A 230,686-nucleotide genomic window follows, 5' to 3' on the forward strand; every position below is an offset into this window, starting at 1 on the left:
GGGGGAGGGGCTCACGGTGCGGGAGGGGTACAACGTGGGGGCGTTCAGTTTTACGCCGGAGGAGTTGGCGGAGTCGATCCGTGGGCACGTGCCGGGATTCCGTTGCAGCTACGCGCCGGACGAGCGTCAGCAGATTGCCGAGGCGTGGCCGTCGTCGGTCGACGATGGGGCGGCTCGTCGGGACTGGGGCTGGGCGCCGGCGTACGACCTGGCGGCGATGACGGAGGACATGCTCGAGCACCTGCGCGAAGGGGAATGGGAGAGCGGAAGCGTGGGGGCATAAAAGGGCGTTCGCCGATGGGGAGGGTCGCCTCCTTTCTGTGCGTTTTTCTCTTTCGCCCGCGCGTTTCCCCTTCCATTTCCTTTGGCACGCCGCTCCAATCTGCTTTTTTCTTCGACGAGAAAAAGCGAACGTTCAGCTCTCGCGGTCTACCCTGAGGAAGCATTGGGCATGCTGTTGAGCGCGGCAGGCGGCCATGAGCGTTACTGCACCACCGTCAACTTCCGTGTTTTGACGGAATCGCCAGCGTGGAGACGCAGAAAGTAGACCCCACTGGCCAGGTCGGAGACCGAAAGCTGGCGTTCGTGCCGTCCGGCCTCCCCGCTCGTCTGTAGAGTCCGGAGGCGGCGCCCGAGCATGTCATAAAGGGCAAGTTGCACCGCCTCGTCCGTCTGTTGATCGTTGGGGATGGCGTAGCGAACGGTGGCTTGGGTCGACGCTGGGTTCGGGTACGTCCCAAGTAGCTTTAGGGCATCGATGCTGCCTCGCGACACGGAAATCGGATCGGAGGCGGCTGCGGATCCCTCTTTTGTCATCGCCTGGAGACGGTACTGGAGCGTGTCGGCTGTGTAGGGCAGATCGGCGTCGGTGAATCGGTAGCGTTGTGGATTGTCGTTGGTTCCGGCCCCTTTGACGTAGCCCACCTGTGTCCACTGGGCTTCTCGTGTCTCACCGCGTCGCTCGATACGGAAGCCGGCGTTCTTTCGCTCGGAAGAGGTCTTCCAACGGAGAGTCACTTGCTCCCCAGAGGCATTCCCTTCCATGTGGGCCAGGCTCATCGGCGAGGCGTTGCGCTGAAGCTCCAGCCGGAACCGGGCGTCTTGAGGGCGTGCGAGCGTCGTCCCTTGTTCGAGGTCGAACGTATAATCTCGACGCCGCAGGTTGATCGTGGAGTCGGACTGGGTGTCGTTCAGACGCACGGTCCAGTCTTTCGGCACATCTCTTTCGGCGTCATTCGGCCAGGTGAGGGTGGCGGTCCCGCTCGTTTCTACCCCGCGTACAGAGAGGGGAATAGACCGGTGAAACGACGTATTTTCGATTGGGGGCGGAGCGGCACCGAGGGCACGGTGAAGGACCTCTCCACTGTCCAGGATTGGAAGGGTGACCGACGCGTAGCCGTCGCTGCTCATCGGCGGAAGTTCCTCTGCGTCGTAGGCATCGTAGCGCGGGGTGGCCCGAGGATCGACTCGGTAGGTGGCCCGATCAGGGGGGACGGAATTCGCACTGTTGGTTGTGAGTTCAAGCCGAAGACGTACCTCTGCGCTTTGAGTTGCGCCCGAAGGATCGTTGGTCGATATCGCCGTCTTTTTGAACGGAGGCGTCGTTTGGCGCGATTTGCTTCCAATGAGGAAGCCGGTGCTGTCCGAATTCTGTCCGTCTGGACCGAAGGTAAGGCTCGTTTGTCCTTCGCCAAGCGTCGAGCGCTGTACGAAGAACCCCTGCCAGGCGGCGATGTTATCTCCGGTGGTTCCCTGTGTGATCAGCCGGTACTGTCCAGCTTCTGGATCCCAGACATGAGCCGTCGCCTGAAACCCGGCGGACGCTAGGTCGCCATTTGCGAGAGCCCCGAGGTCGAACGATACGGGGAAGGGATTGCCGAGGAGGACCCATTCTTCGCTTTGATCGAGCCCCCGAACCTTCTCATCCACCGTTGTGTTTTCGGGGCCACGGGCAACATCGAGTGGAAGACCGTCTGCGTTGACGGGATTTGTCTCGCTGTCGTAGAAGTAGAAAATGAACCCGGTTCCGCGGGAGAGAGTGTCTGAGGACTGCTGGGCCGTCCACTGACCGTCTTCCCACCGACGCACCACCGACCAGGGCATGACGGAAAAGTCGAGGTCGTCTTCCAGGGAGGCACGGGTAGCCTCGGCCGCCGGAACGGAGAGCATTCGCCAGCCCGCATTGTTGTCTGTGCCGTCGTCTCCCGTGACGGCCAAGGTATATACGGGATGCTCGAAGGCCTGAAGAATGACGACCGCCCCGTCGGCATAGGTGCCATCATTTTGACACGTGGGGACGGAGATGGTATCGCACGCGGCATAGGCCACTTGAGACCCAAGGTCGACCACGCTTCCCCTGGAGTTGTCAAACACCGTCCACGACAGAGAATCATTCGGACTTAGCCCACTTGGGGCTTCGGAAATGCCGGATGGGCCTGCAACAGCAATGGCGAGGTCTTGGCCATCGTTCGTCCAGGCGCCGTATCCGACGCAGTCGCCTTCGGAATTCTGAACCGCGATCGTGTCGTCGGGGGCGAGGGAGGACCCGTTGGGCAGAGACGGGTCGACGGTGGACGGAATAATCGCCGTGGCGTTGTCGACATTCGTGATGCAGTTGTCTGCGTACTGGGGGGACTGTGCTCGTCCGGCTGATACCATCGCCACACAGAAGACGAGGGACAGGAGAAGACTGGTATGACGCATGAAACTTGAACGGTGGAGGGAAGAACGGAACAGCGTCCGCTATCATCCCAAAGGATATACCAGTATGCACCAAAAGATTAGTTCATGTAATCCATAAAGTGGGGTATTTAAAGATGTAGGGGGAGAGGGTAAATATAGTAGTTTTTGGTTTTGGGGGAGGAGAAAGTTATACAGAACAATGTTTTTCAGGTGGGTAGTTTGGCCCGCCCATTTTCTCAGAAAACAGGAAACCAGAATATTTTGCTCCGACTGGAAATCAAGGGACAGCGGTTTGAGAATTCACCGCTCCTGGACGCACATTTCCGGTTGTAGAGGAGCAAAGAAGCGTTTCGCGGAGGCGAATCCGGAGCCACCGACATCGGGTGAGATTTCCTTTCCCGGCGGTAAACTTTTCTGCTTTCGAGGCGAGACGAGCCGACCGCTTAGTGTTCCCCATCCTCGTACCCTCATCTGCTAGATACGATACTGAATCCTGCTGCAGACTTCGGGGAGGAGGTTCGGCGGTGCAATACGGCAAAAGTCTCTCGTATCGTCGGCGCCGTCAAAGAGGGCACCAGAAGCGCCGTTGGACTGTGCCGTTACGAGATTAATCGAAGGGCCGACATGCCGTGACACTGGATCGGTCGTTTTCTACAAAGGTCAATATCCTTGTGTAGCGTCGTTGGACTCCAACGACGCTACGGAAGCCTGCGTCCCACCGGAATAGAGCTCTCGGGGGCGGTATTACTGTGTCCGCAGCGCCTCGGCAGGTTTGATCCGAGCCGCTCGGCGGGCGGGGGCCATTCCTGCCAGCAGACTGACCAGCACGGCGCCACCCCAGATGCCGAGCGCGACCGACAAGGAGATGTCCAAGAGGGAGAACGGAGGCACACCAAGACTGTCGAGGTAGATCCTGAGGCCCCAGTTGAGTCCGAGTACCAGCATGCCGCCCAGAAGAAGTCCGACAGCCCCCCCAAGTGCCCCGAGCCCGGCACTTTCCAGCACGAAGAGCCGCTGCAGGTCGTGCGCATCGCCGCCCAGAGCCATCATGACCCCAATCTCGCGGGTTCGTTCGCGAACGTTCATCATGACAGTGTTGGCGATTCCGAGGACGGCCACGAGGAGCGCGATGGAGCCGATGATGCCAAGTGCGAGGTCCAAGATCAGAAAAATCGATTCCAGCCGGTCATACTGTTCCCGGAAGCTTGTGGCGTAGACGCCCATGGACTGGAGGGCCCGGCGCACGGAGGAGGGATCGACGGCATCCTCGAGTTGAACGCGTACGGCGGCGTAGCCCTCCTGCGTTCGGGAGTGGCGAAAGAGGAGATCTGCTGTCGAAAAGAACGGCACTTTGCTGAGGGAGCGCCCAAATTCCAAGGGTAGAAGCACACGCAGGAGACCGGATACGGGTTGGCGGGAGGTGTCGAGCACACCTGCCACCCGTACGTCGTAGGGCCGCTGTCCCATGGGCAGGGTGCGGAGCCCGTCGCTAAACAGCTCCGACATCCGCCGCAACTTGTAGAAATTGAGGGACGCCGTGATGAGGTCCACTGTATCGCCGACGGCAGCTTCAGCGGAGGGGTAGCCCAGCCGGTCGGCCATTGACGTGCTAATGAGGACAGCCGCCGTATCGGGCTGTTCAAAGAAGTGCCCGTGACGAGGCTGATAGGCCGAGAGTGATTGGAATTGCATCGGAATCCCTTCGGCCGTCACCACCAGCGTGCGCCCGTTTCCCTTCAGTTTGGCGGGAAACTGCATCTCCGGATAGGCGGCGAATACGCCCTCCAGGGCCTCCATCTGCCGGACGAGACTGTCGGTGAGGGGCACGCGGTCGCCCCGGCGGCGGAGCGAGTCGACGGGCTGAGAGAGGGCGGCGCCGGTGAGGCCGGGAATGGGGTGGGAGGTGACGCGGAGGGCCCGATCCAGTTTCAAGGTGCTGAATTCGCGATCGGCCGTCGTTTCCAATCCCGTTCCGTACGCGAGCAGCGTGAGAAGAGCGGCCACCCCAATTGCAATGCCAGCCCCGGTGAGCAGACTGCGCGTGCGGTTCCGCCACAGGTTCTCCCAGGCCAGCATCAGTAGATCGGCAAAGCGCATGACCCTTTGGGGGATGGACGGTCGTATGTGTAGAGGTGTGGACGTTTGAAGGAGGAAAGGTTCTCATTTCCGCGCTTCCATGCCTCCGTACGTCCACACCGAACCGCTAGATACGACACGTACGAATGGTGGTGATAATAATGCCGCGGGCGCCCAAGTCGTGGAGGTCGTCCATGATCTCGTTGGCCCGAGAGCGGCGGACCATTGATTTCACGGCTACCCATCCGTCCTTGTTGAGCGGCGAGATGGTGGGCGATTCAATCCCCGGCGTGATCTCTCGTGCCTCCGACAGTTGCTCTTCCGGGAGGTCGTACTCCACCACGACGTATTCGCGCGCCACAAGAATGCCCTTTACCCGTTCGGCGAAGCGTTGGGCCTTTTCCATCTGGGCTGTTTCGGCGTTTTGGGCCACCAGTACCGCTTCGGAGCGAAGGATGGGATCGCCAGCAGTTTCGAGACCGGCCTCGTCGATCGTACGTCCCGTCTGTACCACGTCGGCGATGGCGTCGGCTACGCCAAGCTGGATCGAGATTTCCACGGCCCCGTCGAGCTTGACGACCTGAGCGTCAATGCCGCGCTCCTCTAGGTCCTGACGCACGAGGTTGTCGTAGGAAGTAGCAATGCGAGTTTCACTCGTAAAAGTGTCCGGCGTGAGGTCGCTGGATTTGGGGACCGCGTAGCAAAAGCGCGCCTTGCCGAAGCCAAGGTCCATGACGTGCTCCACGTCGGCACCACTGTCGTACGTGAGGTCGAGGCCGGTGACTCCGAGGTCGATAATGCCTTTGCTCACGTACGTCGCGATGTCACGGGGGCGCAGGAAGACAAACTCGACGCCGTGATCGGGGTCGCGAACCGAGAGTTCACGGCCGCGGCGACGGCAATGGTATCCGGCCTCGTCGGCAAGAGTGACAGCTCCGTCCGAAAGGGCGCCTTTGTTGGGGAGGGCAATCTGTAGCATCCGAAGGGTTGGCTTAATGATTGGGCATAGGTGGCTCCCTGCCCACCTCACACGTAAATGAGAAGTATGGGATTTGGGAGTATGTGCGTGTGGGAGTGGAACCGCGGGTGCTCACAGACTTCCACACGCTCACACTCCCATACGGGGTCACAAGTGCTCGTACACGTCCTCCAGGTCCAGGTCGCAGGCAATCATCATCACCTGAAGGTGGTAGAGAAGCTGCGAAATTTCCTCGGCAGTGCGCTCCGCCCCCTCATGCTCAGCGGCCATCCACACCTCGCCGGCTTCCTCCAAGATCTTCTTTCCGATATCGTGCCGTCCGGCGTTTACCGCCTGGACCGTGCCGGACTCCGGATCCTGCCGGTCGACCTTTTCTTGCAACTCGGCGAACAATTCCTCAAAGCGTTTCATGACGGGGGGGCTTCGGAACGATCGGCCAGAACGTGAGGGAGATACGTAGGATAGGGGAGGTCGAACCGCAGCGAAACGGTCGAGTTGGTGATTCCCGGAGAATTCAGTCCGCCTCGACGAGACGTCCATCCCGGAGACGGAAAAGCTGATCGGATACCGCTTCGATCTCAGCCGGATGGTGAGTCACCACGATGACCGTTCGCTCCTCGGTGTCGTGGAGGCGCGCCAAGAGAGCAATGATCTGCGCCCCTGTGTCGGCGTCAAGGTTGCCGGTGGGTTCATCCGCTAGCAGGAGCGGCGGGTCGCCGACGAGGGCGCGGGCCGTGGCTACGCGTTGCTGCTCGCCCCCTGATAGCTCGGAGGGACGATGATTCATCCGATCGGCTAGACCGACGTCTTCCAACGCGCGAGTGGCTTGCTCCGACCGGGGCGTCGGGGGCACGCCCGCTAGCACCAGCGGAAGGGCCACGTTTTCATGGGCCGTCATGGTCGGAATGAGGTGGAACTGCTGGAAGACGAGCCCCACCATCGTACGGCGGTACTGGCTCTCTTCCGTTGCATCAAGGGCCCCAAGCGTCCAGTCCCCCACCCTGAGGGTGCCGGCGGAGGGGGCGTCGAGCGCCGCCAAAAGGTGCAGGAGCGTCGATTTGCCCGAGCCACTTGGGCCCGCTATTCCCACGAACTGGCCCTTCGGTACGGACAGCGACACGTCGTGCAGGGCATGGACCGGGGATCCTCCTCGCGCATACGTCTTCGTGACGTTCTTGACGTGGACGAGAGGGGAGGCAATGGAATTTGGGGAATCGGCCACGAGTACGGGGACGATCAAGGAAGTGCGGCGCCGTCGTTACTGCGATCCGGGAGTAGCGTCCGGCCCCACACTCGACTGAATCAGCTCCAGGATGCGGCGGTACTCGTCTGCCCAGCTCGACGGCTCCTCAAAGCCGTGTCCTTCGACCGGGTAAAGGGCCAATTCCCAGTCCTCTTTGCCCAGCTCAATGAGGCGCTGCGTGAGGCGAAAGATGTCTTGGGGCTGCACGTTCGTATCCACGAGGCCGTGCGGCATGAGTAGTGGGTCTTCCAATCCCTCCGCGTGGTAGATTGGAGAGGACCGAGCGTAGGCAATCGAGTCGGTCTGTGGGGTATTGAGGATGTTGGACGTATACACGTCGTTGTAGTGGGCCCAGTCGGTTACGGAGCGGAGTGCGGCCCCACCTCCAAAGTGGTCGGGTGCGTTGAAGAGGGCCATCAGTGTCATGAAGCCCCCGTACGATCCGCCGTAGATGAACTGGCGTTCAGGGGGGATATTCTCGGTCTCCGTAAGCCATTCGGAGGCATCCACGTAGTCTTGAAGGTCGCGCCCACCCATGTGGCGATAAACGGCCGTGCGCCAGTCCCGCCCGTAGCCTGCCGATCCGCGGTAATCGACGTTGAGGACGGTATAGCCCAGGTCCGTGAGCAGGTTGTGAAACATGTACTCTCGGAAGTAATGGGTCCAATCCTTCACCACGTTTTGCAGGTAGCCCGCGCCGTGGACAAAGAGAACAGCAGATCCGTTTGGATTCTCGGGACGGAAGATTTGCAGCGGCACCTCCACCCCGTCCGATGCCTCAAAGCGAGTGATCTCTGGATCCCGCCAGTCGTACTGGCTCCACTCATCGGTCGGGGAGGCGGTGGCCTGGGACGGGGATGCGTCGGGGGACGCGTCTTTCAGGTAGACCTCGGGCGGTTGGTTTGTGGTGGCGTAGAGCAGGCCCAGTCGGGTCCCATCGGGCGTTACGGCGGCGTGGTGCGTGCCCGTTTTTGTGGTGAGACGGGTCCTTTCGCCGCCTCCGACCGGCATTCGGTACAGGTGCCGCTCGTAGGGTGAGTGGGCAGAGCTTGCAAAGATCCAGGTAGAGCCGTCCTTTGAGAGGCGCGGCTCGTATACCTCGAACTCGCCGCTCGTGAGTTGTTGTTTTTCCCCGGTCTCGACGTTCACAGTGTAGAGGTGGCTCCAGCCGGTGGCCTCGCTCTGGAAGTAAAACCGATCGGTTTCCGGAATCCAGCCGACGGTTCCGGGGCCGCCGTATCCACTGATGCCAGGTCCTCCGATCCAGGCCGCGTCGTGCTGACGGTCGAGCACGGTGAGGTCGCCGGTGGTGGGGTCAAGCCGCACGATCCAGCGGTCCTTGTTGTTGTCGGAGCGGACGACGAGGACCGCGTGGGTCCCATCGGGACTCCAATAGGGACCGTAGCTGTAGAGTGAGCGCTTGGTTTCACTAGAGTCCAGCTCTGCCTCATTTGCCTGCCGGTAGTCGGGCACCTCGTACGCTCCCGGCAGCTGGTGCAGGTTCACCTCGTAGGTGGTGTCTCGCTCCAGGTCCTGGATATGCAACGAAAAGTCTTCCGGTGGAATGCCGACCTTCGGACGCGCATCTAGCACCTCGGCGTGGCCGTCGATCGTCACGTAATCAATCACCTGTGTTGGGTCAACCGCGTCCGGGGCCGATTGGAGGGCCACGGTTACGAACCGACCGGTCGGGGCAAGGCGCAACTGGTCAATCTCCTTGTCCTGGGTGTAGAACGGGGGCGGTGGATTGTCGGCCTGCCGGTCTCGCTTCTGGGCCTTCTCCGTACGTTCCTGCTCCTTCTTTTGCTCGCGTAGGGTCCGGAAAAGTTCGGTCTGCTGGTCCTGGAGAAATTTCTCACGGGGCGTTGGGGGCGGATCGTCCGACTCCGTACCGGCCCGAAGATCCGTACGCTGTCGCACGAGGCCTGAGGAAAGGGCCACGGAGAACAAGTTGTTGTCGCGTCGGAAAATCACCGTCTCACCGTCCGGGCCGAAGCGGGGGGAAGTCTCATCGGCGCGCGTATCCGTGAGGCGGGTCTGCGTATTGGTTTGTCGATTATAAAGGTAGAGGTCCCCGCCGGCCGTGTACACCTTTCGGCGATCGTCGTCGGTGTATACCTGCTCGCCGTGGTGCCAGCCGTCAAAGAACGGAGGATGTGAGCGACGCTCTTCGGGGGATACCTTGGTGGGCGCACCACCGCTTCGCGGCACCTTGTAGAGCGAGTCGCTTTCAAATTGGCCGTCTGGGTTCCAGTCGAAGTAGAGCGTCTGGCCGTTTTCATGCCACCGAACATTTTCGGGCCAGTCGCCAACCCAGGTTTTGGGCTCCTGCATGATCTGATCGACGGACAGGGAAGAGGTGCGCTCGGCGGGCTGTGCCTCGACCGTGGGGATCCATAGAAGAAGAGAGGTGAGGAGGAAAAGGGGAAAGGCGAAGCGGCGCATGCAGCGGAATCGGCATTCAAAAACGAGTGATCGCTTTAACATAGGTAGGCACCTGCAGAATGTCGATTCCTTCCCCTCAGCACACGGCAGTCGCAGGTTCCCGTCCGGCAGTAACAGAGAGGAGAGGGCGTGCGTATTTCTAAGTGAAGTGGAGTGACTCAATACGGGGGACCGCACCTGTACGAACAGGGCGGATGCTCAAGGGAGCGGGGGAGAATCAGGTTGCACACTCAGCACCTCTCAGGTACTTGCCAGGATGACAGTTCCAGAATGCGTGCGTACGGCCGCTCGGGTTCTTCGGGCGTGCCCCGGAGAGGCCTACTTCTGGATGGGCGCCCTTGTCGGAGTGGCCAGCATCGACCCACAGGGGCCGTCCCTCCTGAACCTCTGCCTAATTGAGAATCTAGGGCTTCCCTGCCCGGGGGATGGGCTTGGTCAATCCATTGCCCATCTCGTGCGTGGACAGTTCAAGGCATCATGGAGCGCACACCCACTGGGCGCGCCGGTCGTGGCGGGCTTGGTCTATCACATCGGGGGGCTTTTCCGATCGGCGCCGGTACGGAATGACGACGCCTTCTCTCATCAGTGAACACTACCATGTCCAAAATCCTCAAACACCTTCCCGAACTTGAGGGGGACGAGCAGGTCGAAGTGGCGCGTCTTCTTAACAAGATGAACGACCGGCAGGCCGAGCATTTTGCCCGCATCTACCGGTCCCGTCGTCGGGATCCAATTCACGTTCTCATTCTGGCCGCCGTTGGATTTGTGGGCATTGCGGGTCTTCAGCGGCTCTATATGGAGGAAATCGGACTCGGGCTCGTGTACGTGTTTACGGCGGGACTCTGCCTCATCGGGACGATCTACGACATCGTCAAGTACCAGGATCTGGCCTTTCGATACAATCGAGAGGTGGCAATGGAGGTGGCGGAAACGGTTCGGACCGTATATGACGAGGAGGACTGATACCGGGTTCGGATGTAGACGTCAGCTATTGAGAGGAACGTCAGCACGAGCGTTCAGAAGTCGAATGCTGCTCGTTCCTTCAAGAGAGGGCACCGGTGGCGCCGTTGGATTCCAACGGCGCTACGGATTGGGTTCTCATACACACCAATGCTGAAGGATTTAGTAAGACACGCAACGCTACGAGCACCGTCTCTGATCTGTGCGCGGAATCGAGGGAGGACGAGTGAATCGAGAGGCGGCATCCGCTCTGGTCGCGTGCGTACGCCTTGCGTTTTCGGAGTGCCCCAACAGGGGAGAGCAGAGTCCTCCCGTTCGCCGAGAGCTGGGCGTGAAAGGCTACCCGAGCCGTTTCCGGGCCTCTTGCATGAGAGCGTCCTGCAATCCCGGGGTGCCTTCCGCGTCCGGGGTGCGCTGGACGTAGCGGCCGTCCGGGCGCAGCTCCCAGGCGGTTGCGTCTTCCATGGCGTAGCGGAGCGCCCGGCGGAGCCGCTTCAGGTGAGTTGGGTCCTGCACCGGCACTGCGGCTTCCACCCGGTCGTCGAGCCGGCTGCGCTGCCAGTCGCCACTGCCGATGTAGACCTGCGGGTCTCCGGCGTTGTCGAACCAGAAGACGCGGTCGTGCTCCAGAAAACGGCCCACGATGCTCACCACGCGAATCGACTCACTGAGGTCCTCCAGGCCCGGCCGCAGCCGACAGATGCCGCGTACGATGAGGTCGATGTCCACGCCGGCCTGGGCGGCCTCGTATAGGGCACTGATGAGGCGGCGGTCGCCAAGCTCATTCATCTTCGCGATGATACGCCCGTCGTTTCCGTTTTCCTCATGCTCGATCTCCTGGCGAATGAGACGGAGGAAGGAGTCGCGCATGTCGTGGGGAGCAACGAGCAGGCGGTCGTACGTTTGCTCGGGGGCGTAGCCGGTCAGGTAGTGGAAGAGGTTGGTAAGGTCGCGCCCGATGGCATTGTTGCAGGTGAGGAGGCCGTAGTCGGTGTAGCGACGGGCCGTCTGCGTGTTGTAGTTTCCAGTGCTAATGTGGCAGTAGGTTTGTAGAGAGCCGTTTTCGCGTCGCACGACCATGGCTGCCTGGGCGTGCGTTTTGAGGCCCACCAGCCCGTACGCCACGTGTACGCCGGCGTCTTCCAGCTTGCGTCCCCACTCGATGTTTTCTTCCTCGTCGAATCGGGCCTTCACCTCCACGAGCACGGCCACCTGCTTGCCCTGTTCGGCTGCCTCTACCAGTGCGGCGACGATGGGGGATTCGGAGGAGGTGCGGTAGAGCGTCTGTTTGATCGCCAAGACCTGCGGGTCCTGCGCGGCTTCCTCAATGAACCGCTGGACGCTGTTCGTAAACGACTCGTAGGGATGATGAACGAGCAGGTCATCCTCGCAAATGACATCGAAAATCGAGTCTACCTCCGGCTCGCCCCGTTCCTGATGCAGCCGTGGAGGCACCACCGGCGTCCACGTTGGAAAGCGGAGATCGCTGCGGTAGCGTTCATCCGGAATGTGGAGGTCGGCCAAGGCCGTGACGTCCGAGTAGTCGATGGGCCCTTCGGATACGTACACGTCCTGGGAGGTAATCTCGAGCTTCTCTTTCAAGAACGTACGCACTGACGCTGGAGTGTCGGGCTCCACTTCCAGCCGTACCACGGGCGCAAACCGGCGCTCGCGGAGGCGCTCCGAGATCATCTCCAGCAGGTCGTCAGCTTCTTCCTCATCCCGTCGCACGTCGGCGTTGCGGGTCACGCGAAAGGCGTAGACCCCTTCAACCTCCATGCCGCGAAACAGCTCGTCGGCGTGGTGAGCGATGACTTGCTCAATGGGCACGAACTGTAGTGGGGCGTCCAGCGGCAGCCAGCGTTTGCGGCTGGTGGGCACTTTTACGCGGGCAAAGTGCTGCGAGTCGCGCTTGGGGTGGCGGAGCAGCACCGCCAGCGAGAGGCTCATGTTGGAGATGAACGGAAAGGGACGTCCCGGATCCACCGCCAGCGGGGTGAGGATGGGAAAAATGTCTTTGCGGAACGTCGTTTCCAGCTGGGCCTGTTGCTTTGAGGAGAGGGCGTCGTAGTCGCGCACCCGCAGCCCAATTTCACTCTTCAGGGTTGGGGCCAACTGCTGTTTCCAGGTGGTGCCCAACGCCTTATAGAGGGGCTGGATGGCGTTCGAAATCAGGTCAAGCTGCTCTTCGGGGGTGCGACCGTCGGGGGAGAGGGTCGTCACATCCGCCGCGACTTGTCGTTTCAGACCGCCGATCCGCTTGCGTACGAAGCCGTCGAGGTTCGAAGCGGCAATGCCGAGGAAGCGGACGCGCTCCAGCAGGGGCGTGCGCGGATTTTGGGCAACGTGCAGGACGCGCCAGTTGTAGTCAAGCCAGCTCAGCTCACGATTAAAGAAGAGACTCGGATGGTCCAGGGGCGGGTCCGACGGAAGGGGTTGCGGGGCGACGGCCCGGGGCAGACGGGCGGTGTCCATTGCCGCCACGCCATCGCCGCGTTCGGGCACCGGACTCGGTTCGTGGTACACAGGCGCGTCGGACATCGCCGGGGAAGAGGGGGCCATGTGAGAAAGGCAAAAGCAATCGGGGGCACGTGAGCGTCCTACCTAACTGCGGTCGGGCAGGGATGGATTCCGCAACTCCGTTTGTAGGTGTGGGGGGACCAATGAGGCCGAGTGTACGGATCTGCCTGTCCCGATCCGTGCGAAGCATCTAGACCTTCCCAAGTGAACCGAGGAGAACTGTGATGGTGGGAATCTAAACCTCCTAGATCGCCCCTATTTCAGCGGAAACGGTCTTCTTGGATTCTCTTACGGATCAGGACAGGCAGATTCGGGGCTCAGGTCTCGTTTCCTCACGCCCCAAAGCTGATACCCAGCACGATCGACCAGGTCTGGCACGACGATGGACCGGAGCACCCTGCATGGGGTACCCCTAAACCCGCAGACTTCCCCACGCACAAACGCAATCAGTCCTCAAGGAAGTCGCCACGCTGGACGTGCTTGCGGAGCTCTTGAAGCGACATCATCTTCTGCTGCAGGCGCTGTACGGTTTCCTCCTTTTCATTTTGACTTGCTTCGTAGATCCGGTCCCGCACCTCTGCAATAGCGTCCTCTACGCGGTCGAGTTTGAGCAGCTTCATCGCGCTTTCTGCCGCGGCGTACGGCCGGTCGTTGAGTTTCGGCACCGGGATGTCTTCGCGCTCAGCCCAATTTTCCGACGCCTCGTGCTCCTCCACCATCACAGAGGCGGCCAGTTGCTGGAGACGGTCGCCGTGTGCCCCGTCCAGAAAGGATTGCGGCCGCACGTTGTTGTTTTGATACATCTCGACGAGCGCCTGTACGAGCTCGCGGGGCGGCCCCTCCGTAAACTCGTCAAGGGCCATGTGGCCGAGTACGTGCTCCACCATCCGTCGGCCCTGCTCCAGCATGAGACGCAGAAGCACGCGTTCTTCCGGCAGAGGACGGGCGGGCTCGGACGATTGTTGCTGAGGTGGGGCCTCCGACGTATCGGGGGGCGGCGGCTGTGGACGATTTGCGCCGCCGTCGGACGCTGATGCCTCGGCGGGCGCGGGAGAGGGGTGGGGCGCCTGTTCTTCTTGGGATTGGCGCTCCTGCCGCTTGGCCTCCCGCTTCTGGCGGCGGCGGGCCTGCTGCTCTAAGCGCTCGCGCTCTTCTTCTAGCATCCGGAAGAGGTCGGCGTCTGGCACGTTGACGACCTCACTCGTACGGGTCACGTACTCGCGCCGCAGGTTGGGGTCGGGAATGTGAGCCACCGACTCAATGATGTCGCGCTGCACTTCCACGCGGTCTTCCGGTGTCTTCAATTCGCCCTGCCGGCGGGCGCGCTGGTACGCAAAAGAGGGCAAATCCTGCCGGTGCTCCTCTACATATTCGTTGAACGCATCGCCGCCATTTTCCTGAACGTACTCGTCCGGGTCGTTGCCCTCTGGCAATTCCACGGCGTACGCCCCCATGCCCTGCTCCAGCACACGGTCCATGCCGCGCATGGTGGCCCGGCTGCCCGCCTCGTCGGCGTCGTAGAGCAGAAGTACTCGCTTGGCGTAGCGGTGGAGCGTTTGCACCTGTCCTTCGGTGAGGGCCGTGCCGCTGGACGCGACGACATTCTCGACGCCCGCCTGGGAGAGGCTGATGACGTCGGTGTAGCCCTCCACCAGCATCACCTCGTCGGTCTGCCGAATGGCCCGCTTGGCGTGGTTCAGTCCGTAGAGGACCTCCTTCTTGTGGTAGACCTTCGTCTCCGGCGAGTTGATGTACTTCGGCTGGTCCCGATCGTCATCGGGATCCAGGATGCGCCCGGCGAAGGCCAGCACTTTGCCGATGTGGGAGAAAATGGGAAAGATGATGCGGCCCCGGTATCGGTCGTAGTAGCCGCTGCCGTCGTTGCGCTCGACCACAAGGCCCGCTTTTTCCAGCGTCTCCGGATCCAGTTGTTGGTCCTCGGCCGCCGTGAGGAGCGCGTCCCACTCGTCCGGCGCGTAGCCGAGCCCAAACTGCTTGATCGTGGACGGCGTGTAGCCACGGTCGCGGAGGTAGTCGAGCGCCGGGCGGCCGCGGTCCGTCTGCGTGAGCTGGTGGTAGAAGAAGCGGGCCGCAAAGCGGAGGGCGTGGAGAATGGACTCTCGTTCATTTGCCGCCTCCTGGTCGACCTCCTCCTCGGGCAGCGGAATGTTGTAGCGCTCGGCCAGGACGCGCACACCCTCCAAGAAGCCGACGCCTTCAATCTCCTGGACGAATTTGAAGACGTCGCCTCCATTCTGGCAGCCGAAGCAGTAGTAGAGGTTTTTCTCCGGGTCGACGCTGAACGAGGGGGTATCCTCGTTGTGGAAGGGGCATAGACCCATAAAGCGGGAGCCGCTCCGCTTCAACTGGACGTAGTCGCCCGCTACGTCCACGATGTCGGCCGCGGCACGAACCTCCTCCACCTTTTCGTCCGGGATGGGCATGGCTGTGATCAATCATACAGTCCCGAGCCGACTGGGGGTATGTGTACAGTATGTGCGGGCTCGGGGTTCGAGTCGAAAGGACGATCCTTCTCTCGAAGGGGATCTGGTGTTGACTCAGGTCGCCTGTGCTCTCCGTCTGTCAGGGGAGGCACCAGAGGTTGTCGGACGCCCAGGACGCTACACAGAAGGGATTGACCGTTGCGGGTGACGGACAATCCAGTGTTTGAGCGCGTCGCTCCTACGGTTCAATCCGCCAGATCACAGTCCAACGGTGCTACGGATGCGCGCAGGCTAGACCAATCGATCCATTGAGGGCGTCACGTGGTGTTGGGCTTGTGTGTCCTCGCCTTCGACCGGTCCGATATCCGGCTTGTCGGCGCACTGGCACGAGGAGAGACTGGTGCACAGCACAAGGGCTGCGAAGATCAGAAGGCGCTTCATGACCGCTCTAAACTATCGTTGAGGAAAGGGCCGAATCGTTGTTCAAGGATAGGAGGAATGCGCACCGGTCGCAAGAGCAGTCCCCCTTGTTTAGAGGACGAGGCGCCGTCTTTTCGCCATTTTCCCGGATTGCAGAGGGCAAGGCGTTCTCGCACGAAACCGCCCCGTGCTCTTTCGCGGTGGGCAACGCTGCACGGGAACAGGTGGAGGCATCGTGCTGCGCAAACGAGTCGCACGCACAGTGCAGAAATAATCCCAGCTACCGAGAATTGTTATTCACCGAGTCGTTCGGCGCAAACAGGGAACGGCCGCAAGGTGCGCCGCATGCCGCGTTCGTTCAGAGCATTCTGGGAGAGCGCGTACAGACAGCGTTGGCATTTGGTATCATTTCCTGATCCTACCGGCTCATGTTCGATGAATTGCGGGACTGGGAAGACGCAGACCTTTACAATGCGCTCAATGCTTCTCAGCTTCAGACAGAAGAAATACTGCCAGCTTCCGAGGTGGACTGCGCATCATGCGCGGGAGCGATCGGGGCGAACGTATCGCGAGATGGGACCGATGGTCGTTCCGTGTGGCATCTCGCAACGGTCGTTTCGTCCGGATCCGAACCGAGCAAGAGCACACCGATTCTTGGGATCTGGTATTGCGTCCGCCGAATCCGTTTTCGCATCAGACTGACCTTTGACTTCGCATGACCGAGCTTCAAGAACGCATCGAAGACCTCGTTGCTCAAGGGGATGCCGTCAGCCGAGGGGACGCCGGCAACGCCGTGGCCGACCTCGTACAGGCCCTGAACGCCGGGGAAATTCGTTCGGCTTCTCCGAACGAGGACGGGGCGTGGACCACCCATGCCTGGGTGAAGCAGGGCATTCTTCTTGGCTTTCAGATCGGCCGTATGGTCGATTATTCGAGCGAACGGTTTCCCTTCTACGATAAGAATACGTTTCCCGTCAAGCCCCTGCGCAAAGCCGACAACGTGCGGGTTGTACCAGGGGGGTCTTCAATTCGCACCGGTAGCTACGTGGCGCCGGGTGTCGTGTGCATGCCGCCAATGTATGTGAACGTGGGGGCGTACGTGGACGAGGACACAATGATTGATTCGCACGCCCTCGTCGGCAGCTGCGCACAGATTGGCAAGCGGGTGCATCTCTCGGCCTCGGCCCAGGTGGGTGGTGTGCTGGAGCCGGTGCACGCCACCCCCGTGATCATTGAGGACGACGTGTTCGTCGGCGGCGGGGCGGGCATCTACGAAGGCTGCATTGTGCGGGAGGGCGCCGTGTTGGCCGCAGGCGTTGACCTGACCTCGTCCACCCGGCTCTACGACCTCGTGGAGGAGACCGTGCACACCGCTTCCGAGGACGAGGCGCTCGAAGTTCCCAAAGGAGCCGTAGTGGTGCCGGGGTCCCGAGCGGTCGGGTCCGACTTCGGAGAAGAGCACGGCCTGTCGCTCTACGCGCCCATGATTGTGAAGTACCGCGACGCCAAGACTGACGCCGCTACGGTGCTGGAAGATGCGCTGCGGTAGTCTACAGTTCGCTCTCCCTCGTCCTTTGCATGTCTCATGCGAATGCATACAGTCCCGCCCCGACATTGCCTCCTGTTCTTGATCGTTCTGCTGGCCGCGTCGGCACTCCCAACCCGGGCTCAGCCTGCGGATAGCAGTCCAACGCCCCCGCCGGAGCCGGTCCTTCCCGTCCCGACCGAGCGGCAGCTGGAGTGGCAGCGCGACGAGTTGAACATGTTCATCCATTTTGGAATCAACACGTTCACTGACCGCGAGTGGGGCACCGGGAATGAGGATCCAGCCGTTTTTCATCCTTCACGTTTTGCGCCGCACCAGTGGGCGCGAGTAGCGCAGGAGACGGGATTCCAGACGATGATTCTCACGGCCAAGCACCACGACGGCTTCACGCTGTGGCCGAGTCGATACACCGATCACTCGGTGGAGCAGAGTCCGTGGCGCAATGGAGAGGGCGACGTGGTAAAGGCGTTCGTGGAGGCTGCCCGCGAGCAAGGACGAAAGGTCGGGCTGTACCTATCTCCATGGGACCGCAACGCGCCCAGCTACGGCGACGAGGACGCCTACAACCAATTGTACCTGGCCCAGCTGCACGAGCTTCTCACGCAGTACGGGCCGCTGGAAGAGGTCTGGTTTGATGGGGCGAAGGGCGAGGGCGCGAAGGACATGACCTACCACTTCGACGCCTTTTGGTCGATGGTGCGGCAGCACCAGCCCGGGGCGGTTCTCTTCTCCGATGAAGGACCGGACGTACGGTGGATTGGCAATGAGCACGGCTTTGCGGGCGAGACGAACTGGTCGACGGTCGATCGCTCCGAGATTGAAATTGGCAGGGCGGGCCAGGGCGACTATTTGAACAGCGGCGAGCGCGGGGCGCCGGACTGGGTCCCGGGGGAGTGTGACACCTCGCTCCGGCCCGGCTGGTTTTGGCATCCGGACGAGGATCCGAAGTCGGTAGAGCGGCTGCTGGAGATTTACTTCAAGTCCGTGGGACGCAACTGCGTATTGCTGCTGAATGTGCCGCCAGCTCCGAGCGGTCGGTTTGCGGAGGAGGATGTGGAGCGGCTCTACGACTTTCGCACGGCCCTCAACGCCATCTTCGATGTCGACCTGACGGCAGGCGCCCGTCCGTCGGCCTCCTCCGTGCGCGGCGGAGCCTCCCGCTTCGGGCCCGCTCAGGTGCTCGACGATGATCTCGATACCTACTGGGCGCCCGACGACTCTACCGGAGAGGCATCGCTCACGCTCGCACTCGATTCGGTGCGCACCATCAACGTGATTGAGCTCCAGGAGCCGATTCAGCTTGGTCAGCGCGTGGCGGCCTACCGGGTAGAGGTGGAGAGGGAGGGAACCTGGTCGACCGTTCATCGCGGCACGACCATCGGGCATAAGGGACTGGCCCGGCTTTCTGATTCTATTACGACTCGCCGCGTGCGCGTCGTGATTGAGGACGCCCGCTCCGTTCCACTGCTGGCCGAAATGGCGCTGTATCGTGCGCCTCGCCGCCACTAACGGGAGAGCATGGAGAGGAGGGCAATCGGATCCTACCGCTTCCACAGGGTAGGGGTGGGCCTATCGTTTACTTGCTTACCATCGATGTACCGGTTCCTTTCTCATGAACACCGTATCTCCTTCTACCGCTGTCTCCGCCATCAACTCCGGGGATCGTGTCTTCGTTCACACCGCAGCGGCCACCCCTCAGGTGCTCGTCAACGCGATGACCGACCGTGCAGACGAGCTTCGGAACGTGGAGGTTTGTCATCTTCATACCGAGGGAGAGGCCCCATACGCGGAGGAGGCGCATGCGGATGCTTTCCACACGAATGCTATGTTCGTTGGAGCCAACGTACGAGAGGCCGTGAACGCGGGAACGGCCGACTACATTCCCGTCTTTCTCAGTGAGGTCCCCTCTCTCTTCCGCGAGGGCGTCCTTCCGCTCGACGTGGCGTTGCTCCACGTGTCTCCCCCCGACCGGCATGGGTTCTGTTCGCTCGGCGTTTCCGTCGACGCGTCCAACGCCGCCCTCGAAGGGGCAGACCGTATCGTGGCACAGATCAACCCGCAGATGCCCCGAACCCATGGCGACGGTCTCATTCACGTCGACGAGATTGACTTCGGAGTTGAGGTCGAGGCTCCGTTGTTCGAAGCGCCCCGTCCGGAGCTATCGGACGTGGAGCGGGCCATCGGGCGCAACTGTGCACAACTGGTCGATCATGGGGCCACCCTGCAGATGGGCATCGGCGCCATTCCCGATGCTGTCCTCGACGCGCTCGACGACCACGAGAACCTGGGCGTACACACCGAGATGTTCTCGGACGGAATCATTGACCTGATCGAGCAGGGCGTGATCACGGGAACGAATAAGGCCATCCATCCGGGCAAAGTGGTGGGCAGTTTTGCGATGGGTACGCGCCGCCTCTACGATTTTATGGACGACAATCCACTGGTGGCGATGCTCGATGTGGCCTACGTGAACGATACCGCCGTCATTCGGAGAAATCCGAAGGTGACCGCCATCAACAGTGCGATCGAAGTCGACCTCACCGGCCAGGTGTGTGCCGACACGATCGGGACCTACCAGTATAGTGGCGTGGGAGGACAAATGGACTTCATTCGTGGGGCCTCTCTGTCTGAAGGCGGAAAGCCAATCATTGCCCTTCCCTCCACGACCCGTTCAGGCATCTCGCGGATCGTCCCGCACCTCAAGGAAGGCGCCGACGTTGTGACCACGCGGGCCCACGTGCACCACATCGTGACGGAGTACGGCTCCGTAAATCTCTACGGCAAAAATCTCCGTGAGCGGGCGGAGGCCCTCATCGACATTGCTCATCCCGATCATCGAGAGGATCTACTGGAGGCGGCGCACGAGCGGTTCAACACGATGATTACGGCTTGACTGGGGCTTCCGGGCCACGAGCCAGCCGTACCGCAGCACTCCCATCCACTGGGCGATCCAGATGCGTATGAGGGTCCGGGCAAAGACGCGCTCCGATTCCGATGAGTCGAGCAGCGTCCGGAGGACGGCAGGGTCGGTGAATACGGCCCTCAGAAATCGCTGGAGCACGATCGACCACGTGCGCCGCACGAGCGGCGTTACGTCGTCGAGGTGTTCGATCGTGAGTCCGGCCCGGGCGGCCCAGTGGCGGAGGCGCGCGTCGGTCGGGAGGATCGATAGTCGTCCCTCTGTTTGGATGGGATCGAGAAGATATCGGCGGGCCCATTGCGGGGGCGAGGGAGAAGCCATCCACACGCAGGCCACAAATCGACCGCCGGGCCGAAGAATACGTGCCACTTCGGTGAAGACGTCTGATGGAGGGTGAATGTGCGTCAGGCTTTCCACGGCCACCGCGGCGTCCATGCTTGCGTCTGGCAGATCGTTCTCCAAAAAATCCTGAAGGCGATACTCCGGTACTGGCCCGTCCACGGGCTGTTGGCGGGCAAAAGTGGCCTGTGCTTCCGACACCGTAAAGCCCGTGACGTGTGCGCCATACGCCGCTGCCCACAATCGGGCCGGGGCGCCGTATCCGCACCCGATGTCGCACACCCGCGTGCCGTCCTCGATTCGAGCAGAGTGGGCAACTTGGTGGACGAGTTCTTGAACGGCTTCGGTCGAAGAGGCGGACGTGTCGGTCCAGAGTCCGTGGTGTACGTGCTCCCCCCAGAGCTGGCGATAGAAGCGGTCGAGGTGGTCGTAGTGCCCGGCAACGGCGTCGTGAGGCTCGTGCATGATCGAAGGCGTCCGTGAGAGAGTTGGAGAAACGTATCCGATCCGTGAATTACCATCCGTCCGCTTGACGCCGCCCCGCTCCGGTTCTTTGTTCGGAAACGCCTCCTTTGCTTTCACTCATTCCTTTTTCTGCGATGGCTTCAGAGTACACTCCCGAAACGCGGCAGGACCGGATCACACAGCAGTGGGTGGCGTGTGCCCCAGAGCGCAGCGGCCGGCCGCACAAGACGGGCGATCGGTCTCCAGATCGAGATCCGACCGACGATACGCCGGTGGAGGGGTGTCCGTTCTGTCCCGGCCACGAGGACCTGCTGCCGTCCGTGCTCTGGGAGTTGGACGCGGGACAAGGGCGACCCTGGGACGCGCGGGCCGTACCGAACAAATTCTCGGCCCTCACGCCTGCTCCGGCGTTCGAGACGCAGGCGCGCGGCTTGTATCGAACCCGTACCAATCATGGGCGGCAGGAGGTGATCATCGACTCGCCGTATCACTACCAGGGCCTCGCTCACATGTCGGAATCGCAGATCGATGCGGTGTTGCAGGCGTACCTGGCCCGCTACCACGCGCTACGGCGGGCCGAGCCGCCCCTTTATCCGTTTCTCTTTCGGAATCACGGGGCGAAGGCCGGGGCTTCGATTCCACATCCCCACAGTCAGATCATTGGCACTCCCTTCGCGCCGCCCCGTATCGAACAGGAAGAAGAGGCAGCCCGCTCGCGCTACGAGGAGACGGGGCAGTGCCCTTACTGCGAAATGATCGATGAGGAACTGGAGGCGGAGACGCGGCTCGTGTGGACGAATGACGACTACGTGGTGTTCGTGCCGTTTGCCGCCCGAGTGCCGTATGAACTGTGGATTCTCCCGCGGACCCACGAGCCGGAGTTTGGTCGGTTAAATGAGGAGCACCGCTCGTCGCTTGCACAGTCGCTCCAGACGGTCGTCAGGCGTCTCTACACGCATCTCGACGATCCAGACTACAACTTCTTTATACGTACAGCCCTTGAGTACGAGTCCGAGGCCGCGCATCTTCACTGGAGTCTTCGTCTCCAGCCGCGGACCAACGTGCAGGCCGGGTTTGAACTGAGTACCGGTGTTCGGATCAATCCATCGATTCCCGAGCGCGACGCCGCTGTGCTTCGGGGGGGCAGGGAAGAGCCCTAAGAGGCTGGTTTGATGTATTGCCGGAGAGGGGGCGAGGGACTGAAGGCTCGTTTGCCGGGTGGACGAAATCCCATCGACAGACCTACCAATTGGGGGGCTCTTTGCTTGCCCCAAACAGGTGCTAAAAGATGCTGGTGGCCCCCGGAAGACGCACCGTCGTGTCTCCGGAGAACGGAACGACGAGACGGTTCTGCTCCGCATGGTAATCGTACTCTGAATCCGAGAGGGCATCCCCGTCGCGGATCACGCGGTTGATGCTGTCCACGTAGATCTCCAGTCGGCCGTCATGGTCGAGGGCCTCGAAGGAGATTGTAATTCCGTTGTTCGTGACGCGGCTGGTAATGGGGCGCACGACGCGCCCGGTGTAGTAGTTGAACGACGTCGTTTCGGAACGAGCCGGAAAGACCTCAATGCGGAGTCGAGGCTGCCAGTCGGTTTTCCAGGACTGGTTGGCTTCCAAAATGTCTCCCCGGGGAATGATAGCACCTTCTCGTACGAATCGGGGCACCGTCCCCAGTGGGGCGGGTTCCGTGACGGTCCGATTGCCCTGCTCGACGCTTGTCCGGTCGTTGTAGTTGAGCCAGCGTCCCTCCGGGAGGTACACGTCTCGTTCCTCGACACCTTTGCGGGACACCGGGGCCACCAGTAGGTTCGGCCCATAAAAGAACTGGTTCCACATGTCGGATACCGTTGTGTCCGTCGGGTATTCCAGAAGCAGGGCCCGCATCACCGGTACACCCGTCCGGTGGGCGTGGTGGAGCGCCGACCGTGTGTAGGGGATCAGGTCATGATGCCTCTGTGTCGCCTCGCGTGTGATGTCGATCACCTGCGGATCGCCTCCATAGTACCACCGGTCGCGCCCATCGATCATGAACTCCATCATGGGAGAGTAGGTACCGAACCCGATCCAACGAAGCAGAAGCTCCTTGCTCGGATTCTTGTCGTAGCTGCCGATGTCCGACCCCCACATCGGGAAATTCATGAGTCCGGAGCGCAGGCTGTTCTTGATCGAGGTCCGCAAGGCCTGAAAGTTATCTCGCGGATCGCCATTCCAGTGGGCCACCCACCGTCGGCTCTTGTCGTGGAGGCTCCGGGCAAAGATAAAGAAGTTGTCCCCGTGGTGCGCCGTCATCTGCTCGTGGGCGGCCCGATTGAAGAGCGTCACCTGCGTGTTGATGAGGGAGTCTGGCATCTCGCGCTCGCCCCCGCGATCAATTTTGTATCCGAAGACGCCGGTTTGTCCGTCGGCAAGCTGCACGTCGCTCGCGAGACTGTCGAGGAAGTCCTTGTAGTACAGGTACGCTTCCGTTTGGCGCAGGTCGCCGGACGGATGCTCGGTGTAGCCGTCGAAGAGAAGGCCGCGATCCCTGAGGGGCTCCTTCAGAGTATGGGCCGTGCGCCCCGTGATCCAGTAGAGCAGGTGCATTCCGTTGTCGCGGAGCGTCTGGGCCATTGCGTCCGGGTCGGGAAAGAAGGAGGCGAACGTTTTTCCGCCCCATCCCCACTCGCCGGTGGTGAAGGGACGGTCGATCCACATCGTGGAGGCGGGAATTCGGTAGTCCTGCAGCATCTGCACGTCTCGCAGGAGCAGCTCCTGTGCGTTTGCCGCGTCGACCTGCTCGGGAATGTTGGTATGGTCGTCCCGCCACCAGATCGAGCTCATCGACCAGAGGGGTGGCATGTCCGGCGGACCGGCAAGGCGATTGTATTCGCGGAGAATGCGCTTGTAGGAAGGGCCGTACAAGAGATGATAGGTGAGCTTTCCAGTCTGGAAGCGAAACTGGGTCGTGTCGGACCGAGCAATCGAGTAGTGCCCTGCCGCCTGCGTTTCGGCGTAGACCCCGAGTCCATTGGACATCATGTAGAAGGGGGCTCGGATGGAGGCGGCGTACACCTGTTCATGTTGATAGTCGCGGCCCACAAACGGATGAGAGGCGCCTCGATTATCGAGGTCACCGCCGTGTGTGTGCTCCCAGATGCCGTAGTAGTGCTGCCCCTTATCCGCAAAGGCCACCTGAATCGACGCGTCCGGGAATGGATGGTCTAGGGTGAGGGTCGCACGGCGTTCGCGCGGGAGGGAGAGGCGAAGCGTAGCGGGATGAGCCAGGTGGGCGAGGTCCAGCTTGGCGGTAAGGACGTTTCCTTGCACCTGCACGTCGTATGCGGCCCGTACATTCTGCGCGTAGATGCCCTGTCGAAACGAGGTCGCGGCGTGGGTAAGAAGGACTGTCCCGGATTGGGCGGCACGCACCTCGAAGCTGTACGGGTCTTCTGTAACTGTCACCACCAACTGATTGGACTCCAGGGTGTGGGACTGCGCTTTTGCATCGGTCGAGGGGACGACGAGCACCGCAGGACCCAGAATCAGAACGAGCCAGAGAACGCGGGGAAAGGAGGACATTGGAAGCATCGAGACGGAGCGAAGGGCGAGGCGGGACGATCGACATTGGCTTAACCGGTTAAGTGGGGACTTCGATTCAGAATGTCAAGCGAAGGTGAATGTTGGGCTCCTTGTGGAGGGAGAGGATGGGCAGGGGGGCTTCCGCTGGAGGAACGGGCGTCAAGCGGTGGGGGGATGTCCGGGGGAGCGTGGCGTTCTAGATTTTCCTCTTTTTCCTATGCGTTCTAGTACTTACGTTACGCGACACGGACCGAACGGTCCGGGGAAACGGATGGATTTTGCTCTCGTCGTTCACTGTTTTTCGTACCGCCAATCTCGCACAATGAGGCGCTTTCGCTTCCTGCTTGGATCTGTTTTTCTTCTGGGAGTTGTGACCGTCATTGGGGTCCTCGCCCCGGATTCTGCTTATGGGCAGTCCGACGACGAACATGTCGTCTACCAGCCGACGCATTTCGATGATCTAGAGTATCGAATGATTGGTCCGTATCGGGGAGGGCGTGTGACGGCCGTGACCGGGATTGCCGATCAGCCGTCGACCTACTTTATGGGCACCACCGGTGGGGGCGTGTGGAAGACGACCAACGATGGGCAGGACTGGCACAACATCTCCGACGGAGAGTTCGACGTGGCCTCGATCGGAGGCATAGACGTGGCCAACTCCGATCCCAACGTCATCTACGTGGGCACTGGGTCGGCCTGCATGCGCGGAAATATCCAGACGGGACGCGGCGTTTACAAGTCGACCGACGGCGGCAATTCCTGGTCGTTCATGGGCCTGCCAGACGCGGGCCTCATCGGCAAGGTGGCGGTGCACCCGAAGGATGCCGACGTGGCATACGTGGCAGCGGTCGGGCACCCCTTCGGGGACAACGAGCAGCGCGGCGTCTTTCGCACTACGGACGGGGGAGAGAACTGGGAAAAAGTCCTCTACATTTCCGACTCGACGGGAGTTGTTGATCTTGCCCTCAACCCGAACAATCCACGCGAGATTTACGCCGGGGCGTGGTCCGGTCAGCGCACGCCGTGGACGATGGTCAGCGGGTCAAAGGAGGGGGGCATTTACAAGAGCACTGACGGGGGCGACAACTGGACGGAGCTGACGAACGGCCTGCCACAAGGGGTGGTCGGGAAAACGTCGGTCACCGTCTCCCCGGCACAGTCGAGTCGGGTGTGGGCCCTCATCGAAGCGCCGGAGCCGAAGGGCGGGCTCTACCGATCGGACGACCACGGCGAGACGTGGACGCAGGTGAACGACAACCGGCAGCACCTACAGCGCGCGTGGTACTACACTCACATTTACGCCCATCCCACCGATCCGAACACGGTCTACTCGCTCAACACCCGCTTCTACGAGTCCACCGACGGGGGCGAAACGTTCGATTCGTACGGCGTGCCGCATGGGGACGAGCACGACCTCTGGATCAATCCGAAGCACCCGGAGCACATGGTGCTTGGCAACGATGGTGGCGCACAGGTGACCGTGGATGGCGCGGAAACGTGGTCTACGATGTACAACCAGCCCACCGCCGAAATCTACAGCGTGACGGTCGACGACGCGTTTCCGTATCACGTCTATGGTCCGCAGCAGGACAATTCCACGATCCGCCTGCCTGCCTGGGGAGAGGGGAGCATCCATCCGAAGCGCAACTGGCGATCCGTGGGGGGATGTGAGACGGGTCCTGTGGCCCTGCACCCCGATCGGCCCTGGCTTCTCTACAGCGGGTGTTACGGGGGACATCTGTCGCGGGTGAACAGGCGCACGGAGCAGACGCGCAACGTGATGGTGTACCCGCAGCTCCAGCTGGGGCAGGCCCCGCGCACCCTCCGCGAGCGATTTCAGTGGAACGCCCCGATCGAAATCTCGCCCCACGATCCGGACGTCGTGTATCACGCGTCCCACCGCGTCTGGCGGTCTACCGACCGGGGCATGTCGTGGAGTCGCATTTCGGGCGATCTGACGACCGACACGGACGCGCACCAGGACTTTGCTGGGGAGCCGATTACGAAGGACAACACGGGGGTGGAGGTCTTCAACACCATCTTTTCGCTGCAGGTGAGTCCGCACGCCGCCGAAACCCTGTGGGCTGGGACCGACGACGGGCGCGTTTGGCTCTCACGGGACAAGGGGGGGAACTGGAACGAGATTACTCCCGACAATCTGCCCCAGTACGGCACGGTGCAGCGCATCGAGATCTCGCCGCACGATCCGGGGACGGCCTACATCGCGGTGCACCGCTACCGGCTCGACGACTGGCAGCCTTACGTTTTTCGGACCACGAACTACGGCGAGTCGTGGACGCGTATCGCAACCGGCAATCGCGGCCTTCCCGCCGACTCGCCGGTGTGGGTGGTGCGCGAGGATCCAGAGCGCGAGGGCCTGCTGTACGCTGGCACCGAGTTCGGCCTCTACGTTTCCTTCAACGACGGTCAGGACTGGCAGTCGCTGCAACAGAATCTGCCGGTGAGCCGCGTGCCCGACCTGAAGGTCAAGGACAATGACCTCGTCGTGGCCACGCACGGCCGTTCCTTTTGGATTCTCGACGATCTTGAGCCCCTTCGTCAGCTGGCCGACCGGGCGGCCGACGCCGAGATGCACTTGTATTCGCCTCCGGCGGCGCATCTCGTGTCGCCTGCGGGCGCCGACGAGCCCGACCCGGAGGACCGGGAGCCGGCCGGAAAGCCGGGCGGGGCGACGCTCGATTACACCTTCGCCGAAACGCCGGACACCACCGTTACGCTCGATGTGCTCGACTCGGCCGGAAATGTGGTACGGCACTTTACCAGCGACTCCGCCGCGGCTGAAGAGTCCGACCACCGGATTCTCCCCGCTGAGGAGGGCCATAATCGGGTGCAGTGGTCCCTCCGAACGAATGGGGTAGAGGACGTAGACGACGCCATCGTATGGGGGTACACCGGCGGGCCCAAGGTGCCGCCCGGCACGTACACGGCACGTCTTGCACGGGCCGCCGGCGACACGCTCACCCAGTCGTTCGAGGTGCGCATGGATCCGCGTCTGAACGACGTGACCCGCGCCGACCTGCAGGCGCAGTACGACCTGGCCACGGAGATCCGGGATTCGACGACGGCCGTGTACGACGCCATTCGGACGATCCGGTCGGTTCGTGAGCAGGTTCGCTCGGTGGCCGAACATGCGAACGACGCTGGTCATGAGGGCCTCACGGCTCAGGCCGACTCGATCACACAGGAACTGACCTCGATCGAGCAGACGCTCATGCAGACGCGGAATGAGAGCCATCAGGATCCGCTCAACTTCCCGCCGCAGCTCGACAACCAATACGCCTACCTGTACGGCTTCGTGGTCGGGCCGGACGGGCCGCCGACCGAGAGTGCGCGCGAGCGGTTCCGAGACCTCAATGAGCAGTGGCGGACGCTTCGGGACCGACTGCAGACGGTGCTCGATACCGAGGTCCCGCAGTTCAATGAGCAGGTGCGGGCACTCCAGTCCGATCCGGTATTCGTTCCGACGCGGTAAACGGAACTCGAGGTGCGGCGCAGCGACGTTCCCTGACCGACGTCGGTCCAGACATTCGTTATCAACCGCATCGAATGACGCTGTATGCGGACCCATGTGATCGTCAATCCGGCGGCTGGAAACGGTCGGGTGCGACGACTCTGGCCTCGGCTGGAGTCGCGGCTGCGGGAGGCCTCTGCGGACCTGTCGGTCGAATGGACCCCGGGACCCGGGGCGGCGACGGAACTGGTTCGATCCGCCCTGCGCGACGGCGAGGAGCGGATCGTAGCGGTGGGAGGCGATGGGACACTCCATGAGGTCGTCAATGGCTTTTTTGCGGCGGACGGCGCCCCGCTCGCTCCCGCTGCCTGCCTCGTTCCGATTCCTTGTGGTACCGGCACTGATTTCCGCCGGGCCTTGAGCATCCCGACGGGTGTGGAGGCTGTGGAACTGCTTGAGAAGGGGCAGACGGAATGGATCGATCTCCTTCGGCTCCACTATACCGCGCCCGACGGGTCTCGCACTCAGCGCTACGCCCTCAACATCGCATCCTTCGGTCTCAGCAGCCGTGTGGTACGGGCCGTTGCCCGAAGCTGGAGCGCCCTGCCTGGATCGCTTCGCTATCCTGTGGCCCTCCTCCGCGCCCTCAGGGCGCACCGCTCGTGTCCCGTCGATCTTACGCTGGACGATACCCCGCTGGAGATATCGGGCATTCACCTCGTCGCGGTGGCCAACGGTCACGCGTTTGGGGGAGGCATCCAGATTGCGCCCAAAGCGCGATTCGACGACGGGGATCTCGACGTAACGATTCTTCGGGACGTTCCGGTGTGGACGCTTTTGCGCCGTATATACCGTTTCTATTCGGGGACGCATCTGACTCTGGAGGGGGTGACGGCAGCGCGAGGACAGCACTTTACGGCCCGTCCTCAAACTGACACGCCGGTGTGGCTGGAGGCCGACGGGGAGCTATTGGGGCAGCTGCCGGTGACAGTAGAAGTGGTGCCCGAGGCTCTTCAGATTCAGTTTTGAGAATGGGTTGTGCTATATGTCGATAACATGTGCATCTTCCTCCAACCGAGAAAAAATGGACACCACCGTCGCTCCAAGCTTGACTTGGAGCGACGAAGGGGGCGTTTTCTTGGAAGGAGATTAGTTCTGAAGCACTGCACATACTTTGCACCATAGCACAAGCCGTTCTGAGACGCTGTTTGGCAGACGTGTTGTCCCTCCGAGCTCATGGCGTGCCAAATGGGGGCTGTATCCGCCTGGTAGTTCCTACAGCAGACCTCCGTCCAGCACTCTCTTGCAACGCGTTGGCCGCTGTGTCTCTGTGTTTACCTCGATTCCCCAATCACTTCTGAAGGCGCCTTGCATGAGTGAGGAGATCAGTCCACCGTTTGTGGATTTACAGCGTACGTAATCACCGGCTGCCGGACCCCCTTTACCGGCTCGGGCGGTTGCTCCGTAAGCGCGATCGACGGATCAAGGTCGTCCTTCACGGCATCCGTGATCAGAATGTCGGCCCCGTGTCGGCGTGTGAGTTCCTCCACGCGAGAGGCGAGATTTACATGCCGTCCCACGACGGTAAACTCCTTCACCTCGAAGCTCCCCACGATGCCGGCCACCACGGGGCCGCGGTGGATCCCGATGCTCAGCGAAAGGTCCGGAAGGTCGGGGGCATCGAGGGCCTCGTTGAGGGCGCGAACCTGCCGCTGCATCTTGAGGGCGGCCTTCACGGCGTCGGTGGACTGCCACGGATTGTGGTGCAACGCGCCGAACAAGACCAGCAGCCCGTCGCCGATGAACTTCGAGATGAACCCGCTGTGCTCGTCGACCGCCCGGTCCATGCGCTGAAAGTACTTGTTCAGCAGGCGCACGAGATCGTCTGCCTCCAGTTGCTCGCTGATGGCTGTAAAACCGCGGAGGTCGGCGAAGAGGATCGTGACCTCCCGCGTCTCGGCAATGTCGAGGGAGCGCTTTTCCAGGATGTCGTCCACCACCCGGGCGGGGGCGAACCGGTTGAAGGTGCGCTGGAGTTGTTCGAGCTCTCGGTTTGCCTCAGAGAGGCGCCGGCGGAGGGTGCGGGTGCGCCGGTAGTAGAACCAGGCGCCGATGGTTGCGCTCACCGCGATGGCGAGCATAGGAAGAACGATTTCAAGAGCCATCTACGCGTCAAGGGGCGCCAGTGTGCAGAAACGAGAGGACAGTCGACTGCTCAGGGGCTGCAATGACGTTGGCCCGAGACCGATCCCGGGCCTGATAGTGCACCTGTGGGCAGGAACGAGGAGCGTCAACTCGTCTCGTCGAGCGCAAACAGCGTTTCAAGACGAGCCACGGCATTCGCCAAGCTGACGGAAGCAACGGCTTCCAGGGTGCCCTCCCGTTCGAGCCCATCGGTACACTCATAGGCCACGCGTTTGATTGGGCCGAAGTCGTATCGGATGGAGGCCCGGGCAAAGCGCAAAAGCGGTTCGGTCTCGGCGGAGACGGCGTTGCCGCTCAGGTGGTCGATTGCGGTTTCAAACGCCTCCGGAGAGACCGAATAGCGAGCCTGGAGGTGGTTGCGCAGGTGGGCTTTCAGGGAGGAGGCCGACAAGCCGTGGGCGACGACCGCCAGCATCAAAAGCTTCGTTCGCACTGAGAGCGGCCGGGGTTCGGCCAACCACTGGTGCACAAGGCGTTGGAGGAGAGTCCCCACGGGGGTATCCTGAAGTGTGCGGAGCCAGGGGGCAAGCAGACCGTCGGGTTCTTGCGGAGAGATTCCATTTTGCTCCGTACCCCAGCGTTGAGACAAGCGCAACAGAGGCATCGCCACGGCGCGCCATGGTCGGAGATACCAGTAGTCGGCGAGGTCTTCGAAGGTGCTTACCGGAATTGACAGCGTCGTTCCAATACGGTTGGCCGCAAGATTGAGCACACTGATGCCGGCCATTTCGCGAATGGCCTTGTCCGATTGTCCGAGGGCCCGCAGTCGGTCAATGGCGGCCGGCACTTCGGTGCAACGCGAGAGTCGGACCGCCAGCCGCAGTCCCCACTCTTGGGCTTCATCGAAGTTGCGGGCAGCAAAATGGGTTTCCAGGTCCTGAAGGTCTCTCGGCGAGTAGCTGTATAGACGCAGGAGGGTGCGAAAGGTGCTGTAGCAGAACCGGCACGAATTATCGCGGGCGATAATGAAAGAGAGGGAGGCAGCGATGTCCTTGTCAATCGCCGAAAGCGTTGGGGTGGAAAGAAAGAGGAAGGGGCGGTACAGCCAGGGATGCGAGGCGACGTAGGGCACGGCGCCAGACACCATGCCCAGGCGGCGTCGAAACTGCTGTTCAATCTCGGGGGCCGACTGGGGCTCCACAAGCGGCGTGCCCCACTCTTCTTCGGTAGGGGGACGCGGGTCGTCGAATGTGACGTCGTTGGGCATGGGGCGAGGGGAAGTTCGTCGGCAAATGACGGGAAGTCAGCAGGTCCACTCCGGTTCCTTCGGCGAAAGTGGAGACATGAAAGACGGGACCTTTGGGGGTTTCGTTCTGTTGTTGCAATCACGTTGCCAACCTAATGAGTGTTCGCGCAAATTTTGCTATGGCGACTCCTCAATTGGATGACGATGGAAGCGTTGTAACCCTTGATTTGCATGGGGCTACGGTCGACGAGGCGATTGATATGACGTACCGTACGCTCCGCTTGGCGAAGGAGCGGGGGCGCTCTCGGCTCAAACTCATTCACGGATCCTCTACAACCGTGAACCGGCATAGCCGCACCATCAAGAGCGCCCTCCACGACCTGCTAGACCGGGGCAAGCTTGGGGCCCACGCGACGAACGTGATTCGTTCTCAGAATACGCTTGTTCTGGCCCTTGACCTGACGGCCTCCACGGACAATACCCTCATTCGGTTGCGAGATGTACAGCCGTAGGCGGGATCTACGCTTAGAGACTGTTTTGATTTTTTGATCGGGTTGAGAATCGACGAGAAATTTCGCAGGGGGGATGGACGTCCGTTGCTCAGGCGGTGCCCCCGTTGGATCGAGACGGTCTGCAGTCGTCGGGCTCTGCCTGAACTGCCATCGTGTGAAATCGAAACAGTCTCTTAGGATCGACCTGCTCTGCTCCGTAGGCGCACCGGCAGTGGCGCTCGCCGGTGTATCTTTTCCGATAGATCGGCAATCTTTTCGTGGGGCGGTGGGTAATAATGGACGTTCTTGTCCCCGGGTTCATTGTACACAATCGCTTTTCTATACATATGGCTCCTCGTATTGGCATCACAACTTCGTACGATGAGGGCACGCAGAGCCTGGACCGACGCTACATCACAGCGGTGGAGCGCGCGGGGGGGCAGCCCCTTCCCCTTCCGATGGGGGAGGCAGAGACCTCCTATGCTGGGCTTGTTGAGGTGCTCAATGGACTCGTAGTGATTGGCGGGCCGGCTGTCACGGAAGGTCTCGTTGGCACTCTCCCCGATGAGTTGGGCACGCTGGGGTCGGTGCGGGCGGAGTCCGATCGAGAATGGATTGAGCGGGCCTGGGCGGCCGATGTGCCGATTCTGGGCATCTGCTACGGGATGCAGCGCCTCAACGCCCTGGCGGGGGGAACCATCTATGGAGACGTAGAACGTGAACAGGAGGGGGCGCAGACCCACAGCCAGAAGCGTGGCGCTACGACGCACCCCGTCGATATACAGTCGGACCGGCTGCGCGAGTACTTGGGCACCGATACGGTGACCGTCAACACGCGACACCTGCAGGCCATTGCCGACGTCGGGGCCGGGTTCTCGGTTGCAGCCACAGCACCAGATGGGGTGATCGAGGCCATCGAGCATGAAAGCGGCAAGATTTTTGGCGTACAGTTCCATCCTGAGCGCATGGGCGAGGCCATGCAGCCGCTCTTTCAGTGGCTCGTTGCCGAGGCAGTCCCCTCTTCCACTGCTCCTGCATGACACCTTTTCGGTATTCTCTCTGGATCCCATGAATCCCTTTCGCTCGTTCAACTTCTTTTCGGGCTCGTCGGAGTGGGGCTCCGACATTTCCATTCGCGCCTCGGCCAGTCTGATCGGCGGTTCTGCCCTGCTTTTGCTCCTGAGTACAGTGGTGGGCGGAAACAGCCTCAGTAAACAGTGGGTGGACGGAGTGTCGTCGTCCCTTCGTTCGATTGTGACGGCGGAGGACACGACGGTCCGCACGGTGAGCTACACCACACTGCCGGCGACCCCAGTTCTCCGCGAACTGCCGTCGCATCCGGCAGACATGTTGTCTCCCTACATGAATCCGGCTGCGGATCCGTCCTCTGTCGCCAATCCGAATGTGCTCCGGGACTTTCATGACCTGCTGGCCCAGTTTGCTCAGCGACAGGCGCAGGACGACAACTTTACGGTCCGGGTCATTGACCGACGCACCGACTCCTTGCTGGAGTTGTATGAGTTTCCGGAGCTGCGGTCGCAGTACCGGCGGGGGGCGTCGATTACGTGGCGCGAGATCGATCAGAAGCGGCGTGCCGCTACGCGCCGGCTCGTGGACAAGTACGAACGGCGAGGGGTGCCGCTCGAAGACATTATCGTACGCTGGGGGCGGGCCAACCAAGTCGAGCAGGCACAGGCCCGAAACCAGCCCTATCAAGCCTACGAAATACAGCTGGCTCATTACCTCGGGTTGAGTCTGCTACCCACACAGATGGGGACGGTCGAAACCTTCAATCAGGATGATCTCGTCTCGTCCGTGGGGGCACAGAGCCGCTACCAAATGATGCCGTGGATTCTTCGGAAGAGCGGGGTGCATGAGTACACGCTCCCCACCGAGGCCGGGGCACGCGTTGAGGTGGAAGAGGCCCATCATCCGCTTCTCACACTGGAGCCGGCGTACCTACTGCTGCGGGGGTACATCAATGCCGTCGGGCACGAAATCCCCGGCTTGTCGGCGTACCACACCGGGCCCGGTAATATCTGGAAGCTGTACCGACGGTACTACACGGAGTCCCCGTACTACACCTCAGCGTCGACGGTCGTCGACGCCTACATCTGGGCCGTCAGCACGGGCTTCGACACCGTGCGGGAAGGGTCGTCCTTCGGCGCCTACTCGCGCGGCTACATTCCCTCTGCCTACGGTGCACTTGTGGCGCAGGACCGGACTCCCCTCAACCTGTCGCAGTCCATGCAAGCGGAACGCGTTCAGTTGAAGCCGGGGACGCGGGTTTCCCTACAGACGATTCTGACGACGCTCGACACCACGGCGCAGTCCTTCGACTGGACGCCCGTGACCGACCAGTCCACGACGTATGAGCGCTTCCGGGCGTTTAATGATCACTTCGACCTTCCGGACGCATCCGGCGAAGGGGTGCCCGCCACCGGGAACGTCGAACTCGTCTCTACGCTCGATGGCAAAGCCGTGCGATTTTTCCTACCCCTGGGGGCTTCGGAGGCTTTGCGGGACGCGGGGCTCGACGTGATCGATCCGGACCTCTCCTTCCGGTTCGACGGATCTACGTACACGCCGCCCGACGAGGAGCAGCGGACGGTGTGGGATCGTCGCTACGACGCACTGGTCGACGACATCAAACACTTCGGCTTTACGCCTGAGAATCGCGACCGACTTCTGGAGCTCCACGACAAGTTTGAAATGCTTGCCGAGGAGAACCCGTCGCGGTACCGACGGCGTCAGCTCGACATCATTCAGACGCACCGTCGCCTTTGGCTGTCGGGACCGTGGGAGGAACTGTCGGACCTGACGATGCAAGTGACGGGACGGACGGACGTGCCGGTACAACCGCCCATCGAAATTCCGACGGACGACACGACGTCGTTTCTGCAGCGGCTGTTCCCGTAGCCGCTGGTCCGCCGCTCGGGATGTCTTCCGCGGAATCCTATCCGAACAGCAGCTGCACCACGTACACCGATGCCAGAAAGCCGACGAAGTCGGCAAACAACCCGGCGGGCACGGCGTGTCGTGTGTCGCGAATGTTGACGGCACCGAAGTAGACTGCAATCACGTAGAACGTGGTTTCCGTGGAGCCGAACATGGTGGCGGCCATTTTGACGATCAACGAGTCTTCCCCGTACTGATTGATCATGTCGGCGACAATGCCGGCCGAGCCGGAGCCCGTGAGTGGGCGTACGATGCCCATGGGAAGGACCTCGGCGGGGATGCCGATGATGCTCAAGACCGGGTCGAGCGCATTGACGAGGAAGTCCATGGCACCGGAGGCTCGAAACATGCCGATGGCGAAGAGGATCGCGATGAGGTACGGGATGATCGTCACGGCCACGTCGAATCCTTCCTTTGCTCCTTCCACAAATACCTCGTAGACCGGAACGCCTTTGATGAGGCCGTAGAGCGGAAAGCCGACAATCAGGCTCGGTAGAACGAAGTAGGAGAGGATGCTGACGGTCGAGCGGATCGTTTCAAGCATGGGAAGTCGGGGGGATTGGTAGCGCAATTGAGGGGATGCCGGAGACGCGCGGGCGAGACAAGAGAGGCCGTTAGGAGTCTGGAGGGGGAGAGGGATCTTCGGAGGGAGAAGACATCTCTTCCTGGTTGCGGTGAGGGGCCGAGACGCGGAACCACGGCAGCTTGCTGAAGCCATAGGCGCCGAGGATGCCTGCTATGGTCGAGAAGAAGGTGGCGAGGGTAATGGAGAAGATGAGCTGGTTGATCTGAAGACCCATGATAGCCACAAGAAGGGAGGGGGGGACTAGCTGGACGCTGGAGGTATTGAGGGCCAGCAGCATCACCATGTCGTCAGACGCCGTATCGTCGTCCGGATTCAGGTCCTGCAGGTCTTCCATGGCCTTAATCCCCAAGGGCGTAGCAGCATTGCCGAGCCCAAAGACGTTGGCAAGCAGGTTCAGGGTGACGTTGGCGAGGGCTGGATGGCCTTCCGGCACGTTCGGGAAAAGAGGGCTCAGCAGCGGACGGACGAAGTCCGCGAGGGCGTGGACGAGCCCGGCCTCTTCCCCAATTTTGACGAGTCCAAGCATCAGCCCGAGGATGCCGATGAGGCCCAGGGCCAGCGAGGCTGCCGTTTCGGCAAAGTTGAGCGCCGCTTGAGCAATATCGTTCAGTTTTCGGAAGCGGACCGGTTCGAACTGCACCGCCGTTTCGAGCCGCGACGTGCCCACCATGAGCGAGGAGTGTGCCTGCAGCGTTCCACGCAGGGCCTTGTTTTCGTCGCTTGCGTGGAAGGACTGAATCGTTGTTAGTGGGTCAGGAAGGGACGCGTCTGAATGAAACTGGAGCTGGCGACCTTCCTGCGTTTGCAGCAGCGTGCCGCTGTAGGAGGACTGCGGCGTTTGGGAAACGCCAAAGAACTGCTTGTAGGTCGACGTATCGATGCGGATTGTCACCGGCTGTCGACGGGCATCCGGAGCGTAGCCGTCCGGAAATTCAACGACGACGGGTAAGGGCGTGTCATTGCGGAATCGGTTCTCGACCAACTCCTGCGTGTCCACCGCGAGGGCGAACACCATGCTGAAGATGATAAGCCCGGACCAGATGTAATTGAGCATGGAAGATGAGGGCGGCACTCACAGAGAGCGAATCACGCCCTCATCATACGAACTGGGGGCCGGAAGAAAAACGATGGATGTACCGCAACCTCCGGGGTTATTGAGAGGACCCCGAGCTGCCACTTGACGAGCTGGATCCCCCGTTAAAGTAGTAACGGAAGCCAATTGCACCATCAAATCGGAGAGAGGCCGGGTCCGTGATCCGCAGGGTCGGGGCGACTTCGACGAACAAATCAATCGGCGACGACCCCAGAAGATACGTGACGCCGAGGGGAGCCCGGAGGGAGAACTGATTGCGAGTGTCCTCAAAGACCGTAAATTGTCCCCCCGCGCCGAGGTAGAGAGCGAGGTAGCCTTCACCGACGTTCAGTTGATTGAAGTTGTGAAAGAGGTAATCGCCCTGCAAGACCCAGTAGGAGGGGGCGGCCGCGTCCGTTCCGCCAATGAAAAAGGAGGTCATTCCCGACACCGCCTGCCGCTCGGAGAGCCACGCTTTCATGTTGAAGCCAACGGGATTTCGATCAAAGCTGGACGGGCCGTTGCTGACCCCAATCGAGGCGCCCAGGCCCACGCCCTGTGTTTGTGCGACGAGGGAAGAAGGAAGAAAGAGGGCCGAGCACAGCGCGAGTGTGAGTAGAGCAGGAAGGAGGCGTTTCATCAAGAAGGGGGCTGGAGGTTCGGAGAATACGGACAATCGGCAACGACCCTATAAGGTGGAAGGGACAGACCGATGAGTCAAGCGCCGTTGGAGGAAGTCCGGTGGGAGAATCGACCCAGGGGGGGCTGCCGTTGGAGCAGTCCAGTCTCGGGGTGGCCTGGGGACCCTTATGTCACATGTAGTGCAGTCTCACCATGACTTTATTGTACAAAGATGCACAGTTGTTGGTTGTCCAGAAGCCGTCGGGGCTTCTCGCACAGCCAACTCGAACGGGAGATGTCGACGTTTTGACGCTTGGGAAACGTCATCTTCGGGAGCAGGGGGAGAGCGATCCCTTTCTTGGACTCGTGCATCGGCTCGACCGGCCCACGTCGGGCATCATGGTTCTTGCGCGCACCTCGGCAGCGGCCCGCGCGCTGAGCAGACAATTCCGGGAGCGGACGGTGCAGAAGACCTACCTGGCGGTAGTAGAGGGGACGCTTCGCGGCATTGGGTCGTGGACGGACTACATTGCGAAGATCAACCGTCAGCCGCAGATCGTGTCTCCGGACCACCCGGAGGGCAAGCGAGCCGTGCTCGACTGGCAGACCCTTCACACTGAATCCGACCGCACGCTGCTGCGTCTTCAACTGAAAACCGGGCGACCGCACCAGATTCGTCTCCAGGCCGCCGAGCGCAATCACCCTGTCGTAGGGGATGAACGGTACGGAGCCGAAACGTTATGGCGAACGGGCGAGATTGTGCTCCATCACGCCATTCTGCGTCTCGATCATCCGGAGCATCCGCGTCGAGAAACGTTCGTTGCGCCCGTCCCCGACGTCTGGTCGTCGGTGCTGACCGAAGACATGCGGGCCGCTATCGATCGCCTATTTCTCCAGGCGCGGCCCCGCGAGTGAAAAAATAGCCCAGTTTCACCGACGCCCGGGATTCAACGAACGCCTGTCCGCTGCTGCAGTCCAAATAGTACACTCGTTTCTCGTTTATCAACCCCATCCGAGACCCTATGGGCGACAGCTTTGATCGTGTTGACACCCTCCGTGATGAGCCACGCGAGGATATCCCCATGGCCCATCGCATGAAGCGGTTTGTTGAAGCGCTCCAGATTCGCATTACCAAGAAGATGGAGGCCCTGGAGGACTCGACTTCGTTTACAGTCGACCGATGGGAGCGTGAGGAGGGAGGGGGTGGTATTACGGCGGTCATTGAGGACGGAGAGGTCTTCGAGAAGGCGGGCGTGAACACGTCTGCTGTACACGGCCCACTTCCAGACCGAATGGCAGAGGCCTTTGAGGTTGATGCGAAGCCCTTCTTTGCAACCGGTCTGTCGCTCGTGATTCACCCCCGGTCGCCGTATGTGCCCACCGTGCACGCGAACTTTCGCTACTTCGCCCTCGGAGAGGATCTGTTGGCCCCCGAAGATCAGTGGTTCGGCGGTGGGGCCGACCTCACGCCGTATTATCCCCGCCTCGAAGATGCGCAGCACTTTCACCGCGTGTGGAAGGAGGTCTGTGATCGCCATGACGGAGTGGCCGACTATGAGGCCTTCAAACAGGAGTGCGACGATTACTTCTACGTCGATCATCGAAATGAAGCGCGAGGCGTCGGGGGCATCTTCTACGACTACCTGCGCGACGATCCGGAGGGCACGTTCTTCTTTACGCGGGAAGCCGGACGCTCCTTTCTCCGGTCGTACCTGCCCATCGTAGAGCGTCGGAGGACAGAAGAGTGGGGAGAGCGTGAGCGTCGGTTTCAACTCATCCGACGGGGGCGATACGTTGAATTTAATTTGGTCTATGATCGGGGGACGAAATTCGGCCTTGAAACGGACGGGCGCACGGAGAGCATTCTCATGAGCTTGCCGCCGCATGTGCAGTGGACGTACGATTACCAGCCGGAGTCAGGCTCCCCGGAGGCCCGAGCGCTCTGGTATTTCGAACCGCGAGATTGGTTGGAACTTTCGGCCGCCGACGTTCCCGACGGGACGGAATAAATCCCCCAGATCTTCGGGCAGCTTTTCGGCAAAGTTCAACCCACGGGAGGAACTGAGAAACGCCCATTTCCGCATAATTCCGTAACATTTCTCGGAGCAGTTTTCTCTCATTCCGGGCTCCGTGCCTCATGACTCCCTTAGACTTTTTGCGCCGGTACGAATTCGATGACCGGGGCATGCGCGGTGGCTACTATCCGTCGGCCCCGCTTGAGGTTGAGGAGGGGGACCGCGTGGGCGTCGTTTTGATGAACCATGGAGGGCCGGAGACCCTTGACGACGTCGAGCCGTTTCTCTACAACCTGCTCATGGACCCAGCCCTTCTGGACCTTCCTGTAGGAGGGTACCTGCGTCGATGGGTGTGCCGGGCCCTTGCCTGGTATCGGGCCGATGCCGTCAAGGACGATTATGAATTGATTGGCGGGGGCTCTCCCCTTACCCGACTGACCCAGGAGCAGGCACAGGACCTGGAGACCCACCTGAATGACCATTTTGGCGATCCCACCGGGATCGACTTTCGTACCTATGCAGCGATGCGGTATTGGCACCCCTTCAGCGAAGAGGCCGCTGCCCAGATGGAGGCGGATGGTGTCGATCAGGTGGTGCTGTTGCCCCTCTATCCGCAGTACGCAATGTCGACCAGCGGCTCGTCGCTTGCCTACTGGCACGCGCTCGATGAGGCAGACGAAATTCCGTCGTGGCCGACGACGTCGGTCGTTGAGTACGCGGCAAACCCGAAGTATGTGCAGGCCCTGTCCGAACGTATCGACGAAGGACTGCAGCGCTTTGCCCGTAATCGACGAGAAGACGTACAGCTTCTCTTCAGTGCGCACGGCATTCCGATGCGCGACCGCAACCGGCGGGAGGATCCGTACTGCTGTCTCGTTCACACCACCGTGGAGGAGGTCATGAACCATCGGGGGCGCGACCGGCCCTATCATACGGCGTTCCAGAGCAAGATTGGGCTTACGCGTTGGCTCACCCCCACGACTCCCGATAAGCTGAACGATCTTGCCCAGGACGGGGCGGATGCGATTCTCGTAGTGCCTGTGACGTTCGTGACGGATCACGTGGAGACCAGCTATGACCTTGACATTCGGGTGCGAGAGCAGGCCGAGGCGGCCGGAATCACGCACTACGAGGTCACGTCTGGGCTGAACACCCATCCGCTCTTCATTGAGGCCCTCGGCGAGGCCGCGGTGGCTCAGTTGGAACTGCCCGTCGACGTGGATCAGCTCCGCATTGGCGGCGATGGCCTTTCGCAGGACTATCCGCTTCGGCCTCTGGAGGAACGGCCGCTGTACACGCCTGATCAGCACGAGACGCGGTGCCCGCACTGTGACGGAAATCCGAAGGCCCGGCGTTGGACGGAGGAGGACGGATCGGACCAGCGTCCCGTCCAGACGGAGCCGGAGGAGCGCGTGGCGTCGGAATCGTCCCAGTCGCCTGCGGCGTCGTCCTGACGGAGACCGCTCCCGTGGAGGAGCGTATCGATTGTCCGAACGAATACTTGGCCTGCTATGGAATCTGCCGCCCCGAATGCCCCATCCGACCACCTGCTGCGAATGCTCGCCGCCGTCCCGGTGTCGAGCTCCATTTTGGATCTCGGATGTGGAGAGGGACGTCACACCGAGCCGCTCCTGCGACTTGGGTTTCCCGTACACGCATGTGATCCCCGCGACGATGCCGTGGCCGCCACTCGCGACCGCGTGGGCGAATTGCTAGAAGAGGGCACGGCGGAGACCACCGTGCAGGTGACGCCCCTCGACGCCATCGAGTACCCGGATGAAACCTTTAACTGGGTCGTAGCCGATCGGGCAGAGGTCTACGCGTCGACCGATGAGGCCCTTCGCACGGTCCTGGAGGAAAGCCGACGCATCCTTGCTCCTGGGGGATGGCTGTACTTGACCCTGCCGACGCATCCGTCGGAGGAAGATCCCGATTCCCTCACCTCCAACGGGAGTGCATTTTCTATCGAGACGTTGGAGAAGCTTCGCAAGGAGGCACGGCTGGCCGAAGCGCGCGAGCCGTCCCGAATTGAAGGGGAAGAGGAACCGGCCCGGATCCGAGCCCTCTATCGGCGCGTCGACCCTCAAACTCCGATGTAACGAGAGACGACGCGTTGGTAACGAGTGGTTCGGTTCGGGGAGAGGACGGGACCATCCGTTACGACTGAGAAGTTTGCATCGTCAGCAACGTTTGGAGATTTATCCACCAACCCACGCAGGATTCATGGAAGTTGCTCCGTCCAACATTGATCTCCGTCGAAGCAAGCAGTTTTACGATCGCGCCCAAGGATGTATCCCCGGGGGCGTAAATTCGCCTGCCCGAGCGTTTGACAGCGTTGGGGGCACCCCGCTCTTCATTGAGGAGGCCGAGGGGGCCTACCTGATGGACGCCGACGGGAATCGATATCTCGATTATGTGGGGTCCTGGGGACCGATGATTTTCGGTCACGCTCATCCCGATGTTGTGGACGCCGTGCAGACGCAGGCGGAGGCGTCTACTTCGTTCGGGGCACCTACGGAGGTGGAAATCGAGGTTGCGGAGCTCGTGTGTGACCTTGTGCCGTCGGTGGAGAAGGTGCGCATGGTGAACTCCGGTACGGAGGCGACCATGAGTGCAGCCCGCCTTGCGCGCGGGTACACTGGGCGGGATAAGATCATCAAGTTTGAGGGCAACTATCATGGCCACGGCGACTTCTTCCTGATCGCGGCGGGAAGTGGGCCGATGACGTTGAGTGAACCGGACTCGCCCGGCGTAACGAAGGGCAATGCGAAAGATACTCTGCTCGCCCCTTTCAACGATCTGGATCACGTGGAGAAGCTCGTAGAGGCACATGCGGGAGAGGTCGCCTGCATCATTCTGGAGCCGATTGCGGGCAACATGGGATGCATTCCTCCGGAGCCCGGCTTTCTTGAGGGGCTCCGCGAGATCTGCGATGCCCACGACATCGTTCTCATCTTTGATGAGGTCATGACCGGATTTCGCGTTGCGCCGGGGGGAGCACAGGAGCGCTACGGGGTGACGCCCGATCTCACCTGCCTTGGCAAAATTATTGGGGGCGGACTGCCGGTGGGGGCCTATGGGGGCAAGAAGGATATCATGGACTACATTTCGCCGACGGGGCCGGTTTACCAAGCGGGGACGCTTAGCGGCAATCCGTTGGCCATGCGAGCCGGCCACGCTGTGCTCTCGAAGATTGCGGAGAACAAAGACACGATCTACGACGAGTTGGAGGCCTTCGGAGAAGCCCTCGAAGAGGGCATCCACCGCAACCTTGAGGCGCTGGATTTGGACTTCACCACGAATCGGGTGGGGGCGATGGCCAGTCTCTTCTTTACCGATCAACGGGTGGTAGACCAGGAGACGGCCAAGACAACCGATACTGATCAGTACGCCGCGTACTTCCACGCGATGTTGGAGGAAGGCATCTACCTCCCGCCGTCTCAGTTTGAGGCCATCTTTTTCGGCACGTGTCACGGCGAAGCCGAGCTCGACGCCACACTGAAGGCGCAGCGCGAGGCGCTCAGACGCATCCAATAGAAAAAGCTCGGCGCTTGACGCGCCGAGCCGTTGGTCGCAAAAGGACACTGTCGATGGACGACGTCCGTCCTGGGGGGGTTACGGAGTCCAGAGCTTCACGTCGTCGTCCTTACTTCCAGAGAGAACGTAGCGGCCGTCAGGAGAGAAGGCAATGGCGTTGACGCCCTCCGCATCGCCCTCAAAGACGTAGCCGAGATTTCCATCCTCTACCTTCCAGAGTTGGACGGTCATGTCGCTGCTCCCACTCAGAACGTATTGACCGTCCGGGGAGAAGGCGACGGCAATCACGAGGCCGGAATGGCCCTCAAAGGTGCGAAGTAGCTTTCCAGAGTCGACGTCCCACAGCCGGGCCGTCATGTCGTCGCTGCCGGAGAGAGCGTACTCCCCGTTCGGCGAGAATGCGACGGAGAAGACGTACGTGGAGTCCCAGTCGCCCTCGTCGAAGGTGCGCACGACACTGCCCGTCTCCACATCCCAGAGCTTAAGGGTGCCGGACTGACCGCTGCCGGAGAGCACGTACTCCCCGTTCGGCGAGAAGGTGACCGAGAAGATTGCTTCGTTGTTTTCGTCGAAGCGGCGGACGAGGTCGCCCGTATCTACGTCCCAGAGATGAAGGGTGCCGGAGGCGCCGCCGCCAGAGAGCACGTGCTGCCCGTCGGGCGAAAAGGTGGCCCCCAGTACCGCTTCGGAATTTTCCTCGAAGGTCCGGACGGTGTCCCCGGAATCCACATCCCACAGGCGAACGATGCCGTCAGACGTTTCAGAGACGAGACGATCGCCGTCAGGAGAGAGCGCGACCGAAATTGGTTGTTCGGTGAGGCCCTCAAACGTCTGAATTTCGCGACCGGTGACGACCTCCCACAACTTAATCGTGTTGTTCGGGGCGCCCGAGAGGGCATACTGTCCATCGGGCGAGAAGGAGACCGCATTCACCCAGTCGGCATTCCCCTCCAACGATCGCACAATGTGCAGCCGTTGCCGCTGCGGTCCCTCAGAGGCTCCATCCTCCGTGGAAGGGGACGGGGTCATTGCCTCTTGCTCTTCTTCGGTGGCGGTCGCCGTTTCGGACATTGCGGCGGGACTCGGCTCCGCCTCTCCCTCTTCGGGCCGGTACACCTGGGTTTGGGCCGGTTCGCCCTGTCCTCCGCCGGCATCCATCGAGACCTGCTCCTCGGCGTCGGCCGTCCCGTCCCCTGAAGATGGAGAGGGGACTTCGACCTCTTCGCCCGGGTCCTCCGAATGGAGCGCCTCAGCGGCTTCCTGACCGGTTTGGTAGCGGTCGTTGGGATCTTTCTTGAGCAGCTTTGCAATGACCTGCTCCAACCAGGCGGGGATGCTGTCGTCAATCTGACGGGGAGGCGTGTAGGATTCGTGCAGCACCTTGTACACGACGCTCATGGGGTGGCCTCCCGTGTGAGGGAGTTTCCCGGTGATCGATTCATAAAGAACGACGCCGAGGCTGTACAAGTCCCCTCGGGCATCAACATCGTTCCCGCGCGCCTGCTCTGGGCTCATGTATTCCGGGGTGCCCAGTACCGTCCCCGTTTGCGTGAGACGTGCATCCGAGCCCGCGTAGGCAATGCCAAAGTCCATGAGCACGGGGCGTCCCACGTCGGTCACCATGACGTTCGAGCTTTTCACGTCGCGGTGGACCGTGCCCTGATTGTGGGCGTAGCCGAGGGCTTCGGCCATGGGGGCGATCAGGCTTACTGCCTGTTCTGGGGAGACCGGTCCTTTCTCCTGGACGATCTCGTGGAGGTCGCGTCCCTCCAGATACTCCATCGCCATGTAATGAACGCCGTTCAGCTCCCCCTCGTCGAAGATGGTGACGATGTGGGGATGGTTGAGTTGGGCCGCTGATTGGGCTTCCCGGTGGAAGCGCTCCAGCATCTTCCGGTCGTGGGTCATTCCCTGCGGCAGCACCTTCAGGGCCACCTCTCGTCCCAGGCTTTCTTGAACGGCCTTGTAGACGATGGCCATGCCGCCACGGCCCAGTTCCTTTTCAATATTATATTCGGGAGACATCGCATCCCGAACGAGAGTTTCGGGATTGGAGGAGAGTGATCCAGTCCCGGTTCCCGTAGAGGTCGTTTCAGGAGGATCCTCCAGCCACTCGCCGCAGTGTTTGCACTTGCGGGCAGCTTCCAGGATCTCTTCGTGACAATACGGACAACGCTTTGTGGCTTCGGACATGTCCTAGGGGCGATTCGTGCACTGCACCTGCTTGGAAGACGGCGTTGCGTCCGATCGGACGTCGGCCGGCGGGGAGCAGGAATGGAAAGGCCATCGATCGATGCTGTCCGGTAGGAGTGAAACAAGGGGGAGGTTATGACCACATCCAACCCGAACAGCAGAACTCATAGGGGATCGTCTTCCCCATACGAACAATGAGCAATAATATTGCCAGGTTCGGGAGAACGACGGTGCAGCGTCTCGGGACAACTTGTGAAGAGCAGAGGGACATGTTACACGTCCCTGCTGCCCGTTTCCCGACGGGGAGACGCGACGTGCCCGGGCAGGGCGAGCGAGGACCCTCGCCCGTCGGGCGGGACGATCGATGAAACGCAGAGATCGCCTCCCGGCCCCGACGGACGCTGCGAATGACCTCCCTAGTCGCGTTCGTAGCGGAGCATCAGTTCGCCCATCCGGATCATATCGCCGTCCTGAAGTTCGACGGTATTGCCTTCGGGCACCTGATCCCCATTCACCATCGTCGGGTTGGTTTCGCTCGTGTTCTTCAGCAGAATGGTTTGGTCCTGCTGAATAATTTCCGCCTGCATACGAGACACCGTGCGGTACGTATCCCCGAGCTGAATATGTGCGAAGGCGCGCTCGCCTTCCACCTCCGCCCGGCCAATGGTGACCACATTGCCTTCGGGGGTCGGGCGTCCCGCAATCCGGAACTCTTTGCCCTGGTCCGGCCCGGCCGCGATCACAAGGCGACCCGGCACAAACTTCATTGTTTTCGGGGGAGCCTTGAATTTCAGCGTCTCGGGCCCTTCCGATTCGTCTTCCGGGGTCTGTGAACTGCTGGACTCGGACTTGATGCGCTGCCCAGAGGGTTCCGGGAAGCCGGTTTCGGCCCCTTCCCCGTCGCCCCCAAGCTCCGTAGAGGACAGATCGGACGAGGGTGGGTCTGTCCCGGCCGAGCCGTCCTCCGAAGGAGCAGCGGCTTGCGGAGCGGGCTCATCATCCTGGCTGGCGTACGCGAAGTAGCCTAGAACAACGACGACGAGAACGCCAAGCCCGAGGATCAGATAAACGGTGATCGTTGAGAAGCCCTGCCGAAGCGACTCGCTGGAGTCTCCGTTCTGGTTGCCGGACGAGATTTGTGTCCGGCTGGACTCGTCTAGCACGGGCTTTCGGTTGAACGGGCTGATTTCGATGACCCCTTCCACCCGGTAGCGCTCGCCTGGGGCGGGAGGTTGCTGGCCCGTCCGTGCGCGAATTTCCGCCCCACTATCGTCCTGAAGAATATAATTTTTCGTCTCCGTGTCGTTGCCACTATCGACCTGGCGGTCGACCGTGCCTTCGATCGTCACACTCTGGCCGCGATATTTGCCCGGATTGCCATTGATTTCCTTGATCGTGGGTTGGGCCTGCAGCCCCCAAGCACCAAAAATCAAAAGGAAGCAGATCCAGGCTACAGATCGCACCGGAGGAGTGAATGTGTTCACGTACCGAGTCATGGGGAAAGTCATCGGAGATTGGCTTGCGTTCAACTTAGTTTTGAGCGAGGCCGATACGAACAACCCCAGTCCAATTTTCGTCAACAAATTTGGGCCATACGACCTCACGCACCGATTGCCCGTTGTACTGGATGTCGTGGTGATACAAGGCAGGCGTGTTGGAGGTGCGCGTCCATTCGCCTTCCCCGTATCCGAGATTCGATCGGTTGAAGTTGTAGGATTCTTCGATCCCGTCGGAGTCGTTTTGGATACAATAGTAGGTCAAAATCGGCGAATCATCAAAGATGGCGTCGAAAACCTCAAAGTCGGCTGAGGCCATCCCGGCTCCGCTGAGAAGTGTGCCGATCGCACTTCCGCTGGCGGGAGACGTTTCCGAAAACTCAAGCTGATACAGCTTCTTCCACTGCTCGTCACTGTCGACGTTGTCTTGGATCGTTTCGAGACGAACGTTCTCCTCGGCTGTGGTCGCAATGCTGAACTCAAGAACCAGATAGCGCGATCCGACGGGACTGACCAACCAGGCCATGTTGGACTGATCGGAGGATCGCAGAAGGGAAACTGACCCAGCGACCGTTTCCAGAAGGGCATCGCTAGGCTGGTTGGCTTCGCTGCCGTACATTCCGCGAGTGACGCTGCCATCGGAGGCAAGGAGGTAGAAGGCCTTCACGTAGTTGGGAAAGCTGACGCGTTGCATCTCCGTATCCACGTGATTGAGGGCAGTGTCCGAAGGCTGGTCGTCATAAAATGCTGCCCCTATGCGAAGAAGGGGGGAGAGAAAGTGACCACGAACCGAGATGAGGGACGAGAGGATCGCCTTCGGCGTTGGGTTGCGAGCGGCCATCTCACGGGCAAGAGTGTACGCCTCACGGAACCGACCATTCAGAAAATAGAGCTCCTCCAGGGTGTTTGCTGTGTTCTCCCAGGTGGCAAGGGACTGATCGGCAGACCAGTTGGCGAGAAGCCAAGCATACGCGTTCATGGCCGTTCGCTGGGCTCCTACCTCCAAAGCTGAGGTTCCACAGTAGTATTCGGCCCGGAAATTTTCGTCTACGTATTTGGGGTACGAGCGACACAAGCGGTAGGCAGCGTCGTACTCGTCGGCTTCAACCTCTTGTTGAATGAGACTGCGCACGTGCGATTCCACCCGTCCGCTCAGTTGGTCTCGTTGAGCGGACGTAAGGTACGACTGGTTGGAGAGAACATTGATGTACTGCTGAAGGGCCCCGGAGCCTTGACGTCGGACGGCCCCGAACCATTCTCCGAGCACTTCGGCAAGCTTCTCCCGGACGAAGTCGCGGTCACAGTTCTGTGCGGTGCTATTGAGCACCTTCACCGCCCGGCTGAAATTCGATTGTTCAAGAAGACGGTCCGCAAGGCTAATCTGTCGCTGGGCGAAGTCTTCGCAGTACGAAGGAGAGGAAGGGGAAGCAGCTGGCCGAGGACTGGTCGAGGAAAGAGGGCCGGCGTGGGTCGCAGGGACCAGCAGGACGGCAACGAGGAGAGAAAGAACGGTCATTCGATTACAAAAGGGCATCGGCAAAAGGAGGTGCATCGGCGAGGCCTGCACTAGATCCGGGGACGAGCAGTGGGGAGACGACCCTTCGGAGACGGGTGAGGAAGAACAATACTCCGAAAGATGGCCGTTTACGCTCGAGTTTACGTATGGTCGTGACCCGGGATAGATGTCCGTCTCGTGTAGAAACGGCATCCGTGAGTCCCCAATCTATGCGGATGCATCGAGAATTTACATAGATGACCGGACCATGGACCTTCCTTTGAAACCTATGGCCGTCTTCGGGGGAATGCAAACGTCGGGGAAAGAGGTGCCTGATTCCCCTGTCCTTTATGCAGGCTCTTCTTCACGAGGGGGGAAGGGATATGTCCGCACGCGTCCGAGCTCTCGTTCGAGGGTGCCGGCCTCCGCAAGGACGGCAGAGATGTTATCTGTGGAGCCGGAATAGTACGCGAGGGATACAAGAGATTCCGCGGCCGTCTTCAGGTCGGGGGTTCCGAGCATGTACGATTTGAAGAGCTGTTTCTGGTCCTGCAGCTTGTCCACAATGAGGCCGTCGGAACAGAGCAGGAAGCCATCTTGCTCAGAAAGCGAATAGGCCGGAGCATCTTTTGGGAAGAAGTCCGGCTCGTCCCCCGTCCCGTCGAGGGTCTTGTTGATGATGTGCCCGTACTGCTCGATAAATTCGGGATCGATGTTGTCGTCTCCAGCCTCTTTTTCGAATTCGCGCAGGTACGAGTGGTCCTCGGTCACCTGCTTGATCTCGCCGTCGGTCAGGTAGTAAACGCGACTGTCCCCGAGATTTCCGGCAATAAACTGGTTGTCGCATCCGAGCACGCAGGTGAGCGTGGTGCCCATCCCGTCGAGCGAGGGATCCTGCTCCGTAATTTCGCGAATCGATTCCTGCGCAGCGTCGAAGGCGTTCTCCAGAATGTCCTTGAGCATGTCCGGAGTGACCTCGTCCTCGAACTCGTCTCGGAGGACCGACTCCACCGTCTGCAAAACAGTCTGGCTCGCAATCTGGCCTCCCGCGACGCCTCCCATTCCGTCAGCAACGCCTAGGAAAAAGGCGTCCGACGAAGGGTAAAAATGTAAGATGTCGTCCTGATTTACATCCCGGCGACCCGGAAATGTCGTGCCGTGGGCGGAGATCGGTAGCATTACGATGAGCAGCCGTTCTATTGAATGAACGAGTCAGACGGTAAGAGACGTCCCTTTTCTTGGGGCCTAGGGGAGAAGAGGGCAGAAAAGGGTGGGCAGTGCGTTTCGCACGGACCGTCTTCTCTCGGAAACGCAAGTCGAAGATGCATTAACACGTTCCCTTCCTCCTTTGTGTTCGACCTCTCGAACGGGGGAGAGAGAGCATCGTTGCAGAGCCAAAAATCATGAAGGTATGGGAGAAGGCTCAGGAGGAGGCCGAAAGCGTGCCCCCGAGTGTGTTGGGAACAGCAGGTCGTCGCTGCCGAGAATGTCGTCGGACACGCCCCCTGGTATTCGCTTAAAGATCGTGCCGGTTTTCGAGTCGCCGGACGAAACGGGGTCAGATTTCAAGAACTTGTTCAATGAAATGGTGAGGGTCGGCCAGCGTGTCGAGGAGAAGGTCAGGCGTATGAGGAGCCAGTTCAGATCGGGAGAATCGTCCGGTACAGACGGCCACTGAACGAGCGCCCGTCGTCTGGGCACAGTGAATGTCGTGGCGCGTGTCTCCGATGATTGCCGTGCGGTCGGCAGAAAAGGAATGCCCGGACTGCTCAGAAGCGCGCCGGAGCGCCATGGGCGGCAACTCGGTACGATCGGAGTGGTCGTTTCCAAAAGCGCCGATCGGGAAGTAATCGGCCAGATTTGCCCTTCGGAGCTTGTGGTACGCAATGGCTTCAACATTGCCCGTGACCAAGCCTAAGAACACGTCCTCTCGACGGGCGAGCCGAGGCAGAAGGTCCACAACGCCCGGAAGAGGATTCACGTGGTGTGACTGTATGGTCTTTTGGGCAGTCTCGGCGTATCGGGCGATCACGTCTTCCAGGTGGGGGGAGGGGTCGGGAATTCCGCTCTCCACAAGCACGTCGTGAAAGATCGCGAGATCAGTGCGTCCCGAAAACGGAACGCCGTCGGTCGAGGCGCGCTTTCCCGTTGCACTCGCGACCGCGTGGGTCACGGCCGGGCGGACCCCGCCCGTAACGTGAAGGAGCGTCCCGTCAATGTCGAAGAGCAGAAGAGTCATGAAGACAAACGGAAGGTCTACGGAGGCGAATGAATACGACCCTCTACGTCGCTGCATGATCCTGAGAGTCCGTCTATGCGGTTGTCTTCCTGCCGCTGGAGCACACCGTTATTCTTGGGGAGAGTACTTTTTGGTGCTGTGTCCATACGCTACACGATCGCACAAGGCGTTCTGAGAGGTCGTCCCCACCTCATGCCCACCACTGCGCGACGGTAGGGGGCATCCGGCGTCTCCAGTATCTGTTTCCGGGATATGTCAACCGCGACGAGGAGGCGCGTCAGCATCTGGGCCGGGGGCGAGCCGCCCTCGTAGGTGAAATTGAAAGGACAAGAGGGCGCGTCGATTCACACACTTTCTCACGGTTCGGTAAGAACTAGGGCCCCACTGAAGAATTGAAGACCGACACGTCAGGTCCCCATTCGGAGACCGTCGCTCAGTGCAACGAGGGCGGCTCCAAGCGGCCGAGTCAGCTCTTCTCGTCACTACTGCTCCCAGCCTACGCTCCATCGAATGCCCGAGTCTGTTCCTTCGACCTCTGAGGAAGAGGAGAAGACCCTCTACCTCATCGATGCGATGTCGCTTGCGTACCGCGCACACTACATCTTCATCAGCCGACCCCTCATCAACTCGAAAGGGCAGAATACCTCGGCGGCCTACGGATTTACGAACTCGCTCCTCAAACTGATTGACGACCACGACATTGAGCACGCCGCGGTCGTGTTCGACGAGGGGGAGGAGGACACCTTCCGCAAGGAGATCTACGAAGAGTATAAGGCCCACCGCGATCCGCCCCCGGACGAGCTGCTGGAAAACCTCCCGTTCATCAAGAAGATTGTGGAGGCGATGGACATTCCGGTGCTGGAGGTGCCGAACGTGGAGGCCGACGACGTCATCGGGACCCTTGCGACGCAGGCGGAAGACGACGGGGCCGACGTGGTGATTGTGTCGCCGGACAAGGACTTCAAGCAGCTGCTTTCGGAGCACGTCTCCATCTACAAGCCAGCGAAGGGGGATCAGGACTTTGAGATTCTGACCGACGAGACGTTTCGGGAGGAGCACGAGCTCGACCCTGTCCAGTTCATCGACATGCTGGCGCTCATGGGCGATAGCAGCGACAACGTGCCAGGCGTCTACGGCATTGGCGAGAAGACCGCGCAGAAGCTGCTCCGCGAATACCACTCCGTCGAAAACCTGATCGAGCACGCCGACGACCTCAGTGGGAAGCGGGCGCGCGAAGGCATGCAGGAGCACGCCGAGGAGGCAAAGCTCAGCAAGCGGCTCGTTCGCATTCGCACCGAGTTGGATGTGGGATTGGACTGGCATCAGCTTCGCCGCGCCAATCCGGACGAGGACAAGCTGCGGGCGCTCTTCAACGAGCTGGAGTTCGGGTCGCTGCTCGACCGCATGGGCATTGACGGCGAGTCGTCGGAGGACGAGGCGAAGGAGCCGACCGAAGATCCGGCCCTCGAATTCGACTTTGGGCCGTACGAGGAGGTGCAGGAGCTCGACCCCGACGCGGTGGACTACGACTTCGTGCAGAATCGGGGGCAGCTGGAGCAGTTTGTATCCGAGCTGGGGGAGCGCGATCGGTATGCCTTCGACGCGGAGACGACCTCCACCGACCCGATGTACGCCTCCCTCGTCGGGCTTTCCTTCAGTTGGGCGGACGAACAGGGCGTGTACGTTCCCACCCCGCTTCCCGACGGCATGAGCACGGACGCGGTGCTCGATATGCTCGGCCCGCTCCTGGAAGCCGACACGACGAAGGTCGGCCACAATCTGAAGTACGACCTCCTGGTACTGCGGCGGCACGGCGTGGAGGTTGGCGGCCCGCTCGTCGACACCATGGTGGCCCACTACCTGGTGGCGCCGGAGGAGAACCACAACCTCGACGACGTGGCGCGGTCGGTGCTCAACTACAAGATGGTGCCCATCTCCGATCTCTTGGGCGACGGGGAGGACATCTCGATGCGCGACGTGGCAGTGGAGGAGACGGCGCCCTACGCCTGCGAAGACGCGGACATCGCGCTTCGCCTAGCGGATGCTCTGGAAGAGCGCTTAGAAGAGGACGAACTGCAGGAGATTGCAGAAGAGATGGAGTACCCCCTCGTGCGCGTCCTCGCAGAGATGGAGCACGTGGGCATCACGGTGGACACCGACGTGCTGGACGAAATCTCGTCCCGGCTGGAGTCGGAGCTCAGTGAGATTGAGTCTGAGATTTATGATCTCGCCGGAGAGGAGTTTAACATCAACTCTCCTCAGCAACTCGGCGTCATTCTGTTCGAGAAGTTGGACCTGCCGGTGGTGTCGAAAACGCCCACCGGCAATCCGTCGACCAAAGAAAGCGTCCTGCAGGAGCTCTCCACCGAGCACGAAATTCCGGGGCTCGTCCTCGACTGGCGCTCCACCTACAAAATTAAAAGTACCTATCTCGACGCCCTCGGTGAGCTCGTGCATCCGGAGACGGGCCGCATCCACACCAGTTTCAACCAGACGCGGACCTCGACCGGACGGCTTTCCTCCAGCGATCCCAACCTGCAGAACATCCCGATTCGCACCGAGGTGGGGCGCGAGATCCGACGGGCCTTCGTACCGCGCGACGGCTGGAAATTGATGGCGGCGGACTATGCCCAGATTGAGCTCCGCATCCTCGCGTCCATGAGCGGCGACGAGGCGATGATCGAGACCTTCCGCGAGGAGGGCGACATTCATACCGACGCCGCCGCGCGCGTGTACGACATCGATCCGGATGAGGTAACGTCCGACCAGCGCCGCAAGGCGAAAGAGGTGAACTACGGCATTCCGTACGGCATCTCACCCTGGGGGCTCGCCCAGCGCCTGCGCATGCCGTTCGACGAGGCCAACGACCTCATCAAGCAGTATCGAAAGTCGTATTCGGGCGTGTCCCGATTGCTGAACGAGCTCGTGGAGCAGGCCCAGGAGAACGGCTACGCCCAAACGATGCTGGGACGCCGTCGCTACCTGCCGGACATTGACAGCTCCAACAGCAACCAGCGCAGTGCCGCCGAGCGGGTCGCCGTCAATATGCCGATTCAGGGCACACAGGCGGACATGATCAAGATCGCGATGAATCGCATCCACGAGCGGCTGGCGGACGCGACGTGGGACGCCGAAATGCTGCTCCAGGTCCACGACGAACTGGTGTTTGAGCTGCCGCCAGACGAGGTTGACGAGGTGCGGTCGATGGTCGAGGCGGAGATGCGCGACGCACTGCCCCTCGACGACGTGCCGGTTGTGATCGACATCGGCGTGGGCGACCACTGGCTCGATGCGCACTGAGAACATTACGTATTCCGTGTTGCGTATTGCGTAGCCTTGTTTTAGGGATACGAAACACGCAATACGGGACGAACGGCTTTGAATCGAAGAATACTCTCAACCTCAGCTATATGAACCAGACGACTGTCGCTGATTCTTCGCCTGCCATTCCCGCCGCCTTTGAGTTTGAGGAGGGGTCCGACGGCATCGAGTGCTACCGCCTGACCGATAATGGGTTGCGCGTTCTTTTGCTGCCGCAGGACGGAGCGCCGGTCGCCACGTCGATGGTAACGTATCACGTGGGCAGCCGCAACGAGCGCACGGGTCACACCGGTGCCACTCACATGCTGGAGCACCTCATGTTCAAGGGCACGGAGCGCTACCACAAGCGGAAGGGCACCTCGATTTTTGAGACCCTGCAGCGCGTGGGGGCCAAGGTGAACGCCTCCACGTGGCTGGACCGGACGAACTACTACGAAATGCTACCCACTGAGCACCTGCCGTTGGCGCTCGACATCGAGGCCGACCGAATGCGCGGGGCGCTCCTCGACCCGCAGGACGTGGAGTCGGAGCGGACGGTGATTCTCAACGAGCGGGATCGCAACCAGAATCAGCCGGTGTCGCGCCTCTTCGACGAAGTGTGGGCGGCCGCATTTACCGCACATCCCTATCACCACCCGACGATCGGGTGGAAGAGCGACATCGAAACCATCACCGCCGATGGGCTGCGGGAGTACTACGATACGTTCTACTGGCCGAACAACGCCACCGTCTCCATTGTCGGCAACTTCGATCGTCCCACCGCCCTGAATGAAGTCGCCGATCACTTTGGCAAGCACGACGCAGCGCCGCACGACATTCCGCAGGTCACGACGGAGGAGCCCGAGCAGACCGGACAGCGGCGGGTAACGGTGAGGCAGGACGGACAGCTGGGAGCCGTGCTTATGAGCTACAAGTCCCCGCCGGCCGTGGAGCCAGACTCCGACGCGCTCGATGTGCTGGCCCGCATCCTCGCCTCCGGCAAGGGCAGCCGTCTTTTTCAGCGCTGTACGGACCAGGGGCTCACGAGCGACGTGTTCGGCATGAACTTTCGCCTCCGCGATCCGGGGTTGTTTTCGGTCTTCGGGTACTTGGCGCCCGAGACGGATCACGAAACGGTGGAGGCAGCCATCCACGAAGAGATTCAGAAGATCCGCGACGAGGGCGTGACGCAGGAGGAGCTCGACCGTGCTCGCAGCCAGCTCCGTGCGCAAATCGCGTTCGACCGCGACGGGCCGATGAAGGTAGCCTCTCAGCTCAACGAGGCCCTGGCCGCCGGGGATTGGAAGCTCTACACCCAGTACCTCGATCGTTTGGGGGAGGTGACGGTAGACGATATTCAGCGGGTCGCCCAGACGTATCTTACCGACGACACCAGCACCGTCGGGTGGTATGTGCCGAGTGCGTCTTGAAGAGTGATGCGTGAATCGTGATGCGTGAAATCGGGGGCGGGAAGACATGCTCCTGCGTTGGGGCAGCGGGCATGGCAAACGAAATCACGGGTTCCGATTTATGCCTTCACAGGACCACGCGAAGCGCATGGCCCTTTCCTTCGTATTTCTATTTATCCATCGTGGATCACATGTCTACTTCTAGTCCGAATCTTGCCTCTCGGGTTCAGGATCGTGAGGCCGGTCCGGGACGATTGCTCACCCTCCAGACGTCCGTTGACGACATCGTGTCGTGGCGGGGGTCGTTTTTGGCCTACCCCAATCTTGCCGCCGGCGACGACCTGCTACAAGAATTGACCGTCTCACTTCTCGACAAGGGGACGGAACAGCGGGACCGGTTTGAGCTTGCCCGCGTCCTCGAAGATTGCGGCGCAAAGCTTAACCTGTCGAGCGACGGCCTCTACATCGACGTTTCAGGGCGCGCGCTGACAGAAGATCTGCCCCGCGTGATGGATGTGCTGGCGGAAATGCTGCGAACGCCCTCGTTTCAGCAAGAGGAGTTCGAAAAAGCCCAGGCTCAGGCCCTCGCAGACGTGCAGCGCCGGATGGAAAAGACCAGCGCACAAGCCTCTGCGGCCCTCACGCGTCGTCTCTTTGGCCGAGGGCATCCCAATTACAGCGAGGCGCCGGAGACGGTGATGCGTGAGCTTCAGCAGATTACGCTCGACGACGTTCGGGCGTACCACGCCGCTCACTTCGGGGCGACCGAATGGACGTTGGCAGTGGTTGGGGATCTGGAGCACGACGCAGTGGCGTCGGTCGTGGACGATACATTTGCGGGGTGGACGCCGCACGACACGGCGCCGAGCCACGACACGGACGGCGTGTCGGAGGCAGACGTTGGAAGAAGCGTGGTCCCGATGCCCGACAAGTCGAATGTCGATGTACGAATGGGGCACGCCGTTCCGATCCGACGGGACCACGATGACTATCCCGCCCTCTATGTGGGCAACTACATTCTGGGCGGCGATTTTGCGGCTCGGCTCATGGCGACGGTGCGGGACGAGAAGGGGCTCACCTATCATATCGGCTCAGGGCTTTCGGGCGTCTCCACGCGCTATTCAGGATACTGGCAGACCAGTGTCACCCTCAGCCACGATGCGTTGGAGGAGGGAATTGCCGCGACAAAGGACGTAATCCGGCAATTTGTGGAGGAGGGGGCGACCGAAGACGAGCTGGGAAGCAAGAAAACCACGATTACTGGCTCCTACGCAGTGGGGCTCGCGACGACACAGCGATTGGCCCAGTCCATCCTCACCAATGCTGAGCGCGGGTTCGATCTTGACTACCTGGATCGCTTTCCCGAAGAGATTGAGGCCCTGACGCTCGACGACGTGAACGAGGCCGTGCGCACGCATCTCCGCCCGGAGGCGATGCACGAGGCACTGGCGGGGACTCAACCAGAACCGGTTGAGGTATAACGGTCGCTGATGCCGGCTGCCTACACGTCCGTATTGCATATTTCGTATTGCGGATCACGCACTTGGGGAGATCCAGGAAATACGCAATCCGACCTCTTGCGGCGGACGTCTCCGAATAAACGGGGCCTACACATTGAACGCGAGCATCAGTCATCGTCCCGAATAATGGACAGCCGCTCTTCGGGGGAGAGGGGCTCCTCCTTCGGCATGGCGAAGGCCAGGCCAAAGTAGGCCAGCACCAGCGGGCCGAACGAACTAATGACCCCGATCACGAACGCGATGCGCACGAGCGTTGGGTCCAGGTTCAGGTACTCGGCGATTCCGCCGCAGACGCCCAGGAACTTTTTGTCCGTCCGCGACCGTCGGAGACGCTTTTTAGAGGTTTTCTTCGGGCCTTCTACCACTTTCGTCTCGCCGGTATTGGCGTCCACCGCCTTCTGGGTAGGGCGCTCAGCGTCGTCCGACGAGGACGAGGGGCGCCAGGTGAGTACGCCGAACCCTACGAGAATAACGAAGATACCAATCAGCCAGGGCAGAGCGGCGTTGAGCCCAAGGAGCGCCGGGTCTGCCCAAACCCCGATCTCCGTAAGCAGGTACACGATGCCTGCCAGGATGAGGCTCAGTCCCGAGATGGTTTGCACGTTCAGAAGACTCGCCTCGTCCTTCTCATCGTCCTCGAAGTAGAGCGATTCCAGCTCCTCGTCAGAGATGTGTTCGAGGTCGAGGGTCGTGCGTCCTACGTCGAAGGCATCGTTTTGGGGCGAGGAAGAGTCCGAAGAGGAAGGAGAACGAGTACGTTCGCGGTTGGCCATGGTCCCGAAGGGAATAACGAAGAGACAACTGGAGTTAGGAGGACGAAAGGGAGAAGCATCGTCGCTCGGTGACGACCGTTGTGACGGGAATGTCGTGCGGGGCAGATGGAAGGTGCGACACGAAGCAGTCGGCGTATATGAGTGCGATGCAGGGCACGTCCACATGCCGAAGAAACGCGTCGTAGTAGCCGGAGCCGTGTCCAATGCGGTTGCCTCGTTGGTCCACGCCCAGGGCCGGCACAAGTACGACATCAAGCGCATCGGGGGAGACCTGGGCTGTGTTGGCGGGCTCCCGGATGCCCCACCGGTTCGTTGTCGTGGCGGAATGCCCGTCGTACCGTCGGTGCTCCATTGTAGGGGCGGCTGGATCGTAACTCGTCACCACGGGGAGCACCACCGTTTTGCCCTGCCCCCGCAGCGCTCCGATGAGTGGGCGCGTATCGACCTCTCCCTGTTCGGGCAGGGGCCAGTACACGTGCACCACCGACGCCTGAGCCACGGGAGAAAGCGACAGTGCGCGGCTGCCAATGAGAGTGCCCAGCGCCGCGTATCGGGCAGGGGACAGGCCACGTCGAAGAGTCCGGAAGTGCTCTCGCCACTCATCTTTGGAGCGAGACGCAACAGAGGAGGGCATAGCACCCCGTGGATTCTGAAAGGTCCAGTTCCAAGATTGAATGCTTCGAAAGGAGGAAACGATCCTGTCCCTTCCCCCGAACGTCTACCAGCAATCTCTCAGAAGACGGGAGAGGGTCGTCTCTATAAAGAGCGATCTTCATCGACTTCTCCCCAAGTAGAGGGAATCGATCATGCCGAAGAGGGCTACCACCGGTGGTCCGATAATGACGCATTCGCACGATGAACTGTTACCAGGGAGCATCGAGGGGGGAGCAGCGAATTATGGATGAACACCCCCTATCGGCAGGATCGTTTTCGGGTCTCAGTCGCGTATAGGAACCGGATAAGCCGCTTTTTCCCCTAAAAGAAAATGTGAAGGGGGGGCGGTTCTTTTATCCGGAGGGGATAGGCCGTTGGCACTGCACACTGTTGAAGCGATCGTGGATCTATGTTTGAGAACCTGTCCGAAAAACTTGAGGGGGCGCTGCAGTCCGTGACGGGTCAGGGCCGCATCAACGAGGTGAATGTGGCCGAGACGATGCGGGAGATCCGACGTGCGCTTCTGAATGCGGACGTGAACTACCAGGTGGCCAAGGACTTCACGAACAACGTGAAGGAGGCGGCCACCGGAGAGGATGTCCTCAACTCCGTGACCCCGGGACAGCAGCTCACCAAGATCGTCTACGACGAGCTCGCGCGAGTGCTGGGCGGGGAGCACGAGGAGATCGAGATGGCCGAAACGCCGCCAACGGTGATTCTTGTCGCGGGCCTACAGGGGTCCGGCAAGACGACCTTCAGTGCCAAGCTTGCCCGTCACCTGCGCAAGCAGGGACACGCACCGCTACTGGCGGCTTCGGACGTGTACCGCCCCGCCGCCGTGGACCAGCTCAAGAAGCTGGCCGATCAGGTGGGTGTGCCGGTTTATTCCATTGAGGAGGAGGGAGAAATTGTAGAAGATGCGGTTCGTGTCGCCGACGAGGCAGTGGAGGAAGCTCGCGAAACGGCGCGTGACGTAGTGATTATCGACACGGCCGGCCGAATGCACATCGACGAGCAGATGATGCAGGAGGTGGCTGACATCAAGGGCGCCGTCGAACCAAACGAGACGCTCTTCGTCGTGGACAGCATGACGGGGCAGGATGCCGTCAATACGGCAAAGGAATTCAACGAGCAGCTCGACTACGACGGCGTCGTCCTTACGAAGCTGGACGGCGACACGCGCGGGGGGGCTGCCCTCTCCATCCGCACCGTCGTCAATAAGCCGATCAAGTTTGCCTCTACCGGCGAGAAGCTCGACGCGCTTACGCCGTTTTACCCCGACCGTATGGCCCAGCGCATCCTGGGGATGGGGGACGTGGTGTCGTTCGTGGAGCGAGCCCAGGAGGAGTACGACCAGAAGGAGGCTGAGCGGCTTCAGGAAAAGATTCAGTCGGACGACTTTGACCTGCAGGATTTCTACGATCAGCTTCAGCGGATTCAGAACATGGGATCCCTGAAGGATCTGATGGGCATGATTCCAGGCGTTGGCAACAAGATCAGCGATCTGGACATCGACGAGGATGCCTTTAAGCATATTGAAGCCATGATCCAGTCGATGACGCCAGAGGAGCGGTCGCGTCCCGAAATTTTGAACGGCATGCGCCGCCGCCGCATTGCTCGGGGAAGCGGCGTCGAGGTTCGAGACGTGAACCAGCTCATCAGCCAGTTCAATGAGATGAAGAAGATGATGAAGACGATGCAGAAGCTGACGAGTCAGGGGCGGGACGTCAGCATGTCGAACCTCATGGATAAGCTTACTGGGGGCGGGGGCGGGCCCAGCCCGAGTCCTCGGTAGTTTTTGTTTTGCCTTTGTTGGTGTGTCTTCGGGGAACGGAGGCACCCGCTTGTTTTCCCTAGAACGTTTTTTAGAACACTCGACCCTAGACCGACGTGTCCGTCAAACTTCGATTGCGCCGCATAGGGCGCAAAAAAATTCCGGTTTATTCGATCGTTGCCGCCGACTCGCGCAATGCACGAGACGGTCGCTACATCGAGGACATTGGCCGCTACTTTCCGCTTCGAGACCCCGCAGAGGTGCGCCTCGACGAAGAGCGAGCCCTCTATTGGCTCGACAACGGGGCACAGCCCAGCGATACGGTACGGTCAATCCTCTACCGCCGGGGCCTGATGCTGCAGAATCATCTGAAGCAAAAGGGCGAGCCGGCCGACGTAATTGAGGAGAAAGTGTCCGAGTTTCGGGATCGGATGGCCCAGCAGGGCGACGATTTGAAAATGGCCGTGCAGCCGCAGGGTGCCGACGCGCTGGAAAAGGAGCGTGAGCGGGCGGAAGACCTTGACAAAGAGGCTCGTCTTCGGGCCCAGGCCACGCCTCTCTCGGGAGTTGAGGACGAGGCCGAAGAGACAGAGGCCGATGCCGATGAAGCTGACGCCGAGGCCGACGCGGAAGCGGACGTTGATGAGGAGCCGGACGAAGACGAAGAATAGCCCTGTCCGTTTTTGCACCGACCCTCTGTTCGATGCCTTCTTCCTCTGAACCTTCGTCCGACTCGGCTGCGGCGACGCCCGACTACGCCGATGTAGCACCGGAGGCGATGGTACAGATCGGCTTCGTCTTCCGCCCCCACGGGATCGCGGGGGAGCTCAAGATCAATCCCGAACATACCGACGATCCGGCCCGCTACGAGGAGCTGGACACGGTGTATGTCGGAAAGCATCCGCACGCCGTCGTTCAGCACACGATTGCGTCGGTGCGCTACCAGCAGACGAAGCGAGGGACGACGGTGATCCTCGGCCTGGCGGACATTGCGTCGCGCACAGATGCCGAGGCGGTGATGAAGCAGAAGGTATTTGCCCACGAGGAGGACCTGGAGTTGGAAGACGACGAGGTCTTCATTCATGACCTCGTGGGCCTTTCAGTCTTGACCGAAGAGGGAGAAGAGCTGGGAACCGTGGCCAACTACATGGAGATGCCTGCGCAAGACGTGTTTGTCGTCACGCGTTCTGATGGCTCGGAGGCCATGATTCCGGCCGTAGAGGATTTTATCCTTGAGGTTGACTTGGAAGGCGGCCGGCTCGTGGTGCGTCCCATTGAAGGGCTTCTCGATTAGCTCTGCATTTGTTTTCTGTACCCGTACGAATGGCCGGCACTGAGGCAGCACGTCCTCGCTGCGCTCGGTCCTCGGTTGCTCGCATCCCACTTTTGGACGGCCGAATTCGTCATGCGTATCGATGTCATCACAGCCCTGCCCGGTCTCGTCGACGGTCCGCTGCAGCATAGCATCGTGCGGCGGGCGCAGGACAGTGGGGCCGTTGAGATTGCCGTGCACGACCTTCGGGAGCACGCCGTGGGGAAGCACCGGCAGATTGACGACTTTCCCTATGGAGGGGGAGCGGGCATGGTGCTCAAGCCTGAGCCGATTTTTCGGTGCGTCGAAGCAATCGAAGATGAACACGGCGAGCCCGATGAAGTCATTTTTCTGACCCCGGATGGGGAGCAGATCGATCAGCCGATCGTAAACCGGCTGACAATGCATGACCACTTGGTTTTGCTTGCGGGGCATTACAAAGGCATTGACCAGCGGGTGCGTGACGGGCTGGTTACGAGAGAACTTTCGATTGGTGATTTTGTGCTTAGCGGCGGCGAGCTGCCCGCCCTTGTTCTTATTGACGCGGTGGTGCGGCTGCTGCCCGGGGTGCTCGGCGATGCGTCGTCCGCGCTGACCGATTCATTCCAGGACGGATTGCTTGATGCCCCCGTCTACACTCGTCCGGCGGAATACCGGGGCCGCTCGGTGCCCGAGGTGCTGCGCTCCGGCGATCACCAGCGGGTGGAAGAGTGGAGAGACGAAAAGCGTCTCGAAAAGACGCGCGACCGCCGCCCCGACCTATTGCCGGAGTCGTCATAGGCGATCCGGCGTCCCTTTGTTTTTTCGACATTCCTTTTGATCGACAACCCAATTGAGAGCCATGTCTACTGATCTAATGAGCGTCGTCGAGGCCACGCAGTTCCGGGACGACGTCCCCGACTTCGACGTGGGGGACACTGTGAATGTCCATCTGCGCGTGGTAGAAGGCGAAAAAGAGCGGATCCAGAAGTTTGAGGGCATCTGTCTCAACCGGCGCGGGTCCGGGTCCAGCGAAACCTTTACGGTTCGAAAGATGACGGAAGGCACCGGCGTCGAGCGAATTTTCCCGATTCACTCTCCTCGGATTGCCGAGATTGAGGTCACGCGGCGCGGAAAGGTGCGCCGGTCCAACCTCTCGTTCCTTCGGGATCGAGTCGGCAAGTCTGCCCGCGTAAAGGAGCGCGTGCAGGACGAGTAGGAATAGCCATTGGGAGATGATGGCCCGGCACGACCCTGTCATGAATCCAACAGCGTATGGAGCTCGCAACTTGGGATTACCCACCGGCTGAGTTTCTCATTTCCGGGTTTACCTCGGGCGCGGTCGAGAACCCGTTTTCCATCAAGCGCTACCGCCCGGAGGAGTGCGCGGCGCGGTTCGTGGAGGACGATGTGGACGTGGCGCTGCTGCCGACGATGCTTGCCCTCCAGGCAAGTGATGCGATCGACGTGATTCCGAGTGTCGGGCTCGTGTCTTGGGACTACCCGTACGCGAAATTGATATGGAGCGGGGGGCTGCACGACTTTCCCGAAACCATTGCCTACGACCGGCGGGTGGCACAGGAGCGTGTCGTCACTCGCATCATCATGCACGAACATTACGGTGTGGACCCGACGTTTGTCCCGTACGACGATCACTCCCCCAAAGAGCTTCTAGAGGTGGACGAGGACGCGTCGCTGCTGGTGGGGCCCAACGTGCCGTCGTTTCAGACGGAGCCCTTTACGATTGATGTGGGGCAGGAATGGTACGAGCTCACGAACTACCCGATGGTATGGGGGCTTTATGTCACCAAGCGCGATCAGGCGTCGGATGAGATGATTGAGGCGCTGATTGCCTCGGCACGTGCGGCGGAAGAGAACCGCGACGTGTGGGTGCAGGCACAGGAGACCTCTAAGACCCTGAACGCTTTTTACCGGGAAGATCTGCGGACGGGCCTCGACAAATTGGCCATCGCGAGCCTCACGGAGTTTCGGAAGTATCTCTTTTATTACGACGTGACGGAAGACGTCCCAGATCTGCCGTTTGTCTTCCTTGATGACGAGGAGGAGGAAGAAGAGGAGGAGTCCGAGTCGTGAATGCTCAAGGTGTAGGATGCCACGGTCGTCTCTCTCATTGAGCCCACCAGTGCAGTCATGGCAGAAGGGGTTGAGGTTGTTGAGCGCAATAAAAAAGCGCAGTTTGAGTACGACATTGAGGAGACGCTGGAGGCGGGGCTCGTCCTCGAGGGGTCCGAGGTGAAGTCGGTGCGCCAGGGCAAGGTCAGCCTCGACGGGGCGTACTGCCAGGTGGATCGGTACGGCGAGATGAAGATCCACGGGATGTACATCAAGCCGTATGATCAGGCCGGGCCGTTTGGGCACGAGCCGCGCCGTGATCGCAAGCTCCTTATGCACGATGAGGAGATTCAGAAGTGGGGGGATATGGCAGAGAAGAAGCGCTACACCATTGTGCCTCTAGAGCTCTACTTTCGCGATGGCTGGGCGAAGTTGAAAATTGGGCTCGCAAAGGGCCGAAAAAAGCACGACAAGCGCCAAGCCATCAAGGAGCGAGAAGAGAAGCGGCGCATGGAGCAGACGAAGCGGAAGTACAACCTCTAGTGTTGCGTTCGGTAATGGGGGAGGGATGGGTTTGTAGTGGAACTACCGGGCGAACGCAGATGCTCCAAGGCGTAAGATCCACGACGTCACAGGCAGTGAACGTCTCGCCAACCAGGGTTTGAAGCTGCGATTTCGAACCTCCCAACTTCTGGCCTGTCATCTCGATCAAAAAGCTCTCGGATGTCCCTCGTCGAGTACGATTCCTACCGGAGCCGATGATTCCTTGATAGGTGCCTCGACTTGACCCTAGATTGCGCTCGTTCGGAGTACCCCGACGTGGATTTTGAGATCGCTTGAAACGTGACATACGAAGAGTACGAGCACAGGGTATTCTAGAGAAGGGACGATTGGGACTGCTGACTGCAAACGACCGACTGCTGCCGAAAGGGGGCGGAGGCGCGTGGGGAGACGCGGTCCATTGTTTGCCGTCAGGGGAGGTCCCCATGGCCCCTATTCAGACATCCCTTTTGTCAGATTCATTTCTCACCACCAGTCGATCAGCAACCGAACATGGCCTTTCCACCAGTTGACGAGCAGATGGAGGTTCTCCGCCGCGGGGTGGAGGAGCTCATTCCCGAAGATGAGCTCGTCGAGAAAGTCGAACAATCGCGAGAAACCGAGACGCCTCTCACCGTAAAGCTTGGGTGCGATCCGAGCCGCCCGGACTTGCACCTCGGCCACACGGTCGTGCTCCGCAAGCTCCGGCAGTTTCAGGATCTGGGTCACCGGGCCATTCTCATCGTCGGCGATTTTACCGGCATGATCGGCGATCCGTCGGGACGGTCCAAGACGCGGCCGCAGCTTACGCTTGAGGAGACGCGCCAGCACGGACGGACCTATTACGAACAAGCGACGCGCATCCTCGACCCGGAGAAAACGGAGATACTCTACAATTCCGAGTGGCTCGATGAGATGTCGTTCAGCGACGTGATTGAGCTCTCGGCACAGCAGACTGTGGCGCGGATGTTGGAGCGGGAGGACTTTAGCAATCGCTACGAGGCGGGGAAGCCCATTAGCATCCACGAGTTTCTCTATCCCTTGGCACAGGCGCAGGACTCGGTGCACATTGAGGCGGACGTGGAGCTGGGCGGAACCGACCAGCGCTTTAACTTGCTACTGGGGCGCCAAATTCAGGAAGCACAGGGCCAGGACCCGCAGGTGTGCATGATGCTGCCGTTGCTGGAGGGGACCGACGGCACGGAGAAGATGTCCAAGTCTCTCGACAATGCCATCGGCATTACGGAGGCTCCGGAGGACATGTACGGAAAGGTCATGTCCATACCGGACGACCTCATCTACCGATACGTGGAGCTCATTACGGACGTACCGACCGACGAGCTGCCGAAGGTCAAGACGTTTGCCGACGAAAACCCGCGGGCGGCAAAAGCGCAACTCGCCCGTCGCATTGTGGCCATGTACCACAGTGAAGACGAGGCCGATGCCGCGCAAGATCATTTTGAGCAGACCGTTGTAGAGGGAGGCACGCCGGACGAGATGGACGAGCACGCCCCGGATGCCGAGGCGGGGGAGGAGGTTGGACTCCTGAATTTGATGCGGAACGCCGGGCTTACAGAGTCAAACAGCGAGGGGCGGCGCCTCATCGAGCAGGGGGCTGTTTCCATCGACGACGAGACGGTGGAAGACACCGGACTGTACGTGGACGTGTCCGAGCGGGCACCGTTCGTTCTGAAGGTGGGCAAGCGCCGGTACGCCCGCATCGTGTGGAATGGGGCCCGCTAAAGGGGCGTCCCTAGTGGACCACCATAATTTTTCGGGTTTCCGTGAAGGTTTCTCCAACGAAGCGGAGGAAGTAGGGGCCGGTCGAGAGGGAGATTGTGTCGTAGCGGAGGGTATTCTCAAAGCCCTCCCGGACCCGGTCTTCGAACAGCACCCCTACTTGGCGTCCCAAGAGGTCGTAGAGTTCCACTCGCAGGGACTGGGTCTTGGTGACGACGAACTGGGTCTCGGCGGAAGATTGCTCCGAGATGAGGCCGCCCTCGGTGATCCTGACGGTTTTCGTCAGGACAGCTGTGTCCTCGGGGGTTGCGATCGGGGTGGTGTTGCCTGCGTTGTCGGTTGCGACAAGGGCGAAGTGGTAGGTTTTTTCTTCCTCAAGACCGTCGGGACGACCCACGGTGATCGATTCTTGCTGAGGCGGAGGGACGGGTTGCAACGAGGGGGAAATCACCGTTGCGTTCTTGAAGTCCTCCTCGGTTTTGATGGGCGTATTTGCGTAGCGTAGGTCGTAGGTCTCGGCTGTGCCCCTTCGTCCATCGTCGCCGGTGGCCTCCCATTCCAGGGTGACAGCCACTGTCGACGTGTTGACTTGACGAATGTGGAAACGCGAAATCGGGGCTGGAGGAATCTTATCGATGAGGCGGGTCCCCTTCGGGGTGGTTCCGATTGACGATTGATTGCGGCCGTCGTCTATCGCCCGAATTGCATAATAGTACGTGCTGTCGGGAGTCAGGCCGGACACCGTGGCAGTCTGAGTCGTGTTGGCGGGTTTGGGATTGGGGACGGAAGAGGCTGCCTCTGCTTCGGCAAAGTCGGTGGTGGACTCGATGGGGGTCGTGTCGTATCGCAGCTTGTAGGAGACAGCAGTTCCCTGGTCGCCGTCGTCGCCTGGGGCGGTCCATTGAAGCGTCATCGACGTCGTGTCCTGGTCGATCACGGTGAGGTCATCAATCTTGGCCGGTGGGGTGTTATCGTCGTTATCCAGCAGCGGGATGCCGTCGAGAGTTTCGACTCCCGAGTCGAGGGGATCGAGAACGTCCGCAATCGTTCGGTCCTGGTAGTCGCCGTTTTCAAAGCCAGCAGCGAGATGTCCGTACCAGTCGGGTTCGTCGTTGTCTTCGGCAGTTCCGTTGACGCAGCCCGCTAGTCCCCCGGAGAGGACCCCCACAATCCGCTGGTTCTCATTAAAGAGCGGGGAGCCGGAGGAGCCGGGCTCCGTCGTTCCAAGGTCCCAGGCGCCGATTCGGAGGTGCGTATCCCCACTACTGGGCTCACCGTACCCGGTTACGCGCGCAGGGTCGTTGTCGAAGCTGATGCGTTTTCCGTGCCCCTGCGGGTGGTGAATTGTGACGCTTTCTGAGGGGGGCGTGTCGATACGACTCCAGCCGCTCAGAAAAAGATTGTAGTCGGTGGGAATGTCGTCGTCCACCTCGACGAGTGAGAGATCGGGCCGACCCGCAATGCTGTTCGTTCGGTGAACATTTCCGTAGCGGGCACGGAGCACGGCCCCGGTTGAGGTTTGACCCCAGTTCTGAGGTTCTAGGGAGTCGGGTTGAGTGCCGTTTTCCGGAGTGCCGGGGGTGCGGCAGGTAGAGGTTTGTACATTCCAGTAGAACACCATACTGGCGGCATCTTGGGCGTTGGACACGCAATGCTCCGCCGTCAGGAAGAGGGGGCGTCCATCCTCGGCTGTGTTGTTGATGAGGGCCCCCGTGCAAACGAGGGCGGACTCGCCTTCGGAAAAGGTATACCCCCCGACCGACCGCACTTCCGACTGCCATGGATCGGCCTCCTCGCAGGCCACGTCGAGGTTGCAGGTCCCGGATTTGGTTCCCGGCGTACGAGCCGAATGAAGTGAGCGATAGCCGTGGATGACGTCCGCTACCCGAAGCGTAACGGCCGAGCGACGATTGGCAGGCACTTCGAGTTCAAGGGTAATCTCAGCGTCGGGGACGAGCGGGGTCCAAAGCTGGCCGTTGGTCGCGTCGTCGTTTGTGTAGGGGCCGTGGACGAGCGTGCCCTCCGGTCCGTAGAGGTAGAGTTGGGCGCCTTCGGGTAGTTGAAAAGGCTTGAGACCGACACTCATCGACACTGCATCCTGCGACTGGAGCCGAATACGCCAGAGCCAGTTCCCGGATGGAAGCTGTTCCCACGTGCCGTCTCGGGTCGGCGAAACGGTGGTGTTGAGCACCGTACCGTACCGGGCAGGGCCAATCCGGTCGGCCCGACGAGCATCTTCAGCTCGTAGTGCGGCTTCATCCACCGACGGAAGGGACTCAACGGGAAGCGCCGATTGCGTTTGGAGGGCGGAGGCATGCTGCCGAGAGGGGAGAGGGGGCCCCTGCTGGGCCGAGGCGGCACCGGCGGACCAGATGAGCAGCAAAACCAACAGGGAGGAAAGAGAGCGAAAAGACATGTAGTCGAAGGGCCGGGATGAGAAAAGAAACTACTCGGGACTCGACTGCTCCTGCACACGTTCGTCCATCTCCGCCACCTTGTCGGTCAGGTCGTCTTTGTAGTCGAGCATCTTCTGCCGGAGTTCCGCGTCGCCGGTGCCCAGAATCTGGAGGGCAAGGAGGGCGGCGTTGTCGGCGGCATTGATGGCGACCGAGCCCACGGGCACGCCGCCCGGCATCTGAACGATGGAAAGCAGCGAGTCAACGCCATTGAGCTTGCTCGTCTTCACGGGCACGCCGATGACGGGGAGAGGGGTACTTGCAGCAATCATGCCGGGCAGGTGGGCGGCGCCGCCAGCCCCTGCGATGATGACTTCGACGCCACGCTCGTGGGCGGTTTCGGCGTACTCTTTCATCACGCCCGGCGTGCGGTGGGCGGAAAGAACGCGCATCTCGTAGGAGACGTCGAAGTCGTCGAGTACGTCGGCGGCGGTCTCCATCACGGGAAGGTCGGAGTCGCTGCCCATGGCAATGCCAATGGGAGGAGCAGAAGCGTCAGACATAGAGCACCAACAGGGTTTGGAAAAAAGACGAGTCGGGGGAATGAGGGTTACAGGTGGATGGCGTCGGCGGCGCGTTCAGCACGGGCGCGCACATCCTCTCGGTCGGAGCCGAGTGCCGTCACGTGACCCATCTTGCGGCCGGGACGCACATCGGGCTTGCCGTAAATATGTGGGCTTACTCCCTCGACGGCAAGCGCGTCGGGAAGGGTATCGGCCTGGGCAGGGGTGTTCTCTCGTTCGCCGAGTACATTCACCATGACAGCGGTCGGGGTGCGCAACGCCGTACTGCCCAGCGGCCAGTCGAGGATGGCCCGCACGTGATTTTCGAACTGCGACGTGTAGCAACCTTCAATCGAGTAATGGCCCGTATTGTGGGGACGCGGGGCCAGCTCGTTGACGAGTACGCGGCCGTCCGGCATCTCGAATAACTCCACCGCTACGAGGCCCACGCCATTCACGGCGTCGACGGAGCGCTGGGCAATCGCGCGGGCCTTCTCGGCCACGGCCTCATCCACCGCTGCCGGCACCTCGACGGCGTGGCACCGGTGGTTTTTCTGCTCGGTGTAGGCGACCGGGTAGACGACCTGTTCTCCTCCAGGTCGACGCGCCACCTGCACGGCCAACTCTCGCGTAAACTCCGCAAAGACTTCGACCATGAGACCATCGTCCGCGGCCAGGTCGGGCCACGCCTCGCGCAGCTCATCTTTTGAGTGGACCGTGGCATTGCCGTAGCCGTCATACGCACCGCGGTACTGTTTGAGTACGACCGGATAGCCAAAGTCGTCGGCCACACGGATCGCTTCTTCCACCGTTTCGCAGCACTCAAACGCCGGCACCGGACAGTCGGCGTCGGCGAGATGCTGCTTTTGTACCCCCTTATCTTTAATCACGTCCAGGGTGTTTGGGGAGGGCCAGACGTCCGTGTCGGACGAAAGGGCGGCGGCCGCCTCCGCCGCGGGGGCCCATTCGCTCTCGACCGTAATCACGTCGCAGTCGGCGCCAAAGTTGCGGAGCACGTCGGGATCGGTCCAATCCCCGGATTCGGCCCCGGCGTAAAACTGCATGGGCCCTGCATCTTTGGGAGAGAGCAGGCGGACATTTACGCTCATCCGAACGGCTTCGGCCGCCATCATTTTGCCGAGCTGGCCGCCGCCGAGAATACCAATGGTGGGAAATGATGCCACAGGGAGTACAAAAAGTCGGAGTAAAGAAGATCACGATTATGCGTCGGCTTCGACGTCCTCCCCCTGAAGGAGACGGTCGAGTTCCTCCTCACTGTCCACGAGCACATCGCGTGCTTTTGTGCCGTTGTGGGGTCCCACAATGCCGGCTTCTTCCAACTGGTCGACAATCCGGGCTGCCCGCGTATACCCAACAGCCAGTTTGCGCTGCAGGAGGGACACGGAGCCTTGCTGGCGGCGCACCGTCACCCGGGCAGCTTCTTCGAAATGTTCGTCGGTATCCTCAACCCCGAGCGTCTCGTCCGGACCGTGTCCGGCGTCCAAGAGGGACGGGAGCTCATAGGGGGTGACGCCGGGCTGCTGCGAGACGAAGTCGACCACGTCTTCCACCTCCTCCACGCTTACGAACGGCCCTTGTAGGCGTCGCATGTCGCTGCCGCTGAGGAAGAGCATATCGCCGTTGCCCACGAGTCCCTCGGCGCCGCCCTGGTCCAGGATGGTGCGGGAGTCGGCCATCGAGGCCACTTCGTAGGCAATACGGGAAGGAAAGTTGGCCTTGATGACGCCCGTGATCACGTCGACCGACGGGCGCTGTGTCGCCAAGATGAGATGGATGCCGACCGCTCGGGCCATCTGGGCAAGGCGGGAAATGGGGCCTTCAATGTCGTCGCCCACCGCCATCATGAGGTCGGCGAGTTCATCGACCACCACCACGATGTACGGCATGTGCCGGTGGCCATCCTCCGGCGACAGCTCGCCGGCCTTAAATTTCTCGTTGTATCCCTCAATGCCCCGCACGCTTGCCTCGGAGAGGAGGTCGTAGCGCTCTTCCATTTCTTTTTCTACGCTTTTGAGGACCCCAGAAGCCTCCTCGATGTCCGTTATGACCGTCTGATCAACGTCCTGGGGCTGGGCAACGAACTGGGTGTCGAGGGCGGTGTACTGCTGCAGCTCGATCTTCTTCGGATCGATGATCACGAACCGAAGATTCATTGGGTGACAGGCGTAGATGAGGCCGGTGATGAGGGAGTTGAGACCCACCGACTTTCCGGAACCCGTAGCTCCGGCAATGAGGAGGTGCGGCATTTTGGTAAGGTCAGCAAGAAAGACCTCGCCCTCGATCGTCTTCCCCATCGCAATGGGAAGGGTCATGTCCGTGTCGCGGAACTTGGCAGTGCCCAGCACCTCACGCAGCCGCACGAGTTCGCGACTGCTGTTGGGGATCTCGACGCCGACAGCCGACTTGCCGGGAATCGGGGCCATCATCCGGACGCTCGGGGCAGCGAGCGCCATCGCAAGGTCATCTTCGAGCGATTTGATCCGGCTTACCTTCACGCCCGGGGCCGGGGTCAGTTCGTAGCGCGTAACGGTAGGGCCCACCACCGCGCTAATGTCGTCAACCTCTACGTTGTAAGTGTCAAGCTTGTCGAGGAGGATGCGCTTATTTTTCTCGAGCTCCTCGCGGTTGACGGTGGGGTCGGTATCCGATGGTTCTTCGAGCAAATCGAGCGCGGGAGACTCGTACTCCACCTGCTCCGGGGTTTCGGCCGCGCGTTCAATTTCGTCGGCCTTTTCCTCCTCCACCCGCTCTTTGACGGTAAGCTCTACATCGTCGGCGTCGGACGGGGCCGCCGTCGACTCATCCGAATCTGTTTGGGAGGTGTCGTCGGAAGGCTCGTCAGTAGAGGCGTCCGCCGACGGAGTTGGTTCGGCGGTGGGCGACGAGGACTCCGGAGTTGTTGTCTCGTCTTCGGAAGAGGCGCTCGCGCTGGCCTCTGAGGGAGCGGTCTGCGTCTGTGCCGAGGCGTCCGCTGTATCCTCCTTCCCAGAGGAGTGGGAGGACTCGAAAGCAGATGATTCCTCGGCATTGGCGTGTGGGTCCGATTCTTCCGACTCCTCGAACTCTTCCGACTCGGAGACCTCCTCTAGGGCCTCCCCAAACTCTTCTTCCAACTCTTCGAGGTCGAGCTCGTCGGACGGTTCCTGCTCGTCTTGCTCTGCCGATGCATCGCGGTTGCGCAGGCGTCCACGGAAGAGATCATTGCGCCGTAGCGGGCGCCCGTCGCCCACGCTGTCGGGCACCTGGATCGTGATTGGGCGGGGAGGAGACGACGTGTTTGGGGGGGACTCTTCGTCTGGAGACGTCGTGTCCGATTCGGTGTCCGCCTCGGCGTGGGGCGTGTCGGCGTCTGCGGGGGCGTCGGAAGCGGACGATTGTTGTTGGGAGGTTGACGACTCAGCGGAGGACGAGGCAGTGTCTGTTCGCTCGGTCTGTGCGGAGGGTGAGGCCTCTGACGCTTCCGTCTCCTCTTCGGAATGAGATGCCTGTTCCGATTGCGTGGAGCGGGAAGAGGACTCCGTGTCGTGCGAACGGGCGTCGTCGCGATCGTCCGTTTCGCGAGCGCGTTTTTTGCGGGCCCGTCGTTCGCGCCAGGCCGCAACCCAGGATTGAATCTTGTTTTCAATCTGGCGGATCGTGTCGATGACCCGATCGATGGAGCGTTGGATGTCGTGGTCCACCACCAACAGCAGCATAATCGCCACGACCAGCAGCAGGAGAATGAACGAGCCGGGCGGGCCGAAGACGCCCTGCATCCAGCCGGCCATGCCCATGCCCACGGCGCCGGCCCAGCGCACGAGGTTGACCTGGAGGGCATGAGCAAACCACCCAATAAAGCCGGCGATGACGAATGCCGACAGAAGCGCGAGGCCGGTTGGGTACAAGAGTGGTTGCAGCGTCCAGTGGCGAAAGATGGCATAGCCCCACACCATCAGGGCGAGGCTGAAGATGAGAATGCTGTATCCCAGAAAGCCGGGAACGAGCGAGCGTGCCAACTCGGCTCCTAGCAGGCCGAGGGCGTTCTGGACGGGAGGGTACTCACTGGGGTTGAGTAGTGCCTCGACCAAGGGGGCCGACTTCGCTACGGCGTCGTCGGCCGGGGCGTAGCTGAGAAAGGCCAACGAGAGGAGAAGGGCCAGCACCATGAGCACCAGTCCCAGCACTTCCCACTTCCGCCTCGGGGGAATTACAGGCGATGTGCTCGTTGCAGTTGAGGAGCTGGAAGAGGCCATATGAGAATCCGGGCGGCACGAGAGCGGACCCGGTCGGGCCTCGCCGGATCCAGGACGACGAATATGTGCACCCTATGTTACGGGTGCATCGGTGCAAAATGGTTCGTGTACAACAAAAGTGTAATGCAGGGGCGTCCGCTGTGCTCCGTCATTGAGGGCTCAAGACGCTGATGCTTGCTCGTAGCGAACGAGTCGATTTTCTGTATAGTAGGGGAGGATTGGCAGGGGATCAATCCGGAAGCAGTAGTCCAGGTCGTCCCCAAACCCCTTCTGTATGAGCCATTCCGCGTGATTGGCCCTTCGGAGGGCCGACGATAGGTGGTCGCGGTCGGTGTGGTAGAGCGTGTAGGCCGTGTGGGCTGAGTCCGTCACTACGTCTGGCTCGTCATCCTCCCAGAGGCGGTCGAGGAGCAAACCGGCACAAAGCGTATCTTCGAGCGCCAGCCGGTTCTGCTGACCCGCGCAGACGATGGTGACCTCGTCGTCGACGGCCCGAACGAAGTCCACCACGCGACCGGCATTCAAAAAGCAGGCTGCGACCAGATGTTTAGCTGATTTGGCTCGGGAAAGGGCTTGTGTGCCGTTCGTGGTGTTGAGGATGACGTCACGGTTCTCGACCTCGTTCTCCGTGTAGTCCGGGGGGGAGTTGCCCAAGTGATATCCGTCAATCTTTTCGCCGTCGCGCTCCCCTCCGAGGCGGTACACGTCGGGATCCAAATTGCTTGCAATCTTGCCGGCCTCGGCCATGTCCTGCACGGGCATCACTGCACGGGCGCCATTGTGGAGCGCTGTGGTAATCGTGGAGCAGGCCCGGAGGACATCGATGACCACAACCGTCCGGTTGCGGACGTCGTCCTCGGAAACGCTGGAGTATGTGAGAAAGACTTCGGCGTCCATTTCGGAAAGGCTCGTTCGTAGGGCAACCAAAAAGAGAAGGACAACGCGACAGGCTGAACGGACTGAGGGAAGGGGAAGGCCCTCCACGGTCCTGGAGAACAGTAGGCGGGAACAGCGGCGTCCCGAGGACGACCAAAGTCAGAGTCAAGGGACGCGTCTTTCAGCCAAGTGTTCGTTGAAAGCCCTCACGACGGTCGAGGAACAGTCCTTCTGTTGCTAGTCGTCTTTGTGAAGCGGTGGTTCCTTGACCGTTGCCGTGAAGGTGCGTCGTCGACTGGCAATTTGGAGAGACTGCCCAGGCTCAGTATAGGCGGGCGTATTGGGCACGTAGCCCAGGCCGATCCCTGCCTCGAGTACGGGCGACTGTGTGCCGCTGGTTACAGCCCCAATAGTTTCCCCGTCGGCCGACTGAATCACATGGTCGTGGCGGGGAATCCCACGCTCGGTGGCCACAAAGCCCACGAGCTGGCGGGACGGGCCTTCGTCGTGGATGGATTGAAGAGCCTCCCGTCCGATAAAGTCGCCTTTCTCGAGCTTCACGAGCCAGCCCAATCCCGCTTCGTAGGGATTGGTCTGCTCGGTGATGTCGTTACCGTGAAGGCAGAGCCCTGCTTCGAGGCGGAGCGTATCGCGTGCCCCAAGGCCTGCCGGTTTCAGGCCGGCGTCCTCTCCGGCGTCCAGGAGCGTATTCCAGACACGCGGCGCCTCGTCGGCCGGCACGTAAAGCTCTAGTCCCACTTCGCCTGTGTAGCCCGTACGAGAGATGATAATGTTGTCGCAGCCCAGTACGCCGCTCTCATCCCAAAAGTGGTAAAACTTCAGGTCGTCCAGGTCCCGGTCGAGAAACGGCTGGGCAATCTCCAGCGAGCGAGGGCCTTGGAGGGCCAGTAGGGCAGTCTCGTCGGAGATGTCATTGAGGGACGCCCCGTCCGTGTTGTGTTCGTGGATCCACTCCAGGTCTCGCTCCACGTTGGCGGCGTTCAGAACGAGCATGTAGCGCTCTTCCGCTCGACGGTAGACGATAAGATCGTCGATGATGCCGCCTTCGGGCGTGCACATGACGGTATACATGGCCCGGCCGTCGTACAGGTTGCTCGCGTCGTTCGTCACGAGCCGCTGAATGAGGGGCAAGGCCTGGGGGCCTGAGACGAGCAACTCGCCCATGTGACTTACGTCGAAGAGCCCGGCCTTCTCCCGAACGGCCATGTGCTCTTCGATAATGCTACTGTACTGCACCGGCATATCGAAGCCCCCAAATCCCATCATGCGGGCGTCGAGGTCTTCGTGTACGGCGTGCAGAGGAGTGGTCTTGAGCGCGTCGGAAGCGTCGGCCATGAGTACGCGTGGGGGACGACGAAGAGAAGACAATGCTACGGATACAGACTCTCAGCATCCATCCCTCAATAATAGGCCACGACCGGGGTGCAAATCAACGAACACGCCGTGATTCTTGGGGCAATCACGATCAGGCCAGATTCCTCTGGGGCCGGCTCCCTCCTCGAAGGAGCCGGCACATGGTCCCACTGCGGCGGGGGCGGAGGAGAGCCTGCGGCGCGCTGCTTCCGAGGGTACTCGGTGGACTGAGGTGCCCCAATGACAATGAGTCCAACAGGGGACTATTCGTCCTGGGAGTCTGAGGTGCCGTTCGAGGCAGCGTCACCGTCGCCCCGCAGGGCCTTGAGGTGGTCTAGGGTATCGGAGTTGAGAATGTTGTCCACAAGCCCGTAGTCCTGAGCTTCTTCGGCACTCATCCAGTAGTTGCGGTCCGCATCGTCCTCGATCCGGTCGAAGCTCTGGTCGGTATGGTGGGCAAGAATCTGGTACAGGCGCTTCTTAAGCCACGCCACCTCCTGCGCCTGAATCTGAATGTCGGAGGCCTGTCCTTCGGCTCCTCCCATGGGCTGATGGATCATGATGCGCGAGTTGGGTAGACAGGCACGCTGGCCGTCTTCCCCTGCCGCCATAAGCACTGCCCCCATCGAAGCGGCCACTCCCACGCAGATGGTCGAAATCGGCGAGCCAACGTACTGCATCGTGTCGTAGACGCCGAGGCCGCTGTAGATGACCCCGCCCGGAGAGTTGATGTACATCTGAATGGGTTTCTCCGAGCTCTCGCTATCCAGATACAAGAGCTGCGCCACTGTCAGGTTGGCGATCTGGTCGTTGATCGGGGTTCCGACGAATATGATCCGTTCCTTCAACAGTCGGCTGAAGATGTCGTAGGCGCGCTCACCGCGCGTGGTCTGCTCCACGACCTTGGGCACAAGGCCCGCCGTTGGCGAGCCATCCGCCCCGCCCCCGCCAATGCCTCCGGAAAGACCGGTGAGTCCGCTGCTGAACTGGAGAAAGTCCTCGACGCTGGCCATGTCAACGTATGCTTCCGATTTGATGATGAGCGACAATATCAATCCGTTTGGGCCGCGACAGTTTCTCAATCGACCGCTCGAATCGTGAGGTCGTTGGTACACCCCAGCTGGAGACGGAACGAATCAGCTCAGCGTGCGGCCGACGAGTCGGCATGTGCGTGTGCGGGAAGCCGCACGGTGACACAGGTTCCGGTGCCCTTCTCTGTTGTAACGTCGATCGTTCCGTTGAGCAGATCGACAAGTTGCTGTACAATCGCGAGTCCGAGTCCCAACCCGCCGTATTCCCGTGACAGGCCCTGCGACTCCTGGGTGAATGAATCGAAGAGAACGGGGAGAAATTCTTCATCGATTCCGATTCCAGTGTCTTCGATTTCAATAACCGCTTCCGAAGAGGCATTGCGGGACTGGTACACACGCAGTGCTACACGGCCGCCCTCCGGAGTAAACTTGACGGCGTTGTCGAGAAGGTTCGTCACGATGCGCGTGACGGCGCTCCGGGAGGCGTACGCCGTAATGGGCGTGGAGGGGCGATCGAAGGAGAAATCGATCGCTTCTTGTTCAAGTTTGGGATGAAGTCGGGTGTGCACCGTCTGCACCACCGACCGCAGGTCCACAGACGTGCGGTCCAGAGAAACATCGGTGGTCTCCAGTCGAGAGAGGCGGAGCACCGAATCGATGGTTTCCTGAAGGCGCTTGCTGTCGTGCTGGATCCGATCGGCGATATGACGGTGGGACGGTGCAAGCTCCTCCTTTAAGATTTGAGAGAATCCATTGATCGACGTGAGGGGGGTTCGCATCTCATGGCTGAGGTTGTGAAGAACGGCCGTTTTGAGCGACGTTGTGCCCTCTGTCGTCATCTGTGTCTGCTCTTGGATGGATGAGGGAATCCGCCCGTCGGAAGGGGCATGCTGTACCCCCAGCCAGTACTCGAGATCTCCCGTCTCATTCCGAAGGGGGGTGAAAAACCACGAAGCGGGAATGGGGGTGTCGTTGGGACGAACCGTGCGCAGTTGACCGGACCAGGGGCGCCCGTTGACCAGTGTCGAGAGAAGATCGGTCTGAGCGTCAGCGGGGGACGAAATCACCCGGCGGAGCGGTTGTTCGTGAAGGGCCTCGGCGTCGCACCCGCACATGAGGGCCAAGGCCTCGTTCGCGTATGCGATCCGCGGGTCGGGGGCGCCCGGTTGGTCGAGAGACTGCGCGTCCAGAATCATCGCCGGAATATAGCTGTGGTCGAGCGCGTCTCTATACAGCTGAAGATGTTGGGTCCGGGGCGAGGGGGCAGGGGCCATCGTCACCACCCCGTCAAGATATTCCACAGCGCCCTCTTTTCCCTGAATATGAGTGCAGCTGACGAGGGTCCGAACGGGAGTCCCGTCGGCGCACCGAAACGTAATCGACAATTCGCTTACCTCCCCCTGGTCGTGCACCGCTTGAAGCAACCGATCCCGTTCCTTCGGGTCTGCATAAAGGGCATCGGGGCGGGTACGAGAAAGCGCCTCTTCGGTCTCGTAGCCGAGCAGGTCGACGAAGGAGGGACTGGCGTAGACGATTTCTCCATCCGGCGTACTGCGAAAAAGGCCATCCGATATCTGCTTCGTTACCGACCGAAGCCAGGCCTCCCGCTGGTGGAGGTGTTGTTGGGTGCGGGTGTGCTCTGTGGCCCACCGGAGCAGGTGCGCGAGCAGAGCGGGCGTAAGGCGGTCGTTCCGGAGCACTTCGGCGGCACCAGACTGTAGGGACGCCTCTGCGGCGTGCAGCGTGGTTGGACCCGCGAGAACGATGATGGGCCCTTCGGCTCCTGCGTCGTCACACCGACGAACGATGCCGGTCGGGTCGTTCGAGAGGCGTTCCACATCGGTGAGGATGGCGTCCCAGTCTGCGGCCGACAGAGCCTCAAGTCCTGCCGGAAGACTTGCTTCGCCCCGGAGATCCACGTCCACATCGCTTTCCTTCAGGTGCTGCCGGACGGGATGATCGTCGTGGGGACCATCGTAGATGAGCAATACGGAGAGCGGTCTGGGCAACCTGCCGTGCACAGTCCCTGACGATTTTTTCCAAGTAGAGATGGAATCTCTCCCACTTGGGCTTTCGTTTGGGAGTTCCTGTACGGCCAGCGTTGAGGCCGTCGCGTTGTGACTTTGTTACCCGAACCGTACACCTACACTACCGTCGAGAACGGAGGACCGGCAGTCAGTGCCGCTAGCGACTCTCGTGCACGAACGGGGTTACGGACGCCACGCCTCGTAGGAGGCGGCTTCCAGGGCATCAACGGCCGCGTCCGCGTCGGCAGCACTCGCAAAGGCGAGGCGAAAGGTGCCTCCGGTGCCTTCCCGAATCTTTTGGAGCTCAATGTCTTTGATATTGAGGTTTGCCTCCACGAGGTGGCCCGTAAGCTCGTGGATGATGCCGGGTTCGTCCGGGGCACGGACATATACATCGGCCAACGGGTGCAAGAAGCCCTTGGAGTCGCCCGGCACAGCGTCGCGGGCGGTCTGGGCATCCGTGAAGGCATCTTCCAGCCCTTCGAGGTCGTCTTCGATCAGTCGGTTGCGGAGACGACGGAGGGTGCGCCGAAAGTCGCTGAGGGCGTCATGGATCGGGCCTTCGTTGCCTACGAGAATGTCGCGCCACATGTCGAACGGCGAGTCGGCGATGCGCGTCATGTCCCGGAATCCGCCACCGGCCAACTCGAGGGCCAGGTTGGTGGCTTCGTCTGGGTCGTCGGCCTCGGCGACCGTGTTGACGAGCGCTACGGCCAGAAGTTGGGGGAGGTGACTGACGGCGGCCACGAGGCGGTCGTGACGCTCGGGGGAGAGGAGGAGAGGCCGTGCCCCCGTGGCCTCCACCAAGTCGACCACCGGTGCGAGAGGGCCATCGAGGGCTGTTTCGTCCTGGTCGTCCGGGAGACACAGGAGGTACACAGCGTTTTCGAAGAGAAGAGGATCGGCGTGGTCAATGCCGGCGTGCTCTGCGCCCGCCATTGGGTGCCCGCCCAGGAACTGACGGTCGTCCGGAAGCACATCCGCGGCCTGGTCTAGCACCGGTGATTTGACCGACCCCACGTCCGTTATGATCGCATCGTCGGGCACGTGGGGTCCAATCGATTCGAGGAGCGTAAGCACCGTAGCGAGGGGCGTGGCCAATACCACGAGGTCGGCCGCCTCGACCGCCGTGACTGGGTCGGCCGCCTTTTCGTCGATTGCGCCTCGCGCCTCCGCCGTCTCCAGCACGTCGGGGCGGTCGTGGCCCACGATGGTGCAGTCGGGCCGCCGCTCTTTCCAGGCGAGCCCGAGGGAGCCGCCGATGAGGCCCGTTCCGAGAATCGCAATTCGGTCGATCATAGGACGTAGATGGGTCGCAGGTCACGTTCAAGATGAGGGGCGCCCCGTGCTCAGCCGCAGCGGAAGCGTGCGCGTAGGCACGGATCAGGGATCCCGCGTGTTCTACGGAAATCACGACGGGCGGCGGGTTTCGAAAGAAATCAGACGCCGGGCCACAGACCGCAAAAAGCGGAGGGACAGAAGAGTCTTTAGGATCTTCGTATGTCGTATCGCCCTTCTTCCTTGTACGAAAAGTGGTCGAAGGAAGCGGTTTTTTTGTAGATCGGATGCCACAAACAGTCCACTGTGGCATAGAGTAAAGCTAGTAACCACTCATGGTAGTCTGAGCGGAGCCGGTCTCAAACAAGATGCATTCATGTCGAGGCGTGGCTCGTTTTGATCACTGTGTTGCGGTACTGGATCGAGGGAGAGCGTATCCGATATAGCCTCGATCGCACTCGCATCTCTCATGCATTACGATTAGATATACACACTGATATGATTAAGAAGGTAAATAAGCGCGACTCCGATCAGGTGAAAGTGACGTTCGTTTTACCGGAGGACCATCCGTACGGAGACGACGTCTCGGTTGTCGGCGACTTCAATGACTGGACGGCCGGCGAACACGAATTCGTCCGCCGGAGCAACCAGACCTACAGCACGAACGTGATGCTGAAAGAGAATGAACGTTACGCTTTTCGCTATTACAGCGAGGAGCAGGGGTGGGTGAATGAGGAAGAGGCCGACGACTACGAGGGAAACGACTTTGGCGAGACGAACTGCATCGTCGAGACGTAGGACTTGTTGGGGGGGATTGCGTTTAGCGGTGGGGGCCGGGGGGCGGTCAGAAATCGCGAGGAGGCCCGGTTCATTCCCGCAGGGCAGCTGCGATGTCGGCGGCAGACTGGGAGCGATTGAAGGTGGCTTCGGACGTGTCGTTCAGGATCACGACTGTGCCCCGAGGGGAGACCACCATCCGTTTCTGTGAGCCGTCGGGAGACGGGTAGGCGGCCTCGATCGAAACGTCATCGTCGGCGGCGTCTTCGCGAAGTGAGGAAATGATCGATTCGGTGGGCACCTGTTCGAGTGTGCGGCGATCCACGGTATCCGTCATCACGGAAGAGAGATTGTTGGAGGGAGTGCAAATGAAGGGCGGCGATCACATCGGCCAAGCCCGTAGAGCGAACGCGTAGAACTGTCGTGCGTTCACGTTCTCACTTTTCGATGCCCACCCTACCCGCTTCGTCAAGCCCGACGCTTCTATGTCCAGTTCCCAAGAGCCGACGCGTGAGATGTTGGGGAGCATTGCCGCCCAGCTCATGATTCTCTACGACAATGCCATGGCCGACGGGCAGACGGAGGCCGCGGAGGCCTATGCGATGGCCCTGAACGTGGTGCGGAATGAGACGAACGGGGTGAAGATTTTCTTCGATGGTCCCCCGCCCACGCTCCGAACGGTGCCGCGCAAGTCGTTTCCGGAGGATCTGGAAGGCCGCCTTGCTCCGATGCACCGACCCAACCGAAATGGTACGGACTAAGCAGGAACCATAGGACGGGATCCAGTCCGGCCCACAACGAAAAGGCCCGTGCGGCTGAAATAAAAAAGCCCCATCCTCCAGGTCGGAGGACGGGGCTTTTGTGTTGCAGATGATGGGGGCACCGTTAGCCATTGTCGGCGGGCTTGCGCAGGCTCGTGACATCCACAAAGCCCTGCGGCAGGCGCACAAGGACGCGGAATGCTTCTCCAGGTGGAATCTCGCCATACACCTCCTGGAAAGTCTCCACGTCTGGGGTGGGCTTCCCTGCGATCTCGATGATCACCTGGCGCGGGCTCAGCCCCGAGTTGCGGATCATTGGATTGGACCGGTCGACATCCGTAACCACCACTCCGTCGGTGTCGTCAAACCCGAGCTGACGGGCAATCTCCGGCGTGATGTTTCGGATGGACAACCCGAGTTCGTTCATGAGCTGGTCTTGAGACGGGGCGCTGTCTTCGCCTCCTCCGTCCGATCCCCCGGTGTTCGCCGCACCGAGCGTCACGTTGATTTCGCGGATTTCCCCGTTCCGACTAATCGTCAACGTCACCTCGTCGCCCGGTTGCATGCTGGCGACCCGGTTGCCGATTTGGAGATGGTTTTGAAGGGACTCCCCGTTGATCGACGTGACGACATCGCCCGCCTGCAGACCTGCCTCGTCGGCCGGAGAGCCATCCTCGACGCTTCCGATGACGGCGGCCCCGCTCGGCAGGTCTTCGTTCTTGATGAGAGACTGAGAGGCAGGTCCGTACCGGACGCCGAGACGAGCGCGTTGCACCTCGCCCTGCTCGATAATCTGAGTGGCGACGCGCTTCACGGTATTGGCGGGAATGGCAAAGCCGATGCCCTGGTAGCCGCCGGTTTGCGAGGCGATGGCCGTGTTGATGCCCACGAGTTCCCCGTTCAGGTTCACGAGCGGTCCGCCGGAGTTGCCCGGATTGATGGCGGCGTCGGTCTGAACGAAGTTCTGGACCGGACTAATTTCCCGATCGGACTGACCGCGAGTGGGGCGGCGCTGGCCGGGCGAGCGCAGCCGCCCGATGGCGCTCACAATGCCGGCCGTGACGCTGTTGTTGAGGTTCTGCGAAAGCGGCGAGCCGAAGGCAAGCACCCACTGCCCGGTTTTGAGCTGATCGGAGTTCCCGAAGCTCACGGCGGTGAGGCCCTCCGCATCGACCTTAATTACCGCAAGGTCGCTGAAGGGATCGGTGCCCACGATCTTAGCGTCGTACTCAGTCCCGTCCAGCATCACCACGCTCAGCTCCTCGGCGTTCTCGACTACGTGGTTGTTGGTTATGATGTGACCGTCCGAGCGAATTACGACGCCGGAGCCAAGGCCCTGCGAGCGAAACTCCCGCTCCGGTCCTCCCGGCCCGCCGAAAAAGTCCTCGAAGGGGGTGCCCTGGAACGGATTGCGCGTTTGGCGCTCCACGACCTTCTGGGCACGGATCTGAACGACGGCCGGATTGACGGACTCCGCAACCCCGGTAAATGCATTTTGCAGGCTCTGGGGATTCGTATCGGCCGACTGCTGGAGGGCCGTTGAGCCGTCAAGGTTTGCGGCCTGTCCCGGCGTGCCGATGGTGTCCCCGAGACCGAACAGGTTGGCCCCGATCGTGGCGAAAAGAATGCCGGCCAGAAAGGCCCCGCCAACGAAGAGGGCGATTGAGACTTTTCCTTTGGTACTCATAGAGTCGAAACCAAACTTGTTGAGGGAGACGGAAGCAAAAAGGAGTGCCTGGCCTCATGGCCTGGCCCCCTTCCGTTCATTCCACAGTATCAACGCACGGTCCTCGTAAATTCGTACCGACGAGAATAGTGCAAATGAGAATAACGGGGAAACCCGTACAAAGATGCCGGTCGACCTCTCAAATGAGAGTAAAGAGAGGAGAGAAGGGCGAGAGGCGTCGGAACGCCGAGGCCTCTCCATTCCCATATATTCAGAACCCCTCTCCTCTGGTGAAGGGCACAGAGTCGACAGCCCTAGGAAAGCCCGATTGCATCTATTCTTCTCCCGGAATCCCCGTCTCCGTCATTGCCCGCACGTCAAGGTACTCGTCGAGCTCCTCTTCGGAGAGCAGGCCCATTTCCTGCACGACCGTGCGCACGCTCTTGCGCTCCTTCGCGGCCTTCTTCGCCACCTCGCTGGCCTTGTCGTAGCCGATGGCCGTGTTGAGGGCCGTGGCGATCGACGGATTCAGCTCCAGCAGTTCCTGGCAACGTTCGCGGTCGGCCTTGATGCCCTCGACGCATTTCGTCCGGAAGGCCTCTACGCTGTTGGCCAACAGCTCGATGCTCTGGAGCATGCCGTGCGCCATGACCGGCATCATGACGTTGAGTTCGAAGTTGCCGTGCGTGTTGGCGACAGTGAGCGTCTGATGGTTGCCGGTCACCTGTGCGGCCACCATCATCACCTGCTCGCTCTGCACGGGGTTCACCTTGCCCGGCATGATGGACGAGCCCGGCTGAATGACGGGCAGCTTGATCTCTCCGATGCCGCTGGTGGGGCCGCTGGAGAGGAGGCGCAGGTCGTTGGCAATCTTGAGGAGCGCCGTGGCCAGTGTATTGAGGGCGCCGTGGGCGTCCACGTACAGCTCCTTGCCCGCCTGCTGGGCGAAGTGGTTGTCGGTCTCGAAGAAGTCGAGTCCCGTCGCGTCCGAGAGCGCCTCCAGCGCCACCTCCGGAAACTCGGTGTGCCGGTTTAGCCCTGTGCCCGTCGCCGTGCCGCCGAGCGCAACTTCGGCCAGGGAGGCGGAGGCATCTTCAATGCGCGAGATGGACTGCTCGATCTGGGCCGCGTAGCCGCCGAACTCTTGCCCAAGCCGGACCGGCGTGGCGTCCATCAAGTGGGTCCGGCCGCTTTTGAGCACGTCGTCAAACTCCTCCGCTTTTGCCTGTAGGGCTTTGTGGAGCGCGTTGAGGGCGGGGAGCAGCGTCTCCTCCATTCCCATCCGCGCGGCTACGTGCATGGAGGTCGGAATGGTATCGTTGGACGACTGCGACATGTTCACGTCGTCGTTTGGGTGCACGGCCTTGCTGCCTCGCTCTTCGCCCATGAGCTCGGAGGCCCGGTTCGCGATCACCTCGTTCGCGTTCATGTTGGTGGAGGTGCCGCTGCCGGTCTGGAAGATGTCGAGGACGAACTGGTCGTCGTGCGTGCCCTCAATGACCTCCTGGGCCGCCTCTACAACCACCTCGGCGGTGTCGGCATCGAGCAGGCCCAGGCGTCGGTTGGCCTTCGCGGCGGCCTGCTTGACGTGGCCGAGGGCTTCGATGAAGCGACGGGCAAAGCGGAGGTCGCTGATCGGAAAGTTCTCCTTGGCGCGCTGCGTTTGGGCGCCGTAGAGGGCATCGGACGGGACCTGGACCTCGCCCAGGGAGTCGCGTTCGTTGCGGTAGTCGGTAGCCATAGAGCAGAGGGGTTGTAAAAAAGTGCCTGAAGAGACGGACTGTGAATGTCAGCGTTGCAGCATCGAACTTCAACGCTGGTTTTTCTTGCACGTCGAGAGGGGGAGAGGAGGCTCCAGTCTCCGTCAGAGAAATTCGATGGGGCCTTGTATTTCCTCGGGACTCAACGTGCGTTCAATCAGAGCAAGGCCTCGGACCACGGATCCGATATCATTACTCTGTTTGGCGTAGACAATTCCGGAAGAATCGGACGTGTTGTTCGCTAGGCGGAGGAAGTCATCGTCGTACGTCCCGATGGTTCGGTCCTCGGCTTGAGAAATGCGAAATGCTCCTCATCGCTGACGCCGAGCATTTCGGCCTTCACCACCGTAAGCACGTTAACGCCTCACCTCCGGAGCCCAGAAGCGATTGCCGCGGGCATGGGGGCGTCAATGAAGGCGCGGTTTTCCACCACAGGTGCCGGGGGCTTTACACCTCGTTGATCGAGCGATTTCGTCGGCCTGAGTCCGGAAGCGTACTTCAGAGTCCAGGTTCGTGTAACAGATACGATCGTACGCAGTTGCGGGATCAATACCCATTTTCAGTCTGAAGGGGCACTCGAACCCTCAGGGTGCTGGACTCGTAGTTTCGACCGGCAGAAATTTTGACATCCCTCGCTCCACGTTTTCTCATCCCTCGCTTTTACACTCATGGACCTTATTCGTACGGTCGACGGCATGCAGGACCACGCGGATGTGGCGCGATCGAAGGGGCAGACCCTTGCGCTCGTTCCCACGCTCGGGGCCCTGCACGAAGGGCACCTGGCGCTTGTCCGCCGGGCCCTGAAGGAGGCCGACCACGTGACCGTCTCGGTGTTCGTGAATCCGACTCAGTTTGGGCCAGACGAAGACTACGACGAGTATCCTCGGGATTTGGAGGGGGATCGGGACAAACTGGAGGCATTGGGGGTGGATGTGCTTTTCGCTCCCTCAGTGGCGGAGATGTATCCCTATGCGGACGACGAGGCGCTGGCGGGGCCGTTGTCGTGGGTGGAGGTGGAGCACCTGGATCAGCACCTGTGCGGGGCATATCGCGAGGGACACTTCCGGGGCGTGACTACGGTCGTTACGAAGCTCTTTCACGCCTGCAAGCCGGACATCGGCGTCTTCGGCAAGAAGGACGCGCAGCAATACGTTATCCTCAAGCATCTGGTGGAGGACCTGCTTCTCGATATCGACATCGTGGGTGTACCCACGGTGCGGGAGGCCGATGGGCTCGCCCAGTCGTCTCGAAACGCCTATCTGAGCGAGACGGAACGGGAGCAGGCGACGGTCTTGTACGACGCCGTGTCGGCGGCCGAAGAGGCGATTCAGGGGGGGGAACAGGACGCCCAAGCGGTTGTTCGAGCGATGGATAATATCCTCGTAACGGCCCCCGACGGGGAGGTCGAGTACGCGGAGGTCGTGGATGCCCACACGCTTCAGCCCGTCGAGCACCTCGCGCCGGGGCAAGACGTTCTTGCCGCCGTGGCCGTCTATTTTGGCGAGACGCGCCTCATCGACAATGCGTTCGTGGAGGTGCCGTCCGCCTAAGAGTACCTCAGTGGAGTCGCCTCATGATTTCAAGATTGGAGCGACGGATGGTGATCATTTGAATCGGCATCACCGGTTTTGGTAGGGGGCTAAGTTCGAGGTAGCTTCGCAGAGGCATTCTAAAGAGCTGTTCGCCGACGATTGTCAAATCCGACATTCTGGTGTTCGCATGACCATTACGATGTTCAAGTCGAAGCTCCACCGGCTTCGCGTCACACAGGCCGATCTCTACTACGAAGGGTCGATTACGATCGACGAGGAGCTGCTCGACACAGCCGGCATCTTGCCCTACGAAAAGGTGCAGGTCGTAAATGTCAACAATGGGGAGCGGCTTGAAACGTACACCATCCCGGGCGATCCCGGCGAGCGCACTGTTTGTCTCAATGGGCCCGCAGCCCGTCTTGCCGCTCCGGGAGACCAGGTCATCGTTATTGCCTACGCCGACCTTACCCCGAATGAGGCGCAAGGGCATCATCCGCGCGTCGTTCTCGTTGATGAGGACAACAACGTCAAGGAGACGCAGACCCTGGACGTGAGTCCGGGCGACACCGACATTACGCCCGAGGAAGCCCCCGACGAGGACGGATGGGAGGACGTGTTGATTGCGTAAGGCGTGACACGTGGTAAATGAAGCGTGATCCGTGATTGTCAGATCTCGTCAGGCAATCCCCTCACGCATCAGCTGTTCACCACCGATCGGGACATCTCACGTCCCCACGTGCGCAGGTCGTCGAAGAAGAGGTAGACGGCAGGAAGGATGACGAGCGTGATGACAGTCGAGAAGGCCAGTCCTCCGACGATTGCCCGGGCCATCGGGAAGTAGGCCGGACCGTCGCCGCCCACCTGCGTCGTGCCCAGGCACAGCGGAATGAGGCCGAGGATGGTCGTTGCGGCCGTCATCAGGATGGGGCGCATGCGCTCCTGTGCCGCCTGCACGATCGCGGCGTGCCGCTGCTGCCCCGCCCGGCGGAGCGTGTTGATATGGTCGATGAGCACGATGGCGTTGTTCACGACAATGCCGATGAGGATGAGCACGCCGATCCACGCCATGATAGAAAGGGCGGTGTTCGTTGCCAGGAAGAACCAGAAGACGCCTACGATGGCGAACAGAATGGAGGTCCAGATGGCGGCAGGGTGGATGAGAGACTCGAAGAGCGAGGCCATGACGAGGTAAATGAGCGCCAGGGCCAGAAGCAGGTTCATCATCATGGTGGCCTGTTGCTCCTCTTCCCGTTGTGTGCGCTCGCCGAATCCCCACGAGTAGCCGGTGGGCAGCTCCAGGTTGCCAAGCACGGCAGAGAGGCGCCCCTGCGCTTCGTCCCGTGTCAGGCCGTCGAGTCCTGCCGTCACGCCGACGGTGGTGGCGCGGTTTTCCCGCTGGATCGACCGAGGGCCTCGGTGGACTTCCAGGTCGGCCACGGCCCCAAGGGGAAGCGGCCTGTTTTCTGGGCCTTGCAGCGAAAGGGTGTGCAGTTGCTCCATCGTTTGTCGGTCGGCGTCCTGGAAGCGGAGGCGCATCTCCACCTCTCCGGTCGGGGTGCGGAAGCGGCGGAGCGGCTGCCCACGCAGGGCGACGGCCACCGTTTGTCCCACTGCGTCGCTTGACAAGCCGTGCCGGTGCGCTCGCTGTTGGTCGACCCTCACGCGCACTTCCTTTTCGCCCTGCCGCGCCTCCGAGCGCACGTCCTGAAGACCGTCCACTGTGGAAATCTGCCGGGCCACCTCGTCGGCCAGATCTGCGAGCACGTCGCTAGAGGGACCGCGGAGCGTGAGGCGGATGGACGCGCCCGAATTGTCGTTTTCCCAGGTAAACGACGGCTGGGCGATCGCAAGCTTCGGCAGCTCGGTGCGGACCTGCTCCTGAATTTCATCTACCGTTCGCCGGCCGGTCTCGGTGAGGAGGATTGTGGACTGGGCGTGGTCGGCGCGGTAGTAGCTGTAGACGGACGCAATTTCGAGGGTGTCCCGGTTCGTAAACAGGTATTCTTCCACTCGATCGACGGCGTCCTCCACGCGCTCCACCGTATACGTGTCGGTCACGTGGTAGAAGAGCCGGATTTCGCGCTCGGTGTTGTCGTTGGGGAAGAAGTCCTGGGTCACGAACATCCCGGGGATGGCCACGCTCAGCAGGAGGAGGAGAATGAGGAGCCCGGCCACGCCGCGGCGACGGAGCAGTCGGTCGAGCAGTGCGCCGTACCAGGCCGTGAGTCCCTGCAACCATTGGGCCTCCTCGTCCTTTTCGTCGGGGGGATGCAGGCGAGCCGTGAGCAGCGGCACCACCGTCAGCGAGATCAAGAGCGACACGCCCAGCGCCACACAGATGGAAACGGAGACGTGCTTTAGGAAGAGCGCCACCTGATCGGTCTGGCTCACGATCATCGGAGCGAAGACAATGGCGGTCGTGAGCGTTCCGGCCGTTACGGCCATGGCCACCTCCTTCACGCCCCGCAGCGTCGCGCCCACGTGATCCTCCGGCGTGAGGCGCTGATGTCGGTGGATGTTTTCGGTGACCACGACGGCGTTGTCCACTAGCATGCCTACTGCCAGCATGAGGCCCATCAGACTGAGGACGTTCAGCGTGAAGCCCATGAAGTAGAGCGCGCCCACGGTGACGAGGAGGGAGATGGGGACGGCGAGCGCCACGATCATTGTGGTGGAGAGGCGGCGGAGGAAGAGGTAGAGTACCATGATGGCAAAGACGCCGCCGAGCAGCCCTGCCATCACGAGATCGTAAAGCGACGAGGTGATGCCGTCCGCGCTGTTGTCCATTACGTAGACGCTGATGCCCTTCATTTCGGGATCGTCCCGCAACTGTTGGATTGAGGCCTCCACGGCCCGGCCTACGGCCACGGTGTTTGCTCCTGCCTCCTTCGACACGTTCAGCCCCACGGCATAGGAGCGGTCCAGGTGGCGTCCGTGGTCCAGTTCGGGCGTTTCCAGCGCCACAGTGGCCACGTCCTTCAGCCGCACGCCGCTGTTTGTGACCACGAGATTTCGGATTTCGTCTAGTGTCGTAAGCTCGGTGGCGGGCCGTACCGTGTAGCGCCGTCCGCCGTCCGTCACCCGCCCGGCCGTGACGGACGAGCCGCTTTCTCGCAGCATCGTCATGAGTTCGACCAGGTTGACGCGGTGGGCAGCCACGCGGTCCGACAGTAGATCAATGCGCACCTCGCGCGGGGCCACACCGTAGAGGTCGACCTTCGAAATCCCCTCGATTCGCTCCAGTCGACGCTTGATTTTCCGGTTTAACAGTTCGTAGGCGCCGGACAGATCCCGGTCCGACGAAATGCGGACCTGGAGAATGGGCATGTCGCTCGTCGAAAACTGGCCCACGAAGATGCGCTGGACGTCGCGGGGGAACTGGTCGCGCACGCCGTCGAGCTTTTCGCGCACCTCGATGGCCTTCAGGTTCGTGTCGGTGCCGAAGGCAAACTCCAGTTGCAGGCTGGCCTGGTTGGGGCTAGAGGTGGAGGACATCCGTTTCACGTCCGTGAGCGTGGCCAGGGCCTCCTCCGCGGGCCGCGTGATTTGGCGCTCCACTTCCTCGGGGGTAGAGCCGGGGTACGGAATGTTGACCCAGAGCACCGGCACGTCAAACGCCGGGAAGAGCTCCAGCGGGATGAGGCGCGTGGAGAGGCCGCCAATCACGACGAGGCACAGAAAGACCATCATCGTGGTGACGGGGCGGCGAAGGGCGAGACGGGGGAGATTCATCGGTCGTTAGGGTTGGCCTGACGATCCTGCCATACAGGAGACGGAGCCGGGTGTAGGAAAAGGCGTGAGTGTGGGCGTGTGTGGGTATGGGCGTGATCTAGGAACGGAGGAGATTCTTTCCGGACGTAGGCGATTCCACCAGTGGTCGTAGAGGCACGCCGCTAGCGTGTCGACCGATAACAATGGAAATCGCCGATCACGTTTGAATTTTGGTTCGGCCGGGAGGGGTCAGCACCTTGTAAAGCACAGGAATCACGACCAGCGTGAGGAGCGTGGAGACGACCAGCCCGCCGATTACGGGGACCGCCATGGGAGCCCGCAGTTCGGCGCCTTCCCCAAACCCGAGCGCCAGCGGGATGAGGCCCAGTGTCGTGGTAAGCGTTGTCATCAGGATGGGGCGCAGGCGGAGGCGGCCGCCTTCGACCAGCGCCTCCACTAGCTCCATGCCGTCCGCCCGCAGCTGGTTGACGAGGTCGATGAGGACAATGGCGTTGTTGACCACGATGCCCGCCAGCAGGATGAAGCCGATGAAGACGACGACGCTGAGGGTGGTTCCGGTCAGCCAGAGTGCCCAGAGCGCGCCCACGGCCGCGAGGGGGATCGAGAAGAAGATGACGAACGGGTGCAGCAGTGATTCAAACTGCGAGGCCATCACGAGATAGACGAGGAAGAGGGCCAGCGCGAGAGCAAAAAGCAAGGACCGGAAGCTTGCGGCCATCTCCTCACTCTGCCCCGCAACGTGAACGGAGAGGCCCGTCGGCACGGACAGTCCTGCCAGAACCGTGTCAATTTCATCGATCGCCGCCCCAAGATCCCCACGTTGCAAATTGGCCGTTACGAGCGCGACGCGCTGCTGGGCCGATCGGCGAATCTCACTGGGGCCGACGTCGACTCGGATGTCGGCCACGGCGTAGAGGGGGATGGGACGACCCGGATCTGTATTCACAATAAGGTGCCGGAGTTCGTTCACGGTGGCCCGGTCTTCCGCCTGAGCGCGCACCCGGACGTCGATTTTCCGATCGCGCCACGAGTATCGGGTGGCTACGTTCCCTCGGACCTGTTGCACCACACGGTCGGCAATGTCGTGCACCGCGAGGCCGAGTGCGGCGGCTCGCTCGCGATCGAAGTGGATCCGAACCTCCGGGTGTCCCTGCTCCATCGTCGACGTCACGTCGGCAAAGCGGTCGGACGCCGACAATTGCTCAGCCACGTTGGCCGCCGTCGCCTTCAGTTTGTTGAGGTCGTACCCCGCCACCTCCACCTCGATGGGGGTATCGAAGGAGAAAAGGGACGGGCGGCTGAGTTCGTACTCTGCGCCGGGAATACGGTTGAGCACCGCCCGGAGCGATGAGATCGCGCTCGCCTCGCCCTCACGGCCGGCCGCCGCGTCGAGCTCGACGTGCATCTCGCCCCAGTTTTCGCCGCCCTGATCCGGATTGGCGTCCATTCGTGTGCCGGTGCCTGCCACCGCGAAGGTGGTGGTCACGGCCGAATGGTCGCGGAGGGACGACTGTAGTCGGGCGAGGGTGGCATCGGACCGGTCGAGGGGCGTGCCGGGCGGGAGTCGCATCTCCAGGTCGAATTCGTTCTGGGCCATCTGTGGAATGAGCTCCACGCCGAGCTGCGGCACGAGCAGAAGAGAGCCCGCTAGCAGGCCGAAGGCGGTGACGAGCACGAGGGCCGGCCGGGCCAGCGCGGCCCGTAGGAGCGTCGGGTAGCGTGTAGCGATTGCATCGTAGCCGTGCGTGAACACCCACTGGAAGGGAGCAAAGAACCACCCTGCGACTCGGGTGAGCACCTGCCGGTAGAGGAGGAGCCCAATCCAGCCGAGGCTCCACACCAAGGCGGTGAGGAGGGTACCGAGTATCCAGGGAATGTACGCGAGGCCGAAGCCGAGCGCGTGCCCGATGGTTTGTGCCCACCCCGACCGGCGCATTTTTGCACGGAGCCGCTTTAATGACGGCCGCGTCGGCCACGGAATGGAAGGCGCAGACGTGGACGACGAGCGGCCCTCGAACGACGCCAGCATGGGGATGAGCGTAAGTGCGGCCACCAGGGAGGCCAGCAGCGAGAACGTGACGGTGAGGGCTTGGTCGCGGAAGAGCTGTCCGGCTATTCCCTCCACGAAGACGAGCGGGCCGAACACGGCTATGGTCGTGAGGGTGGACGCCATGATTGCCATGCCCACTTCGCCGGCCCCGGCCGTGGCGGCCGCGCGGGCCGATTTGCCCATCTCGCGGTGCCGGGCGATGTTTTCCAGTACCACGATCGCATTGTCCACCAGCAGTCCGATTCCGAGGGCCAGCCCGCCGAGCGACATGATGTTGAGCGACAGGTTCGCACCGTACATCAGATTGAAAGTGGCAATGACTGAAATCGGAATTGTGAGACCGATGATGAGCGTCGTCTTTACGTCACGCAAGAAGAGATAGAGCACGAGAATCGCCAGAATCCCCCCGATAAGGCCGGCACTCACCACCTCATCGATCGCGCTCGCGATGAAGACGGACTGGTCGTAGACCTTCGTCAGTTCAAGATCTTTGGGCATGGTCTCGCGGACACGGTCCAGACGTTGAGACACGGCGTCGGCCACGGCGACCGTATTGGCGTCGCCCTCCTTGTAGATCGCAATTTCCACCGCCTCGCGCCCGTCGATGCGGGTGATGGTTTCCCGCTCGCGATAGCCGAGCCGGACGTCTGCTACGTCGCGGAGGTAGATGGGCGTGGGGCCGCTGCTGGAGAGAATGACCGACTTAAACGCGTCGACGGACTGGAACTGGTTGAGGGTGCGGACGAGGTACTGCTGCGTGCCTTCCTCCAGCCGCCCACCAGACAGGTTCACGTTCTCTGATTCGAGAGTCTGGGCCACGTGGTCGATTGACAGGCCGAACTGCGAGAGCTTGGCCGGGTCGACGTTGATCTGCACTTCGTCCTCCAGCCCGCCGCTCACCTTCACGGCCGCCACGCCCGCCGAGGACTCCAGCACGCGCTTGATCTCCTCGTCCGAGTAGCGGCGGAGCTCCTTGAGCCCGTGCTCATCGAGCGTTGGTTCCGACTGCTCGATCGTCGTTCCCGAAGCATCGGCCATCAGGGTTGACGACGAAGTCGGCTTTTGGGAGAGGCCGAACCGCATGATGGGGTCGAGCGACGGGTCGAACCGCAGAATAGAGGGGCGGCGCGCCTCCAGAGGCAGGTCGAGAGCATCCAGTTTCTCCCGCACGTCCAGGCTCGCGTAGTCCATGTTCGTGCCCCAGCCGAATTCTAGAATCACGTCCGATTGCCCGGTTCGTGAGACCGACCGAATCTCTTCCACGTTCTTGACGACGCCGAGCGCCTCCTCCACCGGCTTCGTGATGAGGTTCTCGATCTCGGCAGGAGCGGCGCCTTCCAACTCCGTGCGGATCGTGAGTGCCGGATGTGCAAGGTCGGGCAGCAGATTGACGTTCAGGCGGGAAAGGGCCACCGTACCGAAGAGCAGCACCGCGATGGTAGCCATAGCGATGGTCACGCGGCGACGGGTGGCGAGGGCGACGAGGGACATTTCGTTGGGGGTGGGGGAGCGGGGGCGTGGGAGAGCAAACAGTCTGCTCGTTTCCTGATCCAGGGGAATGCTACTGGATGATTTGGACCGTTGCGGAGTCGCGGAGGGCGGTCTGGCCGCTGACGACGACCTGTTCTCCGTCTGCCAGCCCATCGGTAATCTCGATGCGATTGCCGTTGCTGTACCCCGTTGTGACGGCCCGCTGGCGAGCAACTGAATCTTTTACCACGAAGACGTTTACGGCGTCGTCTTCCTCGACGATAGCGGTTTTGGGCACCAGCAGGGCATCGACGTGCTCGTCGTATTGAATCTGGACGCGAGCGAACATGCCGGGTTTGATGGTGCGGGTGCGGTCGCGCACCTCCACCGTGACCTTGAAGGTGCCGGTTTCTGGGTCTACGACGGGGCTGATGAGTGCGACCCGACCGGGGAAGGACCGGTCGGGCAAGGCGTCGAACGTGAGGGTCGCCGGTTGGTCTTCCTTCAGCTTTGCGAGTTCGCGCTCCGGGACATGGAGCTCGGCCCGCAACGGATCGAGATTTGTGATGTCAAAGACCGGATCGTGGGTCCGCACCATGTTGCCGCTTTTGACATGGCGGGCCGACACCCACCCAGAAATCGGGGCACGGATTGTCGTGTAGGCTAGCTCCAAGCGGGCAAGATCCGTCGCCACCGTCTGCGTCTCATAGTCCGACCGCGCCTGGTCAAAGGTCTCGCGGCTTACAAACTGCTTGTCGTACATCGTTTGTGTGCGCTCGAAGGTTCGCTTCAGGCGCTGAAGGGTGGCTTCGGCGCGCTGTACCTCGAGGGCCAGTCGCTCATCGTCGAGTCGGGCGAGGGGGTGTCCGGCTTCTACGTACTGTCCCTCTTCAACCAGAATCTGCTCAACGACGCCGTCCGTGCGGGCCACGACGGTGGCCTCGTCTTCTGCCTCCAGGGCGGCGGTGCTGCTGAGTTGGGCTGTGGCGCGTCCCCGTTCCACGAGGGCTACGTCAACGGGGAGGGCCGGCGGCGCATCCTCGTCCGGGGTCGATTTGGCTTCGCTGCCACAGCCTACCAGCAAGACGGAGAGAAGGGAAAGGCTAGCGAAGAGGAAGGCGGGGGAATAGCGCGACATGGGCAAGGGGGCCGTCGTTGATAGGCACAAAGGAATCCCGGGAGGAATCGGGGGAACGACGGCCCAGAATAAAAAAAGGTTACAGTTGCCAGATCATCCTTCGGCGCAAAACAGAGTCCCATGGGCTGGTGGCCCGGCCGATAGAGATGTATTCACGAAAATCGCGACGAGAAGACGGGCTCGATGCTATGGAGACGTGATCATCACCTCGGGACCACGCTGGACGCTGTAGCGCCCCATTTCGAGGACGTAGAAGCGAGACCAGACGGTGCCCGTGGTGTCCGGGAAGCGGAGGGCATCGGTAAACACGTAGGGCGTTGATATTCGGCGGTTGCCCTCCGTACTCCAGAAGTCGTACCGGACGGGGAGGGCATCCGAGGGAAAGGTCGGTCCGATAGAGACGGAGATCACGTCGCCTGCGGACACCCGACGAGGCAAGGGCGAGGAAAGGTAAACCGACACGTCGGCGAACACCTGGGTGGCTCGCAGGGTGTCAGTTTGTTGCAGGACGCACACGCCCAGATGGGTGAACTGGGGACGGATAATGTTTTGTCGATGGGGAGGACTGTTCATCCAGTGCTCCATCATCTGAGCGGCCAGTGCTTTTCCCTCTTTTCGGACGGGAGATTGCCCGAACAGGTTTTCGCCGATTTGGCCGTAGAGGCGACGGTGAATGCGGCTCACCCGGTCGTGTGGATTCTCCCCATCCGGATTGACATGACGGAAGAAGTCTCGCCTCATCATATCGGCGTTGTGGGCACAGGCCACCCTTGCGAGGGTTGAGTCATATCGCAGTGTTGGGAGGGACCGTTCACGTCGAATGCGGTTGGTATGCCGGAAGACGTGACGACTCACCGTGTGGAGTGTATCGGAGAACGCGGGCGCCCGCAGTGCATTCGAAGAGAGCAATGTGTGCGTCTCGGGAGAGGCCGGGAGGGAGGACGGGAGTCCCAGACTCAGAAGGGAAGAGACGAGAAAGAGGAACAGGCTCCCCAGCATGGGGCCGTAAACCAGTCGTGCAGACCCGAGGCTAGACATTGAAGGGGGGACGTCGTGAATGAGGGAGGAGAATGTCTCATTCCGGGAGGGAAGGACAGGTTCCCGACGGGAGAAGGCACGGGAACGGATGGTCGCAAGTATATGTTGCAACAGAAAGATTATCGTCGTAGAATAAGCAGGTAAACATGGGACAGTCCCTTCGCGAACGCATAAAGCAAACGGTCCCGTTTGAGGATCCGGCCCAAGAGGCAATGTTGAATCTCTTTGTTGCCTCTGCCACACTTCGACGGCGGGTGGAGGCCGCCTGTAAAGAGCACGATCTGCAGTTCAGTCACCACAACGTGCTACGCATCCTCCGCGGGGTGCACCCGGACGGCCATCCCCGATGTGACATCATTGATCGGATGCTTGATCCGTCCCCGGACGTCACACGACTTATTGATAAGTTAGTGGAGCGAGGGCTCGTTGAGCGCTCGCGCAGTGCGGAAGACCGGCGGATGATCATTCACACCATCACGCAAAAGGGACTCGATCTTCTGGATCAGTTGGATCCCAAAATTCGGGAGGTGCAAGACTGGTTTGACGAGCGCGTCTCCGACCGCGATCTTCGGCGTCTATCTCGGATCTGTGAGGGCATCTACGATGAATACCCCCCCTCTTCGGACTGACGCGTCCCCACGAAGAGCGGAGAAAAGGACCGACTCGGCAGAGGGAAATTCCACTTTCTTGTAAAGACGTATGTTCTAACACACAATGTGGCAACAAGTCTTAGGGCCATTCGTCAAAAGAATCGAACACAGTCAGACGCATTTTCTGCCCTTCATTCACTAAGCCCCAAGATACACCATGAGTGACCTGAATGCCCGCGACCAAGAACTGAACCAGATGATTCTCCAGGGGAAGATTCTGGAGGCGTTCGACGAGTTTTACGCCGACGACATCGTGATGGAAGAAGACGGAAAGACGCGCGACGGCTTTGATGCGAATCGGGAGTACGAAGAGCAGTTCGTCGAGTCCCTCGAAGCATTTCACGACGCCGAGATCCGCTCCCGAGCTGTGGATGAGGAGAATAACGTCACCCTCTCGGAGTGGTATAACGACATGACGCTGGAAGGAGTGGGACGCGTTCAGCAAGAGCAGGTGTCGGTTCGCACCTGGAACGAGGACGGCAAAATCACAAACGAGAAGTTCTACAAGCTTGGATAGTGCGCCCTGAACGGGCTTCCCCGTTTATCTTATCCATCAGAACCTGTTTTCCGAGCGGATGGAAAGCCGGGACACAGTGGTCGAAGCTGCAAAATGGTGCTCAAATGAGTCCCTGTAGCGCTGCTACCGAGCGAATGCAGAAGCCATTTTGCACGAGATCCACGAAGTAGCAGTCCGCATACGTTTCGCCAAACAGGTTCTCAACCCACCAGAGTTTATGCGTTCCTACGTTCCTCTCGTTGCCCGCCTCTTGCTGGGACTTATTTTCGTGATGTCCGGAATTACGAAGATCACCGGATTTGCGGGAACTCAGCAGTATATGGCCTCGCACGGCATTCCAGCGACGGCGGTGCTCCTCGTTGGGGCAATCGTCGTAGAAGTGCTGGGCGGCCTGTCGATTATTCTGGGCCTGTGGGCTCGGGTCGGAGCCACCGCGCTCGTTCTCTTTCTCATTCCGGCCACTCTGATCTTCCACACCGACTTTGGTCAGCAGACGCAAATGATCATGTTCCTCAAGAACCTCTCGATCATGGGAGGATTGCTGTTGGTGATGGCTTTCGGAACGGGAGAGTATTACGTCCGGGCTATGGACGTGGGAACAAGCGACGTTGCTTCTGCCTGACTGGAGCAACACATGTTCGAGAAGAGGAGTTGCCCCTCGGAGTCAACAACGACTGCGAGGGGTTTTTTGTATTGGATTGTGACTCTTCTGGGGAAAAACGCACGGCCGCGGTATTCAGACACAGTGAGGGGGAAGGGGCGACAGAGAAGGGCGATGGAAAAGCGGATCTCTGTCCGTCGAGGTGAGGGAACGAACTGGGTCGCTCCTGTGCCTGTGGCAGTTCATGTAGAGCATCCACAGGCCGGAGGACATCTACTTCTCAATGGAGAGGGAGACGTGTTGAAGGCTCCTGTCCGATTGAGGGCAAGCCCCTCCTAGACGGAGGGGCGAGAAGAGAAGAGAGAGTTAGCGTCCGGCGGGCTCGGCAGTGGCCCCCCCGCCGTCATTACTGGTGACAGGGTCACTTCCAGCAGAGCCGCCTCCGGCGGAACCTCCTCCAGGACTGCCTCCGGGAGGATCGCCCGGTCCGCCACTCTCAATCGAAAGCGGTTCGGCACGGATCTCCTCCGTTCCCAGTGTGTCCCGAACCGCCTCAGAACAGACATAAACCCGTCCGTTGGTCTGTTCGACGAAGTACGACGAAAAGTGCGCGTCGGCCCAGTCGAGAATGTCGTAGATCTCGTGACCCAGTTCTTCGGCACCGAGTCGAAAGCCGACAACCTGATCCTGCGGTCCTTTCAGGCAGTAATTCGTCGTAGAGCTCATACTAGAAAAGCGCTGAGTGAGGGAAAACAACAAGGCGAAAGAGGACCTCCCCTCTAAAGAAGAGGGCCCTCATGTGAGGCTCGCTCGGAGGATGATCCTATAAACAAACAATATCCACTCCAGGTCCCGACCGGCGGAACGAAATGACATTTTGCGGCACGAAGGAGCATTCCCTCCGACTGAACGTGTCACTTTCTCCGATCTCGGGTGTCACTTCGGCAGTTGGGGCGAACCACGGGGAGATGGAGCCGGAATAAGTAATCATTCTCTCCTAGGCGGTATCGATCGCCCCCCGTGCGGGATCCGGAAAAACTGTGATTGTTGTGTTTCCAACACTATACAACAGCGGCCCGCTCCGAAGCCGGAGCGGGCCGCCGTGTGTTCTCCAAATGGCAATGCGTGGGAGCGGCCGAACCTCCTTCTGAGGGGCACACCGCCGGGGAGGGAGAAAGCGCTGAGGTTGTACCGTGCAAGTTCTGCAGACCCAAGAGGAAGGGAGAGGAGTCCGGTATCATGGTCCAGTTTCCCTCCTCAAGGAATCCGGAGCGAGCACCCGGTCGCTGCGCGCGTCCAGCCCGACAGCCCCGGAGAGTCGGTCGTTCCGACGCTGCGTTCAGTCTCAGAACGTATTGTGCTATGTGGGACAGCATCTGTAAGCACCCCAGACGCCCGGAATGGCTGTCTCGTCGAGAGGTCCGCGGGCAACGAACATGCTGTGTTCTTGAAAAGACCGTACTTTCAAGGGGTCATATATTTCACACTATAGCACAAGCCATTTTCAGAGGAAACCTACTCCACGCTTGCTCCCGGAAGTTCTCGTAGGAATTGATCCTCGTATTGCTCCATCTTCTTCCGGACGAGGGCGAGATTTCCATCTTGAGAAATGGCCGTGCCCATGTAGTAGTCTTCTCCGAGCTCTCGGATTAGTAGATACATCCCATTGGTCGTAATCAGGATGTCGGTGGTGTCGAGCGGATCGGCGTCGAGGATTTCCAGAGCGTCGCGATTCGCCTGTACGAAGTCGGTATAAGCTGCGTTGGCGGCGGAGGCATCGAATTCAGGATCCGCGGAATAGGACCCCACGCCCATACCGCTGTCCATGTCGACGATCGCGGTGGAGATGTAGTTGGGAACGTTGTCGGCAAAGTCCTGGATCAGGTCGTCAATCTTGCTCATAGATCCAAAAATAACGATGAGAAAAAGCAGCTACAATACTACAGTTGAGACAAAGCAAAAATAGATCCAACGAGGTCCTTTTGTGTGAGAAGGGGCCGTCAGACGTCTGTCCGTACCGAATTCCGCAGTGGTTTTGTGGAAGCTTCGTTCAATTGGTCGAATTGGGAGACGTCCATCCGCGGTGACCGACCGGAACGTTGTCGAGTCCTTTGCCACTTCGATCCTGTCCTGGGGAACGATTGAGAACTGACAGTCCGACCGGACCGACGGCGGTCGGTTTTCGAAACGCCTTGAGCAGGGGAATGCGTGCGCCGAACTCCTTCGGGACAGAAAATCCGCAGGAGTGCACAGCTGAACTCTACCGGAGAGGACTGGGGCCCTCACTGTCATCCTGCTGGTCTTCGTTTCGAGGTTTCACACCGGGGGCTGCTCAGCTGCAACAGCCTTCAATATCCCCGAAACAAAAATGCCCCTGAAACCACCTGTAGCAGCGGCTTGGGGGGGCATTTTCGACAGAAGAATGGAAGTAGGCCCGGGGGGATTCGAACCCCCAACTCACGGATTAAGAGTCCGTTGCTCTACCAGGTTGAGCTACGAGCCTATCGGAGCTCAATCGTCGTTCGCCGACAACTCGACACGACTGTATTGGAGGCGGTCGTCCTGGTTCCCATTGGAACGATCCTGTGTTTGGAAAGAGAACGAAATCGGTCGGATCTTCAAGGGGATGGGCAGAAGAACCACTGCTCAAACGAAGACAGGAGGTCGGAGCGACGGAAAGCACAATGAGATGCGGCGGGAGGACCCTTGGAAAACAAATCACAGGTTCAGGTTGAGAATCGGAAGCACCCGAGCCCAGACGGGATTATTCTGGGCAACATTGAGGATTCCAATCTGGATTCCGTGGAGGGATCGGGTGTAATTATAAAGTCCGATGGTAAGGCCCTGTTGGGTCCCCCGAATGTCGTTGTAGGCCCCAACGCTCATTCCCCGAAGAACACCGTCCTCTACACGGGTGTATCCGCCGGTCACGGTCAGTCCTGTAATGCGAGGACTTCCAATGCCGAGTCCGGCCACTGCGACCCCCGATAGTGCGTCGCCAGCTCCTACGGCCAGTCCTCCAACACCGATGCCGTTGAACCGGGCACCCGCCCCCACGGCGCCCAGAGAGGCCCCGATGCCGTGGAGCGCGTCCCCCGCACCTGCGCCGAGCCCGCCCACGAGGACGCCGGTGGCATCATCCCCGGCCCCGGCGCCGAGGCCTCCGATCAGCAGTCCGGTTGCACGCGCCCCGGCCCCAGCGCCGGCCCCTCCGACGAGAATCCCCGAGGCGCTGCCTCCCGCACCGGCCCCCAGGCCTCCAACGAGGACGCCGTTTGCATTGTCTCCGGCGCCGGCCCCCAGTCCGCCGAGGAGGACGCCCGTGCTCGTTCCTCCCGTGCCGGCACCGAGGCCGCCAATGAGGACTCCGTTTGCGTCGTCGCCTGCCCCGGCGCCCAATCCTCCCACCATGAGGCCGTGAAGCCGGTCGCCAGCTCCGATGCCAATCCCTCCAAGTCCAATGCCCCCGAGGCGACCGCCGCTTCCGACCCCAAAAATTCCCATGGAAATGCCCTGAAGGGCCGTTTGCGCCGTAAGGCCGGCTCCGATGCTGATCCCGCGCAACCGGTCGCCGCCGGTGAGGGGGAGGCCCACAGCTATGCCGTTGATCGTACCGCCGGCGTCGTCGTATGGGCGCCACAGGGTAAGATTGAGGCCGTGGACGCGGTCGAGGTAGCGGTCGCGATAGTTGAACCGCAGCCCGGTGACGCGGCGCGAATCCCCAATGCTAAGTCCCACCGTGCCGACGGTAAGGTTGACGGCCGGTCCCTCGGAAGTGGGGGAATCTTGGGCCGCTACGTTCGGCTGAAGCAGCAGCGTTCCCGTGAGCACGACGGTGAACAGCAGGGATGTACGGGAAATCAGAGGGGAGAGCATGATGGTGAAAAACAGTGGACAATAGCGGCAGCATCCACAGTACGACTAAGGAGAGTCAGCCGTTACAGCGGGGCGTTGTAGCCGGAAGAGAGTAATGAAGGTGATATGCTTTTCCGCAGAGCCGAAAAGTGGAAACAAAGGATGAATCCTACAATATGGAGATAGAGATTTTAGACGCTTCCCACGGGTTCTACCGATCTCAGCGGTCGCTCAGGGCGGGGAGCTGCCTGGAGGCGGTCCGCGATCGGTGTTCGTCGTGCCTTTTGGAAGCGTGAATGAGGCATTCGCACGTTCTTCTCACCAACCGCCGGACATCCGGAGGAGGTGCTCCCTTCCACACACGTTTTCCCGTTTTCTTTTTCGTGATGCGCCATTGGTACCGAAAGCTGTTCGTCGCCCGCAGGCCTTGGAGCCGGGCGGGACGAGGAGGGATCGCGCCATGAATGGACACGTTCTCGTCCTCAACCAAGACTACAGCGCACTCACGGTCTGCAACGTACAGCGGGCCGTGATTCTCATGCATTTGCAAAAGGTGCACCTTGTTGAGTCGGTCGATGGGGAGTATGTTCGTTCGCCGAGCACCAAAATCCCGTGGCCGAGCATCGTCCGTCTCAAGCAGTACGCACAGGTGCCGTACAAACGGGTCATGCTCTCACGCAAGAATGTACTGAAACGGGATCAGCGGACGTGCCAGTACTGCGGAACGGAGAGCAATCTCACCATCGACCATGTGGTGCCGAAGTCCCGGGGCGGGCGGGATACCTGGGAAAATCTCGTCGCGGCCTGTGTGACGTGCAATAACCGGAAGGGCGACCGCACGCCCGAAGAAGCCGGTATGGAGCTGGCCCGTCAGCCGTTTCGGCCCAGCTACGTTATGTTTCTGCGGGATTTTGCCGGGGCGGTGGATGAGGATTGGAAACCGTACCTGTTCCTCTCATAGCGCCTGCGTCCTATGCGAAAGGGGGCCGCCGGGGGAGACGGATGTTCTCCGGCTGGGGCTCGGACAGGGGCGTGATACGTGATTTCCGTCCCTTCTCGCATCACGCAACGATCTCTACATTTCACGGGCAATCCCCGCCGCCGTCCGATCACGATCGGTCTTGCGCCGTTTTATCACTCTGGCTTCCCTTCACGAATCTCCCCATTCCCGTGGATCGCTCCCTACTCCATCGGGTTGCGCAGGCCGCGTGGCTCGTGCCGCTTTTGTTCTTTGGCCTCTCGCTTCATCAGGCGAAAGTGACCTACGACCTGCACGCAACCAAGGTTGATGGAGTCTCTGCTACGGCCGAGGTGTTGACGATTCACAAAGGCAACCGATCGGACGTTACCTACGACTTCGTGAGTCTCCGCGTGTCGCTTCCGGGAGGCGAGACCCTCACCCGAAAGAAGCTGTCGCTGCCCCACGGCCTTGTCCCTCCGCTCATGGACCGAGAGCAGCTTCAGGTGCGGGTGCAGAAGGAGGCAAGCATCCCGATCGTCATCACTGAAAAGATTGGCCCTACGCCGGTCGTCGATACCCAGATGCGCATCGCAGGCATCAATGGGCTCATGAGCTTCGGGGCTGCCCTTTTGTTCGGGATTGGCATTTGGTTCTGGAACCGGAGCCTGCGCCGTGAGGGGGATCCGGCCGACCGCGGTATTGTGGAGCCTGATCCCGATCATCCGGCCCGACAGGTCGTCCGGTCGTAAGGGCGGTACGGGTTGGGCGCACGCTTTTTTTCCGAGTGTCTCCGTTGCCGAATGTCGAGCGAATCTGCCCCAGGCCGCGAGGTTACGAGTCTTGAGCTTTTCAAGGTGCCCCCGCGGTGGCTATTCTTGAAGGTCACGACCGCCGACGGCCTTGAAGGGTGGGGCGAGCCGGTGGTGGAAGGCCGGGCGGAGTCGGTGGCGGCCGCCGTCGGCGAGTTGGAGGAATATGTGGTCGGGCATTCCTCGTCCCGCATCGAGGATTTGTGGCAGAAGCTTTACCGGGGCGGGTTCTATCGGGGCGGTCCTGTGCTGATGAGTGCCATTGCGGGCATCGATCAGGCACTCTGGGACATCAAGGGGAAGCGGCTCGACGTGCCCGTCTACGAGCTTTTGGGCGGGCCGGTACGGGACAAGATGAAGGTCTATTGTTGGGTGGGAGGCGACCGGCCGGAGGGCGTCGCGGACGCGGCCCGAGAGAAAGTGGAGGCGGGGTATCAGGCCGTCAAGATGAATGCGACTGCCGAGATGGGATGGATCGATACCCCGGACGCGCTCCACGGGGCAGTTCGGCGAGCCGCCGCGGTGCGCGAGGCGGTGGGGGATGCAGTGGGGATCGGAATTGATTTTCACGGGCGCGTGCGACGGGGCATGGCCAAACAACTGGTGCGGAAGTTAGAGCCGTACGATCCGATGTTTGTGGAGGAGCCGGTGTTGGCCGAAAACAATGATGTGCTTCCTCTTCTGCAGCAACAGACATCTATTCCCATTGCCACCGGGGAGCGCATGTTTAGTCGGTGGGATTTCAAGGACGTCTTCGAGGATCGCAGTGTGGATATCATCCAGCCCGATCTGAGTCACGCGGGCGGCATCTCAGAGGTCAAAAAGATCGCCGGAATGGCGGAGGCCTACGACGTAGCACTGGCGCCGCACTGTCCGCTGGGACCGATTTCGTTCGCGGCGGCGCTGCAGGTCGACTTTACCGCGCTCAACGCCGTTCTTCAAGAGACGAGCCTCAACATCCACTACAACGAAGAGGCTGATCTGCTCGACTATCTGGCCAATCCGGAGGTCTTTGACTTTACGGATGGCTTTGTCGAACGGCCTACGGGGGCCGGGCTTGGCATTGAGATCGACGAGGACACGGTGCGAGCGCAGGCCGAGAAGGGGCACGACTGGAAAAATCCGATCTGGCGCACCGACGACGGATCGATTGCCGAGTGGTGATCCCCATTTTCTTGTTGCCGGTCTAATCGGATGCAGGAGCATCTACGCTCCCGTTCACCCACGCGCCTTCTCGCCCTCGTACTTCAGTGTTTTTTGCCAATTTGGGCAGTAGAGACGCCCTTCCTTTGGTGGCACTTCTAGCGCAAGGATTGTCCCGCTGGACAAGTCTTCGGGCGACCCCTATGTTGGAGCGATCGTTTTCTGCGCCTCGACCCGCTCCTGCCGATGTCTACCTTGTCGCTCGTGGGCCTCGTCCTGCTCGCCGTTGCCATTCTGCTGGTGCTCGTCCTGTATGTGCGCCTGCATGCTTTCGTTGCCCTGATGGTGACGAGCCTGCTGGTGGCCGTACTCGGGGGCATCCCGCTCGGTGACATTGCCAGCATTATCGAGGAGGAGATGGGGAGCACGCTCGGCTACATTGCCACGGTGATTGGGCTGGGGGCCATGGTGGGGGAGATGCTGCGGCAATCAGGGGGGGCGGAGCAGATTGCAAAGACGTTGCTGGACACCTTCGGCGACGATCGAGCGCCGTGGGCTCTGGGGCTTACGGGTCTCCTCGTGTCGATTCCCGTCTTTCTCGACGTGGCGTTGATCCTCTTCATCCCGCTCGTCTACACGCTCACGGAGCGGACGGGCAAGTCACTGCTGTTCTATGCCATTCCCCTCCTTGCCGGAATGGCAGTCGCGCACAGCTTCATTCCGCCCACGCCCGGCCCCGTGGCCGTTGCGGGCCTGCTGGGAGCCGACCTCGGCTGGGTGATTCTCTTCGGCTTCCTGGCAGGCGTGCCGGCAATTCTTGCGGGGGGCATCGTGTACGGACGCTACATCGGCAAGCGCATTGATCTGAGCGTGCCGGAGGCCATGCGGGAGGAGGTGGAAGAGATCGGCGATCCCGACGCGTCCATGCCGTCCTTCGGGCAGGCCCTCAGCGTGATTGGTGTGCCCCTCCTCCTCATCCTCGGCGGCACCGTCTCCGACGTGGCTCTGGCCGAGGGCACCACACAGCGGGCGGCCCTCTCCTTCGTCGGCCACCCGTTCGTTGCGCTCGTTCTGGCCGTACTGCTCGCGTTCTACGTGCTCGGGATTCGGGGCGGCTACTCGATGGACGACGTGCAGAAAATTGCGACGAAGGGCCTCGAACCGGTGGGGCTCATCATCCTGGTGACTGGGGCTGGCGGTGTGCTGGGCAAGGTGCTCGTGGAGACGGGCGTAGGCGAGGCGCTGGCCGAGGCGATGGCGGCGTCCAACCTGCCGGTTGTTCTGCTGGCGTTTCTGATCGCCGTGGTCGTGCGCGTCTCGCAGGGATCGGCCACCGTGTCGATGGTGACGGCGGCGGGCCTCGTGGCGCCGGTCTTCGAGTCGGGCGACTACGCCGCGCCCGTCGTGGCCCTCACGACAATAGCGATTGCTGCGGGAGCGACGGTGCTTTCGCACGTCAACGACTCCGGGTTCTGGCTCGTGAGCCGCTACCTGGGGATGGACGAGGAGCAGACGCTCCGGTCCTGGACGGTCATGGAGACGATCATCGGCGTGGTGGGCTTTCTCGTCGTGTTGGGGCTCAGCCTGTTTTTCTGACGCCCGATGCGTTCAGCTTCGGGCTGACGACCACACTTACGAGGTGCCCGCTGGAGACGGAGACTCAAACTGAACGCTGATTTTCTTTCCCGCCGGACTCCACGTCTGTGCGTTCCGTACCGTAAAGGTTGTATTCTGGACCGACCGCAGAGCTGCCGCGTCGACGGCCTCGTGCACACTCTGGGTGATTCTTGGGTTCTGCGCATCACCGGCCTCGCTCAGGGTAAACGTAACTTCGACCGTTCCGCCGATTCCGGTCTTTCGGACGAGGTCGGGATACGGAAACGGCAACGTAGCTCTCGTGGCTCGGCTGAATACGGAGCCGGTGGAGCGGAGACGATCCTGCTCGCGAGAGTCGAGGGCGTGGAAAACGAAATTGATGTTGTCGACAACCGATTGGGGAGACTGTGCTGTGTCGCCTGGAGATGATGATTCTTCCGTCGGAAGTTTGAAGGTGACCGGGAGGGCCATTTTGACTTTCACGGGGGTTCCCCGGTGCTGACCAGGTTTGCACTCCAATGATTTTACGGCGTCCAGGGCCGCCTGGTTAAGGGATTTGTGGACCCCTTTCGTAACTTTTGGTTCGGTTACGTTGCCCTTCTCGTTTATGATAAACTGGACGAACACTCGTCCCTCAATGCCTGCCTTACGGGCGAGATCGGGATACTGAATTTCCTCGGTAAGGGCCTGGATCCCTCCGCAATCGGGGCGTTGTTCGACTTCTACAAAAACATCGTCCAAATCTTTCTCTTTTGTAGAGGAGAGTAAACTCCCAGATTGGGAATTTGCAGAGCTCGTTGGGGAGGGGGCGACGCTGTCCGAGCAGGCCACGATACCGAAGGTGACGGCGAGTCCAACCGCGAGGAGGCCGGCGGTGAGACTGAAAGGAGAGGACAACCAGTTAGGAACAGAGGAGTGCATGGCACGAAGTCGGGTCGTGAGGGACGAAGACGATTCGGAGAGGGTGAGGGTGCCGATCTGCGGAGCGCGTTCATCGGCAAAGGTGGCCAGCAGGCGGGCGTAAGCAGCGGGCGACGTGTTCGCGTCGGCAAGGACCGCTGCATCGCAGGCCTGCTCTCGCGTCTCGGCGATCCGGCTTGTCAAGCGACCGACGAGCGGATGAGCGGCAAAGAGGGCCCCGACGGCTCGCTCGACGAGATGAGCGAGGTCGTCGTACCGGCGAATGTGTGTAAACTCGTGGGCGAGCGTCATTTGTAAGGCTTCCGAGCGGTCGAGGAGGGCTGGGGGAAGCATCACCGTTGGAGAGAGACCGGCCAGAGTAACGGGCACTGCGGCGTCGGGGGGCGTGCAAATCTGGACGGGACGGGAGAGGCCAAGGCGGTCGGCCATCCGATCTGCAATGGCCTGCGGTTCGGCAGGCGGGGACCCGTCGTTGAGGTCTGTTCGAACACGAGTGAGGGCGACCCCATCGAGGACGAGACGCCCCAGACCGACGACGCTCATGCCAATGGCCCCGACGGTGGCAAGGCCGACGGCGTGAATCCAGCTCAGGGAGGGGGCGGCAGCACTCGACTGGACTGTCGGTTCGACTGGGGGCATTACCACGACGGATAATCCCGCGCTCGACATTCCAGCGGCACGTGCCCATTCTCCGTCGAAAAGAACCGTGATGAGTAGCCCCACTGGGAGGGCCCCTAGGAGCACCTGATAGAGCCGGTACTCGGCGTGCGGATGCAGGTGGTTCGTTCGCTCTAAAAGGCCCCAAAAGGGCAGGGCGAGCAGGGTCCAGGCCAGCATGGGCATCCACACCGGCTGCCACGTCGCCTGTCCGAGAGCGGAAAGGAGGTCAAGCAGTGTCGTCATCATCGCTTTGCTCCGACGCCTCCAGGGCGCCGATGATGTTTTTGATCTCGCGGCGCTCGGCGTCCGAGAGGTCCTCTTGCTGTACGAGCGTTTGGACGAGGGCAGAAGGAGAGCCGTGAAAGACCTTCTCCATGAGACGCCGAAGCAGACTGTGCTGCACCTCGTTCGGCTGCTGGGCCGGGGCGTAGACGTAGGACCGCCCCTCTTTGTGGTAGGTGAGGTAGCCCTTGTCCGCAAGTTTCTTGAGCACGGTCATGATCGTGGTGTAGGCCACGTCGCGGTCCTCGAGGATGCGCTCGCGAACGTCGGCCACGGTCGCCTCGCCGAGGTCCCACACGTGATGGAGGACCTCCATTTCGGTTTCGCCGAGGTGTGTGAGGGATTTCCGTTGCATAGAAGGATGGGGGACTTCGCTTATTACTACTTACTTAGTATTATGTAGGTCGTATTTATTCAAGTCGGTTTACATATCCGTTACGTTTCGGAATACTGATAGAGATGAGCGAGGCGTTCCGGATCGGTGCCGATGACGTAGTGCAGCCAGAGGTAAAGGTTGCGGAGCTGCTGCTGGAGAGGCCCGTTTCGCCGAAAGCGCCGGGCCGAAGTCGTGACGGCAGTGTTCAGAAAGCGGAATCTCCCGTACGCGTCGAGTCGCGCGGCCATTTCCAGATCTTCGAACAGTGGCCAGTCCGGATAGCCACCGACGGCGTCAAATGCCTGTTGCGTTACGAACAGCCCGCGATCCCCAAAGCAGAGTCGAATCCAGGGCCATCGGGTACACCAGGCGTAGAATCGGAGCAGGGGAGTCGATTCGTCGAACTGGAGGCGAAACGTTCCGGCAGAAACGGACGGCAGACCGAGGGCGTGCCGAATCTGCGTCAGTCCGTCTGAGGGGAGGCGCGTGTCGGCGTGAAGGAAGAGGAGGTGGGAACCCGAGGCGGCTTCTGCCCCTCGGTTGAGCTGCGGGCCTCGCCCCTGGTTTGTGAGGAGTACCGAGGCCCCGGCGGATCGAGCGCGGTCGCGCGTCCCGTCGGTTGAGCCTCCATCCACGACAATGCACTCAAAGGGGGCGGACTGCTCCGTCAGATGACGCAGAGTAGCCTCTATGACGGAGGCTTCGTTGAGGGTGGGAATGATGATGGATACCAGGGGACGGTCCGGCACGTCGCAGGAGGCTCCAGGGAGAAGGTGTGCACGCAAGACGTACACACTCTCGCTCGTGGGAGCCGTTTCGTGTCTTTACCAGATCATCTGTTTCATGCAGAAGACCGAGCCACCGGATTTGAGAAACTCACTGGTGTCCAATTCAATCGGCGAGAACCCTTCGGCCCGCAAGCGTTCAGTGGTTCCTTCACAGCCTTCTTGGATCAGAACGTGCTTCCCATCCGGGGAGTGGGCGTTGCAGGCGAATTGATGCCGGGCCTCCTCGTCTGGGGCCTCAATGACGGTATCGAAGCCCTGTTCTATGATCGCCCGGCTCTCGTCGTCGAAGGCCGCGGGCGCGACGAGCACGTGGTTCGAATCGAGGGGACAGAAGCAGGTATCCAGGTGGTAATAATCGGCATCCTGCAATTCGAGGAGCACGACGGGGACGTCCAGAAGCTCGCTGAGGGCCTCGTAGGCGGCCGGCTCAGTTCGGAATCCATATCCACCCCAAAGCAAGAAACGCCCGGGATGCCAGATTGCATCCCCCATTCCCTCAAAGTCAACGTCCAGGTCGTCCGGGAGCGTTTCGACCGCGTAGCCTTGCTCTGCGAACATTTCTCCGTAGTATGGGACCTCTTCCCGTCGCTGTTCGGCGTGCATGCGGCTCAGCACTACTCCGCGCCGATCCTGTTCCGGCTGGTAGAAGGGCAGCGTCTGGTTGGCACAGAATACCATATCGGGGAGGCCGGGCCGACCATTCACAATGAGGGGCGACACGTCGAGCGCCGTGTACGTGGCCCGGAGTGCTTTCCACTGTTGGAAGGCCACCTCCTTGTTCACCGCTCCCACATTGTCGGACATGTGTGGATTGATCACGTACTCCACGTCGAAGTGTGTGGGGGTCGTGAGGACGACGCGATTCGGGCGAGGGAGAGAGGGAAGGTCCGAGAATTGGAAGTCAAGAGCATCCAGGGACGTGTAAACCATGCGGGGGCGGGGGGATGGGTGGACAGCAATGGTGCGCTGAAAACGTACGGAAAATCCAGGCAGAATGTCTACGCTGTCGAGGGGCGAATGGCGCCTGGTCGCCGGGGTCCGGATTGTGGGACGGAGGAGATGAGGGCATGTGTACTCACATTCTTGTCCGGTCCCGTTAAAAATCTCGTGTCACAAACCAGTATGTAGTGCCAGCGTAGACCACTCCTCCGAAGATTAGAGAGGAGGTGAGCGGGTACCACGAGTCCACGCTGCTTCCCTTTGCGAGGGCCGTTACGATTCCCGTGACCTCCGTAAAGTTGGGCAGGGCATGGTACAAGCCCCAGAACATCGGTTCGCCGACCGAACCGAGAAGCGGAGCAATCTCACTGGCGCCTGCCAGCACGAGCGATACAAAGATGAGCCCGTACGACACGATAAGGGCCAGGGCCGTGCTCTGGGTCCATACTCCCATGAGCATCACCGCGGCGTACATCACGCCGAACATGCCGATCACGATGAGGATGGAGAGGAGGAAACGGAAGTGCCAGACGCCCGACTTGATCGACATGATGAGCCACGTGCCGCCCATCAGGTAGATTGTGAGAACCGCGATGGCGGCCCACACCCCCAGAACATGTCCCGCAACGACCTGCATGCGGCTAACGGGCTTGGAGAGAAGCAACTCAATTCGGCCTGGCGCCTGCAGATCCGAGAAGAGAGATGCCGATGCGAAGAGGGAAAGCAGGATGCCCACCCAGTACGCCGCCCCGGCCACCACGGACTCGACCGCCACCACCACGCTCGAAAGTGACATTTGTGGGACCCCTTCCGGTCCCCCATTGGGCGTTTCCGCTTGTTGGCCGAAGAGGCGAAGGCCTTCGAGCGAGCCCTCTACCACTTCCAGGTTGAGTGCAAAGGTGATGACGAGGAGCACCAGCGAACTGATGATAAAAAGCCCAAGCACGATTTTCTTGGCCCACAGCTCGCGAAAGGTCATTTGCAGGAGGCCGTAGAGGGGACGCATCGCGTTTGCGGTGTATTGTTGAGAGGGTGGCGTGTGTAATACCAACTCCGCATGCTCCGTGGGAACTGAGCGGGTGGAGGGGGGGACGTGTAGGCGTGTTTAGCTGTCATCCATCCGAAGCCCCTGCTACGGGATTCGGTATACGAGTGGACGTAGCGAGGAGGGGGCATCTCCTCGGACGCAGTGACGGCAGAGGCGTCGTTGAATGCCAGCATGGAGTACGTTGAGGAAGGAAGAGGGGGCAGGCCTAGCGACTACGCTGATCCGCAGGGAGCTCTTTTCCAAACTTCCCGTTCATCCTCACACGTGTATCCTTCCGGTAGCAGCACTCAGGGACATGGGCAGTCGTGATGTGGCGAGAGGCTACGGCGCGGACTGCTCCTCGTCCACCACATCGATAAAGTAGTCCTCCAGCGAACGGCGGAGGGGAGTGATCGATTCGATCTCGACGTCGGCCGAGCGGAGGTGGTCGAGGATGGCGTTCAGGGCCGGGCGATCCTCCGCGTGGGCACGGTAGGACTCAAGGTCAGGGGCGGAGGGAGCGTCGTGCGGCGAAGGTTCCAGCCCGGTGGTGTCGCGCAGCGATTCAGAGATTGGAGTGGTGACGAGGTCGTAGACACGCTCGACCGCCGTCAGCTCCTGGATTTTGCCTTCGCGTACCACCTCTCCGTCTCGCAGGATGGCGATCCGGGAGCACACCTTTTCGACTTCCGAGAGCAGGTGCGAGTTGAGGAAGACAGTTGCTCCATTGTCCCGCATTTCCAGTACGAGGTCGCGAATGGCACGGCGTCCCACTGGGTCGACGCCGGAGGTTGGTTCGTCTAGGAACAGAAGGTCCGGGTCATTCAGAAGGGCCTGGGCGAGTCCGAGGCGCTGCAACATTCCTTTGGAGAAGGTCTTGACCTTCGTGTCGGCCCGGTTGGCCAGACCCACCCGCTGTAAGAGATCCGGTACCCGAGTGGCGCGGGTACGGCTTGGCACGTCCGCCAACTGGCCGTACAGGTGCAGCGTCTTTTCGGCCGTTAGAAATCCGGGAAAGCGATGATTTTCGGGCAGAAAGCCGATGCGGTCTCGGGCACCGGGCTGTCGGGCCGGGGTGCCGAAGAGCTCGGCGGTGCCATCCGAGGGATGAACGAGGCCGAGAAGAATCTTGACAAGTGTGGTTTTTCCGGCCCCGTTCGGACCCAAAAGCCCAAAAATCTCGCCCTGCTCCACGTCCAGGGAGACGCCGTTGAGGGCATCAACCGTAGAGCGACCGAGCAGTCCCGTTCGGTACGTTTTCGAGAGATCGGAGACAGAGAGAGCGGCCGTGGCCATAGCGGGAGAAGAAGTGGTTAGTCCGCGCCTTCGGACGCGGAATCATCGGAAGTGGGGGAGGGGACCGATTCGGGCGTGCGGGTCGGGCCGGAGGCATCGTCGATCGTGTGCACGGTGCGCTGCGGGAAGGGGATCTCGACGCCCCGCTCGTCAAACGCCCGCTTGAGTCGCTGACGGAGTTCACGCTCGGCGGCATACTGCTCGCCGGGCGTCACCTGCACGACGATCCGCGCGGTGACCGATGAATCGCCAAAGTCCATAAGCCCCTGCACGTGGGGGGCCTCTTCTAGAAGAATGTCGGAGTGTTCCTCGGCCCAGTCCTTCGCTACCTGCTCCATGATGGGCAGAATGGCGTCCACGTCCTGCTCGTAGCTGAGGCCGACCGGCACGATGACGCGGGCCCAGTCGAAGCTCTTGTTGCCGAACGTGCGAATCTCTCCTGCCGGAATCATGACGAGCTCGCCGTCAAACTTGCGCACCTTGATTAGCCGCACGCCGATTTCTTCCACGGTGCCAACCGTGCCGCCAATGTTCACGAGGTTGCCGACGCGGATGATGTCGTCGAACAGCAGGAAGACCCCCCCGATGACGTCTTTCACCAGCGTTTGGGCCCCGAAACCGATGGCCAGCCCGGCCACGCCCGCCGTCGCAATGAGCGCCCCCACGTCCAGCCCCACTTCGCTGAGAATCATGATGGTAACGATGGGCCACACCACGTACTGGGCGGAGGACTGGATGAGGTTGCTCAGTGTGGCGGCGCGTTGCCGGCGCGGATCGCTCGCGTCGACGTCTTCGAACCGGGCCATCCATCGGGTCGTGGCCTGGGTCACGAGGCGGAGGGCCACCAGTCCCACGACGATAATCACCGCAATCCGGAGTCCTCCAACGACGAGGGGTTGCCAGTACTCCAGGCTGAGGTAGGATTGCAGGAGGATGGGGCCGGCCGCTCCGATCATAGAAAAAAGAGAGGAGATCGAAGAAAGCATCCTGATGGGAGCGACGAGCAGTGAAAAATGAGCGGCGGTTACGTTCCTCCCCACCTTCTTGAGGCATGACAACCTCGACCGAGCCGTCCGGACGCAACACTATGCATCCGAAAGTGCCGCAATGCCTGGCAGTTCCGCACCTTCGAGCAGCGTAAGCATTGCCCCGCCACCGGTAGACACGTGGCTGATGCGGTCGGTAAAGCCGGAGCGGCTGAGGGCCGAGACGGAGTCTCCACCGCCCACGACCGAAAAGGCGCCGTCGTCGGTCGCGTCGGCCACTGCTTCGGCAATTTCCATGGTGCCCTTGGCGAACTGCTCAATTTCAAAGACGCCCATCGGACCGTTCCACACAATGGTTTTTGCGTCCGAGAGGGCCTCGCGGTACGTATCAACAGTCGCCGGGCCAATGTCGAGGCCCATCAGGTCCTCCGGAATGTTGTCCTCAACGACAGACGCTTCGGCGTCTTCGTCGAGATCGTCGGCCACCACGTGGTCGTTGGGGAGCACAATGCGGCCGTCTGCCTCCTTGAACAAGGACTCGGCAGTGTCGAGCCGATCTTCCTCCACCCGGGACCGGCCCACCTCCCGACCCAACGCCTTGAGAAAGGTGTAGCTCATGGCGCCCCCGATGAGCAGGTGGTCGGCCGTTTTGCTGAGGGCACGGATTGTCCCGAGCTTATCAGACACCTTTGCTCCTCCGAGAATGGCGACCATTGGATGGTCGGGAGTGTCGCGGACGCGCGTGAGGGCCTCAATCTCTGACTCCATGAGGCGTCCCATGGCGGCGGTGTCCACATATTTTGCCACGCCCGCCGTGGAGGCATGCGCGCGATGGGCGGCCCCAAAGGCGTCGTTCACGTAGATATCGGCGAGGGCGGCGAGGGCCTTCGAAAACTCCTCGTCGTTGGCCTTTTCCCCGGGGTCAAAGCGCGTATTTTCCAGCAGGATCACGCTGCCGTCATTCATGCCGGCAATAACCTCTTCGACGGTGTCTCCCACCGTGTTGCTCGAAAAACGAACCCGCTCATCGAGCAGCGTGCCGAGATGGTCGGCCACGGCGGCGAGGCTCAGGTCAGGGTTTGGTTGTCCGCCGGGACGGCCGAGATGACTGATAAGAATGACCTTTCCCTTGTTGTCCAGGACGTGGCGGATGGTAGGAAGGGCAGCGCGGATGCGGGTATCGTCGGCCACGGTGGGGCTGCCGTCCTCGGAGGTGTCGAGGGGGACGTTGAAGTCCACCCGGATCAGCACCCGTTGACCGCGAACGTCGATGTCGTCGAGCGTGAGCTTCGGCATGGGGCAAAAGACGTAAATCGACAGAAACGAAAAGAGGCCGCACCGTCCGTTTGGAGGACGGTGCGGCGCAGTGGCGTGAGGACCAACTCGTTGGCGTTACGCAGCCTCGACCAGTTTCTCGACGAGGTCCACGGTCCGGTTGGCGTATCCCCACTCATTGTCGTACCAGCCCACGACCTTCACCAGCGAGCCGTTGGTTGCGGACCAGGGAGCGTCGTAGATGCAGGAGTGAGGGTTGTGGATAATGTCGCGCGAGACGATGGGATCGTCGCTGTACGCAAGAATGCCCTCCAGTTCGCCGTTGGCGGCATCCTTGAAGGCTGCATCCACGTCCTTAGCGGTTACGTCCTGCTCCACCGAGGCGGTGAGGTCGGTTACCGAGCCGTCGGGCGTAGGCACGCGCATGGCCATCCCATCCAGCTTGCCGTCGAGGTGGGGCAGGACGTCGCCCACGGCCTTCGCGGCACCAGTTGTGGTCGGAATGATAGATTCAGCAGCGGTGCGGGCACGGCGGAGGTCGCTGTGCGGTCCGTCCAGAATGTTCTGGGAGGAAGTGTAGGCGTGCACCGTCGTCATGAGGCCATTTTCCACCCCAAACGCATCGTCGAGCACCTTCACGAGCGGGGCGAGGCAGTTGGTCGTACAACTGGCGTTGGACACCACTTCCTCGTCGCCAGTAATCACGTCGTCGTTGACTCCGAGGACAACGGTCGCATCCACCTCGCTCTTGGCCGGAGCGCTGATGACAACCTTCTCCGCGCCGGCGTCCAGGTGCATGGCCGCCTTGTCTCGGGTTCGGAACACACCGGTCGACTCAATCACGACCTCGGCTCCCAGGTCGCCCCAGGGCAGCTTTGTGGGGTCCTTTTCGCTAAAGACCGGGAACCGGTCCCCGTCAACCACAAGCGCATCGCCGTCCAGCTCCACGTCGCCGGGGTACTGGCCGTGTGTGGTGTCGTACTGAAACAACGTAGCCAGGGTCTCGGCGTCGGTTAGGTCGTTTACCCCAACGATGTCGAAGTTGTGATCGTCGCGCTCAAGAATGGCACGGAAACAGAGACGGCCGATCCGGCCGAATCCATTGATGCCGAGTTTGATAGACATAGGCAGTTCCGGTCTAGTTTCGGAAAACGTCGGTTTGAAGCAGCGGCACAAGGGGTGCAGCGTACAATTCCTGCACAAGATACCATCCGTTAAGAAAGGGGCAACGGGTGGGTGTCGCAAGTCCCAAGTTATAAAATATCAGCAAGTCGACTTGATAAAGATCACATGCAAAACCATGACCCTCGGAGGGCGGCGGTGGCCCACAGGAAACGAACGAGAAGCGGCGCGTTAAAGCGCAACTGCCCGTTTTGATCGCCCTCATCGTGAGGGCAAGGTTCACCGTAGAAGCCCTTTCGGACTATTTTCCCGCTGTTTTCCGAATATGACTGCCCTGAAAACGCCCGAGAAAACGTCGCGTCGCCAAGAGCTTCGGCAAAACATGCTCGTCGAGCTTTATGGGCGACTCCTACTCTTTTATGAAGACAACCGACAGCTTGTCTATGGCCTCGGTGTGGCCCTTCTCGCTCTTATTTTGGCCATTCCGGGGTACATGTATTATCACCAGCAGCAGTCTCAGCAGGCAAACCAGATGCTGGGGCAGATTCTGCCGACCTACGAGCAGGGCAATTACGACCAGGCCCTGAATGGGACGGCCCAGGCTGCCGGTCTCTTGACCATTGCCGACGAGTACAGCGGGACCGATGCTGGCAATCTCGCAGCCTTTTACGCGGCCAGCGCCCTATACGAGCAGGAGGAGTATGATCGTGCGCTAACGTATTACCAGCAGTTCGAGAAGGAGAATGACTTCATCGGGGCTAGCGCCTACGCTGCCGAGGCCTCCATTTATGAGAATCAGGGCGAGCTGGAGACGGCGGCCCGTCACTACGAACAGGCAGCCTCACAGTACGACAACAAGCTAACAGCGCCCCGCTACCTTTTGGAAGCGGGACAGGCCTACGAGGAGGCTGGCAATTATCAGGCGGCCGAGGAGGCCTACCAGAAAATCAAAGAGGACTATCCGGACGCGGAACAGGCGAATGCAGTCGATCGCTACCTGGCCCGTGTGCGAGCGCGCCAGCAGTCGAACTCTTGATCCCCTCCGGCGGCGGAATGCTGGCGAGGCGCCGTTGTCCATCGTTGTCTCTTCTGCCCTGGCTTTCCTGCTGTTATGCCTACCATTCTCGTGGTTGACGACGAGGCGAGCATCCGCCGTACGCTTCGAGAGATTCTGGAGTACGAAGACTTCGAGGTGGAAGAGGCCGTAGATGGGGAGGAGGCCCTGGCGTCTATTCAGGAAGATTCGTACGACCTCGTGCTTCTGGACGTGAAGATGCCGAAGGTGGACGGCATGGAGGTCCTGGAAGAAATTGCTGGGCAGGCGACGGATCTTCCCGTCGTCATGATCAGTGGTCACGGCACCATTGAGACCGCCGTGGAGGCCACGAAGCTTGGGGCCTACGACTTCATCGAGAAGCCGCCCGATTTGAACCGGCTGCTGGTGACGGTCCGCAACGCGATGGACCACGGCGAGCTGGAGGTGAAAAACCGTCGCATGCGGCAGACCCTCAGCGAGCAGAGCACGGGAGATCTGCCGCCGATTATTGGAGAGAGTGACGCCATTGCTGAAATTAAGGATACCATCGAACGAGTGGCGCCCACGGAGGCCCGGGTGCTCATCTCCGGGGAAAATGGGACCGGAAAGGAACTGGTGGCAAAATGGCTCCATCACAAGTCCGCACGGGCCGAGGAGCCGATGGTCGAGGTGAACTGTGCGGCTATTCCGAGTGAGCTGATCGAGAGTGAGCTCTTTGGGCATGAGGAGGGAGCGTTTACCGGGGCCACCCAGCAGCGCATCGGAAAATTTGAACAGGCACACGAAGGCACTCTTTTTCTTGACGAGATTGGCGACATGAGCCTCTCGGCACAGGCCAAGGTGCTTCGGGTCTTACAGGAAGACAAAATCGAGCGGGTGGGGGGGGAGCGGAGCATTAACGTGGACGTGCGCGTGGTGGCTGCCACGAACAAGGATTTGCTAGCGGAAATTGAAGAGGGCAATTTCCGAGAGGATCTGTACCATCGGGTGGGCGTCATCCTCATCGAGGTTCCTCCCCTGCGTCGGCGCCGCGAAGATATACCGCTTCTCACGAAGCATGGGGCGGAGCGCTTGGCGCGTCGAAACGGCCTTCCCCCTAAATCTTTCTCTGACGAGGCGCTGGAGCGGCTACAGCGATACGAGTGGCGGGGAAACGTGCGGGAGCTCTACAACGTGATTGAGCGATTGCTTATTCTAGTGGAGGGAGAAACGATCGAAGCACCGGATGTGGATCAGTTCGTTCAGCCCGGCACGCGCTCCGGCGGTCCTGCCCAAGAACTGATCAGCGCCTACGACGACTTCACGCAGGCGCGCGATCAGTTCGAGAAACGGTTCATCGAACGAAAGCTCGACGAGCACGACTGGAACGTGAGCCAGACGGCCGAAACGATCGGCATTCAGCGCTCGCATCTGTACAACAAGCTGAACAAGTACGGTATTGAGCGCGAGGACTAACGTACGTTCTCAATTCCCATCGATTCATTTCTAAATTGGATTTGGTCCTGTGGATGCCCCATTTCTCGACGTTCAGAACCTAGTAAAGGAGTACGACACCGGTGGGGCCGATCCCTTAACGGTGCTCGACGGCCTCTCGATGACCGTGGAGCCGGGCGAGATTGTGGCTGTGGTGGGCGAGAGTGGGACGGGAAAGTCGACCTTATTGCATCTGTTGGGCGCACTGGATCGGCCCACCTCCGGCACAGTGCATTTTCAAGGACAGGATCTTTTCGCGAAGAACGACGACGACCTTGCCGCCTTTCGAAATCGGACGGTTGGGTTTGTCTTTCAGTTTCACCATCTCCTTCCCGAGTTCACCGCTCTTGAGAATGTGGCGATGCCGGCCCTCATCCAGCATCGGTCCTTGGCCGATGTTCGAGGACGAGCGCTCGACTTGTTGGGGCTGCTGGGAATGGCCGATCGGGCCGAGCACCAACCCAGCGCGCTGTCGGGCGGAGAGAAGCAACGGGTGGCCGTGGCCCGTGCTCTCATGAACGAGCCCGCTCTTGTGTTGATGGACGAGCCGACTGGCAACCTTGACGCCCGGACGGCCGAGCCGTTGCACCGGGAGATTGAGCGGTTAAGCCGAGAGATGAAACAGACCTTCGTCTTGGCCACCCACAATCCGTCGCTCGCATCCATTGCGGGACGGGTCCTTCGTCTGGAGCACGGGGGGCTTCACGAGGCAGGGCCGGAAGACGAGAGTGCCCTAACGGAGGGAGCGGCGGAAGCAGACCAGGCGACGTGACGGCGACTTGTGAAGAGGGGTGAACACCTTGCCGAAACGGCGAACTCTGATTTTTCCCCGTCATTAAAGCCCACAGACTTCGGAGGAGAGTGTCGTTCGTCGAGCCGTTTCGGTCCCTACCTGCGCCAGCCGCCGATTGTACAATGAACGTTGCCCTGCTCAACGCTGCTCGCCAGTCTATTGCCACCGTCCCCCACCGCTTCTGCGCCGCACAGTGGGCCTTTGCACGCAATGCGGAGGCTGTTCTACGGCGTGAGGCCTCCCCCGAGGGATTTCGGTGCTGCATTGCGGGGCATGTGCTGCTGGAGACCGGGCAGTTTGGGGAGCGGGAGTTGTTGAAGACTGGGGGATTCCACACGGGCGGTGGGCTCTGGATGCACGCTGCAGAGAGGCTCTTGCTGACGGAGGCTCAGGGACGAGAGCTTTTCTTCCCGAGCCAGTGGGATCGTCCCCACAAGCAGGACTATTATCTGTGTTCACGGGAGGAAGAGGCCGATGTGGCGACAACGTACATTGACTACTTCCTCCAGAAGCACGAGGAGAGGTCGTCCACGCCGTTTGGCGTTGAGCATGATCCTAAGCGCGTCGAGCGCGAAGCACACAGTATAAGTCGATCTTCCATTGAGCCGGTTCTCGCAGCTAGGGAGGAGTAGGCAAGAGACAGTCTCGATCGCGGAGGAACGAGTCCCGGTCGCGTTGGAGGGCTGTGTGTCTCCGAATTCGGTTCCACGTAGTATCGCCTGGGCCGACTGATTTCACTTCTCACCATCTTGGGCATGGCTTATGGCCTTCATTGATTCTCTCCCCCTTTTTCCACTTAACCTCGTGTTGTATCCAGGGGAGCATCTTCCCCTGCACATCTTTGAGGAGCGGTACAAGGAGCTGACGCAGTATTGCCTCGACCACGACGTGTCCTTCGGAATCGTTCGTGCGAAGGACGACGCGGTGGTCGAGGTTGGAACGACAGCACGGATCCAAGACGTGGTTACACGCTACGATGATGGGCGGATGGACGTCGTGGTTGAAGGAGAGGAGCGCTTCCGGCTTTTGGAAATTCACGACGAGAAAAGTTATTATACGGCGGATGTCGTGCTGCTTGAGGAAGAGGAACAGCCGGTAGAGTTGGATCTCAAGGAGCGCGTCATCACCCAACACATGAAGCTCCTCGAACTGGTCGGCCGAACGGTGCGCCCCGACCTATACGAGAATGAGGAGTACCTGTCGTACGTGCTTGCTCAGAATGCCGCGCTTGAGGAAGAACAGAAACAAGAGTTGTTGGAATTGTCGAGTGAGAGTGAGCGGATTCGGTACCTGATTCGTCACTTTGAAACCCTCATTCCACGGGTGGAAAAGAAGGAAGATGTCCATCGTCGCATCCGCTCGAACGGACACTTCAAAGACTTTCCGCCAGAGGAGGTCTGAGCGGCCGCCGCCTACGTGTGCTCGTATTACAAATCGACATTGCCATGCCCGACATCGGCCCGTATTCGCTTTACTCGATAGAAACCGGTCGATTCGGGTTGGACGGCGGCGCGATGTTTGGGATCGTCCCGAAGCCGCTGTGGTCAAAGCGCATTGCCCCGGACGAGAGCAACCGCATCCCGCTTCACATGCGGTGTCTTCTGTTGGAGGGACCGAACCGCTTGATTCTCGTGGACACCGGCATTGGGGATGTATTTGCCGGGACGAAGTATGAAGACATCTACGCAGTTGATCACGAATACGCTACGCTCGAAGGCAGTTTGTCCGAGCACGGGGTTTCGGCCGGCGAGGTGACCGATGTCATTCTTACGCATCTTCACTTCGATCATTGTGGCGGGGCCACCCGGGCCACAGAAGACGGGCGGAAGGTACGGTTTCCGAATGCTACGTACCACGTTCAGAAAGAGCACTGGCAGTGGGCGCAGGACCCGAACCCGAAAGAGCAAGGATCTTTTCTGCGACGAGCATTGGCCCCGATCAACGACGCGGGACGACTCCATCTCCTCGAGGGCGGGCAAACGCTCTTTCCTGGGATCACTGTCGAGTGTGTTCATGGACACACGCAGGCCCAGCAGATTGTGCGCGTTTCCGACCCGGACACCACACTTGTCTTCGTTGCTGACTTGCTTCCCACGACTCATCATCTGGCTCCAACCTGGACGATGGCGTACGACGTACGTCCTCTACAAACGATGGAGGAAAAGGGAGCGTTTTTGCGCAGGGCTGTGAATGAGGAATGGAACTTGTTCTTTGAACACGATCCCGACGTCGCCGTCGGGTGCCCCCGAGAGACGGACCGTGGCATGCAAATTGAGGATCCACGCCCTCTCCCGGACTTGTAGATGACATTCGTTGAACCTTTCTGTTGCTACGTCCTTTTGCCATGAGTGAATCCAATGGTGCTGAATCGCTAGATGAGATGCACGAAACGGTGTCGTCCGTCTATCACGATCTCAACAATCCCCTCTCCATTATTTCCGGCAACGCGCAGTTTCTTCTCGAAATTAGCCGAGAAGAAGACCTGGACGAGCAGTTCGTGTCGTCTGCTCAGGATATCAAAGAGGCAGCCCAGCGAATGGCAGATTCCCTGCACCGGCTCACTCGGTTGAAAGAGCAGATGGAGGAAGAAATTTAGCTCTTCAGGCATTCCAGCAGGGAGCAAACGAGAAAAAAGTTTGGAAACGTTGAGTTGGGTTGCTCATTAACAGTCTTCAGGATGGGGAGATCATGTATCAGCGGTCTTTAGGGTCACTGTTGCTTTCACGTCCACTTGCGCCTATGCACTGAGCGAATTGCTACGATGAACGTCGTTTTTCGAATGAAGGAGCGTCTTGGCTTTCCTGGTTCCCCTTTGCTTCTTCCTGTATTCTCCACGCAACTCCTCGTCTGTGGAAGGGGACACGGCGTTCTCATTCGCTGAATTCTCTTGTACGACGCCACCGTTTGATTCATCATGCGCACTCCTCAGACTCGTGTAGTTCAGTGGACTGTTTCCCTTGCTGCTCTCTTCCTTCTTGCGTGTGGGATGCCCCATGCGTCACAGGCACAGCTTGGAGAATCCACGGCCCTTTTCCTTCGCATCGAGCCTGACAGCCGATCAGCAGGGATGGGCAATGCCGGGGTTGCGGTAGCCGACAATGCTAACGCTATGTTCTGGAATCCCTCTGGCCTTGCCTTCCAGACCAACACGCAGGTTGGCATCACGCACGCCAACTGGCTTCCGGAATTCGACGCAGGCCTGTTTTACGAATACCTCGTGGGAACGTACCACGTTGAAGGCGTGGGCACCTTTGGGGGGAGCGTGACCTACCTGAATCTTGGGGAGATTGAGATTCGGAACAGCGAAGGCATTTCGCAAGGCACCTACAACTCCTACGAACTTGCCGTTGGAGTCTCTTACGGGTATCGGGTGTCGGACCGTCTCGGCCTTGGCACCTCTCTTCGGACCATCTACTCGAAACTTGCCCCGTCGGACAATCAGGGGGACAGCGGGACGGCGGCGACGATTGCCGGGGATCTTTCCGCTTTGTACCGAACGGCTCCTTTCTCGATTGGCGGATCAGACGCGACCTTCTCGGCCGGAGCAAATCTCGCCAACATGGGGGGACGGATGCAGTATCGAGAAGTGAAGCAGGCCCTGCCGATGAACCTTCGCTTTGGGTATGCCCTGACCGTCGATTTCGACGAGTACAATTCGCTGACCTTTGCAAACGACTTTAACAAAGAGCTGGTCAATGTCGAACAGCAGGTGTCCGGCGAGGACACGAGTTACGTAGCCGATCCGTTCTATGAGGCACTCTTTAGCTCATGGGGCACGGCACGAGGGCAGCAGGACGTGAACGACGAGGCTGCACAACTCAGCCTGATTGAGCAGTTTACGGTCGGAGCAGGTCTCGAGTACTGGTACAGTGATCTTTTTGCCCTTCGGACGGGATACTTCTACGAGGACCCGAAAAACGGGAACCGACAATTCTTGAATTTTGGGGCTGGCCTCCGTTACAATATCGTCGGCGTAGACATCTCGTACATCTACACGCTTGAGGAAAATAGTCCCCTCGCGAATACACTACGATTCTCGCTTCTGTTTGAGTTTCAGAAATGATTTTGTTCTCTTATGAGTAGGTCTTCCAACCCAAAGTCGTATTGAAACTCGACGCGGGGGCGAGAGGCCATAGCGAGTGCGGAAGGGCGCTATTCGATTAGGAGCCCACTGTCGTGCGGGGATTATAACTGATCGGTGACTCACATATGGAGAATGTCTCGATTGTCGGAAGCGGCAATCGTTCCTGCTGTACCTGCGCATGTTATTCTCGGTTTTGTGTTATTTTTTCCTCATTGGCCGCGGCACCCCCACATGGTGAGAACTAACTCTTTCCGAACCTCCTTTGGTCTCATGCATCTCATTGCTTCTCTCGCCGCGGCAGGGATGGTGTTCCTGATGGCGGGTCCTGCTCTGGCACAACCGCTGGGCGACCGCGATCAGAGTTCGCAGCGATATGAACAGCCCGGAGGACAGGAGCGCCCGACAAGTTCACCGACAAACTTGCCGAGTTGGGCAGAGCCTTCTACGCCTGAGAGCGGAGGGACAGGAGGGGTCGCGACGCCAGAAGGGGTGCAGACGAAGGCTGCTCCACCGCCACCCACACAGCCACAAGTTCCAGTCGATGGAGGGCTTGCACTTCTCGCGGCGGCCGGGGCAGGGTACGCTGTCCGCAAGCTTGGGGAGTCGGACGAAGACGAGGAGGAGTTGCCGTAGCTGTTCTCATGAAGGGGCTCCACTGCCGCGGTCGTTGGTGGAGAACCAGTGCAGTGGCCCTGTGATGTCGGGCGGTTCGGTGTGTTCAACCGGGGCTCGTGGGGCGAACAGGGATAGATTGTTTTCCCGCCAAGTCGTATAATACCGTTCGATGTGAGGGCTGATCACATCCGACAGATGTTCTGGCTGGCATTTCCCGAACCGTATGACTACGTCCTCCACCGACTCAGATGGCGAAGATCTTCGTCGGTTGATCCTCGATACGACCCGGCATCTCCTCGTGGCGGAGGGGTATCAGAACGTGTCGATGCGGAAGATTGCCGATGCCATCGGGTACAGCGCGACAAGTATCTATCTGTACTTTGACAGCAAAGATACTCTTCTCCATGCTCTCATTCACGAGGGCATGATGCAGTTGCACGATCAGCTTGCCGAGACGGCCGAACAGTTTCCCGACGCTCCACTGTCGCGCCTTCGGGCCCTGTGTCGCTGCTTTATCGACTTTGGGCTGGACAATCCGGAGTACTACGAGATCATGTTTCAACTCCGGCCGGAACGGATGGAGCGATACCCCCCGGAAAAGTATCGGCAAGCGCGAAGCAATCTCGACTTCTTTTCGCAGACGCTGGAAGAGGGACGCGAGCAAGGCCTCTTTGAGGTTGACGATGCGAAGGTGTTGGCCAGCACCATCTGGGCGTCGCTCCACGGAACCGTCTCGCTTCTGCTGGCGGGACGGGTCGATGTGCAGATCGAGCCCGAGCGATTCATCGAGGCCGCAATACGGCGAACCCTCCAGGGATGTCGGGCGTCCGGGATCCCATCCTCGGCCTAATGCGTCTCTAAGGATACGCACCTCATTTCGTTTAGCGACTAGATCGACCCTACGGCGCATGCCCGGACCGATTCATACTGCTCCTTCCGATGCCGGACCTGTTGCCCTGGGGGAGACGCTCCCGGATCTCCTCTACGATGCCTGCGAGGCCTACGAAAATCCGAAGGCATTGAACCAGCCCCAGGCCGAGGGATGGACTCCGATGTCTCTTGACGACTTCCGGGTCCAGTCGGAAGAGACGGCAATGGGACTCTTGGATCTTGGATTGGAACGGGGGGATCGGGTAGCCCTCCTGTTGGAAAGCGATGTGCCGTTCTGCGTCGTTGACATGGGGTGTCTGATAGCTGGGCTCATCGACGTGCCGCTGTACTTGTCGAGCTCGGCGGAGCAGATGACGTACGTGACCGAGCATTCGGAAGCGAGGGCATTGGCAGTGGCAAATCCGGAGCGTCTCGAACAGGCTGCCGAGATTCTGCCGGACCTGCCAAACATCGAAACGGTGATCCTTTGTGAACCTGGGGAGGAGGACGGGTATCCAGACTTGCCGGACGACGTTTCCCTCGTGACCCTTGACGAGGTCCGAGCACGGGGCCGAAACGCAACTGAGGATCAATCCGCGTCGGTCCAGGCTCTTCGCGATCAGATCGATCCCCAGGACCTGGCAACCATCATCTACACGAGCGGGACGACGGGGCGGCCAAAGGGGGTCATGCTGACGCATGAAAACATTTCGTCAAATGCCCTCAACTCGGTTGGGGACCTCACGGGGTTCGAGAACGGACCGGACGGGGAGGTAGTGCTCTCATTTCTCCCCCTCACCCACATTTTTGCACGGATGCTCCAGTATGCCTTTATGCTTCGGGGCGTGAGCATCTACTTTGTTCATCCCGACAACTTGGTGGAAGCGCTCCCGAAGGTGCAGCCTACGGCTTTTGCGTCGGTCCCCCGTGTGTTGGAGAAGGTCTATGCGGGCATTCGGAAGAAGATTTTAGGGATGGAGGGACTACAACGACGCATTGGAGAGTGGGCGCTGGAATTGGCCCAGGAATACGAGATGGACAAGACGATGCCGGGGACGTACGAGTTAAAACGGTGGGTAGCGGACCGGCTCGTGTTTCGGAAGTGGCGGGCAGCGCTGGGGGGACGTGTGAAGTGGATCGTAGTGGGAGGGGCAGCCCTTCAGCCGGACCTTGCCAACACGCTGGCAGCCGCGGGCATCACGACCCTGCAAGGCTACGGTCTCACCGAAACGAGTCCCGTCATTGCCTATACGCGCCCGCAGCGCATCAAGCCGGGCACCGTGGGCGAACCGCTGCCCGGCGTAGAGGTGCGCATCGCCGACGATGGGGAAATCCTGACTCGCGGGCCGCACGTCATGAGGGGCTATTACAAGCGGCCGGAGAAAACCGATGAGGTGTTGACGGAAGAGGGGTGGTTTCATACCGGCGACATCGGGGAGTTTGATGACGACGGCTATCTGAAGATTACCGACCGAAAGAAAGACCTCTTCAAGCTCTCGACCGGCAAGTACGTCATGCCGCAGCCCATCGAGAATCGGCTGGGCAGTCAGCCGCTCGTGGATAAGGCCGTGGTGGTCGGCAGCGATCGGAAGTTCTGTGCGGCTCTCATCTTCCCGACTGAGGATCAGGTGCGGGTGGAAGCCGACGAGCGGGATCTTGATCCCGACGCATCCTTTAAAACACTACTTCAGCACTCCGAAATCGTAGAAGCGTTCCGAAGCTTGGTCCGGGACGCAAACGAAGGCCTTGACCATTGGGCGACCGTAAAGCGGTTCGCTCTGGTCCCCGACGAACTCACCATCGAGTCGGGACTCCTCACTCCGACGTTGAAGGTGAAACGACCCGAAGTGCAGAAGACCTTTGCGACGGAAATCGACGCGCTGTACTACGAAGAGGAACCGCCGAGTGGACCGACGGACCGAGGGGCCGTGATTGCTGAAGTCGACCCGCACTAACGAGTGGGCGGACGAGTTTCCTTCTGATGGCCTGGAAGCGGTTCCTTATGTGCTATCCGTCCAAGTTAACACTGTTAATTTCATTTCCTAAAAGCCAATACGACTCTCATGGAAACGAAGGCCCTCGACACTCGCTCTCTCCATCTTTCTGCTCCGGCGACCCATCCGCCGTTTCGCACCGCTGCTGTGCTCGGAGCGGGTACGATGGGAGCACAGATCGCCGCTCATCTCGCCAATGCTGGACTGGAGGTGCATCTTCTTGACATTACTCCGGACCATGACGACGATCCGAATGCGGTGGTGAAGAAAGGATTTGAACAGGCCCGAGAAGCGAGTCCCGACCCATTCTTTACCGACGATGTGGCCGATCGGATCTACCTCGGCAACTTTCAAGGTGACTTCGAGCGCGTAAGTGAGGTCGACTGGGTCGTCGAGGCGGTGCTGGAGCGGATGGACGTGAAGCGGGACGTGCACGCACGAATCGAGGAGCACGCGAGCGACGATGCCGTGATCTCGACCAACACGAGTGGACTCCCGATCCACGAGATTGCGGAAGAGCGGTCCGACGGCTTCAAGCAGCGGTTCCTCGGGACGCACTTCTTCAACCCGCCGCGGTACATGAAGCTGCTGGAGCTGGTGCCCACCCCGCGCACCGATCCGTCGGTGTTGGAGCGCGTGGCGCAGTTTGGCCGGCTGCATTTGGGCAAGAGCGTCGTCGTCGCCAACGACGTGCCGTACTTCATCGGCAACCGCATCGGCGTCTTTGCGCAGCTGCAGGCCCTCCGCTATTACACGGACGGGGACTACACGATTGAGGAGATCGACACGCTGACCGGGCAGCTGGTGGGCCATCCGAAGTCGGCTACCTTCCGCACTGCCGACCTCGTGGGGCTCGACGTGCTGACGGACGTGGCGAACAACCTCTACGACAAAGTGGAGGACGATGAGCGGCGCGAGGCCTTTCAGGTGCCGGACGTGATGCAGCGGCTCGTGGAGGAGGGGCGGCTGGGAGAGAAGACGAAGGAGGGCTTTTACAAGAAGGTCGACGACGAGATCAAGTCGCTCGATCCGGAGACGTTCGAGTACACGAGCGCCGAAGAGGAAGAGTTGGGCGATCTGAAGTCCATCAAGAAGGCGGGGGGGCTCGACGATCGTCTCCAGGCACTTTATCAGGACACCGGACGCGCCGGCACGTTCTTTCGGGAGACGACGCTCGAACTGCTCGGATACAGCGCGCGGCGCATCGGCGAGATTACGGCCAACCCGGCCGATGTCGATCGGGCCATCCGGTGGGGCTTCAACTGGGAGAAGGGGCCGTTCGAGATGTGGGATGCTCTCGGCTTTGAAACTGTGCTCAACGGCATGGAGGAGCACGGCATCGAGGTGCCCGAGTGGGTGGAGGCGATGCAGAGCCGCGGGCACACACAATTTTATCGGATGAAGGACGGAGAGCGGGCCGTCTACCTGCCCGACGAGCAGGGATACGTCGATGACCCGCGCCCAAGTGACGAGCTGCGCCTCGCGTCCGTCAAGCAGGACAATTCCAACGAGCTCTGGAGCAATGACGAGGCGGCCCTGCTCGATATCGGCGACGGCGTGGCGCTCTACGAGTTTCGGTCAAAGGCCAACTCGCTGGGACGCAACGTGATGATGGGGCTCCGCGAGTGCATTGATCGAGTGGAACGCGATCCCGACTTGCGGGGCATGGTGATTGGCAATGAGGGCAAGAACTTCTCCGTGGGGGCCAATCTGGGCGAGATGGCGATGGCGGCCTCACAGGGCGAGTTTGAGGTCATCGGCCAGTACATCGATGAGTTTCAGGATACGGTCCAGCAGGTGCGCTATGCGACGAAGCCGGTGGTGGCAGCTCCGCATCAGCGCACGCTCGGCGGGGCCTGTGAGATCTCGATGGCGTGTCCCCATCCGGTTGCGGATGCCGAGACGTACATCGGACTCGTGGAGCTGGGGGTGGGGCTCATCCCGGCCGGTACCGGGACAATGCGCATGGCCGCGAAGGCGGCGAACGAAGCGCCGAATGACAATCCCAGCGAAATCCAGGCACACCTTCGGCCCTACTTTGAAACCGTAGCGATGGCGGAGGTGGCCGAGGGAGCTGCGGAGGGCATCGAGATGGGCTTCCTGCCGGAAACGACGCGCATCGTGATGCACACGGATCGGCGTCTCTATGCCGCGAAGCAGCAGGTGATTAGGCTCAGCGAGCAGGGCTACATGCCCCCGCCAGTGATGAACAACATCAAGGTGCTGGGAAAAAAGACGCTGTCGACCTTCAAGGTGGCGCTCATGCAGTACCGCGAGGGCAACTACATCAGCGAGTACGACGAGCACCTCGCCACGAAACTGGGGACGGTCATGACGGGGGGCGACCTGAGTTCCCCGCAGGAGGTCCACGAGAAGTATCTCCTCGAACTAGAGCGGGAGGTCTTCCTGAGCCTGCTCGGCGAGCAGAAAACCCAGGAGCGCATCTTCCACATGCTGGAGCACAACAAGCCGCTCCGCAACTAAGATCATCTGCTCTCCCGATCTCTCTTGTGAAGCCGTCCCGCCGGGACGGCTCAACGTTCCGACATATCAGATCTCAAGATCAACGTCATGGAAGCCAAAAACGGAGCTTATATCGTCAGCAGCGTGCGTACCCCGGTCGGCAAGGCCAACAAGGGCGCACTTCAGAACTATCGTCCCGAAGATCTCGGCGCCGAAGCCGTGAAGGGCGCCCTTGGCCGCGTCGATGGCCTGGAGCCCGACATGGTTGACGACGTACTCATGGGCTGCGCCTTTCCGGAGGGACCGCAGGGCATGAACGTCGGCCGTATCATCGCCCGAAAAGCGGGACTGCCGGATCAGGTGCCCGGCGCCACCGTCAACCGCTTCTGCTCGTCCGGTTTGCAGACCATTGCGCAGGCGTCGCAGCACATCGCCACGGGCATGGCCGACGTGGTCGTGGCTGGTGGGGCGGAGTCGATGAGCCAGGTGCCTATGAGCGGTTTCTTCTTCCAGCCCGATCCGGAGTTGACGGACGAGGACATTGGCACGTATGTCTCGATGGGCATTACCGCCGAGAACGTGGCGGAGAAGTACGAGGTGTCGCGCGAGGACCAGGACCGGTTTGCCTTGCGCTCCCACGAGCGAGCCGTCGACGCCATCGACAGTGGGCGGTTCGAGGACGAAATCGTCCCACTGGAGGTGGAGGAGACGCACTACGAGTCGGTGAACGGGCACAAGGGCGGTACCTCCACGATGTCGACTGAAGTAACGGTCGACGAAGGTCCGCGCCGCGACACGAACTTGGAGGTTCTGTCGAAGCTCCCGGCGGCGTTCAAGAAGGGCGGCAGCGTCACCCCAGGCAACTCGTCCCAGCGATCGGACGGCGGCGCCGCGACGGTCGTGATGAGCGAGCACACGATGAATGACCTCGGCGTGGATCCGCTCGGGCGGCTCGTCGGCTTCTCGGTGGCGGGCGTCGATCCGGAGCTGATGGGCATCGGCCCGGCGGAGGCCATCCCGAAGGTCTTGGAGCGGACCGGTATCGGGCTGGACGAGATTGGACTGGTCGAACTCAACGAGGCGTTTGCGTCGCAGTCCCTGGCCGTGATCCGCGAGGTGGGGTTGAACGAAGACATTGTCAACGTGAACGGTGGGGCGATCGCGCTCGGCCACCCGCTCGGGTGCACCGGCGCCAAGCTTACCGCTACGCTCCTGCACGAAATGATCCGGCGTGAGGTGCGCTACGGCCTGTGCACGATGTGCGTGGGGGGCGGCATGGGCGCGGCGGGCATTATCGAAAATCTGCGGGTTTGACGGGGACACATCCGACCGATTCTTCGATCTGTTGGGGAGTAGGGGACAGGAGAGCGGGAGATCGGAGGATGGGTTCTGCTTCGGAGGGGCGTCTCCGGCTTGGAGGAGGATTCAGCCGACACGCTATCGTGTCCCCTGCGTTCGTTACGGTGGCCTGTGGAGGGGAGAACATTCATTGGAGGAGGGGGCCAAGGGACGAGTTTCTTGCAACCACAGGTTTGGGTTATGAGTGTAGGCATTGAAGGGAAGGTCGTCGTCATCACCGGTGCCAGCAGTGGACTGGGGGCGGCGGCTGCGCGTCATCTGGCCGACGAGGGGGCGAGGGTAATTCTTGCGGCGCGACGAACGGAGCGTCTCCAGACACTTGCCGACGAGATCACTGAGAGTGGAGGAGACGCTCTTCCCGTCACGACCGACGTGACAGATCGCGATCAGGTCCAGGCCCTCATCGACACCGCCGTCGAAGAATTCGGCCGAATCGACGTGATGATCAACAATGCGGGTGTGATGCCGGCCTCACGCCTCGACCGGCTCAACGTTGACGAGTGGGACCAGATGATCGACGTGAACGTCAAGGGCGTCCTCTACGGCATTGCGGCTGTGCTTCCCTACATGCAGGAGCAGGAATCCGGCCACGTCATCAACGTCGCCTCCGACGCGGGCCATAACGTCCATCCTGGGGAGGCGGTCTACGCTGCCACAAAGCATGCGGTACGTGCTCTCTCCGAGGGGCTACGGCAAGAGGTAAAGCCCTACGGGGTACGTACCACAATCATCTCGCCGGGGGCTGTCGAGTCTGAGCTGCCGGAGACGATCTCCGAAGAAGATATGGCAGAGGAAATGCGGGAGGTGTACGAGGAGCACGCCATTTCGGCTGACTCGTTTGCGCGGGCCGTTGCGTTTGCGATCGAGCAGCCGGAAGCGGTGGACGTGAACGAGATTCTCTACCGGCCCACGAGCCAGAACCTGTAAGGTTTTCCCATCTGGACTGTCGAAGAGGGGCTTGCAAATCTGAAGGTTTGCAAAACATAACACCGTTAAGTAGGTTAGAGAAATAAGTTAACGGTGTTAATCCCTCCAGAGGTGACGATTTGAGTCGATCCAGTCGGGGAAGAGGAGGGCAGCATCGGATTGCAATCTACGTGTCCAAAAGTGATGGAGGCTCGTCATGGATCTTCCCTTGTTTGACCTGTTTGCGGGAATGCCGACCCTCGGCATTGTTGCAGGCGTTATACTCGTCGCCTTTGTGCTTGGGTACACTGGTGCTCCGTTGTGGCTCTGGGCGATTGCGGGCGCAGTCGGACTGTACGGGGGCGGGGCGCCGCTTTGGGTATGGATCCCGTACGGCGTGCTTGTAGCCGTCTTCAACATTGCCCCAATCCGGCGTCTCGTGTCGGCGTCTCTAATGAGGTTGATGGAAGCGCTTCAATTCTTGCCAACCATCTCTGAGACAGAGCAGACGGCGATTGATGCCGGGTCGGTGTGGATGGACGGCGAGTTGTTCTCGGGCGCGCCCGATTTTGATAAGACGCTCGACCAGCTGTATCCAGAGCTCTCGGAGAAGGAGCAGGACTTCCTGGATGGGCCCTGCGAAGAGGTCTGTGAGATGGTGGACGACTGGAAGGTCCACCAGCGCGGTGATCTCTCGGCAGAGACCTGGGATTACCTGAAGGAGAATGGCTTCTTCGGGCTCATCATTCCGGAGGAGCGCGGCGGACTGGGCTTCTCGGCAGCGGGTCGAAGCGCTGTCGTGCAGAAGCTCGGCGGCCACTCTGTGCCCCTCGCCATTACCGTGATGGTTCCGAACTCGCTCGGGCCGGGCGAACTGCTGCTCCACTACGGCACCGACGAGCAAAAGGAGTACTATCTGCCGCGCCTTGCCAGTGGGGATTTGATCCCGTCCTTTGCTCTCACAGAGCCGAATGCGGGGTCGGACGCCGGGGCCATGGAGTCGCACGGAGAGGTCTTTCGGGACGACGACGGCGAACTGAAGATCCGGCTCAACTGGGAGAAGCGGTACATCTCGTTGGCAGCGATTTCCGGGGTGTTAGGATTGGCCTTCAAGCTCGAAGACCCGGACAATCTGCTCGGCAAAGGGGAAGATCTCGGCATCACCTGCGCGCTCGTTCCCACAGACGCAGACGGCGTGAAGCTGGGCCGTCGTCACGATCCGCTCGGGGTGGCGTTCTACAACTGTCCGACCGAAGGAGAAGATGTCGTGCTCCCGCTGGATGCTATTATCGGGGGGAAGGACGGAGCGGGGCGTGGATGGGCAATGCTCATGGACGCCCTCTCGGCCGGACGGGGCATCATGTTGCCGGCACAGGCTGTGGGTGGGGGCAAGTACGTTACCCGCGTCGCCGGAGCCCACGCGGCTGTTCGGGAGCAGTTTGGCCTGTCGATTGGAAAGTTCGAGGGTATCGAAGAACCGCTCGCCCGAATTGCGGGCTACACCTACATCATGGATGCGGCCCGGCGCTACACGAACGGAGCGGTGGACAGCGGCGAGAAGCCGGGTGTCGTGTCGGCCATCATGAAGTACAACACGACGGAGATGCAGCGTGACCTCGTGAACGACGGCATGGACGTGCTGGCCGGAAACGGGATCTCCCGCGGTCCAAATAACCTGCTGGCCTTGGCCTACCAGTCGCTGCCGATTAGCATTACGGTCGAGGGCGCCAATATCCTTACCCGCACGATGATGATCTTTGGGCAGGGCGCCATTCGGTGCCACCCGTACGCTCTGAAGGAGATCGAGGCGCTCATGGAGGGCGACGTGAAGAAATTCGACGACGCGTTCTGGAGCCACATTGGACACGTGGTACGCAATGGCGTTCGGGCATTTGGGCTTACGCTAACCCGGGGGCGACTGGCGAGCTCTCCTGTGAGTGGGCCGGCTGCGCCGTACTATCGAAAGATGGCCTGGGCGTCGGCCAGCTTCGCCTTCTTCGCCGACCTGGCGATGGGCAGCCTGGGCGGCATGTTGAAGCGGAAAGAGAAGATCACCGGCCGGTTTGCCGACATCCTCTCCTGGATGTATCTGGGCACGGCGGTGCTCACACGGTTCGAGAAGGAGGGGCGCACGACGCAGCAGGAGCCGTTCCTGCACTGGAGCATGCAGTACGCCTTTGCGAAGATGCAGGAAGGCTTCGAGGGACTGTTTGAGAATCTGAAGGTGCCGGGGCTGACGTGGCTGCTGCGGCTCGTCGTGGCGCCCTGGGCGCGATTCAACCGCTTCAGCGCCATGCCGAGTGACGAGTTGGGCGGACAGATCGCGCAGGCCATTCAGGAGAAAGACGGCGACCGCGAGTGGCTTACGAAGGACCTCTACGTGCCCAAGGATCAGTCGCAGCCGCTGGGGGAACTGGAGCACGCGTTCCGGCTCAACCGCGAGGCCTACCACGTGGGCCAGAAGATCAAGGATGCCATTCGCGACGGGCAGCTTCCCAAAAAACGGCCGCACTTGCTGTTGGACGAGGCGCGGGAGGAGGGCATCATCACCGAAGGGGAGTTCGATCTTGTGCATCGAGCGGACGAGGCCCGCGAGCAGTACATCCAGGTCGACGAGTTTGAGTTGGACGAGTACCGGCAGTATCGGATGTTTCCCGGCAATCCGACGGAGCGTGGGGCGTTTGCCTCCTCGGTCGTGGATGCATCGGAGCAGCCTGGAGCCGATGAGGAAATGACAACCGATGAGATCGGAGACGGAGCGCCTTCGGCCCACGGGGATGGCGCGCCGAGCGTTGCGGATTCCGACGCGGACGATGAGGCGCCGGATCGGCCGGAGCCGAGTGAAACGGCGTAACCTGTCTCGTTTGACCCACAGGCCCGGCAGGAGCGGCCCACGACACATTGAGGTTGGCCGTTCCTGCTGCTGGGGCTTCGGGGTTCGGATCTTTACGGTTTGGCGTTCGGTTCACAAAACGTCCATCATCAACATCGTCCCGATGCCTCATTTCTACAATGTCTGCCGTTGCCACTCGATCGTACACGGTTGAAGAGTGCCTGGAGCTCGATGCGGATGCCGACGACGAGTGCTACGAACTCCAACACGGCTCCGTAATTTCCAAGGCCGGTGCCGAACTTGAACACACAATCAGGTCAAAGATAACGTTTCTTCTGAACTCCGAATACGTCTCCAGTCGGAGGGGGGCTGGGTCATGACCTCGGACTCTATGCAGGCCCGCGACCACAGCGACAAACTGGCGGCGTACACGGACCTCGACAGCCTCCAAGAGTACTGGGTGATCGATCTCGAGAAGCCCCTTCTCGCCCAGTACACGCGCGACGCCGATGGATGGCAGTATCGGGCGCACACCGCACTCTCGGACACGGTTGTAAGCGAGGCATTCGATCTGGAGGTTCCGCTCCGGTTCAGTACTTGGTGCGTGAAACCGTGATTCGTGACCTGTAGAGTACGCTGCCTTCGTCAGATCTCACTCCTCACGCATCACGGTGTGGACAGCATTTAGGATGGACGGCACGACCCGTTGACGCTGCACATCGCCATCGAATTTACCCCTTACGATTTCACGATTGTTCATGTCCAACGATTTTGCTCCCGACCTGCTCGCCGATCATCACATTGTTGTTACCGGTGGGGGGACGGGGCTGGGGCGTGCGATGGCCCTGCGCTTTGCCGAGCTGGGGGCGGTCGTCACCGTTAATGGACGGCGACCCGAGCCGCTGGCGGAAACGGTGACCGAGATTGAAGAAAATGGCGGGATCGCAGAAGGCATTCCGTGCAATGTGCGCGACGCCGATGAAGTACAGGCTTTCTTCACGGAGGCCGAAGAGCGGCACGGACCCGTCACGCGGCTCGTCAACAACGCGGCGGCCAATTTTCTCGCGGCGACCGAGGACATTTCGCCGAACGGCTTCGACGCCATCATCAAGACCAACCTGTACGGCACCTTCTACTGCACGCAGGCGTGCGGGCGGCGGTGGCTGGAGCGAGACACCGAGGGCGTGGTGCTGTCCATCGCCACCACGTATGCCGAAACCGGCAGTGCTTACGTGGTGCCCTCTGCCATGTCGAAGGCCGGAATCGTGTCGATGACGCGCTCGCTGGCGGCAGAGTGGGGATCTGAGGGCATCCGGCTGAATGCCGTGGCGCCTGGTCCCTTCCCGACGGAGGGAGCGTGGGAGCGGCTGATGCCCGGAGATGACTTTGAGCAGTTGATGCGCGAGCGCATCCCGGTGCGGCGCTTCGGGGAGCCCGAGGAAATTGCCGACCTCGCGAGTTTCCTGCTCAGTACCCTGTCCGGATACATGAATGGAGAGGTCGTGACCTTCGATGGGGGAGAAGCCCTGGCCGCCGGGGGACAATTCAATGCGTTCACCCGAATGCCTCGTACAGAGGTCAAATCGATTCTCGACCAGCTTCGCCCGGACTCTTCCGGCGATTCGGAGTGATCTTCGCCGTGCCGATTGGCGTAAGAGTACATGGGTTCTACATGTCACGTTGATCGTTCGTTAATACAATCGGCACGTTATGACTCCACTTACCCTTGATCTCTTCACGAGTGCCGTCAACGACGTCGAGCGCACACAGTACCAAATCCTGGCGGGTCTCCAGAATGCCCAGTCCGCGTTTCGTGAGCAGCGGGTCTATCCGCATCTCGGACAGCTTGCGAAGCTGCACGGGGCTCTTCTGACTGTGTTGACGCGGACGGAGGATTTTCGCACACCGAAAACGGGGCAAATTACAGGCATCGACTGGAGCGAGAAAGCCCTCACCTACGAATGGCCGGAGCTGGAAGATACCGAGATGGCTGTGGTAGAAGACCTCATCCGATGGGCACTCCCACAGATCCGTACCACGATTGAAGAGGGGCGATCTGTCTACGAGCACGTCGAAGATAATACCGAGCTGGAGACGGTCGGCATTGTGCCGTCGTACGTGCAGGAGGGGTACCTCATGGTTCCCGAGCGCGACGAGGCGGTCATTCACGTGTTGCGCTATGAGCTCTCTATTATCCAGGAGGAGGGAGAGAAGCACCGCGCCCTGCGGACCGTGCACTGCAAGACGGTATCAGAGGACGGGCTCGACGTGCATCCGTCCAACATCAAACTCGATCTGTTGAAGGAACGGCCCGACCTTCCGAATCCGGCCACGTATTTCTCAAATACGGCCCTTAACGTTCCCTACAGGGAGACGCTGTTGCCGGTAGTGAAGCGACGCCTCATCCGTCATTTGGCGTCGGAGAGGGGACGGGCGTAAGTTGCGGTCGGGGGGATTCGTGTGCCTGCTGGGAGATGTGCTGCTTTCTCCGCTCGTTTGGAGCACTGAGAGGGAATGGGTGAGAGGTGGACCGAGGAACGGTCGTCCAACCTGTTTCTACAGCGACGAGCGGAGGCGGTCAGCGGCAGAGGCGCCCGAGGCCATCGCGTCTCCCACAGCCACTCCCTGTCGGTAATTGCCAGCAAAGTAGAGGCCTGGGGTCGTCTCCTCAAGGGCAGTCAGCGTGTCTTTTACGGCGCCGTAGCCCAGAACGTACTGAGGAATCGCACGGGGCCAGTGGACGTGACGGCTGAATACAGGATCGCCGGTGATGCCAAGCAGGCGGTCGAGGTCGCGCTCGACGATGGACTGAATCGCGCCGGCGTCGCGGGAGGCCAATTCCGGGGCACGGGCGCCCCCGACGAATGTGGTGAGAAGGGCATGGTCCACGGGCGCTCGTCCCGGAAAGAGAGTGGAAGAGAAGAGCGTGCCAAGGATGTCGTAGTCGTGTTCCACCGGGGGCACGAGCATTCCAAATCCGTCGAGCGGGTGGGACACTGCGGACGAAGAATAGCCCAGGGCAACCACCTGCACAGGGGGATAGGGAACGTCGGTGAGAGGAGAGAGGTCGACCGAAGAGAAGAGGGAGAGGGTGTTGAGCTGGTGGAGGGGGAACGTACAGATAAGGTCATCAAAGGTCTGCGATTTGGGGGCAGGCGTCGACGGATCGACGCTGACGCTCCAGGTATCGCCGTTTTGGTGAAGGCCGGTGACCGGTGTCTCATACTGGATTGAGTCCTCAAGCGCATCGGCCAGGGCCCGCGGGAGCGTTTCGATGCCCTGCTGGAAGGAAAAAAGGCCAGAGGGAACGTCCACGTCCGAGGAGGACTCCTCAGTTGAACGCATGGCGCCCCAAAAGAGAGACCCGTATTCGTCTTCCCATTCGACCAGACGTTCAAAGGCGTGGCGGGCCGACAACTGTTCCGGATCGCCCGCGTAGACGCCCCCGACGAACGGGGCCACCGCGTAATCAAGCACGTCTGGACCAAGGCGGCGGCGCGTAAAGTCGGCGAGGCTTTCCTTCGGATCCGAGGAGCGGCCAACGAAGGGCTCTCCGAGCAGCCGGAGCTTGGCGTACGAAGAGAAGAGATTCGTTGTCAGGAATCCGCCGACGGAGGTAGGGAGGGGGAGCGGTTGGCCGTCCCGCACGATGTATCGAGTGGAGGCCACGTCGTTGGCCCACACACGCTCCTCGTCAAGGGAAAGAGACTGGATTGTTTTTTCCATCAGGGGACTGGGACGGAGGGAGTTGGGACCGTGCTCAACGAGAAACCCGTCGGTTGTCTCACTCCGAATGACGCCGCCCGGCCGATTCGTCGCCTCCAATACCTGAACGGAGTGCCCGTGCTGACGCAACTGGTACGCGGCGGTCAGTCCAGAAATGCCTGCACCCAAAACGCCAATACGGGACATGGAAGAACCTGTACGCTTTATGAGAAAAAGACCCCCGAATGGGCTTCAGGGCCTGCGGTTGGAGGGAAAAGGGGAAACTCCCGAGACTCCTTATAGGTACCAACAAAGATCCGTCGTAGATCCGCAACCAAAACGAGGTGTATACCATGGCGACAGAGGCAATGAACGAGAGTTGGCGGCGCATTCGTGACCAGATTAAAGAAATTTGGGAGGATGCCGACTTCGACGACAAACAAATGAAGCGAGCCCGAGGAGAAATGGACAAAATCGTGGGCCTCATTCACGACAAGACCGGAGAGTCGCGCGAAGAGATTCGGCGAAAAATGGGAGCGATCCTCTAGTAGCCTTCTCGGCCCATTGCCCCGATTGGGGAGCCGTTGGCAGCATCATGGAGAAGAGAAAAACGTCTGAGTGAGGCGTCGTCACGTATCGGAGGTTTTCGTTGCCTGCCCCCTTTCGAATCGGGGGCAGGCTTTCTCTTTTTTGGTACATTTTGGATTGGGCCGACGGCCGGTTAGATTACAACAGGGGCTGGGGATTCCGACTGTTCTCTTTCTTCGATAATCGAGTGTCCGTTCATGTCCAGTTCCAATTCTCTTGGTACCGACGCCCCCCTCAACGAATCGACATTTCAAGAACGCGCTGCGCATTACGAGGCCCTCGTTGAAACGATGGAGCAGCGGGCCGCGGAGATTCGCAAGGGAGGAGGGGAGGAGCGGATTGAGCGTGAGCACGAGCGGGAAAAGCTTACGGCGCGAGAACGAGTGGAATACCTGCTTGACGACCCGACGCAGTTTGCGGAGCTCGGGTTGTTCGCCGGGTACGAGATGTACGAAGAGGAGGGGGGCTGTCCGGCGGGCGGTACGGTGATGGGGCTCGGGCCGGTGAGTGGTCGCGAATGCCTCGTGGTGGCCAACGACGCCACCGTAAAGGCCGGAGCCTGGTTTCCAATCACGGCCAAGAAGAACCTCCGGGCCCAGGAGATTGCGATGGAAAACCACGTGCCGATTATCTATCTCGTCGACTCGGCAGGGGTTTTTCTTCCGATGCAGGACGAGATTTTTCCGGACAAAGACGACTTCGGTCGCATTTTCCGCAACAACGCGCGAATGTCCAGCATGGGCATTCCGCAGATTGCGGCCATCATGGGGAGTTGTGTGGCAGGCGGCGCATACTTGCCCATCATGAGCGACGAGGCCGTGATCGTAGAGGGGACGGGCTCAGTCTTTCTGGCAGGGCCGTATTTGGTAAAGGCCGCTATCGGGGAAGATGTGGAGGCCGAAGAGCTGGGGGGCGCGACCACACATTCCGAAATTTCTGGCGTTACCGACTATGAGGCGGAGGATGATGAAGAGGCCCTCGACATTGTGCGGTCACTCGTAGATCATCAGGGGCCGGTCGAGCGGTTTGGATACGTGCGAAAAGAGTCGGCGGAACCGGCCTATCCTGCCGATGAACTGTACGGCCTCTACCCGAGTCAGGGCAGCGAACAGTACGAGATGCGCGAAATTCTGGCCCGTATCCTGGACGCGGACTCCTGGACCGAATACAAGCAGGGCTATGGGCGCACGCTGCTTACGGGCTATGCGCGGCTCGACGGCTGGAACGTGGGTGTGGTGGCCAATCAGCGGGCCGTCGTACGCAACAAAACGAATCACCAGTCGCAGGGGGAAATTCAGGTCGGAGGCGTGATCTACTCCGACGCAGCAGACAAGGCCGCCCGGTTCATTCTCAACTGCAATCAGAAGGAGATCCCCATCTTGTTTTTCCAGGATGTGACCGGATTCATGGTGGGCAAACGGGCCGAGCACGGCGGCATTATCAAGGATGGAGCGAAGATGGTGAATGCAGTGGCCAATTCCACGGTGCCGAAGCTCACGGTTGTGGTGGGCAACTCATACGGCGCCGGAAACTACGCAATGTGCGGCCGGGCGTACGACCCGCGTCTCGTGCTGGCGTGGCCCACGGCGAAGATTGCGGTCATGGGGGGACAGCAGGCGTCCAAGGTGCTCAAGCAGATCAAGGTGCGACAGTTGGAGAAGAAGGGCGAAGAGCTTTCGGAGGCAGAAGAAGAGGAGCTGTTGTCGCGCATTCAGGACCGATACGAAACGCAAACCACTCCGTACTACGCGGCGGCCCGTCTGTGGGTAGACGCGATTATCGATCCGGTTGACACGCGGTCGTGGCTCTCGAAAGGACTGGACATGGTTGACCACAATCCCGAACTGGAGCGCTTTAATCCCGGGGTCATCCAGACCTGAGGGGACGCCATCCGCAAACGAGGCCCATTTCAGCGGGAGAGAAGCGGATACCCGGCCTCTGCGAGCAGTGCCTGATGCTTGCGGCGACGCTCCTCGTTGGGGTCGGGGTAAGACCGCACCGCCGCAATCTGATCAATATAACGCGAGGGAAGGTCGTGCTGCTGTGCTCCGGCGAGGACAAGGCCGTGGTACCAGTCGTAAGGCAGAAGAGCGTCGTCTACGTAGGCAGGCTGGGCTACGTAGGCGAAGGCGTTGAAGGAGGCGTCGGGACCTTTCAGGGAGATCTCTTCTCGGGTGTAGCCGCGCCCTCGCTGCTCGGCCTCATCGAGGGCCTCAAGTTCGTCCGTATCGACCTCGAAAACCACTCCGTAGACTGTGGCTCCGGATGCGGGCACAATGTTGCACTTGCCCGACTCGTCCCGGCTCCACTTGTGAAAGTGAAGCTCGTAGTCTTCTAGCCGGACCGTCGCAACCGGTTGGGCCGAGGGAACGCGGGCCTGCAGCCGGGGGGTGAGCATGTTCGATCCGTACCCGAAATAATACATCAGCGACAGGGGGACGGGACGGAACGAGGACACGAAAAAAGCCCGCAGCTGCTACGAAAAGGCTCTGGGAAAGGGGGGCTTGGAACAGTAGCGGGGGCGGGATTCGAACCCGCGACCTTCGGGTTATGAGCCCGATGAGCTACCAACTGCTCCACCCCGCGGTATGTGCTGAACTGAGGGGAGAGGCCCTACATCTCAATTTCGCGTGGTTTAGACACACGGACATATCGGTTGTTCGGGTTCGCATATTGGAAATACGGGATTAACGGAATGTCCATAGAGCGTCCAGTTTTTCTGTAAACTTTTCAATCGGAGGGACTTCTGTGTGCGTCTTCCCCTGCTGGGTCGTATAATCAACACCGACTCACGACCTTAAATCCCATCCAGCAACAGGACCACTCATGGCTACATTGCACCCCTTTCGCGCCGTGCGCCCCCGCCCGGAGCACCTCGAGGAAATTGCCTCTGTGCCGTACGATGTTGTGAGCACGGACGAGGCGCGTGACTTGGCCGATGGAAAGCCCCGGAGCTTTCTGCACGTTGCGCGTCCCGAGATTGACCTCGATCCCGGGGTGGACGTGCACGACGACGCCGTCTACGAGCAGGGCGCTGCCAATCTGCGCGAGTTTGTTGAAGCAGACTATACGGAGACGGACGAGCCCTCCGTTTACGTCTATCGCCTCATCATGGACGGGCGGGAACAGACGGGCATCTTTGGGTGCGTGTCGGTCGCGGAGTACGATGGGGATACCATTGTGAAGCACGAAGAGACGCGGCCCGCGAAGGAGGACGATCGCACGAGGCACATCCTCACCCAGCGAGCCCATGCGGAGCCGGTTATGCTGACGTACCGCGATCAGGAGGCCATTCATAGTCTCGTGGATCGGGTACAGAAGACCGAACCCCTTTATGACTTCGAGGCGGAGGATGGAGTGCAGCACACGATTTGGAAGGTGGCGGGGGCCGAAGGTCTCGTCGATGCGTTTCGGGAGGTGGAGCATCTCTACATCGCCGATGGGCATCATCGCTGCAAGGCAGCGAGCCGAGCGGCGGCCCAACTGCGGGAGGCGGACGACGAGGCATTGGATGAAACGCCGGGCTACGAGATGTTTCCGGCGGTCATCTTTCCGATGAGCAACATGCACATCATGGCGTACAACCGGCTGGTGTACGACCTGCCGGAATCGCCCGCGGATTTTCTCAACTGGTTGGATGAGCAGTTTGAGGTTGAGCGGGACATTGACGATCCCGTGCCTTCTATGAAAGGCGTCATCTGTCTCTATCTCGACGGCGCCTGGCACCGCATGGCCCTACCGCCGTCCAAGGGCGTGCGCGTGGTCGATCAGCTCGATGTGGCCCGACTCAGCGAGTATGTGCTGGAGCCGCACCTCGACATTACCGATCCTCGCCGCGACCCCAACATTGATTTCGTCGGTGGCATTCGGGGCACCGACGAGCTTGAGCAACGAGTGGACAGCGGCGAGGCGGATCTGGCCGTAAGCATGTATCCGACCAGCATCGAAGAGCTCGTGGCCGTGTCGGATGAAGGCAGTCTCATGCCGCCGAAGTCCACTTGGTTCGAACCGAAGCTACGGAGTGGACTGTTGGTGCACGACTTTGCCGACGACGTGCCGGAAGATGCTCCCGTCGTACCGACGGAGTAGTGCACGCATCTCTCGACGAGCGTTGAATTGTGTCTCTTCTTCCTATGACTATTCTCGTTGCCGATAATATTGCGGAAGTCGGAGTAGAGGCCCTCGAACAAGAGGGGCACACCCTGGTCGAAAGTCCGGACGTGTCCGGAGAGGCCCTCGTGGACGCCCTTCGCACCGAGGAGCCCGACGTGCTCATTGTGCGTTCGACGAAAATAACGCCGGAGGCCCTGGACGCCAGCCCCTCGCTTGCACTCATCGTACGGGCAGGGGCCGGCTACGACACGATCGATGTCCAAGGGGCGGCCAATCGGGGCATCTTCGTGGCCAACTGCCCCGGCAAGAATTCGGTCGCCGTCGCGGAGCTTACGATGGGCCTCATCCTGTCGCTCGACCGCCGTATTCCCGACAACGTGGTCGACGCCCGAGCGGGACAATGGAATAAGAAGGAGTATGCCCAGGCGGCGGGGCTCAAAGGACGGACAATGGGCATCATTGGGCTTGGCAACATCGGGACGGAAGTGATGAAACGAGCGCGGGCGTTTGATCTGAACGTCATCGCCTGGAGTCGCTCCCTTACCCCCGAGGTTGCGGAAGAAGCGATGGGCATCGGGTATCGCGAGGGACCGAAAGCGGTGGCCCGCGACGCGGACATTGTGTCCCTACACGTTGCGTCTACCCCTGAGACCGAAAATCTGGCGGACCGCTCCTTTTTCGAGGCGCTACCGGAAAAGGCACTTTTCGTGAACACCACCCGTGCGGCCGTGGTGGATGAGGAGGCGCTTGCCTGGGCGCTCGATGAGAAGGACATCCGAGCGGGAATTGACGTGATGGAAGGAGAGCCCTCTGCCAAGCAAGCCGACTTTGAGCATCCGCTGGCCGATCACCCGAATCTCTACATGAGTCACCATATCGGGGCCTCCACCCAGCAGGCCCAGGATGCAACGGCCATGGAGGCGGCCCGTGTCGTGCGGACATTCGACACGGAAGGCGACGTGCCCAATTGCGTGAATCTGGCCGAGCAGACGCAGGCAACTCATCAGATCACCGTGCGTCACCGCGATCAGGTGGGCGTCCTCGCGGGTGTGCTCGATGAGATGCGTCGGGCAAACTGGAACATCCAGGAGATGAGCAACCGCATTTTTGAGGGCAGTCAGGCGGCGGTTGCAAGCATTCGGTTCAGCGGACCGTTCACTCAGGACGTCGTCGAACGCATCGACGAAAGCGACGATGTGTTTGCCGTGTCCGTCAACGAGATTTGATCCCGGACCGGCCTTGATAACCAGCTGAGAAAGGGAGCACTTTCCTCAACGGGACAGCGTTGAAAAAACGCTGTCCCGTTGACGGTGCTCCGCGGAAGTGAGAGGCATTGCGGCGAGGGCGCGGGTCGCCCAGGCGAAGCACATCTAATCGTCCTCTACAAAGAGGAGGTCGATCTCGCGGGAATCGATGTCGGCACCCACCACCTCCACCGTCACCGAATCGCCGGGACGGTAGGACTTGCCCTGGTTCTCCCCCCGCATCGTGTACGTGGACTCGTCGTAGACGTAGTAGTCGTCGTCCATGTCGCGAACGTGGACGAGGCCTTCGACGAGCAGCTCCGTCAGCTCCACAAAGACGCCGAACTTGGTTACGCCGCTGACGACCCCCTCGAATACGTCGCCCACATGCTCCTGCACGTACTCGACCTGCTTGAGCTTCACGGACTCCCGCTCGGCTTCCTCGGCATTCCGCTCCTGCTCGGAGCAGTGCTCACAGTAGGAGGCCAGGTCCTCAACGCTCGGGGGCGCCTCGCCCTTCGCGTAACGCTTCAGGAGGCGATGCACCATGAGGTCCGGATAGCGCCGGATGGGGCTCGTGAAGTGAGAATAGTAGTCGAACCCAAGGCCGTAGTGGCCGATGTTGCCGACGGCGTACTTGGCCTTCGACATTGCCCGCAGGGCCGCACGCACGATTACCTGCTCTTCCGGTTGCCCCTTGATGGCGTCGACGAGGTCGCCGAGGTCGTCGTTTGTTGCGTTGCCGTCCGTTAAGGGCAGCTCGTGCCCGAAGACGCGGACGTACTCGGCCAACTGGCGGATCTTTTCCCCGTCCGGCGTGTCGTGGACGCGGTACACGAACGGCAGCGGATCGTCCCGATCCCCAGACTGGCCGTTCGTGCGAACCCGCTCGTTGTGGCCGGGGGCCCCGATGTGGGAGGCCACCGTTCGGTTGGCCAGTAGCATCAACTCCTCAATGAGCCGGTTGGCGTCGAGGCGCTCCTTGCGGACGATGTCCTGCGGATGGCCATCGTCGTCCAGGATGACTTGCACCTCGTCGGAGCCGAAGTCGATGGCCCCTTCCCGCAATCGCTTCTTCGTGAGGGTTTTGGCGAGACGATTGGCCTGCACCACCTCAGACGACACCGGATCCTCCGGATAGCCGCCGTCGATGTAGTCCTGCGCCCGATCGTAGGTGAGGCGCTGCTTGGAGTGAATGACCGTCTCCCGGATGTCGTAGTCCACTACCTCCCCGTGCGGGGTGACCTCCATCAGGACGGAATAGGCCAGCTTGTCCTCGTGAGGACGCAGAGAGCACACCTTGTTCGACAGCTTCTCCGGCAGCATCGGGATGGTGCGATCCACGAGGTAGACACTCGTCGCACGGTCTAGCGCCTCCTCATTGATGGCGGTGTCGGGCTGTACGTAGTGGCTGACATCGGCAATGTGAACGCCGATCGCGAAGTTGTCGTTGTCGAGCCGTTCGATGTGGATCGCGTCGTCAAAGTCCTTCGCGTCCTCCGGGTCGATCGTGAACGTGTTTTTGTCGCGGAGGTCCAACCGCCGGTCAATCTCGGATTGTGGAATCTCGACCGGAATTTCGTTGGCTTCTTCCTCCACTGCCTTCGGAAAGTCGGACTTCACGTCCATGCTCATCGCCAGGGAGAGGACCCGCACGTTCGGGTCGTCCGCCGGACCGATGACGCGCAAAATACGGCCCTCCGGAGACGCTTTTCGGCTGTCGAATCGATCAATGGAGACGACGACTTTTTCGCCGTCCTCTGCGCCGCCGAAGTCATCGGAAGACACGTACACCTCCTGGAGAATGCGCCGGTCGTCGGGCTCGACGAAGGCAAAGTTGCCGCGATCGTGGAAGGTCCCCACAACCTGCGTTCGGCGACGTTCCACAATTTCCACGACCTCACACTCGCGCTTTTTATCGTGGGCCGCTTTCGCCGCCACGGCGACGCGCACGAGATCGCCGTGCAGGGCCTCCCCCATATGCGGCTCACGGATGAAGAACTCCTCGTCGGTGTCCACCGCCTGTACAAACCCGAAGCCTTGCTCATTGCACTCAAGGACGCCGGTCCGATGGGTCGTTTGGGCTTTGTGCTTATACTTGCGCCCCTTCTGCTGGACAAGGCGTTGAGCGCTCAGCTCCGCAATGACGTCGCAGAACCGAAGGTAGGTATCGTTGTCTTCGATGCCGAGTCCCTTTGCGATGTCGCCCGAGCGGTGGGCGGAGTCGGGATGTTTTTGGAGGAAGTGAAGGATTTTCTGCCGCAGCTCGTCGGCACTGGGCTGGGTCTGAGTCTCGGGAGAGTCCACGTGAGACGAATTCTATTTGCAAAATGTCGATAACAAGCCTCTAACTGTAAACCGCGCGCCCCGTTCGGACCGGACAGAAAAGTCATACGGCCCGATCGTCCAGGCCGGGAACGTGTCTGCCGGCACAGCCGCATTGAATTCCCATTTCTACATGGGGCGCTCATTGGTAGATGGGGTAGTTCCGGTGCTCGTGCCTTCAGGCGAGTCCTCGTTGTTCCGGCGAGCGACGGGATCGGTAGCAGGGGTGGCCTTGTCGTTCGGGTCGTCGGGAAGCAACCAGCCGAACACACGCCTGAAGAGTTGTTGCCACGTGGAAAACTCCGTCTGGTACGACAGGCCGGCGCCCGTACTGCTGGTGAGGGTTTGTCCTCGCGTCAATTCGTCGCCGGAGCGGCGATAGAAGGCCTCCACGCTTACCCGATTGCTCAGGCGTAACTCCACGACGAATTCGCCCTGCGGCCCCTGGGCCTGTCGCTGGTCGGGGTCATCCCCGGTGTACACCCCTTCCCCCCGGATGACGAGGCGCTCATTCAGAAGCCGGAGCGCGACGCCGTAGATGAGATCCAAATCGTTGGGGTCCTCGCCTTGCACCCCAAAATTCAAATCCACGTTCGGGAGCGCAGCGCCGAGGTACCGATTGAGCTGGCTGGCCACGAGCTGGGACACGCTATTGAAGGCCAGTTGCCGGCCAGCAGTGTTGAGGCTGCCGCTCGTGGTCCCGTCCTGGCCAGTGGTCCGGCCCTGGGTGAAGGACTCTGTCGTCAGGAGGAACGTGTTGGTAAGAAGGACACTCGTGGCGTACTCGGTGGTACGGTCGGCCTGATTGAGAATCGCATCCAGCGTTTGGGAGCCCACCAGATTGTCGCGCTCGTCACGGACGAGGCCCAGACTTAGATCCACTTGGGGGGTCTCCACTCGCCCCCCGATGTCCAACTGCACACGGACTGGAATTCGGCCCTCATCGCCACTGTAGCTGGGCAGGCCGGCCGGGGAGGCACGCGTGCGGTATTCCGCTTCAAGGTCCAGTTGGGCGTTGGTTGGGGGGCCGTCCCACGTAAGGGTGCCACTGTTAATGTTGAATCGGCGCACGAAGACCTCGCCAGCCGTGAACAGGTAGTTTCCCCCTGTGACGTTGAAGTCGCCGTAGACAAAGAATTCTCCTTCCTGGCGCTGGAGTTGAATGCGACCGGAGCCGACGGCGGTCACTACGTCGCCCACCACCGGGTCGAACACGAGGTTGACCGTCGATTCCTCGGGGGCGCGTACGTTGATGTCAATCTCCATGCCTTCGAGGAAAGACGGTTCCCCCGCGGGACGGTCGGAAAAAATATTGTCGCGGCGAGTCAGGTCGCGGAGATCCGGAATCTGGCCGGTCGAGTCGGCAAAGACAATAAATCCCGTGCCGTCGTCAACCCCGCCCTCCGATACTGGAATGAACAGTTCGCTGTCGGGGGTCGTCCGTGCGCTTTCGGAGCGAAGGGTGGTGTTAGACAGAGGGCCGGTTAGGGTGGCCGAGCCAGACGCGCGAATCTGGCCGTAGAAGGCAAGATCCTCTGCATTCGTGACGTCGACGATTTGCAACTCGTCCAGCGCCGCGGAGAGGTCAAAGGAGAAAAACCGGTAGTCGTTGAAGAGGACGCTTCCACGGAGCGTTGCCGAGCCCCGCCCATCGTCCACGTTCAGGCCTTGTATGTGTATGCCGCGCCGATCTACGTTGACGGGGCCGCTTGCGGTGTACGATAAGCCAAACTGGGGCAAGGCAAACTGCCCATTGTGTACCTGCATCTCGGCGTTGAAGATGGGACGTTGGAAGCGCCCATTCACGTGGATGGTCCCGGCCGTGTAGCCTTGTGCCTTGGCCAGATTCTCGTCGAAGATATACTTGAAGAAGAAGAGGTCGGCCCGATCTACGGTTGCTGTGAGGTCGAGTTGGTCGGGGGAGGCATCCGATGCGGAGGCTGTTGCTTCTGCCCAGCCCGGTAGGCGAATGGTTCCCTTCAGTTGCAGCCGGTTTTCCTCAATGACACGGGGACCGTCAGGCACGAGGTTTGGGCCCGAGAGACTGTCGAGAGACGAGGGGCCGGGGGTCAGAGCGGCGTCGAGGAGAAGGTCGGGCGTATTCGGCATCAGACGGCTACGCACACGAAGGTCGCCAAGCACCCGACGGTCGAACGTAAGGCGGTGCACCTGGAAGCCACTCCGGACCTGTGGTTGTTGCCAGCCTCCCGTAACGGCAATCCGGCCGGTCAAGCGTCCTCCGAGCGGTCGAGAAAGGTTGGCAAGCTGACCCACGGGGTACAGGAGAACATCGGTAAATTCGGCCTGGAGGGTGTCCGACGAGGTTGAAGAGATCGTTCCGTCGAGACGAATCTTCTGGGTGGTCTCAGCAAGTGGGCGCGCACTTTCCAGGTTGAGGGAGTCCACTACAATCGCATCGGTATACGTCGCGATCGTGCTGGGGGATTGGTTGATCCAGGCATGCTGCCCGGCGCCTGCGTACAGATCGGTAATTCGGAATGTGGGCGCGCCCTGTACGGTGACCTCACTCGCGAGGCGAAACGGACCCATCGGGCCGAGTCCATCTGCTTCAGCCTGGAGTGTCCCCGTCCGGTGGGCGAGGTGGAGCTCGGTGGACGGACCCACCAGTGCTCGGTCTCCGACGCGGTGAGTATCCGCCTCTACGGAGAGATGAGTCTGGAGCGCATCGAATGGATTGGAACGAAATGGGCCGGAGAGGGCGAAGGACGTGGCGAGAGAGTCGAACCGGCTTGCTCCCATCTGTAGGCGATCCGAACGTACGTTTCCCTGGAAAGCAAGAGTGTCGGGGCTAATCGTAAGGGACGAGGTTGCCCGAAACTGGTCGGCCTGAGAGGGAGCCCCGGGCCACCACCGGCGAAGGAGGTCCATGCGGTGTATGGAGAGGGTGGCCTGGAGCTGAGTGGGAGCGTCCCGGTTGGTTGTCGTCATTGCCGCCTGGGCGCGGGAGCGAGCCGTGCCTGGCAGCGCATCTGAAACTGTAGACGTGTCGGTGGGGGCAGGGGAACGAGACGCCGCTCTCATCTCTTGCCGGGCGGCTCGACGCAGTGTCCTGACCCACAGGGAGCTGGAGGTGCGAAGCACTGGATGCAGTAGGTCGCCCTCGACCTGAGCCGAGGCAAGGGTGCCCTCCAGACGAAGGCGCGGCTGTGACGACGAGCGGGGCGCTAGGTCAAGGGCCATTCGGTGTGGCGGGAGGACGGTGATGCTGTCGCCCCGTTGAACCCGGGAGGTGTCGACCGTCAGCTCGACGCGTCCGGCAAGGGTATTCCAGGCCTGTCCGCGACCCTGCGTAGCGAGGGTTGCATTGAGCTGGGTAGAAGGAAGGGCGCGGGCGGTGCCGGCAAGGTCGAAGTTGGTGGCGGCGGCGGTAAGTGCATAGAGAGGGGCAGAGGCGGTCGCGTCGAGGGAGCCCTTCAGCGTGAGACGGCCTCCTGCCGGCTGCTGAAGAGAGGCTGTTCCCTGGACGATTTGGTTCTCAACCTGGAGTTCGAGGGTTGCAGTTGAGACCCGGCGGAAGCCGAGACGGGACTCGGAGAGTGAGGCCTGTACGGTGCTTCGAAGGGTGGAGGGCTGTGCTCCTTGTCCCTGAACCGAGAGGGTGCTCGTGAGGCGACTCTCAAGGCGAGGATTTTGGGTCAGTGGGGCAAGGTTAAGGCTATCCGTTTGGAGAGAAGCCGAGTACTGCAGCGGACGTGTAGAGGTCCGCGCCACGTCGAGTGAGCCCCGAATGGTGCCGGGACGACCCTGAGCAAACAACGTCCCCTCGAGATTGAAAGAGGGACGTGTCTGCGTGCGCCATTCGACAATTCCATCCACCGTGGCTCCAAGCTGGATGGGGCCGATTGCCCCCATGCGGTTCAGCGGAGCGTTGGGCCATACTGTTCGCACGTCCCCAGCGTGAATCGTGCTTTTCAGCAGTTGAGCTTCAAGGTTGAGGGAGTCAGGGAGGCCGAATGCAGTCCCCTCAACAGCGAGTGTGGACCGGTTATGCGTCATCGTCAATTGATTCACCACGAACCGATCCAGAGAGCCGCCCACGCGTCCCTCCACCGTAACAACATCCTGAAACGGCAGGCGCGGCACCAGGCGTTGAAGCTCGTCGTAGTCAAGCCGGGTTTCGCTCAACTGGAGGTCGACAGACGATTCGGATAAGCGGGAGGGAGCATGGAGCGTTCCCTCTGCACGCAGTCGCGTATTTCCCAACTGGAGGAGAAAGGAGGTGAGGTGCCACCGGTTGCCTCGCTTTTCAAATTGGCCCTGAGTGGACGACAGCGACAGATTGTGTTCGGGAAGGCGAAACGCAAGCGAGGCGACCTCGATCCGGGGCGTCGAGCGGTTCCATTCGACGGTCGCTTCGGCCTGGAGACTGTCGAGGCCAGAGCGGGTATAGTCGAAGAGCCATCGATTACTCACGGATTGGGGCGCGGGCCCGGTCCGGGTGGTCGTAATGCGTCCCTCTCGGATGGTAATGTCCGGGGCCGTGATGGCGAGCGACCGGTTGGTCGAAGGGGAGGGGGACGTACGGGTCAGGGCGCGCTCGACGTTCCAGGTGCTGTCGGCGTACCGGTGGAGGGTGAGGTGCGGACGGATGAGTGTGATGTCGCCCACGGAGAGTTCCGCAGAGAGAAGGTCACTCCAGTGGGGCGAGGTGGACACTGAGTCGACGGTGGCTACTAGGCGACCGGATGCGTCACGCAGTCGCACCTCCGAGGCCCGGAGGTCGTAGAGGAGGGTGCCGGTCAGCGTCCCGATGCGAAGAGAGCCGGCGAATCGTTCGTCAAAGGCCGACTGGAGCTGCTGGCGGATCTTATCGCGACCGACCTCTGTCCGCGTCAGGGCAAAGAAGAGAACGGTCCCGGCCAGGGCGAGGTACACGCCCGCCCGAAGCACACGCCACGTAATGCGAGCAACAGAGACAGACGAGGAGTTACGCACGGGTCAGCAGCAGTCGGCAAACAAAGTGGGGCCCGGAGGACAAAACACTGATTACACTTTCACGCCAAGAGCGGGAGCGGCGTTTCACGCAGTGCAGGCAAACCGCCAGGCCTGCCGTGCATCCGATTCGGATACGCCGTCGCATACGTAGGCGTGCCCGAGTCGGTCAAGCAGGACGAACCGAATCGTGTCGCCCTCATTTTTTTTGTCGGCGGCCATGGCGTCGTACACGGCATCGAACGAAAGAGCAGATGGATCGGCCTCCACAGGAATGGCCTGGATGAGGTGGTCGGCGCGATCGCGGGGAATGGCGTCAGGATGTCGCTGGTGAGAAAGATAGAGACCGGCTCGCATACCTACGGCTACGGCCTCACCATGCGAGAACGTGCCGTATCCGGCCACCTTCTCAATGGCGTGACCAAAGGTGTGTCCAAAGTTGAGTACGGCCCGGCGCCCGGTTTCCCGTTCGTCGGCACTTACCACGTCGGCTTTTACCTGCACCGCCTGTTCGATGGTGCTTGCAACTGCAGAGCGGTCCTTTCGGGCAAACACGGGCGTCAGGTGGTCCTCCAGGTACTCGAAGAGAGCAGTGTCCCCGATCAGGGCGTGCTTCACGACCTCGGCCATGCCGCCGGTATACTCGTCCATCGGCAGCGTGTCGAGGGTCGTGGGGGCAGCACAGACGAGGCGCGGCTGGTAGAACGCGCCGATCAGGTTTTTGCCGGTTTCGTGGTTGATGGCCGTCTTGCCGCCGACCGACGCGTCGACCTGCGCGAGGAGCGAGGTGGGCAGTTGCACGAGGGGAAGCCCGCGGAGCAAGGTGGCCGCGGCGAAGCCAGCGAGATCCCCAATGACCCCGCCGCCGAGTGCAAAGACGGGCGTTTGCCGGTCGATGCCCCACGTCAGGGCCTCGTCGTAGAGGGTGTGCAGGTGATCAGCGGATTTGGTTGCCTCGCCGGGGGGGAGAACGATGGAATGTACAGTCCACCCGGCGTTCTCAAGCGTTGTGGTGAGCGGCGTGCGGTAATGGGCCGCCACGTTCTCGTCCGTTACCAGGAGGCAGCGGCCCACCCGAAGGTCGGTGTCGTCGAGCAGAGACGGAAGGGCAGTTAGGGAGCGAAAGTAGACGTCATAACTCCGCTCGCCCAGAGCGACGTGTACGGCCATGGGAATGCGTGTTAGTGATTGGAATCGCGCATTCCTTCACGGATGGGGACGGTGGGGGATTCCGGTCTGTGCAGGAATTTGGGGAAGTTTCGGCGAACGGGGCGGCGAGAAACAGATTCAATGCGAGGCCGACATGGGCCGCGCCGAACGCCCCGACGCCATTGGGTCGCCTCCGGTCACGCTTTCTCAGCATACTCTCATTCTTGCCAATGCCGATCCAGTCCGTTCTCGACTTTGCCCATCACGTGGTCGAAGAGACGTTGTCTGCGGGGGACGTTGCCGTCGATGCCACCGTTGGCAACGGGCACGATACGCTGGCGTTGGCGCGGGCCGTCGGTGTAGAAGGAGAGGTGTTTGGGATGGACGTACAGGCAGAGGCGCTCGATCAGGCCCGTACTCGGTTGGCGTCAGAGGGCGTCGAGGAGCGTGTCACCCTTCTCCAAGAGGGACACGAGACGATGGAGGCTCATGTGCCGGCATCGGTGCGTGGACGAGTGGGGGCGGTTATGTTCAATCTAGGATACCTCCCCGGAAGCACGTCGACGCTCACCACTACTCCGGAAACGACAATTCCTGCGCTCAAGGCTGCAAGCGCTCTTTTGCGGCCGGAGGGAGTGATGACGGTGGTACTGTACACAGGCCACGAGGGCGGTCCGGCAGAGGCGGCGGCGGTCGATTCGTGGGCCACTGATCTTCCCCAGGAGAAATTTCAGGCATTGTCCTACCGGTTCGTCAATCAGAAGAATCATCCCCCGCGATTGGTCGTGGTGGAAAAGCGGGCAGCGTGAATAGGGCTGAACTCCAATCTCGGTTCCGTCGTACAGGCAACGCCCATTGTCTACACGCGGACCATGTGCCGATGTGTCTCCTCGTTTTTAGCTACGACCAGCACTCCGACTACCCGCTCATCTTTGCGGGGAACCGAGACGAGTTCTATGAACGTCCGGCTGCGTCCGCAGATCGCTGGGAGGATGCGCCTCATGTGTTGGGGGGACGGGACCTGGAGGCCGGTGGGACGTGGATGGGCGTCACCCGAGCGGGTCATTGGGGCGTCGTAACCAATATTCGGGATCCGCACTCGTACCGGGCGGATGCACGGTCGCGGGGAGCGCTCGTAGCGGAGTATCTTCGGGAGACTCCGGATCCGCACTCGTATCTGGACCGAGTGGCGACGGAGGCAGAGCAGTATAATGGATTCAACTTGCTCGTGGGAACGCCCACGTCGCTCTACTACTTGTCGAATCGCAACGCGAGGGTGCAGGCTGTGGAGCCGGGAATCCACGGTCTCAGCAACGATCACCTCAATACGCCCTGGCCGAAGGTGAAGCGGGCAAAGCGAGGTCTGCAGGCGCGTTTGCAGAAAAATGAAATCACGGTGGACTCGCTTCTTGCTCTTTTAGAAGATCGCCGCCCGGCTCCCGAGGAGCAATTGCCCGAAACGGGACTGGGACGGGAGCGCGAGCGTATGTTGTCACCGATCTTCATTGAGGGGGAGCGGTACGGCACCCGTGCCTCCACGGTACTCCTGATGGAACGAGACGGAACCGTCACGTTTGCGGAACGGACCTTTGAGGCAGGGAGGCCCGTCGAGACTCGTCGGTTTTCATTTACGGTCCGGCGTCAATCGACCGTCTAGCCGCCGGAGAAGGCCGCGAGTACCACGTGGGGGGGCGAACTCCGAGCACCGTCTCTCATCCGGTCCTGAACACGAGCACTGTATCGAAGATGGGGGACAGCAAACGAACTCTTGCCAGTCCGTCTCGGAGGCAAGAGAATGTCGGGGGCGAGCAAACCGTTTTATTCACTCCGTTTCTCTGAAAAGAACGTATCACCATGTCTTTTGAAAAGGTCCGCTTTACAAACGAGCGAGGAGACGAACTAGCAGCTCGGCTCGACCTGCCGGCGGAGGCGTCCCCCGATGCCTGCGCGTTGTTTGCTCACTGCTTTACGTGCTCGAAGGACTTGCGGGCCGTGGGGGCCATCAGCCGTGCCCTCAACCGGCAGAATATCGCCGTCCTACGCTTCGACTTTACGGGAATTGGGGAAAGCGAGGGCGATTTTGCTGACACCAACTTCTCATCAAACGTGGGAGACCTGGTGGAGGCGGCGGAGTATCTGGCGGAGCATCACGAGGCCCCGCGGATCCTGGTGGGGCACTCGCTTGGGGGGGCAGCCGTGTTGCAGGCGGCGCACCGCATTCCGAGTGCCGAGGCCGTGGCGACGATCGCGTCGCCGTACGATCCAGAGCACGTGACGCGCCTTCTCGACGACAAGTTGGAAGAAATCAAAAGCAGCGGGGAAGCGCGTATTACACTGGCGGGACGGTCGTTTACGATTCGGAAGCAGTTTCTGGAGGATCTGGCCGCAACGAAGATGGAAGAGACCATTCGTACTCTGCAGCGGGCCCTGTTGGTGTTCCACTCGCCCGTCGATCAGACCGTGGGGATTGACAATGCGGCGCGCATTTTCGAGGCAGCGAAGCATCCGAAAAGCTTTGTGTCCCTCGACGATGCCGACCACCTGCTGCGTACCCCGGCCGACGCCGAGTACGTGGGCACTGTGCTTGGGGCTTGGGCCCGGAAATACGTTGACCTGGACGAGGAAGCGGCTGTCCACACCGAAGGACAGGTGGTCACCCGCACCGAGGACGAATATCGAACTGAGATCCGGGCGGGGCAGCACTCGCTCGTGGCCGATGAGCCGGAGGACGTGGGAGGAGGAGATGAGGGCCCCACGCCCTACGATTATCTTCTGGCTGCCCTCGGCAGTTGTACAGGCATGACGCTTCGCATGTACGCCGATCGGAAGGGATGGCCGCTGGAAGAGGCATGCGTCCGGCTTTCGCATGAAAAGGTGCATGCGGACGATTGTGAGCACTGCGACCAGGCGGAGGGCAAGGTCGACCGGATTGAGCGAGAGATTGACGTGAAGGGAGACCTGACGCAGGAACAGCGGCAGCGTCTTCTGGAAATTGCGAATAAATGTCCGGTACACCGAACGCTCCACAGCGAAATAGACGTGCAGTCCTCCCTCCGATCGGCAGCCGTGGAGGCGCCGTAATTCCGGAAAAGGCTATTGGTCGGAGAACAGTCCCGGCTGTGCGCGCTCGCTGGGGGCACGAAGATGCGTGACAGAGACCGCCCACTCTTCTGCAAGTCGGGTGGCGACCGTTGATCGATGGCACCGTGCGGGGGCCTGGCATCCACACATCAGCACCGGCGGGCGGCTGAGCGATTGGACGGTTGCCATGCCGAGCTTCGGTTGGGCCAGCTCAATCGGACCCTCCTTGTAGTTTACATTCCCGAAGGCAGGAACGTGCACGTAGCGGGGGCCGAACCGGGCATCGAGTTCGTCCTTTGTAAAGCCGGGCTTCGTGGTCTGTGGGGAGCGCCGAACATCGACGAGTACGGCCCCGAGAAGCTGGAGTTGATCGTCCACCTCATCGGCGGTCCACTGTGCGTATCCGAGGGTATAAATCGGGGACGGCATGAAAGTGATAGTCAAGATGAGACAATGGAGTGTTTGGTCGTTTCTGTTTGGAAATGAGGATACGGAAGGTTCCGCTATCAACTATACAGCTCTCTCATTCCGTGCTCGTGCTGCAAAAGAATATCGAGTGCCCTAAGTACTCTGGGCACGTTCCTCCAGAATAGTTGGAGAGAAACGAATCATGCGGAGCGCTTCACGACGGCCGTATCGTGTTGAGCAACCCGATTCGGGGCAAAGCGGTCCGTGATAGCTGGCGTCTCAGCAGTCCACTGGAGATGGAGGCGACTTTTTTTATCGGCATATCTATAGGTGACCAGTTGGGAAAAGATATGCTGTTGAGATAGGGCCAGACGCTTACGGATGGATCATACGTACAAGGGGGGCGTTACGAAAATATGTGCATTGGAACATGTCAAAAATAGCCATGTCCTTTCGGTCCTTTGAGGAGGGTGTATTCACATCCTAGGACCTCGATAGTCTATTCATTCTTTGCCCCGCAGTGCCATGACTGAACGTATTGATTTTGCCCTTGAGCCGGGCGTAGTAATCTTTGCAATTCTGTTCTTTGTTCTCGTAAACGTTTTGCTGGCAGCAGTGCTCTACCCGTATTTTCGGGATAACTCCTCGACGCAGAAAACGGCGGAGAAAAAGACGCCTCGAGACCTTGTAAAGGAGACGCCCTCGGAGGAGGAGCCTCTGGACGAACGGGTGGACGAGTTTCTGGAGGAAATGCATGGGGAGCGCAGAGGCTAAGGGGCTTTGAAGGGAGGGGGTCATCCGAAGTGATAGTTGCGGCGCCGGAGGAGGATCAGAAAGAACGGCACGCCGCAGAGGGCAGTCAAGACCCCGACTGGTAGTTCCTGTGCCGGGAGAATTGTGCGGGCGGCGAGGTCGGCCCAGCAGAGAAAAATGGCGCCTCCGAGAAAACTCAGGGGCACAAGCCGCCGGTGCGGAACGCCGACCATGAGCCGAACGGCGTGCGGCACGATGAGGCCGACGAAGCCGATGGCGCCGGAGACGGCGACGAGCGTGCCGGTAACGAAGGCGGCGAGGACGATCAGGCCTCGTTTCAGGGCCTCGACCGGCATGCCGAGACTTTGGGCGGGCTCTTCGCCCACAAGCATTGCGTCGAGGGGGCGCGCAAGGAGGAGCATCGTGCCCAGGCCAACCGTGGTGGCGAGAGCGGGGAGAGGGAGTTGCTCCCAACGTGTCCCGTTCAGCGATCCCAGCAGCCAAAACAGAACGGCGCGGAGCTTGTCCGGCTCCGGCGAGGAAAAGGTCACGAACGAGGTCAGCGAGGCCATAAGGGCAGACATGGCCACGCCCGCCAAGAGCAACCGGGCAACCGACACGCGTGGCCCGTCCCGTGCCACCAGGTACACGATGGCGATGGACGCGAGTCCCCCGAGAAAGGCGGCCAGGGGCATCGTGAGGGGTTTGGAGAGAAGGGGAGGAAGAAAACCGAGATAGAAAAAGGAGGCACCGGCGGAAGCCCCACTGGAAATGCCGAGGATGTAGGGCTCAGCCAGTGGGTTGCGCACCAGGGTTTGCATAGCCACTCCGATGATGGAGAGGCCGCCGCCAACGAGGCAGGCAAGCAGGGCACGAGGCAGTCGCAAGTGCCAGACGATGCGGTCCACAATGGGATCGACGGGTCCGCCAATCCCGACGAGGTGATGGCCAAGCACGCGGTAGACGTCCCCCCACCCGATGGCTGTACTCCCAATCGCGACGGTTACCCCAATGGTGCATACGAGCACGCCCACGAGACCCAGGCCGGCGGTCCAAGGACGATTCACGGGGTAGAAGGGCGATTGGTGGGAGTCGAACGAGGATCGGATTGCGCCGTCGGTCCGGAGGGGGAAAAGTGCGCCGGGTGTAGGGCAGCGGCCATCCGGCGGGCTCCCTCAACGAGTCGGGGACCCGGGCGGAGTAGCAGGCTTGGCGGCAGGCTGTAGACGCGATCATTTTGGAGTGCGGGTACCACGTCCCAGGAGGGATGGAGCTCCAGAATGCGTTCCGGATCGTAGTCGCTGCCCCATGCCCCGACGATCACGTCCGGCTTTTCTGTCAGTACGTACTCTTCACTCAAGGTGGGGGCTTTCGTGTCGAGGGAATCCGTGATGCTGCGCCCGCCGGCCGCCTCCACGAGCGTGTGAACATAGCTGCCCGCCCCGAAGCTGTACAGCGTATCGTCACCAATCAGCACGAGCACGCGCGGATGCTCGGCAGCCGGAATGGAATCGGTGCGGGAGCGAAGCGTCGCCATTTGGCGCTCTAGAGCGTGGGCGCTGTCGGCAGCGGTTGCCTCGGTGCCCAGAAGGGTTCCCATTCTCCGGATTCCATCGAACACGTCCGACAGCGAAGAAAACGAAAAGAAGTAGACGGGAATATCGAGGGAAGCGAACGTTTCGGTATCGCCCGGCGGATTTACCTGGTCGGTGGCGAGGACCAGGTCCGGGTTCTTAGCCGTGATTGCCTCAAAGTCGACCGGTAGTGCACTGATTCGATCGAGGGTATCCACGGCCGGGGGATAGTCGTCGGCGGTTGTGACGGCCACGAGCGTTGACCCTGCCCCTGCCGCATATGCAAGCTCTGTGAGGTTGGGGGCGAGGGAGACGACCCGTCGTACAGGGCGATCGATGCGGACGGATCGGTCGAGGTCGTCGGTCAGCGTTGCGTCCGAGCGGTCGGCATCCGACGGGCCGCATCCCGTCGAGAGGAGAACGCTACACAGGAGGAGCCCGAGAACGGAGCGGTGCATCATTGAGGGAGGAGAGAGGGGGAAGCGTCGAAGACAACAAACGACAGCGCCATCCTGTTACGAAGCCATAGACCAGTTGTTGGTTGTTTACACCCGGGGCTTGTGGGTTCGTTGCGCATTCCCGATGGGGAATTCGGCCTGATTCAAGTGAAAACCAACCGAGTAGGAATCTTTCTGAAGGCCACTGCGTCTGCTTTGGTGGCGATTTCGGAAAAAAGACCCGGCATCGGAAAAAGATACTCCCGCCGCAGCTTCACCTAACCGGCGTAGTACAAATCGAAACTTGCCGACGTCCCTCCTTGCGAAGGTGGAGCGTCCGGGAGTGATCCCGCCGTACCGCTTTTCCGCTGAGGCGATCGAGGTGATCGTGCGTTCTAGGGGACGAGAGCTGCGAGACCGACACGTCGGGGGGAGCGTCTTTTATCGGGATGCGTATTCTTTCGCGCTAGACGGAAATGACTTTTCCCACATGAATAAGCGAATCTACGTCGTAGACGACGAGCCGAAGATTGGCAACCTCTTTTCCAATGTGCTCGAGCGCGACGGGTACGAGGTGGACACGTACCTGAATCCCATGTCGATGCTCGATGCGCTCGACGAGGGAGCAAAGGAGCCGGACGTGGTGGTGGCGGACATGATGATGCCGGAGATGAACGGCGTTGAGCTCCTGGAGACGTTGCAGGAGCGTGGGGTGGACGTGCCGGTCATCATTATGACGGCCCACTCCTCGGTACAGACCGCCGTAGAGGCGATGCGTCAGGGGGCGTTCCACTATCTGCAGAAGCCCGTGAATCTAGAAGAGATGCGGGCGCTACTGGAGAAGGCCATTGAGCTCTACGGGGCCCAGCAGGAGCTCGAACAGATTAAGACGGAGCAGCAACAGGCCTATCCGATCCAGGGCATTTTGGGCGAGAGCGATGCCATTGTCCGGGTCCGGGAGACGATTGAAACGCTCTGCAGTGCCTCCAACACGACGGTTCTTTTTTCTGGGGAGACGGGGACGGGAAAGAACCTTGCCGCGAAGACGCTGCACTACAACTCGCCTCGTGCCAAAGAGGCCTTCACGGACATCAACTGTGCGGCCCTCCCGGACAACCTCCTGGAGGCAGAGCTTTTTGGGTATGAGGAAGGGGCCTTTACCGACGCACGCGACTCGAAGGAAGGGCTCATTGAGGTCGCCGACGAGGGCACGCTCTTTCTGGATGAGATCGATTCGATGAGCATGGCGTTGCAGGCAAAGCTCCTTTCCTTTCTCGAAAGCCGACAGTTTCGGCGCTTGGGGGGCGTGGAGGACCTGTCGGCCGATGTGCGCATTCTCTGTGCCACGAATTCGAATCTGGAAGAGAGTGTGCAGGAGGACACGTTCCGGAAGGACCTCTTCTACCGCATCAATGTGGTGAACGTCAAGATGCCTGCCCTCCGACACATGGGCGACGACGTGATGCTCATTGCCCGGCACATGATAAGCGAATTCAACACCGAATTCGGAATGGACGTGAGCGGCTTCACGGACGAGGCCGAGGAAAAGCTCCGTGACCACATGTGGCCGGGCAACGTGCGGGAGCTCCGCAATGTGCTGGAGCGAGCAATGATCTTTACCGACGATGAGCTCATCAGCGCCGAGGACTTGACCCTTGCACCGCCTGGACGGCTCGACGACATGCACTCGTCGGAGGGGGCCTTCCAGTTTCCACTGGGGCGTTCGCTCAAGGATTTGGAAAAGGCCTACATCCGCCGCACGCTCGAAACGCGCACGGACGATAGCTACGCGGAAATCGCGGAGGATCTTGGCATTTCGAAGAAAACCCTTTGGGATAAGCGCAAGCGCTACGATCTGGATGAACTCGTGGAGCGGTAGCGACCGATTCGACATTCTGTGGTCCACATCGGATATTGTCCGAACCGGTCCCGCTCCTGTCCGGCCGGGACGTGAGAGCGACGGACGGTCGTTGGGGAGGGACGCCCGGCTCTCGCTCTTCTGTTACGATTCCCGATAACGGTTTCCTCAACACATGGCTCTCCACGATTCCGAACGGCTTGCATCTGCCCTTCGTGATCTCAAGGAACAGGAGGCGTCTGCGGCCGCGTCGTATGTAGAAGAGGCCCTGACTTCTGTATCGAATCCCCGGCGTCCAGGTTTGGCGGGGCCGCAGATGGTGGAGAGCGCATCGCCGAAAGACATTGCGAAGCGGATTGATCACACGCAGCTCCGGCCCGCAGCCACGGATGAACAGATCGACATGCTTTGTGAGGAAGCCACCACCTACGGCTTCACGGCAGTCTGCGTGCATCCGGTCGCCGTCCCGCGCGTGGCGCAGCGGCTCGATGATACGGCGGTGACGCCCTGCACTGTTGTGGGCTTTCCGCACGGAGCCAACCGGCCGGCCACCAAGGCACAGGAAGCCGAGCGGGCGGTGGCAGACGGGGCGCGCGAGCTCGATATGGTGCTCTCGCTGGGGGCCGTGACGAGCGGTCGGTATGCCGATGCCGAAGCCGATGTTCGGGCAGTGGTTACCGCCGCTCGGGATCGGGAGGATGCGGTGGGGCACCGCGTTCAGGTAAAGGTCATTCTCGAAACGGCGCTCCTGTCGGTCCCGCAGATTGCCGTGGCCTGCGTGATTGCCCGGCGGGCCGGGGCCGATTTTGTCAAAACCTCGACGGGGTTTGCTGCTCACGGAGCGCGTGCGGAGGACGTGGCGCTGATGCGGCAGGTTGTAGGAAAAGAGCTCGGCGTGAAGGCGTCCGGAGGCGTGGGCTCCGTGGCCGACGTTGAGCGAATGGTTGCACATGGGGCTACCCGGATTGGGGCCAGTGGCTCTGTTGCGATCATGGAAGAAGCGCGAGCGTCTGCGTAAGGGGGAAGTCCTAGCTGTTTCCTTTCTCGGACAAGATTTGTGAGCTTAGATGTCAGCATCACGCCTGTTTGTATTTTCGATACTCGCCCTGCTAGTGCTGGGGGGCTGTAGTGGGCCGTCGCAGAGTGGAAACGGGCAGAATACAGGGCCTTCTCCCTCTGATCCGGGCGCGGCGAGGGGCGATGCGGCTCGGGTTTCCGTGGCTCAGTACGAGACGTTTGACGTGACGGAGTACTCCGTGCGTCCGCCGGAGCAGACCGTCGAAGTAGCGCACCGGGTGCCGGGTCGGTTGATGCGCGGGCGGGCCGACGAGGGCGTGAAGCAGACTGTGGAAGGCTTTCGCATTCAAGTCTACTCGGCTCAGGATCAGGAGGCGTCCCAGGACTTTCGAGAACGGGTGCGTCGGTGGTGGGACGAGGTGAAGGCAGATGCGCCTCAAGACCTTTTTCGGTCGCCGCCGCCCATCGTGATTGAGTACTCGCAACCCTACTACCGGGTCCGTATCGGGGCCTTTGCTGAACGAGAAACGGCCGCTGAGGCGCTCGAATTTGTGCGAAAGGAGTACTCGGGGGCCTTCGTGGCGCGGAGTACCGTTACCGTCGTGCGCTAGCGGGAGAGGCAGGAGGGGCGTCCTCCGTTCGATGCACGAATCGTCGCGGTATGCTGCCCTAGGTGGGGGGGAGAGGGCTTCGCTAGGCGGCCAGGGACGACAGGCGCTCGACGAGCGCGTCGGCATACGTCTCGTGCTCTGGTTTCATGAGCACACTTCGCAGCACGGCGGCGTCGTCCTGATCGGCCTTCAGGGAGGGATGCAGGGTTTGCAGGGTCTCGGCCGGGAGGCGGTAGAGGCTCGTAAAGACCGGATCGTCGGTTGCGTTCATGGCTGTCTCGAAGAGGCGCTGGCTCGCCGCATCGACGGCGGAGAGGGTGGGAGAGTCCGGCGTGGGAAAATACGCGACAATGTCCGTTTCCGGGGGGGCGAGAAGGGTGAGCGCATCGGAGGTCTCGACCGCCTCGGCCCAGGTGCGGGCGGCGCGGAGGCAGGCTGCGAGGATGGCACCCACTCCATCATTGGGGGCCAGCGGCAGGGCCTTCAGTGTGCACCAGAGTGCCCCGGCCGCAGCTCCGGCCCGCGAGCATTCCAGGCTGATCTCGCCGAGGTGCAGCTCGTCGGACGTGAAGTAGGTATACGGGGAATCGTGCTGATAGAAGCGCCCCACCGTTGGGTCGCGGAAGAGAATGCACCCGCATCCGTAGGGCTGCAGCCCGTGCTTGTGCGGGTCGATGGCAACCGAGTCGCTTTCAGCAATTGCCTCGAAATGAGACGCCGGGAATCCGTTCAGGTCTGGGGCCTGGTCGTAGGTCATGAGGCGGAAGAAGCCGCCGTACGCTGCGTCGACGTGCACCCGGGCGTCGGAGTCGCGGCAGAGCGGGAGGGCGTCGGCAATTGGGTCGACAGTGCCGAGGCCCGTCGTGCCGGCTGTGAGCACTACCGTCCCAATGTCGTGCGTGTCTAGGAGGGTGTCGAGCGCGTCGAGGTCGAGTCGGCCGTACGTATCCGTCGGGACTGAGACCATCTCCATCTTGAGCACTTCGCTCATGCGGCCGTGAGTGTAGTGGGCATTCTCGCTCACAGCGATGGCCTGATCGGGATGCAGTTCGCGGGCCACCCAGAGGGCTTCGAGGTTGGCCACGGTGCCGCCGCCGGTCAGGTGGCCGAGCGTTTCGTCCGGCAGGCCCAGCATTTCAGCGAGGTCGGCCACCACTTCTTGTTCCATCTGGCTGGTCGGGGGGCCTCCGTCGAGGGCGTGATTGTTAGGGTTGATGCGCTGCGCAGCAGTGTATGCCGCAAGGGCCACCGGATGGGGAGGCTTCAGCATCTGCCCGGCGTAGCGCGGATGATGAAACGGATAGTTGCCCTCTAGACGCTCCAGGTACTCGTCCATTGCAGCGTCGAGGCGGTCGGGATTGACCCCAATCGAGGAGTGATGCTCAAACGATCCCCAGGAGGCCTCCCAGTCTTCGACGTGCTGCAGGGCGCGATGGAGGAGGGCTTGGGCGGAAGGATAAGACACGAGGCTCTGTGTTGAGTGTGAGACGTTAAGAAGCTTCTCGGCGAAGAGGGCGCTAGGCCTCAGGAGGATGGATGGCGTCGGGGAGGAGGGGAGGGTGCTGGAGATATTCCGGTACCCGGCGGGCCAGGAGCGGAGCGGTGAGGAGTCCCTTTGAGCCCAGAGCGGTGAACGTCCAGATCCGTTCGCGGCGGGGCATTGGACCGAGAAGAGGCAGGTTGGTGTCGGTGTGCTTCACCCGTACGCCGGCTTGTTGGTCCAAAATCGGCGTCTCGTCCACTCCAGGCACCATCCGGGCGGTCTTCTCGCGAATATACGCAGTGGCCTGCGGGTCAGGGGTGAGGTCGTCGAAGTTGTTATCGTAATTGCTGCCCAGCACGAGGGCTTCGTTGTCCGGAACGACGTAGCCTCGACCCGAGAGGGGAACGAGCATGCCGGAGAGCGTGTCGGGGCGCTTCACACGAACGGTTTGTCCTTTTACCCCCGTAAGGCCAAGGTGCCGCAGCTCTGGAAACCGGGCGTACCCCTGCCCGAGGGCCAGTAGCAGCCGATCAGCGTGGAACTCTTCGGTCCGTCGTCCCCGTCCCACCTCGACAGTAGCGGTCGATGGCGTTTCGCGCCAGTACACGACCGGGGCCTCCGTCTCAAGGGTAGCCCCCCGCTCGTGCGCCGCGGACAGCAGGGCACGCACCATTGCCGGAACGTCAATCGCTCCTCCGCGAGGAACGAAAAATCCCCCTCTCTCGCTTTGTACGCTGGGGAATCGTTCTTGCAAATCCGCCGGCGTGAGCCACTCTGCCAGGTCCGGGTGTTCTGTCGCGGCTTCACGAAATGCCGCTTCCTGGTCCTCGTCAATGATGGGGCGGAGAACACCCTGAGGAGGAAAGAGCGTGGGGGCATCGGCCTCTTCCAGAAGCGATGAGACGGCGTGGAGAGCGTCGCGGAGGCGCCAGACCGGACGTGCACGACGACCCATAAAGGGATTCACCAGTCCTGCCGCTGCGCCAGACGCTCCCGAGGCGGGTTGTTTCGCTTCGAGCACGAGGACATCGTGGTTTGCGCTGAGCGTGAAGGCAGCACAGGCGCCCGCCAACCCTGCACCCACAATGATCACATCCGCATCGTATTTCATTTCGACACCGCCAGTTCATGGGACTCTGTTCGGAAAATCCACACGCACGAGCGACGGATCCGTTCGGGACATCATCGGGCACTGACCCGTTAAGACTCCGCAGTTGTGGTGCACTACAATTCCGGGCAAAAAGAAGACTGAAAATAGGGGACGGAGAAGACCGAGGGAGAATCCACCCTCGAAATACAGCGACCACGCTTGGAAGGAGCAATCCTTCCGTTTGTTCGCATCTCGTGAAGCAGTAAGCTGTGTCGTCATGGACGATGTCGTCATTGTGGGAGGGGGGACGATTGGCCTCTCGATTGGGTTTGAGCTGGTGCGGAGGGGCGTCGATGCTACGATCCTGGAGAGAGGACGTGCGGGACGAGGAACCTCATGGCAGGCCGCCGGCATGCTCGCGCCCGATGCGGAGATCGGATTCGAAGAGTTGGAGCTCTACAAGTTGAATCGGGAGAGCCTACGCCGCTGGCCCGATTTTGCGAATCGGGTGGAGGAGGCCAGCGGCATGAAGGTCGACTATCGGGACGAGGGCACGCTCATCGTAGCCGACGACCGCGACAGTGCCGAGGCGATTCGTCGGTTGTTCGAGTTTCAAAAGGAGCAGGGACTGGAGGTCGAATGGGTGACCGGAGACGAAGCGCGCGACATCGAGCCGTTCGTCGCCCCTCGCCTGTCGGCGGCCATTTATTCGAAGTCCGATCACCAGGTTGACAACCGGCGCTTGCTGAGGGCGCTGCAGGTGGCGTTTGAGGCAGAAGGCGGGACGCTCCACGAAGAGTCGCCGGTGGCCGCCGTCGTGCCGGACGACAAGCAGCCTGCAGCAAAGACGGCGGACGGCACCCGCGTGGAGGCAGACCAAATTGTCGTGGCAGCGGGGGTGTGGTCGCGTGAACTGGAGGGGTGGACGCCCGATACACAGCCGCCAGTGCGTCCGGTGAAAGGGCAAATGATTCAACTACAGCGCAAGCGTCCGTTTGACCTTCAGCATGTGATTCGAGGGCCGGACGCGTACCTTGCGCCGAAGAGCAATGGCCGAGTCGTCGTGGGCGCAACGAGTGAAGAGATGGGGTTCGATACGACCGTCACGGCCGGTGGTCTCTATGATCTACTGGAAGGAGCATGGGAGGTCGTGCCCGGCATCTACGATCTGCCCGTGGACGAGACCTGGGCGGGCTTGCGGCCCGCTAGCCGAGATCATGCGCCCCTTTTGGGGAAAACGGCGGCGCCAGGGGTAACGATGGCCACCGGGCACTACCGCCACGGCATTCTCCTCACCCCCGTAACGGCGGAAGAGATTGCGAATCTGGTACAGACAGGGGAAACCTCGTCGTGGCTGGAGCCGTTTTCTCCCACGCGCTTTTCCGATGCTCACTCATCTCGCTCGCTGGCATGAGTTCTGCCGCCGATTCTCAGATTCCGGTCACCGTGAACGGCGAGGCCCGGACGGTGCCCGACGGATATCCGCTTACGGGGGTGCTTCGGGATCTCGAAATCGACCCGGGACAAGCGACGGGCGTGGCCGTGGCCATCAATGAAAGCGTCATCCGCAGCCAGGATTGGGACGAGGTGACACTGTCGGAGGATGACACGGTAGAAGTCATTCAGGCCCAGCAGGGCGGGTAGAGGAGGCGAGGACGGGGAGCTTGTGATTTGCGCTCGTTTCCGCAGCCGCTGCTGAGGCTTTCATCGCCCGCCCCCAGTTCGGAGCGTATACGTGTTTGCCGCCCCGGACAGAGGGGGGCGGTCCGCAGTCGGTGCGCCCCGCTGGACGCACAGCCTACGACATGAAACCGGCTGCGTCGTGGGCTTAGAGACTGTTTTGATTATTTAGCGGGTTGAGAGTCGACGAGAAATGGATGGGCGTCCGTTGCTCAGAAGGCGCCTCCGTTGGATCGTGACGATCTACAGTCGTCGCGCTCTGCTTGAACTGCCACCGTGTGAAATCAAAACAGTCTCCTTGCTTCTTGGAAAAGGAATCGACAGCGCCCGATCCACGCAGCTCCTCCGGGTCAGAACCACTCTCAGATACGCTACAACGAATTGGTATGGCTGACGAGGTACACGCGAACGGCTCGGCGAGGTCGAAGACGAACGACAGGCTCGTAATCGGTGGGCACTCCTTTTCGTCCCGCCTTATCGTCGGCACGAGCCGTTATCCCAACCCGCAGGTGATGCTTGATGCCCTGGACGCCACAGGCACCGAACTCGTCACGGTCGCCATCCGCCGTGTAAACGTCGAAAATCCGGCACCGGAAAGTCACCTCGATCTCCTCCGGAAGGGGGGGTACCAGATTCTTCCGAACACAGCCGGTTGCTACACGGCGCGCGAGGCGGTCCTGGTTGCACAACTCGCACGGGAGGCGCTCGGCACCGACCTCATCAAGCTAGAGGTCATCGGGGACGACGAGACGCTGATGCCGGACGTAGAGCAGTTGCTGGATGCTGCCAAGACACTGGTGGACGACGGCTTTACGGTGTTTGCGTACGCCAATGACGATCCCATTACCTGCCGCAAGCTGGCCGACATGGGCTGCGCCGCCGTAATGCCTCTAGGGTCTCCGATTGGCAGCGGCATGGGAATTGTCAACCCCTACAATCTTCGTATTATTCGTGAGGAGGTCGACAACACCCCCCTCATCGTGGATGCAGGCATTGGGACGGCGAGTGATGCTGTCACGGCTATGGAATTGGGCTACGACGGCATTTTGCTGAACACCGCCATTGCGGAGGCGCAACATCCCGTTGAAATGGCCCACGCGATGCGGCTTGCTGTGGAGGCGGGACGACACGCACATCGGGCGGGGCGCATCCCCCGTCGTCTCTACGCACAGGCGTCGTCTCCCACCAGTGGACAGGTGCAGGTCGACGCGTAGGATGATTGCTTGTGCACACGGCGTCGATTGGCACTGATGGGCGCGACGCCATTTTTCTCAATCCTCGACCCTGGACGGCATGGCCGAACTTCCTTATCCGCGTCTCGCGCTCATTGCAGACGGATTTACAGACGAGGCCCGGGCCGAGCGGGCCGTAACGGCGGTGCAGGCCGGTGTCCGGTGGGTGCATCTCCGCGACCACCAGGCCGGTCCGGATGCGTTCGAAACCGCGGCACGACGTATCACGGACCGACTTCGCGGCGTGGCGAGCGACGTCACAGTGACGATCAATACGCGACTTGGGGTAGCAGAGGCACTGGGCACGGGGCTTCACCTGGGCTGGCGTGGGCCGTCGGTGGCGGAGGCGCGGGAGACCCTCGGAGAGGAAGCGCTCCTCGGCTACTCGGCTCATGAGGAGATTGAGATTGAGGGGGATCGCGTGCCGGACGTAGACTATTACTTCTTTAGTCCTGTGTATGCCACCTCCAGCAAGCCGGACCAGCCCCCGACGGGGCTTTCGGCGCTCCGGTCATTTTGCCGCACTGCGGCCCCTACGTCGACTCTTGCCCTTGGGGGCATCACGCCGGAACGAGTGCAGGCATGTCGGGCGGCCGGAGCGGAAGGCGTAGCCGTACTCTCAGGCATCATGGAAGCAGAGGTGCCCGTTGCCGCGACGCGTGCCTACCTGCGGGCCCTTGGCGAGTTGGCCTGACCGCTCCGTCGGCAGAGTGCGCTCGGGGGAGAACACAAGGAAAGGAATGTATCGGAGGCAGATCGAATCCAACAGGCTTAATCCAACTCATGTCTAAACCCGTAGCCCTGACCATTGCGACCAGTGATTCGGGCGGTGGCGCCGGCATCCAGGCCGATATCAAGGCAATGGAGGCCAATGGGGTCTTTGCCGCATCGGTGCTGGCTGCCGTGACTGCTCAGAATACCGAAACTGTTGCGGAGGCCCATGAACTGCCGTCGTCGCTCGTGTCAACCCAGATCGACGTGGTCGCAGAAGACCTGGATGTGCAGGCGGTAAAGACAGGAATGCTGTTTACGGCCGACATCATTGAGACCGTTGCTGAACGCATCGAGGCGCACGACCTGCAGCCGCTCGTCGTCGATCCGGTGATGATATCGAAGTCCGGATTCAAGCTGCTGAAAGACGACGCCATTGCTCCGATGCTTGAGGTGCTGATGCCGCGGGCGGCGGTCGTAACGCCGAATGCGCATGAGGCCGCACACCTCACCAGCATTGAGATTGAGACCGTCGAGGATCTTCGGCGTGCGGGGGAGGCGCTGTACGAGAAGGGACCGGAGGCCGTGCTCGTGAAAGGAGGACACCTGTCCGATGAAGACGAAGCCGTTGACGTGCTGGTGGACAGCACGGGGGTACAGAAATTCACCGCTCCCCGAATTGATACCAAGCACACGCACGGCACGGGTTGCACCTATGCGTCGGCGATTGCGGCCCACCTAGCGAAGGGATATGAGCTTCACCAGGCCGTCGGTCGTGCCAAGCGGTACATAACGGGCGCCATTCGGCATGCGCTTCCGCTGGGGAAGGGGCGGGGACCAACGAATCATTTCTTTCACCTCGACGGGGAGGCGGCCGTTCAGGCGGTTCAGGTCGATTCCGCGCAAGGATAGAAACGTTATTCGTTTCCTTCGTTCGCATCTTCTGCGGAAGGCTCCTCGATTGTAGCGGTGTCCGGCACGGCAGCCGCATCTGATGACGACTCCTCCGATTGCGACTGCTGTACGGAGTGGAGCAGGTCAATGCGGGCCTGATACTGCTCCACGAGAAGCGACGGAGGGCGCGTGTCTTCCTGTATGGTGACGACCTCATTGCACACCATCTCGATGGCGCGCCTGGCCACCGTAGAAGGGGACAGCCCAATCTGCTGAGCCACGGCGCGAAGGCGCTCGGCCCGTTCGTGCGGCATGGACAGACGGAGCGACACATGGTTGTCATCGTCCGACGGCGTCGTTCCCTGGCCCTCGGACGGCGGATTGTACAGCGTGGCCGGGTCGGATGGACGGTCGGAGGAAGAATCGCTCACGGAATGAAGAAGATGTTGGACGAGTCGGTGCGGGAGATCAATACGCAGATAATATGCCAATTGAAGAAAACCCAGTATGGTGCCTCGGGTTCGTAATAAACGTGAAGTATTTGTAGACAGGTCGGCGATACCGGCTTCAGCATTCACGCACACTGGGGGAGTGGGCCTATTTTGCGGAATGTTCGTTGAGCATCGGGGGATGTTGAGAATCTCCCGTCCCTCCGCTACGTAACTACTTTTTCCGTAATCCCCCGGTCCCAAGTTTGGCCGGCTCGGCTTTTGGGGCCGTTCCGGCGGAGCATGGACGGTCCGGAACTTTGGGGACTTCACGTAATACAGCCGAGTCGGATCGTGCGGGCGCTGTGCGATCACGACGGGCGCGACACATTTTAGTTATCCACACGGGCGTAGCTCAATTTGGCAGAGCAGCGGACTCCAAATCCGCCGGTTGGGGGTTCGAGTCCTCCCGTCCGTGCAACCCCATTGCGGATGCGGCGTGAAGTGGGCGCCGGCTATAGCACCGGATCCCTGGTGTTCTTCGGTGTGGGAGTATGTAGATCGCCGCTAGGTTCCTTCATTGACTGCCCTCTGGCACTATGTGGATTTGGGAGTACCTCCAGAACGTGGCTTCGGAGATGGAGAAGGTAAACTGGCCAAGCCGCGATGAGCTCATCAGCAGCACCCTCATCACGATTGTTGCGACCTTTTTGGTCTCGGGGTTTATTTTCCTGACGGATCAGGCGATTAGCACCGTCCTCGAATTCATCTACCAGCAGTAGGGTGTCGAGCAAGAGGTCGCGGCACGTCTGACGCCATCAATCGCACAGATCGATCCCATTCGTCATGGCTGAGGAAAACGACGACACATGGTACGTTCTTCGGACCTTCTCGAACCACGAGAAGAAAGTGCGTCGGTACCTCGAAAGCGAAATTGAGCGGATGGGGTTGGAGGATCAGGTGAACGAAATCCTGATCCCGACCGAGACGGTGTTTGAGATGAAGGGGGGCGAGAAGAAAACCAAGGAAAAGACCTTCTTCCCGGGGTACATCCTGCTGAACTGCACGTTGACCCATAACCTCAAGGAGATGGCAGAAGACCTGCCGTCGGTGATTGGGTTTCTGACGACAGGAACTGGAGACGACCCGACGCCGCTTCGAAAAGAGGAGGTCGAGCGCATTCTCGGGAAGATGGATCGGGCCGAGGAGCGAGGGGAGAAGCCCGAAATTCCCTTTAAGGCCGGCGATCCAGTGAAGGTGGTTGACGGGCCCTTCGATAGCTTCAATGGGTTCGTCGAGGAGGTCTATCCGGAAAAAATGAAAGTGAAGGTGATGGTGTCCATCTTTGGGCGGAAGACGCCTGTGGAGCTCGATTACCTTCAGGTTGAGCACGAAGAGTAAGGTGGCGGTCTCCACTGGAGACGGCTATTTTCGCAAACTGTTGAATAAACCGGCGGAAGTTGCCCGACGACGGTCGGGGGACGCTCGCACCGCCCACTGAGCACATGGCTGCACCTGTAGAATCGCAAATCAAGCTGCAAATTAAAGGCGGACAGGCCAACCCGGCGCCGCCCATTGGGCCCGCGCTGGGGCAGCATGGCGTGAACATCATGGAATTCTGCAAGGCGTTTAACGCCGAAACGGAAGACCGGATGGGCACCCTGCTGCCGGTAGAGATTACGGTCTACGCCGATCGCTCCTTTGACTTTAAAGTCAAGAGCCCACCGGCCTCCATTCTTCTCAAACAACGGGCCGGTATCGAGACGGCTGCGGGCGATCCGCTCCGCGAGCATGCCGGCACCGTGTCCTGGCAGGACTGCATTGAGATTGCCGAGCGGAAGATGGCAGACCTGAACGCCCACACGGCTGAGCAGGGCGCCCGCATGATTGCCGGCACAGCCCGCTCGATGGGCATTGAGGTTGAAGGGAAGCCGGAGTAACGTCGCTCGGACGCCTTGCTTTCGCAAACGATGATCTTTTCACGCGGGAGTTTGGTCCGTTCGGAGCGATCCGGTCGCGGGCGAACGTCTGAACCGCACAACCGCACCCAATTATGGCAAACGCAGAAGGAAAACGGTATCGAACCGCGAAGGAAGTTGTCGATGAACAGGAAGAGCCCGTTAGCCTCATGCAGGCGACGGAGCTCACCCTGCAAACGGCGACCGCCAATTTTGACGAATCGGTGGACATGGACCTCCGGCTCGGGGTCGATCCCCGCCACGCCGACCAAATGGTTCGGGGCTCCATTACGCTTCCGCACGGTACTGGGCGGGACGTGACGGTGCTTGTCTTGGCCAGCGAAGGAAAGCAGGAGGAAGCAGAAGAGGCCGGCGCCGACTACGTAGGGCTCGATGAGCACATCGAGCGCATCCAGGAGGAGAACTGGTTGGATTTCGATGTCGTCATCGCGACGCCGGACGTCATGGGACAGGTGGGCCAACTCGGCCGCATTCTTGGTCCTCGCGGCCTGATGCCGAACCCGAAGAGTGGAACCGTGACCATGGATCTCGCCAAGACGATTGACGAGGTCAAGTCCGGGAAAATTGAGTTTCGAGTCGATCAGAGCGGAAACCTTCATACTCCGATCGGCAAGGCCTCGTTCTCGGCTCAGGAGCTTTACGAGAACGCGAAGGCCTTCCTCACGGAAGTGGTGCGGCTTCGACCGCCGTCCTCGAAGGGCCTCTACCTGCGCTCCGTGACGATGTCCGCCACGATGGGGCCTCCCATTCGGGTGGATCGCAGCTCCGTGCTGACGGAAGCCCGGTAGCGTGCTGCCGCTCCTTCGCGATTCCCTGAACCGATTCTACAGATGACACCATGTCGAAGACGCGAGCCGAGAAAGCTGAAATCATTGACGACATCGGGCAGAAGCTCGATGAGTATCCCATCATCTACCTGACGAACTTTGCCGGACTCACGGTGGCCCAGTCGAATGACCTGCGGGGCCGCTTCCGCGAGGCCGGCGTGGATTATCAGGTTACAAAGAACACCCTGGCGCAGATTGCCCTCGATCGCCAAGAGGGCATGGATGCCCTCGAAGAGTTCTTTCATGGGCCCACCGCGGTGGCGTATAGCGAAGATCCGGCCAAGCCGGCCCGCGTGATTCAGGACTTCCTGGAAGAAGAGGACATGGAACGTCCTGAGTTGAAGGTGGCCTGGATTGAAGGGGAGCTGTACGAGGGACCGGAGGCGCTCGATACGCTGGCCGACCTTAAGTCCCGCGAGGAGCTTATCGGCGAGATTGTGGGGCTACTGCTGTCGCCGGCCCAGAACATTGCGGGCGGCCTTACCAGCTCCGGGCAGAATCTTGCTGGCATTCTCAAGTCGCTTTCCGAGCGCGAGGAAGAAGAGTAGTATCGCCGCTGGCCGGTCCGTCGACCTGGCCCGGTACCAGCATCGAACACCGACACTCATTCACCCTTAATGTGCGGCGCAGTCCCGAAGAGTGTCGGGACCGAGACCGCCGCAGGCACATAGACCGACTACAATCTCATGGCTGACATCGAAGAACTTGCTGAACAGCTCGTTGGACTCACCATCAAGGAAGCCAACGAGTTGGCGAATCATCTCGAAGAAGAATACGACATCAAGCCGGCCTCGGCCGGGGTCGCCGTAGCAGCCGGCGACGGGGGCGGCGGCGAAGGCGGCGGCGAAGAGGAAGAGCAGACCGCCTTCGACGTGGTGCTCACCGGCATTGGCGGCAACAAGATTCAGGTCATTAAGGAGGTCCGCTCGATTACCGGACTCGGCCTGAAGGAAGCCAAGTCCCTGGTCGACGAGGCCCCGAACCCTGTGAAAGAAGGCCTTGCGAAAGACGAGGCCGAAGAGCTCAAGGCCCAGCTCGAAGAGGCCGGAGCAGAAATTGAGCTTCAGTAGTCGGAGCGGGCCTGACGAAGACGGTCGGGCTCCCATCCGATACATTCCTCAGCGCCGACAGGCCGACTCTCGATCAGGGGGTTGGCCTTCGGCGTCTACACAGAGGAATACAGATTTTAGAGGCTTTCACTGAAACAACCATGGACCGGGGGCGTTGACTTTCCCTGCCTTTGGGCTATCGTACCGGTTCGTGCCTTCGCTCTAGTCCGCGGCATCCGTTCAGCTCAGAGAACACTTCTGGCTGCATCGAGCTGTCCCAACGTCCTGAATGGCAGCTGCTCAATGTGCCCTTTCAGCGTTTTCGGCTCATGCCGATCCACACCCAGGCATCTGGGCAGGTTCTGCTCGAGGGGCGAGCAGTGTCCGGGACGACCCGGATGTACGTGTTGGCTTCGGGGGGGATCGGGGGCGCGGGCATCCCCGGCGGGTCATCACGATGGTGGGGGAGGATTGGGACTCGTCTCCCTTCGAAGATGGGTGGAGACAAGCATGATGGCGGGCGCCCCGCCAATCTGGTTGAAATAAATCCATCCGCGTACGGTCGATCCCCGCATGGCTAATGAGGCACACGCCACTGGTGGGAGGAGAGGAGGAGAACACTCCCCAGATACAAGAGGCGCCCCTGGGGCGGAAATGCAGTACAAAGGGGCAGGCACCGCTTCAACCAGTTGTGCATGGTCACCGACACTGACTTCATGGGATGCGCTCAGGGTTGTTCGATCTCCCCGGTCACTGAGCATCAACCGCTGCCTGCGGCCCGCCACACCTGAGCCGTTTTCTAATTCCTTCGGGTTTGGGGCGTCCAATACCTGTGGATGGAAAGCCTTTCTCTGCGATTGTTTTACACTCCGCGAGCGAACTCCTGTAGCTTATGCCGACCCTTCTCAACGGGAATATTTCTACCAGCGGACACCTTGAAGACGCGAAGCCGCGCAAAAGCTTCGCCGACATTCCGTCCGTTTGGGACTATCCGGACTTCTTGGACGTCCAAATCAAGACGTTCCATGATTTCGTCCAGGACGACGTCCCCCCCGAAGACCGCGAAAATGTCGGTCTCCAGGAAGTCTTTAACGAGCACTTCCCGATTAAGGACAGTCGGGAGCGGTACACGCTCGAGTTTGTGAGTTATGAGCTCGATGCGCCGAAGCACACCGTGCAGGAATGCATGGACCAGGGATTGACCTACACGGTTCCCCTGAAGGCGACCCTTCGCCTCACGAGCAAAGAGGAGGACGGAGACGAAGAGGCCATCGAAGCCATCGAGCAGGAGGTATATCTCGGCACGTTGCCGTTTATGACGGACCGGGGGACCTTCATCGTGAATGGCGCTGAGCGCGTCATCGTCTCCCAACTCCACCGGAGTCCGGGGGTCTTCTTCGGAAAAGAAATCCACTCCAACGGCACTGAGCTTTTCAGCGCCCGCGTCATTCCGTTCCGGGGATCCTGGATGGAATTCTCGACTGACGTGCGTGACGTGCTGTGGTCCTATGTGGACCGGAAGAAAAAGGTGCCGGTCACGACGCTTCTCCGGGCGCTGGGCTACTCCAGCGACGAGGAGATCATCCGGATGTTTGGGTTTGCCGATCCGGTGGACATCGAGAGCGAGGAGGAGTTTGAGGAATACCTCGACCGTGAGCTTGCGACGAGCGTCACGATCGACAAGACCATCGAGATCGTCGATGAGGATACCGGCGAAGTTGTAGATGAGGAGATGGAGCGAGAGGTGCTCCTGCCGGCCGAGCACGAACTGGAGGAGGGCGACTGGGAGGTGCTTGATGAGCACGACATTACGCGGGTGTATCTCGTCCGAGAAGACACCGACGACGATGAGCTCGATAAGAGCACCCTCGTCGAAACGCTCAAGAAGGACCCGACGCACACGGAAGACGAGGCGCTGAATCACCTCTATCAGAAGCTTCGAGGAAGTGAGGCGCCGGACATCGACTCCGCCCAGCAGGCGCTCGATCGCCTCTTCTTCAATGAGAAGCGCTACGACCTTGGCGATGTAGGTCGCCACCGCATCAACGAGCGGCTCGGGATCAATGTCGAGGAGGACACGCAGGTGCTCACGAAGGAGGACGTGGTGGGCATCGTGCGGGAGCTGGTGAAGCTCCAGAACGGCGAGAGCTCGGCTGACGACATCGACCACCTTAGCAACCGCCGTGTCAAGTCCGTCGGGGAGCAGTTGGGATCGCAGTTCTCGCTCGGGCTGGCTCGCATGGCCCGCACCATCAAGGAGCGAATGAATCTGCGGGACGCCGACAAGTTTACTCCGAAGGACCTGGTGAATGCCCGGACGATTGAGAGCGTGATCAACACGTTCTTCGGGACGAACCAGCTCAGCCAGTTCATGGATCAGACCAATCCGCTGGCGGAGATGACCCACAAGCGCCGCATGTCGGCGCTGGGGCCGGGCGGATTGACGCGGGAGCGCGCGGGCTTTGAGGTCCGAGACGTGCACTATACGCACTATGGCCGCCTCTGCCCGATCGAGACGCCGGAGGGGCCGAATATTGGGCTCATGCTCTCGCTCTGCGTTCACTCCACGATCAACGACTTCGGCTTCCTCGAAACGCCGTACCGCGTCGTAGAGGATGGACAGGTTACCGACGAAGTGGAGTACCTCACGGCCGACGAAGAGGACAAAGCCATCATCGCGCAGGCCAACGCGCCGATTGATGAGGACGGCAACTTTGTGCGTGACGAGGTCCGCTGCCGATATCAGGGAGATTTCCCGGGGGTGCCGCCCGAAGATGTCCAATACATGGACGTGGCGCCGAACCAGATTGTCTCTCCTTCGGCCAGTCTCGTGCCCTTCCTTTCGCACAACGACGCCAACCGTGCCCTCATGGGTTCCAACATGCAGCGGCAGGGCGTTCCGCTGCTGCGCGGAGACTCTCCGATCGTAGGAACGGGCCTTGAAGGCCGGGCCGCGAAGGACTCTCGGGCCTGCGTCGTGGCAGAAGGCGACGGCGAAATCGAGTATGTCGACGCCGAGAAAATTGTGGTTCGCTACGATGAGGAACAGGACGACATGGACCTCACCTTCGGCGAGCCGGTGCGCGAGTACGAGCTCACCAAATTCCGCCGGACCAACCAGGGCACGTGCATGAATCAGAAGCCCATCGTCCAGAAGGGCGACCGGGTGGAAGAAGGCGAGGTGCTTACGGACGGCTTTGCCACCGAGAAGGGCGAGCTGGCCCTCGGCAAAAACGTGCTCTGCGCGTTCATGCCGTGGCACGGATACAACTACGAGGACGCAATCGTGATTAGCGAGCGCCTCGTGGCCGACGACGTATACACCTCCGTCCACATCGAAGAGTTTGAGCATGAGGTGCGGGATACGAAGCGTGGGGAGGAGGAACTCACCCGCGAGATTCCGAACGTCAGCGAGGAAGCAACGAAGGACCTCGACGAGCGCGGTATCATCCGCGTGGGGGCCGAGGTGACGCCGGGAGACATCATTGTCGGAAAGATTACCCCGAAGGGCGAGACCGACCCGACGCCGGAAGAGAAGCTTCTCCGCGCCATCTTCGGCGACAAGGCGGGGGACGTGAAGGATGCCTCGTTGAAGGCGAAGCCGGGCATGGAGGGCGGTGTCGTGATCGACACGAAGCTCTTCAGTCGGCGTGAGCTGGACCCAGCTTCGAAGAAGATGGAGGAGAAGCGGCTCGAAAACATTGAGGATCAGCACGAGCGCAAGCTCGACGATCTCAATGAGCGCTTCTGGAATAAATTCTTCTCGATTGTCGGGGGCGAAACGTCGGAAGGCTTGGAGGACCGGGACGGAACGGTCATCCTCTCCGAAGGCGCCGAGTTTGAGCGAGAGGCGTTTGAAGACGTCGATCCGGCAGACATCAGCGTGCGGGCCACCTTCACCGACGATGAGGAGTTGAACGACAAGATTCGCACGCTCCTTCGCAACTACAAGTCGCGTCGCCGCGACATCGAGGGCAAAACGAAGCGCGAGAAGCATCAGGTCGAGATGGGCGACGAGTTGCCCGCCGGCATCGTGCAGATGGCGAAGGTCTATGTGGCCCGGAAGAAGAAAATTGAGGTGGGCGACAAGATGGCCGGGCGCCACGGCAACAAGGGCGTTATCGCCAAAATTGCACCGGTAGAGGACATGCCGTTCCTCGAAGACGGAACGCCGGTCGATCTCGTTCTGAACCCGCTGGGCGTACCGTCCCGAATGAACCTCGGGCAGATTTACGAGACGCTGCTCGGGTGGGCCGGCGACAAGCTCGGCATCAAGTACTCGACCCCGATCTTCGACGGCGCCTCGCTCGAAGACGTGGGCGATGAGCTGGAAGAGGCCGGTCTGCCGCGCGACGGCAAGGCGCAGTTGTACGATGGCCGTACCGGAGAGCCGTTCGACGAGAAGACGACGGTGGGCCAGATCTACATGATGAAGCTGGAGCACCTGGTCGAGGACAAGATGCACGCCCGCTCGATCGGGCCGTACAGCCTCATTACGCAGCAGCCGCTCGGCGGCAAGGCGCAGTTCGGTGGGCAGCGCCTCGGCGAGATGGAGGTGTGGGCGCTCTACGCCTACGGTGCCTCCAGCACGCTGCAGGAGATGCTCACCTACAAGTCCGACGACGTGCAGGGCCGGTCCGAGGCCTACGAGTCGATCGTGAAGGGGAAGAACCTCCCGTCGCCGGGAGTGCCCGAGAGCTTCAACGTCCTGGTGCGCGAGCTTCAGGGACTGGGCCTCGAGGTGACGCTCGACTAAATTTTGGGTTTCCGATTGCGGGATCTAGAGACCGTCTCCGCCGCCCGCAGTCCACCTATGCTCCAAAATCCAAGATCCACACTATTATATGCCGTACGGAAACTCGAAGGAGATCGAAAAGAACTTCGATAACATCACCATCAGCCTTGCCTCTCCGGAGGACATCCTGGATCGGTCCTACGGCGAGGTCATGAAGCCTGAAACCATCAACTACCGGTCGTTCAAGCCGGAGATGGGAGGGCTGTTCTGCGAGAAAATCTTCGGCCCGGTCAAGGACTACGAGTGTCACTGCGGGAAGTACAAGCGCATTCGGTACAAGGGCATTATCTGTGACCGGTGCGGCGTAGAGGTGACTCGCAAGGCCGTTCGTCGTGAGCGTATGGGGCACATTACCCTCAGCGTGCCAGTGGTGCACATCTGGTACTTTAAGACGCTTCCGAACAAGATCGGCCACCTTCTGGGCCTGAAGTCGAAGGACCTGGAGAAGGTGATCTACTACGAAAACTACATCGTCATTCAGCCGGGCTCGGCCGAGCGGTTGGGTGTGGAGAAGAACCAGCTCCTGACTGAGGAGGAGTATTTCGACATCCTCTACCAGATTCGGGAGGACAACAACCGGCTCGATGACGACGACCCCGACAAGTTTATCGCTATGATCGGGGGCGAGGCAATCGAGACGATGCTGGAGCGACTGGAGCTCGACAAGATTGCGCAGGAGCTTCGCTACCAGGTCAAGACCGAGACCAGTCAGCAGCGGAAGGCGAAGGCCCTCAAGCGCCTGAATGTTGTGGAGGCCTTTCGGGAGGCGAACAAGGACGGCACCAACAAGCCGTCGTGGATGGTGATGCGCGTGATTCCGGTGATTCCGCCGGAGCTGCGTCCGCTTGTGCCGTTGGACGGCGGACGGTTTGCGACCAGCGACCTCAACGACCTTTATCGCCGGGTGATTATCCGCAACAACCGGCTCAAGCGCCTCATCGACATTAAGGCGCCGGAGGTTATTCTCCGCAACGAGAAGCGAATGTTGCAGGAGGCGGTCGACTCGCTCTTCGACAATAGTCGCAAGTCCAATTCGGTGCGCGGCTCCTCGAACCGGCCCCTCAAGAGCCTCAGCGACATGCTGAAGGGCAAGCAGGGGCGCTTCCGTCAGAATTTGCTCGGGAAGCGTGTCGACTATTCCGGACGTTCGGTGATTGTGTCCGGCCCGCACCTGGAACTTCACCAGTGCGGCCTGCCAAAGGAAATGGCCGTCGAGCTCTTCAAGCCGTTTATCATTCGACGGCTCATCGAGCGGGGGATCGTCAAGACGGTGAAGAGTGCCAAGAAGTACGTCGACCAAAAATCGCAGGACGTCTGGGATATTTTGGAGAAGGTTATACAGGGGAGGCCGGTCTTACTCAACCGTGCCCCCACGCTTCACCGTCTCGGCATTCAGGCCTTCCAGCCGGTCCTCACCGAGAGCAAGGCCATCGAGATTCACCCGCTGGTCTGTCCGGCGTACAACGCCGACTTTGACGGCGACCAGATGGCCGTGCACGTGCCGCTTTCCCACGAGGCGTGCCTGGAGAGCATGGTGCTGATGCTGTCGAGCCACAACGTGCGAAGCCCGGCCGACGGTGGGCCGCTGGCGGTGCCGAGCCAGGACATGGTCCTCGGTCTCTACTACATTACGAAGGCGAAGGCCAACCAGAAGGGCGAGGGCATGCGCTTCGCGAGTGTCGACGAGGTGCGGCAGGCGTACGACCAGGACAGGGTGGCCCTCCACGCCAAGATTAAGCTGCGCGATCCGGACGGATCGGGCGAAATCCTGAGCACGACCGTCGGTCGTGTCATCTTCAACGAGACGCTCCCCGACGGGCTGGACTTCGTCAACGAGGTGCTCACGACGAAGAACATCCGCCCGGTCATCGCGAATGTCTTGAAGAAGACGGGCTTCAAGAAGACGGCCCGCTTCCTTGACGACATCAAGGACATGGGCTTCCGGCGCTCCACGACGTCGGGCATGACGTTCTCCCTTTCCGACATCATTATTCCGGAGGAGAAGGAGAAACTCATCGAGGAGGCCAATGAGAAGGTACAGAAGGCCGAGCAGAACTACTCGATGGGCTTCATCACCGACAACGAGCGGTACAACCAGGTCATCGACGTCTGGACGAAGACGAACAACCGGGTCTCCCAGGTGCTCTTCAACGCCCTGAAGGAGCACAAGGAAGGCTTCAACCCGATCTTTACGATGGCCGACTCCGGCGCGCGTGGATCGAAGGAGCAGATTCGTCAGCTCGGCGGTATGCGTGGGCTGATGGCCAAGCCGCAGAAGAGCGTGGGCGAAGGCGGCGGCGAGATTCTGGAGAACCCGATCCTCTCCAACTTCAAGGAGGGCCTGTCGGTGCAGGAGTACTTCATTAGCACCCACGGTTCGCGGAAGGGACTGGCCGACACGGCGCTTAAGACCGCCGATGCCGGTTATCTCACGCGTCGTCTCGTGGACGTGACGCAGAGCGTAACGGTGACGGAGCACGACTGCGGCACGCTGCGCGGCATTAGCGTGGGGGCGCTGAAGGACAACGAAGAGATTGTGGCACCGCTCTCCGATCGCATCGAGGGCCGGGTATCGGTGCACGATGTGTACGATCCCCACACCGACGAGCTGATCGTCGAGGCCAACGAGCTGATCACAGAGGAGATTGCGGACCGCATTGCCGAGACCTCGATCGAGGAGATCGAGATTCGCTCGGTGCTCACCTGTGAGGCACAGCGCGGAGTGTGCACGCTCTGCTACGGACAGAACCTGGCGACCGGGCGCATGGTCGAGGTGGGCGAGTCCATCGGCGTGGTGGCCGCTCAGTCCATTGGGGAGCCGGGGACGCAGCTTACCCTCCGGACCTTCCACACGGGCGGTACAGCGACGCGCGTCTCGGCCGAGTCGACGATCCAGGCCAAGTTCGACGGCACCGTCGAGTTTGAAAACCTGCGGACGGTGACGTACGAAGACTCCGACGGTCCGAAGGAGATCGTACTGACGCGTCAGGGCGAGATCCGCATCATGGATTCCGATGAGGACGGCCGCGAACTCACCAGCTACGTGGTGCCGTACGGCGCTGAACTTACCGTTGAGGAGGAGGCCGAGGTGGAGGAGGGAGATGTTCTCGCCAGCTGGGACCCCTACAACAGCCTCATCCTCACGGAGGCCACGGGGACGGTGCGCTTCGAGGATGTCATCGAAGGCACGACCTACCGGGAAGAGACCGACGAGCAGACCGGCCACAAGGAGAAGGTCATTGTGGAGAGTCGGGAGCGCACCCTTACTCCGACGATCGTCGTCGAGACCGACGACGGCGACGAGCGAGACTACAACATGCCGGTCGACGCCCGTATCCAGGTGGATGAGGGCGATAAGGTGCAGGCCGGACAGACCCTCGCGAAGATGCCGCGCCAGGCCGCACAAACCAGCGACATTACCGGGGGTCTGCCGCGCGTCGAGGAGCTTTTCGAGGCCCGCACCCCCGACGAACCGGCCGAGGTCAGCGAGATCGACGGCATTGTGAGCTTCGGCGACCGGAAGCGCGGTTCGCAGGAGGTCATCGTCACGAGCCGCGACGGGGAGATGGAGAAGAGCTACATGGTTTCTCTCTCCAAGCACATGCTCGTCCATGAGGGCGACTACGTGGAGGCCGGCGACCGGCTTTCGGACGGCCAGATTGCCCCGCACGACATCCTGTCAATCAAGGGGCCGCGCGCCGTGCAGGAGCACCTCCTCAACGAAGTGCAGGAGGTTTACCGCCTCCAGGGCGTCGACATCGACGACAAACACTTCGAGGTTGTGATCCGGCAGATGATGAAGCGGGTGAACATTACCTCGCCGGGCGACACCCACTTCCTCGAAGAGGACGTGGTGGATCGCCAGAAGATGGCCGAGGCCAACGACGAGCTCTACGACAAGTTTGTCGTAACCGACCCGAGCGATGCCGACGTGAAGATCGGCGAGATCATCAGTCGGCGGCGACTCCGAGAGCTGAACTCCGACCTGAAGCGGGAAGACAAGCCGGAGATTGAGGTTCGTGAGGCTCGGCCTGCTGTGGGTGAGCCGGTCCTGCTTGGCATCACGAAGGCGTCGCTTGCGACCGACTCCTTCATCTCGGCGGCCTCCTTTCAGGAGACGACGAAGGTGCTCACGAACGCGGCCATCGAGGCGAAGACCGACCCGCTCGACGGGCTCAAGGAGAACGTCATCGTGGGCCACTCGATTCCGGCCGGAACGGGACAGCGGCAGTATCGCGACCTCGTGGTGGGCTCGAAGTCCGAACTCGAGGAACTGCAGGCGGCCATTGGCGGCGACGGCGAGGCGGCCGGTGGCGATGGAGCTGCCGGCGACGGCGCGCCGAGCGAGGACGAGGTTGAGCAAATCGAGGCCTCCTCTGAGTCGGAGGGATAAGCCTGAGCACGCTACGTGCTTTCCACATTTGATTGAATGTAGAAGGCCCCAGCACCTTGTGGTGTTGGGGCCTTTTTACAGGGCTCTAGCAGCCGAGTCAAAACAATCACGTCAGGTGCTGGGCGCATCTCGATCTCATCGGCAGGCATGCGCCATGTGCTGATAACGCCGTGGATCTATCCCCTTTTGCCAAGCCGACGGGGGCTCAAAAGTCCCTAATCCCAACGGTTGACATCGAAAACCACGCACCATTTCTGCTTGTACGCAGACGAGTTGGCGAGGGGGACTTCCTTCGGGGGGGCGGCGAGCACGTCCTGACCACTGTTCTCTCTGTGCTATGACGATCTTTGATGCGCTGGTGCTGTTGGGGGCCGCCTTCGGAATTGGAGGGCTCGTCGCTGGGGGAGAGGGTCTCCGACGGATGGGCGTGTCGGCCACCGGGACGCGACGGATTGTTCATGCCGGAGTGTGTGTTTTCGTCGCCGCCGCGCCCTGGGCGTTCTCCGGGCCGGGTCCCCTATATCTCCTTGCGGGAGGCTTCGTTCTAGTCAATGCGGGCGCGTGGGGACTCGGCTGGTGGCCGAGTGTGCACGCTGCTCGGCCGTCGAGTTGGGGCACCATCGCGCTCCCCGCGGCCGTGCTGCCGGCCTTGGCTGTTACGTGGAGCGCGGCGCCCAGTCGAATTCCCCTCTTTCAGATCGCGTTTCTAGTAGTTGGACTGGCCGATCCAGTCGCGGCCTGGGTGGGGCAGCAGTACGGACAGCGGCGTCTTACGGACTCGGCAACCCTGTGGGGGATCTTGGCCTTTGCGGGAAGTGCATTCCTGCTCGTGACACTTGTCCTTCAGGGAACGGGGAAGCCCTTGGCGTATGCGGTGTCCGTTGCCGTACTGGTTGCCGTGGCAGCCACGACGGTGGAGGCAATCAGTCAGAACGGATGGGACAACCTCACCGTCGTCATTGCGATTCTTTCGGTACTGGTGCCGGTATGGGAGGGGACTGTGCCTCTTGTTCACATGGCAGGAGCGATGGCGGTGGGGGCAGGCGTTGGAGCAGGGGCGTGGTGGGCAGGGACGCTCGACGGGCCCGGAGCATCCGCGGGGGCCCTCTTCGCAGCGTCCCTTGTCGGTCTCGGCGGCGCTCCGTGGGCCGTGCCCGCGCTCGCGTTCTTCGTTCTGTCGAGTGCGTTGTCCGCCCTTCCGGCACGGGATGATAGGGGACCGGCCCCAGATGTTCGGCGCACACTTCGTCAGGTGATGGCCAATGGAGGAGGGGCCTGGGCGCTTCTCCTCATTTGCGCCCTTGGAGCCGGAGGAACGGTCCTTTGTGCAGGCTGCTACGCAGGATTTCTCGGCGCTCTGGCGTCCGCCGCGGCCGACACCTGGGCGACCGAAGTGGGAACGCGATACGCCGGACGTCCTGTTTCGCTGATCGATGGAATGCGGGTATCGAGGGGGGCATCGGGGGCAATTTCCGTGCTTGGGACCGTTGCGGCTCTTTTGGGGGCCGCCACCGTGGCCCTCGCTGCTCACGTGTCGGCCTCCGGGGATCTCCTTGGGGCAGTACCGGTGGGAGGAATCATCGGGGCCGGCCTGATTGGGATGGGATGCGATAGTCTCGTGGGGGCGACGCTCCAGGCGCAGTACGCGCCGCGGGCAGGAACGGCAGCGCCCGAGCGCCCAGCTACGCCAACGGAACGGCCGGTTCGTGGGTGGGGGATGGTGGACAACGACGTGGTGAATGGGATCGGGTCCACCGGAGGCGCAATCGCGGCTGTGCTTTTCTGGCTGATATAGCAGGGGGCGTAAGAGTAACCTTCACGAGATCGGTGCTCGACGTGGTTGTATGGCCACGCGCTCTCTTTTTATTTATGTATCGGTACTACCTTCCTGTCGCTCGTGACTCTACCGAAATGACGTGTGTCCATGGCCTGGTATAAACAGCTGCACTGGCAAATCCTTATTGGTCTCGTTCTTGGTCTTGCCTACGGAGTCGTTGCGGCGAGTGCCGGGTGGGCCGGATTTACGAGCGACTGGATTGCGCCGTTCGGGACCATCTTCCTGAACTTGCTGAAGCTGATCGCGGTCCCCCTCATTTTGGCTTCATTGGTGGTAGGAGTAGCGTCGCTCCGAGATCTCAAGAAACTCTCCCGAATTGGGGGAAAGACGCTAGGGCTGTACCTGCTCACTACCACGATCGCACTTACGCTCGGGCTCGTTCTGGTGAATACCCTACAGCCCGGCAACACTGTGACCCAGGAAACCCAGACGAAGTTGGAGCAGACCTATCAGGATGAGGTTGAGATGAGCAAGAAGCTCGCCTCAGACGCAAAAAACCGTGGTCCCCTCCAGCCGCTCGTTGATCTGGTGCCCGCCAACTTCTTCAGTTCGGCGTCGGACAATGGAAATATGCTCCAGATCGTGTTCGTTGCCATTTTCATCGGCATCGGTCTGCTTCTAATTCCGAAAGAGGATGCCGAACCCTTACTCTCGTTCTTTCGGAGTCTGAATGAGCTCGTGATCAGGCTCATTGACCTCATTATGTATACGGCGCCGATCGGGGTCTTCGGGCTGCTCGCGGACGCCATCACGTCCATTGCTACGGGAAGTGCGGGCAACATCGTGAGTTTGCTTGGGGCGCTCGGGTTCTATTGTCTGACCGTGGTGATTGGGCTGGCGATCATGGTCTTTCTTGTGTATCCCATCTTTATGTCGCTCTTCACGCCGGTTGCAGTGGGCGACTACTTCCAGGCCATCCTGCCGGCGCAGCTCGTGGCGTTTTCGACCTCGTCGAGCGGCGGCACCCTGCCGGTGACGATGGAAGTGTCGGAGAAAAACCTTGGGGTGTCGGAGGAGATTGCGTCGTTCGTACTGCCGCTCGGAGCGACCATCAATATGGATGGCACGGCCCTCTACCAGTCGGTCGCGGCCGTTTTCATTGCCCAGGTGCTTGGCATTGGGCTTGCCATCTCCCAGCAACTGAACATTGTGCTGTTGGCAACGCTGGCTTCGATCGGGGCCGCCGCGGTGCCGAGCGCCGGAACTGTTATGCTCGTCGTGATCCTGGAGTCGATTGGCGTGCCCAGCGCTGGCATCGCGCTCATCTGGGCGGCAGACCGGCCCCTCGACATGCTTCGCACGACAAACAACGTGACGGGCGACACGATGGTCGCTTCTGTCATCGCGCAGTCCGAAGGGCAGCTGAATTTTCCGACCAACGGGGTGCAGATGGACGTGATGGACGTGCAGGACACTCCTCAGACGGAGTCTGCGGAGGAGACCACTGCCTGACCCGTCGGCTCGAAACGATTCCGTCACGACTCGGCACCGGGGGGAAGCGGACGGAAAGGGAGGCACGGATATCGGTTCTACAGATCCGGAGTTTTGCTCGCCAATCTCCTTGATTCATGTCTGCTGTTCCTCCTGCTCGCGTTCGGGCTCTCAACGATGCCGCCGTTCGGGGCACGCGCCGGTACGTTCTGTACTGGATGCAGCAGTCGCAGCGGGCCCAGCACAACCCCGCATTGGACTATGCCATTCAGCGGGCCAACGACTTGGGGAAGCCGCTCCTCGTCGTCTTTGGGCTGACGGACGACTATCCGGAGGCCAATCGTCGTCATTACACGTTCATGCTCGAGGGGCTCCGAGAGACGCAGGAGGCGATGCAAGAGCGGGGAGTCATGATGGTTGTGCGTCACGGGGCGCCCGATGCGGTCGCGCTGTCGTATGCGGATGCCGCCGCGGTGCTGGTGACCGATCGGGGATACCTGCGTCATCAGAAGCGGTGGCGGCGACGGGTAGCCGATGAAGCATCCTGTCTGGTGACGGAAGTGGAAGGGGACGTAGTGGTGCCGGTCGAGACGGTCACCGACAAGGCAGAGTACGCCGCCCGCACGATCCGTCCGAAGATTCACGAGCACCTCGACCGGTTTCTTGCGCTTCCTGAGCCGGCTTCAGTTCGCATTCCGTCGATGGACCTAGAGGTGGACGACGGCCTCGTCCTCAACAATGTAGAGGCGGTTGCAGACCAACTGGACCTGGATGACAGCGTGGCTCCTGTCCGGGCTCTGTACCGCGGCGGCTTTTCGGAAGCGGAGGCGATTCTGGAGTCTTTCCAGCAGAAGCACCTGGACGGCTACGACGAGAACCGAAATCAGGTGCAGTCGAGTGCGGTTTCGCACATGAGCAAGTATCTGCACTTTGGACAGATCTCGCCGGTGTGGCTGGCCCAGCAGATCCAAGAGACGGAGGCGCCGGAGGAGGACATTGAGTCCTACCTTGAAGAGCTGATTGTTCGACGAGAGCTGGCCGTCAACCACGTACATTTTCGGCCGGATACCTACGACGACTTCGCGTGCCTTCCAGAGTGGGCGCGCGAGACGCTCACCGATCATGCCGACGATGAGCGCGAGCATGTGTACACCCAGACGGAGTTGGAGGGAAGCAATACACACGATCCGTACTGGAACGCCGCGATGAAGGAGATGCGAGAGACCGGTTACATGCATAACTACATGCGCATGTACTGGGGCAAGAAAATTCTGGAATGGTCTCCTGATCCCCAAACGGCCTTTGAATGGACGCTGGCGCTCAATAACCGATATTTTCTGGATGGACGGGATCCAAACTCTTACGCAAATGTGGCCTGGGTCTTCGGGCTACACGACCGCGGCTGGAAGGAGCGTCCAGTGTACGGGAAGGTGCGGTACATGAGTAAGGGGGGGCTTGAGCGGAAGGCCGACCCCGACGCTTACGTGGAAAAAGTAGATCGCCTGTCGGCTGAGGCACAGGCTCCCTCCGAACGGAATCGTGGATGATCAACGCCATGGATAACACCCGAAAAGGTCAACTATTTCACCTCACGTTTTGGGGCGCTGCCCTCTTGTACGTATGGGTGATTGCAATGCTCTGGCTTGGTCCGGAGTGGGGAATGTCGGGACGTACCTACTTCTTTGTCGCCATTTTGCCCGCTGTTGTGGGGGTTGTGTCGATGGCGGCCGCAGTAGGGCTCTACATGGATCTGTATCAAGACGACTCCTGAAGCGTCCCGAGTACACGTCTATGCGACGATCTCCTTTGGTACCAGTGTCCCAAGCGTCGTTGGGGCACGGAAGTGTGGACGTATGGATGTGGACGTCACGTTCATCCGCGCCTCCAGACTTCCATACCCACGCGAGGCCGAAGGTCCGCTGACGCAGTACCCCTTGCAGCCGGAGGCGATATGCCGTCGAGGCGAATCAGAAGGCGTGCGCAGAGGGCTATACTGTCGCCTGCTCGGTCGTCTTGGTATTGATCCAGGCTGGATTGATGCCCCCGATGATGCTCCCGTAGATGAGATGCAGCACGAGGGTTGCCACGACGTACTTCGCCGCAGAGCCGAGGTAGAGGGGATGATCGGGAGCGAGTGTGTGCCCAATTCCGCCAGCGCCGAAGATGCCCCATCCGATAAGCGGAGAGTAGACCAGCATCATGAAAAGCCAGAGGCCTACTGCGAGAGTGAGGCCGGCCTTCACGTCGATGTCAGCGCCGGCATAGGCCACGAGGACAACGGACCAGGTGGCGCCGTAGCCGAAGTGGGCGAGAAGGGGGAGGGGGCCGATGTTCAGGCCGAACTGCTCAAGGAAGGCGGCCGAGGGAGGAAGATTAAACGGGGCGATGCCCGTCCCGTGAATTCCAAGGGTGAGGAAGGCAAACATTACAAGGCTGCCGAAAGCCCCGACGACTGCTGCTTTAAACCACTTCATGATCACTGTGCTGGGTTGGTGAGCGGAGCCAGAAGAACGCGCACCGAATCCTGATGAATGCGCGTCCTTTTTGTCGGTCTCACGCCAGAACGTTACGTACGACCAGCACATTCAGCGCTCCCGGATCAGTTCACCGTTGTTTGTTGCTCGAATTCGATCCAAACGTCGAGGCCGCGACCAGAGCCAAATGGAGATCCGGCAGCGGCGTAGGCATGTCGTCGAGCTTTCCATTCGAGGTCGACGAAGACACGGAGGGCGGTGCGCTCTGAGTCAGTCATGGCACGGGGAGGGGATTTTGCAAAACAGCGTCATGGGACAGACACACAGAAGCCCAGAGTCTAACGTTGCTATGAACGCAGGAGGCTTCACGAGCGAAGACGGACGACGCGACGAGAAGGGAAAAGGTTGTGGTTGGATCCGCGAGGCAGAAGCAGAGCAGTTCGACGGCGCGAAGACCTAGAGCGCCGATTCGAATAGCGGGAGGCGCCAAGGAGGCTCGAAGGGGCCGGCCGAGCCCCGGTCTCAAAGCGCTACGGGAGACAGAAGGAGCCCGTCCCCACTCAGATCTTGTTGGGCTGTCGAGGGGCCATTCCCCTCCTCCTGGGGGAATCACACAACGTCCACTTCCCCCTCAATGCCATTTTCCTCCAGCGTGTCTCGGATGGAAGGGGCAATGCTATACTCAATAGAGCTGGGCATGACCTTCGCCACGAGCCACGCGATAACCCCCTGCTCCCAGGCTGCCTTCGCCGGGTTGTCGATAGTGATTTCCATGCCCTGAGAGCCTTTCTTCTTGACGGTCACGTCGATGCCCCGGCCGGCGAGGCCCTTTTGCAGGCGATCGGCCATCTGGTTGCGCACGGCCGATTCGATGTTTGCCCCGGCCATGGCGCCGGACCGCATGGCCTGGGATCCCATCTGGCGTTGGGCAAGTTGCTGAGCGTCGAGAATCAAAACCTCAATCATGGGGACAACCGGGCTGCGACGAAAACACGAAGGAGAGACGTACCAATCCGAAGCAAAACCGCAACTGCCTGTGGGGCGCACAAGGACGACGCGCCACGTTTCTGAAACAGGAGAAGGCGTGTTTGCGGGGAATGGTACATGCCAACATCAAATGGATCGCTCGTATTGACGAGTTGGGCTCCGAGTTTCCGACTGCGAATAATTTTCGACTTGGCGGTGCGCACTGAACGGGGAAGCCTTTCAAGAAATCCATACCCGTCAATCCGACAGAGGGACATCAAGGGGGATCCACTTGTGGTTGATTCTTGACGGGAGGAGGGTGAATTCGTACAATACCAAAATGACACCTCCTATTTCCCTTCTCATCGATTCTGTCTCTCTTATGGAAACGACTCAAGCTGAGCGCGATGCTGAGGTTTTTCAGACCATTTGTAACTGGGTGGGCGACATCGGGCTGGTCATCTCAAGAAAAAATACTGACGAGTATCTTCTCGTCGTCGAGGATGAGGAGCGTGGCATCTCCAACATGGTAATCGACTGTGAAGACCCGATTGTCGAGATTCAACAGTCCATCATGGCAGTGCCGGGCGAGGCCGACACTGCTCATTTGTTCGAACGGCTGCTTCAAATGAACGGCACGCTCGTGCACGGCGCGTTCATGTTGAGTGACGATGGGACACAGATTCGTTTTCGCGACACCCTGCGGCTCGGCACGCTCGATTTGGAGGAGCTGCGTGGGACGATCAATGCCCTCCACTTCGCTCTGGAGGAGTATGGCGACGAGCTCATCGATCTGCGCCGTAGCCTCGACTAGTGTGCGACGGGGGAGCGTTGAGCATCCGGCGCTTGAGGCGTCGGATGACCGACAGCTCTGATTTTCGACTCAGCGTTGCCTCCTGTGATTTCCATTCTCGGAGCAGAATTGTCCGAATTCCTCTCGGTTCTTCACCAACCCCTGATCAGTCATGAGTCTATTCAAGCGCGCTATCAACATGTTCAAGTCCGAAGCCAACGCCGCCCTCGATGAGGCGGAGGACCCCGAGAAGATGCTTAAACAGGGCATCCGCGACCTCAAGAGTGACCTGCGCGATGCCAAGGAGGCGCTCGCCGAGACGAAGTCGGTGGTCAACAAGCTGGAGCGAGATTTGAACGAGGCCCGCAAGCGAGCCGACAAGTATCAGAGCGACGCCAAGAAGCTATTACAGAGAGGCAAGGAGGGAGATATGGATGAGCAGAAGGCCGACCAGCTGGCCCGGAAGGCCCTCAACGAAAAGAAGCAGGCCGAAAGCAAGGTCGAACAGCTCCAGTCCAGCTACGAGTCGCAGAAGAAACAGGCCGACCAGCTACAGCAGCAGGTGAGCAAACTGCAACAGAAGATCAGCCAGTATGAGAGTGAGCTAACCACCCTACGTGCCCGCTCAAAGGCCGCGACCGCTACGCGCAAGGTGAATGAGGAGCTCGCCCAGAGCGATAGTGACGGGACCATCGCCATGATGGAGCGAATGAAGGAGAAGGTGGAGAAGGAGGAAGACATGGCGGAGGCCTATGGGGAAATGGCGGAAGAAAACAAGAGCGTGGACCAGGAAATCGAAGATGCACTCGGGGAAGCGAGCAGTTCCGACACCGACGACGAACTCGCAGCGTTGAAAGCGGAGCTCGATAGCGAGAAGTAACGAGCGGCCTCAGCGTTTGGGGAGGCTCCCCTGCCGTCACTCTGAGCTTCCTTCGAGAACGCTCGTCGCGTCTACTCCACAGCTTCACCTCGACTGATGGGTACTTCAGGCTCGCTCGACCAGCTGCGCGAGGGCTTCATGCTCGACTATGATATGCGCACCTGGGAGGTGAGGGGACACAAAACATACGAGCAGGAGGGATGGCCGGCCGATGAATGGAGGCTTACATGCGGAGGAGACGTGCTTTTTCTGGAGCATGAGTACGTGCAGGGCGATCTCTTTCGGCTGCTGCGTCCGGCTGACATTACCGACGTCACGGTTGAGGGGGAGCCCTTTCTGGCGGCGGTGCGTGAAGAGGATCCTCCCAATACCGTTACCTACCAGGGCGAGGAGTACGTTCTGGCCGAGGAGGACGCACGGATTCAGGATTCGTCGAGTCGGGTCGTTCGTTCCCGTAGCGATGCCTGGCTGATGGGGGTATGTGGAGGAATTGCTGAGCATCTGGACATCCCGCCGACCTACGCTCGGATTGGGTTTATCGCGGCGATTCTGGTGTCGGGACTCTTTTCCGGTGGAGGATCGGGATGTCTTCTGATTCCAGGGTACTTTATCGTAGGGGCGAGCATGTCGAAAGCGCCTCCGTCGCCTCCAAGAGACGACCTTTCCCACTACTGGGTGTACCAGGGGGAGGAGGGGTTCGTGGCGTTTCAATGTCTGGGAAGCAACGACTGGCACGTGTACGCCGGACGTGAAGTAGAGCCGTACGAATTCGACAACATTCTCCCTCGCGCGTCCTCTTAAATGCACCTTCTCTGCCTGTCATGTCTCTCTCCCGTCGCTTGAAGCGCATTGTTCGGGCCCATCTCGGCGACCTCCGTGCAGATTCGAACGGGCCGGAGACGACGGACGTAGACTGGGACGATCCGCTGTCGTCGGAGCCGCCGTCCGGTTCGGGGGCGTCGTCCGCCGAGGTGCCGCCCGACGTTGCGAAGGCGTACCGGGCGCTGGAAGTGCCGGTGGGGAGTGACCGCGAAACCGTGAAAACGGGCTACCGGCGCGTAATGAAACAGTATCATCAAGACCGCTTCGAACAGGACGAGGAGAAGCGGGAAGTGGCAGGTGAGGTCTCCAAGCGCGTCAATGCGGCCTATCAGCGCGTTCTCGAATACCTGGACGAGTCGTCCTGAGCGTTCTACATCGTCTCCCCATCCGTTTTTGCATATCTACATTCCTGTCCCATGTCGAGTGTATCGTCCGCCTCCGATTCGGCCTCTTTCGGTGCCCCCGAATCGTGCTACGGGCGGCACCTGATCTGCGAACTCTACGGGGCCTCTCGTCTTGCCGATGTGGAGCACGTCACACACGTGTTGGAGCAAGCGGCGGAGGTGTGTGGGGCCACCCTGCTGGAAACGCACCTCCATCCCTTTGAGGAAAATGGGGGCGTGACGGGGGTCATTCTCCTGGCCGAATCTCACATCACGATCCATACGTGGCCGGAGCACGACTATGCTGCTGTTGATATCTTCCTCTGCGGTGACTGTGCTCCTGAGGACGGGGTGCCGGTATTAAAGGAGGCCTTTGCGCCCGATACCGTACAGCAGGCTACGTTTGAGCGCGGACGCCCCTCTTGAAGGACGGAACGGAGTTAGACTGGTATGTACATCAGAAATCGGATCCCCCACCTCGTGAACGCCGGAGTCCTGATCGTTGTGTTGGTGGGGAGTTTGTTGCTGTACCCCACTCTTCCTGAGCAGATGCCCCATCACTTCAGTGTTTATGGGACGGCCGATGCCTACTGGGGGACAACCCTGGGACGTTGGCTGTTACTCCCGGGCCTGAGCATTCTTAATGCGGGAACTCTGTACGGGACGGCCTGGGTCGTGACGAATGTTCCTGCATCCTGGATCAGTGTGCCTGGTCAAGAGGCCGATGAATTGTCGACCGACACCGAACAGAAACGCGTACGGCGAACCGTGGAGCGGGCCTTGTACTGGATGGCGACGTTCACGCTCTTCCTTTTCGTTGCCCTTCAGGGGGGCATCTACTACGTAGCTGTGACCCCCGCAACGTCGCTTCCAGCGCTCGTTATGGGCATGCAGGTGCTAGGACTCCTGGGCATTGGGAGCGTCACCGTGAGACTGGTCTGGGAGTCTTCGTAGAGGACGGTCGGTCCGACGTGGCGTTTGCATCATCCAAAGACCTGCACACGAAAGAGAGGGGGGAGGACTGGAGCTTCGAAGGATGAGATCCCGGCACGCGGAAACCGATTCCTGCATATTTTTCCTAGTTGAGATGTTTCCCTGAACGGAACTCCCCCTCCCTCTATACATCGAATATCGGCGATACTTGATGAAATAGGTTTCCGGTATGCAAACAAAAGCAGACCAGTTCGACGCTGAGATGGCGAAAATGGCCGAGCAGGCCAAAGCCCTTTCCCATCCGGCCCGTCTGGCCATTCTTCGGGTATTGGCCGAGCGCTCCGAGTGCATTTGCGGAGAGATCGTCGAGGACCTGCCCCTTGCCCAGTCCACCGTGTCTCGCCACCTGAAGGTGCTGAAGGAGACGGGACTCATCCAGGGCACCGTTGATGGTCCCAGCGTGTGCTACTGTCTTGCTCCGGAGGCCATTGCGGCTCTGCGCGACCAGTTCGGTGCGTTCTTCGACGGCCTCTCGGAGGCTGCTGATTCTATCTCCTGCTAATTCTGTCGCTTATCCATGGAGAAGCCCGCGGTTCTCTTCCTTTGGCCCCACACCTCTGTGCGCTCGGAGATGATCACATGATTGTTGCGCGACTGCTACGACGTGGGAGACCTCTCGTCCCGCTTAGGTTTCCTGCCAGGGCCGGTTTCTAAAGTCGATAGGAGGGGGGCTCGCCTCTCGCTGACATTCGTGATCCGCGGTTACTGCTTTGCGTACTCCTGGACACCGGCGGACTCGACCATGAGGTCGAACAGGTCGGTGTTGCGGGTGAATCCCCCGAGGGCTTCGCTTCCCGGGCCGAGGGCGGCCAGCTCCACGTAGTCACTCGTGTGGTCGGTGCCTAGCCAGTTTACGGATGTGTAGTTGGCCTGAATGGCGGCGAGCACCGTGTCGGGCTCACTCTCCTTTCGGTAGGCTGCCTCGTAGTGTCCTCGAAGGGACTCCTGCAGGATTTCGGCCTCGTCCCGCGTGATGGGGAACTGCCATGCGGTTTCGACCCGATTCTGAATCTCTCGGTACGTGCTGCTTTCGTCGAGTTTGGAAAGGATCCAGTCGTTTGTGTATTGGAAGTCAGCGATACGGTCAAACATCGCGTTCGAGTCGCTATAGCGGTCGCCCGCGGCGTTGACTCCCGGATTGGCGTTGCCGTGATCGGTGGTGATGATGACGAGCGTGTCGTCGCGGTCCTGGGCGAAGTCGAGCACCGTGCCAATCGTGTCGTCGAATTCGATCTGATCGTAGACGAGGGCGCCGGTGTCAGCGTTGTGGGCGCCGTGGTCTACGCGTCCGCCTTCGACCTGAAGGAGAAACCCGTCGCGGTTGCGGTCGAGCCGCTGGAGCGCGGCCTCGGTCATGGCCGGCAGCCGCGGCACCTGCTCCTGGTGGGCCGGCGTGTGGCGGTAGTCGAGGAGGTAGGGGAGGTGGGTGTCGTTGAACGTCCCGAGGATCCGTCCTTTGTGGTTCCATTCTTGAAGGTCGGTCTTTGATTCGGCGACCGTATATCCCTTCTGTCGAAAGTCGTCCAGGAGATTGGAATTGTCTGTCCGGGTGTTGGGGACGAAGTGTCGCCGACCGCCCCCGAGGAGCACGTCGTACTCCCGTTCCAGGTACTGGGCCGCAATCTTATCCTCACTCCACCGCTCAGGCATGTTGATCCCGAAGCCCGCCGGGGTGGCGTGCGTGATCCGGGTGGTGGTCACCAGGCCTGTGCTCTTGCCCGCGTCTCGCATGATCTGGAGAATCGTACGGTATTCGTCTCCGTCCTCGCTCATGTTGACCGCCTCGTTGTAGACCCGGTGGCCGGAGCCCCAGGCAGAGGCAGCGGCCGCGGAGCCAGTGACGATCGAGTTGGCTGAGGCCATGTCCATGAGCCCCCGTTGCACACGCCCCTCTTCGTAGAGCCGGATCCAGTTTGAGGCACGGTCCTCGTGACGGCGCAGGTGGAGGTCGGCCATCGTGAGGGTCCCGGCACTCATGCCGTCAGTCACGAGAAAGATGATGTTTTTGGCCTTGCCCGCTGCGTCGATTGCGTCGAGGGTGGTGGCCGAGCGGCCCTGTGCGGGTCCGGCTAGGCCGGCGGTGCCGAGACCGAGGGCAGAAAGGGCGCCCGTCTTCAGAAAGTCGCGGCGTGAGGAGGTATGGTCGGAAGAAGCGTCGGCCATAGGAATAAGCAACAGGGAGAATAATGCGAGTATGCTACTGGAGAACGTGCAGCAGAGGTTCAAGATGGGGCAGTTGCAGAGGACATCCCCTCTTCGTTGCTCCAGGATATCTCTGTACGATTGCCCGTCAGATGGGAGAGAGGGGCCTTCTGTAGGGGGACGAAAACGACTTCCGTACTTCGTTAAGGGCGCACTCTGAAAGTACTTCTTCCCTCTGGTCAGGGCGCACTCTGAAAGTACTTCTTTTCTTTAGTCAGTGCACCGTTGGACGCCAAGAGCATGATTCTCGTCACGCGCATTGCTGCTACGGATAGACTGTAAACATCACAGGGATGTCCAGCAGCGACGATGGAGCATATGTCTCTCGTTTGGAGAGCGATTCCATCGTGGCAGCCACGATCATTTCAGTAAAAAGATACGGAGATCCCGACCGGGAATCCAGGCAGTTTCTGCCGCGGGCTCAGGGACAAACCCAGAATACAATTGTCTCGTTTTCCACCGCTGAACCTCCTGGCACAGAGATCTCAGGGGCATACACAGAAGAACCCCCTTTCTGATGAGGGCCAATCCGCATGCATGGACTTCTGACTCGCCACTGATGGTTTGAGGACACGCGCCCGTGGGATCGTTATGAGCGGCAGACCGCCGTTCACGGACTGGGCTCGCAGCCTGGGAAAGGATGTCATGCCCGACAGGGAGCAGAACGTATCGCAAGAGAAATGAGAGGCCCTATCGGGGTCGACACTGTCGAGATACTCCGGTCCGAAGGTGCGACATGAGGCGAGAGGGGACAACCACGTACCACGACCGGAAGACGAGGACCGCGGGGGACGCCTGTTTAGTCGGGGCGCATCCACGCGATCCCAGCCTTCCGCTCATAGACGCGAGGTAGGGGCTATCCCTCTACAATCATGGTTCCCTGCATTGTGGCCCAGTGGCCGGGATAGGTACACACGTAGCCGTATTTGCCGGGCTCTGACGGGGTTGTGAAGGTGATGGAGACCGTTTCGCCGGGCTTCGCGATGGGCGTATGGGCGAGAATCTGGTCCGTTAGCTCTCCCTCTTGGGGAACGTAGTCGTTTGTAGATCCAGCCTGTGTGCCGGCCTGCCCAATCTTCTTGAGAACCCCCTCAGATCCGGACGTAGCGATAACAACATTGTGCTGCATCGAGGGGCTCGTTGCGGTATTGTCGAATACGAGCTTGATCGTTTCTCCGGCAGGGACGGTGAACTCGGTCTCTTTGTATTTCATCTGGTTGCCTTTCGGGTGAATGGTCACCGTCTTGGCAACGTCACCGCTGCCGGCCGACGATTTGCTTCCGGCCGCCGCGGAGGACTGATTGGAGGATCCGCCGCTGTTCTCGCTCGATCCGCCTCCGCATCCGACGAGGAGCGACGGGGCCCCTACGCCGACAGCGCCAAAGAGACCGAGTCGCTGGAGGAAGTTACGGCGAGAAACGTTCTGGTGGGGTTGAGAGGCGTTCTCTTCGTCCATGATGTTGAGGAGAGTCGTTGGAGAGTCCAGTGTTACCGTCTGCTTGAAGACAGCAGTCGACGGAGTTCGTGTCGGTGTCCAAGTTGAAGGAGTAGATCAGTCAAACGGTCCGGCGTTGGATAATTAATTAGGTGAATAGCTTTTTAATTGGAGGGAGTCGTCCAGGAGTGGGACCGTAGCACCGCTCTCAGCGTGTTCAGACCTGGCCGTCGAACGAGAAAAGTGAAACACCCGTCAGGAGGACGCGTCCAACCACATGAATTAATTAGCTACTAGACGTTTTTATTTGCGGCGGGTCGAATTCATCTCGTTCCATCCAACCCCTGGTATCATCTATGACGACATTCAATTCCGAAACCCCCATCGGTCACCTTGTTGCAAAGTATCCATCGTCGGCTCGTCTCTTCGATCGACTCGGGGTAGACTACTGCTGTGGGGGCGACCGATCGCTGCGCACCGCCTGTGCGGAGGAAGGCCTCGACGCCGATACGGTGATCCGAATGCTGGAATCGGACGTGGATCTCGACGCGGACGACGGGGCCGAGGGGGAGAGCACGAACTGGGCGGCCGCTCCGCTCGATGAGCTCATTGATCACATTGAAGAAACGCATCACGCCTACCTCCGACGCGAGTTGCCACGGCTAGAGTCGCTCCTCGAAAAGGTCGCGCACGTTCATGGGACCGATGCTCCATGGGTTGTCTCGGTAAAAGAGGTCTTCGCGGAGCTGAGGCCGAACATGGAGGCCCACATTGAGAAGGAGGAAGAGGTCGTGTTTCCCTTCATTCGGGCCTGTGTGGAGGAGGCGTCGCCCCCTTCGCCGGACGTTCTCGGCGGCGATCCCATCGCTCTCATGGAAGAGGAGCACGACGAGACAGGCGCGGCACTGAAGCGGATGCGGACGCTCTCGCATGACTTTGCGGTGCCGGAATGGGGATGCAATAGCTTCCGGGCCGTTATGGACGGGCTGGAGTCCCTGGAAACGGACACCCACCGGCACGTGCACAAGGAAAACAGCATCCTCTTTCCGCGAGCGCGTGCTCTCGTGTAGATTGATCGTTCCCTTTCGGCTTTAGGAGTCGTCCTGTTCATGCCAACGCCCGCCCGCTGGCTCATCAAGACTGCCCTGCTGCACCTCGTCTTGGCCCTTGGGCTCGCGCTCCTGCGTGCAGGCCAAGCTGCTGGACTCATGCCGGGCACTGCCGCCGCGCTCTGGCTGCCGCAGCTGCACCTTCTAACGGTCGGCTGGCTTACGCAGCTGATTTTCGGGGTGGCCTTCTGGCTGTTTCCCAGCCCGGCGCCCGGCACGCAGCCATCGCCTTGGCTCGTGTGGAGTGCCTACGGACTGCTAAATGCGGGTGTGCTTCTGCGTGTGGGAGGAGAACCCGGTTTCGTTCCCGAATCGGTCCAGACGTGGAGTCTTGCGGGGTCGGCGGCACTGCAGTGGGGTGCGAGCCTTTTGTTGGTGGCGCACTTCTGGGGTCGGATACGCTCGAAGTAGCTCACAGTCTCTGTAATCGGCCCGAGGCCACTGCCGAATGTCCACGATTAGTATCTGGTTCGTGCGGGCGTCTCTGGTGCACTTTGCGATCGGAGCCACGGTCGGCGCATGGCGTCTGGCGGCCACCGGTGGGGCCTTGCCGACCCTGCCGCTTTCGCTACGCGTCCTCCACGTAGAGGGCATGCTGATGGGATGGGTGTGCCAGTTGGCCTTTGGAGTGGCCCTGTGGATTCTGCCCTTCTCCAATCAGGTCTCTTCCGACCGTCGGCTTTGGGTGGCATGGGGGCTGCTGAACGGCGGAATTGTGAGCGTCATCGGGGCGCAGTGGGGAGCAACGCCGGTGCTTCAGCTTGTGGGGCGGAGCGCAGAGAGTGCCGCGGGACTGCTGGTGCTCTGGGTGCTGTGGCCGCGTGTGCTGGCCCTTCCGGCGCGAGGACACGAATAGGGGGCTGCATCAAGGAGACGCTCATGAGGAAGGGGGAGACGCGCTTGCTCATGCGAAGAAAATGTGCAGATCGTTCTAATAATAACGTTAGTTGGCTATTTTAACTTGAAAAAAGTCGTCACCGACTCTATTTCTGTACACCGACGAAGGAAAAGAGCCCTCTCGGGCCTCCAACATTGCGTTTGCTCACAAGACACCATTCTCCAACGATGCCAACGACAGACGAAAAGACCCTCGACGTACGCCCGATTCCTCCGCGCGAAAAGCACCCGACCATCTTCCAGACGTTCGACGATCTGGCGCCCGGCGACCACTTCGTGCTTGTGAACGACCATGATCCGAAGCCGCTGTACCACCAGTTTCAGGCTGAGCGGCCCGGACAGATGAAGTGGGAGTATCTGGAACAGGGACCGAAGGAGTGGCGCGTGAAGATCTCGAAGGTCGAGGAGCAGTCGTAGGGCGAAAGCGATCTCCGATTCGTCCCGACGATTTTCAAGAGGTCCACCTGAGAACACGAGCGATTGCCCGATGAGCACGCAGACCGACGGTTCCGACCTCGAGCAGGCCCGTGGGTCTGAGCAGGAGGGGAAGTCGTATCTCGAGGGTCCGCACTCGCTTGTCTCGCGGCTGCTGACGCTGATTCTGGGATCTCTCGCCTATTCGCTCGTGCGTGGACGAACGGCGCCGATGAATCCCTGGGGCGCGACCACGCCCGATTGGGGCGCGGTGACCACGCCGCCGATTCTGCACAACTACCGGTGCACTCCCGTCGTAACATCAGGGCCGTACGCCTTCCACTGCGCGCAACCTTACCGAATAGATTCCAACCGCCATGTCCTCCGCCCTTGATCTCGTCTCGTCCGACACGCGACGCGAGCTTTTGCAGATCATCAAGCGACGGGGAAGTCTGTCCGTCGATGAGGCCATGGAGGCGCTCGGCATGGCCCGCACGACCGTACGAGAGCACCTTCTGCAACTGAAGGAAAAAGGCCTCCTGGATCGAACTGTCGAGCGGAAAGGACGGGGCCGCCCGAGCCACCGCTACGAAATGACCCGGCGGGCCAAGGTGCTCTTTCCGTCCCGAGACGGCGAGCTTATGGGACGGCTCGTTCGGTTCCTGAACGAACGAGGCGCGGAGGATCTGGTGCAGACGTTCTTCGAGTCGTACTGGAATGATCGGACGGAGGCGGTGAAGCAGAAGCTGAAAGATGTAGCGTCTGGTGACATCGACGACAAGGTGGAAACCCTCCGGCAGATTCTGGAGGAGGAAGGCTTTATGCCCCAGATTTCTCGTGAGGACAATCGGGTGACGATTCGGGAGTGCAACTGCCCGTTTCCCGAGTCGGTGAAGGAGTCGCGCATTCCGTGCCGGTTGGAGGAGGAGTTTTACCAGGAGATCTTCGGAGGAGAGCTCGAACGGGTGTCCCACATCCCCGAGGGGAATTCCTCCTGCTCGTATGAGGTCGAGACTGAACCCGTCGCCTGAGCCGTCTCTCCGGATGTGAACACGAGGATCTCCTGAGGAAAGGGGAGTTTTGTCATAAATAAAACGTTAGTTAGCAAATTTACCGTTTATAATAGTGGGGAGGGGTAGGCGGAATTCGTCCATGCACACCAAGATTTGGAGGCCCCATGCAGCTTGCTCTCAGTAGTGCCGCGTTGCCCAACGCACCGATCGATACGCTCCGCCGTGCGGCCCAGCGCCGGGACCTCAAGGGGCTGGAGCTTGTGCTCGGAGCGGGACACGCACACGGAATCGGGACGCCTAGCGAATCGGCTCCGTCCGTTGTGGACGAGGGGCGTCCGAAGAAAGGAGGGATCCCGCCCGTACAGTGGCTTTTTGCAGGAAAGAAGCCGTCAATCACAGACGTTCTGTACTGGGGGCGGCAGGCCGCCCTTCTCGACGCCGGACTGCTACTCAGGAACACGATTCCGGAAACGCCGCTGGGGGTGCCGCTTGCCCTGGTGCACGGAACGGATCTTCAGGAGGCGCAGCGGGCGGCCGCCTGGGCCCGAGTGCATGACGCGAAGACGTGCTGGAACGTCGAGCTTGGGCAGCGGAAGCCGGCGCAGTTTGCCGATGTGCTCGACGCGACACTGCCGACCCTTGCTCACGTGCGCCTGCTGGGCGCCGGGCCGGAAACGCAGTCGGCGGCGCCGGGGACGGCGGGGACGGGTGCGGTTCTCAAGGAGCTGGCCCTGAACGGATATGCCCACACTGTTGCCCTTACCCCGTCCGCCAATGGCTCCACGTCCGAGTGGCGCGAGTGGCTGTTCGAAGGGCGGGGATGGGGCTGCGGAACGGCCGCTCAGAAGAAGGCTGCCCGAGCCGAGTCTGCCTCATGAGCGCGGCGTACCGAATGACCCTCATCCTGCGACGGACGCGCTCGCATCCATCATAGAATTCACCTTCTTACTCCACCATGACAGATCTCCAAGACACATCCGCCCAACGACAGCTCGACGTTCGACCCATCGAGCCCAAACACCGCTTCGAGCAGATTATGGACGCCTACCACGGCCTCTCGCCCGGGGACACGCTCGAGCTCGTCGTGGACCACGATCCCAAGTGCATGTACTACACTCTTGAAGCTGAGCATGGCGCGGAGACCTTCTCCTTTGAGTATCTGGAGGAGGGGCCGAAGGTGTGGCGGGTGCACGTTGCGAAAGAGGAGGCCCTGGAGCCGGCCGCAGCGTCCGACAAGGAGTGACACCCCCTTTTGCGTTCTGAACCACTTCTCCCAGGCCCATGCCCAAACCGATCCGCAAGCAAATTGCCGACATCCTCCGTCACGTCGACGATCCGGAGCTGGGCATCAACATCGTCGACCTCGGCCTAATCTACGGCCTTCAGTTTGACGAGGGCGACCTCACGATCCAGCTCACGATGACGACCCCGGCGTGTCCCTTGAGCGACTACATCAAGCGAAATATCCACAAGGTGACGGGGCAGGTGAAGGGGCTACAGCGAGTGCAGATTGAGATCGTGTGGGATCCGCCCTGGTCGCCGCAGATGATGGAGCCGGAGGTGCGGAGCCGCGGCTTTCGTCAGCCCCCGCAGTACGCGTCCCAATACACCTGATCCAACCGCATGACAAATTCGACGATGGACCGCCCCGACGTTTTAGAGCCTGTTACCGAGGAGGACCTCGTCGACCTGGACGTGCGGCCGATTTTGCGGAATGGGGACGAGCCGTTTGGCAAGATTATGAGTGTGCTTCAGGGGATGCGGGAGGGGCAGGTGCTTCGGCTCCACGCCCCGTTTAAGCCGGCCCCCCTCTTCGGCGTGCTCGGCGCGAAGGGATGGAGTCATTGGATCGAATACGGAGAAGAGGGCAACTGGGTCATCTGGTTCTACCGAGACGGAGGCGTTCAGTAGCGCCGGGTCCACTCTCGTATCATGTCGAATCCTCTTGTTTCACGCTCATGCCGTACGTCGTTACTGAACCCTGCATCAACTGCAAGTACACCGACTGCGTGGAGGTGTGTCCGGTCGACTGCTTCTACGAGGGGCCGAACTTCCTAGCCATCCAGCCCGACGAGTGCATCGACTGCAACGCCTGCGTGCCGGTTTGTCCCGTTGAGGCCATCTATCCCGGGGACGAGGTGCCAGAGGAGTGGGCCCACTATGAGCAGTGGAATGAGTATCTGGCCAATCAGTGGCGGGATCTAGGCTATAACATCACCGAAAACGATGGCCCTCTCGATGAGGCCGAAGAGTGGGAGGAGAAAGAAAAATCCGAGCAGGACATTCTCACCTGGGACGTGTAGTCCCATCGTAAACCAATCGCTTGCCAAAAAAACAGACCCGTTGAGACATGATTGAGCGACAAGGAAAAGCCGTTTGGACCGGTGGTCTCGAAGATGGAGGCGGCACGATCGAGTCCGACCAGCTCAGTACCCCCTACTCTTTTGCGAGCCGATTTGAGAATGGGGAAGGCGTGAGCCCCGAGGAGCTGATCGGCGATGCTCACGCCGGGTGCTACTCGATGGCTCTGGCCCACGAGCTTGAAGAGGCTGGTTACACCCCGGTGTCGGTGCGCAGTACGGCTGAGGTACACTTCGACCCAGACGCACTTTCGATAACAAAGATTGAGTTGCGGACGGAGGCGACCGTCGAGGGCATTGACGAGCAGACCTTTCAGGAGATCGCCGAGGCCGCAACGGACGGCTGTCCGGTGTCGAAGGCACTTGCCGGCACAGACGTGAGGCTGGTGTCCGCTCGCCTTCAGACGTGAACGTTGGACTCAGCGTCGTCTCGGATGGATATGCGAACGTGCGTATGTTACCGATGCTGGTTGCGCTTGGACTCTGGACGCCCCCTGTTCATTTTGCCGTCACGGCCCTCCACGTCTTTTGTGGCGTATTTTGGCTCGGGTGGATGGTGTTCATGTTTGGGATCCTGCGTCCCGTCGTCATGCGCCTGATCCCAGACCGGGCCACGGAGTTGCAGGGGCAGATCCAGCAAAGAATCCGTCGGATCGTCTTCTGGCTGATTCCGACGATCCTGCTGACAGGCCTCTACAATATGGCCTACCTGGGCCTACTCGACGTCAGCACGCTTCTCCATACGAGCCGCGGCCACCGCATGCTCGCAAAACTGGGGGCGGCCGGGGTGCTCTTCGGCGTGTACTACGCCGCGCCCTTCCTCCTTCACGCCTCGCACGCCCGTCACGGTGATCCCGATTCGCCGCACGACCCTGTGGACTGTCACGGTAATCCCGAACCGCTCATCAAGAAGGTGTCGGTCGTTCTGCACATTCTTGCGTTTGCGTCGGGCGTAACGGCCGCGTACCTGGGCGTGTCCCTCGGAGCGTGAAGGCTCCGCCTTACAATGGCTCTTTTCGATCCAGCACCCGACCGAAATGAAACGCGAGATTACCGGCTACCATCAAGACGAGGAGGGCGACTGGGTAGCGCACCTGGCCTGTGGGCATCAGCGGCACGTGCGCCATGATCCGCCCTGGATGAACCGCCCCTGGGTCACGACGCCAGAGGGCCGCGAGCGCTTTCTCGGTCGTCAGATCCATTGCGGGACCTGCGAGACAAAGGGCCCGCCGGAACGCCCAGTGCACGACGATCCCGTGTGCGAGAAACTGGTCACCAGACGGGACCCGTGACCTTTCGTGCGCAAAGACATCGTCAGAATTTCTTGTTCACAATACGTGAGGCTGAACATGAGTACCTCCGCCCAGCAACACAAGATATGGAGTGGCGTCCGGTTCGGCTTCATGGCGATGGGCATGCTTGCCCTTCTCGGGGGGCTGTGGGCGGGGCTGCTCCGTCTCGGCTGGGCGGGGCCGCTCCTGCAGGCGGAGCTTCCGGCTGCCCATGGTCCGCTGATGGTGTGTGGCTTTCTTGGAACGGTCATTAGTCTAGAGCGGGCCGTGGCTCTTGACCGGGCGTGGACGTTTCTTGCGCCTGCATGTACTGGAATCGGGGGACTGTTGACGCTTGCGGGAGTGGGCGGGGCACTTGGTCCTCTGCTGATTACGGCCGGGAGCCTGGGGCTCGTAGCGATCTTTGGCGTTGTGCTGTCGATTCAGGTCGTACCCTTCGCTATTGTCATGACGGGTGGGGCTGTGGCCTGGGTGACAGGAAATGTCCTGTGGCTCAGTGGATGGCCGATCCATGCGCTGGTGCCGTGGTGGATTGGCTTTCTGGTGCTCACGATCGCTGGGGAGCGCCTGGAGTTGAGCCGGATGCTCTTCCACGCCGCCTGGACGAAGCGGCTTTTTCTGGGCATTGTCGGATTGCTGGGGGCAGGACTGCTGCTTTCCGTCGAAGGGCCGGACCTCGGATTCCGCGTAATGGGGGCGGGCCTCGCTGCCGTAGCGCTCTGGCTTTCGGTGTACGACATGGCCCGTCGGACCGTGCAGGCCGAGGGACTCACACGCTTTATTGCCGTGTGTCTGCTCGCTGGATACGTGTGGCTCTTCCTAGGGGGTGGGCTCGCGCTCTATTTCGGGAATACGGGCGCAGGCTTTCTTTATGACGCCACCCTCCATGCGATTTTCGTGGGCTTCGTGTTCAGCATGATCTTCGGCCACGCCCCGGTCATTTTTCCGTCGGTTTTGGGCATCTCCATTCCATACCGTCCGGTGTTCTATGTTCACGTGAGCCTGCTTCACGTATCGCTCGCGCTCCGTGGGATTGGGGATTTGCTCTTGATTGAGTCGCTTCGCCGATGGGGAGCGTGGGGCAATGCAATCGCGATTGGTCTCTTCCTCGTCGCGACGGTCGTTAGCGTGCTTCGGAACGGGAGTGAAGCAGCGAATAAGCCCCCCTCTATGGCTTCGAGCCTGGATTTGGGGACCTCCACCGACGCCCACTTGGATTCGGATGTATCTGAGGAGGTCCCTCAACTTGATTTCCCGTCTACCGAGTAGTTTCGATTCTCCAGAATGGGGCCTCCGGTGGGAGGGAATGTAGGGATGATCAAGAATAGGCAAATCTATTTATTCATTTAATTAGCCAGGAAACTAATTTAACAGACAGGCCATAATATTCTCCCTATGACGATGGCATTCCGTCCTCATTGCTATCAGTGGAGGAAGCCCTCATGACCCGTGTTCAGCAACTTGCGCAATTCGTTGCCGGAGCCTCATTCGAGGATCTCTCCGGCGAGGCCGAACGGCAACTCAAGGTTCGCATCCTCGACTCCCTAGGGTGTGCCATCGGCGCCCTGAACGGAGAGCCTCTCCATGCCCTTCGAGCACATCTTGATGACTTCGGCGGGGCCGGCCAGGCCACCCTTATCGGCGGCGGGCGCACCGCTCCGGATCGCGCGGCCCTCTATAACAGCGCGCTCGTCCGTTATCTCGACTACAACGACAGTTATCTTGCCGAGGGGGAAACGGGTCACCCGTCGGACAACCTGGGCTCGGTGATGGCAGCGACCGAGTACGCGGGAGGGGCGGGGAAAGACCTTCTCACGGCCCTTGCGGTCGCTTATCAGGTACAGTGCCGTCTCAGCGACGAGGCGCCGGTGCGGGACAAGGGCTTCGACCACACGGTACAGGGGCAGTACGCCGCGGCCGCCGGAGCGGCCAAGGCCCTCGGGCTGGATCCGGATGCTACGGCCAACGCCATCGCGATTAGCGGCACGGCCCACAATGCCCTCCGCGTCACCCGCACCGGTGAGATTTCGCACTGGAAGGGACTGGCGTATCCGGAGACCGGGTTTACAGCGACGCACTCGGCCTTCCTTGCAGGGCGCGGCATTACCGGTCCACCGGAGGTCTTTGAGGGCAATAAGGGTTTCATGCACTCGATCGCGGGGGACTTTGCGCTCGACTGGAGCAGTGAAGACCTAGAGCGGGTCACCGATACAATCATCAAGAAATACAACGCCGAGATCCACTCGCAGGCCACGCTCGAAGGGGCGCTGGAGTTGAAACGGGAGCACGACATCGATCCGGCGGCCATCGAGAACATTGAGATCGACACGTTCGACGTCGCCTTCCACATCATTGGCGGCGGGGAGGAGGGGGACAAGACCGTTGTGCGTCGGAAGGAAGAAGCCGACCACAGTCTGCACTACATGACGGCAGTAGCGCTGCTGGACGATCAGGTGATGCCCTCTCAGTACGAGCAAGCCCGCATTCAGGCCGACGACGTGCAGTCGCTCCTGCAGAAGGTCACAGTAAGGGACAATCCGGACTACAGCGCACGCTTCCCCGGTCACATGGTGTGCGACGTTCGCATCCACACAAAAGGGGAGACCTACGAGATCCACAAAGAGGACTACGAGGGCTTCCACACTCGCCCGATGAGCTGGGACACCGTCTCGGAGAAATTCCTGCGGCTGGCCGAGCCGTACACCGACGCTGCGCTCCGAGACGACCTCATCGACGCCGTTCAGGACTTGGAGAAGATTCCGGCTTCTGACCTCTTCGACCTTCTGGCGAAGGTCGAGACGCCCGATGCATAGTCTCCGAAAAAACAACGATCGTAAAGACGCGGCGGCGACGCGTCTCAACCCAAATCAAACCCCAACGTGATTATGGCTAGCGAAACCGTCACTGGCGATCCTCGACGCGCCTTTCAATTTCTTGCCCTCAATGATCGCGGTGAGAAGCCCCGTACCACGGGCGTCACCGAGATTCGCGGTCCCTACTACAGCGTGATGGGCCCGAACTACCTGGACGACGTGTTGTCCACGATGGGGCACTACGTCGACAGCCTTAAGTTTGCGGGCGGGTCTTTCAGCCTCATGCCCGAGGAAGAGGTTCGAGCACTGCTCGACCTCGCCCATGACCACGACGTGCTGGTGTCTACCGGCGGCTTCATGGAGTACGTGCTCACGCAAGGCGAAGACGCGGTGGACCAGTACATCGACGAGTGCGCTCGTCTTGGGTTCGACATCATCGAGATCTCGGCCGGCTTCATCACGCTGCCGACCGACGACTGGCTGCGCCTTCTCGAGGTGGTACAAGAGGCCGGGCTCAAGGCCAAGCCGGAGGTGGGCATTCAGCATGGGGCGGGTGGCGGAGCCACGACGACCGAAGAGCTGGAGCAGATCGGCCAGCAGGATCCGTCGCAGGCCATCGCGCAGGCCAAGAAATTTCTCGACGCTGGGGCCTACCAGATCATGATGGAGAGCGAGGGCATCACCGAGAACGTGCCGGAGATGCGGACGGAGGTGCCCGCCCGTTTCATCGACGAGCTGGGGCTAGAGAACATCATGTTCGAGGCAGCCGATCCGCACGTCTTCCCCTGGTACGTGCAAAACTATGGCCCGGAGGTCAATCTCTTCGTCGATCACAGCCAGATTGTGCAGCTCGAATGCTTGCGCAGTGGCATCTGGGGCCCGCACGACCTCTTCGGGCGCGTTCAAACATACAACCGATAAAACCAATGGGACAGGTGATTGAGCAAGAGGTGGCCTTACGACTTTTGCAGGCATTATGCTTTGTCTGGATGGGACTGGTCGCGGGCATTTCATTTCTGGAGGCTCCGGTCAAGTTTACCGCACCCAGCGTCACCCGCGCGATTGGGCTCGACGTGGGACGACACGTATTTTTTGTGCTCACCCGCGTAGAGCTGGGGCTGGCCACGGGGGGGCTGGGCCTGTACCTGCTGGGGCGACCCGGAACGGCGCTGTGCTGGACGGCAGGGGGCGTTGGCGTGATCCTGCTCGTGCAGACGACCTGGCTCTTACCGGTGCTGCGGACCCAGGCGGCGGCCATTATCTCCGGTGAACTCGAACACGCGTCTGAGTACGTGCACGTAGGCTACATCTCGCTTGAGATATTGAAGCTGGTTGGACTGGGGGTCATTGGATGGAAGGCCTTCCCGGCGTAGCTTGAAAAGGCCGGAGGGACGATGTAAGGGGCGACCCATTAGGGGAAGAATGAAGCGAGTTGGGGAAATAGGACGAAGGGCAGGAGCCGATCGAAGCCAGGCGTAAAAGGCCACTGTTTTCCGGAAGACCTGCTGTCTCTTTGCCAGCGTGATCGGCATCGAGTCGCCCCTCATCGAGGAATCGCATTATCCGCCCTGATTGCACTCAGCATTTGTTTACCAGTCGCCCGCTGCCTGTGAAGAATACCTACGACATGTCGCAGTATAAACGCCGTTGACTGCTCACTTTTTTCGGGGAGGTCTATTTCTCTTGCCGTTGGGGAACGAACGTGCGATACTCTTCCGCTTTGGCGGGTTTGTCCCACGTCTCGTAGAGCTCCACAAGATGATGCGCGGTCTCCGCAATCTCTGGGGAGGCGTCCTGCATTTCGGCCTGCTGAATGTTAAGAGCGTGTTGGAGGAGGGCCTCGGCGTCTTTGTATTGCTCTAAGGCCTGACGGACATCCGCTAGCTCGGTCTGAGATTCGGCTACCTTGGGGTGCTCTTTTCCCAACGCTTGTTGCCGAATCCTGAGAGCTTTTCGAAGGACGGAATCAGCGGCGACGTATTCTCCCCGCTGTCGATACAAGGAACCCACATTCATTAAAGTGGAGGCCGTGCGAGGGTGCTTTGAACCATAATGCGCCTTTCGAATGGTCAGTGCCTTGTCATACAGGGAGTCAGCAGCGGTGTAATCTCCGGTCTTTTCCCGAACAACTCCCCAGTTGTTATAGGTCGTGGACAAGGTGGGGTGGTCCAGATCGTAGTGCGTTCGCTCAATTGCGAATAGCTTTCGGTAAATCGAATCGGCCGCCGCATACTCGCCTTTTTTCTCAAGGGTGACCGCCAAGTTATTCAGCGTTGAGGCTGTTCGGATGTGATTTGGGCCCAGGACGTTTCTTTTGATGGTCAGTGCCTTCCGGTAGGCTGACACGGCAGCGTCGTATTTTCGGAGGTTCCTCCACACCATTCCCAGATTATTGAGGGTAATTGCAACTGAGGGGTGGTGGGGACCAAGATGGTTTCGTTCGATTGCGAGGGTCTTTTGCAGGAGCGAGTCAGCCGTACGATATTTGCCTTGCTGCTCACGGAGCAAGGCAAGGTTGTGCAGGGTTTCTGCGACGTCGGGGTGGTCGGGGCCGAGCTTCGTTTGTCGGATGCGTAGGGCTTCTTGATAGAAAGAGTCAGCGGCTGCGTACTGGGCCCGTTCTGCGAGGACGATCCCGAGGTTATTCATCGTCGTTGCCGTGCGTGGGTGTTGCGGTCCCCATTCTTGCTTCTGGATAGACAAGGCCTTGCGATATAGAGAGTCGGCAGCTTCTGGTTTTCCCTGTTTTCGCAGAGTGACTCCCAAGTTGTTCAATGTTTCGGCCGTTTTCGGATCGCTGACTCCCAACCGATGGGTTCGGAGGGAGAGGGCCGCCCGATGCACCGATTCGGCAGCTGTGTAGCGTCCCTGTTTTTCATATACGAGCCCCAGCTCGTCCAAGTATTCAGCTCTTTCGGCGGCAGGGGGGACGGGAGGCGCCTGAGATAAAGACAGAGCTTCGCGGAGTAGTGATGCCGCTCGCTCATAGTTCCCGAGCTCACGATACGACGCGGCCATCTCGCGAAGCATTCGGGCCTGCACAACGGGCTGCTTTTTCAGGGCCTCCGCTCGCGTGACCCCTCGTTCAAGGAGTTCCGGGGCCGTGAGGGGCTCCCCCTGCCCCGCACCCGGCCGGCTGTCCTCAAATAGGCTCACGAGGAATGCGGACACCTGCTCAGCCGTTTCAGCCTCCTGTTGGGCACGGTTCCGTTCGGCGGCCGTAATCCGCTGCTGGCGAACGAGGAGACCGATAAAGACGACCAGCGTGAGGAGGAAGGCGATAGACACACTGACGCTCCCCCAGTTTCGGCTTACGAATTTTCGGATCCGGTAGCTCAGCGTGGCCGGTTGGGCGTCGATGGGCTTGCCCTCCCGATAGCGATTGACATCCGCCGCCAGTGCCTCGACCGAAGCGTAGCGCCGATCGGGCTCCTTGCGGAGGGCCGTTTTCACAATTTGATCGAGGTCGCCTCGAAGCCGAGAGGCGCGTGGGGGAGGAGCAGCCTCCGACGGATCGGCTGGGGAGTGCGTTCGGATGATCGTTTCGATTTCCGAAGACCGCTTCTCTGTAAGATCGAAGGGACGGGCCTCTGCTAACAACTCGTACGCCAAGACGCCGATCTGGTATACGTCGGTCACGGTGGAAATATCCTGTTCGCTCACCTGCTCAGGGGCGGCGTAGGAGGGCGTCAGGAGGCGGTGGCCCGTGCGGGTTTTGGGGAGAGGGGTCGGAAGGGAATGGTCGAGCAGCTTCGCAATGCCAAAGTCGACCAGAGTCACCTGGGGACCGCTCACCGTGTCGGCCACCAGGACGTTTGAGGGTTTCAGGTCGCGGTGCACTACGAGTTGACGGTGAGCGGCCTGCACAGCGTCAAACACCTGCTCCAGCAGGTCGAGTCGGGTCTCGAGGTCCAGGTGATGGGTGTCGGCATAGTCAGTAATGGGCTGCCCGTCCACGTACTCCATCACGAGGTAGGGGCTTCCCCGGTCGGTGACGCCCCCATCGATGAATTGTGCAATGTTGGGATGGGTGAGGCTTGCCAGAACCTGTCGTTCGGCCTGAAAGCGTTTCTCGGCCTCATACTCGGAAAGGCGACGCCGCATGATCTTGACCGCCACGGTTTGCTCCACAGAGTCGCCATCGCGCACGGCCCGGTAGACCACGCTCATGCCCCCGACACCGATTTCTTCGACCAGACGATAGGCCCCGATCTGAGAACCAGGTTCGGGACGCACGGCCCCGTCTGTAGGAACGGATGGGGAGGAAGGGGCGTCGATGCGCTGGCTTCGAGGTGTCCTTTCGACTTCAGTGAACAGCGGATCGGTGGGGTCGTAGGCCGCAAGCATGGACCTGACCTCGGCATGGATCTTCGGGGCGTCAGAACAAACGGTGTCCAGCCACTCCATTTGCTCCTCAGGTGGACGGTCGAGTGCCCGATCGAGTAGGTCCCAAATGCGGGTCCACTGTTCAGTCGTCATGGGGACTGTGAGCTAGTGCGTCATGTTTTCCAAGTCGGGTAGAACGCTGACTTGTGGACTGTACCTGCGCTGCTGAATGCTGTATACAACACGGCGTGTTCAATTCAACGCCCGATCCCCTCAGCTTGACTGACCACTAAGCGACGTCGTCCATCTGGCCTTTGCTCTGCTCAAAATTGGTTCTGGCAGCCGTTACGAGCTTCTTTTCTAGACGCCAATTCCTTAGTTCTAAATTGAAGGTTCTTAGAGACTGTTTTAATTTCACACGATCGCATTTCAGGCTGAGCGTAACGACCGCAGGTCGTCGAAATCTCTCTGTGTTAGGGCTTCCGAACTATGAACGGTCCCCTCAGGTCGGCGAAACACCTCTGCGATTTTCAATCCGGCCAAAAATCAAAACAGTCACTTAGGCGAACGAGTGTCGATTAGCCTTGGAGTTCGCGCTGAAGCCAGGCCTTTGCGGTCCGCCAGTCTCGTTCAATAGTGCTGGTCGAGACATCGAGTACGACGGCAGTTTCTGCAATGGTGTACCCACCAAAAAAACGACACTCGACGACCCGGCTCCGGCGCTCGTCGATCTCGGCGAGGCGATCTAGGGCCTGGTCGACCGCAAGCACGGCCGTAGGGGGACGAGGAGTCTTTGGGGTCACGTCGTCGAGGGGCTGATCTGGAAGAGCGCCTCCTCGCTTGTCGGCCGTGCGGTGCCGAGCGTGGTCCACGAGCACCTGACGCATGGCCCGGGCCGCGACAGAAAAGAAGTGCCGTCGGTTTTCCCAGTCAACCTCGTTATGCTCCGCGAGCTTCATGTATGCCTCGTGCACGAGCGCCGTTGTGCGCAGGGTCAGGTCGGTTGGCTCAGACTGGAGATGACGGCGGGCGAGGCGTCGCAACTCATCGTACACGACGGGCAGAATTTCCTCAAGTACCTCCTCCTCACTCGTTCCCTTGAGAAGGGCGGTCACGTTCGGATCAGAGTGATCAGCGTCTGGCATGGACACGAAAGCGACTTGTAGGGAGGAGGAGAAGACGATCCGAGGGAGGTCCAAAGAGCAGTTTACTCCCTAGAGAAGCAGAAATCGGATCCGTCCGACAAGCCGTCGGGCACTGTCATGTTCTCGGTTCGCAAGGATAGGGGATGAGAGTGTGGGTAGTGAATTGATTCATGTTTTCTTCACTAAATTTATGAGGGAGTCGAGCCTCGCTTCACGCACCTGTCAATGAGCATCATACTGAAGGTATGGGCTTTTTCCCCATGCTCTTTTTGAAGCCATTGCCTCTTCGTCCTCAGGTGTATCTCCCCGTTCGCTGCCGGTGGCGGATGGGGGGGAAGGGAGAGACGCTTCTCCAAAGAATGGAATCCGGGGACCGACGGCTCGAAAGATGTTGATCCCTATTTCTCTTCATTCTGCTAGGGATTCTGGGGTCATTCAGACTTTTGCACACGACCGCTCCCGTTTATGGATGTGCTTTCAGCTCCGCACTCGATTTTTTCGTCTCTTTCGACCGTTGGAGGAGTTGTTGGACTCTTGCTCATTTCGTTCCTGGGCCCCGACGCGACCCAGGCGCAGGACCAGACCTTCATGGTGAACTCGACCGCCGACGCCAGCGACGCCAATCCCGGCGATGGCACCTGCGCTACCTCCGGCGGCGCCTGCACACTCCGCGCTGCCATCGAGGAAGCCAACAGCGACGACACTCGCGACAAGATCGACTTTTCGAACATCCCGACGACCAGCGGCTTCGCGACGATTTCTTTAAATAGCCAGTTGCAGGTGGTTCGGGAAATTAACATCGCCGGCGAGACGGCGCCGGGATACCCGAGCTCGGTGGTCGACGGTCCTATCGTAAAGCTGGACGGGTCCAACATGTCGTCGAGCACCGAAAACGGCATCGAGTTTTCCAACGACGCCGGAGGAACATCCGCCGAAAGCGTGCTTGAGGGGCTCGCGATCACGAATATGCCCAGTAGTGGGATATTTGTGGGTGGGCCTGCGTCCAAAATTACGATCCGGAACTGCTTTCTCGGCGTGGATGTGGATGGAAAAACGGTGCAGGGCAATGACCTCTGGGGAGTCATTCTGGCCGGCGGTGGGGCTGTCTTCTTCGGAAACCTCGTCTCTGGGAACGGGAATGACGGAATCACCGTCTCCAGCGCCAACAATCAAGTGATCAACAACATCGTGGGCCTCGACCACGACGGCGACGCAGCGAAGGGAAACGCCGGAAACGGCATCGCCGTCTTCGGAGACGGCAATCAGATCGGATATGCGACTGTTAATCCCATCCGTTCTGGTATCGTCGACAACGGAAACGTCATTTCTGCCAACGGTGAGAGCGGCATCGACATCCGCGGCGACGAAAACGCAGTGGCCGCAAATAATATCGGCACGAACGCGGACGGTAGCACTGTCACAGGTACGGGAAGCAACCCGCTCGGCAACGACGGCTCGGGCGTTACGATCGCGGGCACCGGCTCGGGAAGCCATCCCGCCCAGCGGAACGTGATTGGCGACGACGATGTGCCCGAGGACCGGAATCTCGTGTCCGGAAACGACGGAAACGGCATCACGCTCGGCGACGACCAGAACGACTACGCCGCGGTCGATGACACCTTGCGCAACAATGTGATCGGCCTGAACGCGAGCCGGGATGCTGCTCTTCCCAACGGCGACGGTTCTAGCACCATAGGCGGCATCGTGGGGAGCTACGTGACGGGGGCCGTGATCGATAGCAACCGCGTGTCCGGCAACGACGGACAGGGCATCATCATCTTCTCGGCCGGGGGCTACAATGAGGACCTGCACATTGTCGACAACCTCGTCGGCACCAATCACAGCTTTGCGACGGGCCTCGGCAACGCCTACGACGGCATTCAAGTGAAGCCGAACCCGAGTGGCAACCTCGCCGAAATTGAGGTGACCGAAAATATCATTGGCAACAACAGCAACGACGGCGTCGACATTCGGGGAGGCTACCACGATGTCGCCAACAACTTCATCGGCGTCGCGCCGGACGGCAGCGACATTGGAAACGGCTCGCAGGGCGTCATCGCCGACAACGGGGGATCGAGGATGGAGGACGTGTTCATCGGATCCGGTGCGTCGGTGCCGGGAAATGGCCGCGCCGCCGGCAACTTTACCCCCACCGGGGTCGGGAATGTGATCGGCTACAACGGGGCCGACGGCATTCTCTTCAGGGGCCAGGCATCGGGCGTTGAAATCGGCCAGAACTTCGTCGGCACCAATCCGAGCGGTACCGACATCGGCAACGGCTCCGGCGGGGGCGATGGCATTCGCATTGTCGGATCCGGCAATGCCGTAAGCGACATCACCCTCGGCTACAATGAAGGAGAGGCGTTCTCCGACCCGTTTCCGGCCGACGGCCAGTCGACGACGCGCAAGGTGACGGTGGCGCGGTAAGTGCAGGGTCGGGCGCGTGACGAGACGCGACGGCAGAAAAGCCGCGCCGATCGTCGCGCCCCGGCACGCCCCCTTCTTCTTTCCGTCACCGCCCTCCTCTGCCCAGACGAACTCACAGCAGCACCCCTCCCTATGTGGTTTCTCTCCCCTTTGTCCCGATCGGTTGTCCGCTCGGCGCTCGTCGTCTTTCTGGTGCTGCCGCTGTGCTCCGGCTGTGGGGTCTTTCGGACACTCCTGAAAGTGAACCCCGACGGCAGCGGCACGATCGTGCAGACAATCCGCCTCAACGCGATGGCGACCCAGTTTATGAGTTCGATGGCAACGACGGACGACTCGGCGCGCCAGGACGCCGACAACCCCCCCACACTGTTCACGAAAAAGAAAATTCGCGCCCGCGCCGCGCAGTTCGGCGACGGCGTTCATTTCGTGCGCATGGAGCGCCTCGACGAACGCGGCGGCAAGGGCTACCGCGCCGTCTACGCCTTCGACGACGTGCGGACGGTGCACCTCTTGCCCGGCGAACAAATGGACATCGGCGACGACGCCCCCGGCGCAAGCGCGGATGACGCCAAGACGAAAACCCCCATCACGTTCGACTTCAGCGCCGGCGTGCCCGCCACGCTGACGATGCACCTCGGCGGCCTGGCCGCCCCGGACGCCTCCGTCAACATGGGCAGGGGCCCCCCGGACGCGCCCGACACGTCCAACACCGCTCGACAGAAGCGCATGGCGCGCATGATGCTGCGGGACGCGGAGATGCGTATCGACATAGAGCCACAGGGCACACTCGTCGGGACTGACGCCAAACACCGCACCGCAGCCGGCCGCATCACGCTCATGGCCTTGAACTTCAACGAATTGATGGCCGACCCGCAGGCGTTCGACCGGTTCCTGACGGCGAAGAATCAGGGCCGCACCGATGCGGACACGGAACGGATGATCCGTGCACTTCCCGGCATCCGCCTGGAGACGAAAGAGGCGGTGACGATGCGCTTTGAATAACGGCGGTCGCTCCTGACCGCAGCGGTCTCGCGGCAGGAGCATCCTCACGCACATCCTTCCAACGAACGAGTCTTCTCTCATGATCATTCGTCGCCTCCTCTCCCTCTTCGGATTCGTGCTCGCCCTCGGGGTGCTGGCAAGCTGTGGACTCTTCTCCGACCCGACCGGGACGCTGCACGTCGCTACGACCACCACTGGCGACACGCTGGACCCGAACGGATACACCGTCACGATGGCCGAGATCGATACCACCTCGGAAGCGGCCGGCGTTCAGGACACCGTCACGGTCGCGTCCACGGGAACGGTCGCGTTCGGGAACCTCCCCGTAGCCGAGTACGAGATTGCCCTCTCCGGCATCCAGACCAACTGCACCCCGCGAGACGGCACCCCGCAGCGGGTGTCCGTGTCCGCCGACGACACGACCGAAGCGACGTTCGCCGTGACCTGCGCACCGGCCTTGCTCGACCGCATCGTGTTCACCTCCGAGCGCGAGGGGGAGGCACCCGACCGAAATCCAGAAATCTACGCGATTCGCCCGGACGGCACCGGGCTGCGCCGCCTCACCCACAACGCCGACGGATGGACGACCGACCGCGATGGAAAGCCGGTCGTGTCCCCCCGTGGGCGGCGGGTTGCCTTCATCTCCCACCGCGACAACGACCGGGAGATCTACACGGTGACCCCGAACGGGAAAACGACTGCCCGAATCACGCACAACGACTGGGGCGGAGCCACGCGGGCTTGGGACCACAATCCGGCGTTCGTCCCGACGGGCTCGACGATGGTGTACGACTCCCACCGCCGACGCGCGGACGGGCTGGGGAGCACCAGTGCTCTCTATAAGATCTCCCTGTACGGAGGCGAGCCAACGGCTCTCACCAGTAGCCCGCCGGCGGCCCAAAACCCCGCCGTCTCGCCCGACGGCGACATGATCGCCTACGAGACCTACCGGAGCGGGAACCACGACCTTTCCGTGATGAACGCCGACGGGTCGCAGTCCCGACGACTGACCAAGCACGAGGCGAACGATCGGGCCCCCGTGTGGTCGCCGGACGGGCGCGAGATCGTCTTCGTCTCGGAGCGGAACGGTAATTCGGACCTCTACGCGGTGACCCCGGACGGAAGCGGGCTAACACCGCTCACGACGCACGACGCGGCTGATTCCGAACCGACCTACTGCCCCGGTGGAGGGCCCGTCGTGTTTACCTCGCGGCGGGACGGCAACACCAACCTTTATGCCTTGAACCCGGACGACAGAGATCAGGCCCCGACCCCGCTCACCGACCACGAAGCCGCCGACGGATCGCCGATCTGCTCGCCGGACGGGGAGCGGGTCGCCTTCGTGTCCCGGCGAGACGGCAACGCCGAGATCTATACCGTCGCGACGGACGGAACCGGCCGGACCCGCGTCACCGAGCACCCCGCCACCGACGAGGATCCCCACTGGAGCCCGGTCCGCTGACGCCCCCGTTTGGGCGAGGATTTACGCTTCAGCCGCTCGTTCGCTCCACCACTTCAGGAACACAATCATGATCTCCATTCCCCGACCCCTCCCCTATGCCGCCGCTCTCTTCCTGCTGGCGTTCCCCGCCTGCACGCAGGTAGAACAGGCCGCCCGCGAGGCGGCGGAAGACGTCACGCAGGCCACCGATGAGCCTGCTCCTGCTCAGGATGTGGACGCCACCGCCGTGGGCGAGATTGGCCTGATCGAGGCTCCCGTTTCGGTGGTGCCCAACAGTTCGCTGGAGAGCGACGAGCAGATCTACGTCTTTCGCGAGCACCCACGAATCACACTCGATGCCCCGCTGGAGGTAGACGGCTATCTGCCCAACTCCTACGACGGCTCTGGCGACCTGGTGCAGCGCCGGCTGCCCGCCGGTACCGAGGTGCGCAGCTACTTTTTGCACTTCGACCCCGCAAGTGGCTCTTCCGGGAGCGCCGTTCAGAAGACGGGCCGCCTAATCTTTCCGGAGACGATCGTGGCCGTCATTGCAGAGAGCGAGTACCTTGACGCCAGCGATGGCCCCCTGGGGCACGCCGACGTCCGATACCCCAACCCCGGCACAAAGCGCGCTCCTGAGGGCAGCGCCGATCATTTCAGCATCGGCGCCGACCGGCGCACGCTTCGGATCGACTTCAAAACCTGGAGTGTGGCCGACCAGATGCGCATTCTCACGGAGGCGCCATAGCTCTTCCCTCGTGGATTGTTCACCCGCCATATCGCACTTCTATTTGCCATTTCTCTCGACCGTGTCATGACCTACGTCCGCTACGCTCTTTGCTTCGTCGTTTTCATCCTCGTGGCTCATCCGAGTTCTGCGCAAGTGCCGCAGGAGAGACTCAGTACGTCCCTTGACATGAACGCCGGACTGGGCTGGTCCGTCGCTCTCAACGGCGACGGCTCGCTAGCCCTGCTTGGCGCGGCCGGCGAAACGGAGGCCTACGTCTTCACCAAGACGGCCTCAGGAACGTGGACCCGAGAAGCCACCCTGTATCGTCCCGGTTCGTCGAGTTTTACCTTTTTCGGAAACGATGTGGCCCTTAATGCCGACGGCACTGTCGCTCTCATTGCCGATTACTACACCGAGGTCGACGGCAACAGCCAGGAGGGGAAGGTCTTTGTCTTCGCTAAAAGCGGGGGGACCTGGAGCTACACGACCACTCTTACCGCCTCTGTCGGCGAGCGCCTCGACCAGTTCGGCCGGTCGGTCGCGCTCAGTGCCGACGGGTCGACCGCTCTCATCGGCGCCTCGCGCGACGATTTCGACGGCACCGACAACCAGGGGACTGCACGGGTCTTTACCCGAGATGCGGTCGGCTCCTGGTCCCAACAGGAGATCCTCCTTGCTTCCGACGGCACCGATGGCGACTACTTCGGCAGTGCCGTCGCCCTTGGCGACGATGGCAAAACGGCCCTTGTCGGGGCCAAGGGCCATGACGTCAACACCAATTATGGACAAGGAAGCGCATACGTCTTTGGCACGGACGGTACGGGCACTTGGAGCCAGAAGGACAAACTCCTCACCGCCGATGGAGAAGGGGGCGACGTCTTTGGGGGCAGCGTCGCCCTAAATGCGGACGCCACGACGGCGCTCGTCGGAGCAATGGGCGATGACGTGGACAACGACCCTCAGGGAAGCGCCTACGTCTTTGCCCGGAACGGGCCGGCCTCCTGGTCCCAGCAGGACAAGCTTGTTGCTACGGACGGCAACGAAGACGACGAGTTCGGGGAATCCGTTGCGCTCGATGCCTCCGGCACAACGGCGCTCGTCGGGGCCCGGAAGCACGATGTCACCGGCGGTTCAGACGAGCAGGGGAGTGCTTATACGTTTGCCGGGAACGGAGCCGGCAGCTGGACCCAGCAACGTCAGCTTACGGCCTTCGACGGTGCTGACGACGACGAGTTTGGGAATGACGTTGCCCTCAGCAACGACGGAACCGCAGCACTCGTCGGGGCGGACGGAAACAATCTCAAAAACGACAATCAAGGAAGCGCCTACGTCATCAATTGGCCGACCGCACAGGCCTGTACTCAGAAGTCGATCTCGACTGATAAACGCGTGGACTTCGATCCGACCGGCGCGGCGATTGTCTTCTCCGGCGTGAATAAATCGGGCGCCGTTACCGTGTGCGACATTGAGAATTCCCCGAACGGGACAGACAACATCTCACAGAGCAATGTCAGTTCCTACCGGTTCGTCGTCGACGCCGCGAACAGCCTCGATTTTACCTCCGCCGAGGTTCGATTCGCAGTCAACGACCTCGACGGAATCTCGACGCCGAGCGAGGTGACCATCTACAAGCGCTCCCCCGCAGGCGTTGGGGACTTCTCGCCGCTTCTCCCCACAGAGGTCGACGCGAACGGCACGTCCTCCATTGCGGACGACGAGATTTACGCCTCAACGTCGGACTTCAGCGAGTTTGTCTTTGCCAGCAATAGCCAGTCACTGCCGGTTGAACTCGTCGGCTTCCGTGCCCACCAAGTTGGGGAGGGAACGGTCACACTCTCCTGGCAGACTGCCTCTGAAACCAACAATGCAGGCTTTCGAATCCAGCACCAAGGTGGGTCGTCGGAGGATCGGGGAGGCAACACGTGGGAAACTGTGGCCCGCCGAGACGGAGCTGGCACCACCGTACAGCCCCAATCTTACCAGTTTACGGCAAAAGACCTTTCGGTCGGCACCCATCAGTTTCGCCTCAAACAGGTTGACTACGACGGCACAACGCACGTTCACCGGCCGACAACCGTGCGGGTCGGGACGGAGAAGACTCTTCAGCTCAGCACACCCGCCCCGAACCCAGCCCAAAAGCATACCATCCTGTCGTTGGCAGGAACGGTGAACGCAAAGGCAACCCTAACGGTCTATAACACGATCGGACAACGCGTGAAAACAGTCTTTGAAGGACGGCTGACTGGGGGAGGTCGGGAGCGAGTGCGCTTCGACACCACTGACCTCTCAGCCGGGCTGTATCTGCTACGACTTACCGCGGGTGGACACACCCAAACGGAGCGCCTCACGGTCGTACGGTAACGATTTCTCCGCGTTACCGGGCCCGCTCCACAATACGTCGCGGTATGACCGTCCACTGTGTAATACCGTCAGGCAGGAGGTAAACCCCTCTCATATCGTCGGCACCGTTAAGGAGGGCACCAGAAGCGCCGTGGGATTCCAACGGCGCTACGGACGCCTGCTTCTTACCGGAATAGAGCTCCCGGAGTTGGTATAAGGGGAAGTCCAGTGGGGGGGCGGCTGAATGGAGGAAAGGACCCATTCCAGTCCGGAAAATCGCCCTGCTGTTTCTCTTTGAGAGGCTCATCGCCCGACGCCTTCGTCGGTCCCGAAAAAGGCTTCCAACTCCGCTTCTTTTGTCCCCGCTGTGATGAGGATGATGTGATCGCCTGCGCGAAGCGGTCGGTCGTCGTCCGGGAGTTTCGTGAGATCGCGGCCGGGGGCATTCGGCGTGGCGCGGCCGATCCCGATCGGCACGCAGTTGAGTTGTGCCTTCAGGTCCCAGAACAAGTCTCCCCAGGTTTGCCCCACGTACTCGTTGGAGTTGAGGAGTTCATACTGCTGGATATCGTGCTCCTCGTCGTTTCCGTTGGCGGCGGAGAGCAGATCGGACGTGTATCGGGCAACCTCGGGCTCAAACAGGTGGCCAGCCGTGAGTTTGGACGCAAGGTTGCGGGTGGAGACCGCATACGTGACCCCCGCTGCGTAAAAGGTGTCTTCGAGCTCCGGATTGTTGAGGACGACGTCGAACTCGAGATCGTCGTAGAGGCCTTTCAGATTGAGGATGGCCACCAGGCTGTCTTCCTCACTATCGAGGTTCACGAACACCTTGAACGACTTTTCGATGTTGACCGTGTCGAAGGTTGACCAGTCGTTCAAGTCGGAAAGGTGGACCTGCACGTTTGCCGGGGCAAAGGTTTCCTGAATAACCTCCCGCGCGTCGGTTTGCTGGGTGATGATGGCCACCTTTTTATCGGCGAGGACCAGTTGCCGCGTGATCCGGTGGGCAAGGGCGTCCCATCCCAGAATGACGACGTGGTTTTCGAAATTGGTGGACGAGTCGGACATGGCAGAATCGGGTCCAGTGAAGAGAGGCCTGCAGAAGCGAGAAGGGCCGGAGGGAGGCGGGGCGGAATTGACATTCCGAATTCCACGCACCCATACCCACATTCATCCGGTGCCACCCAGCGACAAATTCCACTCGTTCTGCAGGGGAGTGATGTCAGCCCCGCTGGCGATCAGTACCAGAATGTCCCCCGCATTCAGCGGCACATCATCCGCCGGCAGTTTCAGTAGGGTGCGTTCCTCGCCGTCGGCCTTGCTGACCCCAATCGGCACGACACTGCGGGTCTCGTAGAGGGTGCGGAAGAGCTCGCCGTAGTTCATTTGCTCAATTGGACTTCCGGGCTGAACGGTGTACTGTTGAATGTCGTGATCGCTATTGTCTCGGGCCGTCGTGATGAGGTCCTGTGCGAACGCCGCGACGTCAGGCTCAAAGATGACGCTAGCGATGAGGTGGGCGGCATTGGCGTCGGACGACACGGCCTTGGCGACCCCGGCATTCTGAAAGGTTTCGCGGAGCTCTTCGTTTTGGGCCGCCACGACGAATTCCACGTCGGGGAACGACTTGCGGAGATTGAGCAGGTGGATGAGCGTGTCGGTATCCGACTCGATGTTGAGGAGCGCCCGGTCGGCCTGCCGCAGGTTGATTCGGTTGAGGAGCGTCTGATCCTCGAAGTCGGCGTGGAGAGGGAAGACGGCGTCCGAGAACCGGTCGTGGATGGTGTCGATGTGGTCGCGGTTCGGCGTGACAATCACAATCTGGCGTCCCAACACTCGCACCTGCTCCGCAATGCGCTCGGTAGAGGGATTCCAGCCGAAAATGACGATGTGTCCCGTCGCGTCGGTTCCGTGGTGCCCAAGGCGACGGTGTTCGCGGTAGCTCGTAAAGAGGTCGGCGATCTTTCCGATGAGCACGCCCAGTACGCCCAGGCTACTGAGGACGAAAATCGCCCCGACGATCTGCCCGGGGGCCGAGACGGGATAGTAGTCGCCGTACCCGACGGTCGTGAGGGTGACGAGGGCATACCAGAGCGTGTCGCCCACATTCTGAATGTTAGCGGCTTCTGGCGCGTACGCCTGCTCGATCGAAGGCAGCGCAAACACACCGACCAGAAGAAGGGTGCCGAGGACAGCACCGAGCCACTTTGTGACGTTTCGCATGGCGGGGACCCAATGGGAGAGGCGTCAGAGGGGAAGGGACGAAGGAGGGCACGGTGGGACCGAGACGGCCGAATGCGAGCTCGGACGGAGGCGCCCCCGGCTACGTGGAGCCGTACGCCGAGCGGAGGACGGTCGAAGCTTCGTTCACCTCCGCCATCGACACGTCCCGGTGCGTGGTCGCACGGATGGTTGTAGGGCCGAACGGGGTTAGGTGCACGCCGTGGTCTTCCATCGTGTCGACGACCGAGGCGGCCGTTCCATCCACCACCTCAAAAATAACAATGTTGGTCTCCACACGATCAAGGTCGATCTCAAAAGAGGGGAGATCGGCAATCGTCTCTGCGAGGTGTTGGGCTTTTGCGTGGTCGTCGGACAGGTGGGGGCGGTGGTGGTCCAAGGCATAGAGCCCGGCGGCGGCCAGGATGCCGGCCTGCCGCATGCCGCCGCCGAATCGTTTTCGGGTTTGGCGGGCCTCGTCGATCAATGGCTGTGGACCGGCGACGACCGATCCGGCGGGGGCCCCGAGCCCTTTCGACAGCGCGACCCACGTGAGGTCGAAAGGAGCGGCATAGGCTCGCTCCGGTACGTCATGGGCAGCGGACGCGTTCCAGAGGCGGGCCCCGTCGAGGTGGAGGTGCAGATCGTTCTCTCGGGCCGTTTGTGCAATGGCCTCGATGCGATCGAGCGGGTACACCACGCCCCCGGCTTGGTTGGCCGTGTTCTCGACCGAGACGACGCGCGTCGGGGGAAAGACCTCTCCGGCAGGGCGAATGGCGGCCGTAATCTGCTCTGGTTCAAGGAGCCCCTCGTTGCCCTCGACGGGGTGGAGTTGAATGCCGGAGAGCAGCCCGGCAGCCCCGCTTTCGTAGTTGAAAATGTGCGCCCCACGCTCCAGAAGAATTTCGTCGCCGGGATCCGTGAGCACGTGTAGGCAGATTTGATTCGCCATCGTGCCGGACGGGACGAAGAGAGCCGCCTCTGTCCCCAGCCGGTCGGCAATGCGTTCCTGAAGACGGTTTACGGTTGGGTCCTCACCGTACACATCATCCCCCACCTCGGCCTCATACATGGCCGTACGCATGCCTTCGGAGGGGGTCGTAACAGTGTCGCTGCGAAGATCGATCATGAGCAAAGAAGAAGGGGAGGGACGAGCATCAGTGAGGGGGACGGGGAATCACAGCGGCAGGGGCGGTAGGTTTTCCAGGCGGCCCAGGATGATCCGTTGGTACCATCCCACCGTTTCGGGACGGCGGACGCGCGGATTTGGAATGCAGGCGGCGAGCGCGGCCGCCTGATACCGGTTCAGGTGCCGGGCAGAGATGCCGTAGTGATATTGGGCAGCAGCCTCGGCTCCATACACTCCCGGTCCCCACTCAATCACGTTCAGGTAGAGCTCCAGGATGCGCCGCTTCGAGAGCAGGAGCTCCGCCGCATACGTTAGCGGTACCTCCAACGCTTTGCGAACGTAGGTGCTGTGAGTGGTGAGGAAGAGGTTTTTCACGAGCTGCTGCGTGATGGTAGAGGCGCCCCGAAGGTCTTCTCCCTCTCGGTATTCCTCCACGGCCTCGCCGACCGCTTCCCAGTCAATGCCGTTGTGCTCAAAGAACCGGCTGTCCTCGCCTGCTACGGCGGAGCGCAGAAGGGACCGGTCCACGGCCGTGAGCGGGACCGGCGTGTACGTGCGAGAGGATTCGGTTCCCGAAAGGGTCGCTTCGAGACTCCGTTGCAGTTGCACGCCCGTGATGGGAGGAAATACAGCCGCGTATACCGCAAGGGCCAACACACATCCCCCGAGATAGGTGGCCAACAGGGAGATGGCCATCGTCACGCCGACCCGGCCCGCTCGGCCGAGCCGGGTGCTCCACACGGAGAGGGAATGCCCCGCGAGGCGGTAGTCACCGAAATCGGAGAACGAGGGCAGCGGCATGGAGCGCACCCATGGTCAAGACGGACCGGCTACCGGGAAATGTCGGTAATTTTGAAGTGCACGGTGCCGGCCGGGACGTCAATTTCCACCTCATCTCCTTCTTCCTGGCCCAGGAGTCCCTGGCCGATGGGGCTTTCGATTGAAATTTTGCCCTCCGACACGTCGGCTTCTTGCTCCGAGACGAGCGTGAACATCTGCTCGTCCCCAGTGTCGACATTCTCAACGGTTACCTTTGACAGGATGTAGGCCTTGCTGTCGTCGACCGTAGATTCATCGACGATCCGGGCCCGAGCGATGGTGTCTTCGATTTCAGCGATGCGGGCCTCCAGCTTTCCCTGTTCTTCCTTTGCGGCATCGTACTCTGCATTCTCGGAGAGATCGCCTTTCGCCCGTGCCTCGGCAATCTCGTCGGCGATGCGCGAGCGTTCTTCGGTGCGGAGGCGGTGGAGCTCTTCTTTGAGTTCTTCGAGCCCCTCTTCAGTCATGTAAACGGTCTTGTCGTCAGCCATACTGCTAGGGTCCGGTGAAACGTCATAGCGACATTGGATTGGCGCCCGAGTGGTTGTGCACGGCAGTGCACTCTGTCCCTACGGATGTGCAGGACCACTCGTACCAAAAAAAGGAACGCCACAGCCTGTCGGCGGCGGCGTTGAGTAGAGAAGTCTCCAAAAGCGGTCTCACATATTCGGGTAGCAGAGAAAAAGGTTCCGATTCTCCCGTTACTCGTTCGGAATAGGGGGTGGGGCGGAGAAGGAGGCGACCGGTATGGGGCTCATTACCAGCCGACCGGCGCAGTGTCGGACGAAGAGCGGGAGGCATTCGGAGAAGACGAAGCGTCCGATCCCGAGAAGCGAAGCAGGCGACGAGCGTGCCACCAGTGCTCAGACCAGTACGACCGGTCCAGCGGGGAGACCCGAACGCCGTCGCTCGAGGAGGCGTGCAGGAAATCGCCGTCGGAGAGATAGATCCCAACGTGCCGTTTTTTTGGGGCCGTACGAAAGAACAGCAAATCGCCGGGCTTTAGGGCCGAACGGGAGACGACGCGCCCTACGCGGGCCTGCTCTTTCGTGGTGCGGGGCACCGACAACTGGAATTTGTCGGCAAAGACCGACTGGACGAGGCCTGAGCAGTCGACCCCCTTTGTGGAGGCACCGCCCCATTCATGGGTCGTTCCTTGCCACTCCGCAGCGGCGGATCGAAGACGATCTTCTGCAGTCGAGGGAGACCAGGTCTGCGTCGTTTGTCCCTGTTGCGTCGAGGGGGGGCGGGACGAAGTGCATCCCACGAGTAGCAGACCGGCCCCCAGAACGAGAGGGACAAGGAAGAAAAGCGGTGCAGTTCGGTCCAAAGCACGAGTCATTGCGAGGAGCCGTCTCGGAGGAGAAGACGCAAACGATAACGTATGGAAGGACGCCCTTGATTGCCACTTTGGCACATGCGCAGAGAGGAAGCGGAGGATCACCGATCCCGTTCTGTCGTTGGACACATACTCAAAACGAAGTCAATCGTTTGTCCTTCTGAAAGCCGCTTTGCCCCCTGTTATGCCGTACCCGAAAGCGATGGTCGACCCGATGCGTGAAGAACTGACCCGACTCGGGGTCGAGGAGTTGCGAACCGCCGAAGAGGTAGACGATGCGTTTGAGGACGCCGACGACACGATGCTCCTCGTCATCAACTCCGTTTGTGGCTGTGCCGCCGGCAATGCGCGGCCGGCCGTGGCCATGGCCCGTGAGGCCGACGTGCAGCCTGACCGCTACGTGACGGTCTTTGCGGGACAGGACGAAGAAGCGACCGCGCAGGTTCGCGACCAGTATCTGGCGGGCATTCCGCCGTCGTCGCCCTTTCTTGCGCTTTTCCGTGACGGACAGCCCGTCTATGTCGTGGAGCGCAAGCACATTGAGGGCCGAAGTGCTAACGCCATCGCGGCGGATCTCGTGGAGGCCTTTGAGGCCTACTGCACCGACGAAGAGCCGCCGTCGGATGCTCCCACGCGTCCCGATACGGGCTCGGCCGATTCGGGCAACGGGCTTCCTTCAACCTTTCAGTCTATCAACTGACAACTGCTTGAGGTTCTGACGTCCTGTCGGGCGAGTCTGGTCATCGCAGCCGGACTCGCCCGATTTGTGTTTGAGGTCGACTCAATTCTCAGTTCCCCCGCCATGTCCCGTTCTTCGTTGTTCTCACAAAAGCACTCGAATTGGGCCAGGGGGACATCACGGGGAGTGGGGAGGAAGGAGCGGGGGCAGGTGCCCGGGTCGCCCGAGTCAGGCTCGGGCAAAAGAACGGGCGTCTCCGTTCTGATGTGGGGGCTTCGTCGGATCGTGTGGCCGCTTTTCAAGTGGGGGACCATCGTTTTCTTCCCGTTTCTGGTTCTGATGCGGGTGTCCCTCTATGGGTATCAGCACGCGTGGCCCGTCCCGCTTGCGCTCGGAATGGGATTTCTGGCCGCGTTCTGCGTGCTCTTCTTGTATGTGACCTGGGCCTACTTCTGGGTGGCAGGGGGGCACGCGCCGTATCACGCTCGCACGGCTTGGACGAAAGCCCTTGTGGTGTTGGTTGGGCTGGGGCTTTTCCAGGGGTACGTGCTATTATCGCCGGATCCCGCGCACGTCAAATCCGACGCGGTCCACGCCGAGTACCGCCGGCTCCACCCCCTGCTCCGGACGAGCCTCGCCACGATGATCCTCGTGGATGAACACCTGCTCATCACCGACCTGTCGCGGCACCCGAGCGACTATGAGGCGATGGGGCTCCCCACCAATCCGCGCTCCCTGCACTACCCGCAGGCAGACGGCTATGTGCACGCGGTAGACCTGCGCACGAAGGGGCACTACGAGATTCGCAACCTCCTGATGCGAGGCTATTTTGCGGCATTGGGGTTCCGCACCCTCCGCCACGTGGGCACGGCCGACCACCTGCACGTGGCGCTTCCGTCCCCGGATTAGGCTATTCGTTCCGAAGGCAACATGTCCGGTTTGGAGATCCGGAACCGCTTCCAGATGAAAAGGCGATGGGACGTCGGTATTCTGGGCCTCACTACAACGGATTTCTTTCTGGCCAGTACATTATCATGGACCGATTTCTTCGTCTCTCGCTCGCCTCTGTTCTTGTATTGATCATTGCTGGGGGCGGAGCGGCGATGGCCCAGAACGCTCCGGCCGCCGATTCTCCGTACCGCATCATCGGGTACGTGACTGGTGGGGCGGACATCTGGGACGTGGATGCGGAGAAGCTCACCCACATCAACTACGCCTTTGCGCAGGTGAGCGAAGCGGACACAATCGGATTTCAAAACGAAAAGGCCCCGCAGCACCTGGCTCAGCTTCAGGCCTTGAAGGCGCGCAACCCGGACCTCAAGCTGCTCGTGTCGGTCGGCGGCTGGGGGGCGAAGAACTTCTCCGATGCTGCCCTCACCGAGGCGTCGCGCGCCCGGTTCGCCCACAGTGCGGTACGAATGGTGAAGCAGTACGGGCTCGACGGCATCGACATTGACTGGGAGTTTCCGGGCCAGGCGGCCGGCGGCATCAAGGCACGACCCGAGGACGAGCGCAACTTTACCCTGCTGCTGAAGACGTTGCGCACGCACCTCGACTCCCTCAGCGCTGTGCGGGAACGGGTGGGGGAGGATCGATACCTGCTCACGATCGCCAGCAACGATGACGAGGCCTACTTCGAGCACACCGAGATGGAGAAGGTGCACCGGCACCTCGACTTCATCAACATCATGACGTACGATTTTTTCTCCAGTGGCTCGGAGATGACCGGACATCACACCGGCCTCTACCAGTCTGCGCATGCCGGGGCGCCAACGCGCACGTCGGCTGCGGCGGTGGAGCGGCACCTGGACGCGGGCATTCCGCCGAAGAAACTGACCCTTGGGGTCGCCTTCTATGGACGGTCGTGGACGGGGGTGAGCCCGAAGCGAAACGGGCTCAACCAGCCATTCGAGGAATTTGCGGGCTACCGGGCTTACGAGACGCTCGTCCGAGAGTACATCAATCAGCGGGGCTTTACGCGGCACTGGGACGAGAGCGCCAAGGCGCCGTACCTATGGGCGCCCGACTCTACTACCTTCGTCTCATACGAAGATCCAGAATCCCTTCGGCACAAGGCGAAATTCGTGCGGGAGAAAGACCTCGGCGGCATTATGTACTGGGAGCACAGCCTGGACTACCACGAGGTGCTGCTCGACGTGCTGTATGAGCAGTTGCGGTAGAGATCTCGTCGGAGTTGCGGGGCGGTAGGCCTATTCGTCCCTCAGGGCCGTGGCGGGGCTCGCCTGCGCCATGCTCCACGCCGGATACAGGCCGGCCAGAAGGGCCGCCCCCACGGCCAGAAGGAGGGCCTGCAAGAGAATGTCCGGCGAGACGGAGAGTTGCATCGTCCACCCGAATGAGCGCTTGTTGATGACGAAGACGAGGACGTACGCCAGCGCGTAGCCGAGCGGGAGGGACAAAAGGCCGGCGATGGTGCCCATGAGGCCCGTCTCGATCGTCACGAACCCGCCCAGCTGCGGCGGCGTCATGCCCGTAGCGCGCAGCACCCCCATTTCGCGCCGGCGCTCCAGCTCCAGCGCCATCAGCGCACTGAGCACCCCGATGAACGCGACCACAATCGCGAGAATACGGAGGACGGTCGTGATCGTAAACGTGCGGTCGAAGACTTGGAGCGACGTTTCGCGCAGCGCCTTGTTCGAGCGAATGATGACGTCCTGGAGGCCCTGCACCTCGGCCCGCATGTCGGCAATGAGATCGTCGACGCTCGTGCCCTCAGCCGCGTAGAACGCCAGTCCCGAGACGCCGTCATCGTCGTAGAAACGCTCGTAGGTGCCGCGGCTCATCATCACGACGCCGCGATCCGACCCGTAGTCGTAGTAGATGCCCTCGATGGGGAAGGATGCTCGTCCGCGATCCGTCTGGAGCCGTACCGTATCGCCCACGGCGAGGTCGTGGCGGTAGGCGTAGGGTTCGGAAATGAAGACCGTCGCGCTGGTGCGAAATTGCGGCCAGATCTTATCTGGTTCGCCCACCTTGAACCGGTACACGTCCGGCGTCTCGGGGCCGGGCTCGATCGCCACGAGCTCCGTCGGGCCCACATTCGCCTGTACGGAGACGCGCCGGACGGAGTAGGCGCCCGCAACGTTCTCCATACTGCGCAGGCGGGCCGTGACGGTCGAGTCGATCGTGGCGTTGGAGCGGCGGAAGACGAGGCTCGGCGGCTGCACGTACACGTCGGCCTGGAGCGACTGCGTGAGCCAGTCCTCCACCGTGCCGCGAAAGCTGTCGATCATGAGGCCGACGCCGATGGTCGCGGCCACGGCTACCATGAGTGCCGCGATGGCCACGCCGGTGCGGCTGAGGCTCGTGACCACGCCCCGCGCCGCCATCCGTCCCAGCACACCGAAGAGACGGTCCAGCAGGGGGCGAAAGGCCTTCGCAAGTCCCATCACGGCCAGGGGGGTGACGAGCGCCGCCGCAATCAGCAGGCACAAGAGTGCGGCGTAACTCACGACGATGCTCTGCTCCGTCACGGTCAACATCACGACCCCGAGTGTGCCGACCAGTACCCCACCGCCTGCCAGCCAGGGGGCGAGGGCCTGTACGTTTGTCTCCTGCGTGGAGCGCCGCAGCACGGTGCTGACCGGTGCGTTCGTGGCTTCTCGGGCGGGCGGAAGTGCGGCCAGGATGGTCGTACCGATGCCCAACAGGCTTCCCTTCACTAAAATCCACGGCGTGATGGACAGCTCGCTCACCTGCACCACGAAGTAGAGGTCGTTGATTGTCTGCGCCAGGAGCTGCACGAGGCCCGACGCCAGCACGATGCCCAGCAGCAGTCCGATGCCGGTGCCCACGACCCCGAGAATCGCGGCTTCGCCCAACACGAGCCCGAAGATCTGCCGCTGCGTAACGCCGAGCGCCCGCAGCCGCCCAATCAGGCTGCGCCGCTGCACGATGGAAAACGTCATCGTGTTGTAGATGAGGAACGCGCCCACCACGAGCGCGAGCAGGCTGAGGGCCGTTAGGTTCAGCTCGAAGGCCCGCGTCATCTGCTCTACGGTCTGCGTGCGAGTCTCGGAGCGCTGCACGCGGGCACCGTCCGGCAGCGTGGCGCGGATGCGGTCCAGGGCTGTGGTCTGTTCTGCGTCGTCGGACGGCAGGATGAGGTCGATGCGGCTGAGGGTCCCGCGCATATCGAAGAGCCCTTGCGCCGTCGACACGTCCACGACCAGCAGATTGGCCACGGCGCGGCGGGTGCGCTCGTCCTCCGGCTCCACGACCCCAGCAAGGAGTACCGGCCGCATCGTCCCCTCAATTTGGACGGCAAGCGTATCGCCAGGATTCAGCCCGAGCGTCTCTGCCGTAGGGGCGGACATCAGCGCCGCATCCTGCGTCATGAACGTGCCGAGATCGAGGTCGCCCCCGGCCCCGGTGCCGAGGTAGGGGCGGAAGGGGGCGTCGGTGAACGGGTCGATGCCCACGACCTGGAACGTCCGGTCGCCTCGTTCGAGAGAGGCGTATCCTTCCACGATGGGGGCAGAGGGCCGCACACCTGCCTCGGTCCGCAGTTGTCGGTAGACGTCATCGTCCAGCGTCTCGCCCGCGCCCACGACTTGGTGCGTCGCCTTGCCTGTCACCGTCTCCGCCGAGAGCTGGAAGGCGCGCTCCGCGCTCGTGTTGGCGAGGTCGATCGACACCACCACGGCCACGCCGATCGCCACGCCCAGCACCGAGAGGCCCATGAGCCACGGGTGGCGGGTGAGGTAGCGACGGCTGGATCGTTGCAGGAGAGACATTCTGATTTCGGGGATGGGCGTTTGGGAGTGCGTGCGTGTGGGACTTAAGGAATGAATCGTTCCGCATCCCGAGGTGTATTCAAGAAGCCGTTCTTCACCAGCCTCTTTATGGCCATGAAATTCGACGGGATCGTCTCCAGTCCCGACACCTTGAGCGGTGCCCCTCGAATTCAGGGCACTCGGATCAGCATCTCAATGGTGCTCGAATGGGTCGCAAATGGGGCCGGACCGCAAGCAGATCCTTGAGGACTACCCGCACCTGGAAGCGGAAGACATCGAGCAGGCTCTTCTGTATGCCGCCCGCTTTCTCGAGAATGAGGTCGTTGAGACGGGCACCGTTCCCGAATGATCGACTTTGAGGCGCGCCTTCTAACTGATGAGAATGTTCATCCTCAGGTGGTTTCATTTCTTCGTGGCCGGGGATGTAACGTTCTCGACGTAAAAGAGCTTGGGCAGATGGGGACATCCGATCCAGAAATCGTTCGCCGGGCCGCCAATAAAGGTCGCATGATTATCACCCATGACCGGGATGTTGATTGATTGCTGATGGCACAGGGGCAGTTGTCGGTTAGATTGATCAACCGATTCGTGAGGAAGTCGTCGAAAGTGCTGCTCGTATCCGATTTTTCAATCTTGAAAGCATTCCCTT

General features: G+C 60.8%; 194 protein-coding genes, 3 tRNA genes and 1 pseudogene. 120 read left to right on the forward strand and 78 right to left on the reverse strand.

The genetic code is table 11. From position 1 onward, the window contains the following. Positions 1 to 283, forward strand: a pseudogene (locus BSZ35_RS19970) (NAD-dependent epimerase); the annotation flags it as partial. A gap of 200 nt (positions 284 to 483) precedes the next feature. On the opposite strand, the gene BSZ35_RS15045 reads toward BSZ35_RS19970, so the two are convergent. The 6 genes from BSZ35_RS15045 to BSZ35_RS15070 all read right to left on the reverse strand — a co-directional run bounded on the left by BSZ35_RS15045 (position 484) and on the right by BSZ35_RS15070 (position 9,425). Further along, a complete protein-coding gene (locus BSZ35_RS15045) occupies positions 484 to 2,703 on the reverse strand; it encodes a T9SS type A sorting domain-containing protein (RefSeq protein WP_105013207.1) in 2,220 nt (739 codons plus the stop codon). A gap of 723 nt (positions 2,704 to 3,426) precedes the next feature. Next, positions 3,427 to 4,779, reverse strand: coding sequence for an ABC transporter permease (locus BSZ35_RS15050; RefSeq protein ID WP_105013208.1), 1,353 nt, complete (start codon positions 4,777 to 4,779; stop codon positions 3,427 to 3,429). Between the two features lie 106 nt (positions 4,780 to 4,885). After that, on the reverse strand, positions 4,886 to 5,737 hold the full coding sequence (gene hisG / locus BSZ35_RS15055) for an ATP phosphoribosyltransferase (protein WP_105013209.1): 852 nt from the start codon (positions 5,735 to 5,737) through the stop codon (positions 4,886 to 4,888). Between the two features lie 147 nt (positions 5,738 to 5,884). Further along, positions 5,885 to 6,148: a phosphoribosyl-ATP diphosphatase gene (locus BSZ35_RS15060; protein ID WP_105013210.1), complete on the reverse strand. Its 264-nt coding sequence runs from the start codon at positions 6,146 to 6,148 to the stop codon at positions 5,885 to 5,887. A 103-nt stretch (positions 6,149 to 6,251) separates the two neighbouring features. Then, the gene (locus BSZ35_RS15065; protein WP_219846653.1) at positions 6,252 to 6,959 is read right to left on the reverse strand and encodes an ABC transporter ATP-binding protein; all 708 of its coding nucleotides are present in this window, start codon (positions 6,957 to 6,959) and stop codon (positions 6,252 to 6,254) included. 36 nt (positions 6,960 to 6,995) lie between these two features. Next, positions 6,996 to 9,425, reverse strand: coding sequence for a prolyl oligopeptidase family serine peptidase (locus BSZ35_RS15070; protein ID WP_258096671.1), 2,430 nt, complete (start codon positions 9,423 to 9,425; stop codon positions 6,996 to 6,998). A 274-nt stretch (positions 9,426 to 9,699) separates the two neighbouring features. Between BSZ35_RS15070 and BSZ35_RS15075 the strand changes: the two genes are divergently transcribed. Together BSZ35_RS15075 and BSZ35_RS15080 are read left to right on the forward strand one after the other, a co-directional pair. Continuing rightward, the gene (locus BSZ35_RS15075; protein ID WP_258096673.1) at positions 9,700 to 10,014 is read left to right on the forward strand and encodes a DUF2752 domain-containing protein; all 315 of its coding nucleotides are present in this window, start codon (positions 9,700 to 9,702) and stop codon (positions 10,012 to 10,014) included. A gap of 8 nt (positions 10,015 to 10,022) precedes the next feature. Continuing rightward, positions 10,023 to 10,388 (forward strand): NINE protein, encoded by a 366-nt coding sequence (locus tag BSZ35_RS15080; RefSeq protein ID WP_105013213.1) that lies wholly within the window; start codon positions 10,023 to 10,025, stop codon positions 10,386 to 10,388. Positions 10,389 to 10,724: 336 nt separating this feature from the next. Here BSZ35_RS15080 and ppk1 read toward each other — a convergent pair whose 3' ends face one another. From ppk1 to BSZ35_RS19605, 3 genes are all read right to left on the reverse strand, one after another. After that, on the reverse strand, positions 10,725 to 12,947 hold the full coding sequence (gene ppk1, locus BSZ35_RS15085) for a polyphosphate kinase 1 (protein WP_258096676.1): 2,223 nt from the start codon (positions 12,945 to 12,947) through the stop codon (positions 10,725 to 10,727). Between the two features lie 404 nt (positions 12,948 to 13,351). Further along, on the reverse strand, positions 13,352 to 15,349 hold the full coding sequence (dnaG, locus tag BSZ35_RS15090) for a DNA primase (protein WP_105013214.1): 1,998 nt from the start codon (positions 15,347 to 15,349) through the stop codon (positions 13,352 to 13,354). Positions 15,350 to 15,640: 291 nt separating this feature from the next. Further along, positions 15,641 to 15,790 carry a hypothetical protein gene (locus BSZ35_RS19605; protein ID WP_181149368.1) on the reverse strand — a complete coding sequence of 50 codons (150 nt, stop codon included), beginning with the start codon at positions 15,788 to 15,790 and terminating at the stop codon, positions 15,641 to 15,643. 694 nt (positions 15,791 to 16,484) lie between these two features. Between BSZ35_RS19605 and BSZ35_RS15100 the strand changes: the two genes are divergently transcribed. The 3 genes from BSZ35_RS15100 (at position 16,485) to BSZ35_RS15110 (ending at position 20,208) form a co-directional block, all read left to right on the forward strand. Continuing rightward, positions 16,485 to 17,318 carry a 2,3,4,5-tetrahydropyridine-2,6-dicarboxylate N-succinyltransferase gene (locus BSZ35_RS15100; protein ID WP_105013216.1) on the forward strand — a complete coding sequence of 278 codons (834 nt, stop codon included), beginning with the start codon at positions 16,485 to 16,487 and terminating at the stop codon, positions 17,316 to 17,318. Positions 17,319 to 17,396: 78 nt separating this feature from the next. Continuing rightward, on the forward strand, positions 17,397 to 18,824 hold the full coding sequence (locus BSZ35_RS15105) for an alpha-L-fucosidase (protein ID WP_219846654.1): 1,428 nt from the start codon (positions 17,397 to 17,399) through the stop codon (positions 18,822 to 18,824). 103 nt (positions 18,825 to 18,927) lie between these two features. Continuing rightward, positions 18,928 to 20,208 carry an acetyl-CoA hydrolase/transferase C-terminal domain-containing protein gene (locus tag BSZ35_RS15110; RefSeq protein WP_105013218.1) on the forward strand — a complete coding sequence of 427 codons (1,281 nt, stop codon included), beginning with the start codon at positions 18,928 to 18,930 and terminating at the stop codon, positions 20,206 to 20,208. Here BSZ35_RS15110 and BSZ35_RS15115 read toward each other — a convergent pair. Further along, positions 20,161 to 21,039, reverse strand: a complete 879-nt coding sequence (locus BSZ35_RS15115; protein ID WP_105013219.1) for a class I SAM-dependent methyltransferase — start codon at positions 21,037 to 21,039, stop codon at positions 20,161 to 20,163. The genes BSZ35_RS15110 and BSZ35_RS15115 overlap by 48 nt on opposite strands. Positions 21,040 to 21,173: 134 nt before the next feature. Between BSZ35_RS15115 and BSZ35_RS15120 the strand changes: the two genes are divergently transcribed. Next, positions 21,174 to 22,199 carry a DUF4931 domain-containing protein gene (locus BSZ35_RS15120; RefSeq protein WP_105013220.1) on the forward strand — a complete coding sequence of 342 codons (1,026 nt, stop codon included), beginning with the start codon at positions 21,174 to 21,176 and terminating at the stop codon, positions 22,197 to 22,199. 121 nt (positions 22,200 to 22,320) lie between these two features. Here BSZ35_RS15120 and BSZ35_RS15125 read toward each other — a convergent pair whose 3' ends face one another. Continuing rightward, a complete protein-coding gene (locus BSZ35_RS15125) occupies positions 22,321 to 24,600 on the reverse strand; it encodes a glycoside hydrolase family 31 protein (protein ID WP_181149369.1) in 2,280 nt (759 codons plus the stop codon). Between the two features lie 322 nt (positions 24,601 to 24,922). On the opposite strand from BSZ35_RS15125, the gene BSZ35_RS15130 reads away from it, so the two are divergent. Then, positions 24,923 to 28,093 (forward strand): glycosyl hydrolase, encoded by a 3,171-nt coding sequence (locus BSZ35_RS15130; protein WP_105013222.1) that lies wholly within the window; start codon positions 24,923 to 24,925, stop codon positions 28,091 to 28,093. Between the two features lie 84 nt (positions 28,094 to 28,177). Then, on the forward strand, positions 28,178 to 29,101 hold the full coding sequence (locus BSZ35_RS15135) for a diacylglycerol kinase family protein (RefSeq protein WP_105013223.1): 924 nt from the start codon (positions 28,178 to 28,180) through the stop codon (positions 29,099 to 29,101). A gap of 356 nt (positions 29,102 to 29,457) precedes the next feature. Here the strand turns inward: BSZ35_RS15135 and BSZ35_RS15140 are convergent, their stop codons facing one another. Together BSZ35_RS15140 and BSZ35_RS15145 are read right to left on the reverse strand one after the other, a co-directional pair. After that, positions 29,458 to 30,237, reverse strand: a complete 780-nt coding sequence (locus BSZ35_RS15140; RefSeq protein WP_105013224.1) for an adenylate/guanylate cyclase domain-containing protein — start codon at positions 30,235 to 30,237, stop codon at positions 29,458 to 29,460. A 125-nt stretch (positions 30,238 to 30,362) separates the two neighbouring features. Next, complete coding sequence (locus BSZ35_RS15145; protein ID WP_105013225.1) at positions 30,363 to 31,484, reverse strand: hypothetical protein; 1,122 nt, start codon at positions 31,482 to 31,484, stop codon at positions 30,363 to 30,365. Positions 31,485 to 31,642: 158 nt separating this feature from the next. Here BSZ35_RS15145 and BSZ35_RS15150 point away from each other — a divergent pair, with 158 nt between their 5' ends. The 3 genes from BSZ35_RS15150 (at position 31,643) to BSZ35_RS15160 (ending at position 34,873) form a co-directional block, all read left to right on the forward strand. Next, on the forward strand, positions 31,643 to 31,975 hold the full coding sequence (locus tag BSZ35_RS15150) for a Smr/MutS family protein (RefSeq protein ID WP_219846655.1): 333 nt from the start codon (positions 31,643 to 31,645) through the stop codon (positions 31,973 to 31,975). A gap of 326 nt (positions 31,976 to 32,301) precedes the next feature. Beyond that, the gene (locus BSZ35_RS15155; RefSeq protein WP_105013227.1) at positions 32,302 to 32,994 is read left to right on the forward strand and encodes a type 1 glutamine amidotransferase; all 693 of its coding nucleotides are present in this window, start codon (positions 32,302 to 32,304) and stop codon (positions 32,992 to 32,994) included. Positions 32,995 to 33,022: 28 nt separating this feature from the next. Next, positions 33,023 to 34,873, forward strand: a complete 1,851-nt coding sequence (locus BSZ35_RS15160) for a hypothetical protein (protein WP_105013228.1) — start codon at positions 33,023 to 33,025, stop codon at positions 34,871 to 34,873. A 37-nt stretch (positions 34,874 to 34,910) separates the two neighbouring features. Here the strand turns inward: BSZ35_RS15160 and BSZ35_RS15165 are convergent, their stop codons facing one another. The 3 genes from BSZ35_RS15165 to BSZ35_RS15175 form a co-directional block, all read right to left on the reverse strand. Next, the gene (locus BSZ35_RS15165; protein WP_105013229.1) at positions 34,911 to 35,456 is read right to left on the reverse strand and encodes a spore maturation protein; all 546 of its coding nucleotides are present in this window, start codon (positions 35,454 to 35,456) and stop codon (positions 34,911 to 34,913) included. 70 nt (positions 35,457 to 35,526) lie between these two features. Next, positions 35,527 to 36,552 carry a nucleoside recognition domain-containing protein gene (locus tag BSZ35_RS15170; protein WP_105013230.1) on the reverse strand — a complete coding sequence of 342 codons (1,026 nt, stop codon included), beginning with the start codon at positions 36,550 to 36,552 and terminating at the stop codon, positions 35,527 to 35,529. A 97-nt stretch (positions 36,553 to 36,649) separates the two neighbouring features. After that, complete coding sequence (locus tag BSZ35_RS15175; protein WP_105013231.1) at positions 36,650 to 37,210, reverse strand: hypothetical protein; 561 nt, start codon at positions 37,208 to 37,210, stop codon at positions 36,650 to 36,652. 194 nt (positions 37,211 to 37,404) lie between these two features. On the opposite strand from BSZ35_RS15175, the gene BSZ35_RS15180 reads away from it, so the two are divergent. From BSZ35_RS15180 to hemL, 5 genes are all read left to right on the forward strand, one after another. Continuing rightward, positions 37,405 to 38,106 carry an RNA pseudouridine synthase gene (locus BSZ35_RS15180; RefSeq protein WP_105013232.1) on the forward strand — a complete coding sequence of 234 codons (702 nt, stop codon included), beginning with the start codon at positions 37,405 to 37,407 and terminating at the stop codon, positions 38,104 to 38,106. Positions 38,107 to 38,213: 107 nt separating this feature from the next. Next, entirely contained in the window at positions 38,214 to 39,200 is a 987-nt protein-coding gene (gene hemF / locus BSZ35_RS15185; RefSeq protein ID WP_105013233.1) for an oxygen-dependent coproporphyrinogen oxidase, read from the forward strand. A 128-nt stretch (positions 39,201 to 39,328) separates the two neighbouring features. After that, complete coding sequence (gene hemH, locus BSZ35_RS15190; RefSeq protein ID WP_105013234.1) at positions 39,329 to 40,660, forward strand: ferrochelatase; 1,332 nt, start codon at positions 39,329 to 39,331, stop codon at positions 40,658 to 40,660. Positions 40,661 to 40,717: 57 nt separating this feature from the next. Next, entirely contained in the window at positions 40,718 to 41,305 is a 588-nt protein-coding gene (locus BSZ35_RS15195; RefSeq protein WP_105013235.1) for a class I SAM-dependent methyltransferase, read from the forward strand. A gap of 124 nt (positions 41,306 to 41,429) precedes the next feature. Next, positions 41,430 to 42,743 carry a glutamate-1-semialdehyde 2,1-aminomutase gene (hemL, locus tag BSZ35_RS15200; protein ID WP_105013236.1) on the forward strand — a complete coding sequence of 438 codons (1,314 nt, stop codon included), beginning with the start codon at positions 41,430 to 41,432 and terminating at the stop codon, positions 42,741 to 42,743. A gap of 78 nt (positions 42,744 to 42,821) precedes the next feature. Here the strand turns inward: hemL and BSZ35_RS15205 are convergent, their stop codons facing one another. The 5 genes from BSZ35_RS15205 to BSZ35_RS15225 form a co-directional block, all read right to left on the reverse strand. Continuing rightward, entirely contained in the window at positions 42,822 to 44,936 is a 2,115-nt protein-coding gene (locus tag BSZ35_RS15205) for a serine/threonine-protein kinase (RefSeq protein ID WP_105013237.1), read from the reverse strand. Positions 44,937 to 45,352: 416 nt separating this feature from the next. Continuing rightward, on the reverse strand, positions 45,353 to 46,399 hold the full coding sequence (locus BSZ35_RS15210; RefSeq protein WP_181149371.1) for an FHA domain-containing protein: 1,047 nt from the start codon (positions 46,397 to 46,399) through the stop codon (positions 45,353 to 45,355). Positions 46,400 to 46,466: 67 nt separating this feature from the next. After that, positions 46,467 to 47,948, reverse strand: coding sequence for a hypothetical protein (locus tag BSZ35_RS15215; RefSeq protein WP_105013239.1), 1,482 nt, complete (start codon positions 47,946 to 47,948; stop codon positions 46,467 to 46,469). Between the two features lie 327 nt (positions 47,949 to 48,275). After that, the gene (locus BSZ35_RS15220) at positions 48,276 to 49,106 is read right to left on the reverse strand and encodes a protein phosphatase 2C domain-containing protein (RefSeq protein ID WP_105013240.1); all 831 of its coding nucleotides are present in this window, start codon (positions 49,104 to 49,106) and stop codon (positions 48,276 to 48,278) included. Between the two features lie 379 nt (positions 49,107 to 49,485). Further along, positions 49,486 to 50,166: an HAD family hydrolase gene (locus BSZ35_RS15225; protein WP_105013241.1), complete on the reverse strand. Its 681-nt coding sequence runs from the start codon at positions 50,164 to 50,166 to the stop codon at positions 49,486 to 49,488. 510 nt (positions 50,167 to 50,676) lie between these two features. On the opposite strand from BSZ35_RS15225, the gene polA reads away from it, so the two are divergent. The 3 genes from polA (at position 50,677) to BSZ35_RS15240 (ending at position 56,356) form a co-directional block, all read left to right on the forward strand. Beyond that, entirely contained in the window at positions 50,677 to 53,466 is a 2,790-nt protein-coding gene (gene polA, locus BSZ35_RS15230) for a DNA polymerase I (protein ID WP_105013242.1), read from the forward strand. 110 nt (positions 53,467 to 53,576) lie between these two features. Then, on the forward strand, positions 53,577 to 54,896 hold the full coding sequence (locus tag BSZ35_RS15235; RefSeq protein WP_105013243.1) for a pitrilysin family protein: 1,320 nt from the start codon (positions 53,577 to 53,579) through the stop codon (positions 54,894 to 54,896). Between the two features lie 170 nt (positions 54,897 to 55,066). Then, positions 55,067 to 56,356, forward strand: coding sequence for a pitrilysin family protein (locus tag BSZ35_RS15240; protein ID WP_105013244.1), 1,290 nt, complete (start codon positions 55,067 to 55,069; stop codon positions 56,354 to 56,356). 146 nt (positions 56,357 to 56,502) lie between these two features. Here BSZ35_RS15240 and BSZ35_RS15245 read toward each other — a convergent pair whose 3' ends face one another. Together BSZ35_RS15245 and BSZ35_RS15250 are read right to left on the reverse strand one after the other, a co-directional pair. Continuing rightward, positions 56,503 to 57,168: a PspC domain-containing protein gene (locus BSZ35_RS15245; RefSeq protein ID WP_105013245.1), complete on the reverse strand. Its 666-nt coding sequence runs from the start codon at positions 57,166 to 57,168 to the stop codon at positions 56,503 to 56,505. Positions 57,169 to 57,202: 34 nt separating this feature from the next. Continuing rightward, positions 57,203 to 57,802 (reverse strand): 5-formyltetrahydrofolate cyclo-ligase, encoded by a 600-nt coding sequence (locus tag BSZ35_RS15250; RefSeq protein WP_105013246.1) that lies wholly within the window; start codon positions 57,800 to 57,802, stop codon positions 57,203 to 57,205. Between the two features lie 429 nt (positions 57,803 to 58,231). On the opposite strand from BSZ35_RS15250, the gene ffh reads away from it, so the two are divergent. From ffh to tyrS, 8 genes are all read left to right on the forward strand, one after another. Further along, positions 58,232 to 59,617, forward strand: a complete 1,386-nt coding sequence (gene ffh / locus BSZ35_RS15255) for a signal recognition particle protein (protein ID WP_105013247.1) — start codon at positions 58,232 to 58,234, stop codon at positions 59,615 to 59,617. A gap of 95 nt (positions 59,618 to 59,712) precedes the next feature. After that, the gene (gene rpsP / locus BSZ35_RS20235) at positions 59,713 to 60,267 is read left to right on the forward strand and encodes a 30S ribosomal protein S16 (RefSeq protein ID WP_105013248.1); all 555 of its coding nucleotides are present in this window, start codon (positions 59,713 to 59,715) and stop codon (positions 60,265 to 60,267) included. A 32-nt stretch (positions 60,268 to 60,299) separates the two neighbouring features. Further along, the gene (gene rimM / locus BSZ35_RS15265) at positions 60,300 to 60,890 is read left to right on the forward strand and encodes a ribosome maturation factor RimM (protein ID WP_105013249.1); all 591 of its coding nucleotides are present in this window, start codon (positions 60,300 to 60,302) and stop codon (positions 60,888 to 60,890) included. Between the two features lie 111 nt (positions 60,891 to 61,001). Continuing rightward, positions 61,002 to 61,688, forward strand: a complete 687-nt coding sequence (trmD, locus tag BSZ35_RS15270; RefSeq protein WP_105013250.1) for a tRNA (guanosine(37)-N1)-methyltransferase TrmD — start codon at positions 61,002 to 61,004, stop codon at positions 61,686 to 61,688. Positions 61,689 to 61,749: 61 nt separating this feature from the next. Further along, positions 61,750 to 62,106, forward strand: coding sequence for a 50S ribosomal protein L19 (gene rplS, locus BSZ35_RS15275; RefSeq protein ID WP_105013251.1), 357 nt, complete (start codon positions 61,750 to 61,752; stop codon positions 62,104 to 62,106). A 56-nt stretch (positions 62,107 to 62,162) separates the two neighbouring features. After that, a complete protein-coding gene (locus BSZ35_RS15280; protein WP_105013252.1) occupies positions 62,163 to 62,981 on the forward strand; it encodes an MqnA/MqnD/SBP family protein in 819 nt (272 codons plus the stop codon). Positions 62,982 to 63,038: 57 nt separating this feature from the next. Further along, a complete protein-coding gene (smpB, locus tag BSZ35_RS15285) occupies positions 63,039 to 63,503 on the forward strand; it encodes an SsrA-binding protein SmpB (protein ID WP_105013253.1) in 465 nt (154 codons plus the stop codon). 510 nt (positions 63,504 to 64,013) lie between these two features. Further along, positions 64,014 to 65,243: a tyrosine--tRNA ligase gene (gene tyrS, locus BSZ35_RS15290; protein WP_105013254.1), complete on the forward strand. Its 1,230-nt coding sequence runs from the start codon at positions 64,014 to 64,016 to the stop codon at positions 65,241 to 65,243. A gap of 10 nt (positions 65,244 to 65,253) precedes the next feature. Here tyrS and BSZ35_RS15295 read toward each other — a convergent pair whose 3' ends face one another. From BSZ35_RS15295 to BSZ35_RS15335, 9 genes are all read right to left on the reverse strand, one after another. Beyond that, on the reverse strand, positions 65,254 to 67,656 hold the full coding sequence (locus BSZ35_RS15295; protein ID WP_105013255.1) for a fibronectin type III domain-containing protein: 2,403 nt from the start codon (positions 67,654 to 67,656) through the stop codon (positions 65,254 to 65,256). A 30-nt stretch (positions 67,657 to 67,686) separates the two neighbouring features. Further along, positions 67,687 to 68,199 carry a 5-(carboxyamino)imidazole ribonucleotide mutase gene (purE, locus tag BSZ35_RS15300; RefSeq protein WP_105013256.1) on the reverse strand — a complete coding sequence of 171 codons (513 nt, stop codon included), beginning with the start codon at positions 68,197 to 68,199 and terminating at the stop codon, positions 67,687 to 67,689. Positions 68,200 to 68,246: 47 nt separating this feature from the next. Beyond that, the gene (purK, locus tag BSZ35_RS15305; RefSeq protein WP_258096715.1) at positions 68,247 to 69,383 is read right to left on the reverse strand and encodes a 5-(carboxyamino)imidazole ribonucleotide synthase; all 1,137 of its coding nucleotides are present in this window, start codon (positions 69,381 to 69,383) and stop codon (positions 68,247 to 68,249) included. Positions 69,384 to 69,419: 36 nt separating this feature from the next. Next, entirely contained in the window at positions 69,420 to 72,452 is a 3,033-nt protein-coding gene (locus BSZ35_RS15310; RefSeq protein WP_105013257.1) for a DNA translocase FtsK, read from the reverse strand. A gap of 159 nt (positions 72,453 to 72,611) precedes the next feature. After that, positions 72,612 to 73,349 carry a 2-phosphosulfolactate phosphatase gene (locus BSZ35_RS15315; RefSeq protein ID WP_105013258.1) on the reverse strand — a complete coding sequence of 246 codons (738 nt, stop codon included), beginning with the start codon at positions 73,347 to 73,349 and terminating at the stop codon, positions 72,612 to 72,614. A gap of 216 nt (positions 73,350 to 73,565) precedes the next feature. Beyond that, positions 73,566 to 74,684 (reverse strand): glycine cleavage system aminomethyltransferase GcvT, encoded by a 1,119-nt coding sequence (gcvT, locus tag BSZ35_RS15320; protein WP_105013259.1) that lies wholly within the window; start codon positions 74,682 to 74,684, stop codon positions 73,566 to 73,568. Between the two features lie 281 nt (positions 74,685 to 74,965). Then, positions 74,966 to 75,715, reverse strand: coding sequence for an ATP-dependent Clp protease proteolytic subunit (locus tag BSZ35_RS15325; protein ID WP_105013878.1), 750 nt, complete (start codon positions 75,713 to 75,715; stop codon positions 74,966 to 74,968). A 128-nt stretch (positions 75,716 to 75,843) separates the two neighbouring features. Beyond that, positions 75,844 to 77,742: an ATP-binding protein gene (locus BSZ35_RS15330; RefSeq protein ID WP_146110127.1), complete on the reverse strand. Its 1,899-nt coding sequence runs from the start codon at positions 77,740 to 77,742 to the stop codon at positions 75,844 to 75,846. A gap of 201 nt (positions 77,743 to 77,943) precedes the next feature. Continuing rightward, on the reverse strand, positions 77,944 to 79,059 hold the full coding sequence (locus tag BSZ35_RS15335) for a prephenate dehydrogenase (RefSeq protein ID WP_105013261.1): 1,116 nt from the start codon (positions 79,057 to 79,059) through the stop codon (positions 77,944 to 77,946). Between the two features lie 477 nt (positions 79,060 to 79,536). On the opposite strand from BSZ35_RS15335, the gene BSZ35_RS15340 reads away from it, so the two are divergent. Then, entirely contained in the window at positions 79,537 to 79,836 is a 300-nt protein-coding gene (locus BSZ35_RS15340; RefSeq protein WP_105013262.1) for an isoamylase early set domain-containing protein, read from the forward strand. 70 nt (positions 79,837 to 79,906) lie between these two features. Here the strand turns inward: BSZ35_RS15340 and BSZ35_RS15345 are convergent, their stop codons facing one another. Continuing rightward, a complete protein-coding gene (locus BSZ35_RS15345) occupies positions 79,907 to 80,152 on the reverse strand; it encodes a hypothetical protein (RefSeq protein WP_105013263.1) in 246 nt (81 codons plus the stop codon). Positions 80,153 to 80,300: 148 nt separating this feature from the next. Between BSZ35_RS15345 and BSZ35_RS15350 the strand changes: the two genes are divergently transcribed. Beyond that, entirely contained in the window at positions 80,301 to 80,576 is a 276-nt protein-coding gene (locus BSZ35_RS15350; RefSeq protein ID WP_146110128.1) for a hypothetical protein, read from the forward strand. A 124-nt stretch (positions 80,577 to 80,700) separates the two neighbouring features. On the opposite strand, the gene BSZ35_RS15355 is transcribed toward BSZ35_RS15350, so the two are convergent. Together BSZ35_RS15355 and BSZ35_RS15360 are read right to left on the reverse strand one after the other, a co-directional pair. After that, positions 80,701 to 82,263 carry a trypsin-like peptidase domain-containing protein gene (locus BSZ35_RS15355; protein ID WP_105013265.1) on the reverse strand — a complete coding sequence of 521 codons (1,563 nt, stop codon included), beginning with the start codon at positions 82,261 to 82,263 and terminating at the stop codon, positions 80,701 to 80,703. Between the two features lie 313 nt (positions 82,264 to 82,576). After that, positions 82,577 to 83,983 (reverse strand): class II fumarate hydratase, encoded by a 1,407-nt coding sequence (locus tag BSZ35_RS15360; RefSeq protein ID WP_105013266.1) that lies wholly within the window; start codon positions 83,981 to 83,983, stop codon positions 82,577 to 82,579. A 687-nt stretch (positions 83,984 to 84,670) separates the two neighbouring features. Between BSZ35_RS15360 and panC the strand changes: the two genes are divergently transcribed. Continuing rightward, positions 84,671 to 85,552, forward strand: a complete 882-nt coding sequence (gene panC, locus BSZ35_RS15365) for a pantoate--beta-alanine ligase (protein ID WP_105013267.1) — start codon at positions 84,671 to 84,673, stop codon at positions 85,550 to 85,552. 169 nt (positions 85,553 to 85,721) lie between these two features. Further along, positions 85,722 to 86,162 carry an aspartate 1-decarboxylase gene (gene panD / locus BSZ35_RS15370; RefSeq protein WP_105013268.1) on the forward strand — a complete coding sequence of 147 codons (441 nt, stop codon included), beginning with the start codon at positions 85,722 to 85,724 and terminating at the stop codon, positions 86,160 to 86,162. A gap of 68 nt (positions 86,163 to 86,230) precedes the next feature. Here panD and BSZ35_RS15375 read toward each other — a convergent pair whose 3' ends face one another. The 4 genes from BSZ35_RS15375 to BSZ35_RS15390 all read right to left on the reverse strand — a co-directional run bounded on the left by BSZ35_RS15375 (position 86,231) and on the right by BSZ35_RS15390 (position 94,962). Next, positions 86,231 to 89,266, reverse strand: coding sequence for an efflux RND transporter permease subunit (locus BSZ35_RS15375; RefSeq protein WP_105013269.1), 3,036 nt, complete (start codon positions 89,264 to 89,266; stop codon positions 86,231 to 86,233). Between the two features lie 196 nt (positions 89,267 to 89,462). After that, on the reverse strand, positions 89,463 to 92,807 hold the full coding sequence (locus BSZ35_RS15380) for an efflux RND transporter permease subunit (RefSeq protein ID WP_105013270.1): 3,345 nt from the start codon (positions 92,805 to 92,807) through the stop codon (positions 89,463 to 89,465). A 70-nt stretch (positions 92,808 to 92,877) separates the two neighbouring features. Continuing rightward, on the reverse strand, positions 92,878 to 93,924 hold the full coding sequence (locus BSZ35_RS15385; RefSeq protein WP_105013271.1) for an efflux RND transporter periplasmic adaptor subunit: 1,047 nt from the start codon (positions 93,922 to 93,924) through the stop codon (positions 92,878 to 92,880). A 186-nt stretch (positions 93,925 to 94,110) separates the two neighbouring features. Beyond that, on the reverse strand, positions 94,111 to 94,962 hold the full coding sequence (locus BSZ35_RS15390) for a CAP domain-containing protein (protein WP_105013272.1): 852 nt from the start codon (positions 94,960 to 94,962) through the stop codon (positions 94,111 to 94,113). Between the two features lie 146 nt (positions 94,963 to 95,108). On the opposite strand from BSZ35_RS15390, the gene BSZ35_RS15395 reads away from it, so the two are divergent. The 3 genes from BSZ35_RS15395 (at position 95,109) to BSZ35_RS15405 (ending at position 96,751) form a co-directional block, all read left to right on the forward strand. Further along, positions 95,109 to 95,591: a MarR family transcriptional regulator gene (locus tag BSZ35_RS15395; protein WP_258096739.1), complete on the forward strand. Its 483-nt coding sequence runs from the start codon at positions 95,109 to 95,111 to the stop codon at positions 95,589 to 95,591. Between the two features lie 178 nt (positions 95,592 to 95,769). Further along, complete coding sequence (locus tag BSZ35_RS15400; protein ID WP_105013273.1) at positions 95,770 to 96,129, forward strand: nuclear transport factor 2 family protein; 360 nt, start codon at positions 95,770 to 95,772, stop codon at positions 96,127 to 96,129. 217 nt (positions 96,130 to 96,346) lie between these two features. After that, positions 96,347 to 96,751, forward strand: a complete 405-nt coding sequence (locus BSZ35_RS15405; protein ID WP_105013274.1) for a DoxX family protein — start codon at positions 96,347 to 96,349, stop codon at positions 96,749 to 96,751. Positions 96,752 to 97,096: 345 nt separating this feature from the next. Here the strand turns inward: BSZ35_RS15405 and BSZ35_RS15410 are convergent, their stop codons facing one another. The 4 genes from BSZ35_RS15410 to BSZ35_RS15425 all read right to left on the reverse strand — a co-directional run bounded on the left by BSZ35_RS15410 (position 97,097) and on the right by BSZ35_RS15425 (position 100,606). After that, positions 97,097 to 97,456 carry a hypothetical protein gene (locus tag BSZ35_RS15410; RefSeq protein ID WP_105013275.1) on the reverse strand — a complete coding sequence of 120 codons (360 nt, stop codon included), beginning with the start codon at positions 97,454 to 97,456 and terminating at the stop codon, positions 97,097 to 97,099. Positions 97,457 to 98,245: 789 nt separating this feature from the next. Further along, on the reverse strand, positions 98,246 to 98,632 hold the full coding sequence (locus BSZ35_RS15415) for a hypothetical protein (RefSeq protein ID WP_105013276.1): 387 nt from the start codon (positions 98,630 to 98,632) through the stop codon (positions 98,246 to 98,248). A gap of 527 nt (positions 98,633 to 99,159) precedes the next feature. Next, positions 99,160 to 99,233, reverse strand: a tRNA-Lys gene (locus tag BSZ35_RS15420). 215 nt (positions 99,234 to 99,448) lie between these two features. Beyond that, positions 99,449 to 100,606 (reverse strand): hypothetical protein, encoded by a 1,158-nt coding sequence (locus BSZ35_RS15425; RefSeq protein WP_105013277.1) that lies wholly within the window; start codon positions 100,604 to 100,606, stop codon positions 99,449 to 99,451. 439 nt (positions 100,607 to 101,045) lie between these two features. Between BSZ35_RS15425 and BSZ35_RS15430 the strand changes: the two genes are divergently transcribed. The 4 genes from BSZ35_RS15430 (at position 101,046) to BSZ35_RS15445 (ending at position 105,094) form a co-directional block, all read left to right on the forward strand. Beyond that, positions 101,046 to 101,546, forward strand: a complete 501-nt coding sequence (locus BSZ35_RS15430; protein ID WP_105013278.1) for an HNH endonuclease — start codon at positions 101,046 to 101,048, stop codon at positions 101,544 to 101,546. A gap of 209 nt (positions 101,547 to 101,755) precedes the next feature. Beyond that, positions 101,756 to 102,295: a hypothetical protein gene (locus BSZ35_RS15435; RefSeq protein WP_258096740.1), complete on the forward strand. Its 540-nt coding sequence runs from the start codon at positions 101,756 to 101,758 to the stop codon at positions 102,293 to 102,295. Between the two features lie 51 nt (positions 102,296 to 102,346). Then, on the forward strand, positions 102,347 to 103,519 hold the full coding sequence (gene dgoD / locus BSZ35_RS15440) for a galactonate dehydratase (RefSeq protein WP_105013279.1): 1,173 nt from the start codon (positions 102,347 to 102,349) through the stop codon (positions 103,517 to 103,519). 225 nt (positions 103,520 to 103,744) lie between these two features. Next, the gene (locus BSZ35_RS15445; protein ID WP_105013280.1) at positions 103,745 to 105,094 is read left to right on the forward strand and encodes a gluconate:H+ symporter; all 1,350 of its coding nucleotides are present in this window, start codon (positions 103,745 to 103,747) and stop codon (positions 105,092 to 105,094) included. Between the two features lie 36 nt (positions 105,095 to 105,130). On the opposite strand, the gene BSZ35_RS15450 is transcribed toward BSZ35_RS15445, so the two are convergent. The 9 genes from BSZ35_RS15450 to gap form a co-directional block, all read right to left on the reverse strand. Further along, on the reverse strand, positions 105,131 to 106,921 hold the full coding sequence (locus BSZ35_RS15450; protein WP_105013281.1) for a M56 family metallopeptidase: 1,791 nt from the start codon (positions 106,919 to 106,921) through the stop codon (positions 105,131 to 105,133). Beyond that, positions 106,902 to 107,312, reverse strand: coding sequence for a BlaI/MecI/CopY family transcriptional regulator (locus BSZ35_RS15455; RefSeq protein ID WP_105013282.1), 411 nt, complete (start codon positions 107,310 to 107,312; stop codon positions 106,902 to 106,904). The genes BSZ35_RS15450 and BSZ35_RS15455 overlap by 20 nt, the downstream gene beginning before the upstream one ends. A gap of 80 nt (positions 107,313 to 107,392) precedes the next feature. Continuing rightward, positions 107,393 to 108,082 (reverse strand): TIGR04283 family arsenosugar biosynthesis glycosyltransferase, encoded by a 690-nt coding sequence (locus BSZ35_RS15460; RefSeq protein ID WP_105013881.1) that lies wholly within the window; start codon positions 108,080 to 108,082, stop codon positions 107,393 to 107,395. 75 nt (positions 108,083 to 108,157) lie between these two features. Then, positions 108,158 to 109,051, reverse strand: a complete 894-nt coding sequence (locus tag BSZ35_RS15465) for an arginine deiminase-related protein (protein ID WP_105013283.1) — start codon at positions 109,049 to 109,051, stop codon at positions 108,158 to 108,160. Between the two features lie 166 nt (positions 109,052 to 109,217). Continuing rightward, positions 109,218 to 110,066 carry an ABC transporter permease subunit gene (locus BSZ35_RS15470; protein ID WP_105013284.1) on the reverse strand — a complete coding sequence of 283 codons (849 nt, stop codon included), beginning with the start codon at positions 110,064 to 110,066 and terminating at the stop codon, positions 109,218 to 109,220. Positions 110,067 to 110,429: 363 nt separating this feature from the next. Continuing rightward, positions 110,430 to 111,383, reverse strand: coding sequence for an ABC transporter ATP-binding protein (locus BSZ35_RS15475; RefSeq protein ID WP_105013285.1), 954 nt, complete (start codon positions 111,381 to 111,383; stop codon positions 110,430 to 110,432). Positions 111,384 to 111,400: 17 nt separating this feature from the next. Further along, on the reverse strand, positions 111,401 to 112,369 hold the full coding sequence (locus BSZ35_RS15480) for a mechanosensitive ion channel family protein (protein WP_258096741.1): 969 nt from the start codon (positions 112,367 to 112,369) through the stop codon (positions 111,401 to 111,403). Positions 112,370 to 112,468: 99 nt separating this feature from the next. Continuing rightward, entirely contained in the window at positions 112,469 to 113,665 is a 1,197-nt protein-coding gene (locus BSZ35_RS15485) for a phosphoglycerate kinase (RefSeq protein WP_105013287.1), read from the reverse strand. 96 nt (positions 113,666 to 113,761) lie between these two features. Beyond that, on the reverse strand, positions 113,762 to 114,769 hold the full coding sequence (gene gap, locus BSZ35_RS15490) for a type I glyceraldehyde-3-phosphate dehydrogenase (protein WP_105013288.1): 1,008 nt from the start codon (positions 114,767 to 114,769) through the stop codon (positions 113,762 to 113,764). A 322-nt stretch (positions 114,770 to 115,091) separates the two neighbouring features. Here gap and BSZ35_RS15495 point away from each other — a divergent pair, with 322 nt between their 5' ends. From BSZ35_RS15495 to BSZ35_RS15580, 18 genes are all read left to right on the forward strand, one after another. Further along, positions 115,092 to 115,802, forward strand: a complete 711-nt coding sequence (locus tag BSZ35_RS15495) for a soluble NSF attachment family protein (protein WP_258096742.1) — start codon at positions 115,092 to 115,094, stop codon at positions 115,800 to 115,802. A gap of 75 nt (positions 115,803 to 115,877) precedes the next feature. Then, positions 115,878 to 117,257 carry a sigma-54 dependent transcriptional regulator gene (locus BSZ35_RS15500; RefSeq protein ID WP_105013289.1) on the forward strand — a complete coding sequence of 460 codons (1,380 nt, stop codon included), beginning with the start codon at positions 115,878 to 115,880 and terminating at the stop codon, positions 117,255 to 117,257. A 49-nt stretch (positions 117,258 to 117,306) separates the two neighbouring features. Next, entirely contained in the window at positions 117,307 to 118,047 is a 741-nt protein-coding gene (locus BSZ35_RS15505) for an ABC transporter ATP-binding protein (protein ID WP_258096743.1), read from the forward strand. Between the two features lie 143 nt (positions 118,048 to 118,190). After that, positions 118,191 to 118,700, forward strand: a complete 510-nt coding sequence (locus BSZ35_RS15510) for a hypothetical protein (protein ID WP_105013290.1) — start codon at positions 118,191 to 118,193, stop codon at positions 118,698 to 118,700. A gap of 130 nt (positions 118,701 to 118,830) precedes the next feature. Beyond that, positions 118,831 to 119,469, forward strand: coding sequence for an LON peptidase substrate-binding domain-containing protein (locus BSZ35_RS15515; protein ID WP_105013291.1), 639 nt, complete (start codon positions 118,831 to 118,833; stop codon positions 119,467 to 119,469). Positions 119,470 to 119,513: 44 nt separating this feature from the next. Continuing rightward, the gene (locus tag BSZ35_RS15520; RefSeq protein WP_105013292.1) at positions 119,514 to 120,371 is read left to right on the forward strand and encodes an MBL fold metallo-hydrolase; all 858 of its coding nucleotides are present in this window, start codon (positions 119,514 to 119,516) and stop codon (positions 120,369 to 120,371) included. A gap of 41 nt (positions 120,372 to 120,412) precedes the next feature. Further along, the gene (locus BSZ35_RS15525) at positions 120,413 to 120,664 is read left to right on the forward strand and encodes a histidine kinase dimerization/phospho-acceptor domain-containing protein (protein ID WP_105013293.1); all 252 of its coding nucleotides are present in this window, start codon (positions 120,413 to 120,415) and stop codon (positions 120,662 to 120,664) included. Between the two features lie 318 nt (positions 120,665 to 120,982). Then, positions 120,983 to 122,131: a type IX secretion system outer membrane channel protein PorV gene (gene porV, locus BSZ35_RS15530; protein WP_146110129.1), complete on the forward strand. Its 1,149-nt coding sequence runs from the start codon at positions 120,983 to 120,985 to the stop codon at positions 122,129 to 122,131. A 291-nt stretch (positions 122,132 to 122,422) separates the two neighbouring features. After that, on the forward strand, positions 122,423 to 122,785 hold the full coding sequence (locus BSZ35_RS19310; RefSeq protein ID WP_146110130.1) for a hypothetical protein: 363 nt from the start codon (positions 122,423 to 122,425) through the stop codon (positions 122,783 to 122,785). A gap of 205 nt (positions 122,786 to 122,990) precedes the next feature. Further along, positions 122,991 to 123,617 carry a TetR/AcrR family transcriptional regulator gene (locus tag BSZ35_RS15535; RefSeq protein ID WP_105013295.1) on the forward strand — a complete coding sequence of 209 codons (627 nt, stop codon included), beginning with the start codon at positions 122,991 to 122,993 and terminating at the stop codon, positions 123,615 to 123,617. Positions 123,618 to 123,675: 58 nt separating this feature from the next. Beyond that, the gene (locus tag BSZ35_RS15540) at positions 123,676 to 125,592 is read left to right on the forward strand and encodes a long-chain fatty acid--CoA ligase (RefSeq protein ID WP_105013296.1); all 1,917 of its coding nucleotides are present in this window, start codon (positions 123,676 to 123,678) and stop codon (positions 125,590 to 125,592) included. 108 nt (positions 125,593 to 125,700) lie between these two features. After that, positions 125,701 to 128,115 carry a 3-hydroxyacyl-CoA dehydrogenase/enoyl-CoA hydratase family protein gene (locus BSZ35_RS15545; RefSeq protein WP_105013297.1) on the forward strand — a complete coding sequence of 805 codons (2,415 nt, stop codon included), beginning with the start codon at positions 125,701 to 125,703 and terminating at the stop codon, positions 128,113 to 128,115. Positions 128,116 to 128,202: 87 nt separating this feature from the next. Further along, positions 128,203 to 129,408, forward strand: coding sequence for a thiolase family protein (locus tag BSZ35_RS15550; protein WP_105013298.1), 1,206 nt, complete (start codon positions 128,203 to 128,205; stop codon positions 129,406 to 129,408). A gap of 225 nt (positions 129,409 to 129,633) precedes the next feature. Then, complete coding sequence (locus BSZ35_RS15555; protein ID WP_105013299.1) at positions 129,634 to 130,380, forward strand: SDR family oxidoreductase; 747 nt, start codon at positions 129,634 to 129,636, stop codon at positions 130,378 to 130,380. Positions 130,381 to 130,576: 196 nt separating this feature from the next. After that, on the forward strand, positions 130,577 to 133,213 hold the full coding sequence (locus BSZ35_RS15560) for an acyl-CoA dehydrogenase (RefSeq protein WP_105013300.1): 2,637 nt from the start codon (positions 130,577 to 130,579) through the stop codon (positions 133,211 to 133,213). A gap of 355 nt (positions 133,214 to 133,568) precedes the next feature. Continuing rightward, positions 133,569 to 133,808: a Uma2 family endonuclease gene (locus BSZ35_RS15570; protein ID WP_105013302.1), complete on the forward strand. Its 240-nt coding sequence runs from the start codon at positions 133,569 to 133,571 to the stop codon at positions 133,806 to 133,808. Positions 133,809 to 133,950: 142 nt separating this feature from the next. Continuing rightward, the gene (locus tag BSZ35_RS15575) at positions 133,951 to 134,823 is read left to right on the forward strand and encodes an SDR family oxidoreductase (protein ID WP_105013303.1); all 873 of its coding nucleotides are present in this window, start codon (positions 133,951 to 133,953) and stop codon (positions 134,821 to 134,823) included. A gap of 79 nt (positions 134,824 to 134,902) precedes the next feature. Further along, entirely contained in the window at positions 134,903 to 135,631 is a 729-nt protein-coding gene (locus BSZ35_RS15580; RefSeq protein ID WP_258096744.1) for a hypothetical protein, read from the forward strand. 117 nt (positions 135,632 to 135,748) lie between these two features. Here BSZ35_RS15580 and hemG read toward each other — a convergent pair whose 3' ends face one another. Further along, a complete protein-coding gene (gene hemG / locus BSZ35_RS15585) occupies positions 135,749 to 137,104 on the reverse strand; it encodes a protoporphyrinogen oxidase (RefSeq protein ID WP_105013304.1) in 1,356 nt (451 codons plus the stop codon). A gap of 146 nt (positions 137,105 to 137,250) precedes the next feature. On the opposite strand from hemG, the gene BSZ35_RS15590 reads away from it, so the two are divergent. After that, positions 137,251 to 137,445: a general stress protein CsbD gene (locus BSZ35_RS15590; protein ID WP_105013305.1), complete on the forward strand. Its 195-nt coding sequence runs from the start codon at positions 137,251 to 137,253 to the stop codon at positions 137,443 to 137,445. 330 nt (positions 137,446 to 137,775) lie between these two features. Next, on the forward strand, positions 137,776 to 139,365 hold the full coding sequence (locus BSZ35_RS15595; protein ID WP_347709587.1) for a carboxyl transferase domain-containing protein: 1,590 nt from the start codon (positions 137,776 to 137,778) through the stop codon (positions 139,363 to 139,365). A gap of 29 nt (positions 139,366 to 139,394) precedes the next feature. On the opposite strand, the gene BSZ35_RS15600 is transcribed toward BSZ35_RS15595, so the two are convergent. Continuing rightward, entirely contained in the window at positions 139,395 to 139,943 is a 549-nt protein-coding gene (locus tag BSZ35_RS15600; RefSeq protein ID WP_146110131.1) for a gamma-glutamylcyclotransferase family protein, read from the reverse strand. 55 nt (positions 139,944 to 139,998) lie between these two features. Next, positions 139,999 to 140,071: transfer RNA gene (locus tag BSZ35_RS15605), tRNA-Met, on the reverse strand. Between the two features lie 240 nt (positions 140,072 to 140,311). Here BSZ35_RS15605 and BSZ35_RS15610 point away from each other — a divergent pair. Together BSZ35_RS15610 and BSZ35_RS15615 are read left to right on the forward strand one after the other, a co-directional pair. Beyond that, entirely contained in the window at positions 140,312 to 141,574 is a 1,263-nt protein-coding gene (locus BSZ35_RS15610; RefSeq protein ID WP_105013308.1) for a DUF1015 family protein, read from the forward strand. 44 nt (positions 141,575 to 141,618) lie between these two features. After that, positions 141,619 to 142,824 carry a phosphoglycerate dehydrogenase gene (locus BSZ35_RS15615; protein WP_105013309.1) on the forward strand — a complete coding sequence of 402 codons (1,206 nt, stop codon included), beginning with the start codon at positions 141,619 to 141,621 and terminating at the stop codon, positions 142,822 to 142,824. A 144-nt stretch (positions 142,825 to 142,968) separates the two neighbouring features. On the opposite strand, the gene rnr is transcribed toward BSZ35_RS15615, so the two are convergent. The 3 genes from rnr to aroB form a co-directional block, all read right to left on the reverse strand. Continuing rightward, complete coding sequence (rnr, locus tag BSZ35_RS15620; protein WP_258096745.1) at positions 142,969 to 145,149, reverse strand: ribonuclease R; 2,181 nt, start codon at positions 145,147 to 145,149, stop codon at positions 142,969 to 142,971. Between the two features lie 147 nt (positions 145,150 to 145,296). After that, positions 145,297 to 150,123 carry a translocation/assembly module TamB domain-containing protein gene (locus tag BSZ35_RS15625; RefSeq protein ID WP_146110132.1) on the reverse strand — a complete coding sequence of 1,609 codons (4,827 nt, stop codon included), beginning with the start codon at positions 150,121 to 150,123 and terminating at the stop codon, positions 145,297 to 145,299. A gap of 84 nt (positions 150,124 to 150,207) precedes the next feature. Continuing rightward, the gene (gene aroB, locus BSZ35_RS15630; RefSeq protein ID WP_105013311.1) at positions 150,208 to 151,290 is read right to left on the reverse strand and encodes a 3-dehydroquinate synthase; all 1,083 of its coding nucleotides are present in this window, start codon (positions 151,288 to 151,290) and stop codon (positions 150,208 to 150,210) included. Positions 151,291 to 151,499: 209 nt separating this feature from the next. On the opposite strand from aroB, the gene BSZ35_RS15635 reads away from it, so the two are divergent. The 3 genes from BSZ35_RS15635 (at position 151,500) to BSZ35_RS15645 (ending at position 154,350) form a co-directional block, all read left to right on the forward strand. Then, positions 151,500 to 152,078, forward strand: a complete 579-nt coding sequence (locus BSZ35_RS15635) for a class I SAM-dependent methyltransferase (RefSeq protein ID WP_105013312.1) — start codon at positions 151,500 to 151,502, stop codon at positions 152,076 to 152,078. 71 nt (positions 152,079 to 152,149) lie between these two features. After that, positions 152,150 to 152,926, forward strand: a complete 777-nt coding sequence (locus BSZ35_RS15640; protein WP_105013313.1) for an NRDE family protein — start codon at positions 152,150 to 152,152, stop codon at positions 152,924 to 152,926. Between the two features lie 197 nt (positions 152,927 to 153,123). Further along, positions 153,124 to 154,350, forward strand: a complete 1,227-nt coding sequence (locus tag BSZ35_RS15645; RefSeq protein WP_105013314.1) for a bifunctional alpha/beta hydrolase/OsmC family protein — start codon at positions 153,124 to 153,126, stop codon at positions 154,348 to 154,350. Positions 154,351 to 154,362: 12 nt separating this feature from the next. Here BSZ35_RS15645 and BSZ35_RS15650 read toward each other — a convergent pair whose 3' ends face one another. Then, positions 154,363 to 154,779, reverse strand: coding sequence for a DUF488 domain-containing protein (locus BSZ35_RS15650; RefSeq protein ID WP_105013315.1), 417 nt, complete (start codon positions 154,777 to 154,779; stop codon positions 154,363 to 154,365). A gap of 504 nt (positions 154,780 to 155,283) precedes the next feature. Between BSZ35_RS15650 and BSZ35_RS15655 the strand changes: the two genes are divergently transcribed. After that, on the forward strand, positions 155,284 to 155,532 hold the full coding sequence (locus BSZ35_RS15655) for a hypothetical protein (RefSeq protein ID WP_105013316.1): 249 nt from the start codon (positions 155,284 to 155,286) through the stop codon (positions 155,530 to 155,532). A 20-nt stretch (positions 155,533 to 155,552) separates the two neighbouring features. Here the strand turns inward: BSZ35_RS15655 and BSZ35_RS15660 are convergent, their stop codons facing one another. Further along, complete coding sequence (locus BSZ35_RS15660; RefSeq protein WP_258096746.1) at positions 155,553 to 156,578, reverse strand: iron ABC transporter permease; 1,026 nt, start codon at positions 156,576 to 156,578, stop codon at positions 155,553 to 155,555. Further along, on the reverse strand, positions 156,575 to 157,546 hold the full coding sequence (locus BSZ35_RS15665) for a helical backbone metal receptor (protein ID WP_105013317.1): 972 nt from the start codon (positions 157,544 to 157,546) through the stop codon (positions 156,575 to 156,577). Before BSZ35_RS15665 ends, BSZ35_RS15660 begins: the two co-directional genes overlap by 4 nt. 466 nt (positions 157,547 to 158,012) lie before the next feature. Here BSZ35_RS15665 and BSZ35_RS15670 point away from each other — a divergent pair, with 466 nt between their 5' ends. The 3 genes from BSZ35_RS15670 (at position 158,013) to BSZ35_RS15680 (ending at position 161,008) form a co-directional block, all read left to right on the forward strand. Further along, positions 158,013 to 159,401, forward strand: coding sequence for a sigma-54 dependent transcriptional regulator (locus BSZ35_RS15670; RefSeq protein ID WP_105013886.1), 1,389 nt, complete (start codon positions 158,013 to 158,015; stop codon positions 159,399 to 159,401). A 295-nt stretch (positions 159,402 to 159,696) separates the two neighbouring features. Further along, a complete protein-coding gene (deoC, locus tag BSZ35_RS15675) occupies positions 159,697 to 160,398 on the forward strand; it encodes a deoxyribose-phosphate aldolase (protein WP_105013887.1) in 702 nt (233 codons plus the stop codon). Between the two features lie 49 nt (positions 160,399 to 160,447). Further along, on the forward strand, positions 160,448 to 161,008 hold the full coding sequence (locus tag BSZ35_RS15680) for an SPOR domain-containing protein (protein ID WP_105013318.1): 561 nt from the start codon (positions 160,448 to 160,450) through the stop codon (positions 161,006 to 161,008). Positions 161,009 to 161,090: 82 nt separating this feature from the next. Here BSZ35_RS15680 and BSZ35_RS15685 read toward each other — a convergent pair whose 3' ends face one another. Together BSZ35_RS15685 and BSZ35_RS15690 are read right to left on the reverse strand one after the other, a co-directional pair. Then, positions 161,091 to 162,473, reverse strand: coding sequence for an aminotransferase class V-fold PLP-dependent enzyme (locus tag BSZ35_RS15685; protein ID WP_105013319.1), 1,383 nt, complete (start codon positions 162,471 to 162,473; stop codon positions 161,091 to 161,093). A gap of 52 nt (positions 162,474 to 162,525) precedes the next feature. After that, on the reverse strand, positions 162,526 to 163,602 hold the full coding sequence (locus BSZ35_RS15690; protein WP_105013320.1) for an FAD-dependent oxidoreductase: 1,077 nt from the start codon (positions 163,600 to 163,602) through the stop codon (positions 162,526 to 162,528). 256 nt (positions 163,603 to 163,858) lie between these two features. Here BSZ35_RS15690 and thiO point away from each other — a divergent pair, with 256 nt between their 5' ends. From thiO to thiD, 5 genes are all read left to right on the forward strand, one after another. Next, entirely contained in the window at positions 163,859 to 164,995 is a 1,137-nt protein-coding gene (gene thiO, locus BSZ35_RS15695; protein ID WP_105013321.1) for a glycine oxidase ThiO, read from the forward strand. Further along, a complete protein-coding gene (thiS, locus tag BSZ35_RS15700) occupies positions 164,992 to 165,225 on the forward strand; it encodes a sulfur carrier protein ThiS (RefSeq protein WP_105013322.1) in 234 nt (77 codons plus the stop codon). The genes thiO and thiS overlap by 4 nt, the downstream gene beginning before the upstream one ends. Positions 165,226 to 165,647: 422 nt before the next feature. Beyond that, positions 165,648 to 166,475: a thiazole synthase gene (locus BSZ35_RS15705; protein ID WP_105013323.1), complete on the forward strand. Its 828-nt coding sequence runs from the start codon at positions 165,648 to 165,650 to the stop codon at positions 166,473 to 166,475. Between the two features lie 79 nt (positions 166,476 to 166,554). Further along, the gene (locus BSZ35_RS15710) at positions 166,555 to 167,187 is read left to right on the forward strand and encodes a thiamine phosphate synthase (RefSeq protein WP_105013324.1); all 633 of its coding nucleotides are present in this window, start codon (positions 166,555 to 166,557) and stop codon (positions 167,185 to 167,187) included. 89 nt (positions 167,188 to 167,276) lie between these two features. Continuing rightward, the gene (gene thiD, locus BSZ35_RS15715) at positions 167,277 to 168,116 is read left to right on the forward strand and encodes a bifunctional hydroxymethylpyrimidine kinase/phosphomethylpyrimidine kinase (protein ID WP_105013325.1); all 840 of its coding nucleotides are present in this window, start codon (positions 167,277 to 167,279) and stop codon (positions 168,114 to 168,116) included. A gap of 5 nt (positions 168,117 to 168,121) precedes the next feature. On the opposite strand, the gene BSZ35_RS15720 is transcribed toward thiD, so the two are convergent. After that, positions 168,122 to 168,529 carry a hypothetical protein gene (locus tag BSZ35_RS15720; RefSeq protein WP_105013326.1) on the reverse strand — a complete coding sequence of 136 codons (408 nt, stop codon included), beginning with the start codon at positions 168,527 to 168,529 and terminating at the stop codon, positions 168,122 to 168,124. Between the two features lie 401 nt (positions 168,530 to 168,930). On the opposite strand from BSZ35_RS15720, the gene BSZ35_RS15725 reads away from it, so the two are divergent. The 13 genes from BSZ35_RS15725 (at position 168,931) to BSZ35_RS15785 (ending at position 186,608) form a co-directional block, all read left to right on the forward strand. Continuing rightward, positions 168,931 to 169,004 (forward strand) — tRNA-Trp (locus BSZ35_RS15725). Positions 169,005 to 169,125: 121 nt separating this feature from the next. Continuing rightward, entirely contained in the window at positions 169,126 to 169,308 is a 183-nt protein-coding gene (gene secE, locus BSZ35_RS15730) for a preprotein translocase subunit SecE (protein ID WP_105013327.1), read from the forward strand. Positions 169,309 to 169,372: 64 nt separating this feature from the next. After that, positions 169,373 to 169,927, forward strand: a complete 555-nt coding sequence (gene nusG / locus BSZ35_RS15735) for a transcription termination/antitermination protein NusG (protein WP_105013328.1) — start codon at positions 169,373 to 169,375, stop codon at positions 169,925 to 169,927. A gap of 104 nt (positions 169,928 to 170,031) precedes the next feature. Continuing rightward, entirely contained in the window at positions 170,032 to 170,466 is a 435-nt protein-coding gene (gene rplK, locus BSZ35_RS15740; RefSeq protein WP_105013329.1) for a 50S ribosomal protein L11, read from the forward strand. Between the two features lie 113 nt (positions 170,467 to 170,579). Further along, positions 170,580 to 171,293: a 50S ribosomal protein L1 gene (gene rplA / locus BSZ35_RS15745; protein ID WP_105013330.1), complete on the forward strand. Its 714-nt coding sequence runs from the start codon at positions 170,580 to 170,582 to the stop codon at positions 171,291 to 171,293. A 50-nt stretch (positions 171,294 to 171,343) separates the two neighbouring features. Then, positions 171,344 to 171,880, forward strand: a complete 537-nt coding sequence (gene rplJ / locus BSZ35_RS15750; protein ID WP_105013331.1) for a 50S ribosomal protein L10 — start codon at positions 171,344 to 171,346, stop codon at positions 171,878 to 171,880. Positions 171,881 to 172,018: 138 nt separating this feature from the next. Continuing rightward, positions 172,019 to 172,402, forward strand: coding sequence for a 50S ribosomal protein L7/L12 (rplL, locus tag BSZ35_RS15755; protein ID WP_105013332.1), 384 nt, complete (start codon positions 172,019 to 172,021; stop codon positions 172,400 to 172,402). An 871-nt stretch (positions 172,403 to 173,273) separates the two neighbouring features. Then, the gene (gene rpoB, locus BSZ35_RS15760) at positions 173,274 to 177,137 is read left to right on the forward strand and encodes a DNA-directed RNA polymerase subunit beta (protein WP_105013333.1); all 3,864 of its coding nucleotides are present in this window, start codon (positions 173,274 to 173,276) and stop codon (positions 177,135 to 177,137) included. An 88-nt stretch (positions 177,138 to 177,225) separates the two neighbouring features. Next, positions 177,226 to 181,569: a DNA-directed RNA polymerase subunit beta' gene (gene rpoC, locus BSZ35_RS15765; protein WP_105013334.1), complete on the forward strand. Its 4,344-nt coding sequence runs from the start codon at positions 177,226 to 177,228 to the stop codon at positions 181,567 to 181,569. Between the two features lie 337 nt (positions 181,570 to 181,906). Beyond that, on the forward strand, positions 181,907 to 183,364 hold the full coding sequence (locus tag BSZ35_RS15770; protein WP_105013335.1) for a DUF92 domain-containing protein: 1,458 nt from the start codon (positions 181,907 to 181,909) through the stop codon (positions 183,362 to 183,364). 129 nt (positions 183,365 to 183,493) lie between these two features. Beyond that, complete coding sequence (locus BSZ35_RS15775) at positions 183,494 to 184,858, forward strand: dicarboxylate/amino acid:cation symporter (RefSeq protein WP_105013336.1); 1,365 nt, start codon at positions 183,494 to 183,496, stop codon at positions 184,856 to 184,858. A 116-nt stretch (positions 184,859 to 184,974) separates the two neighbouring features. After that, positions 184,975 to 186,384 (forward strand): deoxyribodipyrimidine photo-lyase, encoded by a 1,410-nt coding sequence (locus BSZ35_RS15780; protein WP_105013337.1) that lies wholly within the window; start codon positions 184,975 to 184,977, stop codon positions 186,382 to 186,384. Positions 186,385 to 186,392: 8 nt separating this feature from the next. Then, on the forward strand, positions 186,393 to 186,608 hold the full coding sequence (locus BSZ35_RS15785) for a hypothetical protein (protein WP_146110133.1): 216 nt from the start codon (positions 186,393 to 186,395) through the stop codon (positions 186,606 to 186,608). 217 nt (positions 186,609 to 186,825) lie between these two features. On the opposite strand, the gene BSZ35_RS15790 is transcribed toward BSZ35_RS15785, so the two are convergent. The 3 genes from BSZ35_RS15790 to BSZ35_RS15795 all read right to left on the reverse strand — a co-directional run bounded on the left by BSZ35_RS15790 (position 186,826) and on the right by BSZ35_RS15795 (position 188,277). Next, positions 186,826 to 187,311 carry a hypothetical protein gene (locus BSZ35_RS15790; RefSeq protein WP_105013339.1) on the reverse strand — a complete coding sequence of 162 codons (486 nt, stop codon included), beginning with the start codon at positions 187,309 to 187,311 and terminating at the stop codon, positions 186,826 to 186,828. A 125-nt stretch (positions 187,312 to 187,436) separates the two neighbouring features. Next, the gene (locus BSZ35_RS19610; RefSeq protein ID WP_181149374.1) at positions 187,437 to 187,589 is read right to left on the reverse strand and encodes a hypothetical protein; all 153 of its coding nucleotides are present in this window, start codon (positions 187,587 to 187,589) and stop codon (positions 187,437 to 187,439) included. Positions 187,590 to 187,920: 331 nt separating this feature from the next. Next, a complete protein-coding gene (locus BSZ35_RS15795) occupies positions 187,921 to 188,277 on the reverse strand; it encodes a hypothetical protein (RefSeq protein WP_105013340.1) in 357 nt (118 codons plus the stop codon). A gap of 382 nt (positions 188,278 to 188,659) precedes the next feature. Here BSZ35_RS15795 and BSZ35_RS15800 point away from each other — a divergent pair, with 382 nt between their 5' ends. From BSZ35_RS15800 to BSZ35_RS15830, 7 genes are all read left to right on the forward strand, one after another. After that, on the forward strand, positions 188,660 to 189,091 hold the full coding sequence (locus BSZ35_RS15800) for a YbjN domain-containing protein (protein WP_105013341.1): 432 nt from the start codon (positions 188,660 to 188,662) through the stop codon (positions 189,089 to 189,091). 151 nt (positions 189,092 to 189,242) lie between these two features. Then, on the forward strand, positions 189,243 to 189,950 hold the full coding sequence (locus tag BSZ35_RS15805; RefSeq protein WP_105013342.1) for a PspA/IM30 family protein: 708 nt from the start codon (positions 189,243 to 189,245) through the stop codon (positions 189,948 to 189,950). 96 nt (positions 189,951 to 190,046) lie between these two features. After that, complete coding sequence (locus tag BSZ35_RS15810) at positions 190,047 to 190,751, forward strand: DUF4178 domain-containing protein (protein WP_105013343.1); 705 nt, start codon at positions 190,047 to 190,049, stop codon at positions 190,749 to 190,751. 20 nt (positions 190,752 to 190,771) lie between these two features. Further along, positions 190,772 to 191,137 (forward strand): J domain-containing protein, encoded by a 366-nt coding sequence (locus tag BSZ35_RS15815; protein ID WP_105013344.1) that lies wholly within the window; start codon positions 190,772 to 190,774, stop codon positions 191,135 to 191,137. A gap of 51 nt (positions 191,138 to 191,188) precedes the next feature. After that, on the forward strand, positions 191,189 to 191,581 hold the full coding sequence (gene speD, locus BSZ35_RS15820; protein ID WP_105013345.1) for an adenosylmethionine decarboxylase: 393 nt from the start codon (positions 191,189 to 191,191) through the stop codon (positions 191,579 to 191,581). Positions 191,582 to 191,635: 54 nt separating this feature from the next. Further along, positions 191,636 to 192,109: a DUF1648 domain-containing protein gene (locus tag BSZ35_RS15825; protein ID WP_181149375.1), complete on the forward strand. Its 474-nt coding sequence runs from the start codon at positions 191,636 to 191,638 to the stop codon at positions 192,107 to 192,109. A gap of 208 nt (positions 192,110 to 192,317) precedes the next feature. Next, positions 192,318 to 192,650 carry a metalloregulator ArsR/SmtB family transcription factor gene (locus BSZ35_RS15830; RefSeq protein WP_105013347.1) on the forward strand — a complete coding sequence of 111 codons (333 nt, stop codon included), beginning with the start codon at positions 192,318 to 192,320 and terminating at the stop codon, positions 192,648 to 192,650. A gap of 200 nt (positions 192,651 to 192,850) precedes the next feature. On the opposite strand, the gene BSZ35_RS15835 is transcribed toward BSZ35_RS15830, so the two are convergent. Both BSZ35_RS15835 and BSZ35_RS15840 read right to left on the reverse strand, forming a co-directional pair. After that, on the reverse strand, positions 192,851 to 194,311 hold the full coding sequence (locus tag BSZ35_RS15835) for an alkaline phosphatase (RefSeq protein WP_105013348.1): 1,461 nt from the start codon (positions 194,309 to 194,311) through the stop codon (positions 192,851 to 192,853). Between the two features lie 895 nt (positions 194,312 to 195,206). Beyond that, positions 195,207 to 195,806 (reverse strand): plastocyanin/azurin family copper-binding protein, encoded by a 600-nt coding sequence (locus BSZ35_RS15840; RefSeq protein WP_105013349.1) that lies wholly within the window; start codon positions 195,804 to 195,806, stop codon positions 195,207 to 195,209. Positions 195,807 to 196,141: 335 nt separating this feature from the next. Here BSZ35_RS15840 and ric point away from each other — a divergent pair, with 335 nt between their 5' ends. The 17 genes from ric to BSZ35_RS15930 all read left to right on the forward strand — a co-directional run bounded on the left by ric (position 196,142) and on the right by BSZ35_RS15930 (position 207,056). Next, entirely contained in the window at positions 196,142 to 196,855 is a 714-nt protein-coding gene (ric, locus tag BSZ35_RS15845) for an iron-sulfur cluster repair di-iron protein (protein WP_105013350.1), read from the forward strand. Positions 196,856 to 196,894: 39 nt separating this feature from the next. Continuing rightward, a complete protein-coding gene (locus tag BSZ35_RS15850; protein WP_105013351.1) occupies positions 196,895 to 197,305 on the forward strand; it encodes a hypothetical protein in 411 nt (136 codons plus the stop codon). A gap of 37 nt (positions 197,306 to 197,342) precedes the next feature. Continuing rightward, positions 197,343 to 197,750: a hypothetical protein gene (locus BSZ35_RS15855; protein WP_105013352.1), complete on the forward strand. Its 408-nt coding sequence runs from the start codon at positions 197,343 to 197,345 to the stop codon at positions 197,748 to 197,750. Positions 197,751 to 197,959: 209 nt separating this feature from the next. Next, a complete protein-coding gene (locus BSZ35_RS15860; RefSeq protein WP_105013353.1) occupies positions 197,960 to 198,208 on the forward strand; it encodes a DUF2249 domain-containing protein in 249 nt (82 codons plus the stop codon). Between the two features lie 374 nt (positions 198,209 to 198,582). After that, a complete protein-coding gene (locus BSZ35_RS15870; protein ID WP_105013355.1) occupies positions 198,583 to 199,236 on the forward strand; it encodes a DeoR family transcriptional regulator in 654 nt (217 codons plus the stop codon). A gap of 146 nt (positions 199,237 to 199,382) precedes the next feature. After that, positions 199,383 to 200,096: a hypothetical protein gene (locus tag BSZ35_RS15875; protein WP_105013356.1), complete on the forward strand. Its 714-nt coding sequence runs from the start codon at positions 199,383 to 199,385 to the stop codon at positions 200,094 to 200,096. A 77-nt stretch (positions 200,097 to 200,173) separates the two neighbouring features. Continuing rightward, complete coding sequence (locus BSZ35_RS15880; RefSeq protein ID WP_105013357.1) at positions 200,174 to 200,461, forward strand: DUF2249 domain-containing protein; 288 nt, start codon at positions 200,174 to 200,176, stop codon at positions 200,459 to 200,461. A 38-nt stretch (positions 200,462 to 200,499) separates the two neighbouring features. Beyond that, complete coding sequence (locus BSZ35_RS15885; RefSeq protein WP_105013358.1) at positions 200,500 to 200,832, forward strand: metal-sulfur cluster assembly factor; 333 nt, start codon at positions 200,500 to 200,502, stop codon at positions 200,830 to 200,832. 9 nt (positions 200,833 to 200,841) lie between these two features. Then, positions 200,842 to 201,129 carry a DUF2249 domain-containing protein gene (locus BSZ35_RS15890; RefSeq protein ID WP_219846657.1) on the forward strand — a complete coding sequence of 96 codons (288 nt, stop codon included), beginning with the start codon at positions 200,842 to 200,844 and terminating at the stop codon, positions 201,127 to 201,129. A 47-nt stretch (positions 201,130 to 201,176) separates the two neighbouring features. Then, positions 201,177 to 201,521, forward strand: coding sequence for a ferredoxin family protein (locus BSZ35_RS15895; protein WP_105013359.1), 345 nt, complete (start codon positions 201,177 to 201,179; stop codon positions 201,519 to 201,521). A gap of 47 nt (positions 201,522 to 201,568) precedes the next feature. Further along, positions 201,569 to 201,988: an OsmC family peroxiredoxin gene (locus BSZ35_RS15900; RefSeq protein WP_105013360.1), complete on the forward strand. Its 420-nt coding sequence runs from the start codon at positions 201,569 to 201,571 to the stop codon at positions 201,986 to 201,988. A 53-nt stretch (positions 201,989 to 202,041) separates the two neighbouring features. Then, entirely contained in the window at positions 202,042 to 202,569 is a 528-nt protein-coding gene (locus BSZ35_RS15905) for a hypothetical protein (RefSeq protein WP_105013361.1), read from the forward strand. A 46-nt stretch (positions 202,570 to 202,615) separates the two neighbouring features. Next, on the forward strand, positions 202,616 to 202,870 hold the full coding sequence (locus tag BSZ35_RS15910; protein WP_105013362.1) for a DUF3565 domain-containing protein: 255 nt from the start codon (positions 202,616 to 202,618) through the stop codon (positions 202,868 to 202,870). A gap of 57 nt (positions 202,871 to 202,927) precedes the next feature. Continuing rightward, on the forward strand, positions 202,928 to 204,139 hold the full coding sequence (locus tag BSZ35_RS15915) for a hypothetical protein (protein ID WP_219846658.1): 1,212 nt from the start codon (positions 202,928 to 202,930) through the stop codon (positions 204,137 to 204,139). Between the two features lie 173 nt (positions 204,140 to 204,312). Then, positions 204,313 to 205,683 (forward strand): MmgE/PrpD family protein, encoded by a 1,371-nt coding sequence (locus BSZ35_RS15920; RefSeq protein ID WP_105013889.1) that lies wholly within the window; start codon positions 204,313 to 204,315, stop codon positions 205,681 to 205,683. A 72-nt stretch (positions 205,684 to 205,755) separates the two neighbouring features. After that, entirely contained in the window at positions 205,756 to 206,604 is an 849-nt protein-coding gene (locus BSZ35_RS15925) for a phosphosulfolactate synthase (protein ID WP_105013363.1), read from the forward strand. A gap of 5 nt (positions 206,605 to 206,609) precedes the next feature. Then, complete coding sequence (locus BSZ35_RS15930; RefSeq protein WP_105013364.1) at positions 206,610 to 207,056, forward strand: hypothetical protein; 447 nt, start codon at positions 206,610 to 206,612, stop codon at positions 207,054 to 207,056. A gap of 301 nt (positions 207,057 to 207,357) precedes the next feature. On the opposite strand, the gene BSZ35_RS15935 is transcribed toward BSZ35_RS15930, so the two are convergent. Beyond that, positions 207,358 to 210,162, reverse strand: a complete 2,805-nt coding sequence (locus BSZ35_RS15935) for a serine/threonine-protein kinase (protein ID WP_105013365.1) — start codon at positions 210,160 to 210,162, stop codon at positions 207,358 to 207,360. Positions 210,163 to 210,587: 425 nt separating this feature from the next. After that, positions 210,588 to 211,154: an ECF-type sigma factor gene (locus tag BSZ35_RS15940; protein WP_105013366.1), complete on the reverse strand. Its 567-nt coding sequence runs from the start codon at positions 211,152 to 211,154 to the stop codon at positions 210,588 to 210,590. A 465-nt stretch (positions 211,155 to 211,619) separates the two neighbouring features. Here BSZ35_RS15940 and BSZ35_RS15945 point away from each other — a divergent pair, with 465 nt between their 5' ends. From BSZ35_RS15945 to BSZ35_RS15965, 5 genes are all read left to right on the forward strand, one after another. Continuing rightward, positions 211,620 to 213,581, forward strand: a complete 1,962-nt coding sequence (locus BSZ35_RS15945) for a CSLREA domain-containing protein (protein WP_105013367.1) — start codon at positions 211,620 to 211,622, stop codon at positions 213,579 to 213,581. Between the two features lie 132 nt (positions 213,582 to 213,713). Next, the gene (locus tag BSZ35_RS15950; protein WP_105013368.1) at positions 213,714 to 214,583 is read left to right on the forward strand and encodes a hypothetical protein; all 870 of its coding nucleotides are present in this window, start codon (positions 213,714 to 213,716) and stop codon (positions 214,581 to 214,583) included. A gap of 79 nt (positions 214,584 to 214,662) precedes the next feature. After that, positions 214,663 to 216,045, forward strand: coding sequence for an LpqB family beta-propeller domain-containing protein (locus BSZ35_RS15955; RefSeq protein ID WP_105013369.1), 1,383 nt, complete (start codon positions 214,663 to 214,665; stop codon positions 216,043 to 216,045). Positions 216,046 to 216,112: 67 nt separating this feature from the next. Next, positions 216,113 to 216,772 (forward strand): hypothetical protein, encoded by a 660-nt coding sequence (locus BSZ35_RS15960; RefSeq protein WP_105013370.1) that lies wholly within the window; start codon positions 216,113 to 216,115, stop codon positions 216,770 to 216,772. 66 nt (positions 216,773 to 216,838) lie between these two features. Beyond that, positions 216,839 to 219,115, forward strand: coding sequence for a T9SS type A sorting domain-containing protein (locus BSZ35_RS15965; RefSeq protein WP_105013371.1), 2,277 nt, complete (start codon positions 216,839 to 216,841; stop codon positions 219,113 to 219,115). Between the two features lie 282 nt (positions 219,116 to 219,397). Here BSZ35_RS15965 and BSZ35_RS15975 read toward each other — a convergent pair whose 3' ends face one another. The 6 genes from BSZ35_RS15975 to BSZ35_RS16000 all read right to left on the reverse strand — a co-directional run bounded on the left by BSZ35_RS15975 (position 219,398) and on the right by BSZ35_RS16000 (position 224,604). Continuing rightward, positions 219,398 to 220,162: an NAD-binding protein gene (locus tag BSZ35_RS15975; RefSeq protein ID WP_181149376.1), complete on the reverse strand. Its 765-nt coding sequence runs from the start codon at positions 220,160 to 220,162 to the stop codon at positions 219,398 to 219,400. A gap of 102 nt (positions 220,163 to 220,264) precedes the next feature. Next, complete coding sequence (locus tag BSZ35_RS15980; protein WP_105013374.1) at positions 220,265 to 221,317, reverse strand: potassium channel family protein; 1,053 nt, start codon at positions 221,315 to 221,317, stop codon at positions 220,265 to 220,267. Positions 221,318 to 221,417: 100 nt separating this feature from the next. Continuing rightward, entirely contained in the window at positions 221,418 to 222,449 is a 1,032-nt protein-coding gene (locus BSZ35_RS15985; RefSeq protein ID WP_105013375.1) for a GntG family PLP-dependent aldolase, read from the reverse strand. A 42-nt stretch (positions 222,450 to 222,491) separates the two neighbouring features. Next, on the reverse strand, positions 222,492 to 223,244 hold the full coding sequence (mtgA, locus tag BSZ35_RS15990; RefSeq protein ID WP_258096749.1) for a monofunctional biosynthetic peptidoglycan transglycosylase: 753 nt from the start codon (positions 223,242 to 223,244) through the stop codon (positions 222,492 to 222,494). A gap of 29 nt (positions 223,245 to 223,273) precedes the next feature. Continuing rightward, positions 223,274 to 223,753 (reverse strand): transcription elongation factor GreA, encoded by a 480-nt coding sequence (gene greA, locus BSZ35_RS15995; protein ID WP_105013376.1) that lies wholly within the window; start codon positions 223,751 to 223,753, stop codon positions 223,274 to 223,276. Positions 223,754 to 224,019: 266 nt separating this feature from the next. Continuing rightward, entirely contained in the window at positions 224,020 to 224,604 is a 585-nt protein-coding gene (locus BSZ35_RS16000; RefSeq protein WP_105013377.1) for an NlpC/P60 family protein, read from the reverse strand. Between the two features lie 181 nt (positions 224,605 to 224,785). On the opposite strand from BSZ35_RS16000, the gene BSZ35_RS16005 reads away from it, so the two are divergent. The 3 genes from BSZ35_RS16005 (at position 224,786) to BSZ35_RS16015 (ending at position 227,460) form a co-directional block, all read left to right on the forward strand. Next, positions 224,786 to 225,301 (forward strand): BrxA/BrxB family bacilliredoxin, encoded by a 516-nt coding sequence (locus tag BSZ35_RS16005; protein WP_105013378.1) that lies wholly within the window; start codon positions 224,786 to 224,788, stop codon positions 225,299 to 225,301. A 243-nt stretch (positions 225,302 to 225,544) separates the two neighbouring features. After that, on the forward strand, positions 225,545 to 226,189 hold the full coding sequence (locus BSZ35_RS16010) for a hypothetical protein (protein ID WP_105013379.1): 645 nt from the start codon (positions 225,545 to 225,547) through the stop codon (positions 226,187 to 226,189). 125 nt (positions 226,190 to 226,314) lie between these two features. Beyond that, positions 226,315 to 227,460: a glycoside hydrolase family 18 protein gene (locus BSZ35_RS16015; RefSeq protein ID WP_181149377.1), complete on the forward strand. Its 1,146-nt coding sequence runs from the start codon at positions 226,315 to 226,317 to the stop codon at positions 227,458 to 227,460. A gap of 30 nt (positions 227,461 to 227,490) precedes the next feature. Here BSZ35_RS16015 and BSZ35_RS16020 read toward each other — a convergent pair whose 3' ends face one another. Beyond that, positions 227,491 to 230,037 (reverse strand): FtsX-like permease family protein, encoded by a 2,547-nt coding sequence (locus BSZ35_RS16020; protein WP_105013381.1) that lies wholly within the window; start codon positions 230,035 to 230,037, stop codon positions 227,491 to 227,493. A gap of 217 nt (positions 230,038 to 230,254) precedes the next feature. Here BSZ35_RS16020 and BSZ35_RS16030 point away from each other — a divergent pair, with 217 nt between their 5' ends. Both BSZ35_RS16030 and BSZ35_RS16035 read left to right on the forward strand, forming a co-directional pair. Beyond that, positions 230,255 to 230,386: a DUF433 domain-containing protein gene (locus BSZ35_RS16030; protein WP_105013383.1), complete on the forward strand. Its 132-nt coding sequence runs from the start codon at positions 230,255 to 230,257 to the stop codon at positions 230,384 to 230,386. After that, positions 230,383 to 230,577, forward strand: a complete 195-nt coding sequence (locus BSZ35_RS16035; protein ID WP_105013384.1) for a DUF5615 family PIN-like protein — start codon at positions 230,383 to 230,385, stop codon at positions 230,575 to 230,577. The genes BSZ35_RS16030 and BSZ35_RS16035 overlap by 4 nt, the downstream gene beginning before the upstream one ends. The last annotated feature ends 109 nt before the right edge of the window (positions 230,578 to 230,686 follow it).

Source organism: Salinibacter sp. 10B (genome assembly GCF_002954405.1).
Classification (GTDB): Bacteria; Bacteroidota; Rhodothermia; order Rhodothermales; family Salinibacteraceae; genus Salinibacter.

What these genes read in the sequence shown, in the direction of transcription:
- BSZ35_RS15610 (WP_105013308.1), top strand. Translation starts at nt 140,312, where the DNA reads ATGGCTACATTGCACCCCTTTCGCGCCGTGCGCCCCCGCCCGGAGCAC.
- BSZ35_RS15195 (WP_105013235.1), top strand. Translation starts at nt 40,718, where the DNA reads ATGGAATCTGCCGCCCCGAATGCCCCATCCGACCACCTGCTGCGAATG.
- BSZ35_RS15080 (WP_105013213.1), top strand. Translation starts at nt 10,023, where the DNA reads ATGTCCAAAATCCTCAAACACCTTCCCGAACTTGAGGGGGACGAGCAG.
- BSZ35_RS15220 (WP_105013240.1), bottom strand. Translation starts at nt 49,106, where the DNA reads ATGCTACCGATCTCCGCCCACGGCACGACATTTCCGGGTCGCCGGGAT.
- trmD (WP_105013250.1), top strand. Translation starts at nt 61,002, where the DNA reads ATGCGTATCGATGTCATCACAGCCCTGCCCGGTCTCGTCGACGGTCCG.
- BSZ35_RS15500 (WP_105013289.1), top strand. Translation starts at nt 115,878, where the DNA reads ATGCCTACCATTCTCGTGGTTGACGACGAGGCGAGCATCCGCCGTACG.
- rplL (WP_105013332.1), top strand. Translation starts at nt 172,019, where the DNA reads ATGGCTGACATCGAAGAACTTGCTGAACAGCTCGTTGGACTCACCATC.
- rimM (WP_105013249.1), top strand. Translation starts at nt 60,300, where the DNA reads ATGCCTTCTTCCTCTGAACCTTCGTCCGACTCGGCTGCGGCGACGCCC.
- BSZ35_RS15245 (WP_105013245.1), bottom strand. Translation starts at nt 57,168, where the DNA reads ATGGCCAACCGCGAACGTACTCGTTCTCCTTCCTCTTCGGACTCTTCC.
- hemH (WP_105013234.1), top strand. Translation starts at nt 39,329, where the DNA reads ATGACTCCCTTAGACTTTTTGCGCCGGTACGAATTCGATGACCGGGGC.
- BSZ35_RS15510 (WP_105013290.1), top strand. Translation starts at nt 118,191, where the DNA reads ATGAACGTTGCCCTGCTCAACGCTGCTCGCCAGTCTATTGCCACCGTC.
- BSZ35_RS15395 (WP_258096739.1), top strand. Translation starts at nt 95,109, where the DNA reads ATGGGACAGTCCCTTCGCGAACGCATAAAGCAAACGGTCCCGTTTGAG.
- BSZ35_RS15175 (WP_105013231.1), bottom strand. Translation starts at nt 37,210, where the DNA reads ATGAAACGCCTCCTTCCTGCTCTACTCACACTCGCGCTGTGCTCGGCC.
- BSZ35_RS15540 (WP_105013296.1), top strand. Translation starts at nt 123,676, where the DNA reads ATGCCCGGACCGATTCATACTGCTCCTTCCGATGCCGGACCTGTTGCC.
- BSZ35_RS15115 (WP_105013219.1), bottom strand. Translation starts at nt 21,039, where the DNA reads ATGCACGAGCCTCACGACGCCGTTGCCGGGCACTACGACCACCTCGAC.
- BSZ35_RS15390 (WP_105013272.1), bottom strand. Translation starts at nt 94,962, where the DNA reads ATGTCTAGCCTCGGGTCTGCACGACTGGTTTACGGCCCCATGCTGGGG.
- BSZ35_RS15045 (WP_105013207.1), bottom strand. Translation starts at nt 2,703, where the DNA reads ATGCGTCATACCAGTCTTCTCCTGTCCCTCGTCTTCTGTGTGGCGATG.
- rplA (WP_105013330.1), top strand. Translation starts at nt 170,580, where the DNA reads ATGGCAAACGCAGAAGGAAAACGGTATCGAACCGCGAAGGAAGTTGTC.
- BSZ35_RS15310 (WP_105013257.1), bottom strand. Translation starts at nt 72,452, where the DNA reads ATGGCCTCTTCCAGCTCCTCAACTGCAACGAGCACATCGCCTGTAATT.
- BSZ35_RS19310 (WP_146110130.1), top strand. Translation starts at nt 122,423, where the DNA reads ATGCATCTCATTGCTTCTCTCGCCGCGGCAGGGATGGTGTTCCTGATG.
- BSZ35_RS15975 (WP_181149376.1), bottom strand. Translation starts at nt 220,162, where the DNA reads ATGTCCGACTCGTCCACCAATTTCGAAAACCACGTCGTCATTCTGGGA.
- BSZ35_RS15325 (WP_105013878.1), bottom strand. Translation starts at nt 75,715, where the DNA reads ATGGCCAGCGTCGAGGACTTTCTCCAGTTCAGCAGCGGACTCACCGGT.
- BSZ35_RS16015 (WP_181149377.1), top strand. Translation starts at nt 226,315, where the DNA reads ATGGACCGATTTCTTCGTCTCTCGCTCGCCTCTGTTCTTGTATTGATC.
- BSZ35_RS15205 (WP_105013237.1), bottom strand. Translation starts at nt 44,936, where the DNA reads ATGTCCGAAGCCACAAAGCGTTGTCCGTATTGTCACGAAGAGATCCTG.
- ffh (WP_105013247.1), top strand. Translation starts at nt 58,232, where the DNA reads ATGTTTGAGAACCTGTCCGAAAAACTTGAGGGGGCGCTGCAGTCCGTG.
- BSZ35_RS15665 (WP_105013317.1), bottom strand. Translation starts at nt 157,546, where the DNA reads ATGATGCACCGCTCCGTTCTCGGGCTCCTCCTGTGTAGCGTTCTCCTC.
- BSZ35_RS15940 (WP_105013366.1), bottom strand. Translation starts at nt 211,154, where the DNA reads ATGCCAGACGCTGATCACTCTGATCCGAACGTGACCGCCCTTCTCAAG.
- BSZ35_RS15795 (WP_105013340.1), bottom strand. Translation starts at nt 188,277, where the DNA reads ATGATTGAGGTTTTGATTCTCGACGCTCAGCAACTTGCCCAACGCCAG.
- hisG (WP_105013209.1), bottom strand. Translation starts at nt 5,737, where the DNA reads ATGCTACAGATTGCCCTCCCCAACAAAGGCGCCCTTTCGGACGGAGCT.
- BSZ35_RS16030 (WP_105013383.1), top strand. Translation starts at nt 230,255, where the DNA reads ATGGGGCCGGACCGCAAGCAGATCCTTGAGGACTACCCGCACCTGGAA.
- BSZ35_RS15125 (WP_181149369.1), bottom strand. Translation starts at nt 24,600, where the DNA reads ATGTCCTCCTTTCCCCGCGTTCTCTGGCTCGTTCTGATTCTGGGTCCT.
- BSZ35_RS19610 (WP_181149374.1), bottom strand. Translation starts at nt 187,589, where the DNA reads ATGACTGACTCAGAGCGCACCGCCCTCCGTGTCTTCGTCGACCTCGAA.
- BSZ35_RS15905 (WP_105013361.1), top strand. Translation starts at nt 202,042, where the DNA reads ATGCTGGTTGCGCTTGGACTCTGGACGCCCCCTGTTCATTTTGCCGTC.
- BSZ35_RS15560 (WP_105013300.1), top strand. Translation starts at nt 130,577, where the DNA reads ATGGATCTTCCCTTGTTTGACCTGTTTGCGGGAATGCCGACCCTCGGC.
- BSZ35_RS15670 (WP_105013886.1), top strand. Translation starts at nt 158,013, where the DNA reads ATGAATAAGCGAATCTACGTCGTAGACGACGAGCCGAAGATTGGCAAC.
- BSZ35_RS15770 (WP_105013335.1), top strand. Translation starts at nt 181,907, where the DNA reads ATGACGATCTTTGATGCGCTGGTGCTGTTGGGGGCCGCCTTCGGAATT.
- BSZ35_RS15705 (WP_105013323.1), top strand. Translation starts at nt 165,648, where the DNA reads ATGGCTGACGAGGTACACGCGAACGGCTCGGCGAGGTCGAAGACGAAC.
- BSZ35_RS15335 (WP_105013261.1), bottom strand. Translation starts at nt 79,059, where the DNA reads ATGATCGACCGAATTGCGATTCTCGGAACGGGCCTCATCGGCGGCTCC.
- BSZ35_RS15960 (WP_105013370.1), top strand. Translation starts at nt 216,113, where the DNA reads ATGATCTCCATTCCCCGACCCCTCCCCTATGCCGCCGCTCTCTTCCTG.
- greA (WP_105013376.1), bottom strand. Translation starts at nt 223,753, where the DNA reads ATGGCTGACGACAAGACCGTTTACATGACTGAAGAGGGGCTCGAAGAA.
- BSZ35_RS15450 (WP_105013281.1), bottom strand. Translation starts at nt 106,921, where the DNA reads ATGATGACGACACTGCTTGACCTCCTTTCCGCTCTCGGACAGGCGACG.
- BSZ35_RS15070 (WP_258096671.1), bottom strand. Translation starts at nt 9,425, where the DNA reads ATGCGCCGCTTCGCCTTTCCCCTTTTCCTCCTCACCTCTCTTCTTCTA.
- BSZ35_RS15835 (WP_105013348.1), bottom strand. Translation starts at nt 194,311, where the DNA reads ATGGCCGACGCTTCTTCCGACCATACCTCCTCACGCCGCGACTTTCTG.
- ppk1 (WP_258096676.1), bottom strand. Translation starts at nt 12,947, where the DNA reads ATGGCCCCCTCTTCCCCGGCGATGTCCGACGCGCCTGTGTACCACGAA.
- BSZ35_RS15165 (WP_105013229.1), bottom strand. Translation starts at nt 35,456, where the DNA reads ATGCTTGAAACGATCCGCTCGACCGTCAGCATCCTCTCCTACTTCGTT.
- BSZ35_RS15980 (WP_105013374.1), bottom strand. Translation starts at nt 221,317, where the DNA reads ATGCGAAACGTCACAAAGTGGCTCGGTGCTGTCCTCGGCACCCTTCTT.
- BSZ35_RS15555 (WP_105013299.1), top strand. Translation starts at nt 129,634, where the DNA reads ATGAGTGTAGGCATTGAAGGGAAGGTCGTCGTCATCACCGGTGCCAGC.
- BSZ35_RS15340 (WP_105013262.1), top strand. Translation starts at nt 79,537, where the DNA reads ATGATTAAGAAGGTAAATAAGCGCGACTCCGATCAGGTGAAAGTGACG.
- BSZ35_RS15830 (WP_105013347.1), top strand. Translation starts at nt 192,318, where the DNA reads ATGCAAACAAAAGCAGACCAGTTCGACGCTGAGATGGCGAAAATGGCC.
- BSZ35_RS15875 (WP_105013356.1), top strand. Translation starts at nt 199,383, where the DNA reads ATGCAGCTTGCTCTCAGTAGTGCCGCGTTGCCCAACGCACCGATCGAT.
- BSZ35_RS15465 (WP_105013283.1), bottom strand. Translation starts at nt 109,051, where the DNA reads ATGGTTTACACGTCCCTGGATGCTCTTGACTTCCAATTCTCGGACCTT.
- BSZ35_RS15495 (WP_258096742.1), top strand. Translation starts at nt 115,092, where the DNA reads ATGACTGCCCTGAAAACGCCCGAGAAAACGTCGCGTCGCCAAGAGCTT.
- BSZ35_RS15815 (WP_105013344.1), top strand. Translation starts at nt 190,772, where the DNA reads ATGTCTCTCTCCCGTCGCTTGAAGCGCATTGTTCGGGCCCATCTCGGC.
- BSZ35_RS15840 (WP_105013349.1), bottom strand. Translation starts at nt 195,806, where the DNA reads ATGGACGAAGAGAACGCCTCTCAACCCCACCAGAACGTTTCTCGCCGT.
- BSZ35_RS15520 (WP_105013292.1), top strand. Translation starts at nt 119,514, where the DNA reads ATGCCCGACATCGGCCCGTATTCGCTTTACTCGATAGAAACCGGTCGA.
- BSZ35_RS15405 (WP_105013274.1), top strand. Translation starts at nt 96,347, where the DNA reads ATGCGTTCCTACGTTCCTCTCGTTGCCCGCCTCTTGCTGGGACTTATT.
- BSZ35_RS15240 (WP_105013244.1), top strand. Translation starts at nt 55,067, where the DNA reads ATGTCTACTTCTAGTCCGAATCTTGCCTCTCGGGTTCAGGATCGTGAG.
- BSZ35_RS15155 (WP_105013227.1), top strand. Translation starts at nt 32,302, where the DNA reads ATGGCTCCTCGTATTGGCATCACAACTTCGTACGATGAGGGCACGCAG.
- BSZ35_RS15575 (WP_105013303.1), top strand. Translation starts at nt 133,951, where the DNA reads ATGTCCAACGATTTTGCTCCCGACCTGCTCGCCGATCATCACATTGTT.
- polA (WP_105013242.1), top strand. Translation starts at nt 50,677, where the DNA reads ATGCCCGAGTCTGTTCCTTCGACCTCTGAGGAAGAGGAGAAGACCCTC.
- BSZ35_RS15935 (WP_105013365.1), bottom strand. Translation starts at nt 210,162, where the DNA reads ATGACGACTGAACAGTGGACCCGCATTTGGGACCTACTCGATCGGGCA.
- BSZ35_RS15480 (WP_258096741.1), bottom strand. Translation starts at nt 112,369, where the DNA reads ATGCTTTCTTCGATCTCCTCTCTTTTTTCTATGATCGGAGCGGCCGGC.
- BSZ35_RS15895 (WP_105013359.1), top strand. Translation starts at nt 201,177, where the DNA reads ATGCCGTACGTCGTTACTGAACCCTGCATCAACTGCAAGTACACCGAC.
- rpoC (WP_105013334.1), top strand. Translation starts at nt 177,226, where the DNA reads ATGCCGTACGGAAACTCGAAGGAGATCGAAAAGAACTTCGATAACATC.
- BSZ35_RS15790 (WP_105013339.1), bottom strand. Translation starts at nt 187,311, where the DNA reads ATGAAGTGGTTTAAAGCAGCAGTCGTCGGGGCTTTCGGCAGCCTTGTA.
- BSZ35_RS15120 (WP_105013220.1), top strand. Translation starts at nt 21,174, where the DNA reads ATGGCTTCAGAGTACACTCCCGAAACGCGGCAGGACCGGATCACACAG.
- BSZ35_RS15915 (WP_219846658.1), top strand. Translation starts at nt 202,928, where the DNA reads ATGAGTACCTCCGCCCAGCAACACAAGATATGGAGTGGCGTCCGGTTC.
- BSZ35_RS15890 (WP_219846657.1), top strand. Translation starts at nt 200,842, where the DNA reads ATGACAAATTCGACGATGGACCGCCCCGACGTTTTAGAGCCTGTTACC.
- BSZ35_RS15930 (WP_105013364.1), top strand. Translation starts at nt 206,610, where the DNA reads ATGGGACAGGTGATTGAGCAAGAGGTGGCCTTACGACTTTTGCAGGCA.
- BSZ35_RS15650 (WP_105013315.1), bottom strand. Translation starts at nt 154,779, where the DNA reads ATGCCGTCCCCGATTTATACCCTCGGATACGCACAGTGGACCGCCGAT.
- BSZ35_RS15525 (WP_105013293.1), top strand. Translation starts at nt 120,413, where the DNA reads ATGAGTGAATCCAATGGTGCTGAATCGCTAGATGAGATGCACGAAACG.
- BSZ35_RS15635 (WP_105013312.1), top strand. Translation starts at nt 151,500, where the DNA reads ATGCCGATCCAGTCCGTTCTCGACTTTGCCCATCACGTGGTCGAAGAG.
- tyrS (WP_105013254.1), top strand. Translation starts at nt 64,014, where the DNA reads ATGGCCTTTCCACCAGTTGACGAGCAGATGGAGGTTCTCCGCCGCGGG.
- BSZ35_RS16020 (WP_105013381.1), bottom strand. Translation starts at nt 230,037, where the DNA reads ATGTCTCTCCTGCAACGATCCAGCCGTCGCTACCTCACCCGCCACCCG.
- hemF (WP_105013233.1), top strand. Translation starts at nt 38,214, where the DNA reads ATGGGCGACAGCTTTGATCGTGTTGACACCCTCCGTGATGAGCCACGC.
- BSZ35_RS15050 (WP_105013208.1), bottom strand. Translation starts at nt 4,779, where the DNA reads ATGCGCTTTGCCGATCTACTGATGCTGGCCTGGGAGAACCTGTGGCGG.
- BSZ35_RS15280 (WP_105013252.1), top strand. Translation starts at nt 62,163, where the DNA reads ATGGAGCTCGCAACTTGGGATTACCCACCGGCTGAGTTTCTCATTTCC.
- BSZ35_RS15250 (WP_105013246.1), bottom strand. Translation starts at nt 57,802, where the DNA reads ATGCCCTCCTCTGTTGCGTCTCGCTCCAAAGATGAGTGGCGAGAGCAC.
- BSZ35_RS15580 (WP_258096744.1), top strand. Translation starts at nt 134,903, where the DNA reads ATGACTCCACTTACCCTTGATCTCTTCACGAGTGCCGTCAACGACGTC.
- BSZ35_RS15400 (WP_105013273.1), top strand. Translation starts at nt 95,770, where the DNA reads ATGAGTGACCTGAATGCCCGCGACCAAGAACTGAACCAGATGATTCTC.
- BSZ35_RS15955 (WP_105013369.1), top strand. Translation starts at nt 214,663, where the DNA reads ATGATCATTCGTCGCCTCCTCTCCCTCTTCGGATTCGTGCTCGCCCTC.
- BSZ35_RS15410 (WP_105013275.1), bottom strand. Translation starts at nt 97,456, where the DNA reads ATGAGCTCTACGACGAATTACTGCCTGAAAGGACCGCAGGATCAGGTT.
- BSZ35_RS15710 (WP_105013324.1), top strand. Translation starts at nt 166,555, where the DNA reads ATGGCCGAACTTCCTTATCCGCGTCTCGCGCTCATTGCAGACGGATTT.
- BSZ35_RS15445 (WP_105013280.1), top strand. Translation starts at nt 103,745, where the DNA reads ATGTCTACCTTGTCGCTCGTGGGCCTCGTCCTGCTCGCCGTTGCCATT.
- BSZ35_RS15160 (WP_105013228.1), top strand. Translation starts at nt 33,023, where the DNA reads ATGAATCCCTTTCGCTCGTTCAACTTCTTTTCGGGCTCGTCGGAGTGG.
- BSZ35_RS15880 (WP_105013357.1), top strand. Translation starts at nt 200,174, where the DNA reads ATGACAGATCTCCAAGACACATCCGCCCAACGACAGCTCGACGTTCGA.
- BSZ35_RS15800 (WP_105013341.1), top strand. Translation starts at nt 188,660, where the DNA reads ATGGAAACGACTCAAGCTGAGCGCGATGCTGAGGTTTTTCAGACCATT.
- BSZ35_RS15810 (WP_105013343.1), top strand. Translation starts at nt 190,047, where the DNA reads ATGGGTACTTCAGGCTCGCTCGACCAGCTGCGCGAGGGCTTCATGCTC.
- BSZ35_RS15180 (WP_105013232.1), top strand. Translation starts at nt 37,405, where the DNA reads ATGACTTTATTGTACAAAGATGCACAGTTGTTGGTTGTCCAGAAGCCG.
- BSZ35_RS16000 (WP_105013377.1), bottom strand. Translation starts at nt 224,604, where the DNA reads ATGACTCGTGCTTTGGACCGAACTGCACCGCTTTTCTTCCTTGTCCCT.
- BSZ35_RS15640 (WP_105013313.1), top strand. Translation starts at nt 152,150, where the DNA reads ATGTGTCTCCTCGTTTTTAGCTACGACCAGCACTCCGACTACCCGCTC.
- BSZ35_RS15350 (WP_146110128.1), top strand. Translation starts at nt 80,301, where the DNA reads ATGTCCAGTTCCCAAGAGCCGACGCGTGAGATGTTGGGGAGCATTGCC.
- BSZ35_RS15855 (WP_105013352.1), top strand. Translation starts at nt 197,343, where the DNA reads ATGTCCACGATTAGTATCTGGTTCGTGCGGGCGTCTCTGGTGCACTTT.
- thiO (WP_105013321.1), top strand. Translation starts at nt 163,859, where the DNA reads ATGGACGATGTCGTCATTGTGGGAGGGGGGACGATTGGCCTCTCGATT.
- BSZ35_RS15170 (WP_105013230.1), bottom strand. Translation starts at nt 36,552, where the DNA reads ATGCTCAATTACATCTGGTCCGGGCTTATCATCTTCAGCATGGTGTTC.
- BSZ35_RS15785 (WP_146110133.1), top strand. Translation starts at nt 186,393, where the DNA reads ATGGATAACACCCGAAAAGGTCAACTATTTCACCTCACGTTTTGGGGC.
- BSZ35_RS15950 (WP_105013368.1), top strand. Translation starts at nt 213,714, where the DNA reads ATGTGGTTTCTCTCCCCTTTGTCCCGATCGGTTGTCCGCTCGGCGCTC.
- BSZ35_RS15900 (WP_105013360.1), top strand. Translation starts at nt 201,569, where the DNA reads ATGATTGAGCGACAAGGAAAAGCCGTTTGGACCGGTGGTCTCGAAGAT.
- BSZ35_RS15965 (WP_105013371.1), top strand. Translation starts at nt 216,839, where the DNA reads ATGACCTACGTCCGCTACGCTCTTTGCTTCGTCGTTTTCATCCTCGTG.
- ric (WP_105013350.1), top strand. Translation starts at nt 196,142, where the DNA reads ATGACGACATTCAATTCCGAAACCCCCATCGGTCACCTTGTTGCAAAG.
- rplS (WP_105013251.1), top strand. Translation starts at nt 61,750, where the DNA reads ATGTCTACTGATCTAATGAGCGTCGTCGAGGCCACGCAGTTCCGGGAC.
- BSZ35_RS15775 (WP_105013336.1), top strand. Translation starts at nt 183,494, where the DNA reads ATGGCCTGGTATAAACAGCTGCACTGGCAAATCCTTATTGGTCTCGTT.
- BSZ35_RS15130 (WP_105013222.1), top strand. Translation starts at nt 24,923, where the DNA reads ATGAGGCGCTTTCGCTTCCTGCTTGGATCTGTTTTTCTTCTGGGAGTT.
- BSZ35_RS15590 (WP_105013305.1), top strand. Translation starts at nt 137,251, where the DNA reads ATGGCGACAGAGGCAATGAACGAGAGTTGGCGGCGCATTCGTGACCAG.
- BSZ35_RS16005 (WP_105013378.1), top strand. Translation starts at nt 224,786, where the DNA reads ATGCCGTACCCGAAAGCGATGGTCGACCCGATGCGTGAAGAACTGACC.
- BSZ35_RS15870 (WP_105013355.1), top strand. Translation starts at nt 198,583, where the DNA reads ATGTCCTCCGCCCTTGATCTCGTCTCGTCCGACACGCGACGCGAGCTT.
- BSZ35_RS15355 (WP_105013265.1), bottom strand. Translation starts at nt 82,263, where the DNA reads ATGAGTACCAAAGGAAAAGTCTCAATCGCCCTCTTCGTTGGCGGGGCC.
- BSZ35_RS15615 (WP_105013309.1), top strand. Translation starts at nt 141,619, where the DNA reads ATGACTATTCTCGTTGCCGATAATATTGCGGAAGTCGGAGTAGAGGCC.
- BSZ35_RS15225 (WP_105013241.1), bottom strand. Translation starts at nt 50,166, where the DNA reads ATGACTCTTCTGCTCTTCGACATTGACGGGACGCTCCTTCACGTTACG.
- BSZ35_RS15100 (WP_105013216.1), top strand. Translation starts at nt 16,485, where the DNA reads ATGACCGAGCTTCAAGAACGCATCGAAGACCTCGTTGCTCAAGGGGAT.
- BSZ35_RS15925 (WP_105013363.1), top strand. Translation starts at nt 205,756, where the DNA reads ATGGCTAGCGAAACCGTCACTGGCGATCCTCGACGCGCCTTTCAATTT.
- BSZ35_RS15885 (WP_105013358.1), top strand. Translation starts at nt 200,500, where the DNA reads ATGCCCAAACCGATCCGCAAGCAAATTGCCGACATCCTCCGTCACGTC.
- BSZ35_RS15910 (WP_105013362.1), top strand. Translation starts at nt 202,616, where the DNA reads ATGAAACGCGAGATTACCGGCTACCATCAAGACGAGGAGGGCGACTGG.
- rplJ (WP_105013331.1), top strand. Translation starts at nt 171,344, where the DNA reads ATGTCGAAGACGCGAGCCGAGAAAGCTGAAATCATTGACGACATCGGG.
- dgoD (WP_105013279.1), top strand. Translation starts at nt 102,347, where the DNA reads ATGTCGAGCGAATCTGCCCCAGGCCGCGAGGTTACGAGTCTTGAGCTT.
- BSZ35_RS15315 (WP_105013258.1), bottom strand. Translation starts at nt 73,349, where the DNA reads ATGGACGCCGAAGTCTTTCTCACATACTCCAGCGTTTCCGAGGACGAC.
- hemL (WP_105013236.1), top strand. Translation starts at nt 41,430, where the DNA reads ATGGAAGTTGCTCCGTCCAACATTGATCTCCGTCGAAGCAAGCAGTTT.
- BSZ35_RS15485 (WP_105013287.1), bottom strand. Translation starts at nt 113,665, where the DNA reads ATGCCGAAGCTCACGCTCGACGACATCGACGTTCGCGGTCAACGGGTG.
- BSZ35_RS16035 (WP_105013384.1), top strand. Translation starts at nt 230,383, where the DNA reads ATGATCGACTTTGAGGCGCGCCTTCTAACTGATGAGAATGTTCATCCT.
- BSZ35_RS15690 (WP_105013320.1), bottom strand. Translation starts at nt 163,602, where the DNA reads ATGAAATACGATGCGGATGTGATCATTGTGGGTGCAGGGTTGGCGGGC.
- BSZ35_RS15415 (WP_105013276.1), bottom strand. Translation starts at nt 98,632, where the DNA reads ATGAGCAAGATTGACGACCTGATCCAGGACTTTGCCGACAACGTTCCC.
- BSZ35_RS15215 (WP_105013239.1), bottom strand. Translation starts at nt 47,948, where the DNA reads ATGACCGTTCTTTCTCTCCTCGTTGCCGTCCTGCTGGTCCCTGCGACC.
- panC (WP_105013267.1), top strand. Translation starts at nt 84,671, where the DNA reads ATGGACCTTATTCGTACGGTCGACGGCATGCAGGACCACGCGGATGTG.
- BSZ35_RS15425 (WP_105013277.1), bottom strand. Translation starts at nt 100,606, where the DNA reads ATGCTCTCCCCTCTGATTTCCCGTACATCCCTGCTGTTCACCGTCGTG.
- BSZ35_RS15680 (WP_105013318.1), top strand. Translation starts at nt 160,448, where the DNA reads ATGTCAGCATCACGCCTGTTTGTATTTTCGATACTCGCCCTGCTAGTG.
- BSZ35_RS16010 (WP_105013379.1), top strand. Translation starts at nt 225,545, where the DNA reads ATGTGGGGGCTTCGTCGGATCGTGTGGCCGCTTTTCAAGTGGGGGACC.
- BSZ35_RS19605 (WP_181149368.1), bottom strand. Translation starts at nt 15,790, where the DNA reads ATGAAGCGCCTTCTGATCTTCGCAGCCCTTGTGCTGTGCACCAGTCTC.
- BSZ35_RS15515 (WP_105013291.1), top strand. Translation starts at nt 118,831, where the DNA reads ATGGCCTTCATTGATTCTCTCCCCCTTTTTCCACTTAACCTCGTGTTG.
- BSZ35_RS15780 (WP_105013337.1), top strand. Translation starts at nt 184,975, where the DNA reads ATGTCTGCTGTTCCTCCTGCTCGCGTTCGGGCTCTCAACGATGCCGCC.
- BSZ35_RS15850 (WP_105013351.1), top strand. Translation starts at nt 196,895, where the DNA reads ATGCCAACGCCCGCCCGCTGGCTCATCAAGACTGCCCTGCTGCACCTC.
- gap (WP_105013288.1), bottom strand. Translation starts at nt 114,769, where the DNA reads ATGTCTATCAAACTCGGCATCAATGGATTCGGCCGGATCGGCCGTCTC.
- BSZ35_RS15140 (WP_105013224.1), bottom strand. Translation starts at nt 30,237, where the DNA reads ATGGCTCTTGAAATCGTTCTTCCTATGCTCGCCATCGCGGTGAGCGCA.
- BSZ35_RS15060 (WP_105013210.1), bottom strand. Translation starts at nt 6,148, where the DNA reads ATGAAACGCTTTGAGGAATTGTTCGCCGAGTTGCAAGAAAAGGTCGAC.
- BSZ35_RS15455 (WP_105013282.1), bottom strand. Translation starts at nt 107,312, where the DNA reads ATGCAACGGAAATCCCTCACACACCTCGGCGAAACCGAAATGGAGGTC.
- BSZ35_RS15570 (WP_105013302.1), top strand. Translation starts at nt 133,569, where the DNA reads ATGACCTCGGACTCTATGCAGGCCCGCGACCACAGCGACAAACTGGCG.
- BSZ35_RS15805 (WP_105013342.1), top strand. Translation starts at nt 189,243, where the DNA reads ATGAGTCTATTCAAGCGCGCTATCAACATGTTCAAGTCCGAAGCCAAC.
- thiD (WP_105013325.1), top strand. Translation starts at nt 167,277, where the DNA reads ATGTCTAAACCCGTAGCCCTGACCATTGCGACCAGTGATTCGGGCGGT.
- speD (WP_105013345.1), top strand. Translation starts at nt 191,189, where the DNA reads ATGTCGAGTGTATCGTCCGCCTCCGATTCGGCCTCTTTCGGTGCCCCC.
- BSZ35_RS15545 (WP_105013297.1), top strand. Translation starts at nt 125,701, where the DNA reads ATGGAAACGAAGGCCCTCGACACTCGCTCTCTCCATCTTTCTGCTCCG.
- BSZ35_RS15430 (WP_105013278.1), top strand. Translation starts at nt 101,046, where the DNA reads ATGAATGGACACGTTCTCGTCCTCAACCAAGACTACAGCGCACTCACG.
- BSZ35_RS15645 (WP_105013314.1), top strand. Translation starts at nt 153,124, where the DNA reads ATGTCTTTTGAAAAGGTCCGCTTTACAAACGAGCGAGGAGACGAACTA.
- mtgA (WP_258096749.1), bottom strand. Translation starts at nt 223,244, where the DNA reads ATGCCGCTGCCCTCGTTCTCCGATTTCGGTGACTACCGCCTCGCGGGG.
- thiS (WP_105013322.1), top strand. Translation starts at nt 164,992, where the DNA reads ATGAGTTCTGCCGCCGATTCTCAGATTCCGGTCACCGTGAACGGCGAG.
- BSZ35_RS15110 (WP_105013218.1), top strand. Translation starts at nt 18,928, where the DNA reads ATGAACACCGTATCTCCTTCTACCGCTGTCTCCGCCATCAACTCCGGG.
- BSZ35_RS15470 (WP_105013284.1), bottom strand. Translation starts at nt 110,066, where the DNA reads ATGCGTCCCCTCTACGGCCTCCTGCAAATGACCTTTCGCGAGCTGTGG.
- BSZ35_RS15295 (WP_105013255.1), bottom strand. Translation starts at nt 67,656, where the DNA reads ATGTCTTTTCGCTCTCTTTCCTCCCTGTTGGTTTTGCTGCTCATCTGG.
- BSZ35_RS15920 (WP_105013889.1), top strand. Translation starts at nt 204,313, where the DNA reads ATGACCCGTGTTCAGCAACTTGCGCAATTCGTTGCCGGAGCCTCATTC.
- BSZ35_RS15145 (WP_105013225.1), bottom strand. Translation starts at nt 31,484, where the DNA reads ATGCCCAACGACGTCACATTCGACGACCCGCGTCCCCCTACCGAAGAA.
- panD (WP_105013268.1), top strand. Translation starts at nt 85,722, where the DNA reads ATGACCATTACGATGTTCAAGTCGAAGCTCCACCGGCTTCGCGTCACA.
- dnaG (WP_105013214.1), bottom strand. Translation starts at nt 15,349, where the DNA reads ATGCCCATCCCGGACGAAAAGGTGGAGGAGGTTCGTGCCGCGGCCGAC.
- BSZ35_RS15550 (WP_105013298.1), top strand. Translation starts at nt 128,203, where the DNA reads ATGGAAGCCAAAAACGGAGCTTATATCGTCAGCAGCGTGCGTACCCCG.
- BSZ35_RS15860 (WP_105013353.1), top strand. Translation starts at nt 197,960, where the DNA reads ATGCCAACGACAGACGAAAAGACCCTCGACGTACGCCCGATTCCTCCG.
- BSZ35_RS15385 (WP_105013271.1), bottom strand. Translation starts at nt 93,924, where the DNA reads ATGTCGCGCTATTCCCCCGCCTTCCTCTTCGCTAGCCTTTCCCTTCTC.
- porV (WP_146110129.1), top strand. Translation starts at nt 120,983, where the DNA reads ATGCGCACTCCTCAGACTCGTGTAGTTCAGTGGACTGTTTCCCTTGCT.
- BSZ35_RS15360 (WP_105013266.1), bottom strand. Translation starts at nt 83,983, where the DNA reads ATGGCTACCGACTACCGCAACGAACGCGACTCCCTGGGCGAGGTCCAG.
- hemG (WP_105013304.1), bottom strand. Translation starts at nt 137,104, where the DNA reads ATGTCCCGTATTGGCGTTTTGGGTGCAGGCATTTCTGGACTGACCGCC.
- rplK (WP_105013329.1), top strand. Translation starts at nt 170,032, where the DNA reads ATGGCTGCACCTGTAGAATCGCAAATCAAGCTGCAAATTAAAGGCGGA.
- BSZ35_RS15375 (WP_105013269.1), bottom strand. Translation starts at nt 89,266, where the DNA reads ATGAATCTCCCCCGTCTCGCCCTTCGCCGCCCCGTCACCACGATGATG.
- BSZ35_RS15135 (WP_105013223.1), top strand. Translation starts at nt 28,178, where the DNA reads ATGCGGACCCATGTGATCGTCAATCCGGCGGCTGGAAACGGTCGGGTG.
- smpB (WP_105013253.1), top strand. Translation starts at nt 63,039, where the DNA reads ATGGCAGAAGGGGTTGAGGTTGTTGAGCGCAATAAAAAAGCGCAGTTT.
- BSZ35_RS15150 (WP_219846655.1), top strand. Translation starts at nt 31,643, where the DNA reads ATGGCGACTCCTCAATTGGATGACGATGGAAGCGTTGTAACCCTTGAT.
- rpoB (WP_105013333.1), top strand. Translation starts at nt 173,274, where the DNA reads ATGCCGACCCTTCTCAACGGGAATATTTCTACCAGCGGACACCTTGAA.
- BSZ35_RS15475 (WP_105013285.1), bottom strand. Translation starts at nt 111,383, where the DNA reads ATGGCCACGGCCGCTCTCTCTGTCTCCGATCTCTCGAAAACGTACCGA.
- BSZ35_RS15345 (WP_105013263.1), bottom strand. Translation starts at nt 80,152, where the DNA reads ATGACGGATACCGTGGATCGCCGCACACTCGAACAGGTGCCCACCGAA.
- BSZ35_RS15945 (WP_105013367.1), top strand. Translation starts at nt 211,620, where the DNA reads ATGGATGTGCTTTCAGCTCCGCACTCGATTTTTTCGTCTCTTTCGACC.
- gcvT (WP_105013259.1), bottom strand. Translation starts at nt 74,684, where the DNA reads ATGGCCGACGCTTCCGACGCGCTCAAGACCACTCCTCTGCACGCCGTA.
- nusG (WP_105013328.1), top strand. Translation starts at nt 169,373, where the DNA reads ATGGCTGAGGAAAACGACGACACATGGTACGTTCTTCGGACCTTCTCG.
- secE (WP_105013327.1), top strand. Translation starts at nt 169,126, where the DNA reads ATGTGGATTTGGGAGTACCTCCAGAACGTGGCTTCGGAGATGGAGAAG.
- deoC (WP_105013887.1), top strand. Translation starts at nt 159,697, where the DNA reads ATGGTGGAGAGCGCATCGCCGAAAGACATTGCGAAGCGGATTGATCAC.
- aroB (WP_105013311.1), bottom strand. Translation starts at nt 151,290, where the DNA reads ATGGCCGTACACGTCGCTCTGGGCGAGCGGAGTTATGACGTCTACTTT.
- BSZ35_RS15595 (WP_347709587.1), top strand. Translation starts at nt 137,776, where the DNA reads ATGGAGCAGCGGGCCGCGGAGATTCGCAAGGGAGGAGGGGAGGAGCGG.
- BSZ35_RS15535 (WP_105013295.1), top strand. Translation starts at nt 122,991, where the DNA reads ATGACTACGTCCTCCACCGACTCAGATGGCGAAGATCTTCGTCGGTTG.
- BSZ35_RS15380 (WP_105013270.1), bottom strand. Translation starts at nt 92,807, where the DNA reads ATGTCCCTCGTCGCCCTCGCCACCCGTCGCCGCGTGACCATCGCTATG.
- BSZ35_RS15235 (WP_105013243.1), top strand. Translation starts at nt 53,577, where the DNA reads ATGAACCAGACGACTGTCGCTGATTCTTCGCCTGCCATTCCCGCCGCC.
- purE (WP_105013256.1), bottom strand. Translation starts at nt 68,199, where the DNA reads ATGTCTGACGCTTCTGCTCCTCCCATTGGCATTGCCATGGGCAGCGAC.
- BSZ35_RS15655 (WP_105013316.1), top strand. Translation starts at nt 155,284, where the DNA reads ATGACTGAACGTATTGATTTTGCCCTTGAGCCGGGCGTAGTAATCTTT.